Consider the following 230,686-nt stretch of genomic DNA (forward strand, 5'->3'; position numbering starts at 1 on the left):
TATCACTTGATGCCAGATAGAATCCAAAATTGGATAGATTTTGGTGAAAAAATGCACACCTAACAAAGCGTTTAAGGCAGATTCCCAACGCATGGCATTTTTTATTCCATCGTTGGGTTTTGTGGTTACGGTGGTCTGGTTAGGATTCGTGGTGGCGTTGCTCACTACTTAACGCGGCGTTAGCCCATAGAAATTTTTATCCGAAACTGACAGGTTAGCGTTAAGGCTTTAACTCGAAAATGTCCAAAAACAACATAGGTTGACGGGGGCTCACTAAGTTTTCATTCGATTCGGGTACGCTGACGAGGTGTTTAACGCTGACCTCTCTCATGTCATGTCGATTTTGATACTTAACGTCACTCATCTGCCTAGTTTGGTTGCGAGACTTGATTGTTGTCGATGCAGATAAAAAAGGCCGCGGCGGGCGCCGCGGCAATGACCTCATCCAGGGGCGTTTGCCCGGGACTTTCTTCTTACCTCAATCGATAGCCTTAGAAGCTATAACGTGCGCCAATGGCGTAACGGGCGTCGTTTTGCTGTGCTAGCAGCATCTGCTCCTCGTGCCATCTAGTTTGCAGACTGATGCGCTTTTTAATCGTGCTCTTTTGGCTAGTGCCTCTGTTGGCCCACTTTCCTTTTTAGCGTTTTGATTGTTCTGTTTTTTATGTTGAACGAAGCGTTGTAAATGTTTAGGCCGCTCGGCAGAATAACGGATTGCCTTTGGCGTAATGGAATGGGGGATGTGTGGCAAATTTGATGTTATTGGTGGCGGCAGCCATTTGGGGGCTGGGCTTTGTCGCGCAGCGCCTGGGGATGGATCATCTCGAGCCATTTGCCTTCAATGGCCTGCGCTTCGTCATTGGCGCGCTGAGTCTGCTGCCGCTCATCTGGGTGATGCAACGTCAGGGCAGGTTAAAAGGCGTCTCCGATAAAGATTTTTTACGCCGGGTCCTGATTGGCGCCCTCGCTTGTGGTGGCATCTTGTTTATCGCCGCCTCCTTCCAACAGGTGGGTTTGCTGCACACCACGGCAGCTAATGCGGGTTTTATTACCGGGCTCTATATCGTGCTGGTGCCTGTGCTCGGCCTGCTGCTGAAACACAGCACTGGCACCAATACCTGGGTTGGCTGCGCCGTGGCGTCGGTGGGACTCTATTTCTTGAGTGTGGGCGATGATTTCAGCATCTCTTATGGCGATGGCTTACAGCTGATTGGCGCCATCTTTTGGGCCATGCATATCCTGGCGGTGGATCATTTCACCAATAGAGTCGCGCCAGTAGTGCTGGCCTGTGGTCAGTTCCTAGTATGTGCCCTGGCAAGCTTTGGGGTGTCGCTGGTGCTTGAAACCACCACAGTGGCGGGCGTTCAAGCGGCCTGGGCGGCGCTGGCCTACTCTGGGCTGGTCTCGGTCGGCGTAGCCTATACCCTGCAGGTGCTGGCGCAAAAGCACGCCCATCCGGCCCATGCGGCTATCATCTTGAGTCTGGAGACGGTATTTGCCGCCATAGGTGGCATGATGTTTCTGGGGGAGAGTCTCTCAGGCCGGGCGCTGTTTGGCTGTGGCCTGATGCTGCTGGGCATGCTAATCAGCCAGTTGCCGCTGCGCTATCTGGTGAAATCCAGGCACGAAAAAGCGGCATGATTGCCGCTTTTTTCTTGAACTATTCTTATACGAATAAACGATTACATGCTGACTAATCGACGATATCCAGCACCACGTCGTCACCTATGGTGTAGAGGGCCTGGGTGAGGCGCTGCTCGGCGGCCTCATCTTTCACGCTCAGGCTAAAGTTGGCGCGAAACAGGGCAACGCCCGTGTGGCTGGCGGTCTCGTAATGAGTGGACAGACGCTCGATGTTGGCGCCTAGTTCATTGATCTTGTTCGAGATGTCATGTACCAGACCGGGTCTGTCGTAGGCCACCAGAGAGTAGCGACGTATGGTCTGCGGCGCCTGAGTCTTACGGGTCTTGGCGTAGGTGAGGGTGAGGCCTTCGATGCATTCCAGATTTTCCAGCAGGGTGTCCCAGTTGGCGGCGGGAACTTCCAGCAGCAAGATGGCGGCAAAGATGCCGTCGATGTGGCGCAGCTCAGAGTCGAGCCAGTTACCGCCGTGGCGGCTGACGCTGTGGGCTATCTGTTCGACCAATCCTGGTTTATCGGCGACTTGCAGGGTGACTAAATATCGTAACATTTCGCATAGGCTCCATCAGTTGGTTGAGTGCGGTATCGCCACGCACCCCGGACGGGGCGCGGTTGAATCAATTTCCGGCATTAACAATATGAAAAGCGGCTGAAAAAGTTTAACAAGCTCCTATAATGATGACATTTTCTGGCTGTAACATTAGTGTCATCTTTGCGTCATATAATCCCGACTGTCAGAAAAGGGCTTGCCTCGATTCACTATAGTTAACATAGCAGAAACGACAATCCCAGCGAAAACTCTACTGAACAAAAATTAACGAGGTTCTTAATGGAAACTCAGGTCATTCAACCTGGTTCTACTGCAACAGATTTGTTGATGGGCAAGGGCTCCAGCAAGCGAGCATTTAAGGATAAGCTCACCCAGATAGGGGTGACGATGGGCGGCACCATGGTCTTCGTGGCGCTCTTGCTGATCTTTTTCTACTTACTCTATGTTGTAAAGCCGATTTTCGATGGGGCAGATGTCACGCCAGTGATAAATGTCGAACTGCAAGATGCCAAATCGCCAGCACTTATGGTGGGCAGCGACGAGCAAAACGAGATCCTCTACCGCGTGTCGCAGGATGGCGGGGTCAGCTTCTATAGCGCCCTTAGTGCCAGCCTGGTCAAGCAGGAGCAGATAAATGTACCGCAGGACGCCGAGATCGTCAGCAGCGTCGCCGGTGTACCGAGCGAGCAGCGCTTTGCCTTCGGTCTCTCAAATGGCCAGGTGATCATAGGCGGTGTTAACTTCGCCGTGACCTATCCCAATAACAAGCGCCTGATCACCCCAAGCCTGCGTTATCCGCTGGGCGCATCGCCGCTGCAGGTGTCTGAGTCGGGCACGCCACTTTATCAGCTGGCCTTCGCTTCGGCCTCTGACAAACTCAGCTTCGCCTACCATGATGCCAATGGTCGCTGGTTTCTGACTCGCCACAACGGCGAAGAGAACATGATGACCGAAGAGGTGGAGTGGGAAGCCACTACCAGTCAGATCCAGGAGGCGCCAGCTCAGGTCGATCAACAGTTGATGACCCCAGATCAGCGCCAGCTGTTGCTGCGCTCTGGCAATCGCCTGTACGTCTACGATATCCGCTATGTGGATGAGGTAGCGTTAAGTCAGGTGATCGAGCTTGAACGTGCCAAGACCAAGGTGACAGACGTTGCCCTGCTGGCCGGCGCCAGCTCGCTGCTGGTGAGCTATGACAATGGCCAAATCTTCCAGTATTTCCAGGTGAATGGCGACAAGGGTCGTCAGTATCAGGAGATCCGCGATTTTAAGAACAAGGCGGGCGTGAAGCGCATCGCCGGTGAGTTCTACCGTAAGAGCTTCGCCACAGTGAGCGAGTCTGGCGAGTTAGACCTGCTTTATACCACGAGTCAGCGCAAACTCTTCACCGAGACTTTCGATCTGGCCCACGCCACCCAGATGGGTTTTAGCCCACGTGCCAACGCCCTGGTGGTCGAGGCAGGTAACAAGCTGCATCTGTTTGCGGTGGAAAACAGCCACCCAGAGGTGTCTTGGAGCGCCATGTGGAGCAAGGTATGGTACGAAGGTTACCCTGAGCCGCAATATGTGTGGCAGTCGACCTCAGGCTCGGATGACTTCGAAGCCAAGCTCAGCCTGATGCCGCTGGCCTTCGGCACCATGAAGGCTGCGCTGTACGCCATGCTATTCGCGACGCCTTTGGCGATTGCCGGCGCCGTCTATACCGCCTATTTCATGTCGCCAAAAGTGCGCGCCGTGGTGAAGCCGACCATCGAGATCATGGAAGCCTTGCCGACGGTTATTCTTGGCTTCCTTGCCGGTCTCTGGTTGGCACCGCTTATCGAGGATCACCTGCCGGGGATCATCATGCTGCTGGTGCTCCTGCCTATCAGTATTTTGTTGACGGCGCTGGGCTGGTACAAGTTGCCGGGTCGCTGGAAGCAGCGTCTGCCTGAGACATACCAAGAGCTGATGCTGATACCTGTTATCTGTTTCGTGGGCTGGTTTGCCTTCTATATCAGTCCGAGTATCGAAGTGGCCTTCTTCGGCGGCGATACCCGTCTGTTTATCACCAATGAGCTGGGGATCACCTTCGACCAACGTAACGCGCTGGTAGTGGGTATCGCCATGGGCTTTGCGGTTATCCCAACCATCTTCTCTATCGCCGAAGACGCCGTGTTCTCTGTACCGCGTCACCTGTCTAACGGCAGCCTGGCGCTGGGCGCAACTAACTGGCAGACCCTGACCCGCGTGGTACTACTTACCGCGAGCCCGGGGATCTTCTCTGCCGTCATGATGGGCCTTGGCCGCGCCGTGGGTGAGACCATGATCGTGCTTATGGCTACCGGTAACACCGCCATCATGGAGTGGAGCGTGTTCGAGGGGATGCGTACCCTGGCGGCTAACATCGCCGTGGAGATGCCTGAATCGGCTATCGGCAGCTCGCACTACCGCGTGCTGTTCCTGGCGGCCTTCGTACTGTTTATCTTCACCTTCCTGTTTAACACCATCGCCGAGGTGGTGAGACAGCGTCTGCGTGAACGCTACAGTTCACTCTAAGGGAGGCTGGCATGTTATCGATTTTTAATTTTTCGCCTGTGACGTTAAGAGGCCAATGTAATGGGTAAGTGGTTTAAGTCGGGCTCCCCCTGGATCTGGATGACAGGTGGCGCCGTGAGTATCAGTTTGATCGCCGTGTTGGGCTTGTTGCTGTTGATCGCCTGGCGAGGTTTGAGCTACTTCTGGCCGGCAGATATCTACCAGTGGGAAGTGGTGGATCAGCATGGCAAGCGCTCAACCATTATCGGTGAGATCTACGACAAGGAAGAGGTGCCAACCGAGCGCCTGATCTCTGCCGGGCACAAGTTTAGCGAAGACCCAGGTGAGCTGGTGACTCGCTACCTTATTAAGACGGGTAACCGTGAGTTCGTCGGCCTGGATTTTCGCTGGGTGCTGGAGACAGACATACTGTCACGCACCATGCCAACCGATCTGGCAAAGCTTGAGCGTAGCAAGAACGGTGACTTCTTCGGCTATCCAATCGCCATCATAGAAGATGGTAAGCGCCTGGCGCTGGACGATGTGGAAGCCTCGTTTGAAGAGCATATCGAGCGCGCGGTCGCCCTGAGCGACAAAGCCACCACGCTGCAAAAGCGTGAAATTGGCGCGGTGAACTATGCGCTGGAAAACCTGCGTCTGAAAGAGCGTCGCTATGAGCTGGACAACGCACTGACCGACAGCCGCAAGGCAGAGCTGGCGGCCGAGCGTGACAAGCTGCAAGCTGAGTACAAGGTACTCGAAAAATCCTTCTTCGATCTGCGTGAAGAGGCGGGCCGCGATGCGGTGATCGTCCGTGACATGCGCGGCGAAGAGGTGACCCTTAAACTCGATAGCATCTTAGGTGTTACTTACTCTAACCGCCTTGGCATCATGGGTAAGATTGGCCACTGGTTTAGCGGCGTGGGTAACTTCGTTAGCGCCGATCCCCGCGAGGCCAACACTGAGGGTGGTGTCTTCCCGGCAATCTTCGGTACCGTCTTCATGGTGCTGCTGATGGCGGTGATTGTGACCCCATTTGGCGTGGTCGCGGCTATCTATCTGCATGAATATGCGAAGAAAGGCCCAATTACTAAGATGATCCGCATCGCGGTGATCAACCTGGCGGGGGTACCGTCGATCGTGTACGGCGTATTTGGTCTTGGCTTCTTCGTCTACATGCTGGGTGGCTCAATCGACCAACTCTTCTTCCCAGAAGCATTGCCGGCACCGACCTTTGGTTCGCCCGGGGTGATCTGGTCGGCACTGACCCTGGCAATTCTGACCCTGCCTGTGGTGATCGTTTCGACCGAAGAGGGTCTGAGCCGTATTCCTAGCTCTGTCCGTCAAGGCAGCCTGGCACTGGGCGCGACTAAGGCAGAGACCCTGTGGCGCATCATCATCCCTATGGCGAGCCCGGCAATCATGACAGGTCTTATCCTGGCGGTTGCCCGCGCGGCCGGTGAGGTAGCGCCGCTGATGCTGGTGGGTGTGGTGAAGCTGGCACCGACCCTGCCGATCGATATGAACTTCCCCTTCGTGCATCTGGAGCGTAAGTTCATGCACCTGGGTTTCCATATTTATGATGTGGGCTTCCAGAGCCCCAACGTTGAGGCGGCGCGTCCCTTGGTTTACGCGACCTCCTTCCTGTTAGTGTCTGTGATCGTGAGTCTTAACCTGACCGCCATTGCCGTGCGTAACCACCTGCGTGAGAAGTATCGCTCGCTGGAACACTAACCTAAAACCCGAATTAATCGCGCCTGGGCTAGGCTAGGGCGCGAATAACCTTTATCCTGAAGTGATTAGGAACAGATATGATTTCGATAGATCAGTCGGTAATGAAAACAGAGACTTTAGACTTAAATAATTTAAGCAGCGAGCAGACCGCACTTGAGATCCGTAACTTAGATCTAAAATATGGCGACAAGCAGGCCCTGTTTGACGTGTCGATGAAGATCCCTAAGAAGAAGGTGACCGCCTTCATCGGCCCCAGTGGTTGTGGTAAGTCAACCTTGTTGCGCTGCATCAACCGCATGAACGATCTGGTGGATAACTGTAATATCGACGGTGAGATCCTGCTGCACGGCCAGAACATCTATGACAAGAAGGTGGATGTCGCCTCCTTGCGTCGCAACGTCGGTATGGTGTTCCAGCGTCCAAACCCTTTCCCTAAGTCTATCTATGAGAATGTGGTTTACGGTCTGCGCCTGCAGGGCATCAACAACCGTCGTCAATTGGATGAAGCCGCCGAGCGCTCGCTGCGCGGCGCGGCGATTTGGGATGAGGTGAAAGATCGTCTGCATGACAACGCCTTCGGCCTGTCTGGTGGTCAGCAGCAGCGTCTGGTGATTGCCCGCGCCATCGCCATCGAACCTGAAGTCTTGCTGCTCGATGAGCCGACCTCGGCACTGGATCCTATCTCGACCCTGACCATCGAAGAGCTAATCACTGAGCTGAAGGCTAAGTATACCGTGGTGATCGTGACCCACAACATGCAACAGGCGGCGCGTGTGTCGGATCAAACCGCCTTCATGTACATGGGCGAGCTGGTGGAGTATGCCGACACCAACACCATCTTTACCACGCCGAAGAAGAAAAAGACCGAAGATTACATCACGGGTCGTTACGGTTAATTGGGCCGCTGCCAACTGAATTGCAAGAATTGATAAGGTTGAATGTCAATGGAAAACATGAACTTAAATAAACATATCTCGGGTCAGTTCAATGCCGAGCTCGACGATATCCGTAACCGCGTATTGGCGATGGGTGGCCTAGTTGAGCGTCAACTGGAGCAGGCCCTGGACGCCCTGGGTAACCTGGATGCCGATCTGGCGCAGAAGGTGATTGATGGTGACCACAGCGTCAATGGTATGGAGGTCTCTATCGATGAAGAGTGTACCCGTATCATCGCCAAGCGCCAGCCTGCCGCCAGCGACTTGCGTCTGATCATCGCCATCTCTAAGACGATTGCCGACCTTGAGCGTATCGGCGATGCCTGCGTGAAGATCGCCGCCGCGGCGCTGGATAAGCGTCTCAAGAACCAGCAGCCTCTGTTGGTGAGCATAGAGCATATGGGCCGTCACGCGACTCGCACTCTGCACTCGACCCTGGATGCGCTGGCGCGTATGGACGCCGACGTGGCCATCGAGCTGCACAAGGAAGATAGCAAGCTAGATAGCGAATACGAGGGTATTATCCGTCAGCTGATGACCTATATGATGGAAGATCCTCGCTCTATCCCAGAAGTGCTCGACGTACTCTGGGCGGCGCGCGCCGTAGAGCGCGTGGGCGACAGATGCCAGAACATCTGCGAATACATCATCTACTATGTTAAGGGTAAGGACGTACGTCACACCTCTTATGAAGAGATGAAGCAGATCTAAGCCCTGCACTGAGTCTTAAATCCTCAATGAAGAAAAGCAGCCTAAGGGCTGCTTTTTTGTGTCTGTTTTTGAGGCAATTGTCTGGCATCTAACCTACTTGATTGCTAACTGCTTGATGCGCTTTCTTATTTGCGTTAGTGTCCTTAGCCAGAACGGATATCGAACGAGAGAATGGCGCCGATGAATAGAGCGAAAGGCGTTTAAGCGGTTATGGCATGGACCTGTCCTCAATGCGGCTGGAAAGATAAACCCAGTCAGCACAAATATTATGCGTCGAAAGGCTTGGCCCGGCCTAGCTGTAATGTGTGCAATCCTTCATTTAAGCAGAGACTTCCAGGCCTAAGGCGTGACCTTATTATCGGCTCATTTTCGAATGCTTATATGGGCTATGGCCCCTTGGCCTCCTTACCCTATATTCCCCTGGTGATGCTGTTGCCGGTCACCGTTCTCTTTTGGGTTCACGGGACTGCGGCCATAGTGTTAAGCCTGCTGTTATTCATCGTAGGATGGCTTAGCAATGCTTATATCGCCACTAAGGTTGGGGAACTGATTCGCCATCGCCTGCAGCGAGGTAGGTCGATTTATGGCCTTGTGCTTGGCTATTACGCGCCTTTGTTGCTGGTGCTGGTAGCGGCGCTGATATTGGCACCATTTTTTATTTAACAGGGAGATGTTATGGATATATACGATATTTTTCAAAACTTCAGAATCAACGAGTTAGCAAGGGAAGCTGGGCAGGCGAAGTCTCACGCCAGAGCCAATGAGGTAAGCTTGCAGGGCCTTCAAGATCAGATCGATCACCTCTCCATGGTGTGTCTGGCCATGTCTGAGTTATTGGAGGAGATAGGCTTTAACAAGGAGATGCTGGTCGCCAAGATCCAGGAGATCGATCTGCGCGATGGCAAGCTCGATGGAAAATTTACCCCGGCCATTCATTGCTCCGGTTGTGGTAGAAAACTAGCGCCGCGTCATGTTACCTGTCTCTATTGCGGCGCCAAGGTGAAGAGTAACTCGGTGGTGCAATCACAACATGGTCGCTAATTTTTTTATCTAGAACAAAGGTCTTGGAAAGCTTAGACGATGCGCTAGCAACTTGAGCGTTAGCAACTTAAGCGCTAGCAAACTAGGCGCAATCAAACTAAGCGCTAGCGAGGAGAGCAAGATGAAACGAGTTGGTAACACCGAGATTTTGCCTGTGCACAAGGCGAGCTGTCATTGCGGCGCGGTGGAGTTGGCCTTGAGTTTACCCAATGGCATACAGAAACCCAGGCGCTGTGATTGCTCCATCTGTCGCCGCAAGGGGGCTATCGTAGTCTCGGTGACGCTAGACGGACTAAGAGTTGTTAAGGGGCAAGAGCAGCTTAAGCTGTACCAGTTTAATACCCATACTGCTAAGCATTATTTCTGCGGGATTTGCGGCATCTATACCCATCATCAGCGCCGCTCTAACCCAGAGGAGTATGGTGTTAATTTGGGATGTCTCGAACGCGTGAATCCTTATGATATCGGCGAGGTGGTTACTAGTGACGGGGTGAACCATCCTGCCGATAACTAGCCTGGCTTAGGCTTCGAGCTCAGTGCTTTAGGCTCTGGGCTCAGGGCTGTTTGGCGGTTTGAGCGCTAATATGAGCTAAAAACAGCTTAGTTCCGACTGGGGATGGGATGATACACAAGGAGATCGGTTGTCGTGTTTGAGATGTTCGATAAGGGTATTGGCCGCAAGATAAGCACTGGTGTCGCAGTCTTGTTCGCCCTCGTATTAGCCTATAGCTTAACTAAGGGAGGCTACACGTACATCAAGGATGTAGCGATGACTAAGCCCTTGTTTATTTATACTAATCCCGTCTGGGGGCTCTGGCTTCTCTTGCTGCTTGGCGCGCGCCAACGCGTGAGCATGTTTGTGACAGTGCTGATTTTGTTCTCCTTGCCCCTGTTTGCGGCCGCGGCCTTCTATCTTGGCTATTGGCCGCTAAGTACCTCTTTGATCGGCGGCGAGGTGCCGAGCCTAGGTCAGCTAAGCGATTGGTTTCTGACCTTAGCCTACGGCCCCTACGGGGCGCAGTTTGACTATTTTGCTATCGCCAATCGGCTGTCAAACTTTCCTTTCTACCGCGAATCTATGTTGATGGTGATGTGCTCTATGGCCCTATCCATGGCGACGTTGATTCCCACCGCCCACACAAGTTTGATTGAGTACTTGGCGGCTAGACGCGACTTGGATGAAGAACCCATAAGCCCGTGGTCCATGTTACTGTCTCTGCTTGGGCAGCTAGTGTTGATCGCCCTGTTTTACAATATTGTCTACCCGCTGTTTTCCTTCGCCGGTAACTTGCCCACGGGGCTTAACTATCTGGCGGTCTGGACGCTTTTGCTTACCCCGCTATTTGGGCTTAGCGTTGCGCGCTTTAATCGTCGATTGTCCGGTGAGCAAAAGCTAGGGGTCTGGTTGGTGCGTTACTTTGCCTTGACCTTACTGGCTATCTTGGTGGGGTATATCTGGGAGAACGTCGATGACTTGCTGGCAATTTTTGCCCTCATCAGGCAGGGCGAAAGCATGCAGGTCCTCTCATTATTGTTTTTGTTGAGCCCACTATTTGCCCTTTACATGTTAACTAGCGTAAAAAAGGGGAAGGCGTAATGAAGAATCATCTGACTTTAACACTAGTTGCGCTCACCCTTGCGCTGCTACAAGCCGGTTGTACGCAAGAGTCTTCAACTTTTTCTAATAAAGAGTCCTCAACTTCAGGGAATGAAGAGTCCTCAACGACTCGTATGAAAGAGTCCTCAACAGTTTCTAAGGAAGAGTCTTTAACGGCGAATCAAGACGAATCAAGGCTTGGCAGTGAACAGGCAAGGCCAATAACAGAGGCCTCGAATATCGTTATCCCTGGGCAGAAGTTTGGGATTATCCAAAAGGGGGCGAGTCTGGATGAGATCCGCAGCAAATTGGGTGAGGCCAATATCACCGCAACCGAGATTGGTATGGGGGAAGGCGAGACGATAGCAGGTTTTGTGGCCTTTAAAGGTGAACCTGAGCGCGAGTTTCTCTTTTTCATTAATCAAGATGGCAGTATGACGGCGCAGATTAGCGCGCCCGAGAGTCGGTGGCGACTGCTTGGTGAGATCACCATTGGCACTAGCCTGAGGCAAGTTGAGCTGGTCAATCAGGAGCCTTTTAGTCTGTATGGTTTCGAGTGGGACTATGGCGGTCAGGTGACTAACTGGCAACAGGGTAGGCTGGCTCAGTATGAGCAAAGCCTCACCTTGACACTCACGCCACTTGAGTTTAACGAGGCTGCCATATCGCTCATGGGGGCTCGTGAGTTTAGCTCTAATGATCCTAAGATGATCGCCGCCGACCCGCGTGTCAGCGAGATCTGGATAACGCTATGAGCCGCTTCTGTTTAAGCCCGTTGTTTGAACCGGCTTTGTTTATACCAATGGTTTTGAGTGCATGAGTCTGGAGTCGTTGAGATGAGCCGGATCATTGAGGTGCTCGATTACCAAGACCATTGGCCACGGGTCTTTGAAGCGGAGAAGGCTCTGCTGCAATCCGTGCTGGGCGATGGGGTCATCACTATCGAGCATATTGGCAGTACCTCTGTGCCGGGACTGGTGGCCAAACCCATTATCGATATCTTAGCCGAGGTAGAGCGTCTGGATGTGCTCGATGCCAAAAGTAGCGAGCTTGCCAAGCTGGGTTACCGGGCGCGGGGCGAGCATGGCATTGCCGGTCGGCGTTATTTTCAAAAAGGGGGAGTGCAGCGCAGCCATCACCTGCATGTGTTTCAGTCGGGAAGTATAGAGCTGACTTGTCACCGTGCCTTTCGTGACTATCTGATAGCACATCCAGACAAGGCGGATGAATATGCCGAGTTAAAGCGTATCGCGGCGAAAGCCTGCCACCATGACAGCGAGGCTTATATGGCGGCAAAGGAGGGGTTTATACAAGAGACGCTGGCCTTGGCACTTTGCTGGTATGAGAAGGTCTAATCTTTATTCAAACTATCGAAATGCAACACATCTTAGTATGATTTGCGCCTTAGATTCCCTTTTGCTGCGACTATGGGTATATTGCCAGTAAATCGAGTCGCCCCATGGGGGCAAGAACAGAGACGAGCTTATGTCTACCCATCAAGGTCAAAGTAAATTAGATAAAGTATTGGCAGAGGCCCGCGAATATAAGGCCAAGCGTGAGTCTGGTTATCGCGAAAAGGCGCTTAAACTTTATCCCTGGATCTGCGGACGTTGTACCCGCGAATTTACCCACTCCAATCTCAGGGAACTGACGGTCCATCACAGGGATCATAATCATGACAACAACCCCAGCGACGGTTCCAATTGGGAGCTACTCTGTCTCTATTGCCATGATAACGAACATGCCAAGTATGAAGAGTTGATCCAGTACGGACCGACGAGTGAGACTCAGGTAGAAGCGGCGACCTATAATCCCTTCGCCGAACTTAAGAATATGATGAATAAGAAGTAAGTCTTAGGATTTACTCGATATCGGCGTCTTGCGCTGCGAGACGCTGCTCCGCCTCTAGCCACTTCTGACGGCTGATGATCTGCTGGTTTTCACCGCTTTTTCCTTGCTGTTTACGCCTGTTCACATTGTCCCAAATCTCTGCCTGACGAGCCTCGTCTGCCTGGCCCCAACCGACAATTTCGTCAATATGGCGAAAACAACCCATACAGATATCTTCTTCGTTTAAGCCGCAGCGGGCTACGCAGGGTGATTGCATCTTTACTGTTTATACTCAAGTTGTGATCTTGGCGGCATTCTAAAGTAGCTAAGGTGAGGGTTCAACCCGGGGGCATGCTGGTGCGCCTTGGCTAATGGTGCTAGCATCTGGTTATTAGTCATTTAAATTCAAATGGTTGTGAATTTTAACGGGGTATTGTTATGGGGCTGAAATACAGATCTGTCCTCTTGGTGATCGGCATGTTGAGTTTGTCTGCCTGTTCGTTACTGGAAATTAAACTCGAGAGCGGCATAGAGCCGCTGCCGCAGGCACAACTTAACATGCGTGTCTTTAGCCGCGACTTTAGCCACACCTTCTATGCCAAGGTGGAGCAGGGGGCGGATCAGATTGCACTAAACCAAGGCGATGATCTGGCGATCAAATCCAACGTCTTAATGTGGAAGATTAACAGCGAACAGGCGCTGCAGCGGGCGATCTTTCAGGCATCACCCGTCGCGGCCATGGTGGATACCTGGACGCTGACGGCGCAGATGAGCGCGTTTTTCGAGAGCGGCGCCGGTCAGACGCTGTTTGGCGAGCAGCAAAGAATCGCCATCGAGGTCAGCAAGGTGTTGCAGGCAGATTTTGAGCGCTCCATAAAAGGCTTCGTAAAGCCAAACGAGTTCGAGCAATATCAGGCCTTTATCTTAGATTATGTGGTGAAGAACCCTATTACCGATCTCAGTTTCGCCCGTCACTCGGCCTTTAACGACTGGCTGGCCTATCGCAATATCAGCGAGTTTGAGGCGGTTACTACCTTTGGCACTGTCCCCGAGGTGATGAGTGACGTGTCAGACCGCATAGCGATGATCGCCGAGCAGACGCCTAAGATCCTGGGTTGGAAGGCGGAGCTGTATGCCCTGCATGCCAACATCAATCCTGAGACTGTGCAGCAGACACTGCAGAGCATCAGCGATACCTCGGCCAAGTTTCAGCAGTTAATGGCCCAGAGCCCTGAGATGATGCAGACTCTGGCGGTGGATCTGCGCCGCGAGCTGACCCCGCTGCTGGCGCAGCTTAGCGAGTCCACCGACGACAAGCTGGCTAAGCTCTCCGTCGAGCGCGAGGCGCTGGAACAGATGGTGAAGCAGGAGCGCCTGGCCCTGGAAGAGATGGTGAACCGGCAGCGAGTAGCGGCCGCGGCGGAACTCGATACCATCAGCCAGCATGCGGTCGAGCGCGCCTTTAGCGAGCTGACCAAGACCCTAAAGAGCCTGATCCTCTATCTGGTGCTCTTCTTCGTGGTCTGCTTCTTCGCCCCGTTGGGGCTAGGGGTCTGGCTGGGTAAACGCATGGCGCTTAAAAAGTTGCAGGCTTAAGATGCATGTCGCTATAGCGGTAGCCTAAGTCGTAACCTAAGTCGTAACTTAAGTCGCAGCCTAAGTTGGTTGACAATTAACGCCCGGCGGTCGATCATCGCCGGCGTTTGTTTTTAGCCTTATATTTTGTTGAAGAGTGCCGCAGAAAGTGTCGAGGAGCCAGATGTCCTATGCCAAGCAGTTTACTTCCTTAGATGACCTGCTAAGTAGCAGCCGCGCGCTGTGGCAGGTTAAGGCCTTCGAGGCGGAGGCCTTGCCCTGGCAGGATGAGTTTCCAAGACTCGCCGAGCTACTCTGGCAGCTTGATGACGAAGAACTCGATAGTCTGGATAGCGACAGCATAGTGCTGCACGCGCGCCTCGCGCCCGCACTCGAGGCGGATCTCGCCGCTAGGGGCATAATCTGGCCCTTGTCTTTACTTAAAACCCTCGTCGCAGGGCTCGCGCCCTCTGATCTAGCACCTGCAAATTTAGCAGAGCATAGCGCCGATGAGGCCTGTGCGGGGCTGTCCGAGAGTGAACTTGGGCATTTTAGCGCCCACATCAAGGGGCGTAAGTGGCAGCAGATCCTCGCTTTTGCCGAGAGAGTTACCCCAGGAGATGATGAGATCTTGGAATGGTGCGCCGGTAAGGGGCATCTGGGGCGTCTACTGGCCAAGGGGCAATCACGCACTGTTGTGAGCCTCGAGTGGCAGCAGGGGTTGTGTGAGGCAGGTTCGCAGTTTGCTCATCAGTGGCAATTGCCCCAGCGTTTTGTCTGCGGCGATGCCCTGTCAGAATCTGCCCAACAGCTGCTTAAACGGGACCAGCAGGCGGTCGCCCTGCATGCCTGCGGCGAGCTGCATCTCAGTTTGCTGCGCGGCGCGGCCAAGGCGAGAACCCGCGCCTTAGCGGTGGCGCCCTGTTGTTATCATCTGATCAGTGACAGTCACTACCAGCCGCTGTCGAGCCTCGCCCATAAGAGCCCGCTGTTGCTGAGTAAACACGACCTGCAGCTGTCCCTGCAACGCTCTGTCATCGCCAATGCTAAGGCGAGGGCGCTGCGTCTTAAAGAGGTGGCCTGGCGCCTGGGGTTCGATAGCCTGCAACGGGATGTGACCGGCAACTGCCACTACCTGCCGATACCGGCGGTGAAGCAGAGCCAACTGAGCGGTAGCTTCAGGGAGTTTTGTGCCTGGGCAGCAGAGCAGAAACAGGTCAAACTGCCCAAGCAGTGGGACGATCAAGGCTATTTGGCAAAAGGGTTCGAGCGCCAACGCCTGACCCGGCGCATCGATCTGGCTGCGCACCTGTTTCGTGAGGCCTTAGAGCTCTGGCTGCTGCTCGACAGAGTCTGTTTCCTGCAGGAGCAGGGCTATGAGGTGAGCCTAGGCGCCTTTTGCGATCTCGAGGTGACGCCTAGAAACGGCTTGATCCTGGCTCGCCTGCCAAGCCATTTATTGCCAGAATAGAGTTTGCCAGATTAGCGACTGTCAGACTCACACCCGCAAGATTGGTGCTTGTCTGATGAGTACTGCCAGAGTCGCTTTTTTAGCCACTTAACGAACCAAGAATCGGCTGACGAGCTTTTCAGGCACTTAGCTCTGAGTTATGAAACCAGCGGGCGCTGTCATAAATTTGCCGATCGATGTCGAAAAAAGCCGCCCTATGGCGGTTTTTTATTGAATCATTCGCCGTTTCTTGCTCAAATGGCGGGTTAACACTGAAAGATAAAAATTGGCCGAATAAGTGCCGATATAATGAGCGAAACAGAACGGTTTCATGAAATATTCTCGCGTTTTTATAAATAGTCTGGCCTATGAGCTGGCACCTGAAGTGGTTTCGACTTCAGAGTTAGAGTCTCGATTAGCTCCCTTGTATCAAAAATTCAGGATCCCTATGGGGCAGCTCGCCGCATTGACCGGGATCCACGAGCGTCGCTGGTGGCCAAAAGGGCATAGATTGTCCGATGGCGCCCTAGCGGCCGCCCACAAGTCTATCGAGGAGACGGGGATAGATGTGGCCGATCTCGGCGCCGTGATCTATACCGGGGTCTGTCGCGATCAGCACGAGCCGGCGACCGCCTGTCGTATCGCCGCTGAGCTTGGGGTGTCTAAGGATACCGCCATCTATGACATCAGCAACGCCTGCTTGGGTGTGCTGTCCGGCATTCTGGATATCGCTAACCGCATCGAGCTGGGTCAGATCAAGGCTGGCCTGGTGGTTTCCTGCGAGTCGGCGCGTCATATCGTGGATATCACCATAGATAACATGCTGGCCGAGCCCACCATGCAGAATTATGCCCAGTCGCTGGCGACCCTGACCGGTGGCTCTGGCGCCGTGGCCGTGCTGCTTACCGATGGCAGCCTGCCGCTTAAGAGTGAGCGTCAGCATCAGCTGCTTGGGGCGAGTCACCTTTCGGCGCCCGAGCATCATAATCTCTGTCAATGGGGACTACAGGAAGCGGGCACTCAGCTATACCGCGAGTTTATGCGCACCGACGGCGTGGCCCTGCTTAAAGAAGGGGTAGAGCTGGCTCGCCATACCTGGGCGCACTTCCTCGAGCAGCGTAACTGGCTGGTGGAGCAGGTCGATAAGGTGATCTGTCATCAGGTGGGGGCCTCGAACCGTAAGCAGGTGCTGAGCGCGCTCAATATCCCTCAGGAGAAAGAGTTCCCTACCTATCAGCTACTCGGCAACATGGGCACAGTCTCGCTGCCTGTGACGGCAGCTATGGCTCACGACCAAGGTTTCCTGCGCAAGGGCGATCAGGTCAGTTTCCTCGGCATAGGCAGCGGCCTCAACTGCATGATGCTCGGACTCAAGTGGTAGAGCGTCCTTCATCTTCTTACTGACAGCACAGCATAGGGGCGACGCCGAGGGGCGGCGCCCACTTAACGCATAATCATAACAGGTACCCCCATGCTCGATTCGTTATTTCCTTTTAAACGCAATTACTTAGATCGTAATGGTCACAAGTTGCAATATGTGAATGAAGGCCAGGGTGAGCCCGTGGTCATGGTGCATGGCAACCCGAGCTGGTCTTTCTATTATCGAAATCTGGTGACGGCGTTGAGCCCGAATCATCAGTGCATAGTGCCGGATCATATCGGCTGCGGTCTGTCGGATAAACCAGACGATGCCGGTTACGACTATACCCTGAAGAATCGTATCGACGATCTGGAAGCCTTGCTGGATCACCTCGAGGTGAAAGAGAAGATCACCCTGATCGTTCACGACTGGGGCGGAATGATAGGCATGGGCTATGCGGCCCGTCATCCCGAGCGGATCAAGAAAATCGTGGTGCTCAACACTGGCGCCTTTCATCTGCCAGAAGCTAAGCCATTTCCTTGGGCGCTGTGGATCTGTCGTAACACCCTACTGGGCACAGTATTAGTGCGCGGCTTTAATGCCTTCTCCTCTATCGCCTCCTATGTAGGGGTGAAGCGAGCGCCTATGCCAAAGGCGATACGCGAGGCCTATGTGGCGCCCTTTAACTCTTGGGCGAATCGTATCTCGACCCTGCGCTTCGTGCAGGATATTCCGCTCAAGCCTAGCGATCGCAACTACGAACTGGTGAGCGAGATCAGTGAAAAACTGAGCCAGTTTAGCCAATTGCCTATGATGATCTGCTGGGGACTCAAAGACTTTGTATTCGACAAACACTTCCTCGATGAGTGGAAGCGTCGATTCCCCGAGGCCGAGGTGCATGAGTTTGCCGACTGTGGTCACTATATCCTGGAAGATGCCAGCGATGAGGTGGTAGCCCAGGTGCAGCAATTTATGGCACGTTAACTCACGTATTAACGTAAAAAGGTCACGCATTAACGTTATAAAGGGATAAGGCGGATGTCAGAGACGATTCAAGTCGGCGCCAATTTGTGTCGTCATCTCAACCGGGCGGCCAAAGAGGCCCCTAATGAGCTGGCGGTGGCGGTACAAAAGGCCAGTGGCGTCTTTAGCAAACAGCTTGAGTACCAAGAGCTGAATTTTGCAAAGCTCGATGCCATGAGCGACATCCTGGCCCACGGCCTGTATGCCTATGGCATCAAACGCGGCGCCAAGGCGGTGCTGATGGTGACGCCGAGCCTGGAGTTTTTTGCCTTAACCTTCGCCCTGTTCAAGGCTGGGATAGTCCCTATCTTGGTGGATCCAGGCATGGGGGTGAAAAACCTCAAGCAGTGTTTTCAAGAGGCCGAGCCCGATGCCTTTATCGGGATCCCCAAGGCCCACCTGGCCAGACGCCTGTTTGGTTGGGGCAAGTCAAGCCTGACTCACCTGGTGACCGTCGGCGGCAGCAAGCTGTGGGGCGGTGCGAGCCTGGAGCAGCTTAAGCAACTGGGGCAAGGCAAGGGGCCTTTCTCAATGGCTCAGCTCGATTGTGACGAGATGTGCGCCATCTTGTTTACCAGTGGCAGCACGGGCACCCCGAAGGGCGTGGTCTATTCCCATCGCATGTTCGAGGCGCAGATCAGCACCCTCAAGCACGACTATCAGATAGCGCCCGGTGAGCGGGATCTCGCCACCTTCCCGCTGTTTTCCCTGTTTGGTCCGGCGCTGGGCATGGCCTCGATCGTGCCAGAGATGGATGCCAGCAAGCCGATCACCGCCAATCCAGATTATATCTTTGCGGCCATCGAGCGTTATGCCTGCACTAACATGTTCGTCAATCCGGCGCTTATCGAGCGCTTGGGGCAGGCGGGCACTTCACGGGATCAAAAAGTAAAACTTGGCAGCCTAAAACGGGTGATCTCGGCGGGCGCCCCGGCGACCATAGCGTCGATCAAGCGTTTCAGTGAGATGCTAACGAGTGATGCGCCCGTGCTTAACTCCTACGGGGCCACAGAGTCGCTGCCGCTGAGCATGATAACCAGTCACGAGCTGTTTGATACTACCGAAGTTACAGACAATGGCGGCGGCATCTGTGTCGGCAAGCCGATAGACGGCGTCAGCATGCATATCATCGACATAGATGAGGCCGAGATCCCAACTTGGTCGGCGGATCTCTGCCTGCCAATGGAGCAGATAGGCGAGATAGTGGTACAGGGCCCCATGGTGAGTGCCAGCTATTATCGGCGCGATAAGGCTACAGCCCAGGCGAAGATCTTCGATGACCAGGGGCTGCATTATCACCGCATGGGGGATCTGGGTTATCTCGATAATCAGGGACGCCTGTGGATGTGCGGTCGTAAAGCCCACAGGGTGGATTGCCGGGTCGATGGTCAGCCGCGGCGTTATTTCTCTATCCCCTGCGAGCGTATTTACAACACTCACAGCGACATCAAGCGTTCCGCCTTGGTGGGCATAAAGGTAAAAGGGGAGATGCAGCCCTTAATTTGTCTCGAGCTGGAGCAGGGGCTGAGCTGTAGCAACGCCGCCGCCCTCTATACCGAGCTTAGGCTGCTGGGCGAGGCCCATAGCCAGACTCAGGGGATCACCCGCTTTCTGATCCATCCGGGCTTTCCCGTCGATATTCGCCATAACGCTAAGATCTTCAGAGAGAAGTTGGCGGTCTGGGCGCAGTCCACCTATAAGGAGTGATCGCCCGTGAGCATCACCAAGCATTCTAATCACACAGACAACGTCAATCTGCTCCCTGAAGAGCTTGAAACGCTGACTCAGCTGGCGGGCCTTAGCCGCCATGCCTTGGTAACCGGCGCCGGCGGCTTTCTGGGCAAAGCGATCTGTCAGCGACTCATAGCGGCGGGCATCGCCGTGACAGGCTTTGCCAGGGGGCATTATCCCGAGCTCGAGGCCATGGGCGTTAACATGGTGAGCGGCGATATCTGCGATCTCGAGTCTGTAACCAATGCCATGGTGGGCTGCGACCTGGTGTTCCATGTGGCCTCTAAGGCCGGGGTGTGGGGTAGCAAGGAGAGCTATTTTTCCCCTAACGTGCTGGGCTGTGACAACCTGCTTAAGGCCGCTGTCGCCCATGGTATAGACAGTTTCGTCTATACCAGTACCCCGAGCGTGACCTTTGCAGGTGAAGATGAATCTGGCATAGATGAGCGCGCGCCCTATGCCAGTCGTTTCCTTAACTATTATGGCGAGTCCAAGGCGATCGCCGAGCAGAGAGTGACGGCCGCAAACGGCACCTCATTGTCGAGTGTTACTTCTCCCTCTAACCGCAAGCTAAATACCGTATCCCTTAGGCCCCATCTCATCTGGGGGCCGGAAGATCCTCATCTGGTGCCTAGGGTGATCGCCCGCGCCCGAGCCGGTAAGCTCAAGTTGGTGGGTAAGGTCGATAAGCTGGTGGATACCATCTATGTCGGCAACGCGGCCGATGCCCATATTCTGGCGGCCCTGACCCTCAAGCAAAACCCGCAGCAGTGCGCCGGAAAGTGTTACTTTTTGAGTAACGATGAGCCGATCACCATGAAGGCCATGCTCAACAAGATCTTGGCCTGTGCCGAGCTGCCCAAGGTCGAGAAGCGGGTACCCGCCAGCGTCGCCTATCTGGCCGGCACCCTGTTAGAAGGGGTCTACGGCCTGCTGGGTAAGCGCGATGAGCCCATCATGACGCGCTTCGTGGCCAGACAGCTCTCTACCAGTCACTATTTCGACATCTCTGCGGCCAAGCGCGACCTTAACTATCGCCCCTTGGTTTCGATCGATGAGGGAATGGTACAGTTAAGCGACTGGCTGAAGCGGGAAAAAGTATAAGATTAAGATAGGTGAGATGCTGGCAGCCTGATCAGGATGCCGCTTCCTGCATGGCGGCAATCATCACCTTGGCAATCTCATCGTAATAGCATGACCAGGCCTGCTCGATAGCCGGGCTGGATGCATCTCGCAGACAATCCTGAATCGACAGCAACAAGGCGGCGCGCACCACCTCAAATTGGCTGACATTGACGCCGTAATCCAGATGCTTTCGTCCCAGCTCCTCTAGCTTAGGCTTGACCTCGTTAAATTGATGCACCTTGGCGACGGCCGTGGTGATGAGCTCGTTGAAATGATACTCGAATACCGGCCGCTCGCTCTGGAACATGGGACGGATCAAGGGCGCCATGGCGAACAGGCAATCGTAGAAGTGCGAAGCGAAGTTACTGTTTTGCCGATTGATCTCGGCAAAGGATTTTTGAATAAGCTGTTTTTGCTCGTCGGTGAGAGGCATAGCTTTCCCGGTTTTCTGAGTTGAGCCTGTCGAGTGCGATTCGCTGGAGCGCCAATCAGCGCGCTGAGACTTAAGCGAATCAGTGCGCCTTGGCTAACTATAGCTCAGCGGGAGTTCAGGGGCGCAATCTTGCGCCCGCAAAAAAGAATAGGAGCTGGATTATCCGTGGCTGATAAAGCCCGCCTCATCGTCGCTCGATGCTTTAGCATTAGCCCCCGCAATGGCGGCGACCTCGAGCATCGCCTGGGTGAGGCGGCTAAGCTGCTGCGCGCTAATGGTGTAAGGCGGCATAATATAGATATAGCTCGAGAAGGGGCGCACCCAGACGCCGCGATCCACAAACGCCTGTTGCAATGCTGCGGTATTGACGCTGCGGGTCATCTCAATCACGCCAACGGCGCCCAAACAGCGCACCGCTTTTACTCCCTCGATTGAACTGGCCGTCGCTAACTCCTGTTTCATCTGCTGCTCGATGGCGGATACTTGCTCGGGCCACTGGTGTTGATTGATCAGATCCAGGCTGGCACTGGCGGCGGCGCAGGCCAGCGGGTTACCCATGAAGGTGGGGCCATGCATAAAGACGCCAGAGGGGGAGTCGCTGATCCCTAAGGCCACCTCGTCACTGCACAGGGTGGCAGCCAGAGAGATGTAACCGCCGGTGAGCGCCTTACCCAGACAGAGAATATCCGCCTCAATACCTGCATGCTGGTAGGCAAACAGCTTGCCGGTGCGGCCAAAGCCTGTGGCTATCTCATCTAAGATCAACAACACCTTGTAGCGATCGCACAGGGCACGCAGCCCTTTCAGATAGTCGGCGCTGTAGAAATGCATGGCGCCAGCGCCCTGCATGATAGGCTCTATGATAACCGCCGCTATGGTCTGGTGATGGGCGTTCAGCAGTGCCTCCATCGCCTCGAGATCGTCTGCTATCAGGGTTTCGCCGAAGGGGGTCTTGGGGGCGGGGGCAAACAGCTGCTGAGTCACCGCCTCGCCAAACATGGTGTGCATGCCGCCTTCTGGGTCACACACGCTCATCGCCGCAAACGTGTCGCCATGGTAGCCATGCTTTACCGTCAGTATTCGCTGCTTGCTTGGCGCGCCGCGTCCTTGCCAATATTGCAGTGCCATCTTCATCGCCACCTCGACGGCAATCGAGCCAGAATCGGCCAAAAACACCTTGGTAAGATTCTCGCTGGTCATGGCAAGCAGCTTCTTGCTCACCGCGATGGCGCTAGGGTGGGTGATGCCGCCAAACATCACATGGCTGAGGGTCGAGAGCTGTTTCTGCATCGCCTCCAGGATATAGGGGTGGCCGTATCCGTGCACACAGGCCCACCAGGAGCTGGTGCCATCGATCATGCGTCTGCCATCTTCCAGGATCAACTCGCACCCCTCGGCCGACACCACTCCATAGGCAGGAAGGGCCTGGGTCATGGAGGTGTAGGGGTGCCAGATATGTTGTCGGTCGAATTGATGGTCGATCTGGGTCGTCGCAGACATAAAAAATCCTGATTAATTTTTAACCGCTAGTAAACCGGTTTAACTGGTTGGCGTTGACAGATTAAGGCCTAAGGGTATGCTAAGCAAGATAAATGTCGCCGGAAATCAAGCATTCCGGCTCAAAATAGCAATTTGAAGGTTGGTAATCAATGTCCGAAATAGCCTTACGTCACGATTGGCAACGTGATGAAATTGAAGCACTTTTTGCGCTCCCTATGAATGACCTGCTGTTTAAGGCCCATAGCATTCATCGCCAGCATTTCGACCCTAACGAGGTGCAGATCTCACGCCTTCTGTCGATCAAGACCGGCGCCTGCCCAGAGGATTGCAAGTACTGTCCTCAGAGTGCCCGCTACGATACCGGCCTTGAGAAAGAGCGACTGATCGAGATTGAGAAGGTGCTGACCGAGGCCCGTGCCGCCAAGGCCGCAGGGGCGTCACGCTTCTGCATGGGCGCCGCCTGGCGTAATCCCCATGAGCGCGACATGCCGTATTTGAAGGATATGGTCAGCGAAGTGAAAGCCATGGGCATGGAAACCTGCATGACCCTGGGAATGCTCAGCGAATCCCAGGCGAAAGATCTGGCCGACGCCGGACTCGATTACTACAACCACAACCTGGATACCTCGCCAGAATACTATGGCGATATCATCACCACACGTACCTATCAGGACAGGCTCAACACCCTGGATAACGTGCGCGCCGCCGGCATGAAGGTGTGCTCGGGCGGTATCGTCGGCATGGGTGAGCAGGCGAGCGACCGCGCCGGGCTGTTGCAGCAGTTGGCCAACATGGCCAAGCATCCCGAGTCTGTGCCCATCAACATGTTGGTGAAGGTTGCCGGTACCCCATTTGAAAACTTAGACGATCTGGATCCGCTAGAGTTTGTGCGCACCATCGCCGTGGCGCGTATCGTGATGCCACTGTCACGGGTCCGTTTGTCGGCTGGACGCGAGAAGATGACGGATGAGCTACAGGCCATGTGTTTCTTTGCCGGCGCCAACTCTATCTTTTACGGCTGCAAGTTGTTGACCACGAGTAATCCGGAAGAGAATGAAGATATGACGCTGTTTAAGCGCCTTGGGCTTCATCCCGAGCAAGGCAAGGCGGGCACGGTCGAAGAGGATAAAGCGGTATTTGCCAAGGCGCAGGCCGTTAAAGATAAGGCCTCACAGCCTTTCTATGATGCGGCGGCGCTCTAACTCGTCCTGCGAGTAAGTTGATATGAGCCGGCTTCAGCAGAAAATCGATGACAAGATGCAGCGCGCGGAACAAAGCGGGCTGCTCAGGCGTCGTCAGCAGCTCACGCAGACGGTTGGCGGTGCTAACCGTTTAGTGCATCAGGGAAGCATCAAGCATAACTTCGCCAGCAATGATTACCTGGGCTTGAGTCAATCGCCTGAGCTTATCGAGGCGCTTGGTGAGGGTGCGAGATTATACGGCGTCGGCAGCGGCGCCTCGCCCCTGGTCACAGGTTATAGCGATGCCCATGCGGCGCTCGAGCAGGCGCTGTGCGAGGCAACAGGCCATCAGGCGGCCTTGCTCTTTAGCAGCGGCTTTAGCGCTAACTCTGCCTTGATGAAAACGCTGCTGGACAAGGAGAGTGTGGTGGTGGCCGATAAGCTGATCCACGCTTCCCTGATCGACGGTCTGCTGGAAAGCGGCGCCCAGTTAAAACGCTTCGCCCATAACGATTTTGGTGCGGCCAAGCGACTGGTGGAAAAGCATCAGCCGCTGGCGGTGGTGACCGAGAGCGTCTTCAGCATGGATGGCGATCTTGCGCCCATAGATGAGCTCTACGAGCTTGCACAGGCAAATGATGCCTGGTTGATCGTCGATGATGCCCACGGTTTTGGCGTCCTGCCAATGGGCGGGCACAGAAAGGTAGATGCCAGCTGCTGTGATATTCAAATCGTCACCTTCGGTAAGGCCCTTGGCTGCCAAGGCGCGGCGATTTTAGGCTCAAATACCTGTATCGATTTTCTGGTGGCCCATGCCAGGGACTATATCTATTCCACTGCCTTGTCGCCAGCCAGTGCCCATGTGGCCCTCAAGGCGGTGAATTTGATTAAAAACGGTGAGCGCAGAGACAGATTGGCTCAGGTGATTGAGACATTTAAGCTGGCCGCGAAGGCGAGGGGGCTTAGGCTGCTTGGCAGTCAGAACCCGATACAGCCGCTGCTGGTGGGGGATATCGATAAGCTTGCCAAGGTCAACCGTGAACTAAAGGCCGCGGGTTTCTGGGTGGGAGCGATTAGGCCACCGACCGTGCCTCAGGGAAGCGCCAGGCTCAGGATAACCTTAAATGTGAATCATACCCAGGCAGATATCGAGGCCCTGGCCGATCAGCTGCAGAAAGCCTTGCAAGATTAAGCGGTACAGGCTTAGAAAGTGATTTATTTTTCCAGAGGAAGTCTGATTCTGTGTGTAGTGAATTAGCCAAAGATGTGCCCACTAATATGTCGATCAAGATGCCAAGCCTAATGCCCAGTTCAGAGCCAAGACAAATGCCAACACAAGCGCCTAAAGTGCAAGGTAAAGACTGTATGAAAGAGGCGATTGGTGCAGACAAGATAGCGCGGCAGTTCTCCCAGGCGGCCAAGCACTATCAGGAGCATGACAAGGTGCAGCGTCTCAGCGCGCAGAGGCTGAGGGCCAAGATGACGCCCGTCGGACACCTGTTAGATATCGGTTGTGGTCCAGGTACAGATTTTTCCGCAGCGCCAGATCTTAATGAGGTGCTGGGGCTGGATATCGCCCCCGGTATGCTATCGCAAATGCTCGAAAGTTTTCCTGGCTACAAGGCGCTGTGCGGCGATGCCCAGGCGTTGCCCCTATCAGATGCCAGCATAGACACCCTCTACTCAAACCTCGCGCTGCAGTGGTGCAGGGATATCAAGACGGCCATAGGTGAGCTTGCCAGGGTGCTTAAGCCCGGCGGTCAATGCCATCTCGCCATCGTCGTCGATGGCAGTCTTTCTGAACTCGACGCGCTCGGGCTCAGGGTCAACGCATTCGAGCAAGCCCAGACGCTGCTTGATGGGTTCAGTGATTCCCATTGGCAAATTGAGCACCAATCGGTGGAGCCGCTGCGGGTGCATTTCGACAATCTTAAGACGCTGCTCTATTCCATCAAGGGGGTTGGCGCCTCTGCCGCCATGGGCAGCGATGTCTCTCAAGGCTCAGATGTCTCTCAAGGCTCAGATGTCACTCAGGACTCAGATGGCAACCAAGGCTCAGATGGCACCGTAGGCTTAAATGGAACAAAGGGTTCAGTGAGTAAGCCGCTACCTAGGCTTCGTGGGCGTCAGGATTGGTTGGCCCTCTGTGAGCGCACCGAGGCAATGCGTCAGCCAGAGGGACTTCCCTTGACCTATCAAATCTTATTTATTCATGCGAGCCGCAGAGGCTAGTTAAGGAAAGGGTTCATGCGTTATTTCATCGCCGGCACAGATACCGACAGTGGCAAGACCTTGGTGGCTTCCTCACTCCTCTATCTGGCGAGCAAACAAGGCAGCACCTTAGGGGTCAAGCCCATCGCCTCGGGTTGTGAGCCGACGTCTGAAGGGCTGAGAAACAGCGACGCCCTGGCATTGATGGCTCAGTCCAATGTGAAACTTGCCTATGAAAGAGTGAACCCCTTTGCTTTTAAGCCTGCCATCGCGCCGCATATCGCCGCCAAGCAGGTAGGCGTGACTCTTAATGCCGATCTGGTCACGGCTCACCTTAAGACGCTGCCATTCGATCAGGTGGATTTTGCCTTGGTTGAGGGGGCGGGTGGCTGGCGGCTGCCGCTTAACCATGCGCTTCGCGTTCAAGGTAAGCTTAATCCACAGGCCTTTCTTTCCACTGTGGCAATCGATTTGCAGCTGCCGGTGATCTTGGTGGTCGGGGTTAAGCTGGGCTGCCTCAACCACGCACTGCTGACTCAAGAGGCGATTCAGGCCGATGGGGTAAAGATAGCTGGCTGGGTGGCAAACTGCGTCGATCCCGATATGCAGGTGACAGATGAAAACCTCTCGGCACTTACTGCCTTGATGGACGCCCCATGTCTCGGGGTCATCCCACATCTTACTGAATGTTCTAGCCAAAACGCGGCGCAATACTTAGATCTTACCAAGCTGGCACTAGGTCAAGGTTAGCCAACTCTCGCATCAATAGCGCCTGTTGAATGAGAGCCTTTGATTAACAAAACGCCACTCTCTGATTGCTGGAGTAATTATTAATAAAGATTAACGGCTTATCCCGCCAAAGCCGATAAATTTAAGATTGGCTTAATATAGGGCTTCTAGACTCCACGCCAAGGTCTACACTTTTTGGCGTGGCTGCGCACTCAATCGTATCCACCAAAAAAATTTTTACGTTCAACCCTTGAACTCTGACTTATCGGACATATTATGTCGTTAAGAGAGGCTGATGACACATAGGGTGTCTCATACAGGGCTTATAGGAGCTTACATGAAGCGTATTTTCTTATTGATCGCGACAAACATGGCAATCTTGCTGGTCGCTTCAATTGTGATGTCTATTTTAGGGGTTAACACCTCGACCATGGGCGGACTATTGGTCTTTGCCGCCATCTTCGGTTTCGGCGGCGCCTTTATCAGCTTAGCGATCTCTAAGTGGATGGCGAAGAAGACCATGGGCTGTGAAGTGATCACCACACCGCGCGACAACATGGAGCGCTGGTTGGTCGATACCGTTGCACGTCAGGCTGAGCAGGCAGGTATCAAGATGCCTGAGGTGGCCATTTACCAGTCACCCGAGCTGAACGCCTTTGCCACAGGCCCCAGCAAGGACAACTCGCTGGTCGCCGTCAGTAGCGGACTGCTTTACGGCATGACGCAAGATGAGATCGAAGGCGTATTGGCCCACGAGGTGAGCCATGTGGCCAATGGTGACATGGTGACCCTGACCCTTATTCAAGGGGTGGTTAACACCTTCGTGATCTTTGCGGCCCGCGTGGTGGCTAGCATTATCAATAACTTCGTTGCCAGCAACGACGAAGAGGGCGAAGGCCTAGGCATGTTTGCCTACATGGCAGTGGTCTTCGTGTTGGATATGCTGTTTGGTATCCTGGCGTCTATGATAGTGGCTTACTTCTCACGTGTTCGTGAGTTCAAGGCTGATGCCGGCGGTGCTCAGTTGGCAGGTAAGCATAAGATGATTGCGGCGCTCGACAGATTGCGTCAAGGCCCCGAAACCGGTGCCATGCCAGCACAGATGGCTGCCTTCGGTATCAATGGTAAGAAGTCGATGGCCGAACTGATGATGAGCCATCCGCCACTGGAAAAGCGTATTGAAGCACTGCGTGCACAATAATCGATTGTCGATTGATAAAACGGGAGCCTAGGCTCCCGTTTTATGTATCTTTTCTTTGCAATTACGATTTTTGTTTTTCTGAGTGGCAATGATAAATGCTCATTTGCATAGCAGTAGTGTGATGCAGATCATGTTTATCTGTGAGTATGAGGCTTGCGGCATAGATATTTGATTAAGTGCACATTTTTAAGCAGTTGCTATTGTTAGTATGCCCGCAAGAGAAATTTGCCTATTTGCAAAACCTTAGCTATTTTAAGCTAAGTTGTGCAATTAGGAACAAGGCACGATGGGATATAACAACTACACCCACATCGCCAAACATAAGAGAGGAAATTATCGTGAGCAATAAAATTCTAAGTGCGTTATTTGGTGCTGGTTTGGCGGCGCTAGCCTTGTCTCCAGCGGCAATGGCTGAGCCTCAAGAACTTGCAGAGATGCATGCTGAGATGGAAGGCTGTGAAGCGTGTCACGCCAATGGTGAACCATCTGCCGATGGTGCTCACGAATTTGAGCAGTGCCAAAGCTGTCACGGTACGCTAGCCGAGATGGACGCAGTGCATAAGCCACACGACGGTAATCTGATGTGCGCCGACTGTCACGCGCCGCACGATTCAAACGTGGGCGATCGCCCAGCCTGTGATAGCTGCCACGACGATGGCCGCACCGCAGACTCTGTATTGAAGAAATAAGATTTTCATTACAGGATAATCGACAAACACCGGCAAGTTGCCGGTGTTTTTGTATCTGTCATCGGCAACTTTATCTCTGTTCTATTACTCGTGACTGGAATATTAGCCAGATCTGCGCACTCAACTCTCCGTTTATCATTAATCAATTCCATTAATCAATTCCATTAGCCCATACCAACGGTGCACAGTTTCTACCAAAAGGCGGGTATAAGGCTGATAAGCCTTTATTAGCCTGTGGGCTTTATCGCCGAACTCATCTCTAAATCCAATTTTTTGAGATTTTCCATTAGTAGAAAAGTATTAGTCTTGTGTCCTGAATAGATACTTTGTCTAGCGGGACTTAATACTCTTTGTGGACGTAAGTCCTTCGTCTTAGATAGATAATCTTGGCCATAAAAACAGATAGGTGCGCCACGGATGGAAACAAATTTGATGCAAGTAGTCTTTAAGGCCGGGCATTTTGCCTGGCGTCAGGCAATCAGCCGATTGTTCTTGTTAGCGATGCTTTTTGCTGGCTTGCCTGTGTGGGCAGATGATCTCAGTAGTCTTGATGAGTTGGCCCAGGGGGATAATGCTAGCATCATGCAGCTTGGGGATGCGCTGCAGGCCGACATCACCCAGAGCGGCGAGGCGAACCGCGCCTTGTTTACCCAATTTGGGGTGGCCAACAGCGCCGAGTTGCAGCAGCAGGGGATCGGCAATCAGGCGTATCTGCTGCAGCAAGGGGAGGCGATAGAGGCCAGCCTGTTGCAGGTGGGAGTCAGCAACAGTCTGATCGCCAGTCAACTTGGGGCAAACCTGTCTCTGGTAGCGGAGCAGCGGGGCAGTGATAACCAGGCCTATGTGCAACAGAGCGGTTATGACAATGAGGTCAGCATCTATCAAAACGGTTCGGGTCATGGGGTGATTGTAACCCAGTGGGGGAATGCACAGCGGGCAAGCGTGACTCAGGGTTATCGTTAGGGAAGGTGCGAACAAGTCGTCGCAAAGCCCGACAGAGCGAGGCTTACAGCGGTATTTGCTGCGTTACACTGCTTGCGAAGGACTAGGGCCACTCGCTGCAAACTGTGCCTTGCATCTATCCACTTTAAGCACACGCAGAGCAAGCACGGGACTTATTCGCACCTTCCTTAGCAGTAAGGCGGTGAAAGATAAGGTGAAGGGATCTCACCTCAAACAGATATTCTGGTAGGGCTTGATAAAATTGGCGCAATTAAGATGTTATTTTTAATTCTATAGTTGTTATTATATGTGTCGGTTTAATGGAATACGCTTATAACTAGCGACATGGAGTGAGCAGGATGTTCAAAGTGATAAATTGGGTAGTGGTATCGCGATCGCAACTGTTGATTGATCTGTTGGAGACGCGTTGGCCCCAGGAGTTTCTGGTTAAACTGGCTAAGGTCACCCCCGAGAGTGTTGAAGTGACTATGAGTGAAGGGAATTACTCTTTGGTCGTTATCGATCTCGCCACCATAGATGTGCAGCGTGCCTACCAGGTACAAAAGCAGATCGAGAAGCGCCACAGCGCCCGCGTGGTATTCTTGCACTATCCGAAACAGATAGATGCAAGATTCTTAATTTCCCCCATTACCGCCGCCGTCTTTTATGGCGATGCTTCCCTTGAGCATATAGGCAAGGCCTTAGCCAATGTGCTACGCGGCCAGACGGTGATCCCACATGCTTTGTTGTCGGCTTCTGCGGATCAGGAGCAGCTCGACGGAGCCGATAACCTGACGATTCGTGAGCGAGAGGTGCTGCAGGCATTACTCTCGGGTAGCACCAACGTGGATATTGCCAATCAGTTGTTTGTCAGCGAGAGCACCATCAAGACGCATCTCTATCGTGTGTTTAGAAAGATTGGTGTCTCAAGTCGTGGACAGGCTATTGCCTGGGCACAGACTCATCTGCATGAGGTTCAGCAGTGAAATACCTGGGCCGCTTGCTCCTGTTAGCGGCCTTCTCGGCTCCTGTTTATTGTCAGGGGCCCGATGTCGATGAAGGCAGCAAGCTGGCGGCGCAGAGCACGAGTGACGCACCGCCCAGGCTGGAGTCTGATCTCATCGATGGACTGATCCTCAACCGCGCGATGACCCGCGTCGGACACAGATTTTATCGTGAATTTGTCGCCGCCTATCGAGATATCGGCGGCATGACGGAGCACGGTGGACTGAGTATTGTCGAGCTAGCTACTGCGCGAAGTGGTAGCAAGATCAGCGTGTTACACAATCGCAAACCTATCTTTGTGACTGTGGTGTCACCGGCGAGCCGGCAGTTGGATAAGCTGGCGGAGCAGGTGGCCAGGCGCGTCGACAGTATATTGAAGCAAAACAAGAAACAGGCTAGCTGGGCTCAGTGGTTGGATCCCGATTTAGCGCCTGATGAATTCTAATAGGGACATTTTCAATGAATCAAGCTAAGTCTTTTCGACCGATAGCCCTGCTATTGGCGGCTACGTTCAGCCTGAGCTCTCAGGCGACGCAGCTTATCTATACCCCAGTAAACCCCAATTTTGGTGGCAGTTATCTCAATGGCTCCTACCTGCTGGCGAATGCCTCGGCGCAGAACGATCATAAGGGCGGCTCAGGTTATACGCCCCCCAGTGCCCTCGAGCGCATGGCAAGTTCCCTTGAGTCTCGTCTGATGAGCCAACTCTTTAACGATGCGGCCAATGGCGGTGAGGGCTATCTCAAGACCACGGACTTCGAGATCCAAGTGGTCAACGAAGATGGCATGCTACTGGTGCATATTACCGACCTGTTAACCGGCGAAACCACGGTGATCGAAGTTGGTGGGTTGAGCGACAGTTCGAGTGTGGGTGGCTAACGATGAAACCTTTGTTGATGGCCGCTGGCCTGTTATTTCTCTCGGCCTGTTCTAGCACCAGTGAACTTGAACAGGTGCAAGCCTCTTCGAGTCTGATGCCCAAGGGCGAGAGTTACTATGATCTCATCAACCTGCCAGCGCCCCAAGGGGTGATGCTGGCCGCCGTGTATGATTTTCGCGATCAGACAGGTCAATATAAGCCAATTCCGTCGAGTAACTTTTCTACCGCCGTGCCCCAGAGTGGCACCGCTTTTCTCGCCCAGGCGTTGAATGATTCCAGCTGGTTTATTCCCGTCGAGCGTGAGGGGCTACAGAATCTACTTACCGAACGCAAGATTGTCAGGGCCGGGCTTAACGGCGATGCCAACAAGCTGCCTCAGCTGAATTCGGCGCAGATCCTGATGGAAGGTGGCATAGTCGCCTATGATACCAATGTTAGAACCGGTGGCGCCGGTGCCCGCTACCTAGGCATTGGGGCGGCAACTCAGTTTCGTGTCGATACAGTGACAGTCAACCTGAGGGCGGTGGATATTCGCACCGGACGCTTATTGAGTAGCGTGACCACTACTAAGTCTATCTTGTCCAAAGAGATCACCGCTGGGGTGTTTAAGTTTATCGATGCCCAGGAGCTGCTTGAATCCGAACTTGGCTATACCTCAAACGAGCCTGTGAGTCTGTGTGTAGCATCTGCCATCGAAAGTGCGGTGGTGCATATGATTGCCGATGGGATCTGGAAAGGTGCTTGGAATTTAGCCGATCAGCCCAGTGGTCTGCGCAGTCCAGTGTTACAAAAATATTGGTTAGAAGCCCATTCCGAGGCCAGGGTGCGAGCAAAAATCAATCAAAGCTAAGGCTGTTTTTGCTTTGTGTCATACTTTGCTATGCATGTATGCATAGCGCTTAGCACTTTTGTATGATCTCGGTGGGTTCAAATTTAACATCTATGTTACTTAAGGTTAACCTTGGTTAACCTTTTATTTTTTATAGGTTTTTAATTGAGTTTGGTTTCGTGTCGCAGCCCAATAGGGTAGAATTCGTCAAGTTTTTGACTTGCTGAATAGGTACGATGAAGAAGTTAGCATTGTTAGTAGTGTTAGCGCCACTTTATGCACATGGAATGGCGCCTTTCGGGCTTGATTGGGGTGAAGATGTCAGCCAGTATGGCGAGGTCAAACGCCAGGGAGATGAACTTAGGGTAGAAACCCATGTATTACCTAAGTCTTTATCTTTAGCCAAGGATTATGTGCTTTTTGCCGATAGGCAACATGGGCTACTAAAAGTCATCATGACAAGCAGAAATTATGGACTGTATGATGATGACTATAAAGAAGATTTCAATTTTATTAAGCAATCGCTGATCGATTCGGGTTATCAGACCACAGAGTTCATTGGCAGTGAGATGAGCTCTTATAAATGTGTGTTGCAGGGTAGCTGCTACGGCAAGCGCTGGTATGGCTTTACCGACGATGGCACCAATGTGGCGCTAGAGCAGGTGGCCAAGACCCGCCAAGATGCCTATCTCAAGCTGACATTCAAGGCGCCCAAGCTACTGCAGATCGAAGCCGAGCGCGAGGATCTCAAGCAGCTCAAACAGCAAGATAAGATGAACAGCGATAGATTAGCATTCGATTAAATAGTCGCTAACATCGATGTGGTGAGCGCCCGTGTTCAGTGCCGTGCCGCTAATTACGCTGCCTACTCTCATTGCGCCCACTTTTCATAGTGCCCACTTGTCATAGGGCCCACTTGGTTATTCAGGTGGGCTCTTTCATTCTCCGAGCTAAAAAATCATCACTCGTTGTTTGAGTTAACTCCTTTATTTATATGATGGATCACAAACAGCTTATTTGTGAGTATACTGACAGGATTAACGTCATATCGAGGATAGTGCAATGGCCGAAGAGACCATTTTCAGTAAAATAATTAGACGCGAAATTCCCGCCGACATCCTGTACCAAGATGAACTGGTCACCGCCTTTCGAGACATTCAGCCTAAGGCGCCAACCCATATTCTGATCATCCCCAATCACCTGATCCCGACGGTTAACGATGTCAAGGCATCGGACGAGAAGGCCTTGGGCCGCATGATGACGGTAGCGGCCAAGCTGGCCGATGAAGCAGGCATCGCAGAGGATGGGTATCGTCTCATCATGAACTGCAATAAGCATGGTGGTCAGGAAGTCTTCCATATCCATATGCACCTGTTAGGCGGTGATTTCCTGGGGCCGCTAGTGTCGCGTTAATCCCAGACGATTCTTGGACTGTGTAGAGTAATGAAGACAAACCCTGATTTTTTCCCGCTGACAGACTTGGCGACCCGCTTCGTCGGTCAGCTAGTGCAGTGTCGCCGACTTGGGCTCAGTGTGCTCGAAGCCAGCGAGCAGCATGTGCTGATCGAGCTGCCCTATAGCAGTGAGCTTATCGGTTACCCAGACACAGGCGTGATACATGGCGGGGTGATCACCACCCTGATGGACACCGCCTGCGGCACTGCCGTGGTCTGCAATATCTTCGATAAGTACAAGTCGCTGGAGTTGTCGCCGACGCTGGATCTGCGGGTCGACTACATGAAACCTGCCGAGCCCAACAAGAGCGTCTATGGGTTCGCCGAGTGTTACAAGCTCTCCTCGAGCGTGGCCTTTACCCGCGCCATCGCCTATCAGGATTCTATCGACGATCCTATCGCCCATGCGGTGGGCTCTTTCATGCGTATCAGCCCCGAGATGGTGGGTGACGCCTTCAGACAGGCCTTGATGGGAGAGGGGAAATGATCATGGTCACGCCAGAAGCCAATCAGGCATTAAACGTTAAAGATATCGTCAAGAAGGCCACGGAGCTTAACGATTTTGGTCACCTGCTGGCGCATGTTCCTTATGCTAAGTTTATCGGCATGCAGGTGGCGCGCTTCGGCGACGAGCTGGTGTTTCAGCTACCGAAGAAAGATGAGAATATCGGTAACCCAACCCTGCCGGCCATTCATGGCGGGGTGATCGCCGGGTTCATGGAAATGTCGGCGATCGTGCAGCTGATGGTTTTTATGCAGACCACCAAAGTGCCAAAAATTGTCGATTTCTCAATTGATTACCTGAGGGCGGGCCACCATAGAGATAGCTTCGCCGAGTGTAAGATCACCCGTCAGGGACGCCGCGTGGCGAACGTAAACATCAACTGCTGGCAAACCAACCGTAAGGCCTTGATTGCCACCGCCCGCGCTCATTTTCTGATTGAATAGACATTAAGGTGTAAGCGTAAGGAGAATAGTGATGAACAAAGGATTAGTGTTAGGCTGCTTGTTGCTGGGACTGAGCGCCTGTGCGCCCCATACCGGCGGCATCATGACCAGCTCCACCGGTGAGGTGCGGGTCGATAACGGCTCCTTCCACTCAGATGTGGATGTCAGCGCGGTGACCACCCAAGCCGAGGCGGGTTTCCTGCGGGCGCGCGGCACCATCATCAGTAAGTCACCAAAGGATCAGCGCCTGCAATATAAGTTCACCTGGTATGATGTCAATGGCGCGACGGTAGAGGATGAGGGGGTGAGTTGGAAGTCCCTTAAGCTTCACGGCAAACAGCAGATGCAGGTGACGGCGCTGTCCCCAAATGCCACCGCGGTGCGTTGTGAACTCTATGTGCGCGAGGCCATCTCCAATTAAAAATCGCATTCAGGAATGAGTCGAGCGAATGATTTGATGAAAACGTCAGCAATGCTGGCGTTTTTTTATGGATCACGCGCAAATATTGCGTTAAATATGTCAACTCTTTGTATGAGTCATGTATAATCGGCCTCGCCAAGGGGTGTTAACGCCAAGCCATAGCTTAGCGATTGACTGAGATGTCCGCGGGACAAACCCTTAGAACCTGATCCGGCTAATACCGGCGTAGGAATGGGCCACATCACTAGATTTAATACAATCTGTCTGTGCATTCTTTCTCGCTTTCTTAAGTGCCGGATCTCAATATTGATTTGAGGTCCTATGTTTACATTAAAATCTTATTCACCCATCGCCCTTGCCGTTGCGGCGGCGTTAACTCATACCAGCCTGATGGCGAGCGATACGCCGCCAGCCAACGACGAGATGGAAGTGATAGTCGTCACCTCCGATTTTCGCCAGTCTAGCCTGGACAAGATGCCCTCTAGCATCAGCGTCATAGATCAACAGCAGATCGAGGACGAGGGCGCCCAGCACTTTGAAGACGTACTCAACGGCATTGCCAATTTTAACTGGTCTGGCGGTAGCTCGCGGGCCAAATATTTCCAGATCCGCGGTGTGGGCGAGCAGGAGGAGTATCAGGGCGCACCTAACTCTTCGGTTGGCTACATCATAGACGACATCGACATGTCGGGCCTTGGGATGATCTCCAGCATGTATGATCTGCAGCAGGTCGAGGTGCTTCGCGGGCCACAGGGCACGCGCTATGGCGCCAACGCCTTAGCCGGTCTTATCTATCTTAAGAGTAACGATCCTACCTCGGTATTCGAGCATGGCGCCGAGCTGCAACTGGGTGACGATAACCTGCGCACCTATAGCGGCTTCAGCTCAGGTCCATTGAGTGATTCGGGCAAGCTCTTGTACCGCGTATCGCTGCAGCAACATGAGCAGAACGGCTATCGCGACAACCTTTACCTGGGCCGCGACGACACTAACGGCAGAGATGAATTTACCGGTCGCATTAAGCTGCGCTGGTATGCCACTGACGATTTGGTGGCCGATCTCAGCCTGATGCACGCCGACTTTAACAACGGCTACGATGCCTGGACATTGGACAACAACGGTTTCGATACCCTCACAGATGAGCCGGGTGTCGACAAGCAGCGCACCACGGGTGGCTCGCTTAAGTTGACTTACTCAGGCGCCGACAGCTTCGAGCTGGTCTCACTAAGCTCAATGGCTCAGAGTGATACTCACCACGGCTACGACGGCGACTGGGCCAACCCAGAGTTTTGGGCGGCCCGCAGCTGCGAAGGTGAACCTTGTCAGTACGACTACACCTGGAACAAGCTGGGTGACAGAACCACGCTGTCTCAGGAGTTTCGTCTGAGCTCTACCGAGGCGGGGCGTATCTTCGATGGCAGCACCGACTGGTTGGTGGGCGTCTATGGTCTGAGACTCACCGAAGACAACGACACGCTCGAAGTCTATAACGGCTGGGAAGATAGACTCCTGGCCGAATATGAAGCGACTAACTTGGCAGTTTTTGCCCAGTTAGACAGCGACTTAGGCAATGGTTATGCGTTGTCAGTGGGTGCCCGTTTGGAGCGCCGTGAGAGCGACTACAGCGACTCGGATAAAGATGCCTTCGAGCCCTCAGAGAACATGTGGGGCGGTCATATTGCCCTGAGCAAGACACTCAGTCCAGGTCAACAGGCTTATGCCCGTATCGCCCGTGGCTATAAGGCGGGTGGCTTTAACATGTCGCTGCCGGCTTCACTGAGCGATAAGAAGGAGTTCCAGGCAGAGACTCTGTACAACTATGAGCTGGGCCTCAAGTCGGAGTGGCTAGGTGGCGACGCGACCACACACTTCTCGCTGTTTTACATGGACAGACGCGATCAGCAGGTCTCTGCCTCACAGCAAAACCCTGACGAGCCACAGAAGTTCATCCTCTACGTCGAAAATGCCGGTAGCTCTCACAACTATGGCGCCGAGCTGGAAGCCAACTGGTATGCCACTGATAATATTAAGTTATACGGCACACTGGGCTGGCTAGAGACCGCCTACGGCGATTACGCCTACCAGGATAAGTACGGTGGATTGGTGGATCTCACTGGCCGCGAGCTGGCGCACTCGCCTAATCTTACCTATAGCGCCGGGGCGACCTATCGTAGCGATCTGGGCTGGTTTGCCAACCTAACTACGAGCGGTAAGAGCGAGTTCTACTACTCAGACAGTAACGACTCTAAGTCAGAGCCCTATACTATCTTCAATGCCCGTGTCGGCTACGAGACAGAGACCTGGTCGGCTTATCTCTGGGGACGCAATCTGTTTGATGAGAAGTATGGCGTGCGCGGCTTCTATTTCGGTAACGAGCCGGATAACGGCTGGGCCGATAAGCAATATATCCGCTACGGCGATCCTCGCCAGCTAGGGGTTACGCTTAACGTCAAGTTTATGTAATTGGTTTTTTGCTGGTGCTAATTGTTGTTGGGGCGGGCAGGGCTCGCCCCCTTAAGGAGTTAAGATGAAATTAACCGCTGAAATCAGCATGTATCCCCTGAAGGATAGCTATATCGATCCCATCAAGTGGTTCATCGGCCGGGTTGACACTTACGCCAATATCGAGCGCCGCACCAATGCCATGGCCACTCAGGTGTGCGGCGAATATGGCGAGGTGATGCAGATGTTGGCCACCGAGATGGAAGCCGCTCACGAGAAGTGGGGCAAGGCGGTCTTCGTGGTCAAGTTTATCGGTGGCGAGCTGGACCTGTCCCATCAGGAATAGGGCCTTAAGGCGCAATTATACCAATCACGGTAAGTAAGTGATCAGAAATAGCGTAGGAAAAACGGTCGAGAACAAGGCATAATTTTTCGATAAGTAGTTATTCTACAATCGAAAATAATAACGCCGTTATCGGGCGTTTTAACAAGCTAGCATGACCAGTTATTTACTACGATTGGTATTAATATACGGGGAGCGACACACATCCTATGATAGATTTCTGGTCCGCATTGGTTAGCACCTTGACCCAGACCTTCGAGCAGGCCAATGCCATGACGGCGTGGGAGGCGGTAGCCGTGGTCTTGGCTTTGGCCTATTTGGCGCTGGCGATGCGCGGCAACATTTGGTGCTGGGCGGCGGCCTTTGTCAGCACCGCCATCTACACCTTGCTGTTTTGGGAGGTCTCCCTGCTGATGGAGTCGCTGCTCAACGTCTACTACATGGCGATGGCTGGCTACGGTTTCTGGCTGTGGCGCTATGGCGGCGGTGAAGATCACGGGGTCGAGGTGGTCAGCTGGTCGCTTGGACGGCATCTCTACTTGATCGTCGCGACAACCGTGGTTTCTCTAGTGGTCGGCCATTTGATGGCGACCCACACTCAGGCCTCTTACCCCTATCTGGACGCGGCAACCAGCTGCTTTGCGGTGATGACCACCTATCTGGTGGCGCGCAAGGTACTGGAGAACTGGCTCTACTGGGTGGTTATCGATTTTGTGTCCATCTACCTCTATCTCAACAAGGGACTGATGCTCACCTCTATGCTGTTCATCTTGTATGTAGGCATGGCGATAGGGGGCTATTTCCTATGGCGCACCAGCATGCAGCAGCCAAGTCAGGGTGACTACTCCTATGACTAGGGCGAGTCTTGCGGTACCGTTCGTCGAGGCTGAGATCTGATGTCGGCTGACGGCAGTGCTGACGCGAATAGCACCTTGCTAGCGCGCCTGATAGCCAGCCTTCCCGAGGCGGTTAAGGTGCAGCTCTCTGAGCTTGGCTGTCCACTGGATGAGCGCACACAGATACAGGTGCTCTCGCGGGGACTGAGCAACCAAAACTATCATCTAAGCCGCGATAACCAGCAGCTGGTGTTGCGGGTCAACAGTCAGGCCAGCAGCCAGATCAGCGCCCGCGACCATGAGGTGGCCAACTGGCGCCTGGCAGAAGAGCAAGGCCTCGCGCCAGCGCTCTTGTATGTGGCGCAGGGCAATAGCGTCTATCTCAGCCATTTCATCGACACAGGCGAAGATTGGAGCCGTTTGATGACGGCCAATCCCGCCCATCCCCTGCAGGAAGAGTGCGTCACCCGGCCAGATGCCGAGGGGTTGCTGCTCGAGCTGCTCAAGGGGCTAGCTCAATTGCCGCTGCCGGAGAATCCTATCTCGGTAACAGAGCAGTGGCAGCGCTACATTGGCCAGCTAGAGATGATTGCCGAAAGCCTTGATGCGGCGAGCCTAGATAAAGCCAGTCTTGATGCGGCAGGCAGCAGTGATCTGCCCATATCCTATCAAGTGCCTTGGAAGATGCGATGGCAAGCGCTTAAGGCGCACCAGGGGCGGGTCGATGCCGTGCTCGAGCAGCTTAATGCCTGTGAGTTAGCGCCACAGTATAGCCATAGGGATCTCAACCCCCACAACCTTCTGATGAGCCAGGGGAAGCTCTGGTGTATCGATTATGAATACGCCTGTAGCTCCCACCCCTTGGTGGATCTTGCCAGTGTGCTGGCAACCCACAGACTCTCTAGTGAGCAGCGCCACCGGCTGCTCCTCGGCTACCTGAATGGCCATCCCAAGCTCAACGACAAGGCGCTCGCGGCCATTCCCAGTGCCTTGGCGCTTTACTGGTACTTCGCCGCCTGCTGGGCACTGTTGATGGCGAGCCAGGGCGAGGGCCTATTGAAGCAGACTGTGCAGCAGTCACTGGAGAAGACAGTGCCGCAGAAGCTGAGCGAGTCAGATGCCAGCCTGCCACACAGCGTGAGCGACTACCTGCAATGCTTCGATGACTTCATGGTGCTGGTGGGTTAACGAGCCGTTTTTCGTCCGACTCTGTTTCCGACTTGGTAAATCCGATTCTGTAATTCTGACTCTGTTGATCCGTCAGGGCTAACGTAAGGGTTCTTATTGCGCTTATTTCTCCTCGTTTATTTCAATTCGCCTGTCTCATATTGCCTGTTTCACTTTGCTTGTTTCATCTCGCAAAGGCCATAGCTTTTTTTACCTTTGTTTATTCTTGCTGAAATTTAAATGATTAGCTAAGGGTCTATTAGGTAATGACAAAATAATGAGAGAGTGAGGTTATGCAGAAACTGTACGCTAAATTTACCCAGGGGATCGCCCAGCTCGACGGCGTCGCCGCTTTAGCACTTAGGCTTTATCTGGCGCCCGTGCTGATGCAGGCGGGTTACAACAAGCTGTCGCACTTTAGCGACACGGCGGCCTGGTTTGGTAACGCCGAGTGGGGCCTGGGTCTGCCCATGCCTGAGGTGATGGTGGCCCTGGCGGTCGGCAGCGAGTTTGTCGGTGGCTTCTTGCTGATCTTGGGCTTGGCCACCCGGTTGATCTCCATCCCCTTGATGGTCACCATGGCGGTGGCAGCCTTTAGCGTGCACTGGAAAAACGGCTGGTTGGCCATCGCCGATCCCAGCTCCTGGCTGGCCAATGAGAAGGTGATGGCCTCGGCGGAGAAGCTCGCGGCGGCCAAGTCTCTTTTGCAGGAACATGGTCACTATGAGTGGCTGACCTCCTCGGGTAACTTTGTGATCCTCAACAACGGCATCGAGTTTGCCGTTACCTATCTGTTTATGCTGTTTGCCTTGTTGATCATCGGCGGTGGACGTTACACCAGCCTGGATTATTGGATCGCCCGCAAGTATCAGCCCAAGGCTTAACCCGACACCATCGAGTGTAAATCCCACTGTTTCAGTGGGATTTTTTTTGCCAATTTGTTACCCTCGAGGTCGGTATTAATGACAGGATAATCTTTGTGGATGCGATCGAACTTCTGTTGACACGGCAGTCTTGCCCCAGACTAGTCGCCCCGGCGCCCGATGCTGCGCAGCTTACACAGATCTTAAACGCCGCGGTGCGAGTGCCGGACCATGCAGGTCTCACCCCGTGGGAATTTATCGTCGCGGAGGGCGATGGCCTAACGCGCTTGGCTGACCATTTTGTAGAGGCGATGGAAAAGGAGGGTGGCGATGAGGCAGCGGTCGCTAAGGCGGCCAACATGCCGATGCGCGCCCCCATGGTGGTCACGGTAGTGGCCAAGGTAACCGAGCATCCTAAGGTGCCGGTACTCGAGCAACATATCGCCGCTGGCTGTGCCTGTATGGCGATGCAGCAGGCCGCCTTTGCCCTGGGACTGGGTGGTATTTGGCGCACCGGCCCCTTGGCCTTTAATCGTCATCTGCATCGGGCCTTGGGTCTGGGCGAGCAAGATCAGATAGTGGGCTTCCTCTACCTGGGCACGCCAGCGGTGAAGGCGCCGTTAAAACCGCAGAAATCGGCCGACTCTGCGGTGCGTTACCTCTGATAAGGGTGATAGCAAACGAAATTGTGAAGCCAGGTACTATAGCTTCGACTTTGGTCGGGTTTACAGGGCAGTAAAAACTGGCAAAGTGAAGGGGAGCCTGCATCCTACCTATGCAAGGTTTTCACCCTAAGTGATTGTGTTGCCCGCTTGCTGCGGGCATTTTTTTGTCTGTAGGTAGGGGATAAGGTGCTCATCCTAAACGCCTTTACTACGCTCTTATCTATACCCCAACACCCACATTCAGATTCTCGAACCAGTCGAGGAACTGCTTTACCTGGGGACCGCGGAAGATCCGACCGTGCTGAGGGCAGAGGTATTGAATATCCAGCTTGCGTACCCGCTTTATCCAATCATTCTTGGCACGGTTTGATGGCATCCACCTCTGATGAAAGTAGGCCATCTTGGCGCAGTGTTGCTCGAAATCGTCTACATAAATATCGGCCTGGGGATCTTCCAGCGCCGCGCCAATATCGCCGCTCATCAAGACCTTAGTCACTGGGTCGTAAACATGAAAGTTACCCGAGGCATGCAGGTAGTGGGCGGGAATAAACTGCAGCTCAACTTGATCTAGGCTCACGCTGCCGCCGTTGTCGGCGATGGGCTCGTAGCTGATGTTATTCATGCCGAAGTGGCGGATAAATCCCTCCCATAGCCAGGGAGAGTAGAGCTTGGCCTTGGGCAGGGTCTGGTCCCACAGGCCGAGGGAGGAGATGATGTCCGGATCCTGGTGGGAGGCAAACAGATGGGTCAGCTGGCTGAGGGGGATATGCTTGACGATATTGGCCAGCATGGCCGCAAACAGCTCAATGCCGCCGGGATCCATCAACAGGGCATGATGGCTGCTTACCACCATGTATTGGTTGGTGTCGATGATCTTATCAGGTTTTTCGGGGTCGCGACCGAAGTAGAGCCATTTGTGGGTAGGGGTTTCGATGATCAGCTCACTCTTCATGGTGCGACTCCTTGTCGTTAGCTTTTCGGTAAAAGGGGGATCAGGGGGCTGTGTTGCCAAACAGGGTAATGGCATGGTCGACCCGGCGGCGGATCAACTGGGCCACATCATCCACCCGGTTGGCCACGTCGTTAAATATGGTCTGGTTGGCGGTATCGACCCGGCAGGCCTCGATGCGGCAGATGGAGGCCAGTATGTTGGCGGTGCGCAGGTTGCGTTTCAGCTCAAACAGCTGGTTTTCCATCTTGTCGATCAGGCGATCAAACTCCTGTTGTAACTTGCTGTGGTGGGCCTGAGTCGCGGCGACGGCCGGGTTGATGGTGTCGCCATAGGGCGCGCCATTGGCCTTGAGCTTTGCCTGCTGAAAATGATTCAGCGCAACCGCCGCCCGGGCTGTCTCTGTGGCGAGACGACTGGCCTGGTGGGCCAGTTGATTGATGTCGGTGGCCGCCTTCATAGTGTAGGAGGCCAAATCGTCGATGAAGCCGGTTAGCGCCTTAAAGCCGAGCGCCGCATTGCCCACCCGCGCCGAGGCTGCCTGGGCGTTGCTGGCGGTAAGATTTATCTGTTTGCAGTAGCTAAGTGTCTGATTGAGCTCGGCGGCGACCACTGCCGCAATGACATGATATTGACTGATTTTCGGCGCGTGTTGTGTCATTAGAACCACTTCCTATGTAGAACCAATCACAGTATAGTCGAGATCACCCAATGCGAAAGTAACCTAGGAGAATGAATTGCTTACCCTAGAAACAGAGCGTCTCGTCTTACGTGAAATGACAGTAAAAGACGCCCCCTTTATGCTGACCCTGCTCAACAGTCAGGGCTTTCTAGACAACATAGGCGATCGCGGCGTGCGCACCCTGGCGCAGGCTGAAAACCATCTCATCGAGGGGCCGATCAACAGCTATCAGGAACATGGCTATGGCATGTACTGCATCGAACTCAGGCAAAGTGGCGAGCCAGTCGGTGTGGCCGGCCTGGTGAACCGGGAGCAACTACCCGGTATCGACCTTGGCTATGCCCTGTTGCCGGAATTTTTAGGTAAAGGCTATGCGGTAGAGGCCAGCCGTGCCGTGCTTGCCCATGCTAAGGCGCTCAGGCTAAGCAGCCTGCTGGCGATAGTGAAAGAACGCAATGGCCCCTCGCGGGCGCTGCTTGAGAAGCTCGGCTTCGAATGTCAGGAGCTTATCGCCTGGGGCGAGGGCGACGAAGTATTACTTTACAAGATAACACTTTAATTAAATTGGCTATTTTGTTAGCGTGTGTATTAGCAATCTCGTGATCTAGCCTGTAACCAAACTCAGAAACTATCTGGTCACAGTTTTGTAAAAAGCAGTCTTGTAAAAAGCAGCCTTGTAAAAAGCAGTCTTGTAAAAAGGTCATCGCGAGTAAACAGGGCTACAGGCTAGACAGGCAATTTCATCTACCGGTCATATGGCTTTGTTATAACAAACCCATTGGAGCATCAACATGAGTCAGGACGCATTGAGAGGCTGTTTAAGTGGTGAGCGTGTGGTGTTAGAGCCGCTGCAGGAGGAGCATATTCCTGCCTTGTCCATCGCGGTAAGCGACGGCGAGCTGTGGAACCTCTGGTACACCTCGGCGCCCCATCCCGATGAGATGAAGACCTATGTCGAGCAGGCCCTGGCCAGCGAGCAACGCGGCGAGGCCTTGGCCTTTGCCGTCAGAGACAGACACTCGGGGCAGATTGTCGGCTGTACCCGCCTGATGTCATGGGATCAGACCCACAGGCGCATCGAGATAGGCCATACCTGGTATGCCAAGAGCGCCCAACGCACCGGGGTCAACAGCGAGTGTAAGCTTCTGCTGCTCACCTACGCCTTCGAGACCTTAGATGTGATTGCGGTGGAATTTCGCACCCACTGGCACAATCAGCGCTCGCGCGAGGCGATCACCCGTCTGGGCGCCAAGCAAGATGGCGTGCTGCGCAACCACCGCATTTTGAAAGACGGCACCATAAGAGACACAGTGGTTTACTCCATCATCGCCTCAGAGTGGCCAAGCGTGAAGCAAAACCTCAAGTTTCGAATGCGTCAGTATCTAGAAAACCAATAAATTAACCAAAATATCAGGGAGGATAAATGTCGGGAGAATTACGCAGGGCAAGCTTGGAAGATGCGGCCGTTGTCGCGGGTCTGTTTAACGAATATCGTCAGTTCTATGGTCAGGCGAGCGATATCGACCTGGCCAACAAGTTTATCAATGCCAGACTGGCGCGCAAGGATGCGGTGATCTTCTTGATGTTAGATGCTCAGGGCAATGGCCTGGGCTTTTGTCAGCTCTATCCCAGTTTCAGCTCTATCCATGCCCGCGCCAACCTTATCCTGAGTGACCTCTATGTCACCCAGCATGCCCGCTGTGTCGGGGTAGGGCGGCGATTGATGACGACCGCCATCGATTATGCCAAGGCCAAGGGGATTGCCTCGATCTTTCTCGAAACCCATAAAGATAACCATCAGGCCCAGGCCCTGTATGAGTCGCTCGGCTTCCAGCTGGAGCAAGAATTTTTAGGCTATAACCTTGATATTCAGTGACATCTAAAGTAGAAATGGTTCAAACTCATTGCTCAAGGACAGTATTGATGCGCAAGACTCTCACACTTTCGCTATTCGCTCTCATGGCCAATAGCGCCGTTGCCGCCCCCTCAGAAGCCGAATTGGCATTTAACAAAGAGGTGCTGGAGTGCGCCGCCTATTATCAAATCGCCTCAGAGACCATTTCAGGCATGAATGCACCGCAGATGAAGCCTGTGGGCGAGAGGCTTAAGCAGTCTGGCGAAGATGCCGTAACGCTGGCGAAGAAGTATCAGGACGCCGATAAGGTAGAGCAGCAGCTAGCGGCAACCGTCGCCGAGCAGAAGGCCAGCCTGCCGAGTAACCACAACCTAGGTAGCTTGATGAACCGTTACAAGGGCCCTTGTCAGAAGCTGATGGCCAACCCGCAGGAGCGTCTGGACTACTGGATCATGGCGACCATGTAAGCGCCTCTGTTACAGACAAAATTTCAAGAAAAGAGTGCGCTGGCGCACTCTTTTTCGATCATGCATGAAACAGGGAATCGACTAGACTGGTCTAGATAAGGGTGATCTTTACTCGCCCGTTTTCATGGAGACTCGATGAACATCTATTTTCTCATCGCCGGCATCATCGCCATCTTGACCTGCGTCGGCCATTTTTCCCTGGGGAAAAAACGTTTCTTAACCCCTATGCTTGAGGCGGATTTCGACCCCATCGCCAAATCTGTCATGCACTGCGTGTTTCACTACATCTCGGTATTTCTGGTGCTCTCGGCGCTGGTGCTTCTTGCCTGTTCCTTCTCCATGGTCTCAAACATGCAAAGCTATGGCCTGCTGCTGTTTATCGCGCTGAACTTCGTGCTGTTTGCCATCTGGCAGATCTACATAGGATACTTTGCCGAGATAAAGGGCGCATTTCGCTCCCTGTTTCAGTGGATCTTCTTCGCCCTGGTGAGCGCCTTTACCCTGGCGGGAATTTTTCTGGGCTAATTCTTAGAGTGCTTCTGGGAGAGAGCTAAGGGTTTAGAGCTAAAGTTTAGATCTAAAGTTTAGAGCTAAGGTTTAAAACTTAGATATAGAACTAGGGTTTAGAACTGGGGTTTAGAACTGGGCGTGGCTGAAGTTATGAACTGGGCTTTAAATCTGGCTATGAATCTGGGAATCTGGGAATCTGGCTTTTAATCCAAAAGCAGACATCTCGGGGTGACTCTGGCATGCGCCGCGGGGTGAAAGTGTCGTCCCAAGATGTAATGGCAAGGTGCAAACTTAGCGCGTATTAGGCTGAGGTTGTTCACCGGTTTGTCGCTTTAAATTCTTAACTTGAGTTTATTCGCCCAGTGGCTCACTCGGCTCATAGCAAGAGTTGCTGGCCTGACAATCAGAAGCCTGGCTGCTGAGATAGTTAGCGTTCAGTGGCGGCTCATCATTTTTAAAGCTGGCCCATTCACTCTTGATGGTCGACAGCCAGCCACCTTCTTCCTCCGCACCCAAATAGTTGGATACGTCGACAAAGGTCAGCCAGAAGGCATAGGCCACGATGGAATAAATTGTAAAGCGGAACATGATTTTCACCCTAGTGTCACTAAATTAGAAACGCACTATACGCCGCTTTTTTTAGGAAATAAACTGTCAATGTTTTGCCGCTTTCTAGTGTATCGTTCGGTAGTGTAACCATTTGTATTACATGGTTTAAAATTTATTAAGCGCTTGCTTATGTATGTAAAAATGACGCTGTCATTTTATTAGCAAAGGATCTATTTTTTGACTCTGTGTGAGGGGAAAGTGAGGGAGTTGGCATCGTTTTTGATAGGCGGTTTGGGGGTTGAGGTGGGGCTTGAGTTGGGGTTTGTTGGTGATTAATTAGTGAGCGATTTCGGCGTTCATTTCGTTAATTGTTAGTCCGGTGTATGCCTGTATTCGTGTCTACACATTGGAGTTGGAGGCTGTATCTTCATGGTAATCAATCGCCTGGCCGACGGGTGCAGTACATGGAAGCACTAATGTACTGAACAGAGGGATGTGAACATAGGAATGCGAAAGAGCAGAAGTGTACATATGTTGCAATTTTGTTTTCATTGGCGGTGAATTCGTGGTATTCAGTTTGCCTGTGCGCCAAGGTTACGCGGTCATCCTTGATGAAATCCAAGGAAAACTCTGTATTTCGCACATTTATTTTCAATCAAATTATTGACTTACACTGGGGCTTTTTAGTTAGTCGCACAAAAGGAACTGGGATTGACTCATTTTTTGGCAAAAAAAGGCCATTTGTGGAAATGGTCAAATCAATCCTTCCTTGCCGATGCTGAATCGTTACAACGCCCAGGAAAAAGGAAGATCAAGGGGAAACCGAATGTCTTTATCACCAGCTTTTTTAAGCCGGATCCATCGTCTGTACACAGGGTTGACGAATTTCGCCCACTCATCGAAACCGGCGTTCATAGTGCTGGCCTGCTCAATGGGCGTACTGCAGGGATGTGACGGTAGTGAAAACGCTCCGACTGCGCGACTGACGGCAATGGAATCGTCTAACGTGCCCGGCCGAATGGAACTCGATGGTAGTTTTTCCGTTGCAAGCGGTGAGAGAAAACTGGTTGCTCATACTTACACGGTAAAAAACCTGGATACGGGCGAAACCGTCTATGGGCCGGTTACCATTGATGGTGGGCCTAACCGGGGCCCGCTGAAAGTCCACCCCTACGCCGATACCGCCTCAACCAATGGTGTCAAAGACGTTTCGGGGAACTACCAGGCGACGCTCACCGTCATGGACGATGTGGGCCAGATGCACACCGCAGTGACAAATTTCGAACTGGGTGGAGCGGTTTCGTATGCTATCGAGGACTGCGATGCAACCTGTTCTCTTGCCTCCGGCAATTCAAACCAGGTGGTTTGCAGCCTAAATACCAGCTGTAATCAAGCGGTTTTCTGGACCAACATTGCAACCCAGGCAAGTCCCCTCAACAGCGCCATAGACGAGAATACAACCTTATGGATACAGGCAATCGGCGCCGGAGGCGGTAACGGCACTAACAATTCAGTAGGCGGCGGGTCGGGAGAAGGCGGCAAAGGAGGCTTTGCCCAGATGGTAACCACAGGCACCGAGTATGGAAATATTTTCGGAAACGCGATTTTCTACTACTACTTGGGACAAGCGGGAAGTCACGATAGCAGCGGAGGGGCCGGAGGCGCTGGCACGATCGTGACAAGCTTTGAGCCGGACGGCTCCCTGCCGCACAACGAGATAGTTCTGATCGCCGGCGGCGGTGGTGGTGGTGGCGAGGGCAGCGCCTTCTACAGCGGGTCCATGCAAGGCGGCGGCGGTGGCAACGGCGGCTTCGCGTATTCAAGCCAAGTTGGCAAATCGGCAACCGGCGTAGGTGCAAACGCGTTTTACGATGGCCTGCCATCTTTGGATGGGTCTTGGTTCACCAATACCAACGGCATGGGCGGGGGCGGAACCGATTGCACGGAAGGCGTGGCCTGCGGGGGCGATGGCCATAATGGCGGGTATCAGGGTTTTGGCGGAGCGTCGGGAGGTTCGGGTTCTGAAGGGTCAAAGGGCTGGATAAACGCTGGCCCCAATCTGGCGGTTAATGCCGGCAAAGGTGGTGAGGGCGGTAACCCGGCCACCTGCGGCGGTGGCGGCGGTGGCGGCGGCTATGGTGGTGGCGGCAGCGGTACCGTATATGGCACGGACGCTTCTGGTGGGGACGATTACCGATGCTATGGCGGGGGCGGTGGTGGTAGTTACGCGATGCCTTCAACCAGGACGGACAGCAAGGCCCCGACTTCCTATGCAGGAAACTCCGGAAACGGTGAAGTGCTTTTCATCTTCAACACCAATCCCTCATAGAAGGTGCCAGATACATGCTTGCTTGAAAAACATCAAGACTAGCAAGTCGACTAAAGTCGTTTGAGTCTTTTGTCAAAAGCAACTAATAAATAAAGTGTCGCGTAGCCGACACTTTATTTGCCTGCTTAACAAGCCCGTCGCTTTATAAAGTAAATTGCGCAGATGCGTACAGGAAGGAGGAGCGCTCGCCACTGATTGACAGGCGAGCGCCGCCATAAAACCTATGAGCTAATGCTCTCAAACAACAAAGTCGTCTGCTTGCTTTCCCCCAATTTGAAGTTATCCGAAGCAGACTGTTTCGATAGCAATCCCTAATTCGATACTGTTTAAATGCTTTAGAACGACTACTTTAAACCGTTTATGCCCCATTGCGTGTTGGCCTTGGAATGAAGATTTGGCGACATGATCATTAATTAAATGGGTTGAAGGTCGTACCTTTATCGCCTTCTAACGCCTGCCCGGCGGGGGTATGTGCAGATACGTCTGTGACTCGCTGTGCGCCATCCCTGGCCGCTCTACGGTTTCACCCCTGAAACCGAAGGTCACAGCCGTATCTGCACTCGGTATCCAACGTCTCTTTGATTTAACCTCACTGAATTTTCCCTAATACAAGCTATTATTTTTCGATAAAAAAACAGGAAAAGATGTGACATGACATGTTGAATGCTAGCTATAAGATAGATTAAAGTATGACCAATTAAGGACAGAGCTAGGTCAACTCGAATCTAACATCGACTACGCCATTCAGGGAATGAAAAAGCCAAACACATGCGCCAATCACCTCCTTTAGAAGATTACTCTGAACCTACTTATTTACATGCTTGGTCTCCTACCTTACAAGGTCTCACTAAAAGTTGTTATAGGGCATTCAGACCCAGCTACCTAATTTTTAGAATTTATGTCCATACAGAGGGATTATGGGAAGTCAAAACCAAATAAAGTCTAAGTTGCTTGAAATGGAAGGCGGAAAATTTCAAAGACTCTGTGATGATTGGCTGCATCGAAAGGGGTATGAAAATATAAACCCAATCGGAATGATGGATATTACCGATAGGGTGGTTAAAGGCACACCCGACTGTTTGTTAATGCAGGCAAATGGAAAATATATTTTTTCAGAATATACCGTTCAACAGGAACGTCTAGCCAACAAACTAAAAGATGACATTGAAAAGTGCTTTGACGAAAATAAAACAAGTATTCCAGTAGATAAAATCAGTGAAATGATCATATGCTATCTGGGTAAACTATCAACGGAAGAAATCAACCAACTCAGGACTCTTTGCTACGATAGAGGAGTAATGTTAACTCTTAATGGACTTGATTCAATTTCATTAAGTATTAAAAATTCCTATCCCGTCTTGTCGGAAACTTATTTAGATTTACCTTTAGATACTGGCCAATTGTTGAGCGTTGATGATTTTGTCGAGAGGTACTGTAGGAGTAACTTTACAACGTCTATAGACAATGAATTGCTGTTCTGTGACGATTTGTTGAGTAATGCGGTTCGAACACTGGAATCATCAAACTTCTTGCTTGTATCAGGTGCAGCCGGATTAGGGAAAACACTATTTTCAGTCACTTTGGCAAAACGAATTCAGAAAGAGAATGAAAACACCAATGTTATTTGTCTTTTTGATAAGGGCGCAGACCTAATAAGGGATATTACAGCGTACTTTAGTGAGCCTGGTGATTATTTGATTTTTGTTGATGATGCTAACAGATTGGATAACAGGCTTGACTATATTCTTCATTATCTAACAGAGAAAGATGGAAGCCGAAGTTTTCGCATCGTTGCCACGGTGAGAGATTATGCGCGAACTTCTGTAATCGAAAAAGTTAGCAAATATACTGAGCTTCATGAGCAGGTTATTACGCGGTTAACCGACGAACAAATTAAAGAACTGGCTGAATCAATATTTGGAATTAAGAATGGGGAGTATAAAAAACGGATACAAGAAATATCCTGCGGCAATCCGCGATTGGCTGTGATGGCATCAAAAGTTGCCATAGAGACAAATCAAATACAATCCATTCAAAATGTCACTTCCTTGTATAGCGATTACTTTGGCGAAAATGAAAACGTAAAACTTGTTCTTGAAGATGAAAGGCTAGTTCTCGCGGCTTGTGCCATTTCGTTTTTTAGAAAGATTGACAAACTTAATGAACAACAAATGGGGATGGTAGAGAACTCTTTCGGCATACAGGCTGAGGAGTTTTGGGAACTTGTTGATATCTTGCATAAAAGTGAGTTGGTGGATTTGTATGAAAATGAAGTGGTAAAAATATCCGACCAAGTTTTATCTACCTACCTTTTTTATATAGCCGTCTTTGAAAAAAAGACAATACCATTTTCATCAATTGTTAAGGACTTCTATCCAGACTATACCGGGACTATTGTTGATTCACTTAATCCTATCATTAGTGCATTTGACCAAAGGAAAGTTGTTGCTGGCATCAGAAGTGAGGTTAAAGACATATTTGAAAAGTATTCTGAAAATGAGAATGTCGATAAATCAATAGAGTTTTTAAGCACTTTTTGGTTTGCTTTACCAACAGAGGCTTTGGTTTTTTCATCAAAGGTTATTAACGGAATGCCTGACGTTGATATTGATTGGAAAGGTGAAAGTTATGAAGAGGCTAATAACGAGGCAGATAAATCATCTTTAATCAGTTTGCTGACAAGTTTTAGGTTTTATGATGAGCAAGAGTTTAAAATGTCTTTTGAATTGCTGCTTCTATATCTTGCTAAAAGTAAGGTGTCCCTTGGCTTTGTAATACGAGCACTGTCAGAACGTTACAATTTTAAGCCTAATGATTGTCGATACGGCTATTTTGTACAATCGTTCATTGTTGATAAGTTGATAGAGCAAATGGACAAAGGGGAGAACTACTTATTTAGTCGGCTTTTTATTTTAACGGCTAGCTACCTGCTAAAAATTGAGCACAGCGAGCATCAGTGGTCTAGCGGTGATGCAATAAACATTATAAAATTTAGGCTATCTCCTGATGAATACCTACTCGCTTTAAGAGATAAGATTATCTCAAATTTATCTTTTTTAATGGATAAGGATGAGTTTCAACCTTTCGTTGTTGACGTAATTAAAGAGTACATAGGTAGAGCAAGATATGAAGGCGCGGATATGGCTGAGGCTGATCTTCCTTTTTTTGAACGATATTTTGTTAAAAAGTTAGACAAAGATAATTTGTCTCACTGCATGATGATGAAAGACTATTGTGAGCACCTTGAATCTTTGGAATTGAACTATCCAATAGAATGGAAAGAAGAGTTCTTTAATGAAACGCTAGAACTTTCAAACTTACTTCTTGAAGATAGGCATGAACGGCGCATGCTTGAAATGGGTTATGAGGAATACAATCAATACCGCCATCAGTGTTTAGTTAAGCATTTCAAGGGTATTTCAATAGCAAATTTCATTGATTTCATTGATAGGTGTAAAGAATTGAATAGTGCTTTGTCAGGTAGAGATAGGAACTACTCCTTAAAAAATGGAATTGAAATGAGTCTTCGTGCAATCGCTGATTCAGTACCAGAACTCTTTCCTGATATTGTATCTAGTTACATGGATTATGATGACTCTTTTGAAGTAAACCCTCATTTCATAGTAACCGACCTGTTTAAGTCTCAATCGAGCGAAGATGTTTTCTTATTGTTAAACAGCAAAGAATATCGATGGAAGAAACTATGGTTATCTACTTATTTTGCATTATTACCAGAGGAGTCCATTGTTGATAATGACGCGAACTTATTAATAGAGCATATCAGTACCACTCCAAGCAATGAATTGCGAGGTTGGCTAGATTATTTGGATAAGTATAAACATGTTGACGATGCTATATATTGCAAAATTGTCAGAGTTCTAACGGATAAATCCAGTGAAGATGCTAACTATGCAAGATCACTAGAGTACCTATTTAGCAGTCAATGCAGTATATTTGGCAATTGGTTTGAAGTATTTGAGCCAGACGAGGAATTGGTTTTTGATGCGTACTTAGCCGCCTGCAGTCTAGGGTGCTACTGGGATTATTCTGGCGACACTTTAAAGCATCTTTTGGATAGACGGTTCGAGTTTTTATATAAGTTGATCGATAAAATATATGAAAAGGAAAGATGGCCTGGTTTGCACACAGATATGCCAGAGTTAAATTTTTTGTGGGAAAGAGAGGGCTACCTCGAAGAAATTGAAGAATACGCGAAATACCTTCAGAGTAAAGATGAACATTCTTTCAGGTATAGAGAAAACATATTCACTAAGTTATTCACTAAAGAAAAAGGGAAAGCTGAATCGGAAGAAGTGGTTCAGAAAAAACATGGTTTTTTCCGTAATGCCGTCAAGAAAAATGCAACGGATATTAAATTTATGTGCTTTTTATTTAATTCTGCAAAATACCTTGGTGAAGAATTTAGGCGGGAAATATTAGGTTTGTTTCTTAGTGAAAATGATAACTTTCAGGACTTTCAAGCGTTAGACTATGAACTAACTACTTGGTCGTGGTCAGGAAGTCGAGTTCCCATCTTGGAGCGAGAAAGGAATTTTCTTGAAAGTTTGCTGCCGCTTTTTAATTCCATTAAGTTTCTTGAGCATAAATCCTATGTAGAGATACAAATTGAGGATAAATTAAAATCTATTGAATATGAAAAGAAGAGAGATTATCTGGAAAGCAGATAGCTTGATATGTAGTGAAAGAACGCTGCCCTATAACAAGTTGCTGTACGCGGATGAATTACTCGCCGCGCTCCTAATTTACCGGTGAGCAAGGCGTTGTCCCATAGAAATTTCTATCCGAAACTGACAAGTTAGAGTTAAGGCTTTAACTCAAAAATGTCCAAAAATGAGTTGAGTAGTAGGAAGCTTTTAAGGTTTTCGGATGCAGCGCTAAAAAAGTGTCTGTTCGAGTCGTTTAGCCGGATTTAAGTTTATTGGTGAGAGAGGGCGCGGGCTGCTAGCTCGTGGTTGGGTGAGCAGTGGATGATTTGCTGAAGCCTGTTTGCCAACTCACAGTGTTGGCCGTCAAAGCGTGCTTATGTAAAGCGTGTTCACGTAAAGCAAGTTTTCGCTGGGCGACGCGAGACAGCGCCAGACTCGGTTTGGAGTCTGTCGCTGTCGGTGGATTTTACGCTAAGGCTTGGCTTATGAGCGCTTCTTCCACAGCATGACGCCGGCGACGATGATCACTAGCGCTATGATGGGGAGTAGGTCGTTGAGGTGGTGGAACAGACCTATGCCATTGTGTCCTGGGTGTGCCCAAGCCGCTGCAGGAAGAAGGCTAGCGAGTAGTAGTGAGGCTTTTTTCATTGTAATACTCCATATATGTTTGGTTTTATTCATCGGTTTCTAGCTCTAGTTGCATCAGCAGCAATTCTTCCCCTTCGATGATGCGGGTCTCATAGCTGTGACAACTAGGACAAATGACACTTCGTTCCTTGATGGTATGAGTGCTTTGGCAAGCCTGGCACTCGAGCACCAATTCCTGATGTAGAATTTCCAGCTCCGCCTCTCTGGCGCGTCCCTCCAGCTTGAAGGTCTCAAACGCGGTCGCCAGTAGGGCGGGTTCGACGCCGCTGAGGACGCCGATCTTTATCACCACCTTAGTGATCCTGCTCGCCTGATTGGCGATGGCGTGTTGTTCACACTGTTCCAGCAGGGCGGTGACAATCGAATACTCGTGCATTAACAGATCCTTGGCAGTAGTTCACCCTGGGGCAGATCGAGGTAGCGGCTACTGCCCCATGGTGTCTTGAGCACCACTTTGCCTGGATGAGTCTCTTCCACATGACCTATGATGGCCGCCTGCTGGCAGTGGCCGTAGCGCTGGATGATCTCCAGTGCGCCTTCGGCGATTTCACCCGGCACCGCCAGGATAAAGGTGCCTTCGTTGGCCAGGTCGTGGGGCTCGAAGCCATAGAGTTCACACAGGCCCTTCACTTCGTCACACACGGGGATCTTGCTCTCCTCGACATTGATGCCGACATCGGAGGCGCTGGCCCATTCGTTGAGTACCGCCGCCAGGCCGCCACGGGTGGCGTCGCGCATGGCGTGCACCTCTATGTTGCAGGCGATCAGCTGCTCGACCACGGGCCAGAGGTTGGCGCAGTCGCTGACCAGCTCAGATTCCAGGGTGAGTCCCTCGCGGGCCATCAAGATGGCGGCGCCGTGACGACCGATATCGCCTGAGACGATAATGGCATCGCCGGGACGTAGGTTTTTCACCGAGATCTGCGGTTTTAATACGCGGCCGACCCCGGAGGTGTTGATAAACAGACCATCGGCGCAGCCCTTAGGCACGACTTTGGTATCGCCACAGACGATGCGGGTGCCGCTCTTGTGTAGCTCCTCGGCCATGCTATCGACGATGGTTTTCAGATCCTTGATGGCAAAGCCTTCTTCTATGATGAAGCTGCAGCTCAGGTATTGGGGCTCGGCGCCCATCATGGCCAGATCGTTGACCGTGCCCGCGATGGCAAGTTTGCCTATGTTGCCACCGGCAAAAAACAGCGGCGACACGGTGAAGGAGTCTGTGGTGAAGGCGGCCTGCCCCTCGAAGTGGAGCAGGGCGGCGTCTTCTTCACTCGCCAAAATCGGGTTGTTGAAGGCCTTGAAGAAGATAGACTTGATCAGTCGGTTCATCTCCTTGCCGCCACCGCCGTGACTGAGTTGTACGGTTTTTTCGTTGTCGGCCATGATTAGACTCCGTTATAGCGGTAATAGGCGTTGCAGGCGCCTTCCGAGCTGACCATGCAGCTGCCGAGGGGCGTCTCTGGGGTGCAGCCGCGACCGAAGACCTTACAGTCTTTCGGCTTGGCGATGCCTCTTAGGATGTCGCCGCACTGGCAGGCCTTGTGATCGTCGATATCGGCCACATCCAGCTTGTCGCGATAGATCACCTCGGCGTCGCGGTGGGCAAATTCGGGCCTTAGCATCAGCGCCGACTCATTCAGCGGTCCCAGACCGCGCCAGCGAAAATGCGGCCTGACGGTGAGGTACTGATTGACCTTTTGCTGGGCGTGGACGTTGCCTTCCTCGCTCACGGCGCGGCTGTACTGTACGTCCAGCTCGGCGACCCCTTCGACCTTCTGCTTGACGATGCGCAGGATAGATTCCATCACATCTACAGGCTCGAAGCCGGAGACCACTACGGGCGTGCCGTATTGGGTCACGGCGGGGCGGTAGAGCTTGGCGCCGGCGATCACGCTCACGTGAGCCGGGCCGATAAAGGCATTCACCTTGGCCTGGGGATCGGCCATCACGGCGTCTATGGCAGGTGGCACCAGCACATGGTTGATATGAAACAGCAGGTTATCAAGCCCTTGTTTCTCGGCCTGCTCGATAAGCACTGCGGTCATGGGGGTCGAGGTCTCGAACCCTATGGCGAAGAAGATCACCTGTTTGTCCGGGTTCTCCTTGGCGATGGTCAGGGCATCCAAGGGATCGTAGAGCGGGCGGATATCGCAGCCCTTGGCCCTGAATTCGGCCAGACTGCCTTTTGAGCCGGGTACGCGGATCATATCCCCCAGGGTCACCAGGATCACATCGGGCTGAGAGGCCAGGATAGCGGCGTGATCGATGCGCTCCTTGGGCATGACACACACGGGGCAGCCTGGGCCGTGGACAAATTCTATGTTGTCAGGCAGCAGTTGGTTGAGGCCATATTTCATGATGGTGTGGGTATGACCGCCGCACACCTCCATGATGTAGATGTTGCCCTCATGCTTGGCGGCGTGCAGGGCGATCTCCTTAGCCAGGTTGTGTATGGTTTCAGGATCTCTAAAGCCCTGATACAGCTGTTTTAGCTCTATCATGCCTGGGCCTCCTGCTCATTCATCTTGGCGACGATCTCCTGATATAGGGCCAGGCTCTGCTCGGCGTCGGCCTTGTCTATCTTGTTCATCACGAAGCCGATATGGATCAGCACATAGTCGTCGAGGGCCAGTGGCTCCTCCATCAGATGGCTGCTGACCTTACGCTTGACCCCCAGGGTCTCGACCGTTACGGCCTGCTCCTCGGGGTGGAGTTCTACAATTCTTGAGGGGATAGATAGGCACATATTTATTGGCTCCTGTGGGCGTTTAGCCAGTCGACCACGGCGCGCATGCTGTCGCGATCCTTGATGGAGGTGGTGATCACTTCGGCCTCTGGATTGAGGCGTTTCACCTGGGCCTTGGCTTCCTCGACGCTGAAATCGAAGTGTGGCAGCAGGTCGGCCTTGGTGATCAACACCAGATCTGCCTTGCGGAACATCACAGGGTATTTCTCTATCTTGTCATCGCCTTCGGGCACAGACACCAGCACTATGTTGAAGTGGGTGCCCACATCGTAGGAGGCGGGGCAGACCAGGTTGCCGACGTTCTCCACGAAGCAGATATCCAGGGCCGCCAGATCCACATGATGTAGGGCATCGTGCACCATGAAGGCGTCCAGGTGACAGGCTGAGCCGGTCTGGATCTGAAAGGCGGGAATGCCCTTGGCGGTGAGGCGGTCGGCATCGCGGGAGGTCTCTAAATCGCCTTCGACCACGCCATAGTTAAGGTCTGTGTACTCCTTGAGATGTTCGAGCAGTGTGGTCTTTCCACTGCCCGGGCTGCTCATCAGGTTGAAGGCGGTGATATTGTGGGCCTCGAAGTGGGCACGGTTGTGGGCCGCTTCGTGATCGTTCTTGTCGAGGATCTTATGGATGACAGACAGTGTCTTCTTGTCGTTGAGCTGGGGATTGCTACGCAGGGTGCCGTGGTCGTGATGATGCCCGTGGCTGTGCTCATGACCGTGCGCGTGGCTATGCTCGTGATCATGCTCATGGCTGTGGTGATGGTCGTGATCATGGCTATGATGGTGATCTCGAGTGATAGAGCAGCCGCAGTCTTTACACATAATGAACTCCAAAAAATCTAAGGCGTTAATGCCATTTTGCGCTAGGGGCCCGGTGACTTCATTGACCCGGGTCAGTTTTAGGCAAAATCCTGTTAATCAAATTGGCTCAAGTGCTTATCGCTGGGCGATATAGGGCGCGGCTTAAGCCGAGTTAATGCTTGTGTATGGCGTACCAGAGTTGCCCCAGGGCAATGCCGCCATCGTTAACCGGTACCTGGTGCGAATCGAGCACCTTAATCTTAGCCATCTCTAGGCGTTTACGTGTCTCGCTGAGTAGATAGCGGTTTTGAAACACGCCGCCGCAGAGCGCCACGTCGAAGCCGCTATGCTCGATGGCGCAGTCGGTGACCGCCTGGGCCAGGGCGTTCATAAAGCCGCGGGCGATAAGGCTTATGCCTTCGGGTTTGTGTTGCCATTTGAGCAGGGCATCGACCATCTGCGCCCAGAGCGCTTCCAGCTGCCATACGCCGTTTTTCTCACTCAGGCTAAAGGCCAGATCCGCCGCCGCGAGCTCGCTTTCTAACTGGGCCTCGCTGACCTCATTGGCCTTGGCCTCGATCAACATGCCGGCCTGACCCTCAAACTGGGTGGTCTGCATCAGGCCCAGCAGGCAGGCGGTGGCGTCAAACAGACGGCCGATGGAGCTGGTCATCTGAATCGCAACGCCTTTCTGCCACAGGGTATGCAGGTTGCCGATGAGGCTGGCTGGCAGTCCCTCGAGTGCAGCCAGTGGCAGCGCCTTAATCTCTTCAAGCGAGTAGCGCTGAAACAGCAGCGCCAGCATGATGCGGCGCGGGTCTTTAATCGCCTGCTCGCCGCCGATCAGCGCCATTGGGCTTAGATGGGCGACGCGCTGGAAACCTGAGATATCGGCTAGCATGGCTTCGCCGCCCCAGAGCTGGCGCTCATCCCCGAGGCCCGTGCCATCGAAGCTGAAACCCAGCACCTTGTCGACTCTCTGATTGACGGCCATGACGCTGAGGATATGGGCGTAGTGGTGCTGCACCTGAGTGTAGGCGATGGCCTGCGCATCCTTTTGGTTTTGGGCCCAGATGGTCGAGGCGTAGTCGGGATGCTTGTCGCTCACCAGGTGTTTGGGGCTGAACTGGTACAGACGCTTAAAGGTCGCCAAGGTGTCGATAAAATATTGCTCCGCCTCCAGGCTGAAGAGATCGCCTATGTGTGGGCTGAGTACCAGGTTGTGATCGAAGCCGAAGGCGATGCTGTTCTTCTGCTGGGCGCCCACGGCCAGCGTCTCTTGGGGGACTTCTTCTGGCAGCGCCAGGGTCAGCGGCGCATAGCCCCGGGCCAGACGGATCACCTGCAGCTTGTCATCCACCATCTGCACCACGCTGTCGTCACAGCCGTTGAGGATCTCGCGGTTATGATCTAGCACGGCATCGACCACTTCGCCGAGGCGCTCGAAGATCTGCTCGCCGTGCGTGATGATGGGCTCGCCGCTGCGGTTGGCACTGGTGGCCACGAGCGGGCGGTTTAGCCTGCTGAGCAGCAACTGATGCAGCGGCGTGTAGGGCAGAAACAGCCCGAGTCTGTCGATACCGGGGGCCACGGCCGGGCTTAGTTTGTCGCTGCTCAGCGCATCGCTACTGGATTCATCTTTGTTGAGCACCTTTTGCAGCAGGGTGATGGGCCGCTCGGCGCTTTGCAGTAGTTGCCACTCGGCATCGCTGCCGCAGGCCAGTGTCTTGGCCATGTTGAGCGAGGCGCACATCACGGCGAAGGGCTTGGCCGGGCGCTGCTTACGGTATCTCAGCTGCATTACCGCCTCATCATTGGTGGCATCGCACACCAGATGAAAGCCGCCGAGCCCCTTGATGGCCAGGGTCTTGCCCTGGGCTAGCAGCTCGACGGCTAGGTCCAGCGCGGCGTTCTTCTCTGCCAGTGGTATTTGCTGCGCATCTAACAGGCTGAGCTGTGGACCACAATCCGGGCAGCTCACCGGCTGGGCGTGGTAGCGCCTGTCGAGTGGATTCTGATAGGCGGCCGCGCAGGCATCACACATGGCAAATTCGGCCATGGCGGTGTTGGGCCTGTCATAGGGCAGGGCGCGGATCAGGGTATATCTGGGGCCGCAGTTAGTGCAGTTGGTAAAAGGGTATTGGTAGTGACGGTTGCCGGGATCCATGATCTCATCGAGACACTCCTGGCAACTGCTCTTGTCGCTGGAGACGGCCACCACCGCCTTGGCATCCGCCTGGCTGTGTACTATCTCGAAGCTGTCGCACGCTTCAAGCGGCAGTTCTGTCTGGCTCAGGCTGTCGATGCGGGCAAGTGGCGGCGGCGTCTGGGTCAGGGCCTTGACAATGGCGCTAATCGCCGCATCGCTGCCTTGCAGCTCTACCGTCACCCCCTTGCTGTGGTTGAAGGTCAGGCCCAGCAGACCAAGCTCAGTCGCCCAGCGGTAGACGAAGGGGCGAAAACCGACCCCCTGAACAATACCTGTGATGTCCAGCTTGACTCGCTTGGTCGCCTCTATTGACGCTTGCAGCTTGGCAGACATGTTATAGCCTGCGTTTCTTCAGCAGCAGGGCGCCGATAGCATGGTTGTTGCCATCGATCTCCAGCAGCTGGTTGTGTTTGAGCGGGAAGTTCTTGCCGACCCTTAGTGCGACGCGCTGACACAGCAGGGGGTTAACCCATTCGCTACCGGCCAGGGCTACCGATTTGACCCCAAGGTTGAGATCCAGATGCTCAATCCAGTTCGCCAGATAGTCGGCGAAGGAGTCGTGCATGCCAAAGGCCAGTTTCTGGCTGTCTCTGTCGTCGGCCAGACGGAAGCTGATCAGGCTGCCCAGCGTCTTGCACCAGTTGAGGCTGCGATAGGCTTCGCCGCGGGTGAGCGGGTAGTCGATGCGCGGCGAGTTGCTGCCGCGATGGGCCATGGCGGCGGCCATCAGGGAGTCGTTGAGATCGCCAACGCTTAAGGAGCGGCTCTCGAGGCCCAGGATCACCGCGCCTACCGCCCAGAGGGCGCTGAGGCTGTGGCGCTCATTGGGGAGCTTAAGGTCCAGCAGCCTGAGATAATCTTCGGGGTAGCGTTGCTTAAACTTCTCCAGCACCTTGCGCTGAGGGCTCTGCTCCAGCTGATGATAGATCTCATAGCCGTTTTCAGGGAGTTCCGGCAGGGCGAAGAAACGCTCGGCCTCGGACTTGCCGTCTAAGGTGTAGATCTGTCCGCCATGATCACGGCTGAGGTAGATGATGGCGCTGTTCTTATCAAGGCCATGCTCGAGATTCACGCTGTGCAGGGCGCAGAGGGCCAGGTCATCATCGCCCAAGATAGCCGGCGTCATGGCGCCGTGGCGACCTTTGACGTCACTGCCTTGTTCCAGCAGGTAGTGGCCGCCCTGTTTATCGCTGTGACTGGCGTAGTAATAGGTGTCATTGCCCGCCAGCAGCACTGTGTCATGTAGCGGCTGCTTGGGCGAGTCGATGCGCAGGCTGTTTGGCGCATTCGTGTGTACCTCGGCCCATTGGCCGTCGATATAGGCTAGTGCCTCGCCCTGGGCAGGATCCGTGAGATAGACCCAATCTGTGCCGTGCTGGCGCAGATGCTCGGCTAGGATCACCAAGAGACGATTGTAGGCGAAGCAGAGATCGTAAAGCGGCTGGGCGAGCTTTGGATGATCTTTGATGGGCCGCACGCAGATGAGCGGCTTCTCTATGCTCGACAGCGCCAACACCTGAGGATCGCTGAGGTGGAACTGGGCATTTAAAGTGTTGGGATTACAGATAAGCAGGCGAGGGCGCTGACTGTATTTATTGGGACTGCTTACATCGGGATTGTTGTCAATCGGGCTCAGGCTCAGGTGAATGCCGCCCGCCAGGTCGAGTTCGCCCTGGGTCATCAGGCGCTGATACATGGCCTGAATGTCGCCAGCGGTCAGGCCGCGATAGTCTTGATGGATGCGGCGCTCGCCGTGGCAACAGTCGCAGGCAAGATCCAGCTGGCCAAATTCTGGCGCCTGATTATCACCAAAGTGCGGCGCGCACTGCTGACAAAACTCCTGCACCAGTGGCTGGGTCGCCAAAGGGGCTTTGCTGCCGGTCGGCGCATCGATCAGGGCGATGCGGGAATCGGTGAGCCATACGGAGATCAGAAAATCCTGGGCGATATCATCGGCCAGGGCTTCCAGCTCGCTCTGTTTGCCCTCGGCCTCGATAAAATAGGCGCCGCCCTGGTAACCGACATGGATATTTAGTTCACCATAATTTAGGTATCGGTTACATAAATGCGCGTAAAGCGGCACCTGCCGTGAGCAGGTAAATTCAAATTTGATTGTCTTCATCTAGGGTTACACCGCGCTTATAAGAATCTGGAATGAGCGTTTCAATAGCCAAGTCGTTGATCCGTTCGATCTCGAATCCGAGGGACTTGAAATGGGTGAGTATTGTCGTTTCCATCAGGGGAACGGCGGCGGCGACACGCGGGGTGAGCCCCAGTGTCATAGGTTCGAGTACGGTTGGCGTGCAGCCAAGTACGAAAGTTTTAGGTCTGTCTCCGACCATCTCCATCATGGTCAATGTTTGTAACATCTCCACCTCGTGTGCGCTTCCTTGCCAATCGATTTCGCTGGGAGCCTTGTCGAAATCGAAAAAATAGACCTCTCCTGGTCCGACGCCGTGGGCGTTGACCGTATCTACCACCACAAGATAGTCGTATTTACAGATAATGGGAATTAGCCCTTGGGCTAAGGTGCCACCATCCATCACATCGAGTTGATGCGACGGATGGCTAAAGCGATAGTTTTCTTGCAGGTAATTGACAAAATGTACGCCGATCCCTTCATCGGCGTACAGCACATTACCAATACCGAGTAACAGTATTTTCATGGCGCCCTTATTTAGTGCTTCTTAGGATGGTAGTCATAGCCAGAGACGATGGAATCTACCGAATTATGTTTAAATCTGATGCCGGTCCAAACCGCCATGTAGACGTGGATCACCACAAAGATAATAAACACCCAAGTAAAGTAATGGTGCCAGATCCTCAGTTGGGCCAGGCCGCCCATTGCGCCGGTCAACCAGGCCGCAAAGTCGCCTAACATGCCGCCAAGGCCGAGATGATAGACGTTGGCGTACAGTGCCAGGCCTGTGATGCAGATAAGCGCTGCGATCACTGATACGGCAAAGTAGGTGACAAACTGCAAGGGACCATATACACCTTTCTTGTCCAGGTGTCCCATCCAGAGATAGGACTTAAGCTGCACTATCCAGCTGTTGACACTGGCGACATCCTTAAAGGAGCGCCGCTCTATGTCGCTCTTGCTGAAGAAGAACAGATAGGCCCTGGCAAGCGTGATGGCACACAGCACGAAGCCGAAGATCAGGTGGGCAAATCTAACCCACCCCTGTACCAACACATCCGTGCTGCTCGGCGCCACCAAAAACGGCCAGGCAATATAGAAGCCTGTGATGACAAGAACCAGTATGGAGAGCGCTCGCAACCAGTGAAAAATCCTGATCGCGGCGCTGAAGATAAAGGCTCTCTCATAGGGTACATTGGTTGTAGCCATGAGTTGCTCCTTAGTTATTGCCGTTTGGGTCGATACGGAACTCACCCAGATCTTGGCCCTTATAGTCCATCACGTGTACCGAACAGGCCATACATGGGTCGAACGAGTGGATGATACGTATCACTTCCAGTGGTTTGGTTGGGTCTTCCAGCTTGAGGCCCAATAGGGAAGCCTCATAGGGACCAACCTTACCGGCCGCGTCCACAGGGCCTGCGTTCCAGGTCGTAGGTACCACAGCTTGATAGTTCTCCACCAGACCGTTCTTGATGCGGATCCAATGGCTGAGCATGCCGCGCGGCGCCTCGATCATGGCGTGACCCACATACTCTTTGCTTGGGTCGATCTCAGGCTTCACATAGGTCGCCTCATCCACAAGCAGGTTGTTGATCAGGGCATCGAAGGTCTTAAGACCCTGCTCGGCCACGATAACGGTTTGCAGCATGCGCGCCGCGGTGCGGCCAAGTGTAGTAAACAGGGCTTCAACTGGCAGGCCAGTGGCCTCCAGCAGACCGTTCACCGCATCGACCACCACCTTGTTGCCGCGAGCATAGCTGACCAGCAGGCTAGAGAGTGGCCCCACCTCGACTGGCTCACCTTGATAGCGAGGTGATTTCACCCAGCTGTACTTGCCGTCGCCATCCAGTGTCGGCAGCTTGCCGTAGACTGTGTCGCGCTCCACGAAGCCTGTGTAGTTAGGGATTGTGGTGCCGTCATATGGATGCTGTGGTTCGCTTGCGTCATACCAGGCGTGGCTCACATCTTCCTTGATCAGATCTGGGTTGATGTCGGTGACATTGGCCAGATCGCCATTCATGATCACACCCTGGTCGAACATGTACTGACCGTCGGCGAGGACGAAGTCGTTGGTCGCCAGGAAGTTCTTCACGTTGACGCCGCCCAGCACGCTAGGCTCGCCGCCGAAAGCTTCGGCCGCCATGACGATATCCGCCTTATAGGCGCGGTTGATAAAGTCGGCCACGATGGCGTGTTTCTGTTTCCACTCCTGCAGACGGGCAGGGCTTAACATGTCACGCACCGAGGTAACGCCACCAACTACCAGTGACTGAGGATGCGGCTGCTTACCGCCGAAGATGGCCAGCATCTCGGCCGCAACGCGCTGTACTTCCAGTGCCTTGAGGTAGTGAGACAGGGCGATTAGGTTCTGCTCAGGGGTAAACTTATAGGTGCCGTTGCCCCAGTAAGCGTTGGCGAAGGGGCCAAGTTTACCGGTTTCGACGAAGCCCTTGACGCGCTCTTGTACCGCGCGCAGCTCACCCTCGCCGGCGGCGATTGGGTTGTGGGTATATTTCAGCGCCACCTGTGCGGCGGCGGCCGGATCGGCACTCAGCGCAGAGACCACATCCACCCAGTCCAGGCCGTGGAGGTGATAGAAGTGCACTATGTGGTCATGCATGTAGAGCGAGGTTTGCATGAGCGAGCGCAGATACTTGGCGTTCAGTGGGATCTTCACCCCTAAGGCGTTCTCAACCGCCTCGGTACCACAGCGATAGTGCGAATAGGTACAGACACCACAGATACGTTGAACGATAAGGCCCACATCCATCGGAGTGCGTCCCTTGAGGATCACCTCGATGCCACGCCAAAGGGTGGAGGAGGACCAGGCTTTTTGAACAACATTATTTTCGTCGACTTCGACCTCGATGCGCAGATGGCCTTCGATTCGAGTGATAGGGTCGATAACTACACGTTTGCTCATTGAATTAGTCCTCCTTCGAATTGGCAAATACGCTGGCAACAGCATGAGCGCCGATACCTACAGCTGTGGCACCCAAGATCACTGCGCCGACGGTATCGGCCGTTGCGTCCAGCCCATGAAGGAGCTGTCTGCCAAGGGGTTTTTCAAAGTCGGCCATGTCGTCCCAGAAGTTAGGCTCGGAGCAGCCCATACATCCGTGACCCGCAAGTACCGGCCAACTGGTGTGGTGATTGAATCTTTCTGTGGGGCAGTTGTTATAGGTATAAGGCCCTTTACATCCCACTTTATAGAGGCAGTAGCCCTCTTTCGCGCCTTCATCGCCAAACTGCTCGACAAATTCGCCGGCATCGAAGCGACCGCGACGTTCACAGTTGTCGTGTACCCGTGCGCCGTAGGCCCACTTAGGACGGTTGAACATATCCAGCGCAGGCAGTTTGCCGAACATGATGAAATACATCAGGGTGCCGACAATGTTCTTCTCACTCGGTGGGCAGCCACCTAAGTTAACCACTGTCTTATTCACTACCTTATCGACGCCCTTGGCACCGGTTGGGTTAGGAGCGGCGGCCTGTACACCACCGAAGGAGGCACAGGTACCGACAGAGACGATCGCCGCGGCGCCTTCGGCCGCATGCTTGATGATCTCAAGGCCGGTGTGACCCTTACAGCCAACGGTGAGGAAGGCACCATTGTTGGCGGTAGGGATAGCACCCTCTACGGCCAGCAGGTAGTTACCCTTGTAGGTTTCCAGTGCGTGTTCCAGGTTTTCTTCGGCTTGCCAACCGGCGGCGGCCATCAGGGTTTCATGGTATTCCAATGAAACATGGTCGAAGATCAGCGAGTCGAGGTTAGGGGTGTCTGCACGCACCAGAGATTCGGAGCAGCCGGTACATTCGGCCATGTGCAACCAGATCAGTGGTACGCGATCCGCCAACTCGGCGGCTTCAGCAACCAGTGTGCTAAAGGGAAGCGGCAACGCCAGCATGGCGGTGACGGCGGCGCTCCATTTCATAAAGTCTCGGCGGGTAATGCCATGCTTTTCCATCTTGTCTTGCAATGTCTGAGCATGACGAGGCGCCAAGCGACGTAACTCTTCGAGGCGTGCTTGGCCTTGTTGATATAAGGCGGCATGTGTGTCCATGGTTAACCCTTTGTTTTCATTTTGATGCGAAAATGTAGTGGCACGATTCAGTAACTTAGTTTAGGCCTCAAATTCCGTGCGAATGTTGATGTATGTCAACATTTATAAACCTTGTGATCCGCAAGGGCATTCCACCTTCTATAGCTATGAGCTGGATCAAGTTTATTTAAAAACATGGGTCAAAATGTCCCACTTTTTGGCGGCATTTGATCCGCTTCAAACTTTATGCCTGTTGCATAAATGTTTGTTTTGTATGCTTATAAATAAAGTTGGTTAAAACTTCGGCTTTTTAGACCAACCTTAATTACACTTAAGGTGCGGACACGATTAAGGAGTCAGAATATGGAATCGATGAAAGTCGTTGATTATATGGATCGCCAGCCGGTGTTATTACAGGCAGACATGACACTGGCGGCCGCGGTCGAGAAGCTGCTCTCACAAAAAAAACTAGGCGCAGCCGTGGTCGATGCACAGGGTCATTTGGTGGGGTTTTTGTCGCAACAAGATTGTTTAGCCGTGATGCTTAAGAGTACCTATCACTGCGATCTCACCGCCAACGTGAGTGACTGCATGCGCACCGATGTGCTTACCGTCAGCAAGGATGAGCCCATCATCAGTTTGGCGGAGCAGATGCTGCTGCCCAAGCCTAAGATCTATCCTGTGATCGACCAGGGCAGGGTGGTCGGCATCATAGACAGAAATGCCGTATTGAGGGCGATCAACACCTCCATGCAGGAGTGTTATCTTAAACCTGCCTAAGTCAATGCTTATGTTCACCTTTTTATCGGCAAGCACCACACGGCAAAACTGATAATCAGGTGAACAAATTCACCCGCTAGAGGCGATTTTCCATATCAAAATGGCGCGTTCCTTGGTAGGATCCCTGCTTTGTGTTTTGCTATATGGGTTTTTCCTTTGAATTCGCCACGTCACCCTCTGTCTCATGCCTTCCTCAACCAGTGTTTTCAGGTCGATGCCTCTCGCATCAAGCGCCGCCTTCATAGACTGAAAAACCAAGCCGATGGCGAGCAGAAAGATGAGGCGCTGGCCCAGCTAGAAGAGCAGGCCATTGCCGCCGCTGCTAAGGTGGAGAGTCGTAGGCAGAATCGCCCCGAGATCAACTATCCCGACGCCTTGCCCGTGTCGCAAAAGCGCGGCGAGATAGCCGAGGCGATCGCAAACAACCAGGTGGTGATAGTGGCCGGTGAAACCGGCTCGGGTAAGACGACTCAGCTGCCGAAGATCTGTCTCGAGCTTGGCCTGGGCACCCGCGGCCTGATAGGCCACACCCAGCCAAGACGACTGGCCGCTCGCAGCGTGGCGACCCGTGTGGCCGAGGAACTCAATAGCCCACTGGGCGAGGTGGTGGGCTTTAAGGTGCGTTTCGCCGATGCCATCAAGCCGACCTCTTACATCAAGCTGATGACAGACGGTATCTTGCTGGCGGAGCTGAGTTCAGACAAATACCTGGATCAGTACGACACCATCATTATCGATGAGGCCCACGAGCGAAGCCTGAATATCGACTTCATCCTGGGTTACCTCAAGAGCGTGCTCAAGCGCCGTCCGGATCTTAAGGTGATCATCACCTCGGCCACCATAGACGTGGAGAGATTCTCCAAGCATTTCAACAATGCGCCCGTGATCGAGGTGTCGGGCCGTACCTATCCGGTGGAGACCCGCTACCGTCCGCTAGTAGGCGAGCAAGATGAAGACTTAGATCTCACCGATGGCATCTTTGCCGCGGTAGAGGAGCTGATGGCCGAGGGGCCGGGGGACATCCTCATCTTCCTCAACGGCGAACGTGAGATCCGTGACCTGGCGGACCAGCTCAACAAACAGCAGTACCGAGATACCGAGGTTTTACCCCTTTATGCGCGCCTCTCCTATGGTGAGCAGTCCAAGGTATTTAAGAGTCATCGCGGACGCCGCATAGTGCTGGCCACCAACGTGGCGGAAACCTCCTTGACGGTTCCCGGCATCAAGTATGTGATCGACCCAGGCACGGCGCGCATCAGCCGTTACAGCTATCGCACTAAGGTGCAGCGCCTGCCTATTGAGCCTATCTCCCAGGCGAGCGCCAACCAGCGTCAGGGCCGTTGTGGCCGTGTGGCGCCGGGGATCTGTATTCGTCTCTACGATGAGACGGACTTTAACAACCGCCCCGAGTTTACCGATCCCGAGATCCTAAGAACCAACCTGGCCTCTGTCATTTTGCAGATGCTCTCCATCGGCCTTGGCGACATCGAAGGTTTCCCCTTCATTCAGCCGCCCGATGCCCGCTATATCCGTGATGGTTTCCTGCTGCTGGAAGAACTGCAGTCGGTGCGCAAACACAAGGGGCAGTTGCAACTTACGCCGCTTGGCCGTCAGTTGGCGAGTATCCCTGTGGATCCGCGCCTGGCGCGCATGGTGGTGCAGGCCAAGGAATATGGCTGCCTGCATGAAACCTTGGTGATCACCGCAGGCTTGTCGATCCAAGATCCCCGCGAGCGCCCAATGGATAAGAAGCAGGCCGCCGATGAGGCCCACAGACGCTTCAACGACAAGGACTCTGACTTCATCGCCTGGGTCAAGCTGTGGGATCACATCAAGGAGCAGCAGAAAGCCCTGTCCGCGAGTCAGTTCCGCAAGCTGTGTAAGCAGGAGTTTCTGGCGTACCTACGGGTGCGAGAATGGCAGGATCTCTATACTCAGCTTCGACAAGCGGTGCACGACCTTAAGTGGAAGCTCAACAGCGAGCCCGCCGATTATGAGCTGCTGCACAAGTCCTTGCTGACCGGCCTGCTGAGTCATATCGGTTTCAAGGATAAGGACAACGAGTATCTGGGGGCGCGCAACCGCAAGTTCTTCGTCTTCCCCGGCTCGCCGCTCGCCAAGAAGGGGCCTAAGTGGATCATGGCCGCCGAGATGACCGAGACCTCGCGTCTGTTTGCCCGCTGCTGCGCCAAGATCCAGCCGGAATGGGTCGAGCCTCTGGCCGGCCATCTGGTGAAGAAAAGCTATGTAGAGCCCCATTTCGAGGCCAAGCAGGGCAGTGTGGTGGCGCTGGAAAACCAACAGCTCTATGGCCTGACCATAGTCAATCGCCGCCGGGTGCAGTATGGCCCGGTGGAGTCGGTGGAGGCCCGCGAGATCTTTATTCGCAGCGCCCTGGCCGAAGGGGAGCTGCGCACCAAGGAGGCGTTTTTCGTCAACAACCGTGCGCTTATCGACGATATCGAGGCGCTGGAGCACAAGTCCCGCCGCCGCGACATCTTGGTGGACGAGCAGGCGCTGGTGGATTTCTATGAGACGCGCATCCCGGAAGGGATCTACAACGCGCCTAAGTTGCTGACCTGGTGGAAGCAGGAGAAGAAGCGTCAGCCCCATCTGCTGGACTTTGAACGTGAGCAGCTGATGAAGCGCAGCGACGAGCATGTCTCGGCGCTGGACTTCCCCGACAACTGGCATCAGGGCAACTTTAACCTGCCCCTGAGTTATCACTTCGAGCCGGCGGATGTAGATGACGGCGTATCTGTGCATCTTCCCGTCGCGCTGCTGAATCAAATCGAGGCCCAGGGCTTCGACTGGTTGGTGCCGGGACTCAGGGAAGAGAAGATCACCGCGCTGATCAAGTCCCTGCCTAAGACACTGAGACGTAACTTCGTGCCGGCGCCGGATTATGCCAGGGCCTGCTTACAGGCGATGGCTAATACTAATAGCAGTAGTGAGACGAGCCTGCTGGAGGCCATGTGTAAGCAACTGCTGCGCATGAGCGGCGTGCGTATTTCGGTCGATGATTTCGACCTCTCGCAGCTCGCGCCCCATCTGCTGATCAACTTCAAGGTGGAAGATGACAAGGGCAAGTTAATCGCTCAGGGCAGGGAGCTTGAGCAGCTAAAAGATAAACTTCAGGGCAGGGTAACCCAGGCGATTCGCAACGTCGCCGAGAGCGGTATAGAGCAAAGCGATCTGACTCAGTGGAGCTTTGGCGACCTGCCCAAACAGTATGAGAAGAAGCGGGGTAACTTCCAGGTGAAGGCCTTCCCCGCGCTGGTGGACAACAAAGACAGCGTGGCCATCAAGCTGTTTGATGATGAGCACGAGGCCGGCCGCTGTCACAAGGAGGGTCTGCAGCGTCTCTTGCTGCTCAACATGCCATCTCCGGTGAAGCACCTGCAGAACACCCTGCCCAACAAGGCCAAGTTGGCCATGTACTTCAACCCCTTTGGCCAGGTGCAGTATCTGATCGACGATATCCTGTCGGCGGCGGTGCAGCAGCTGCTGGATGAGAAGGGCTTAGATGTGCGCAGCGCCGAGCAGTTCGAGCAGGCAAAAGATGTGGTGCGTCAGGATCTCAACCCCACGGCGGCCAAGATCGCCCTGCAGGTGGAGGAGATCTTGACTCTGTATCAGAAGGTGAAGAAGCGCCTCAAGGGCAAGATCAGCCTGGATATCGCCTTCGCCATGAGTGACATTCAGACCCAGTTGGATAACCTGGTGTTTAAGGGCTTTGTCGAGCAGTGCGGTTGGCAGCGACTTTCTGATTTAATCAGGTATATCAAGGCGATAGATAATCGTTTAGATAAGCTGCCCGTGGATCCTAACCGTGACCGTCTGCACCTGCATAGCATCAATAATGTGCAACAGACCCTGGCAGCCCAGCTGGCCAAGGTGCCCCGCAGCGCGGCGGTGCCCGAGGCGCTGCAAGAGGCTCGCTGGATGATAGAGGAGTATCGCGTCTCCTGTTTCGCCCAGGTGTTAGGTACCGCCTATCCCATCTCGGAGAAGCGTATCCTCAACCGCATCGCCGAAGCCTGATTATTGTCATAAAGACTGAAGAAGCACCCGCAACGGGTGCTTTTTTTTACCCCACTAAATCCCCCTCTACCCCCATCGATATATTTTTACGATTTAGATCACATTTTGACTTACGAAATCGCCATTTTGTGACTATGTTTTAGTTGTTTATGAATAGCTAATTTATTCATTTTGTTGCTTTCTCAATCGAAATACGTGTCTAGGAGAGGTGATCTGGGTTTTATCTGCGACAAAAGGATGATCCAGATCAAACCTGCATAGAATTTACCGATTTAGGGGTATACAGAATGTTAAGAAGTTATTGATACCATAAATAACAGGAAGAAAAGTATGGTTTTATCGTTTGATTGGTCCACACCAACCACTGGCTAGCCTGCTTTATCTGCTATGAAAACCGGCATGACCCGTTGGAGGATGCATGAGTTCCACACCTAATGAAGAGAAAAGTTTAGAGCTAAAAATATTTGTGTTTCTAACCGTTTTTCTTGCTCCCCTGCTGTCAGTGTTACTCGTTTCTGGTTTGGGCTTCGCTATCTGGTTTAGCCAGATATTTACCGGCCCGCCAGGTGCAGGTTAACCCACTGTATTCGAACAATTATTAAGAGTGTAAATGTCAATGAGCAATGAACTTCACGTCACCAGTTTAGTGGTTCAGGTTAAGCCTGAATTTATGTCGAGTGTCAGACAGACAATCATGAAGATGGAAAATGCTGAGTTGTCTGTAAACGATGAGGTCAAGCTGGTCGTTGTGCTGGAAGGCATGACCCAGAAGGGCCTGATGGCTGACATTGAGGCGATCAACAAGATTGAGGGCGTGCTGTCCGCAGCCATGGTGTATCACCAGAGTGAAGTGCTTGAAGAGGTTGAAAAATGAAGATGAATCGACGCGAATTTATGAAGGCAAATGCGGCCATGGCCGCTGCCTCAGTGGCTGGTTTGGCCTTGCCTGCAACGGCAAGCAACCTAATTACCAGTTCAGAGCAGACTAAACTTGAGTGGAACAAGGCGCCATGTCGTTTCTGCGGTACAGGTTGTTCGGTCATTGTCGCGACACGCGACGGCAAGGTGGTTGCGACTCACGGCGACGCCGAGAGCGAGGTAAACCGTGGCCTGAACTGTATCAAGGGTTACTTCCTGTCTAAGATCATGTACGGCAAGGACAGACTGCAGAGCCCTATGCTGCGTATGACCAACGGCAAATACGACAAGCATGGCGAGTTCACCCCTGTGAGCTGGGACACTGCCTTCGATACCATGGCAGAGAAGTGGAAAGCCACCATCAAGAAGAAGGGCCCAACCGCCATCGGTATGTTCGGCTCAGGCCAGTGGACAGTATGGGAAGGCTACGCCGCCTCTAAATTGATGAAGGCCGGTTTTGGCTCTAACAACATCGACCCTAACGCCCGTCACTGTATGGCCTCTGCGGTAGGTGGCTTCATGCGTACCTTCGGTATCGATGAGCCTATGGGTTGTTACGATGACATGGAAAACGCCGATGCCTTCGTGCTCTGGGGTTCTAACATGGCCGAGATGCACCCCATCCTCTGGAGCCGTGTCACCGACCGTCGTTTGAGCGCGCCACACGTTAAGGTGTCTGTGCTATCGACCTTTACCCACAGATCTTTCGACCTGGCCGATCTCGGTATCGTCTTCACGCCGCAGACCGACCTGGCCATTCTGAACTTTATCGCCAACTACATCATTCAAAACGATGCGGTAAACTGGGATTTCGTCAACAAGCACGTTAACTTCCGCAAGGGTGAAACCGACATCGGCTATGGCCTGCGTCCAAGTCATCCGCTGCAGCAGAAAGCCAAGAACGTTAAGACGGCCGGCAAGTCTACGCCAATCGAATTTGATGCCTTCAAGGCCTTCGTTGCCGACTATGACGTGGCCTCTGTCAGCAAGCTTTCTGGCGTGCCAGAAGATAAGCTGATTGAACTGGCGAAACTCTACGCCGATCCAAATACCAAGGTGACCTCATTCTGGACCATGGGCTTCAACCAACATACCCGAGGTGTGTGGTGTAACAACCTGATTTATAACATTCACCTGCTAACAGGTAAGATCTCGACGCCGGGTAACAGCCCATTCTCGCTGACCGGTCAACCCTCTGCCTGTGGTACCGCCCGTGAAGTGGGTACCTTCTCGCATCGTCTGCCCGCAGACCTAGTGGTGAATAATCCAGAACACAGAAAGATTGCCGAGAAGATCTGGAAGATCCCAGATGGCATCATTCCGCCTAAGCCTGGTTACCATGCGGTAGAGCAGAACCGTCGCCTCAAAGATGGTGACATGAACTGCTACTGGGTACAGGTTAACAACAACATGCAGGCCGGTCCTAACATGAACGAAGAGGGCTTACCTGGCTATCGTAACCCTGAAAATTTCATCGTAGTGTCTGACGCCTACCCAACGGTAACTACACAGGCCGCCGACCTTATTCTGCCAACCGCCATGTGGGTGGAGAAAGAGGGCGCCTATGGTAACGCCGAACGTCGTACCCAGTTCTGGCATCAGATGGTGAAGGCGCCGGGCGAGTCTCGCTCAGATCTCTGGCAGTTGATGGAGTTCGCTAAGCGCTTTACCACAGACGAAGTCTGGCCAAAAGAGGTGCTGGCGGCAAACCCTGAGTACAAGGGCAAGACGCTGTTCCAGGTACTCTACCAGAACGGTAACGTAGATAAGTTCCCACTAGAGCAGGCCGATCCTAAGTACATGAACGATGAAGCCAAGCACTTTGGTTACTATGTACAAAAAGGTCTGTTTGAAGAGTACGCTACCTTCGGTCGCGGTCATGGCCATGACTTGGCTGACTTCGATACCTACCATGAGGTGCACGGCCTGCGCTGGCCTGTGGTTAACGGTAAAGAGACCAAGTGGCGCTTCCGCGAAGGCAGCGACCCTTATGTGAAACCAGGTACAGGCTTCCAGTTCTACGGTAAGCCAGATGGTAAGGCGGTTATCTACGCATTGCCATACGAGCCTGCCGCCGAGTCGCCAGATGAAGAGTTTAACCTCTGGTTATCGACCGGTCGTGTGCTGGAGCACTGGCACTCAGGTTCTATGACCCAGCGTGTGCCCGAGCTGTACCGCGCCTTCCCGGATGCCGTCTGCTTCATGCATCCAGAAGACGCCAAGAAACGCGGCCTGCGTCGCGGTGATGAGGTGAAGGTGGTTTCTCGCCGTGGTGAGATCAAGACACGTGTCGAGACCCGTGGCCGTAACAAGCCGCCTGTCGGTCTGGTCTTTGTGCCTTGGTTCGACGCCAGCCAGCTGATTAACAAGGTGACGCTAGATGCGACGGATCCTTTGTCTAAACAGACTGACTTTAAGAAGTGCGCAGTTAAAGTAGTTAAGGCATAAGGAGAATCACCATGAAATCATTGAAACTTGTAACCTTGGCGACTCTGGTGACTCTCTCTGTCGGCGCGACCTTTAGCAGCGTGGCTGCCAGCGTGCCCGATGAGAAGGTTGCCACCCTCAGGCAGGCGCCGCTCGACACTAACCCGACGCCGCCTGTGATGCAGAAGGTGCGTAACACAGACGTTAAGCAGGTGCGTAACTATCCGATGCAGCCGCCGGTGATCCCCCATAAGATCGACGGCTATCAGATAGATCTTAAGGTGAATAAGTGTATGTCGTGCCACGCCCGTAAGCGTGTTGGCGACTCACAGGCACCTATGGTGAGTGTGACCCACTACATGGACAGGGAAAACAACTTCTTAGCGGATCTTTCTCCACGTCGCTATTTCTGTACTCAGTGCCATGTGCCCCAGCTGGATGCAAAAACCTTGGTAGGTAATGACTTTATCGATATCGACCACTTGATTAAAGCTGAAGCAGCTAAGCACTAGGAGCGGCCGTATGTTAGATAAGTTGAAAAAAATCTGGCAGGTGTTAAGAAAGCCCAGCGTGCATTTTAGCTTAGGTTTTCTTACCTTAGGCGGCTTCGTCGCGGGGGTGATCTTCTGGGGGGGATTCAACACCGCCCTGGAAGCCACCAACCAGGAAGCCTTCTGTATCGGCTGTCACGAGATGGAAAATAACGTGTATCAGGAGCTGAAGTCGACGATACACTTTACCAACCGCAGTGGTGTGCGTGCGACCTGTCCGGATTGTCACGTGCCTCACAACTGGACAGATAAGATAGCCCGTAAGATGCAGGCCTCGAAAGAGGTGTGGGGCAAGGTATTCGGCACCATCAACACGCGTGACAAGTTTGAGGCCAAGCGCCGCGAACTGGCAGAGCATGAATGGGCACGACTCAAGGCCAACGATTCGCTTGAATGTCGTAACTGCCACAATTTCGACTACATGGACTTTACTCGTCAATCGACACGTGCGGCCAATATGCACTCCACATCATTGGCCAGCGGCGAGAAGACCTGTATCGATTGTCATAAGGGTATTGCTCACCACTTACCTGATATGAAAGGGGTCGAAGGCTTCTAGTTAAGGCTTAGCGCTTAAGACACCATCTCCAAGTAAAAACGCCAGCATTCATCTCGCTGGCGTTTTTTTTATTTTTTTCTCGAAGCTTAAGATTGCACCGAGTCGATGATCAGTTCCCTGAGCCAGCGATGGCTGGGGTCCAGATCGAAATGTTTATGCCAGAGCAGCACATAGGTACCGGGCACCATCTGTGTGGGGATTGGCAGTGATACCAGCTTAAACTGCCCCATCATCACCTTGGCGTATTTGGCGGGCGAGCAGAGGATGAGGTCGCTCTGCTCGCACAGCTGCATGGCGCTGTTAAAGTCGGTGAGGTTGACCGCGATGTCCCGCTTGAGGTGCTTCATCTGCAACACATCATCCAGCAGCCAGTGGGAGATCCCACCGAAGGTGACCTGCAGATGGCGATACTTCAAAAAGGTACTCAGGTTCCACTCCTCTTGCAGCAGGGGATGACCTTCGCGCACCAGACAGAGGGAGTGATCCCGGGTCAGCTCGACGAAGCGCAGGGCGCTGGGCAGGTTGTTGATATGCTGCAGCGAGCGCTCGTCCCACTCCCGGCAGGCGATGCCTAGATCGGTATCGCAGCGCAGCAACCGCTCCATGCTCTCGCTATGCCAGGTGTTGCTGTCTAAGGTGATCTTAGGTGCCTGCTTGAGCAGCTTGGGCATGAAACGTGGGTAGGTTAGTGAGTAGGCGGTCTCCACTAACTCGAGCCGAAAGCGCCTATGGCTCTTGGAGGGATCGAAGTCGCTGGGGCGGGTGAGGGAGGAGACCTGACTCAAGATCTGGCGGATCTCCGGCCCCAGCTGCTTGGCCTTGGGGGTTGGACGCAGGCCGTGAGCGGTGCGCTCGAACAGCTGATCGTCGAATGAGTCTCTGAGCTTATTGAGCTGTTTACTCACCGCAGATTGGCTTAGGTGCAGGCGCTCGGCGGCGGCCGTGACGCTCTGCTCTTCCAGCAACACCTCCAGCAGGGGAAGCAGGTTAAAGTCGAATGCTTTCAATGGGAATTCCGTTAGGGGATGGTGTTAACTGCTGCCATGATAGCCAGCTGGCAGGTTTTTAGGTAGCCCTATCTCAAAGTTTGCCTTTGGCTATTTACCTTTAGCCATGGAGTTGGTTATGCTCGGCGATTCCCACGGCGTATGCCTTTGGCTGTGTATGCCGAGACTGGCATTAATCTAGCGCGCCGGGAAATAAGTTGGACACTGACAGGACTGTCGGTCTGGTAATGTTAATGGAAGTGCTAGTGTGAACTAGTGCGCGGCGTGAGGATTAACTCATGCCAAATCAACGGAATTTGTAATGATGAAAAAGATACTGCTTGTAGGTTTGACCTCTCTGACTCTATGTTCTCCGCTGGCCTTTGCCAGAGATGATGTCGGCAACTATAACATCGCCTCAGTGCTTAATTCAGATGCGGCCAAGGCCAAGCTGGGCAGTGATGTCAGCTTCTACTTTGGTGAACAGGCCTATGGTGAGCCTGTGCAGAAACTGGGTGAGCTGAAGACCAACAAGAAGACCAATGCGTTTAATAAGTCAGATCAGGAAGCCTGCGAATGGGTCTTCCTGTCGGCGATGATTGCCCTTAAAAATAGCGCACTGAAGCAGGGCGGTAACGCCATAGTGAATATCAAGTCTAACTATAAGAACAACCTGACCTCGAGTGAAGAGACCTTCCAGTGTGGCGCTGGCGCCCTGATGGCGGGTGTGGCGCTGACCGGTGAGGTGGTTAAGCTGGCCGAGAGTGCTAGTTCTGATAGTGTTAATGCCGAAAACGTTAGCCCCGAAAGCGTTAAATAAATCGTTTGATATTCAAGGACCATTTTGAGTTAGGGCTTTTTGTTTAAGGCCCTTGGGTTGAGACTCTTGGTTTAGGGCTATTGGGTTGAGGCTTTTCGTTCAAAATAATAAAAACGCCAGCAAATGCTGGCGTTTTTTGTGCTTATTGATTAGTCGCTAACGATTGGGTATGCACTTAGGCGCGCATCGCCTTCTCGCCGCGGCACAGGCCGACCACACCTGAGCGGGAGACCTCAATCACCTTAGTCACCTCGCCGATGGCGGCGATGAAGGCATCGAGTTTATCCGAGGTGCCGGCCATCTGAATGGTATAGAGCTCAGAGGTGACATCCACTATCTGACCGCGGAAGATATCGGCGGTGCGCTTCACCTCCTCACGACCCGCGCCCTTGGCTTTCACCTTGATCAGCGCCAGTTCGCGCTCGATATGGCTGGACTCGGTAATGTTGGACACCTTGAGAATGTCGATAAGCTTATGCAGCTGCTTCTCAATCTGTTCAAGCACCGCCTCGTCGGCCACCAGGGTAATGTTGAGCCTGGAGAGGGTAACATCATCCGTCGGCGCCACCGTCAGACTCTCGATGTTGTAGCCGCGCTGGGAGAAAAGGCCTACCACACGGGATAGGGCGCCGGGTTGGTTTTCGAGTAATACAGAAATAATTCGACGCATTAGCTTTTCTCCGTCTTGCTTAGCCACATTTCATTCATCCCGCCACCGCGGATCTGCATTGGGTAGACGTGCTCCGTCTCATCGACGCTGATGTCGACGAAGACCAGCTTGTCCTTCATGGCAAGGGCCTTCTCGAGTCCGGCTTCCAGTTCGGCCGGGTCGCTGATGGTCATGCCCACGTGGCCGTAGGCCTCGGCGATCTTGGCAAAGTTAGGCACTGAGTCCATGTAGGAGTGGGAGTGACGACCCGAGTAGATCATATCCTGCCACTGCTTCACCATACCGAGGAAACGGTTGTTTAAGTTGATAATTTTAACCGGCGTATCGTATTGCAGCGCGGTGGACAACTCCTGAATATTCATCTGGATAGAGCCATCGCCGGTGACGCAGATAACCGTCTCGTCCGGCTTGGCCATCTTCACCCCCATGGCGGCTGGCAGGCCAAAGCCCATGGTGCCCAGCCCGCCCGAGTTGATCCAGCGTCTTGGCTTGTTAAATGGGTAGTAGAGGGCGGCAAACATCTGATGCTGACCCACGTCCGAGGCCACGTAGGCATCGCCATTGGTCAACTTGTGCAGTGTCTCGATCACCTGCTGTGGCTTGATGCGCTCGCTGCTCTTGTCATAGGCCAGACTGTTGCGACTGCGCCACTGATTGATCTCGCTCCACCAGTAGTCGATGGCGCCTTCATCATTTTTCATCGACGGCTCATCGTCCAGCAGAGTCAGCATGTCATTTAGCACGCTATCGGCCGAGCCCACGATGGGGATATCCACCCTGACCGTCTTGGAGATAGAGGAGGGGTCTATATCTATGTGCAGTATGGTGGCGTTGGGGCAATATTTTTCCACATTGTTGGTAGTGCGATCGTCGAATCTTACCCCGATGCCGAAGATAAGGTCGGCGTTGTGCATCGCCATGTTGGCCTCATAGCAGCCATGCATGCCGAGCATGCCGACGCTATTGGCGTGGGTGCCGGGAAAGGCGCCCAGCCCCATTAAGGTGCTGACCACCGGCAGGCCGAGTCTGTCAGACAGTTTAAGGATCTGCTGGTCTGCGCCCGAGATCACCGCGCCGCCGCCCACATAGAGTACCGGCTTCTTGGCCTTCAACAGGGCCTGCAGGCCACGGCGGATCTGTCCCTTATGGCCCGTCGTCGTCGGGTTATAGGAACGCATGTTTATCTCATCCGGATATTGGTATTCGTGCAATATCTGTGGGTTGAGACAATCCTTGGGAATGTCTACTACCACAGGGCCGGGACGACCGGTAGAGGCGATGTAGAAGGCCTTCTTGATGATGGCAGGAATATCCTTGGCGTCTGTCACCAGGAAGCTGTGCTTCACCACGGGGCGGGAGATGCCTATCATGTCGCATTCCTGGAAGGCATCATTACCAATTAAGTTGCTGGGGACCTGTCCAGAGAGGACGACCAGCGGAATTGAGTCCATGTAGGCGGTGGCAATCCCCGTGATGGCATTGGTGGCGCCTGGGCCAGAGGTGACCAGCACCACACCCACCTTGCCGGTGGCGCGGGCATAGCCGTCGGCCATGTGCACGGCCGCCTGCTCGTGGCGTACGAGAATATGTTCTATACCGGATTTTTGGTGCAGGGCATCGTAAATATCGAGTACCGAGCCACCTGGATAGCCGAAAATGTGTTTAACGCCTTCATCGATTAATGATCGGACGATCATGCTGGCGCCGGAAAGTTTTTCCATTGGTGATCCCTCTTAAGTTACCGCGACGGTATGCAGTATCTTGATACAGCGACGGTAATCGCTCTAAACATAGAGTCTGGAGGGTAATCCAGACTCGCGCTTCACCCGAAAGCGGTCGGCTTGGGGTGACTGTTGCCAATGAACAGAATTTCATCATATTCAATAGATAAATGAATTCAAGCCTTTTATCAGCAAAGTTTGCCAAGTTGAGCAAAACTCACGTTCGAGGCGGGAAAGCCTTTGGCCTAAGTGGCGGTTTGATGGGGGGTGAGCGCCGCCCTCAATCTTTAATCGGGCGATGTAGACTTTAGTCTCAGAAGGTTATTTTATGGCATCGCCGCCCAATTGAGTCATCGGGCGACGTTTGTCTTGGTGGCGAAGCTAATGGCGAGTTTGACGGTGAATCTAACGTAAGCGTGGCAAGTTAATGCGGTAATTGACGTATCAGCACCGTTAGCCCTGTCTTTGCTGTGAATGAGCCAGGAATTGGCATAGGCCGACCAGCAGCACGGCGCCAAGCATGAGCGCCGAGAAGGGCACCGCTGTGCCTGTGTAGAAGAGCGCCAACAGAGGGCCAGCCAGGGCGCCAAAGCCAAATCTCAGGGTGCCGATCACCGCCGTCGCCGTGCCGGTTTCTTGCTGAAACTTCATTAGCACTATGGCATCGGCATTGACCGACATCACACCCAGGAAACCCATGAAGGGGATGAGCGCCGCCACGGTAAAGTGATAGCTAAGCCCCAGCAGGTTAACGCTTAATAAGCCAAGGCCGGCGACGGCCGCCAGCAATGTGGCCACCTTGAGCATGCGGCGCGAGCCATATTTAACCACGATGCGGCTGTTGATCACGTTGGCCAGCATCAGGGCGCCGACATTGGTGCTAAAGAGGATGGCGAACAGGCTCTTATCCAGACCAAACACCTCCATGTAGACGAACGGCGAGGCGGTGAGGTAGCAGAAGAAGGCAAATGAGGTCATCACGCCGCTGGCGATATGCAGCTTAACGCCAGGCTTGGTAAACACCACAGCGTAGGCGCCGAAGAAGGAACGTTGACTGCGAGTCTCGGTTTGCGCGTCACTGGGCATTCTTAGCTTGCTCAGTACCAAAACGAGCAGCAAACTGGCGTAACAGGCCAAGATGAAGAAGATCAGGTGCCACTCGCCCAGCTCGAGGATCAGACTGCCCATAGTGGGGGCGATGAGCGGCGCCAGCATCATGATCAGGCTGACATAGGACATCCCCTTGGCGGTGTTCTTGCCGTAGACCTCCTTGATGTAGCCGGGCACCACCACTGTGGCGGCGGCGCCGATGAAGGCCTGCAGAAATCTCAGCCCCAGAAATACCTCGACGCTAGTGACGAAGGCCAGTGCCAGGCTGATCAAACCAAAGCCGGTTAAGCCAACTAATACCAAGGGGCGGCGGCCGATGCGGTCGGCGATGGGGCCGAAGGTGAGCATGCCAAGGGCGTAGCCCGCCAGATAGAGACTGAGGGACTGCTGCACAGTGGTGACGCTGGAGTTGAAGCTTTCGGCCAGGGTCGACATGGCAGGCAGGTACATGTCGATCGCCAGCGGCGTGATGGCGACTATGGCCGATAACATGGGGATCAACAGGGCCAGATTGGGGATGCCCTGGGGTTGGCTAAGCTCAGATGACGGGATCGACGCTTTGTTCACTCATACCTCTTGTGACCGAATTTAAGACAATTTGTGGGGGTGATAACAGGTGATGGGGATGTTATCTGGGAGAAGAACGATTGTACGGGATCTCGCCTTGCCTTGGCCAATGCTTTATTGCGCTTAGGCTAATGCAAGCCGAGCCGATTTGTAACAAAACCTTGCTAGGCGGACTAGGCCCGCTAGCGAGTCATCTAACTAGGGTTAAAGCTCGGACTGAAATGGCAGGTCCAGCTTGCGCTGACTCACCCGCTCGTTGCCTATGGCGCTCACCATGTGGTTGCGCTCCACCTTGGTCCAGTGCTCGCTCTGATCCGTTGGCGGCTCCGAGCAGATGATGATGCAGGCCTGCTCACCCTCCTGAACTGCTTCCGAGTGGGGGATAAATTCGATCCCCTCCTGGCATTCGTTAACCTTGCCGCGACCGAAGAAGAGGGAGGCGGGTTTGACGCCCTCAAGCGTGGCGAAACGGGTCACGACCGTGTGTTTACCATCGGTGACGGCAAAGTTGATGAAGGCGTTGGTGTCGGCACCCGCTGCCTGACGTAGGCGCATGATGCAGGCGATGGTCGCCTCCATCGCGTTTTCCAGTTGACTCAGGCTGGCCTGCTCGGCAAATTCCAGCATGTCCATGAAGAGGGCGAAGGCATATTCTGAGTCCGTGTTGCCTTTGATCAAGGCAAAGGCGCGATCCGAGAGCTGATTGAGCAGCTGACGACGAAACTTATCGAACTGATCCAGGCGGCCGTTGTGCATCCACAGGTAATGCATGCAGGAGAAGGGGTGGCAGTTGGCCTGGCTGACCGGCATTCCCTTGGAGGCATCGCGCACGTGGGCAAAATAATGCTGGGTCTCTACCTTCTCGGCGATCATCTTGAGGTTACGGTTGCTCCAGGCGGGATCCACGTTGACGAAGGTCGCCGGGATAGGATCATCCTGGGTGGGATACCAGCCCAGGCCAAAGCCGTCGGCGTTGGTGGGCACTTTACGTTTCTGGGCGTATTTGCTCTGCATCACCAGCGAGTTGGAGGCCTTAAAGATCAGGGGAGACATCAGCGCCTTGGGGCCGCTATAGGTTAAAAATCTGCACATGGACTCATCTATCCGAAATCATACCGACTCAAAATTTAGCGCGAATCGCGCGGGCGACAAAGGGAAATTTACGCCCCAGGCTAATTTTCCCCTTGCCTGTCGTTAAACTGTCATCTCCACGTCATGAATTCGTCTTATCTCCGCCTTAGCTTAGCGCAATTTATAGCCTATTTATCCGCCGCTTGGCGGTTCTTACTTAGGCGTACTCAGGGCAAGCAAAAGGATTAGGCGATGAATAACAAGATGAAGAAAACGGCGATAGCTGTGGTCGTGGCAACTTTGGGTCTGACGGCCTGTAGCGGCGATGACGGCAAAGATGGTGCAAATGGTAGCAATGGCACAAACGGCGCGAATAGCCTGGTTGCATTTACCCAGTTGCCTGCGGGCGACCTTACGTGTCCACTCGGTGGACAGATGATACAGACAGGCCTGGATCTCAATGGCAATGGCGTGCTGGACAGCGATGAAGTTAACGCCGAGCAGACCCAATACCTTTGCCGTGAGACGGTGTCTGGGCTAAGTGCCGAGCTGGTGGGCCGTTATGAGTCTGGCGTCTATGGTCAGAGCGCCGCCGAGATCGTCGGTTTTCATGTGGCAAGCAAACGTATCTTCGTGGTGAACGCCCAGAGCGGCAAGGTGGATATCGTCGATGCGGCCAACTTAGCCGCCAGCCCGGCAGCAGGCAGCGATGCCCTGATGCTCAATAACCTGCCTAAGCTGGCAGTGCTGGATGTGGCGCAAGATCTTGGCCTGGCTCGTCTTGGCGGCGTCAATAGCCTGGCTATTTATGGCGATCTGCTGGCGGTGGCCATAGAGCGCGGCGATGAGGTGGGTAACAGCAAGCTGGGGATGGGCTATGTTGCCTTCTATCGCATCGATAGCGCCGGTGAAGCCAGCCTTATCCATGGTGTCGAGGTCGGTGCACTGCCAGACAATGTCGTATTCAGCCATGATGGCAAGCAAGTATTGGTGGCCGGTGAAGGTGAGCCGAGCGATGACTACAGCGTCGATCCGCTGGGCACGGTGGCCATCATAGCCGTGACCGATGGTATGCCGGCGACCAGCGCGACCTTACTGGATTTCAGCGACTTTAATCTGGGCGGCGCGCGTGAAGCCGAGCTGTCGAGCGACATCAAGATAAACGGCCCGGGTGCCAGCCGCGCGCAAGACTTGGAGCCTGAATATATCAGCGTATCGCCAGACGATAAGCTCGCCTATGTCAGCCTGCAGGAAAACAACGCAATTGCGGTGATCGACATTCCAAGCAAAGCAGTTAAGGCCATCTGGCCCCTCGGCTTTAAGGATTTTGGTTTAGCGAAGAATGCGATCGATGCCAGCGACAAGGATGACAGGGTCAATATTCAGGCCTATCCGGGTGTAGTGGGCCTGTATCAGCCCGATACTATCGCCAGCTACCAGTGGCATGGCAGTGACTTTGTGGTAACGGCCAACGAGGGGGATTCTCGCGACTACGGCGGCTTCTCCGAAGAGGCCCGCGCCGGTGACCTCACGCTCGATGCTAACCATCCGCAGTTTGCCGCGGCCCGGGACAAGACGCAACTGGCGCGCCTTAAGGTGACTACCTCAATGGGAGATGAAGATGGTGACGGTGACTTCGACAAGATAGTGGCCTACGGCGGTCGCTCATTTTCAATTTGGGATCAAAACGGTCAGCAGGTGTTCGACAGCGGCAGCGATTTCTCCCGCATCACGGCAGCACTGCTGGGGATGAACTTCAACAACAATAACGAAGAGAATAAGGGCGACAGCCGTAGCGACGATAAAGGCGCCGAGCCCGAGGCGCTGGCGATTGGTGAGATTGAGGGTAAGCGCTACGCCTTCATCGGCCTGGAGCGCACCTCTGGCTTCATGATCTATGAGATCACCAACCCATTTGCGGTGAAGTTTGTCGACTATGTGGTCAATCGCGACTTCGAGGTTGGTTTCGAGATCGATGGCAGCGACATCACAGGTTCGCCTGAAGCGGCGGGGGATCTAGGCCCAGAAGGGATGAGCTTCGTGGCCGCGGCCGACAGCCCCAACGGTAAGCCGCTGCTGATCATAGGCAATGAGGTGAGCGGCAGCACCAGCGTGTATCAGTTGTCGCTGCAGTGAAATTCAGCATAGACAGATAGGAAGGAAAAAGGCGCCTGAGGGCGCCTTTTTTGTATGCTCCCGGTTAGTTTTCTAGCAGGGAAAAGCTCTCACCACTGTCGAGCCAGGTGGGGTATTTCTTCATGATGGCGGTAAAGACTGGGCTATCTATGTGATTGGCGAGCCATGCGCGCACCTTAGGGTAGGGGGCGTGTTGCCACCAGGTATTATCCACGTGGGCAAACTGGCGCACGAAGGGGAAGATGGCATAGTCGGCGACGGTTGTAACGTCTGCCATCAGCTGGGCGTGTTCGTTCAGCCTGACTTCTAGCCTGGCGATAAAGCGCTCGCCCTGGGCACGATAGTCTTCTTGCGTCTGCTCTGGATGGCGATCGGCGTACTTATACTTATCCAGCCAGGGCTTAAATTCATTGTCGTTTTCAGTGATCAGCGCCATGGCGGCTTGTTGCAGGTCAGGCTCATGGCTGAGGAGCAGCGCTTCTGTTTTATCATCTCCCTTCTGATCTCCCTCTTTGGCCTTCTTACCGAGCGCCCACAGCATGATCGATAGGCTCTCGTCAATCACGCTACCATCTTCTAAGATCAATACTGGCACTGTGCCCTTGGGGCTGGCCGCTAACATGGGCTCGGGCTTATGTTTGAGCACTATTTCTCTGAGTTCCACCTCCTGGCCAGCGAGAAAGAGGCCCAGACGGGCGCGCATGGCATAGGGGCAGCGGCGAAACGAATATAATATGGGGTAGGCCATGGGGTCTCCTTGATTGCTGGCGCTATTCTTCATGGCTTTGCGCCAAATCGCAACCCCGAATGGCTTTTCGTCTTATTGAGCAGGCGACCGCGCAAAGGGTAATAAAATACCCTTACTTTTTCTGCCTGTTTGTTTAACTGTGATTTAGGTAGAATTCGCCTCCATTTTGCGCGCTAAGTCACTTATGGTCATGCTTAGGTTGATACTTAGGTTTATTCTCAGCTTCATGCTTGGGTTTATTCTGAGGTTCATACTTAGGTGGTGAGCGCGTCTATCCATGCACTGGGGATTAAGCCTCAGCGAGCAGTTTAAGAGGTTGATATGTCTCAGTTTGTTGTATGTGCGTTATATAAATTTGTCTCCCTGCCGGCCTTCGAAGCCCTGCAGCAGCCTTTGCTGAAGGAGATGGAGTCCTTAGAGATCAAGGGCACTTTGCTGTTGGCCAGTGAAGGGATTAACGGTACGGTTGCCGGCAGTCAGGCGGGGATCGATAGTCTATTGGCCTGGTTAGACGCCCAGCCAGGGCTGGATAATATCGTCTACAAGCTGTCATTTGACGATGAGATGCCTTTCTATCGCACTAAAGTTAAGCTGAAGAAAGAGATAGTCACCATGGGGGTCGAAGGCATAGATCCCCGTAAGGTGGTGGGCACCTATGTGAAGCCTAAGGACTGGAACAAGCTGATCTCAGATCCCGAGGTGCTACTAATCGACACCCGTAACGACTATGAGGTCAACATAGGCACCTTCAAGAATGCGGTCGACCCTAAGACCCAGACCTTCAGAGAGTTTCCCGACTATGTGAAGCAGAATCTGGATCCTAAGCAACACAAGAAGGTCGCCATGTTCTGTACCGGCGGCATTCGCTGTGAGAAATCCACCGCCTACCTCAAAGAGCAGGGGTTCGATGAGGTGTATCACTTAGAAGGTGGGGTGCTTAAGTATCTGGAAGAGGTTAAACCCGAGGAGAGCCTCTGGGAAGGCGAGTGTTTCGTGTTCGACAATCGCGTGTCGGTCAACCATCAGCTGGAAAAGGGACAGTATGACCAGTGTAATGCCTGTCGTCTGCCTATTACCGAAGAAGACAAGCAAAGCGAGCATTATGTGCAGGGCGTAAGCTGCCCACACTGCATCGACAAGTTGTCTGACAAGCAGCGCAAGCGTTTCGTCGAGCGTGAGCGTCAGGTGCAACTGGCCAAGTCACGCGGCGAGAGCCATATCGGCAGCGATGTGAAGCAGGTGATCGAGGCGCGCCGTCAGGACAAGGTCGAGCGCAAACAGCGCCAGCACCAGGAAGGCTAACTGGTCGGCTCTGATATCTGCGCGATTGTTTGGGCGAAAAGCCAGAACAGCTTCTATACTTAAAGGGCTGCTAGAGATGAGTTGCATCGGGCGACCTGTCTGCTTGATGAGCAGTATTGGCGAGGATGTAGATAGCCTTTCAGTTTTTAGAGTCTGAGCCAATGTATTCAGAGTAAGAAGCAAAGGCGAGTGTTGTGTTATGCAATGCTCGCTTTTTTATTGGCTGGGTTTTGTCTAATGATTCCTGGTGAGTAGAAGAGAAGTCAGTTGCTGCGTTTGAGCTAGTTGCCCTGAACCAAGCGCCGTGCAGGCTAAGACGTTAGCTGCTGGTTAAGATGTTAGCTGCTGGTGACCATCAGCCTGTTTGTCTTTATAGCTTTGCCCTGTGTCCTTTTTCTATTCGGTGACATATGCCGAGAAACCCGCTATATCCAATAGTTTTCATTGTTTAGACTTCTACCGTCTACCGTCTACCCCTCAGTTTTTCTAATTCTCTTTTCCGTTTTCACTCATTTCCTATTAACTCACCTAATTCATTATTTTTAGGCTTCTAAGTGGGTGAGGGCGCCAGGCGATGCAGATCCTGGATGTAATTTATTTTCATTTCGCTATTTACTTAGCCTGCTAAATAAATATAATGCTTAGCATGCTAAGTAATTTGTCGGGTGTCGCTACCCAGCAATGAGGATCAAGATGACAGCAGAAAATCGAGATTGGGCCGAATCGTCCAATGCTGAGCGAGTCGCCAGGCTCGCAAGACTTTGGCGCATGGTCGCCGATGCCGAGCTTGCCCCATTGGGCTTGACCCATAGCCGCTGGAGTGTGCTTTGGAAGCTCTATCGCATGGGCCAGCAGACCAGTCAGAAAGATCTGGCCGAGGCCCTCGAGATAGAGTTGGCGTCCTTGATGCGCACCCTGAGTCAGCTGGAGCAGCAGGCTCTTATCGAGCGTCACTGCTGCGAGCATGACAAACGCGTACGGCGCGTCTCCCTGACCCAGGCCGGCCTGGATCTGCTGGCCTTCATCCGTCAGCGCATTATCGATCTGCGCGCCGAGCTTTATCAGGGCGTCAGCCCAGAGCAGCTCGAGGCGTTCGAATTTGTGCTCAACCGCATCAGCGAAAACGCCGTAAAGAAATTACACCCCACCGCCACAGATAAAGAGGAAAAGTAGAAAGCATGACACCGGATCAGCAATTTGCCCGTTTAGTTAAGTTTGCCAGCATCGGCTTCATCCTGCTGTTTGGTTATTTCCTGGTGGCCGACCTTAAGATGCCACTGACCACCCAGGCGATGGCGACACGCACTATTACCCAGGTCGCGCCTCAGGTGAGTGGCCGAGTCGTCTCGGTACAGGTCGCCAATAACCAGAAGGTGCAGCAGGGGGATCTGCTGTTCAGCTTAGATGCCACCCCTTTCTTGCTGGCCCAGGAGCAGGCCGAGTTGGCCCTGGAGCAGGCGAGACAAGATAACGCCGAGTTAGATGCGGCGATTGCCGCCGCGACTGCCGAGGTGAACGCCAAGGAGATCGCCTACGCGCTCAAGCAGCGTGAGGCCAAACGTATTCAATCACTCTATGCTAATCAGAGCGTGTCACAGCAGATGATCGATCAGGCCCAAACTGAGGTGAAAGCCAGTCGCTCACAGTTGCTGGCCGCCAAGGCGCAGCTGGCTAAGGTACAGACCCTGAGGGGCTTACCGGGCGAGGATAACCTCAAGCTGCGTCAGGCCAAGAATCGTCTGTCTCAGGCAACATTGGCCCTGAGTTATACCCAGATCCGCGCCGAACACGATGGTGTGGTCACCAACGTGCAGTTGGCCTCGGGCAACATGGTGAATCAGTCGACGCCCGTCATGGCGCTGCTGCTGGATAATGTGGATGTGATCGCCGATTTTCGTGAGAAGAACCTGCGCCACATCGCCCCAGGCGCGACCGCGCTGGTGGCCTTCGACGGTCGCCCGGGCGAGCTGTTTCAGGCGAGCGTCAGCAGTGTCGATGCCGGTGTGAGTCAGGCCCAGTTCGATGCCAACGGACGTCTGGCGACCCCAACCGAGTCAAACCGTTGGGTGCGAGATGCCCAGCGTTTCCGTCTTCACCTGGAGCTGGCCCCCGATGTGGCCATAACCCTGCCGGCCGGCGCCAAGGCAACCGTGCAGCTTCAGCCAAGCAATGTGATCTATGAGCTGTTTGCCAAGGTGCAGATCAAGTTCATCAGCCTGCTGCATTACATCTACTAGGGGCGCAGCGTGTTAATTCGTCATCATCCCTTAAGTGCCAACGATCTGCGCCAGTGTCTGCGTATCGCGACTGGCGCCACCTTGGGCTTTCTTAGCTGCAAGGTGCTGGAATTTAACTACGGGGTCTTCTTTACCGTTCTACCCATGTTGATGCTGGGGATCTTGCCCAAGATGTCGCTGCATGTGGTGCGACAGGTGATGGCCTCGTCCGCCATCGCCATCATAGAGGTGGCGCTGCTGGCCGAGTATTTCGGCTCGCACCCGATAGTGATGTCTATCGTCGCCTTTTTGCTGTTTCTCTACCGCTTTGCCTGCATGTCCCGCGGCAGCCTGTTTCTGTTTGGCGCCACAGGGGTGATTAGCCTGAGCATCATGCTGCACTTTGCCAGCTACCCGGATACAGATGTGACAGAGCTGGCGATCAATAACTTTATGGGTTGTGGTTTTTCCGTGCTTATCGCCTATCTGATGATGTACCTGTTTCCCGACGTCGATGCACGGGCGCCTATGGCTGCCATGCCTAAGGCGCCCCATCGCATGCGTCACGAGGCGCTGATGGGGGCGACTATCGCCACCATCTCCTTCGCCGTGTTTCAGGTGTTTGATCTGCGTGATTCTCTGGCGGCCCAGGCGACCACATTGTTGTTACTCTTTCCCATGCACTGGAACGGCGCCCTGGGTTATGCCAGACGCCGCGCCGTAGGTACCATACTCGGGGTGACCTGTGGCCTGCTGATGCAGCTGCTGCTCTATACCTGGGCCCATGAGCTGGTGCTCCTGCTGCCGTTGTTCTGGTTGGTGACCCTGTTGTTTAGTCAGGCTCATGTGACCGAGGCGATGGGCTCTGGGGTGGGATTCGGCGCCATGACCACCATGGGGGCCCTCTATGGTCAAAACCTGACGCCGGCGAACGATCTCATCTACAGCAGCCTCTATCGCGGTGCGAGTATCTTAGGCGCCATAGTGCTTACTCTGATGGCCTGCTACCTGGTGCATCTGCTGCTTAACCGCTTCGAGGCCACCCGTTTCGGCCATTAGTCTTCCGTTTTCTTTGCCGGGGTCTCCTCCTGGTCGCTAACCCGATTTAGCACCCCCTTGAGGAGGTCCATCGGCAGAGGGAAGAGGATGGTCGAGTTCTTCTCGCCGGCGATCTCTGTCAAGGTCTGCAGGTAACGCAGCAAGATGGCGTTGGGCGACTTTTTAAGGTTCTGCGCCGCTTCTACCAGCTTGGCCGAGGCTTCCATCTCGCCCGAGGCGTGGATCACCTTGGCGCGCCGGATCCGCTCCGCCTCCGCCTGTCTGGCGATGGCGCGCACCATGGTCTCGTTGAGATCCACATGTTTTATCTCCACGTTGGAGACCTTGATCCCCCAGCCGTCGGTGCGGCTGTCGAGGATAGACTGAATGTCGGTGTTGAGCATGTCGCGATTGGCCAGCATCTCATCCAGCTCATGTTGCCCGAGTACCGAGCGCAGTGTGGTCTGCGCCAGTTGTGAGGTGGCCTGCAGAAAATCCTCCACATTGATTATCGCCTTCTGGGCATCTATCACCCGAAAGTAGATCACCGCATTGACCTGCACGGAGACGTTGTCGCGGCTGATCACATCCTGAGTCGGCACATCCATCACCACGGTGCGCAGATCCACCCGCACCATCTGTTGCACCAAGGGGATCACTATGATGAGCCCAGGGCCCTTGACCCGGTAGAAGCGACCCAGCATGAAGATCACCCCGCGTTCATATTCCCGCAGGATCTTGAAGGTGCTGATCAGCAAAGACACCAGCAGGAAAATGAGGGCGACGAAGAACAGCTGGGTATTGTAGGCTAAGGCTTGCATATCAACCTCCTAAGGATTGTCTGAATCGGGCAGCGTCGCCGCTGGGGTGACGATCAGGGTAAGCTTGTCGCGTCCAAGTACGACAACCGTCTCACCCGTCTGGGTCTGGGTATCGGATCTGGCCTGCCAACACTCGCCGCCCAGGGTGACCAAACCATACTTCTCGAAGCCTTTCACCACCTTAGCACTGGCGCCGATGAGCAGATCGTCGCCACTGACGTTGGCGGCCTTACGCGCCTTCCACAGGCTGGAGAGTACCCAGAGAGAGAAACCCGAAGCGGTAACCGTCACCGCGGCAATCAGCGGTAGTGAGATGGAGAGATCGCCGCCCTCGGCATCGATAAGAAACAGCGAGCCCAGGGCGAAGGCCGCGATACCACCCAGGCCCAAAATGCCGAAGCTGGGCACCATGGACTCGGCGACGATAAGGGCTATGCCCAGCAGGATAAGTCCAAGCCCGGCGTAGTTGACCGGCAGCAGCTGAAAGGCGTAGAGGGCGACCAGGAGGGCGATACCGCCGGTGACACCGGCAACGCCTATGCCAGGGCTGTAAAACTCCAGCAGCAGGCCATAGATACCGATCAGCATCAGGATATAGGCGATGTTGGGATCGGTTATGGTGGCGATGACGCGATTGCGCCAGCTCTGCTGATGGGGCGTTAGACTCACACCAGCGAGGGACAGGCGCTTAGCCTTGCCATCCACCACCACGCTGAAGCCTTCGAGCTTGGCCACCAACTCTTGTGGATCGGCCGCCATCAGGTCGATCACATTCTGGGCCAGCGCCTCATCTGAGGTAAGGGTAGCGGCATCGATGACCGCACGCTCGGCAAACTCGACGTTACGCCCCCTCAGGTTAGCCAGGGAGCGAATATAGGCCACCGCATCGTTGAGCACCTTGTGGGCCATGGCATCCTTGTTGTCCTTTGGCGTTGACTCGGGAGTAGACTGGCCCGCGCCATTTTCTTGTGCTGCCTTATCCTGGGAGCCAGATTCTTTGGGATCAGAGCCAGAACCTGAACCGGAACCAGAGTCCTGGGGTGACGAAGGCATGCCCAGCTGCACAGGCGTGGCCGCACCTAGCGTGGTGGCGGGTGCCATGGCGGCGATATGGCAGGCATAGAGCATATAGGTGCCGGCGCTCATGGCTCTGGCGCCCGGCGGGGCTACCAGACAGGCGATGGGGATCTTGGATGCAAGGATCGCCTGATTGATGCTTCTGAGACTGGTGACCAGCCCCCCGGGGGTATCTAGCACTATCATGATAAGCTCGGGTCGCTGCTCAACCGGCAGGCGATTGGCACGTTCTATCTCTTCGCTTAGGTATTCACCTATGGCCGGGCCTATGGCGCCGCTAAACTGCAGCAGGGGAATGGGTTGGGGCGTGGTTTGCCGTGCGGACTCACTGTTTTCCTCTGCGGCCGACACGCTCTTACCCAGGCCCAGCGCTATTAGTAAGAGCAGCAAGAGCAGGGGGATAACACTCAATGAACGTCGGTTTAAGCAGTGCATAACGACTCCCAATATCCCTTTAAGTTTAGTCGATTTCCCATGGGCGATATTTGCGTCGGCATTGGCGGACGCTTTTGTCGGCGCCTGGGTGGTAGGTATTTGAGTCGGCCGCTTGTCTTTTATGCTGAGTGTGTTATTTTGCTCGGCTTTTTCATGGGCGGGAGCGCTTAGCATGTTTGTTGGATTCGATTATGGCAGCGCCAACTGCGCCGTCGGTATTATGGATGGGGAAAGGGTGCAGCTGCTGCCCCTGGCGGGGGATTCTCACTACCTGGTATCGACCCTGTATGCCTTCGACCGTGAGCTGATTGCCGAGGCCGTCTATCAGCAGCTAGCTGGTGAATTGAAGGCCGATTATGCCAAGCTACGATCGGCGCAGCTGAGCCGGGCCCGTCATGCCCGTCAGGCGCTTGATCTCGACGGTGATGAGCAGGCGGTGTTTGTCGGTGAGCAGGCGGTGGTCCATTATCTTGAGATGCCCGAAGAGGGCTTCTATGTTCGCTCGCCTAAATCTTTCCTGGGTGCAACCGGTCTGCGAGCGGATCAGATCGCCCTGTTTGAAGATATCGTCACCCTGATGATGATGCATATCAAGACCTTGGCGGATAAGCAGTTGGGCGCTAAGGGAAGCGCCACCCATGCGGTGATCGGTCGCCCAGTCAATTTTCAGGGCATAGGCGGCGAGGAGAGTAACCGTCAGGCCGAAGCCATCCTGGCACTGGCAGCCAAACGCGCCGGTTTCATCGAGGTGAGCTTCCTGTTCGAGCCCTTGGCGGCGGGTATGGATTTCGAGGCCAGCCTGACCCAGGACAAGACAGTGCTGGTGGTGGATGTGGGCGGCGGTACCACTGACTGCTCTGTGGTGAAGATGGGACCGTCTCATATGGCAAAGGCCGATCGCAGTGAGGATTTTCTGGGTCACAGCGGCCAGCGTATCGGCGGTAACGATCTGGATATCGCCCTGGCGATGAAGGCCTTCATGCCCCACCTTGGGCTGGGGTCTCAGATGGTCAATGGCCTGCCAGTGCCCAGCCAACCCTTCTGGAATGCGGTAGCGGTCAACGACATCAGCGCCCAGCGTGACTTTGCCAGCCTGACCAGCCGCAAGATGATAGAGGAGCTGATCAAGGATGCCGAGCGCTCGGATCTGCTGTCGCGCCTGCTCAAGGTGCAACGGGATCAGCTCGGCTATCGATTGGTACGCAGCGCCGAGGGGGCGAAAATTGCCCTGTCAGATGATGCCGCCACTCAGGCGAGTCTGGATTATGTCGATGCTGCGCTGGTTGCCGAAGTCGATCAGCAAGGCTTCGTTGAGGCGATCGCTCAGCCTGTGGGCTTGATCCAGTCCTTAATGGCTGAGGCAATGGCTAAAGCGACGGACAAGGCGCAGGCCGATATCATCTATGTCACCGGCGGTACGGCCAAGAGCCCGGCGATTTACCAGAAGATTGCCCAGATGTATCCTGAGACTGAGATTGTGGTTGGCGACCACTTTGGTAGTGTGACCGCCGGACTAACCCGCTGGGCGCAGAAGGTGTTTGGCTAACGCAATAAGGTGTTAGGCCGTCAAGGCGTCAAGGCAATAAATCCACAAAACAACGAGACAACAAGGCTAAGAGGCAACAAGGAGAGAAGATGAATGCTTGGATTGGAATCATGTTTGTCGCAGCAACAAGCCTGCTGACCGGCTGCGGTGATGATGTGGGCAAGGTGAGCCTGGGGGTCTTTACTACCAAGGATGTGATTATCGAGGCCAGGCAAGATCCTAAAATCCCCGGCGTGACCTGTCATATCAGTCGTATCGAAGCGAATCTGGACTTTGCCGATCCGTCGGATATGGGGATCGCCTGCCGTCAGACAGGGCCGATTTTGCCTGCGGATCTCGCCAATATCGACAAGAGTCACGGCGGCGAGGTGGTGTTTAAGGCCTCACTGAGTATCTTGTTCAAATCCCTCAAGGTGAGACGCATCTATGACGCCGACAGCCAGACGCTGATCTATCTCTCTTACTCCACTAAGGAGACAGATGGCAGCCATAAGCACAGCCTGTCGACCGTACCCCTGTACGGCACCCAGGTCTGGCAAGCGCCTGCGGCGCAAAACGGAGCGCCAGCGGCTAAAAACTGAGAGTCAGCGGCTAAAAAAAGAGCGCCAGCGGCTAAAAAATGAGTGCCAGCGATTAAGCACTGATCGCAAGCAGCGCAAAACGGAGCGCCAGCGACTCACTAGCGAGAATCGGAAAAACCAGCAGGTAATCAAAACAAAGAAAACGCCGTCATCTGACAGCGTTTTTTATGGGGGATCCTCTGGCTAATTCAGGCGAGGCGCTAGTCGCTCTGGCCATCCAATACCGCGTTGTAGCGGGCAAAACCGGCCTCGAGATCTTTGATGAGATCCTCAGGATTTTCCAGGCCCACATGCAGGCGGATCAGCGGCTTGCTGCTGTCCCACTGGGTGGCGGTGCGCAGTTTGTCGATACCGAAGACGCCGAGGATCAGGCTCTCGTAGCCGCCCCAGGAGAAGCCCATCTTGAAGTGGTCCATGCCTTCGACGAAGGCGGTGATCGCCTTAATGTTGCCACGTTTGAGCACGAAGGAGAAGAGGCCGTTGGAGGCGCTGAAATCCCGCTTGAAGAACTCATGTCCTGGGCAGGAGTCAAAGGCGGGGTGGCGCAGATGATCCACCTCTGGGCGTGTGGCCAGCCAGTTGGCGACCTCTAGTCCATTCTTCTCATGCTGGGCCATGCGTACTCCCAGGGTGCGCAGGCCGCGGCTGGCGAGATAGATATCGTCCGCCGAGGTGCATTGGCCCATGAGGTAGCTGTTTTCTCTGAGCTGGTTCCAATGAGCCTGGTTGGCGGTGGCCGTTCCCAGCATCACATCCGAGTGACCGACGATATATTTGGTCGCCGCCTGAATCGAAATATCCACCCCCAGCTCGAAGGGGCGGCAGTTGATGGGTGAGGCCCAGGTGTTATCCAGCATGACCACCAGATTGTGGCGATGGGCGATGGCGCTCAGGGTCGGCACGTCCTGCACTTCTAGCGTGATGGAGCCCGGAGATTCGAGAAACAGCACCTTGGTATTGGGGCGGATAAGCGCCTCTATGCCATCACCTATGAGGGGATCATAGTAAGTGGTCTCTATGCCGAAGCCCTTGAGTAGCTTGTCGCACAGATCCCGAGTAGGTTCATAGGCGGTATCGACCATCAGCAGATGATCGCCCGCCTTGAGGAAGGAGAGCAGTGCGCCTGAGATGGCCGCCGAACCTGAAGGGTACAGGGCTGTGCCTACGCCGCCTTCGAGTTCGGCGATGGCCGCCTGGAAGGCAAAGTGGGTTGGGGTGCCGCGGCGACCATAGAACATCTCGCCGTTGGCGCGGTTCTTGGTGGCATGACGCATATCCTCTATGGTGTCGAACACCACGGTGGAGGCGCGAAACACCGGCGGGTTGATCACTCCCTTGCTCCACTTCTTGTCGCGGCCGACGCTGACTATCTTGGTCTCTCTTTTCATCCCATACTCTCGTGTTGGCAACTCAATGCAGCCATCTTAACATCTATACGGCTAAATGAAAGTGAGATTTATTGGAGTGCTTTTCCTTTTAGCGTGGAGGTTACTACGCCTCCAGCGGCAGACGGATATGGATAACCACGCCGGTGGCCTGGCCATCCTGCATCAGGTTCTCTGCGCGTATGCTGCCCTTGTGAAAATCGGTGATCAAACGGGCGATATAGAGCCCCAGACCCAGGTGAGGCTTGTCCTGCGCCTTCTGGGCGCGCACAGATACCATGGATTCGAAAATCTGCTCGCCCATGTTGGCGGGCAGCGAAGGCCCCAGGTTACTCACGCTCAGCAGCGCCTGACGGCCCTTTGCCTTGAGTGACACCTTAATCGGCATATCGCTCTGGCTGAACTCGATGGCGTTGGCGATCAGCTTGTCCATCAGCTGGGCGATATATTCGGGCACCCCGCGCATGGTCATGGGCTCCTTATCTATCTCAAGCTCAAATACCTGATTGGCATAGGTCATCTGATAGCCCTGCATACAACCTGAGATCACCTTGGAGAGGGGGAAGTTGTCCACCTCGGCGTCGGTCAGCGCCTCTTCGAGACGGGTGGCCTCGCTCATGTTGTTGAGGATCATATTAAGGCGGCTCACCCCTTCGTGGGCGCGGTCCACATACTTCTGATGTTGCGGCGGCAGATCCTGGCTGTTGAGGTGCTCGAGTGACGAGCGTACCACGGCAACCGGCGTGCGCAGCTCATGGCCTAGGCGCGACGACATGTTCTCCAGGTAGTGGGTATATTGGCTCAGCCGGCCGACTATGCTGGCAAAACTACGGCTGAGATCGCCTATCTCGTCGCGCACCTTAGAGCCGACAATTGCCTTTCTGATCCGGCCCTGGCTGTCGATCGCCTGCTCGGCATCGTCCCTCAGCTTACGGATGCGGCTGGAGATGCTGGAGGCGAAGAAGAAGAGCGCTAGTGTGCCCATGCTCATCACGGTCAGGATCACGTTAAACAGCTTCTCCAGCGCCTTGTTGCGCAGGGTGCGAATGCCGTGGGTAGTCTCCTCAGCGATCACTACGCCCATCACGGTTTCGTCGATCCAGATGGGGCTGGCGGCGGCCAGGATCACCGCCTTGCCATCTGGGCTGAGGCGCCAGGTGGAGCCAAACTGACCGGCCAGGGCCTTGCGGATATGGCTGCCCTCCAGCACGGTAGAGTCTTTCAGCGAGTCGACGAAATGCTTCGGCGGCGTAGTCAAAATGCGATAGTAGAGTGGGTGCAGGAACTGCTGCTTGAAGCGGCCCCAAAAGGTGTCCGGTGTCTGCTCGGTTGCCGTCTGCGCCCACACATTGGTGCTGCTGTAGATATCACCAGATTTTGCCAGTACCCGGCCGTGGCGATCCACCACCCAGATCCGCGAGCTGTTGTGGCTCATCCCCTTGATGATGCTCTCGATCTCAGGCGAAGGCACCAGTACCGTCCCCAGCTTGGTAACATCATCCGTGGCCGAGGTGCCGACGATCGCCTCGACGTTACGTTCCTTTCTGTCGTTAACATCGACGATGGCAAAGCCCAGCTTGCTGCCCACCATCTCAAGCGGCATCCTCAGCTCGATATTGTAGCCTTTCTCTGTCTTCAGCCATTTGCCCTGAATGCGCACCTCAGGGGTGACGGGCTGGGACTTGCGGGGATCGGCGGGCAGCTCGAAGGCGCTGATCCAGCCGTCGCGTATGGTGGCGACGATATAACGGCGGAACTGGCCGTCGGGCGCCAGGGTAGCGATGGCCAGATGATCGTTGTTGTCGATGCGCAGGCTGTTGGTGCCGCGGTAGATCACCTTAGGATCTGTCACCTCGAAATAGCCATAGAGGTAGCCGGCATACTTGCCCACCATATGGGTGAAACTGACGTTGAGTGGCTTGCCGTCATCGGCCTTAAACAGCTGGTGATCGGCGCCGTAGGTCACCGCGCGGTGGCGGTTAGAGGCCCATTCGCCCAGCTTGCCATCCAGATGGATAGGGCCGGTTAAGGGATAGGCGTAAAGATCCCGCCCCTTTTTTACTTGTGACAAGAAGCTCGCCTGCTTGTCGAATAGCTTGGGGCGTTCATGCAGGGCGGTGGCCAAGGCCTGGGTGGTGCCTTCAAGAGTCTTTTCCTGGCCGTGGCGCAGGTATTTCTCCATCTCCCACACATATTGATAGCCAAGCCAAGGCAGGCAGAGCAGGAACAGGGAGAGTACGGCGACCTTAGTGCGCAGGCCGATGGGCAGATTAAACATGCTTAGTCTTGGGTATCCCAGCGGTAGCCCATGCCGTAGACGGTATCGATGCAATCGAATTCTGGGTCTTGACTGATAAATTTCTTACGGATCCGCTTCACGTGGGAGGTGATGGTGCTGTCATCCACATAGATCTTGGCGTCCTGCATCAGCGCCTGACGGCTACGCACATGGCCTGGGCGTTTGGCCAGGGCGTGCACCATCCAAAATTCGGTCACCGTCAGCTCAATAGGCTGCTGTTTCCAGTAGACCTGGATGCGGTTGACATCTATGGTCAGGTTGCCGTGCTCTATCATGCCATCTTGTGGGTTAGCACCATTTTGGATGTCCGAGCGCCTAAATAGCGCCGCGAGGCGAGCGATTAGATGGGGGAAGCTGACATCTTTGCTCAGATAGTCGTCGGCGCCCAGTCTCAGGCCGCAGACGGTGTCGAAGTCACTGTCTCTGGCGGTCAGAAAGATGATAGGCAGGGTGTTCGACATGGCTCTGAGTGACTGGCACAGGGTAAAGCCACCATCTATCTCATCTTCTAGGCCTATGTCGATGATTGCTAAGTCAGGCAGACGTGTGTTGAAGGCCTCCATGGCGCTGGGGCGGTTGGCGTACGCCTGCACAAAGTAGCCTTGCTGCTGCAGCACCTCTTTGTAGTTTTCGCGGATAGCCGCCTCATCTTCCACTATTGCAATACGCTTCATGATCCATCCATTACAGCTTAGGGTTTCTGGAGTGTGACTATACAGCAAAATACCCGGGAGAAAAGTGGCCCGGGGTAAAAGCCATTTTCTTGCCACATTTGGTCTGCGCATCGTCATTTTTGCACCCCGGACTTGCCATTTCACTCAGGTTTAATGACCTCATCGACAGGAACCACAGGGTTCTTATTTACCAATCCATGTCAACTTGAGGATTTTCCCATGAAGAAGCAGATCATTGCCGCATTTATCAGTGTTTCGTTATTTGGCAGCTCAATGGCTTTCGCTGCCCCCGCAACTCAAGCGACTCAAAGTACAAACAATAGCTCGGCCGATGAAGAGGCGCTTATCGGTGTGGGCTCTGGCATAGTGCTGGGTGCCGTGGTTGCCGGCCCTGTGGGCGCGATTATCGGCGCCTTCACCGGCGGCATGATAGGCCAGACGGTGGCCAACGACAGCGAGATCAAACAGCAGCAGGCCACGTTAGCCGAGCAGGAGAGCCGCATGATGGCGCTCAAGCAGCAAAATGAGGCGCTGCTGACGGTGCAGCAGGAGTATCAAGAGGCCAAGGTGGAACTGGCACAGCTTAGACAGCATCAGGGCACCCGTTTGGAAGAGCTGGCCCTGGGGCTCAACGTCCAGTTTAAGACGGGCTCATCGACCGTCGAGCCGCACTTTCAGAGTCAGCTCAACGAGGTGGCCGATGCCATGGCGATCTCGCCGCAGCTTAAGTTAGATCTCACCGGTTACGCCGATCGCCGCGGCGACAGCAGCTACAACCAGGCCCTGTCAGAGCAGCGCGTGGCCGAGGTGAGAAGCTACCTGGTATCCAGAGGCGTAGATGAGGCCCGTCTGGATGCCAAGGCCTATGGCGCCAGCGCGCCGGTGAAGGATGAACAGAGCTTCGAAAATGACTTCTTCGATCGCCGCGTCACCATCAAGTTGCTGCCTGGCGATACCGCCCTGGCATCTAACTAGATCCCGCACCATGAAGCAACGCGTAAAAGGAGAAGTAAGATGTTGCCACGCCCGCGTCTCAGGATGAACCAGACCGACCTTTGCCCCCCGAGGGGGGCGCTTTTTTCTCGCCAGCGTCTGGTGATCGCCGCCTTGGTGTTCAGCGTCAGCGCGATTGGCTCGACGACGCCGGCCTTCGGGCGCATGGGTCAACCGGCCGGTGTCAATGTGACGGCTGCCAAATATGGTGAGCAACTGCACCATTTCGATCTGCCCGCCGCCGATGAGCCCATTTTAGGCCAGGGTATGCTCGAGTATCGCTTAGATGGCGTTCAGCTAACGAGCAAGTTGCCCGCTACGGCGCTTGCCGTGGATACCCAGGTGCAGATGAATATCTCAGGTTGGATCAACCGGGTGTCGGTAAAGCAGGTGTTTGTGAATGACAGCGAGCATTGGCTCAATGGTCGCTATCAATTTCCGCTGCCTCACGATGCCGCGGTCGACAGCCTCAAGCTGCATATCGGTCAGCGAGTGATAATCGGTGAGATCCAGCCCAAGGCAGTGGCGAGGCAAACCTTCGAACAGGCCAAGGCCAGCGGCAAGAAGGCCAGCCTGGTGAGTCAGCAAAGACCCAACATCTTCACCTCAGAGGTGGCGAATCTGGGCCCGGGCGAGGCACTGGTGGTGGAGATCGCCTATCAGCAGCAGGTGCGTTATCAAGATGGCGAGTTCAGTCTGCGTTTTCCTACGGCAATCACCCCGAGATACTTTCCCAAGGGGCAGGCTCCAGACTTAGAACAAGCGTCAGTTAACGATATACAAGGACTTAACGCCCTGAATGAGGGCGCACAGAGCGATGAGCACAAGCTCTATCTGGATGTGGTACTGGACGCCGGTATGGCCATCAGCCGACTGGAGACCCCCTATCATCAGATGCGTCAGACCCAGCTTGGCGGCACTAAGATAGGGCTCAATCTCACGGCCAACCTGCGACCCGATCGCGACTTTCTGCTTAAGTGGCGGCCGTTGCTCGCCGAGCAGCCAAGCGCCGTGATGTTTGCGCAATTAGGCAAGACTCATGAATTCAAGAACCATGAATTCAAGAATGAAGAATCTCTTGCATCTTCACAGGCTCGCAATGATCAGGTGGTGATCGAAGCGAAAGCGAATCAAGCGGCCGAGGTGCAAGCGAGTGATAAAGAGGCGAAGGACAGCTATGCCTTGGTGATGCTGATGCCGCCCCAGGATAAGGCGAGGGTGCGCCTGCCAAGAGAGCTGACCCTGGTGATCGACACCTCTGGCTCAATGACGGGGGACTCTATCGCCCAGGCCAAGTCGGCCATCTTAAACGCCTTAGCCGGTCTTGGCAGCCAGGATACCTTCAATGTGATCGCATTTGACAGCAGCGTGCGCAGCCTGTCTCCGGTAGCCTTGTCAGCAACCGCGGCCAACCTGGGCAAGGCTAATCTGTTCGTGCAGAGCCTGGAGGCCGATGGCGGCACCGAGATGGCCCCGGCGCTGCTGCGGGCCTTGAGTCAGCCAGAATCAGGCGTGTCGCCCATCTCTTCGGCCGTAAAACCCGAGCGTTTGAAGCAGGTGGTATTTATCACAGATGGCGCCGTGGGCAACGAGGCCTCTCTGTTTGCGCTGATCGCCGCCAATATCGGCCGCCAGCGGCTGTTTACCGTGGGCATAGGCGCGGCGCCTAATGGCTACTTTATGGAGCGCGCGGCCAGGGCGGGGCGGGGCACTTACACCTATGTGGGCAAGATAAGCGAGGTGGATGCCAAGATAGGTGAGCTACTTGAGAAGATTGAATCCCCGCAGATCAGCGATGTGACCCTGACGCTGGACGATGGCTCTATCCCCGACTACTGGCCGGTGCAGATAGGCGACCTTTACGCCCATGAGCCCATCATGGTGGCACTGCGACTCACGCCCGCCCAGAGATCGCGCAGCGATGCCCTGATCATCTCGGGTGATCTCGATGGCAAGAACTGGCAGCGCCGTCTGGCGTTGACGGGGGGCGATAAGCCCAGGGGGATAGATCTTATCTGGGCGCGCAATCAGATAGCCAGCCTGCAGCTGAGTAAAAACGCCAAGAATCAGGCGGCGATAAAAGAGAGCGTGACCCGGTTGGCGATGGATTACCACCTGGTCAGCCCTTACACCAGCCTGGTGGCTGTGGATAGGACGCCATCACGCCCCGAGGCTATGGATGCCATGGAACTGTTTAAACCGGCTCCTATGCCGATGCAAAATCAGTGGCCGCAGACCGCCACCGAGAGTCGTCTCTACTTGGCACTGGGCGCCATGATGCTACTGCTGATCGGCGCCTATTGGGTGAGTTATCTGCCATGTCTGCGCGGGCTTTGGCGCAGACGCTTGGAGGCCTGATGATGAATCGTCGCAGACGCCTGGGACTCAGGCATGTTTTGCTTCTAACCGCCTTGATGGCGGCAATGACACTGATCTTTAAAGGAGGCTATATGCAAGCCAAGGCACATTTTGCCCAGTTCCTGATCGAGCGGGCATGGGACAGAACCTTAGCGGATCGTAAAGCCCATAAGCCCTGGAGCTGGGCCGATACCTATCCGATCGCCAAGCTGCACTTTGAGGACGAAAAGGGGCGGCGCCGCGGCGCGCCGCTGTATGTGCTGGCGGGCGCCTCCGGGCGCAATCTGGCCTTCGGACCCGCCGCCATCCTGGCGGATAATCAGATCAATCATTGGGGTAACACGGTTATCGCCGGTCACAGGGATACCCATTTCGCCAGGCTCGAGGGGATCTATCCGGGTCAGGTGATCACCCTGCAGGATGCCTCGGCCGAGACCATAAGTTATCGGGTGCTGGGGACTAAGGTGGTGGATGAGCAAGATACGGCGCTGCTGGCCCAAGAAGATACACTGCGTCTGACCTTAGTTACCTGTTATCCCTTCGACAGCCTGGGCGGCCAGAGTCGTCAGCGCTTCGTGGTGATCGCCGAGCCCATGCTTAGTGAAGGGGAGGGAGAGAATGGGGGTGAGGAGGCAGTAGCGACGCGTCTGCCCGCATCGCCCGATACGCCGACTATCTCTGAGGAAACTGAGTTATCTAATGTGCCTCAGTCGCCTCAGGGATATCAGTCGCCTCAGGGATATCAGTCACCTCAGTTACGTCAGCAATCGGGGCGACTCCAATCCTAGCGACTAGCGTTCACAGTTTGGCCTTTAGCGCTCACAATTAGCGATTAGTGCTCATAAAAAAGGGATCAGAGCGGCATCACCCGATTTCGGCCTAGGCGTTTGGCATCGTAGAGAAAGCCATCTGTGCGCTCGATGAGCGACTCGAAGGTGTCTTTCGCCTGCCACTCACTCACCCCAAACGAGGCGCTAATCTTATCGATCGTCTGATTCTTGCGTCTGTCCTTGAGGGAGATCTTCTCAAGTGTGCGACGCATGGCGTCGGCCAGATGGCGCGCCTTGCGCTGATGGCTGTTTGGCACGATTAAGGCAAACTCTTCGCCGCCATAGCGATAGAGCTTAACCCCGTCGCGGCAAGACTCGTTGAGGCGCTTGGCCACCGCCTTTAACACATTGTCGCCCAGATGGTGGCCATAGGTGTCGTTAAAACTCTTGAAATGATCCACATCGGCCAAGATCAGGCAGGTACCTTCTGGAGATTGAGCGAGCAGGCCCTTGAGATCTTGGTCGAAGGCGCGGCGGTTGAGGGCACCTGTGAGCGCGTCATGATAGACGTCTTGCTCGGAGCGTTTCAGCGCTTCTCTCAGCGCGGCGATCTCTTCCTGGGCCTTGTCGAGTCGACCGGTAAAATATTCGGTACTTTGACGAATATCGTCTGACTCCTTCACCAGATCCCGCACCAGCCCCAATACCTTCTCCAGGCTCAGGCCCTCCTCCTCGATGCGATTGAGGCGGTTGAAGTTGCTGTCCACACGCTGTTGAAAGACGGTGGCGTCCTGGTTGGTATCCTTGATCGATTGCGACAGCTCTATGGTCATGGCCTCCAGGTTTTGGCGCATGTTGAGCACATTGACCTCGCTGGGATCGGCAATATGTTCGCGGTAGAGCAGCTCGGCGGTGACCGGCGGACAGGTGTTGTACTCATTGACTATCCTGTCCATCTTGGTGATGAGTTCTGGATTTTGCTGACCTACGTAGGCGTACCAGAGGGCATAGTTGGTGGGTGTCGTCGGGATCTGATGCTTTAACATCAAGGGGACGGCTCTCTTGAGATTGATTGCGGCTTCGCGCAGCAAATCTTTGCTCATATCGACTCCAGAAAAACGTGGTCTCGTTTGCGCCAAGTAGATCAAGGGGCGCTAAGTGGTGCAATGTCTTGCGGTTGGCAGATGACGCCCCTTAAGCGGTCGCTAATTAAAGCATAGCCACCAAAGTGACGCCCTGCCTTTCTATACTAGAGAGCCTTAATTAAGACTTTGTTGATTTGGCGCCCATTTTAGCCAATTAGGATCCAGTTTGCTCTGCAGATTAAAGACCTGATCCTGGCCGATACGGTTATTGGCTGTGGTGGGGGATTGAGTCGCCACGCCTATGCCGCCGGCGATAATGGTCTCAAGTGAGCCGGTTTCTATCTGCGCGCCGGAGAAGAGGCCGAGATCGACCTTGATGCCGGAGAGATCCCAGAACTGACTGCTCTGGTTGACCAGGTGGCTATAGCTCTTGGCAATCTGCGCCGTCATCTCTACCTGAGTGCCCGTGGTCGAGAGTTGCACCTGTTTGACTTCACCAATCTTAATGCCGCGGAAGATGATAGGCGTGCCTATCTTGACCGAGCCCAGGTTGTCATCCACCAGGGTGAAGGTGAGGGCATCTTGTTTAAGCAGGGTAGGCGATTCGACGCTGCCCATAAAGTCATGCACCTGATTGCCACTCTGGCCTGGTAGCACAGACACATAGGGGCCAGTGATCAGGGTTTCGGCGGCGGTGACGCCGGAAAGCGAGATGTTGGCATCGACGATAAAATATTGGGCGTCGTCGGCCAGGAAAGGCGCGGCGTAGTCGCCATAGAGGTAGGCATCCACGCTGACGCTGCGTAAGTCCTGTGACAGCTTGACCCGCTCCACTTCACCGATCTGGTGGCCCTGATAGCGGATCGGCGCATGGCTGCTCAGGCGGGTGCTGGCATCGAACACTATGCTGATGGGAGTTGCCTTGGCGCGGGCCAAAGTCTCTGAGCCATAGAGATGGCTCTGATTGCCGATATCGTCTTGTTCCAGCAGTCCAAGGGAGACGCTACCCTTTAATGCGCCTTCCAGCGGCGCCACGTCTACCTTGACGCCGTTGAGGCTGGCATCGACGCTTAGCGCGCCGTTACGCCAGAAGATGGTGCTTGGCTTAACCAGAGAGGCGAACTGCTTGTCGATACCCAGCTCGATGGCAAAGTCTTCGCTGCTGGTGCGCCAGTTGACTCCCTGCACCTCACCAATCTGCATCTTCTTGTAGTAGATGGGGGAGTGGGCGGCGAGCCCTGCACCATCTGGGCTGCCCAGCACTATCTTGAGACGATTCTGCTTGGCGAGATAGCCTTCGGCCTGCTTGGTGTTGGCAAACAGCGGCAGCAATTGGCTAGGATTAGCGGTCTTCTTGCTGCGGCCTTGCACCAGGCTGATGGCGCCCTTGGTGAGCGTGGTCAGATCCCTTGTGTTTACGCTCACGCCGTCAAGCGACGCATCGATGGCCAGGGCCGATTCGGCAACGAAGTGGCTCCCCTGATGGATAAGCTTGGCAAACTCTGGCCAGATCTGGACGCGGTAGGCAAGACCCGAATAGTCAGGCTTAAACTCAACGCTATCTACCTGACCTATGGGCAGCTGCTTAAAGCGCACCTCGGCGCCGGCGCTGATCCCCGGGTTCTCCTCGGCGCTAAGGCTGAGCATGAGCGGTGATTGCGAGTGTTGCGGTGCCTTGGCCAGCAACGGATAGCTGGTCTGGTGCTCGCCGCTGCCCGGTAGGAAGGCTACCACATTGCCAGTCACCAGGCGGCTGGCATGCTTGATGCCGCTGAGTGAAAGATCCGCGCCCTCGAGCCAGAATTGGCTGTCTGTGCCTAACAGCTCGGCGTATTGGGTGGCGATGCTGGCATCAAAGCTGACGCCCGTTTCTGTTAGATGAGTCTGGGTGATCTGCCCGATACTGATGCCGCGATAGACGATGTCGGCGCCTGTGCTCAGGCTATCGGCATCGTTGGCCGTGAGGCTAAAGGTGATGCCGCCCAGGGCATGTTCGTTATCTTCGAAGATGGTGAAGGTCTGATTGACGCTAGCCTGTTCGCTGCTGCCCTGGGATGAGAAGCTGACGCCGCCGGCGAGGATAGCCGACAGGCTCTCTGTCTTGACCTTGATGCCTGAGAGCGAGGCGTCCAGCGCCAGGCCCGAGACGTTCCAGAAGCGTGAGTCTTGCTTCACCAGATGGGCATATTTCTTCTCTATATAGGCATTGAAGAGGATGCTGTCGTCGTTCACCAGGCGGTAGCTGACTATTTTGCCAACAGGGATCTGACGGTAAAACACCTGGGAGCCCACATCTAAGGAGCCGAGGGATGCGCTGGTGAGTTCTATCATCAAGCCGTCTGAGCCCGGCGCCACAGGCGGGGCCTGATCTTCGGCGGTAAATTCGTTCTTGTAATCCCCCTCGCCTGGCTGGATGGCGATATAGTTGCCCGAGAAGAGGGCGTCCAGCCCCTCGACGCCGGTGATCGAGGCCTTAGGGGTCACCAGCCAAAACTTGGTTTCATCGCGCAGGAAAGGCGTCGAGCGGTAGTCCATCAGTAGATCTACGTATACGCCCTGAAGCTGGTCGTCGATACTGATATCAACCACCTTACCCACGGTGAGGCCCTGGTATCTGACCAGCGTCTTACCCACGTCTATCCCCGTGGCACTTGGGAAATGAATGCGTACCTCGACGCCGGATTCGCGAATACTCTTGATGCCCAGCCAGGCACCGAGTGCCAGGGCGATCAGTGGAAGTAGCCAGATGGGAGAGAAGAGTTTTTTCTTAACGACTTTTGGTGTTTCAATTTGTGTCATCTTTCGATTCCAATCGGTCCCAGAGTAAACGCGTGTCTAATACTTTTGCCGCCAGCTGTGTCAGCAGGATCACCAAGGCGAAGGCGGTGGCTGCTGGCGCGGGTTTGGCATCCCAAATCTGCCCCATGTTTATGAGCGCCGCGGTAATGGAGATCACAAACAGATCCAGCATGGACCAGCGGCCTATCCATTCGATGATATGAAAGCCGGCCATGAGTGTCTTTTTCGAGATCGGCAGGCGATAGCTGATCGCCGTCAGATAGAGCGCCAGCCCAAAAATCTTCAACATGGGCACTAAGATACTGGCGGTAAACAGAATAATGGCAATAGGTAATAGGTCTAGGTGCACCAGATGGTTGATGCCGCTGAAGATGGTGTCCTGGCGAACCTGCCCTTGACTGGTCATGATAGTGATGGGGTAGAGGTTTGCCGGAAACAGCAAGATGGCGGCGGTGATCAGTAGCGCCCAGCTCTTCTGTACGCTGGTGCGATCCCGGCTCTGCACCGCTTGTCCGCAGCGCGGGCAGTTACCCTGCTCGAGATGGCACAGAAACTTGCAGGTAGGGCAGTTGGTCAGCCCCAATGATTCGCCTTGAGGAGGCTTGCTGAGCTTACTCATCCAGTACGCCCCACATATGTTCTATGTCATATTCACGCTGCATGAAGATCACCATGATAAACAGCATGGTGAAACAGAAGGTGCCGATGCCAAAGTAGAGGTCGGTGTAATCGGAGAGCTGAAATACCGAGACGAAGATGCTGATCATATAGATCTCCAGCATGGAGAGCTGGGCCAATAAGCTGTGCTGTTTCAGTAGCTTCTTATAGATGTTGCGAAAGAAGGGCACCTTGAGTCGGTATTTGACGATCAGCACCTGAGTCAGAATCGACAGAATAAGTAGGCCGGGAGCGATCACCGCCGCCACTAATACGGCGATGCCCACTACCCAATAGCCCTGGGAGGCAACGGCCATGGCGCCGCCGGCTATGGTGGTGGTGCGAATACTGCCCAGAAAGTGCATCTCAAGCACTGGGAAAAAGTTAGCGGGAAAATAGAGCACCAGCGCCGTGATACACAGGGCCAACATGCCGTTGAGCGAGCAGTAAGGGGTATCATAGAGGTTGGTGTGGCAGCGAGGGCAGAGGGCCCGCACACCCGTTGGCAAAGCGCGCTTTCTCACGACCAGATCGCAAGCACGGCAGAGAACGATACTCTTATCTAACACCTCTGTTTTCATATCTGTTCTGGGGCGCTTCCTGTCATCTAAGGTCATAGCAAGAGTGCAAATTTCTTGATATAGACCAGTAATCTATTGCCTATAAGATATTACTATAGTCAATCTATTGAAATACCTAGGGCCTGTTGATCTTTGCTGTTTGTTTTTGCAGCAATTTGTAGGTGGTTTATACAAGGCAGAGCCTGTGTTGTGTAGTATTCTACACCAACGGGCGATAACGCAGTAGAAATGGCCTACAAAAGCTGCCCAACGGGTTCATCTAAACGCGCGCTGCACTTTGTTGCTCGCCATTCACATAGAGTAACTATGCTTCATGACTCTCGCCTCGCGCAAAACGCGTTTAGATTGAACAAAAATTAAACTTGAAAGATCAACAGGCCCTAATAAGGTGGCTCCCAAATCCGGAGCCAATAGTTGCGCAGATTCTAACAGATAAAGTTTGAGACTTGCATAAGAAGTTGTATTTATGAGATTCTACAACTGTATATAAAAACAGTGTGAGGGCGGATATGGCAGTTATAACGAAATTTGTCGTAGTCAGAGAAGGGGTGGAGAAGATGACATTCACATCTAAGAAGGAGGCGGATGCCTACGATAAGATGCTCGATATCGCGGATAATCTTCTTCCTTTTATCGAGCAAGTTGATTTAGGCTTAGATGAAAATGCATTGGAACAACTCTGTTTCTACATGGCAGAACATAAAGATCAGCTCATGGGACTCTTAAAAGGTGGCGCTGTGACTAAGGCGACACCGGCTAAGAAACCTGCCAAGAAAGCAGAATTAAAAGCTGAAACGAAAACATAAATTGTTAGGAAATTTGTATGAGTACACCTTGTTATACGACGCTTACCCGTCAAGTTGAAGCCCTGTTTAGCGGCGAAGATAATCTCGTTACGGCGATGGCGAACTTCTCGGCGCTGCTCAACGAGCATCTGGATGATATTAACTGGGTTGGCTTTTATGTGCTGCAAGGTGAACAACTGGTCCTGGGTCCCTTCCAAGGGAAAGTGGCCTGTACCCGTATCCCAATGGGGAAAGGGGTTTGCGGCACCGCGGCCCTAAGTAACACCACCCAGCGCATCGCCGATGTCCATGCCTTCGACGGCCATATCGCCTGTGATGCCGCCAGCAACTCGGAAATTGTTATCCCGCTGCGCCGCGACGGCCAGGTGATCGGCGTGCTCGATATCGATAGCCCTTCATTCTCTCGTTTCGACGAGGCGGATCAATTGGGGCTAGAGTCCTGCGTAAAAAGTCTGGAAAAGGCTTTATTTGCTTAAACTACAACCAATTTTGCACAATTGATGGTCGCTTTCGTCTGGCGCGCCCTTATAATAGGCCGCTTGATGAATTCAAAAACACGCCGTGACATTTTTCATTAGTTGAAATGAATACATGGCGTTTATTGACTGTAATTGATAAGGTATGTTGGATTGTGTGGTCGCCGCCCAGGGGCAAATAAGCGACCCGATGTCTAACCAATATGAACGACACGCCAGTGCCGACGTTAACCCGGCGAGGTGGTAGTCCCTTTTAAACTGTGGAAGTAATGATGGAATCAACAGAAAAGTTGACCGACACCAACGCAATTCTTGCGTATTTATATGAAACATTTCCTTTATGCTTTATCGCTGAAGGTGAAACTAAGCCTCTAAAAATAGGATTGTTTCAAGACTTGGCTGAAAGGTTAGCTGATGATTCTAAAGTCAGTAAAACGCAATTAAGAATCGCCTTACGCCGTTACACCAGTAGCTGGCGTTACCTGAAAGGGGTTAAGGCTGGGGCACAGCGTGTCGATCTCGACGGCAACGAGTGTGGCGAGCTGGAGCAAGAGCATATCGACCATGCACAGGCTACACTGAAGGAGAGCCAAGAGAAGGCTAAGGCAAAGCGTGCGGCGAAAGCGGCAGCAGAGAAGACAGACAAGTCTGGTCCTAAGCCTGAGAAGAAAGCCTTCAAGAAGCCACTGCCTAAGCGTAGTAGCAAACCAGCGCCTAAAGCGGCTAAGCCACAGGTTGAGGCAAAGGATTTAAGCCCGGCAACACTGACTGAGTTGAAACCAAATCAACGCGTGAGTGTCAAACTAGGTAAATCGCCTGTTGCAGGTGTTGTCCTGGACATCAAGAAAGAAGATGTTCAAGTGCAGTTAGATTCAGGATTAACGGTAAAAGTACCTGTAGAGCATATCCTGTTATAACTGTTCATCGTTTAAAAGGAGTAACTTGTTGATGCGAAAACTCACTCTGGCAGCATCCATTGCCAGCATCTTTGTAGGATTCTCGGCATGGGCACTGACGCCCAGTATTCCATCTAGCGAGTTGCCCTCTCTAACGCAAGAGCCGCAACATAAAGTAGCGAGTAAGCGAGTGACGGGTCTGTTCACTCGCGCTCATTATCATAGATTCGATCTGGACGACGCCTTCTCAGAGCAGGTGTTCGACCGCTATCTTAAGCAGCTCGATTATCGCCGCAATGTTTTGCTTCAGAGTGATATCGACAGTTTCAAGCCCTATGCAACTCAATTCGACGACATGTTGAAGAGCGGCGATCTAACTGCCGCCTACAAGATGTTCGATCTGGTGCAGCAGCGCCGCTATGACCGTTTTGCCTACGCCTTATCCCTGCTCGACAAGGAGATGGACTTTAACGTCCCAGGCGACAGCTATCAATACGATAGAGACGATGCGGCCTGGCCAAAAGATGAAGCCGAGCTCAACGAGCTGTGGCGTCAACGGGTCAAGTACGATGCGTTAAACCTCAAGCTGACCGGTAAGAACTGGGATGAAATTGTTAAGGTGCTCGATAAGCGCTACAACAATGCCATCAAGCGTTTGAGCCAGACCAAGAGTGAAGATGTCTTTCAGGGCGTGATGAACGCCTTCTCTCGCAGCGTAGAGCCTCACACCAGCTACCTTTCACCACGTAACGCCGAGCGTTTCCAGATGGAGATGAACCTGAGCCTCGAGGGCATAGGCGCCGTGTTGCAGATGGATGATGACTACACTGTGATCAAGAGCCTGGTTGCTGGCGGCCCTGCGGCCAACAGCGAAAAGCTGGCGCCGGAAGATCGCATCGTGGGGGTCGGCCAGGAAGGTAAAGAGATTGTCGATGTGATCGGCTGGCGACTAGATGACGTGGTCGAGCTGATCAAGGGGCCTAAGGGCAGTAAGGTTGTGCTGCAGATCCTGCCTAAGAAGGGCGGCTCTTCTGCCAAACCAATCGACGTGACCATAGTACGTGACAAGATCCGCCTAGAGGATCGCGCCGCGACTTCTGAGGTGATCGAGCCGGAAACCGGAGATTACGCCGGCCGCAAGGTTGGGGTGATTAAGATCCCTGGTTTCTACATGAACCTGTCTCAGGATGTCACCAAAGAGTTGGTGAAGCTCAAAGACGCCAAGGTTGAAGGTGTGGTTATCGACCTTAGAGGTAATGGTGGCGGCGCATTAACCGAAGCGACACTGCTTACCGGACTGTTTATCGAGCAGGGCCCGGTGGTACAGATCCGCGATGCTAACGGTAAGGTGTCGCAAAACCGCGACAATGACGGCCGTGTGACCTATTCTGGACCGCTCACCGTGATGGTGGATCGTTACAGTGCCTCGGCATCTGAGATCTTCGCCGCCGCACTGCAAGACTATGATCGCGCACTTATCGTGGGTGAGTCGACCTTTGGTAAGGGCACAGTGCAGCAGCATAAGAGCCTGGGCCGTATCTATGATATGTACGACAAGCCTATCGGCCATGTGCAATACACCATCGCCAAGTTCTACCGCATCAATGGCGGTAGCACCCAGCTTAAGGGCGTGACGCCGGACATTCCATTCCCAAGTGCCCTAGAGCCAGGTGAATACGGCGAAGCCGAGGAAGCCAACGCACTGCCTTGGGATAAGGTGCCAGTGGCTCAGTACGGTACGCTTGGGGATATCACTCCAGAGCTAGTGACTAATCTCGATTCGCGTCACCAGAAACGTATCAAGAAAGACGTTGAATTTGGCTATATCGATCAAGATATTGCCGAGTTCAAGAAGAGCCACAAAGAAACCAGCGTCTCTCTAGTTGAGAAAGAGCGTGTGGCCGAGCGTGAAGCCAACGATGAGAAGCAACTTGCGCGTCTCAACGAGCGCCGCGCAGTGGATGGACTCGAAGCACTTAAGTCTCTGGATGACGCCGAAGAAGATGTGAAGGCGCCGGATGCATTTCTCGACGAGACTGTCTATATCACACTGGATCTAGTGGATATGGAAAGAGTGGCTAAAAACCAGGCGAAATAATATTGAGCCAAATTTTTTAAAAACGCGCTATTGGCGCGTTTTTTTATAATCTTTTCAGATGAGGGAATCTTAATGGCACAGGTTAAGGCCAAATATTTAAAAGACTATCGCGCACCGGATTTCACTATTACTCAGGTGGACCTCTCCTTTGTGCTCGATGGTGCCAATACTCAGGTGACTGCGGTCAGCCAGGTGAAGCGTCTAAACGATGCTGCGCACACCCTTGAACTGGACGGCGAAGGCTTAAACGTTAGCCAGCTGCTGGTCGATGGTAAGCTTCATGATTATCGCGTCACCGAGGGGCAGCTGAGTATCGAAACCGACTTAGCCGACTTCGAACTCACCATAGTGACTAAGCTGGATCCCGAAGCCAACCTGGCGCTGGAAGGCCTATACATGTCTGATGGCGCCTACTGCACTCAGTGTGAGGCGGAAGGTTTCAGACGCATCACCTATTTCCTCGATCGCCCCGATGTGCTAGCGATTTATAAGGTACGCATCGAAGCCGACAAGGCGGCGTTTCCTTACCTTTTGAGCAATGGTAACCGTGTCGATTCAGGCGATATCGACGGCGGACGTCACTTCGTCTGCTGGGAAGACCCTTTCCCGAAACCTGCGTACCTGTTTGCCTTAGTCGCGGGTGATTTCGATCTGCTGGACGATAGCTTTACCACTAAAAGCGGACGCGAGGTTGCGCTGCAGGTCTTCGTCGACAAGGGCAACCTGCACAAGGCACACCACGCCATGGCATCGCTGAAGAAGTCGATGGCATGGGATGAGAGCCGCTTCGACCTTGAGTATGACCTCGATATCTACATGATAGTCGCGGTGGATTTCTTCAACATGGGCGCCATGGAGAACAAGGGGCTGAACGTGTTCAACACTAAATATGTGTTGGCAGATAAAGACTCGGCGACCGATGAAGATTATCACGGCATCGAGTCTGTAGTGGGTCACGAGTATTTCCATAACTGGACGGGTAACCGCGTCACCTGCCGTGATTGGTTTCAGCTGAGTCTGAAAGAGGGCCTGACGGTGTTTCGCGATCAGGAATTCAGCTCAGATGTGGGCTCCAGAGCGGTCAACCGAATCCATGCCATCAAGGTGATCAAGAATCAGCAGTTCGCCGAAGACAGCGGTCCAATGGCCCATGCCATTCGTCCCGAGTCTGTGATTGAGATGAATAACTTCTATACCGTGACCGTCTACAACAAGGGCGCAGAGGTGATCCGCATGATGCACACCCTGCTCGGTGAGCAGGGCTTCCAGGCGGGGATGAAGTGTTATTTTGAGCGTCACGACGGTCAGGCCGTAACCTGTGTTGATTTCGTCGCGGCGATGGAAGATGCCAGCGGCGTGGATCTGACTCAGTTCAGACGTTGGTATAGCCAGTCGGGTACGCCTGAGCTCACGGCCATTGAGCACTATGACGCCGAAAAACAAGAATATCGTCTGAGCCTGCGTCAGCACACGCCGCCGACGCCGGAGCAGAGTGAGAAGTTACCGCTGCACATTCCACTCGATCTCGAGCTGCTTGGCAGCGACGGCCGCTCACTGCTCAGCCAGGTCTTTAGCATCACAGAGGCAGAGCAAGAGTTGGTGTTTAACGGCATGAGCGAGCAGCCTGTGCCGTCATTGCTGCAAAATTTCTCGGCGCCGGTGAGACTCAACTTCGACTATAGCGTAGAGCAACTTATCCACCTGATGCGCTATGCCAGCAGCGAGGTGGCCAAGTGGGAGGCCTCGGCCGCACTCTTTAGCCAGGCGGTTTGGCAAAATGTGGCCCACCTTAAGGCGCAGAAGGCTATGTATGTCGACCCGCGCCTTGTCGATGGGGTGAAAGGCTTACTACTCGATGAGCAGCTGGATCAGGCATTGCTGGCAGAGGTGCTTAGGTTCCCAAGCCTGAATACCCTGGTAGAGCAGGTGACTTGTGTCGATCTCGATGCCCTGGCTGCGGCCCGCGAGTTTATGCTCGAAGAGATCGCCGCTGGTTGTGAAGATGAGCTGCTTGCGCGTTATCGTGAGCTGAGTCTGTTAGACGATGCCGGGGCGAGAGCCCTGAAAAATGCCTGTCTTGGATTATTGCTGCAAACGTCGGACGCTCATCAAGGCCTGGCTCAGCGCCAATATGAGCAGGCTGGCAACATGACAGATAGCCTGGGCGCTCTGGCCGCGCTCAACCTTGAGCAGTCTGAGCTGCGCGCCAGTCTGCTGCAAGACTTCCAACAGAAGTGGGCAGATACGCCTTTGGTGATGGATAAATGGCTGACGCTGGAGGCATGCTGTCCGGGTGAAGATCGCTGTGACGCACTGCGTGAGCTTACCCAGCATAGCGCCTTTAGCTTCGCCAATCCGAACCGGGTACGCTCCTTAATCGGCGCGTTCGCGGCGGCCAACCCAGAAGTGTTCCACCGCATCGACGGTAGTGGCTATCGTTTCCTGACTGAAGCTATCATTAAACTTAATACCTTAAATCCTCAGGTGGCTGCACGTATCATTACGCCGCTGATCCAATTTAAGAAGTTTGATGAAAAGCGCCAGCAATTGATGCGTAGTGCCCTGCAAGAGATTTTGGCCTTGCCGGATCTGTCTAAAGACCTGTATGAGAAGGTCTCTAAGGCGCTGGCTTAATTGCTGGCTTATGATCTGATTCGGTTACAGGCTCAGTTTCTGGTTTAGTTATTGGCTTAGCCGTTAGTGAATCGTCAGGCTGACTTAACGTAAACAGATTGTCTAAGAGAGTAGGGCGAGGTGCATAGCATCTCGCCCCATTTTAGAATGTAAACTATGATGATATTTACCTTTCCCATGCAGGTGAGTTACCAGGAGTTTCTCAATTATTATCAAGGCAGTATCGATAAGATTGAGGTGAAAGACAGCTCAGGTCAGACCCTCTGGATCCACGCCCGTCACTTCAGACCCTTTCTGACCACCTCAGGTATCAGGGGTTACTTTCGTCTGCAACTCGATGATGAAGGTAAACTGGTTTCTCTGACCCAAGTTTAAGATTTTTAGAGTATATACTTCAAACGGGCGATTTCGATTCATCAAAGGCTTAGCTTTCGATGACACAAGTTTAATTGCCTGTTTATGCTTGTTTTTTCAACGGGCGTTTTTCATCTGGTACGACTTGTTAGAATAGATTTAAATCGTGTGTTTGAATTTACGTAAGCCATTTAGCTTAAGTGCACAAATCTCAAGGTAATTTTCTGTTTTTTCGCCTTGCTCATCACCCCCAAATGCTGTAACAATGGTGTTACCTGTACGCTAACAAGATGTTGGCCACCATTCCTATAACAAAGAATCCAGCAGGTTACGGAGAAGAGCTAAAATGAAAAACGTTAAAAATGGCTTTAACAAGTCAGCGCTAGCTTTGGGGATCGTCGCAGCGTTGAGTATTGGAGCGACTACGGGCGTGCAAGCCGTGTCGTTCGATTGGGGAGAAGTTCAAGGTTCGTTCGATTCAACATTCAGTGCCGGTGCAAGTTGGCGTGTTGAGGAGCGAGACTGGGATAATCAGATCGGTAAGGTGAATCACCCGCGCTTTGACTGGTCAAACTATACCGCATTCGGTAACACCAAATATACTTCGGCCGAGATTTGGGCTCAGCCAGGTTCCTACTCGAGTAATGGTGACTTGAGTAACATGCTCTACTCTCAGGGTGACGTAACCTCTATGGTGTTCAAGGGATTGCATGAACTGTCACTCAAATATAAGAATTTCGGTCTGTTTGCCCGTGGCATGTATTTCTACGACCAGAAAGCCAACAACGGCAGCTATGGCTACAGCGATCCGATAACCGGCAAAGAGTATGACCCTTGTGCCGACTCCGAGGCCTCTAAGGTACAGTGTAAAGATGTGCGCCTGTTAGATGCCTTCATCTATGGCGATTTCGATCTTAACGATGGTGCCAACCCACTTAGCGTCCGAATCGGTAATCAGGTGGTCTCTTGGGGTGAAAGCACCTTGATCCCGCACGGTATCGGTGTGATCAACCCGGTGGATCTAAACATTCTCAATGCGCCGGGCGCCGAGCTTAAAGAAGCCTTCAGACCTCAGGGGATGATCTGGGCGTCACTGGGGGTGACCGAATCGCTGTCGGTAGAAGCCTTCTATCAATATGATTGGGAACCCGTTTGGGTGCCGACTCCTGGCTCTTACTTCTCAACTAACGATTTCGCCGGCTATGGCGGCTATTCGCAAAATGCGCAGCTGGGCTTCAACGCTAACCCGGATATCAATCTCGATTTCTTGATCGGCGAGTATCAGAAGCTGGCGGCCATGGTGGCATCGGGTCAATATGATGCGGCGACACTGGGTTCATTGGCACTGGCTTATCCGACTAAGGTGACCCTGATGCAAGATCAGGCAAGCGCCAGCGACTCGGGCCAGTACGGTATCAAGCTAGGTTACTATGCGCCAGAGCTGGGGGAAACCGAGTTTGGTTTCTACTACATGAACTATCATAGCCGTCGCCCGCTGATCAGCGGCACCGCGGCTAACTTTACCCAGGAAGCGATTGGTAAAGATTTAGCGACTCTGGCAGCCCTTGGGGCAACTGGTGGTACAGTCGAACGTCAGACACTGCTGGGTCTAGAGACCTTCTCTAAGGCACAGATCGAATACCCAGAAGATATCAAGCTCTATGGCTTTAGCTTCAACACCCTGATTGGCGATACTTCTGTGGCCGGTGAGATAGCTCACCGTCAAGATGAGCCGCTACAGATCGATGACGTGGAACTCCTGTTTGCCGCCATGCCACAGCAGCTGGCCAATGCGGGATTGCGTCCAGAGTTTGATGGCATCTCTCAGGTGAAAGGCATTGGTTCTGGTGAAGCGGCCGAGGGTTATATCCGCCGTGATACGACTCAGGCACAGGTGACCTTCACCCATCTATTTGGTCCAACCCTGGGTACCGATAACCTAGTCATGCTGGCCGAGGTTGGTGGTGTGTGGATCCACGACATGCCAAGTTTCGATGAGCTGCGTCTCAATGGACCAGGTACTGCGCGCTCTGGCGGCAACCCAAATATGCCTGGCATCATAGAGGCAGTTCACAATGGTCCTGAGACTAACCCTTTCCCAACAGATTTTGCCTGGGGTTATCGTCTGGTGGCCAAGGCCGAATACAACAACCTGTTTGCGGGGGTCAACATGGCGCCGCGCATCATCTTCTCACATGATGTTGACGGGATCACACCCGATCCTATGTTCCTGTTCACCGAAGGTAAGAAGTCCGTCGCTATCGGCGTGAACTTCGATTATCAGAGTCGTTGGGGCGCAGATTTCTCCTACAACTCCTTCTTCGGTGGTGTCGGCACCACGAATCTGATGTCAGATCGTGATTACGTGTCGTTTAACATCAAGTATTCAATCTAATTCACAAGGACAATAAGAATGAAAAAACTAACACTATTGTCGGCAGCTGTGATCGTCGCATTGACCGCGCCAACAGCCTTTGCAAAAGTATCAGAGGCCGAGGCGGCCAAGCTTGGCACCGAACTCACGCCGCTCGGTGGTGAAAAGGCGGGTAACGCAGATGGCTCTATTCCTGCCTGGGATGGCGGCATCACCAAACCTGTTGCGGGTTACGAGAAGGGGATGCATCATCCAGATCCTTTCCCTGGCGATAAGATTGAATTTACCATCACTAATGCCAACAAGGCGCAGTACAAGGATAACCTGACCGAAGGTCAGATGAAGCTGTTCGATCTTTATCCTGATACCTTCAAGATGAATGTTTATCAGACACGCCGCACCGCCTCTGTGCCGCAGTTTGTATACGATGCCACTAAGGCCAACGCTTCGCGCGCCGAATTGGTGGCCGATGGTAACGGTATCTCTGGCGCCTCAATTGGCGTGCCTTTCCCGATCCCACAAAATGGTCTCGAGGCGATTTGGAACCACGTGCTGCGTTTTCGTGGCGTAGATGTGGAAACCGCCCGTAGCCAGGCGGCGCCTACAGCATCTGGTAGCTACACCTTGGTGGAAACTGCCGAAGAGATCCGCTTCGAGTACTCTCGTCCCGAGATGACTCTGGACAAGCTAAAAGAGTCGAACACCCTGTTCTACTTTAAGCAGGTGGTGACGCAGCCAGCACGTCTGGCGGGTACCGCACTGTTGGTGAAGGAGACCATGGATCAGGAGGCGCTACCGCGTCAGGCTTGGACCTATAACACAGGGCAGCGCCGCGTGCGCAAGGCGCCAAACGTCGCCTTCGATACTCCGGGTACTGTGTCTGATGGTCTGCGCACCACAGATGATTTCGATATGTTCAACGGCTCGCCAGTGCGTTACAACTGGGAACTGCTAGGCAAGAAAGAGATCTACATTCCTTACAACGACTACAAGCTGCACTCAGATAAGCTCAAGTATGAGCAGATCCTGAAACCAGGCCACATCAACCCAGATTATGTGCGCTGGGAGAAACATCGCGTGTGGGTGGTCAAGGCTCAGCTGAAGGAAGGGATGCGTCATATCTACAAGACCCGCGTCTTCTATCTGGATGAGGATTCTTGGCAAGTGTCTATGGCGGACATGTACGACAACCGCGATGAGCTTTATCGCGTCGCCGTGGCGCACGCCATCAACTATTACGAAGTGCCGACTCACTGGACCACACTCGAAGTGATCCACGATCTACAATCTCGTCGTTACCTGGCTATGGGTCTGGACAACGAGGGTCGTATGTATAACTTCGATGCCAAGTTGAGCGAAGCGAACTTTACCCCAGCGGCATTGAGACGCGCTGGTATTCGTTAAGCGCTTATACCTAGGCTTATATTTAAGTATTTAAGTATTTAAGTATTTAAGTATTTAAGCCTAGGTACTTGTGTATTAAGGACTCATTCTTTAAAGAGTTAGCGTAGAGGGGCCTGTTGGCCCCTCATTTCACGAAAGGAAGTTTGTATGTGGTTTAGCATGCTTCGGCTTGTCGCTTTATCTTCACTCTGTTTTGTCACTCTCGGCGGGGCCCAAGGGGCAACCGAGGTGACAGGCTCCGATATTCAGCCGCTGGCGACGCACTCCCTGGTATTGGATATCGCCAAGCAGGGCGAGACCATGATTGCCGTAGGCGATCGCGGTCATCTATTCCGTTTTACCGATAGCTGGCAGCAGGTGAGTTCACCGAGCCGTGCCTTGCTGACCAAGGCGACCCTGTTAACGCCAGAGCTTGGCTGGGCAGTGGGCCATGATGCCACCATATTGCATACCCAAGACGGCGGTAACAGCTGGGTAGAGCAGATGCGCTCTCCCGAAATTGAAAAGCCGTTTTTGGATGTGCTCTTCTTCGATGCCGAGCATGGTATCGCCATTGGCGCCTATGGTCTCTTCTATCGCACCCAGGATGGCGGTAAGCAGTGGCAGCAAGAGTTTCACACCGAACTTTTGTATGAAGAAGATCAGGCGTATCTGGATGAGTTAAAGGCTGAAGATGAAAGCCTTTACTTGAAAGAGCGCAGCACCTTACTGCCTCACTTTAATCGCGTGGTGCGCCTGGCCGATGACCGCCTCTTGATGGTGGGCGAACTCGGTTTAGCGGCCCAGTCACAAGATAATGGCCTCACCTGGCAGCGCATCGAGTTCCCCTACGAGGGCTCGCTGTTTAACATCTTAGTGGCTAAACAGGGGATCTATGTGCTCGGGCTTCGCGGTCACCTGTTTAAGAGCGAAGGGGATCTCGAGCAGTGGCAAGAGATTGAGCTGACCACAAAATCGACCCTCAACGGCGGAGTGGTGCTGAGTGACGACAAGGTCAGGTTGGTCGGTAACGGCGGCGTGGTGATCGACGTGGCCAGCGATGATAGCGTGACTATGGTAACGCAGCGTCAGGGGGAAAACCTGGTGGCTATCGGTCAGGATAGGACGGGTACACTGTGGATTGCCGGTACCAAAGGCTTAGTTGCATTACAACAAAAATAATAAGGCCCAGGCATGTTAGATAAATTAGTTAATGGATTAGAATCCTTCCTGTTTCGGCAACGGGCCTATGTGATATTCGCCTTCTTGCTGGCAACATTGTTTCTCGGTTTCCAGGCCAGCCATCTGAAGATGGATGCCGCGTTCGTTAAGAACATTCCGCTTAATCATAGCTATATGCAGACCTACCTGAAGCATCAGAAGCAGTTTGGCGGCGCCAACAGCATCATGGTGGCGGTGGAAGACAGCAGTGGCAACATCTTCAACCCCAACTTTTTCGATACCCTAAAACAGGTACACGATCAGCTGTTCTTCATCCCTGGCGTCGATCGTGCCCAGGTGAAGTCGCTCTATTCACCCTCGACCCGCTTTACCGAGGTGGTGGAAGATGGTTTTGCCGGCGGCCCGGTGATCCCGGCGGATTTCTCGACTACCCCTGCCGGGCTTGAGGTGGTGCGTAGCAATATAGAGAAGGCGGGCATAGTCGGGCGTCTCATCGCCGAAGATTATTCGGCGGCCATGGTGACCGCGCAGCTGATGGACTTCGATCCTCAGACCGGCGAGCCACTCGATACCCTGGCCTTTGCCAGTCAGCTCGAGAAGGAGCTGCGCGGCCAGTATGAAAACGACAAGATAAAGATCCATATCATTGGCTTTGCCAAGATGGCCGGCGATGTGGCCGAGGGTGCCAAGGGCGTGGTGCTCTTCTTCGCCATCGCCATTTTGGTAACTGCCGTGATGGTGTATCTCTTCTCCCACTCGGTCAAGCTAACCCTACTGCCTTTGGTGTGTAGCCTGGTAGCTGTGGTTTGGCAGCTGGGTCTGCTTACTGTGGTTGGCTTTGGTCTGGACCCTATGTCGATTCTGATCCCCTTCCTGGTATTTGCCATCGGGGTGAGTCATGGTGTGCAGATGATCAACGCCGTCAGGCGCCGTGTGGGTGAGGGGGAAACCACTAAGGCCGCCGCCGCGCTGGCATTTCGTAGCCTGCTGATCCCAGGCGGGGTAGCGCTGCTCTCCGATACCGTGGGCTTCATGACACTGCTAGCCATCGATATCGGTATCATTCGCGAGCTGGCTATCTCGGCATCCTTGGGTGTGGCGGTGATCATCCTGACCAACCTGGTGTTGCTGCCACTACTGATCTCCTTTACCGAGGTCAAGGCGCTGCCGACCAAGTCTAACGGTAAGGTGGATGCGCTCTGGGCTAAGCTCTCTAATTTCGCGACGCCCAAGTATGCGGTTATCGTGTTGCTGGCTACCGTCGCCCTTTATGGCGTAGGCCTGCAGCAGGCGAGTAAGATGAAGATTGGTGACCTGCAGGGCGGCGCGCCGGCGCTGCATTTTGACAGCCGCTACAATCAGGACACCTTCTATATTACCGATCACTTCTCTATTACCACAGACGTGATGACGGTGATCGTCGAGGCGTTTCCCGAGGCTTGTACCTATCATGATGTGCTGACCCAGATAGATGAGTTTGAGTGGTTGGTGGCCAATACCCCAGGAGTCGAGTCGACCGCGAGTCTTGCCTCAATCGCTAAGCGGGTTAACGCAGGGTTTAACGAGGGTAATCCTAAGTGGCAGGTGCTGCCTCGCACCACGGCGAGTCTGGTCCAGGCGGTAGGGCAGATCCCGACCACCTCGGGTCTGCTGGATGGCAACTGCTCTGTGATGCCTGTGTATCTGTTCCTGAAAGATCATAAGGCGGAGACCATTGAGCAGGTGATCGACAAGGTCAAGACACTGTCGGCCAAGATGGACAGCGACAAGCTCAAGTTTAAGCTGGCTTCAGGCCCGGTTGGTGTGATGGCGGCGACCAACGAGGCGGTGGCTGAGGCGCAACTGCCTATGATGCTCTATGTCTATGGCGCCGTGTTTGTGCTTTGTCTAATTAGCTTCAGATCGATTCGCGCGACGGTGGCGGTGATCCTACCGCTCTATGTGGTATCGACTTTGGCGCAGGCGCTGATGACGCAGCTCGATATCGGTCTGGCGGTGAGTACACTGCCGGTGATCGCCCTAGGTGTGGGGATTGGTGTGGATTATGGTATCTACATCTTGTCGACCATGGCGGTCAAACTCAGAGACGGCATGCCGGTGCAGACCGCCTATCATCAGGCGCTTATTGAGCGGGGCAGCGCGGTGATCTTCACCGGCCTGACACTGGCGATTGGCGTGAGCACCTGGTTCTTCTCTGCACTTAAGTTCCAAATGGACATGGGGATCCTGTTAACTTTCATGTTTTTAGTGAATATGTTGGGTGCAATAATTATTTTGCCTGCGATAGGCGCGGTTTTCTGGCGTAAGCCGCGATAGTGAACTGAAAGAGAGAGCATTAGCTCTCTCTTTTTTTGCATAGTTACGCTCACTTTACGATTGTTTTTTCATCATGCACATCAATAGGGCCGCAAAACCCCGAGGGATGAGGATCTACCACTAAAATAGTTCTCGAAAATTGGCACATTTAGTAATAAACTTCGCGCTATGACTTAGGTCACATAATTAGATTTGGCCTGTCATATGCTCAAGCATCCATAAAATTACAAAAACGCTGCCATAGACCCTAAAGGAAACAGCAACATGGCCTTGAAAGATGCAATGCCTTCAGTACTACTCGAGAACGTAGTCAGCCTAATTCATTCGAAAGTTCCCAATACACAAGCCAAGCAAGTTGAACAGTTCGCAACTTGTATTTATGCCCACATGTCGAAAGATGACTTGCAACACCGCAATGACAGTGATCTTTACGGCGCCGTCCTCAGCCTTTGGAATGCCGCGAACAAGACGCCTGTTGGCGAGACCCATATTCGCGTGTTTAACCCGAGTCAATCTAAGCATGGTTGGAAATCATCCCACTCAATTATCGAGGTGATTCAACCGGATATGCCTTTCCTTGTTGACTCTGTAGGCATGGCGCTTAACCGCATGGGCATCACCACTCACATGATGCTGCACACGCCATTGACCGTGAAGCGTGACCAAGGCGTGATCACAGGTGTTAGCTACAACGATGACAAGGATGAGAGCAACGACAAGGTTGCCGTATTCCTGATCGAAGTCGACAGACTGAGCAGCGACGCCGATATCAAGAGCCTGGAAAAAGAGATTCAATCTGTATTGGGTGACGTGGCTGCATCGGTCAACGACTGGCAGGCGATGTCGAACAAGCTGAGCGAGACCATCGCCGAGCTACCTAGTCGTCCGTTCCCGGGTGAGAAGCGTGAGCTGGATGAGGCCATCAACTTCCTGACCTATCTGAACAACCATCATTTCACCTTGCTGGGTTACCGCCGTTACGACCTGCACAAGGTCGAGGGCGATCTCGAGCTGCTGCCGGCTAACGAGACCAGCCTGGGTCTGATGAATGTACCGGGTAAGCCTAAGAGTTCTAAGGGACTCATGCTTTCCAGTCTGTCAGATACCGCTCGTAAAGAAGCGCTCGACAGCAGTCTGCTTATCCTGACCAAGAGCACTGAGAAGAGCCGCGTTCACCGCCCAGCCTATGTCGACTATATCGGCATCAAACGTTTCGACGAGCAGGGTAACGTTATTGGTGAAGACAGATTCATCGGCCTGTACGCGTCAAACCTGTATAACCGTAGCCCACGTGAGATCCCGCTACTGGCAGAGAAGATCCAGCGCGTACTGGATGACTCTGGCCTGACGCCGCATTCTCACGACTACAAGGCTTTGATGCATATTCTGGAAACCTTACCGCGTGACGAGATCGTTCAGGCTCGGGAATCTGAACTGGCCAGCATGGCTCACGGTGTACTCGAGATGCAAGATCGCGACAAACTCAAGCTGTTTGTTCGCAAGGATGGCTTCGGTCGTTTCCTCTCTTGTCTGGTATACGTCTCTAAAGACAGATACAACACTAAGCTGCGTGAAGATACTCAACGTATTCTGGCGCAGCACTTCAACACTAAAGAAGATGTTGAATTTACAACTTATTTCTCTGAGTCTACGCTCGCGCGTACTCACTATATAGTCAAAGTCGATAATAATATTACGGATGTAGATGTGGCTGCCATCGAAAACAATCTAATTGAAGCTGCGCGTTCATGGGAAGACAAGTTAAACACAGCGCTGATCACTGCCCAAGGCGAAGAGTCTGGCAACCGTTTGGTCAAACGTTATGTGAATGCGTTCCCACGCAGCTACAAAGAAGATGTGTTGCCTAGCTCTGCGGTGGTGGATATCGAGCACTTAGAAGCGCTGGATGATGATCACAAGCTTGGCATGCTCTTCTATCAGCCACAGGAAACCGCGCTTAAAGACAACAAGGTTCGCCTGAAACTCTTCCATAAAGATGAGCCAATCCATCTGTCTGATGTATTGCCTATGCTGGAAAACTTCGGCCTGCGCGTGATCAACGAACGTCCCTATGAAGTGATGACCGCCGATGGTTCAACCTTCTGGATCCTTGACTTCTTGATGACGGTACAAGGCGCGGCGGTTGATAACCTGGCAGATAGCCAAGATAGATTCCAGACAGCCCTGTCTCAGGTATGGCGTAAAGAGCTTGAAGATGACGGCTTTAACCGTCTGGTATTGGCGACCGGTCTGTCTGGCCGCGAAGTGTCTGTACTGCGTGCCTATGCTAAGTATATGCGTCAGATCGATGCGACCTTCAGTCAGGCCTACATCGAAGAGACCTTTAGCAGCTACCCACAGATAGCAGATCTGCTGGTGAAGATGTTTATCCGTAAGTTCAACCCTAAGCTGAAGACTCGTACTCTGGCTAAGTTTGTTGAACAGATCGATATGCGTCTGGAAGATGTATCTAGCCTGGATGACGACCGTATCATTCGTCGTTACTTGGATCTGATCAACGCCACACTGCGTACCAACTTTTATCAGGTGCTGCCAGACGGTAGCAACAAGCCATACGTGTCATTCAAGTTCTCCCCTGAAGAGATCCCTGAGATGCCACGTCCGCTGCCTAAGTTTGAGATCTTCGTCTACTCACCAAGGGTTGAAGGTGTTCACCTACGTGGTGGCAAGGTTGCCCGCGGTGGCCTGCGCTGGTCTGACCGTCGCGAAGACTTCCGTACCGAGGTACTGGGTCTGGTGAAAGCACAGCAGGTGAAGAACACTGTTATCGTACCTGTGGGCGCCAAGGGTGGCTTCGTTTGTAAGCAACTGCCGACCGAAGGTGGCCGCGATGCCTTCTTCACTGAAGGCCAAGAGTGTTACCGCCTGTTTATCCGCGGTCTGCTGGATATCTCTGACAACATCGTCGAAGGCGAAATCGTTCCACCGGCAAACGTGGTTCGTCACGATGAAGACGACCCATATCTGGTTGTGGCGGCCGACAAAGGTACCGCGACCTTCTCTGATATCGCCAACGCTATCTCTGAAGAGTATGGTTTCTGGCTAGGAGACGCCTTCGCATCCGGTGGTAGTAACGGTTACGACCATAAGAAGATGGGTATCACGGCGCGCGGCGCGTGGGAATCTGTTAAGCGTCACTTCCGTGAGATCGGCATCGATTGCCAGACCACAGATTTCACCTGTTTGGCGATCGGTGATATGGCCGGTGACGTATTCGGTAACGGTATGCTGCTCTCTGAGCACACTCGTCTGGTGACGGCATTTAACCACATGCATATCTTCATCGACCCGAATCCGGATGCGGCCAGCAGTTATAAAGAGCGTGCACGTCTGTTCGAGATGCCACGTTCAAGCTGGGAAGATTACAATAAAGATTTGATCTCTAAGGGCGGTGGAATATTCCTGCGCTCGGCCAAGTCAATCACACTGACGCCAGAAATGAAGAAGATGCTGGATACCAAGAAAGCATCTATGACACCAAACGAGCTGCTTAAAGAGCTGCTGAAGATGAAGGTGGATCTGATCTGGAACGGTGGTATCGGTACCTACATCAAGGCGACCAGCGAGACGCACGCCGAGGTGGGTGACCGCGCCAACGACGCACTGCGCGTTAACGGTAACGAGGTTCAGGCCCGCATCATAGGCGAGGGTGGCAACCTAGGTTGTACTCAACTGGGTCGTATCGAATATGCCGCCAACGGTGGCCGCATGAACACCGACTTCGTGGATAACGTAGGTGGTGTGGATTGTTCGGACAACGAAGTTAACATCAAGATCTTGCTGAACGCCATGGTTGCCGAAGGTGAGATGACGGTGAAACAGCGTAACCGTCTGCTGGTTGAGATGACTGACGAAGTCAGCCGCATCGTACTGCAAGACTGTAAGGATCAGACCCGTACCATCTCTGTGACTCAGGTGCGCGGTGCCGAGCAGTTGAAAGAGCAGATCCGCTTCATCCATTACCTGGAGAAGGAAGACAAGCTAGACAGAGCACTCGAGTTCCTGCCGAGTGATGATGAGCTGGCTGAGCGTTTGGCGAACGGTAAGTCACTGACTCGCCCTGAGCTGTCGGTACTGGTGGCCTACGCCAAGATGGTATTGAAAGAGCAACTGCTCACGCCGGAAATTACCGACGATTCTTTCCTGAGCCAGCTGCTTATCGAATACTTCCCTCGTCAGCTACAGGAGAAGTACAGCGAGCGTATGGTTACCCATCCGCTGCGCGCCGAAATCATTGCTACCTCTTTGGCCAACGAGTTGGTTAACGACATGGGCTTGAATTTCGTTCAGCGTATGCAAGATGAGACTGGTGCCTCAGTCGCCGAAGCCGCTATCTGCTACACTATGGCTCGTGAAGTATTTGGTTTAGCTGAATTAACTAAATCGATCACGGCGCTAAACGGTGTGGTACCTGCTGTGGTTCAGGGTGAGATGCTGCATCAGTTGCGTCGTAATCTACGCCGCGCGTGTCGTTGGTTCTTACGTCATCGTAACCGTAACCAAAGCATTGAGCAGGTTGTGGCCTTCTTTAGCCCAGTGTTCCAGGAACTTCGTCAGAACGTTCATCAGTATCTGGTGGAAGATGAAGTTAACGGCATCCGCGCCGAGATTGCAGCGCTGGTGAAAGAAGGGGTACCAGAGCAGGTGGCGACCGATGTCGTCAATATGAGCACATTGTTCTCTGCACTGGATATCTCACAAATTGCCGAGCTGGAAGATAAGCCAGTGGCCTTGGTTGCCGAGACCTACTACAAGTTAGGTGCTCGTATCGACCTACACTGGTTCCTCGAGCAGATCAGTGCCCAGCCTGTGGCTAACCACTGGCAGGCGCTGGCGAGAGCGGCATTTAGGGAAGAACTCGATTGGCAACAACGTTCACTGAGTTCAGTGGTGTTACGTACCTGCCCATCGGTTTGCGACGCTGACGCCATTATCGATCAGTGGGTCGAATCCAATCAGGGCTTATTGGAGAGATGGTTCCACATGCTTGCAGACTTTAAGACCTCGCAGACCCACGAGTTTGCTAAGTTCTCAGTCGCCCTACGTGAGCTGAATCTGTTGATCCTTCATTGCGAAGGTCAATCGTAAAAAATAAAAATTAGTCATGAGCCCTGGCAATCGCCGGGGCTTTTTTCGGTCTAGGAGAATGCATGTTTTACAAAATCGCACAGAAAGTGATGTTTCAGATGGATCCAGAGAAGGCCCATAACCTTGCTATAGGCAGTCTGAAGTCAACTGCGAATTCGCCATTAAACTGCTTTTATGCACAGAAGCTGCAAGCGGCCCCTGTCGAGTTTATGGGATTGACCTTTCCAAATCCTGTCGGCTTGGCTGCCGGTATGGACAAGGATGGTGAATGTATCGATGCGTTCCACGCCATGGGATTTGGCCATGTGGAAGTGGGCACGGTAACGCCACGTCCACAGCCTGGTAATGATCAGCCGCGCCTGTTTCGTTTAAAGCCGGCTAAGGCGATTATCAATCGTATGGGCTTTAACAATAAGGGTGTCGATAATCTGGTCGCTAACCTGAAGGCAGCCAAGTCTGGCGCCATGGTTGGGGTGAATATCGGTAAGAACAAGGATACGCCGGTAGAGCAGGGCAAAGAGGATTACCTCATCTGTATGGATAAGGTTTACCCCTATGCAGCCTATATTGCGGTCAATATCTCATCGCCAAACACACCAGGCCTGCGCAGTTTGCAGTATGGCGATCTGCTTGATGATCTATTGGGATCACTAAAAGCTAAGCAAAAAGATCTTGCCGAGCGTCATGGAAAGTATGTGCCGATCGCACTGAAAATTGCGCCGGATCTTGAGCCAGAGGAGATTGAGAAGATTGCCGAGTCGCTCATTCGTAACGAGTTCGATGGTGCTATCGCCACCAACACCACGCTGACCCGCGACGGTGTCAGCGGCTTGGTGAATTCTAACGAAGCCGGTGGCTTAAGTGGTAAGCCTTTGAATTCATTGTCAACAAAAGTGATTAAGCAGTTGGCTGATTGCCTGAAAGGTCAGGTGCCCATCATAGGGGTTGGTGGTATTAACAGTGCAGCCGACGCGCTAGATAAACTTGATGCGGGTGCGACCATGGTACAAATTTATTCTGGTTTTATTTATCGCGGACCAGAATTAATTAAAGAGATCGTCGATGCTTATCGCGTAAAAAGTAAATAAGATCTTATTTTAGATCTTAAAACGATCGCGCGATCTTATTTAGATCGCGTTTGATCGCGATAACGTGTTGTAATCTATATCATATTTATAATATTTTTTTTGATATTGGATGAAATATCATCTATTATCGAGCTGTATTAAAGTATATAGGTACACGTTATGTTATTAATGCCACAAAGGGATTGGCAATGGATATATAACGATTCGTATGGGGTTTTAAGCGTTTCGTTAGGTTCGGATATGGAATTTCTGACTCCCTATAAAACGAAAGCTCTTATTCCTGATGCCCTGGCCACCACGGAATTTAATGTCGAGCACGCCAAATTCTATATAGAGTTTATTGAGCGTATCGGTAAGTCATTAAATATAGCCGACGCGGTGAGGGTACAGTTGGCGCTTAACGCCACGGCTGCACATTTTCTATTAAAACCTCAGATGCCTAAGTCTTGGTTTTTTGAGACATCTGCCGTCTGTGTTTACAGTGAACTAGGCAAGGTGTTTCAATTGAAATGCCAAGGCGAGGTGGTGCAAGTACTGGTGGTCGAGTCTAATATTCAGGCATCCCTGGTTATGTTGTTATCGCCCGAATTGCATTTGAGCGACAGTAAGGCGATGCGCCAATTCGACTGCATTAAGGTGATGAACGATAGATTGCATCCGCTAAAGGCCAATCGTCAGATAGCCGCGGCTTAATAACGCTAAATGCGAGAATAGATTCATTGGATGGGGAGCGTCTGCTCCCCATTTTTATGCCTACTGTTTGATCTATTTATTTTATTGCGATGATCAAATCTAAATCGTTTTTTCGATCCATGATGTTTCCTTACCTCTTTTTCTTTATTTTTCTTCTTCATTTTCTCATCTTTGATTAAGCCGCTATGTGCTCATCAAATAGGCACTATTGATTTTATTCACATGCGCAACACAATGGAGAAAATGAATACTCGCTAACCAATAATGCTTTGTTGTCTATTTTATGATCACACCTTTAGATTGGAGTATTGGGTAAAGCTCCAAGATTGCTCCATATTGAAGTTTGTGAATAAGGGGAGAATAAACACAGCTGTAGTGAATTTATTGACTTGGATTTCTAGAAAGGTTCTTTAAGCTTGGCGAAGTAGGTCAGAGGTCTTTGTTGATTATTGAATGCTGATCGCTGTGATTACTGATTGTGTAGAGAGTTGAATCTGACAAGTAGCCAAACTGCTTTTTTGCATTGATTAAGTTAGGAAAGAGGGGAATTGTTTACTTAAGAAATTGGTTGCGGGAGCCGGATTTGGATTGGGCGGCATACCGTCGACGACCCTCGAAGCTAATATCGCGAGTTGAACCAGGCGAGCTACGATTGAGTACATATAAAGGGGGTTAAATCTGAAATTGGTTGCGGGAGCCGGATTTGAACTGGGCGGCATACCGTCGACGACCTTCGAAGCTCATATCGCGAGTTGAACCAGGCGAGCTACGCTTGAATATATAGAGAGGGGGCTAAATCTGAAATTGGTTGCGGGAGCCGGATTTGAACCGTGGACCTTCGCTGCTTGTATAGAGAGTTGAGCCCGACGAGCCGTTTTTCTCTTAGTTAGGGAGCTAATGATAATGGAGAGTTTTTACATAAGAAATTGGTTGCGGGAGCCGGATTTGAACCGACGACCTTCGGGTTATGAGCCCGACGAGCTACCAAACTGCTCCATCCCGCGTCCGTAAGAAACGCTGTAGTTGTTTTGATTCTTGCTACAAAGAAATTGGTTGCGGGAGCCGGATTTGAACCGACGACCTTCGGGTTATGAGCCCGACGAGCTACCAAACTGCTCCATCCCGCGTCCGTGAGATACGCTGTAGTTGTTTTGATTCTTGCTACGAAAGAAATTGGTTGCGGGAGCCGGATTTGAACCGACGACCTTCGGGTTATGAGCCCGACGAGCTACCAAGCTGCTCCATCCCGCGTCCGTAAGAAACGCTGTAGTTGTTTTGATTCTTGCTACGAAAGAAATTGGTTGCGGGAGCCGGATTTGAACCGACGACCTTCGGGTTATGAGCCCGACGAGCTACCAAGCTGCTCCATCCCGCGTCCGGATGTTCACTCTAACCTCTGTAGCCCCAACAGCTCAGCTGCTGTTAAGTACTCAGTGCGTCAAAGCGGGGCGAACTATATCGACATGGTGGAGCCAATGCAAGTAACGATTACGAAATTCGGGTCAAGCGTTTATTAATCCGTCAATGTGCTGCCTTATCGATCAAGCCGGGAAATTTTAAACCTTCATTTGGCAGAACTTTTTATCATTTAATCTGAGGACAAGGTATAATGACGGATTGAATTTTGAAGTGTGTCTATCTATCCATGTTGAATTTTTTTGCCGCAGCCCCAAGAGGCTATGAGTACGCCCTGTCGTTGGAACTGGCAGAGCTTGGCGCCGCCGAGATAAAGGAAAGCGTTGCCGGCGTCTATTTCTCTGCTCCCCTTAATCTGGCTTACCGTATAACCCTATGGTCGCGACTCGCCAGCCGTATCATTCTGGTGATCTATAAGGGGCCCTGTGAGAATCCCGAGCAGCTCTATAATGCGGCCTACTGCATCGATTGGCAGACCCATTTCTCCAATAAGAGCAGCTTTAGCATAGATTTTCATGGCGTGGGTGGCTTTATTAAGAACTCACAGTTTGGCGCGCTTAAGATAAAAGATGCTGTGGTTGACCGTTTTCGTGACGATGGCTGCCCACGTCCCGATGTGGCCCGTGTGGATGCCGACTTTAAAATAGACGCCCATTATCGCCGTGGCCAAATTACCCTGGGGATTAATTTCTCTGGGCCTGCGCTGCATCAGCGCGGTTATCGCTCCACCACGGGGGAGGCACCGCTAAAGGAAAACCTGGCGGCCAACATGCTGGTGCGTAGCGGCTGGCAACAGTCGCCGAAAGATCTACTCGACCCATTCTGCGGTAGTGGTACCATATTGATAGAGGCGGCCATGATGGCCTGCGATATCGCCCCAGCGTTGCAGCGTCGCCGTTTCGGTTTCGAGCACTGGCTACGCCATCAAGAGGCCGACTGGCAGGAGCTGCTTGCTGAGGCCAATGCTCGCGCTTCTATCGGTACCAAGCGTTGTGAGATCAAGTTTTATGGCTCAGATATCGATTCGCGTCTGGTCGCTTTGGCAAAGCGTAACGCGCAAAACGCTGGCGTTGCCGAGCTTATCGAGTTTTCGGTCTCCAACGCTCTCAATGTGACGCCGCCGGTGGAGCAGGGCTATCTGATCACTAACCCGCCTTATGGTGAGCGTTTGGGTAATGTCACTTCGCTGTTGCAGCTCTACTATCAACTGGGTGACAAGCTCAAGGCCGAATTTGGCGGTTGGCAGGTGGCTGTGCTCAACAGCGACATCGAACTCCTCTCGGCCCTTAAGCTGAAAGCCGACAAGCAGATGAAGATGTATAACGGCGCGCTCGAGTGTGCCTTTAACCTCTATACGCTGCATGCCAACAGCACCCGTCGTCTCGACCCTAGCCAGGTGTTGAGCCAGGGCGGTGAGGTGAGCGAGGTCGCCACGGCCTTTAGTAACCGTATCAAGAAGAATCATAAGCAGCTGAGCAAATGGGCTCAGCGCGAGGGGATAGACAGCTATCGCCTCTACGACGCCGATATCCCCGAGTACAATGTAGCGGTAGATATCTATCTGGATCATGTGGTGATTCAGGAGTATTCGGCGCCTAAGTCGATTCCCGAGGCGGTGACTAAGCGTCGCCTGACCGATGTCTTACTGGTGCTGCCCCAGGCCATCGGTGTCGACCCCGATAAGATTATTCTCAAGACTCGTGAGCGTCAGAAGGGTACCAACCAATACCAGAAACTGGATGCCACAAAGCTCGAGCTGGTTACCACTGAGTACGGCGCCAAGTTTAAGCTCAACTTGAAGGACTACCTGGATACAGGTCTCTTCTTAGATCACAGACTGACCCGCAAGCTAGTGGGTGAGAAGTCGAAAGGCAGAGACGTGCTTAACCTGTTTGCCTATACCGGCAGCGCCTCGGTGCACGCCGCCCTGGGTGGTGCTAAGTCGGTGACCACAGTCGATATGTCTAACACCTATCTCAACTGGGCGCAGGACAACTTCGAGTTGAATGGCCTTAAAGGCAAGCAGTATCAGTTTATTCAGGGCGATTGCCTGCAGTGGATAGATGACTGCGACCAGCAGTATGATCTGATCTTCATCGATCCACCGACCTTCTCTAACTCCAAGCGCATGGAAGATTCTTTCGATGTGCAGCGCGACCACGTCAAGCTGTTGAGCGCGCTGGTGAAGTTGCTGCGTCCGGGCGGGGAGATACTGTTCTCCAACAACAAGCGCAAATTTAAGATGGATAGCGAGGCACTTAGTGCCCTTGGTTTGTCGATCACTAACCTGGATAAGCAGACGCTACCTCTGGATTACAAGCGTAATCCGCATATTCATAATACCTGGTTGATTCAGCATGCCTAAGACCAGCGGCTATATTCTTTTTCATACCGATGCCTGCCACCTGTGTGAGCAGGCCCAGGCGCTTATCACGGCGCTGAATATCGATTTTGTCTTGCAGGATATCTGCGATGACGAGCAACTGGCGCAGCGCTATGGCGTGCGTATTCCAGTGCTGCTGCGTAGGGCCGATGACGCCGAGTTAGGCTGGCCTTTCGACAGCGAGCAGTTGCAACAATTTACAGGAGCATAAATTGAGTCTGGTTCGTATTAATAACGGCTCATTGGCCTATGGCTACACCCCCTTATTGCAAAACGCCGACTTTACCATAGAGCCGGGCGAGCGCGTCTGTATCGTGGGCCGTAACGGCGCCGGTAAATCGAGCCTGATGAAGGTGATTGGCGGTGAGGTGTTACTCGACGATGGCGAGTTTAACATCGCCACAGATGTTAAGGTTAGCAGACTGCAACAGGACCCACCCAAGGCGGAGCAGGGCACGGTTTACGCCTATATCTCGGCTGGTTTGCAGGAGGTGGGCGAGAAGCTTGAGCGTTATCATCAGCTGTCTCACGATGTTGCCCACGTTGACGCCCAGGAGATGGAGCGGCTGCTTAAGCAGATGGAACGTCTTCAATCGGATCTCGATCATCTCAACGGCTGGCAGCTCGATACCCGCATCAATCAGACCTGTGAACTTCTGGGACTGGACGCCGATGCGAGCCTGGCTAGCCTGTCTGGCGGCTGGCAGCGTAAGGTGGCGCTGGCGCGCGCTTTGGTGAGCGAGCCTGATCTGCTGTTGCTCGACGAGCCGACCAACCACCTGGATATCGATACAATCGAGTGGCTGGAAGAGTTTCTGCTTAATTATCGTGGCGCCATCGTCTTTATCAGTCACGACCGTGGCTTCATTCAGCGCATGGCGACCCGTATCGTGGATCTCGACCGGGGTGTGGTGACCTCCTGGCCCGGTGATTACCAGACCTACCTAGACGGCAAGGCAGAATGGCTCAGGGTTGAAGAGGAGAAGAACGCTCAGTTCGATAAGAAGCTGGCCGAAGAGGAAGCCTGGATCCGCCAAGGGATCAAGGCGCGCCGTACCCGTAATGAAGGCCGCGTGCGCGCGCTTAAAGCGCTGCGTATGGAGCGTATGGAGCGTATCAATCGTCAGGGCGGCGCTAAGATGGCCGTGGCCGATACCGAGCGCTCGGGTAAGCTGGTATTTGATATTAAAGATCTCAACTACAACCTGCCAGATAAGAACCTGGTGAAGAATTTCACCACCTCTGTGATGCGCGGCGATCGTATTGCCCTTATTGGCCCTAATGGCTGTGGCAAGTCGACCCTAATCAAGCTGTTGATTGGTCAGCTTGCGCCTCAGTCCGGCGAGGTGAAGGTGGGCACTAAGTTAGAAGTGGCCTATTTCGACCAATACCGTGAGGCGCTTGATCCGGAAAAAACCGTTGAAGACAACGTGGGTGAAGGCAAGAAGACGGTGACCATCAATGGTCAGGACAGGCATATCCTCAGCTACCTGCAGGACTTTCTGTTTTCACCCATGCGCGCCCGCACGCCGGTGAAAGCACTTTCCGGTGGGGAGAAGAATCGATTACTGCTGGCCCGTCTGTTGCTGAGGCCAGCAAACCTGATCATTCTCGATGAACCGACAAACGATCTTGATATCGAGACCTTAGAGTTGCTAGAGTCGCTGTTGACCGATTATCAAGGCACCTTGTTATTGGTGAGTCACGATCGTGCCTTTATCGACAACACGGTTACCAGCTCCTGGTGGTTTACCGGTAACGGCGGCTGGAGCGAATATGTTGGCGGCTACCAAGATGCCGTGTCACAGGGGGCAAAATTTTATTCTGAGGAACCAGTTGCCAAGGACGCTGTCCAACCCAAGGTTGCCGAACCAGTTAAGCGCGAAACTAAGGCGGCCGCTAAAGCAGAGAAGAAACTTTCTTATAAATTACAGAGAGAACTCGATGCCTTGCCTGCCAAGATGGAGCAACTCGAAGCTGAGATCGAAAGCTTGCAGGCAGTTATCAATGAGCCCGATTTTTATACTCAAGCACAAGATCTGGTCAGTAGCCGATTAAATGAATTGGCAGAGCTGGAACAGGAATTAGAAGTGTGTTTCGAACGTTGGGAAGAGCTAGAAGCCCTCAAATAGACGATAGAATAATAGGAAAAGTACATGAAGTTGAAGTTTGATAGAGCCATCTCTTTAGTCGCCGCCGGAGTGATCACCGCGCTGCAGACGGCTCACGCTGCACCTGTCTATGAGATCCAGAACATTCAAGACTATGATCTTAATGGTACCTTAGAGTCGACCATCAACGGCTACGGCATGTTTGTTAATCAGCAAGATAAGATGGTGGGGATCTCTAAGGGTAAGAAGAAGCTCGAGGTTGACGACGAGACTGGTGGCGCCATCGATATCGAAGATGGTATTCCGCCTGAGCAACTAGTGTCTTACTCCATTAACGCGCCCATTATTGCTAATAACTTTACCTTTTCCGCCGATGGCAATGGTGCCAGCGGTAGCTGGATCCCAACTTTCGATTCGGTTTTCGGCACTACCCATCCGAAAGATACCGATGAGGATCAGCCGGAGACCATTAACTCGATCAATGCCTATTACTATGGCATTAACAATAATGGGATCAAGGTAGGTACCTATACCGCGCCTGAGCAGAAAACCGAGTTTACTGGCGAGCGCAACGACAGTAACCAAGATCAGGAATATTGGTACTACCGTGAATTTGAGGAGCGTGGCTTCCTCAAGACTGCAGAAGGGACAGATATCGCCTTGGTACCACCCTATACCGTTTATAGCAAAGACGATACGGATGTAGTTGTGGGCGGGGTTTCTGTGGCGGCGGCTATTAATGATAATAACCTGATCACAGGCTATGCGACCACAGAACTGGCCAAGACGAGTCAAACCCGTGTCGATAACTGTATCAGCGGTGAGACCTATCCAATCGATGTCTGTGTGCAGAGGGATCAATATCCCGATAGCAACAATGCGCGCCGTATTCTTTATCAGACACGCGCCTTTGTGTGGCAGTTCGATGGTACGGACGTGACGCCGACCGAGTTACCGCTGGGACTTGAGTCGACTTCAGACAGTGTGTTCACCGCTCAGGGGATTGGTTTGAACAGTGAGGGTGTGATTGCTGGTCGCTCTCATGTCTATCGTAACGATAACAAGGATAAGCTGGCGTTCGATGCCGCCTATTGGAAGAAAGATGCTCAAGGTGATTACCAATATCACTGGGTGAAGATGACTAACGATCAGCTGTCATCTGTTGCCTATGACATCAACGACAATGGCATTCTGGTGGGCAGCTACCGCCGCTACATCGAAGGCTACCTGCGTGACAAGTTCTTCTATCTGGACACCAACGCCGAAGATCCAACCTTCGTGACGCCGAATGATTTTTATGAGGTGATGTCTGATCGCAGCTCGCGTCCACGTGATATCAACAACAAAGATCAGGTCGTAGGTTTCGTCGAGGTTACCAGCGAGAAAGAGAAGCCACGTATGAAGGGGGCCTTCCTGTATGACAAGGCGAGTGACGAGTTTAACGTTATCGACGATCTCCTGGTGTGTGATTCTAAGGGTTATGTTAAAGATGATGCCGGAAAGTGGACCCGTAACCAGGTCGAGGTGGTCGATGGTGATGGCAAGACCCTTTACTATGATAGTGAGATCCGCATCGTAGAAGCCAACAGCATTAACGATGATGGCACCATAGTGGGCACAGCCTTCATTCGTAAGCCTTCTTATCAGTATGATGAGAAGGGTAATCTAATAATTGGTGAGAACGGTAAGCCATTATTCTCACTCAATGCCAATGGTCAGCCGGTAACCGCCTATCTGCCACGTATGGTGGTGCTAAAGCCGACCACATCGGGTACGGCCTGTGAAGTGGAAGAGACAGATAACTCGGGCAATGGTAAATATGAGCGTAAAGGCGCCGCCAGTTTTGCCTGGTTGTTGCTGCTGCCATTGGTTTGGTTGAGACGTCGTGTTCTGGCCTAAGGGTTGTTAGAACTTATCGAACTAAAAATCGGGGCTAATGCCCCGATTTTTTATTAATAAGGAACTCATGCGTTTAAAAAATAACCCTATCGAAAGGCGAATTTTTGATTGATCTCGTGATGAAAAAGTTCTATTTCTATGGATGAGGCTTCGGCCTTTAGGATTTGAGAACAGAGGATGCTTGCATGAAAAGACAAAAAAGAGATCGTCTCGATAGAGCTTTTTCAAAGGGATTCCAGGCCGGGATAGGTGGCCGCTCGAAGGATAACTGTCCTTATTCTACTTTAGACTCTAAATCACACTGGCTCGGAGGGTGGCGCGAAGGCGTCGATGGCCGTCTCAGCGGCCTGTTCAACAAGTGATTTAGCTGTTTGCCCTCTGTTTAGAGGGCATTTTCGTAAATGAGCTATCGCAAATCGCTTAGAAGCTAGAGGTATCGGTAAAGATACCGACTTTTAAATCCGTCGCCGAATAGATCTCACGTCCATCGACTTCCATTACCGCATCGGCAATACCCATCACCAGCTTTCTGTAGACCTTACGCTTAATGGTCAGCTTGTAGGTAACCTTCTTCGCATCGGGTAGCACCTGGCCGGTAAATTTCACTTCACCAACGCCCAGTGCGCGACCCTTACCTTCGGCGCCTTCCCAGCCGAGGAAGAAACCGACCAGTTGCCACATGGCGTCTAGGCCCAGACAACCAGGCATCACAGGATCTGTCTCGAAGTGACAGCCGAAGAACCAGAGTGATGGATCGATATCCAGCTCAGCAACAATTTCACCCTTACCAAACTCGCCGCCGTCATCGTTGATCTTAGTGATGCGGTCTATCATCAACATGTTGTCGATAGGTAGGCGAGGCGAGTTGGCGCCAAATAGGTTACCGTGCCCGCAGACGACTAATTCTTCTTTACTGAAACTGTTTGCTTTATTCATTGTTAACTTCACTCTAGCAATTTGAGTCGCCAAGGTTAGCTAACACGTGTACGCCAAACAACTCCGATCAGCTAGAAAGTTTCAGTTTATGGAGCAAGTTGGCAAAAAAAGATCGCTCTTCATCGGGATAACCGGCGAGTCCTTCTAATCGCGCCTGTACCATGCCATACAGGCTTTCCTCGGGGAACTGCCCATTATCATCCCGGCTGCCGGCTGGCTTGTTCATCAAGATGGCTACCGCCTGATCCGTGTGCTTTACCTGGTACAGGTGAAACTCTTTTGCCTTGACGGCGGCTATCACGGCTGGTGCCAGGTTGAGTTGCTGCACGTTAGAGGCTGGGATGATCACCCCCTGGGTGCCCGTAAGCCCTCTGCGTTGACACAGGTCGAAGAAGCCTTCGATCTTCTCGTTAACGCCACCTATGGCCTGTACCTGACCAAACTGATCTATGGCGCCGGTGGCGGCGATACCTTGCTCTATTGGCTGCTCGGCAATGGCCGACATCAGGGCGCAATATTCCGCCAGTGAGGCGCTGTCACCATCGATCTCCTGGTACGACTGTTCGAAAACTATGTTGGCATTAAGATGCAGCGGCGCATCCTTACCGAAGATACGGTAGAGGCAAGAGGTGAGGATCATCAGGCCCTTGGCGTGTATATTGCCGCCAAGTTCCGATTTACGTTCGATATCGGCTACCTCGCCGTCGCCATAGTGCACGGCGGCAGTGATCCGCGCCGGCTCACCATAGGTGTATTCGGCGGCATCCAATACGGTCAGTCCGTTGATCTGGCCTATCATAGCACCTTGGGTCGGCAGGTTGATGAAGTTGTCATCGAAGCTCTGGGCTGACAGGCTCTGAGAAGCGTTGTGGCGCGTCTGATGGCGGGCGAGGGCGAGGGCGATGTTCTCGCCGTTAAGTTGCTTGCTCTTGCCGTAGAGGGCAGCCTGTACCATGAGCTGACTGATCCCCAGCGTCTCAAGGCTCAGGTGGCGCTGATGCTCTGCCAAGCGGGCACTGTAATTAAACAAAGGCGCCAGCGCCGACTGTTCCAGCGTGAGCTGGTTGGCTTCTGCCAGTTCGACTAAATAGTTGCCATAGTCGAGTTCGCTAAATTCATTGAGATCTATCTCATCCACTAACTCACCCAGTAGGGGAAAGGCCGCGGGAAAGTTACGCTCTTCCAGATAGCTGACGCTATATAAGGTGCTACTGCCTACAAGGATGATCTTGCTGTGCAGGGGAATTAGCGGCCAGCCAGAGTGCAGCTGGTATTCGCCGCGATGGGCAGCCTCCATTACCAGTTCCCACAGGGCTTCACGCTTCCACAGCGACTCGGCGCAGATAAACAGGTAATCACAGTCGGCCATGGCGCCCGGATGATAGACATTAGGATTGTGGGCATCGAGATGACCTATGAGATCCCTGCGTCTAATGGCACCGCTCAGATAGCGATAGGGTTTACTCGCGCTGCATAGGCACTCTTCGCCCGCCTCGGTCTGCCATGCCAGGCTGGTGTCGGGCGCCAAACGGTTAAGATAGTGGGTCGCTCTGTGTCCCTGATAGTCGACCAGGGCTGAAATGAGGGCGAGCCTATCGATACCGCTCTGATCGGCCAGGTACATATGCTGGCCGCAGGCCTTGGATAAAAGGTTGAAGGCATCAAGTGTGCGTTCCTGGCCAAGTAGTCGACTGTGCAAGTTAGTCTTAAGTTGGTCGACCTTAGGTAAGTTAAATTGGGGCGATAAAGCGGCGGCGTCGATGGAATGTGCGATCATTTCTGGGGTGAATTATTGAAACATGAGGTGATGTTAGCACAGATTAGCCAAGGCTCGATCTTTGTTTCGAGTAGAGAATCTTAAGGATTCACTTGGTTGTGGTGATTTGTCGACAATCTCAGAGGGTTTACTTGGAGGCTGTCGTTAGTCAATACCTATTCTCAAGCACGCGTGCGAGTCGATGTGGCGGGTCGATTAGCTTGCACTGTTTAAATCTAGATGACGGTTTAATGACCTGGTGTCGGGTCGTTCTCTGTCCTGCTTTGTATCGAATTCGTTACGACTTTAGTCGAAAAACAAGCCTTTTTGTCGACAATTTTAGGTGTTTGGCTTGAGAAAGGTGAATTTGGCGGCTATATTGTCGACAACTAATTGTTTGACGGCGATCACATTCATCATGACCCAATACAGCCAAACCCCCGTGACAACGGCAGATAAAACCTTTTATCAACTCAGGCAAGACATTGTCGAAGGGGTAATTGCTGCGGGTGCTAAGTTAAGTGAGACAGAATTGTCGACAACTTATGGTGTCAGCCGCGCCGTGATCCGCGAGGCGATCAATCGTCTCGAGTCTTGTCATATCGTCGAGCGTCGGGCCAACGTGGGCGCTAGAGTGGTGGCGCTCAGTGAAGAGGGGCTGCTGGCCCTGTATGAGATCCGCGAGTCTCTCGAAGGTATGGCCGCGCGACTGGCGGCGAAGAACATGAGCGATGAAGAGGTAGCGGAGCTCGAAGCCCTGCTGGTCAGCCATTTTCAAGACGTCAAACAGGGTGAATCCTATTACCAAGAGGCCGGCGATGTGGACTTTCATTACCGCATCATATTGGGCAGCAAGAATAAGCACCTTATCTCTATGTTGTTCGACGGCATCTATCATCTGGTGCGTATGTACCGCGTTCAGCTTGGCATGGCGGGGCCTAGAGTCACCACAGCCTATGACGAACACAGGCATATAGTGCAGGCGATCGCCAATCGCGATCAGGAGCTGGCCGAGATGCTAATGCGCAGACATATCACCTATTCAAGAAACAACATCAGAAACAAACTCTCATCAATTCAGTCATAAGAGGAAGCGAGCATGAGCGCAGGAAAGAAATTCCGTCAGGCCTTGGCCGACAACAAGCCATTGCAGATCGTCGGAACCATTAACGCCTACACGGCCATGATGGCCAAGCAGATCGGTCACAAGGCGATCTATCTCTCAGGTGGCGGGGTAGCCAACGCCTCTTATGGTCTGCCGGATCTGGGGATGACCTCGCTAAACGATGTGATCGTCGACGTGCAGCGCATCACCTCTGCCTGTGATCTGCCACTGCTGGTGGATATAGATACAGGTTGGGGCGGGGCATTTAACATCGCCAAGACCATAAAAGATATGGAGAAGGCGGGCGCCGCAGCCGTGCACATGGAAGACCAGGTCGCTCAGAAGCGTTGTGGTCACCGTCCTAACAAGGAGATCGTCTCGGTTGAGGAGATGGTGGATCGAATCAAGGCGGCGGTTGATGCGCGCACGGATCCCGATTTCTTCATCATGGCCCGTACCGATGCCTTCGCTCAGGAAGGATTGGAAGCAGCCATCGAACGTGCCAAGGCCTATGTGGCTGCTGGTGCCGACGGCATCTTCGCCGAGGCGGTAAAAACTGAAGAGCATTATCGTGCATTCGCCGAAGCTCTAGATGTGCCTATTCTGGCCAACATCACAGAGTTTGGTCAGACAGAGCTGTGGAACCGTGAGCAGCTGGGTCAGTGGGGCTCGGCCATGGTGCTCTATCCATTGAGCGCCTTCAGAGCCATGAACAAGGCGGCAGAGAATGTATATCAGACCATTCTGCGTGACGGCGACCAGAAGGCGGTACTCGATACCATGCAGACCCGCATGGAGCTTTATGACTATCTTGGTTATCACGCCTACGAGCAGAAGCTCGACAGCCTGTTTGCCGAAGGTAAGAACAAGTAACACAGCCTGGCTCGCCAAGGGCGGGCCAGATTGACAGCATACCCCCTACAACCTAGATGATGCAGTACTAGGGATAGACAAAAATATAATAGGAAGACGTTATGGTAGATAAAAAATTAGGCGGCGCCGGACTACGTGGACAGAGTGCTGGCGAAACGGCGTTATGTACAGTTGGCAAATCAGGCTCAGGTTTAACCTATTGTGGCTATGATGTGTCGGATCTTGCGGATAATGCCACCTTCGAAGAGGTTGCTTACCTGCTATTTAATGGCGAGTTGCCAAATGCGGCGCAGCTGGATGCCTACAAGAGCGAGCTGATGTCTATGCGCGACCTGCCACAGACCCTCAAAGAGGTGTTGCAGCGCATCCCTGCTGATGCCCATCCTATGGATGTGATGCGTACCGGCTGCTCTTTCTTGGGTAACCTTGAGCCAGAGACAGATTTCAGCCAGCAAAACAAGGCGGCTAACCGTCTGCTAGCGGCGTTCCCTGCCATCATGTGCTACTGGTACCGTTTCAGCCATGACGGCGTCGAGATTGATTGTGTGACCGACGAAGACTCGCTAGGAGGTCACTTCCTTAAGTTGCTGAACGGCAAGACGCCTTCGGATCAACATCGCCGCGTGATGGATGTGTCGCTGATCCTCTATGCAGAGCACGAATTCAACGCATCGACCTTCACCGCGCGCGTCTGTGCCTCGACCCTATCTGACATGTTCTCTTGCATCACAGGCGCTATCGGTTCGCTGCGCGGCCCGCTACATGGCGGCGCCAACGAGGCGGCGATGGAGATGATCCAAAAGTTCAGCTCGCCAGAAGATGCCAAGGTGCAAATGGCTGGCATGTTGGAGCGTAAAGAGAAGATCATGGGCTTTGGTCACGCCATCTACCGTGAGTCGGATCCGCGCAACGTGATCATCAAGGCCTGGTCTGAGAAGCTGGCTAAAGAGTTTGGCGACACCTCACTCTACGATATCTCAGTCGCCTGTGAAGAGTATATGTGGGACACCAAGAAGCTGTTCTGTAACGCCGACTTCTTCCATGCGTCAGCCTATCACTTCATGGGGATCCCAACTAAGTTGTTCACCCCTATCTTCGTCTGCTCGCGCCTGACCGGCTGGGCGGCCCACGTGATGGAGCAGCGCGCCAACAACCGCATCATCAGACCGAGTGCGGACTATATCGGCTCTGCGCCGCGTAAAGTGGTGCCAATCAGCGAAAGATAAGCCTAGATACCAGCCCCTCTGCCTTTCAAGGCTCAGGGGCTGTTTTGGTTTGCTTGCTTCAACTCTTAAATCGTTTGGATGATTTTATGAACTCTCTACATCGTAAACCGCTTCCCGGCAGCGCGCTCGATTACTTTGATACCCGCGCCGCCGTCGAGGCCTTAAGCGCAGGCGCCTATGACAAACTGCCCTATACCGCTAAGGTGCTGGCAGAAAACCTGGTAAGACGCTGCGAGCCCGAACTGCTTAACGACGCCCTGAGTCAGCTCATCGATCGTAAGCGCGATCTCGACTTCCCCTGGTATCCGGCGCGCGTCGTGTGCCACGATATTCTCGGCCAGACGGCACTGGTTGATTTGGCTGGTCTGCGTGATGCCATCGCCGAGAAGGGCGGGGATCCTTCAAAGGTTAACCCTGTGGTGCCGACTCAGCTGATCGTGGATCACTCGCTGGCGGTTGAACATGCGGGCTTTGAAAAAGATGCCTTCGAGAAGAACCGCGCGATTGAAGATCGCCGCAACGAAGACAGATTCCATTTCATCAACTGGACCAAGACGGCCTTTAAGAATGTCGATGTGATCCAGCCCGGCAACGGCATTATGCACCAGATCAACCTGGAGAAGATGTCGCCGGTGATCCAGGCCCGTGATGGTGTGGCCTTCCCCGATACGCTGGTGGGTACCGACAGCCATACGCCTCACGTGGATGCGTTGGGCGTTATCGCCATAGGTGTTGGCGGTCTGGAAGCCGAGAACGTCATGCTGGGTCGCCCATCCTACATGCGTCTGCCGGATATCGTCGGTGTCGAGCTGACGGGTAAGCGTCAGAGAGGCATCACGGCCACGGACATCGTGCTGGCTCTGACCGAGTTTTTACGTCAAGAGAAAGTGGTTTCAGCTTATCTTGAGTTCTTCGGTGAAGGCGCCGCGGATCTCACCCTTGGGGATCGCGCCACCATCTCCAACATGACCCCTGAATTTGGCGCCTCGGCGGGTATGTTCTATATCGACCAGCAGACCATCGACTATCTCACCATCACGGGTCGTGATAGCGAGCAGGTCAAGCTGGTGGAAAACTATGCCAAGACCACGGGTCTGTGGGCCGACAGCCTGAAAGATGCTGAGTATGAAAGGGTACTGACCTTCGATCTCTCGAGCGTCGTGCGTAATATCGCCGGTCCTTCTAACCCGCATCGCCGCGTGGCAACCAGCGAGCTCGCCAGTCAAGGCATCGCCGGTGTGGTCGAGCAGGATGAGAAGCTGATGCCAGATGGCGCAGTGATCATCGCCGCCATCACCAGCTGTACCAACACAAGTAACCCAAGAAACGTGATCGCCGCGGGCTTGCTCGCCAAGAAGGCCAATGAGCTTGGCTTAGTGCGTAAGCCCTGGGTGAAAACCTCTTTCGCGCCTGGCTCTAAGGTGGCCGAGCTTTACCTGAAAGATGCGGGGCTTCTGCCTGAGCTGGAGCAACTGGGCTTTGGTATCGTAGGCTTTGCCTGCACGACTTGTAACGGCATGAGTGGGGCACTTGACCCTGTGATCCAGCAAGAGGTGATCGACAGAGACTTGTATGCTACCGCCGTATTGTCGGGCAACCGTAATTTCGACGGTCGTATCCACCCCTATGCCAAGCAGGCGTTTCTGGCCTCGCCGCCGCTGGTGGTGGCCTATGCTATCGCTGGTACCATCAGATTCGATATCGAGAAAGATATCTTAGGTCATGATGACAAGGGCGGGCCGATTCGCCTCAAGGATATCTGGCCGAGCGATGAAGAGATCGATGCCATCGTCAAGGCGAGCGTTAAGCCGCAGCAGTTTAGGGATATCTACACCCCTATGTTCGACCTGGCGGTGGACTATGGAGAGGATGTGAACCCTCTGTATGATTGGCGTCCACAGAGTACCTATATCCGTCGTCCTCCCTACTGGGAAGGCGCGCTTGCCGGTGAGCGTACCCTGAAGGGCATGCGGCCGCTGGCGGTACTTGGGGATAACATCACCACAGATCACCTCTCGCCTTCAAACGCCATCTTGGCGAGCAGCGCCGCCGGCGAATACCTGGCGAAGATGGGCCTGCCAGAGGTGGACTTTAACTCATACGCGACCCATCGGGGCGACCATCTTACTGCCCAGCGCGCGACCTTTGCCAACCCTAAGCTGATCAACGAGATGGCGTTGGTGGACGGTGAAGTTAAGCAAGGCTCACTGACTCGCCTAGAGCCAGAAGGTGAGGTGATGCGTATGTGGGAGGCGATCGAGACCTATATGGATCGCAAGCAGCCGCTGATCATCATCGCCGGCGCCGACTATGGTCAGGGATCGTCCCGTGACTGGGCGGCCAAAGGGGTGAGACTGGCTGGGGTTGAGGCGATTGTCGCCGAAGGCTTCGAGCGTATTCACCGTACCAACCTGGTCGGTATGGGTGTACTACCGCTGGAGTTCAAGGCCGGTGAAAACCGCCACACCTATGGTATCGATGGCAGCGAGACCTTCGATGTGATCGGTGAGCCCACGCCGAGAGCGGATCTGACTGTAGTGATAACTCGTCAAAACGGTGAGCGTGTCGAGGTGCCTGTGACCTGTCGTCTGGATACCGCCGATGAGGTACTTGTCTATCAGGCAGGCGGTGTGTTGCAGCGCTTCGCGCAGGACTTCCTCGAAGCGAACGCCTAAGGGCAGTCAATAGCGGGTAGGGCGATTATGCCTTGCCCGCTTCTTAAAGGATAAGCCAATGAAACAGATGAAAATTCCGGCAACCTATATGCGCGGCGGCACCAGCAAGGGTGTCTTTTTTGCGTTAAAGGATCTGCCTTTAAATGCCCAGCAGCCGGGTCCGGCCCGAGATGCCTTATTGCTTCGGGTGATCGGCAGTCCAGATCCTTACGGCAAGCAGACAGATGGCATGGGCGGGGCTACATCCAGCACCAGTAAGACGGTGATTCTGGATAAGAGTCAACGCGATGATCATGACGTGGATTACCTCTTCGGTCAGGTGGCCATAGACAAGCCTTTCGTCGATTGGAGCGGTAACTGCGGTAACCTGACCGCGGCGGTGGGCGCCTTTGCCATCACCCAAGGCTTGGTGGATAGCGCTAAGATCCCAGACAACGGCATAGCCGTGGTGAAGATCTGGCAGGCCAATATCAACAAGACCATCATCGCCCATGTGCCTATGGTGGATGGTGAGGTGCAGGAGCTGGGGGATTTCGAGCTCGACGGCGTGACCTTCCCGGCGGCAGAGGTGTTGGTGGAGTTTGTCGACCCCGCCGATGGCGAGGGTGATATGTTCCCAACGGGTAATCTGGTCGACAAGCTGGAGGTGCCGGGCGAGCCTGTCTTCGATGCCACCTTTATCAATGCCGGTATCCCTACTATCTTCCTCAAGGCGGAGCAGCTGGGCTACGAGGGGACTGAGCTGCAAGAGGCGATTAACGGCGATGCCGCGGCGCTTGAGCGCTTTGAAACTATTCGCGCCCACGGCGCCTTGCAGATGGGGCTGATTCAGTCTCTCGATGAGGCCGCTGGTCGTCAACACACGCCCAAGATTGCGTTTGTGGCGCCGGCTAAGGCCTATACCTCTTCTAGCGGCAAGCAGATCGCAGCCGATGAGATAGACCTGCATGTGCGGGCGCTGTCTATGGGTAAGCTGCATCATGCCATGATGGGAACAGCGGCGGTAGCCATAGGCACGGCGGCATCGATTCCCGGCACCTTAGTCAATCAGGCGGCCGGCGGGCAGGCCCGTGAGAGCGTGCGTTTTGGTCATCCCTCTGGCACCCTCAAGGTGGGCGCCAAGGCAAGCGAGCAAGATGGACGCTGGCAGGTCGAAAAAGTCAGCATGAGCCGCAGCGCGCGCGTGCTGATGCACGGCTGGGTCTGCGTGCCCGAGTCCTTGGGTTAAGGCGATACACACTCGATAAAAAGGATGCCTCGGCATCCTTTTTCGTTTGCAGATGATAGTGCTTTAGTATGAAGGGCAGCTAGGACTTAAGCTTGAGTGCTATAATTGCGCCATAAGCTTCCTGGCGGATAAAAATAGTTCACTTATAATTCATAAGCTTAGTTGCACTTAATTTCCGCTTTCTTCTTAACCCCATTTGGGATAAATTACAATCTGTTGCCGACATGCCGTCTATGTGGGCCGAGTATTAGCTGAAGGGTAGATTGAAGTTGATTTCTGTATTTTTAGTTGATGACCATGAGTTAGTCAGAACAGGAATCCGCCGCATCCTCGAGGATGAGCGCGGTATCAAGGTTGTCGGCGAAGCAGGGGATGGCGAATCTGCCGTGCAGTGGTGCCGTAATAACGAGGCTGACGTGATCCTGATGGACATGAATATGCCTGGCATTGGCGGACTCGAGGCGACCCGTAAGATCCTGCGCTATCAGTCCCACGCCAAGATCATCGTCTTAACCATACATACCGAAGATCCTTTCCCGACCAAGGTGATGCAGGCGGGCGCCTCAGGTTATCTGACCAAGGGAGCGACGCCGCCCGAGGTGATACAGGCAATTCGTCAGGTGGCACACGGCCAGCGTTATCTGTCGCCGGAGATTGCTCAGCAGATGGCCCTGAGTCAGTTCAACCAGTCGGAAGAAAATCCGTTTAAGTCCTTGTCTGAGCGCGAATTGCAGATCATGATGATGATCACCAATGGCGAGCGGGTCAGCGATATCTCTGAGCAGCTCAACCTGAGCCCCAAGACGGTCAACAGCTATCGTTATCGCTTGTTTGCCAAGCTTGGGATTAGCGGCGATGTCGAGCTGACCCGATTGGCGATCCGCTACAAGATGTTAGATACCGGCCAGTTCTAGTGTTAACCCGCGTGACTTTTATGGCCTCGATGTGACAGATAGCTTTAATGCGACCCAGTTTTTAAAAACCGTTTCCTCCTCTGCCGGCGTTTATCGCATGTACGATGCACAGGGGGTCGTTATCTATGTGGGCAAGGCCAAAGATCTCAAGAAGCGCCTCAGCTCCTATTTCAGACGTAATCTGCCCAATGTAAAGACTCAGGCATTGGTGTCTCACATCGCCAATATCGATGTGACCCTGACCCCCAGCGAGACCGACGCGCTGATCCTGGAAAACGATTACATCAAGCAGTACATGCCCAGATACAATGTACTGCTTCGAGACGATAAGTCTTATCCCTATATATTTTTGAGTGGCCATCGTCATCCAAGGCTTGCCTATCACCGCGGGCCACAGCGGGAGAAGGGGCACTATTTTGGTCCCTATCCCAATGGCGGCGCGGTGCGTGAAAGCCTGCATCTGATGCAGAAGCTGTTTCCTATCCGTCAGTGTGACGATCTTTACTATAAGGCGCGCTCCCGCCCCTGTTTGCAGTATCAGATCGCCCGCTGCAGCGCCCCCTGTGTGGGTAAGATAAGCGATGAAGATTATGCCGAACAGGTAAAGCTGGCGAGCCTGTTTCTGCGGGGCAAGGATCAACAGGTGATCGCCACCTTGGTGGCCAAGATGGAGCAGGCAGCTATGGACCTCAATTATGAGGATGCCGCCCGCTATCGTGACCAGATCAGTGCGCTTCGCCGCGTCGCCGAGCAACAGGAGGTGTCCAGCGACTCTGGCGACATGGATGTGATTGGCGCTTACTACGCCTCTGGCATCGCCTGTTTCCATCTGCTGTTTATTCGTAACGGTAAGATCTTCGGCAGTCGCAGTTATTATCCTAGCGTGCCGGACGAGACCGAGGTCAGCGAGGTGCTGCGTGCCTTCATGTTGCAGTTTTATCTGAATGTCGACAGCCAGCGCACCCTGCCGAGAGAGATAGTGGTTAGCCACGAGTTTGAAGATATTCATGAGCTGGAGGAGGCGATCGCTCAAGCCTCCAATAGACGCCTGCAGATCAAGACCAAGGTCCGTAGCGAACGCGCGAGTTTCCTGCGTATCGCCGATGCTAACGCCAAGAATGCGGTAGAGACCCGTCTGTCCCACCAGAATACCGTCGAGGAGCGTTTCTTACTGCTGGAAGAGGCGCTGGAGCAGAGTCAGGCGATCAATCGCATGGAATGTTTCGATATCAGCCATACCATGGGGGAGAGCACTGTTGCCTCCTGTGTGGTGTTTAATCGCGAAGGGCCGAGCAAGGGTGAATATCGCCGCTATAATATTTCAGGGATCACCCCGGGGGACGACTACGCGGCGATGAAACAGGCGATCGGTAGGCGCTTCGATAAGATAGAGGCAGACGGCAAGATCCCCGACATCCTCTTTATCGATGGCGGCATGGGACAGCTGAGGATCGCCCAGAAGGTGGTAAATGAAAAGTTTGCTCACCTGGATGTGGCGCCGACGCTCATCGGTGTGGCAAAGGGGGAGGGGCGCAAGCCCGGACTGGAGACTCTCATCTATGGCGAGAACGAGGTGGCTTTTAGCTTACCGGCAGATTCCGGCGCGCTGCATCTGATCCAACATATTCGCGACGAGTCACACCGTTTCGCGATAACCGGCCACCGTAACAAACGTCAGAAGACCCGTAATACCTCGTCGCTCGAGTCTATCCCAGGGGTGGGGCCTAAGCGTCGTAAAGCGTTGTTGCAATACTTAGGTGGTTTACAGCAGGTTAAGGGGGCCAGCGTAGCGCAATTGTCTAAAGTGCCGGGCATTAGCCTAGAAATGGCACAAACAATACATGATGCGTTGCGAGGGTGAGAAAATTAAGGCAAGATTGGCGCTGCTTTTAGATAATTGGTTTTCACATGCCGTTTAATGTACCGATAGCTCTCACATTTTTTAGATTAATATTACTACCTGTTTTTGTAGTGCTTTTTTATGTGCCTTACACTTGGTCACCCTTTGCGGCAGCCTTCGTATTCTGGCTGGCGGCGGTGACCGACGCATTAGATGGCTACGCGGCGCGAAAATTACAGCAATCGACCCGTTTCGGCGCATTCTTAGATCCTGTTGCCGACAAGATCATGGTGACCACGGCGTTGGTGCTCTTGGTGGCAGAATATAAGAGTATCTGGCTGACCCTGCCGGCGCTGTTTATGATTGGCCGTGAGATAGTGATCTCAGCGCTGCGTGAATGGATGGCCGAGATCGGCAAGCGTGGCGCGGTTGCCGTGTCTTGGATAGGCAAATATAAGACAGCGGCGCAGATGGTGGCCATCATAGGCCTTATCTGGAAGCCTAACGAGTTTCTAACTTACACGGCGATGGCACTGTTTTACGTGGCGGCTATCCTGACGTTTTGGTCCATGGTGAGCTACATTATGGCGGCCTGGGCGGATCTCACAGACGAATCGAACAATTAAAATGCAATGCGATCACTTAGTGTCCAAACAGTGCATTAAGGTGAAATAGGGCGTTGACACTTGAGGGTAAATAGGTAGAATGCCAATCCGCGGTCAGGGGAAAGCGTGTTAAGACTCTGACGCGGAAATAAGATGAAGTAAGCGACATTAGCTCAGTTGGTAGAGCGATACCTTGCCAAGGTATAGGTCATCGGTTCGAACCCGATATGTCGCTCCAATCTTAACCTAAGGCGCGATGGCAGAATGGCTATGCTGCGGATTGCAAATCCGTCGATCTCGGTTCGACTCCGGGTCGCGCCTCCACTTTATGTTTTAATGCAAATATGCGGTAAAACACACTTTGCCCGAGTGGTGGAATTGGTAGACACAAGGGATTTAAAATCCCTCGCTGGTAACAGCGTGCCGGTTCAAGTCCGGCCTCGGGTACCATCAATTGATGACAAAAAGGCCTCAACGCAAGTTGGGGCCTTTTTGTTTGTTCACTAAAAATCTCTATTTAATTATTAAAAATCATGTGCCTATCGCATTTTGCACTTTTGCCTGCTGGGGTTTTGCTAAAGGCGTAATACAATTAATGGAAGAGTCGTTTTACTGCATTGTTTTAATGTATTGCTTATTAAGGTCTTGAATTCAGATGCGTAGAGTAAGCGGATTTACCCTGATTGAGTTAGTGGTGGTGATTGTTGTGTTGGCGATACTGGCCGTGGTTGCCTTGCCAAGGTTTATCTCTGTCGGCCAGGATGCCCACGACAGCGCGGCGAAGGGAGCGTTTGCCGCCTTTAACTCGGGTGTGTCCCTCTATCACAGCTGCTGGGCGGCTGCAGGGGCGAGTGGTCATGTGGTGGACCTTGCCTGCTTTGGTGATGGTACTATCGATTCGACCACCACAGGCTACCCGCTGGGGCAGACAACCCAGACAAGTGGAAACAATGGTACCCTGCTGCAAGGGGAGTTTTGTCGTCAACTTTGGGAAGGCTTGTTAGATAATAACGACTACCAGCTGGCGCCACATGATAATGCGTCGTTTGGTGGCAGTAACGATATCATCTACTGGTACTCTGGTGGCGAGATCAGTAATAGCAACACCTATTGTTACTTTAACTATATTCGCGACAACAGAGCAAAAGGCAGTGAAAACTGGCAGTTAAGGTACTATCCGGGCACGGGCAAAACCTTAATCACACGTTCGACCCTCAGCTAACACGGGTCCTAGCCTTCTTTTTCAACATGCTTGGTTTGTTAGGACCGGGCATTAGCTTATAAAAAATCCGTCTTTAGTCGCCTAGGTTGGCCTGTCAACTATGAGCCATAATTATCCAAGGAGGTTTTTATGGCTTTGAGACGCATTTTCATATTGCTTCTGCTGTGTTGGTCATGCTTAGGTGTTGCCGATGAGCGTCTCGCTGCGGCAAATCAGGCGTTGCTCGATCAGGTGGAAGTGATCCACCTTGCCAGTGCCTCCAGCGAGTTTGAGCGCTATCGTGAGCAGCTCAGCGCGGAAAGAGCGCTCTCTCCAGGAAGGCTCTATACCATAGCCCAGGCCGCCGCTCAGTTTTGGCAGCGCCAAGGCATAGCGACCGGCGAGTTTCCTTCAGCGCCTGACGATCCCTATACCAGCGTGATCGCCAGCGAGCCCCAGGTAGCCGATTATCTGATGCTGAGTAATCGCGTGCGCTATCTTCTTTGGTTGGCGCGCCATGAGTCCTGGTTGCCACTCGAACCACAGGGCTGGCTAAAGCCCGGTGACAGTCATCAAATCATTCCCGAAATAAGAGTGCGCCTGCAGGCCTTGGGGGACTATCCCCAGGGGGATACCAGTGGCCTCTATTTCGATGAGACGTTAAAAGCGGCCATGATCAAATTCCAGACCCGCCATGGCCTTAAGCCAGATGCCATCATAGGCCCCGCAACCCTGAGTTGGCTTAATCGCACTCCCAGAGAGCGTGCTCAACTCTTGGCGGTTAACTTTATCCGCCGGGCCGAATATCTGGCTGACATAGGGGAGCGTTATCTGCTAATTAATATCCCCGCCTATGAGATGTGGTTGGTGGATGATAACCAGGTGGCGCTCAGGTCTAAGGTGATCGTCGGTAAGCCCTATCGCCAGACGCCTATCATCAGTGGCGAGATAAAGAATCTGGTGCTTAATCCCAGCTGGCGGGTGCCGCGGCGCTTGTTGACTCATGATCTCCTGCCCAAGGTGAGAGAGGATGGCAGCTACATCAGCAGTCGCAATTTCGAGGTGTTTGACTATCAGGGAGAGCGGGTCATCAAGAGTGACGATGAATGGCGCGACATCGCCAAGGGTAAGTTTCCCTATCGGCTGGTGCAAAAGCCTGGGGTTGGAAATACCCTGGGACGATATAAGTTCTTCTTTCCCAACGAATACAGCGTCTATCTACACGATACCTCAGATAAGGCGTTGTTCCAGCGCAGCGACAGGGCGCTCTCATCGGGTTGTATTCGGATTGAAAAGGTTGAGCAGTTAGCCAACTGGATGGCTTCGCATCTGGTGCGTGATAAGCAGACCTGGGTACGTATGCAAATCGAGCGTGATAAGACCCAGTGGTTTGCCTTCGATGCGGGCCTGCCTATCCATCTGGTGTATTGGACCTCTTGGCTGGATGGCGACAATGTTGCCCAGTTTAGAGATGACATATACAAAAAGAATCAAAATATTAGTCTGAGTTTGCACGCCGCTAAATAGCCGCTAGCCCAGTGTTTGTCTGGCCTCTGGCAAAAAGTAACACTTGATCTCCCCCTAAATTAAGGTTAATTTGTCCGCTGTTTTGGTTAAAAAGTAAACGGTGGTGTTGATGTGACGATAGTTTGTCCTGCGCGTAGGCAGTTGTTATTAGGCCTAGGTGGTGTAGCAATGTTTTCTATGGTGCCGTCTAAAGCGCGAGCGAGCCGCTCGACACAAGGAGTAAGATCCCTAGGGTTTTACAATAGGCATACAGGAGAACGGGGGCAGGGAAGCTATTGGATAGATGGTGATTATCAAACAAATACCTTGAATGATTTTAATCACCTGTTGCGGGATCATCGTCAAAACGAGACGGCGCCCATGGATAAGCGTCTCTTCGATCTGCTTTTTTCGCTGAAGCAGACCCTACAGGTTGACGAAGATTTTCATGTGATCTCAGGATATCGCTCGCCTAAGACCAATCAGATGCTGGCCAGTCGCAGCTCTGGGGTGGCGAAGAAGAGTTATCATATGAAGGGGATGGCGATGGATATCGCGCTGCCTGACGTCAATCTTAAAGATCTGCGTGATGCGGCGATCTCCCTAAAGCTCGGCGGTGTTGGTTATTACCCAAGCTCAGGCTTTGTGCACGTCGATACCGGCCCCATCCGTACCTGGTAAGCTAAATGCCGGCTTTGACTCACTTAAGGTTTGTTAAAGCCGGATCACTGTGCTAGTATTCGCTCGCTTTAAATGAGGTCATTGTTGGTCGAAAGCGATGATCACCTATATTACTATTGATTTAAGTGAGTAAATTATGTCTTACACAATTACCGCACAAACCCGCACTGAAATTGGGAAAGGTTCGAGCCGCCGCCTACGTCATGCTGGTAAAGTTCCTGCAGTTATCTATGGTGCGGGCAAAGAAGCCGTTTCTATCGAATTCGAACACCGTTCAATCATCAACATCCAAACTAACGATGATTTCTACAACAGCGACATCACTATCGTTCTAGACGGTAAAGAAGTTAAAGTTCGTGTTCAAGCTATGCAACGTCACGCGTTCAAGCCTATGATCGAGCACGTGGATTTCAAATTCGCTTAATAGCGGATCTGAAATAAAAAAAGCGCCTTAGTGGCGCTTTTTTTATGCCCTTATTTCCCGTATCCCTCTTTACCCATTCCTTTTTTTTCTATCCCCCTAAGAAGCAGGATCAGATTCCGAGAGCTTTTCCGGACAACTGGCAATCACTATAGGCTCGCCCTGATCGTTAATCTCTTCCAAGGTGACATTGAAGCCCCAGAGCCTGTGCAGGTGTTTGACCACCTGCTGGCAGCTCTTATCCAGTGGAATGCGATTGATGGGGATGTAGCGCAGCGTCAACGAGCGATCGCCAGAGATGGCAACGCTTTGCACCTGAATGTTAGGTTCAAGGTTAGACAGGTTGTACTGCTGGGACAGTGTCTGGCGGATCTCCTGGTAACCCAGGTCGTCATGGATCGCCGAAATACTGAGATAGTTTTTCTTGTCATCGTCTAAGATACTGAAAAACTTGAACTGGCGAATGATGTTAGGTGACATATATTGGCTGATAAAGCTCTCGTCTTTAAAGTTTTCCATGGCGAAGTGCAGGGTATCGAGCCAGTTGCTGCCGGCGATATCGGGAAACCAACGTTTATCCTCGTCGGTGGGCGACTCGCAGATGCGGCGGATGTCGACAAACATGTTAAAGCCCAGAGCATAGGGGTTTATGCCTGAATAGTAGGGGCTGTTATAGCTCGGTTGGGCGATCACATTGGTGTGGTTCTTCAAAAACTCTATCATGAAGCGGTCGGAGACCAGCCCCTCGTCGTAGAGGTGGTTGAGAATCGTGTAGTGCCAAAAGGTGGCCCAGCCTTCATTCATCACCTGGGTCTGCCTCTGAGGATAGAAATACTGTCCCATCTTTCGCACGATCCGCACTATTTCTCTCTGCCAGGGCTCGAGCAGGGGGGCATTCTTCTCGATGAAGTAGAGAATATTCTCCTGGGGCTCGGCGGGAAAATTGGGGGCGCTCTGCTGCTTTTGGGTGTCTGGCGTCAGGGGGATGGTACGCCAAAGATCGTTCACCTGGCTCTGCAGGTAGGCCTCACGCTCTTTCTGGCGTACCTTTTCCTCTTTGAGTGAGATTTCGCTGGGGCGCTTGTAGCGATCGACGCCGTAGTTCATCAGGGCGTGGCAAGAGTCTAACACTAACTCTACCTGCTCCTCACCATAGCGCTCCTCACACTCCCTGACATAGTTTTTGGCAAACACCAGATAATCGATAATAGAGCTGGCGTCGGTCCAGGTCTTAAACAGATAGTTGCTCTTAAAAAAGCTGTTGTGGCCGAAACAGGCGTGCGCCATCACCAGCGCCTGCATGGTAATAGTATTCTCCTCCATCAGGTAGGCGATACAGGGATCTGAGTTGATCACTATCTCGTAGGCCAGCCCCATCTGGCCACGCTTATAGCCTTGCTCGGTTTCGATAAACTTCTTACCAAAGGACCAATGGGTATAGCCTATGGGCATGCCTATCCCTGCATAGGCATCCATCATCTGCTCGGCGGTGATCACCTCAATCTGATTCTTATAGGTATCCAGACGGTAGTGATCCGCCACCCGTTCGATCTCGGTGAGATAAGATTCCAACAGCTCGAAGGTCCAGTCCGGGCCGTCATCTAATACAGTGCGCTTCTTTTTTGAACTCATAAGGCCCCCTAAACAGCTTGTTTCTTAAACAGTTCTCTAAATACAGGGTAGATGTCCTCGGCCTGTTTAATGTGCTGAACTGCAATATTGTCGTGAGTCTTCTGTAGTCCTTCGTATTCACGCCACAGGGTCTGATGGGCGCGGTTGGTGATCTCGATATAGCTAAAGTAACGCACCACAGGTAGCAACTTACGCTCGAGGATCTGGCGGCAGGTGGGGGAGTCATCGGCCCAGTTGTCTCCGTCCGATGCCTGGGCCGCATAGATGTTCCACTCGCTCTCTGGATAGCGCTCACGCTGGATCTCATGCATCAGCTTAAGCGCACTGGAGACTATGGTGCCGCCGGTTTCCTGGGAGTAAAAAAACTCATGCTCATCCACCTCTTTAGCCTGGGTGTGGTGCCGTATGTAGACCACCTCCAGATTCTTATAGGTGCGGGTGAGAAATAGATAGAGCAGGATATAGAAGCGTTTGGCCATATCTTTGGTGGCCTGATCCATAGAGCCAGACACATCCATGAGACAGAACATCACTGCCTGGCTCGAGGGCACTTCGCGCTTAGCGAAATTGTTGTACCTGAGATCGAAGGTGTCGATAAAGGGCACCTTGGCAATCTTGGCCTCAAGCTCCGCTATCTGCTCCTTCAGGGCGATGATCTTCTCCGCCTCCGAACCGGGTGTCTGCTCAAGGGCTTCTAGCTCTGTCTTAAGTTCTTTCAGCAGCGCCTTCTTCGAGGAGGACATGGCGATCCGCCGTGCCAAGGATGAGCGCAGCGAGCGAATGATGTTGATATTGGCCGGCACGCCATCATTGGTAAAACCGGCGCGATAGGTTTGATACTCCACTAGTTTGTTGAGGCGATTGCGCTGCAGGTTAGGGAGTTCGAGATCTTCAAACAACAGTTCCAAATATTCATCTTTGGAGATCTGAAAGACGAAATCGTCCTGGCCCTCGCCTGAGTTAGACGCATCCCCCTGACCGCTGCCTTGTCCACCGCCTTGGGGCGGACGCTCAACCTTATCGCCGCGAGAGAATTGATCATTACCCGGATGCACCCGCTCGCGCATGCCCCCTTGTCCCTGATGAAAGGTGGGCTCGCTGATATCCCGGGTCGGGATGCTGATCTTCTCGCCTTTATCTATGTCGGTCACGCTGCGCCGGGTCACGGCGTCACTGACCGCCTTCTTGATCTGTTGCTTATAGCGGTTGATAAAACGTTGACGATTGACTGTACTCTTTCCCTTAGTATTCAATCTTCTATCGATAAAATTAGCCATGCGCACCTCCCAAGACTAGCGGGGAGCAAGCTCCCCGTGTACGGGTATCAAGATGATTTACGAACCCGTAAATACCACTCAGACAGGAGTCTGACCTGTTTCTTGGTGTAGCCTTTCTCCATCATGCGATTGACGAAATCGTCGTGCTTACGCTGATCGTCTGTCGAGGTCTTGGTATTAAATGAGATAACCGGCAGCAGATCTTCCGTGTTGGAGAACATCTTCTTCTCGATGACGGTACGCAATTTCTCATAGCTGGTCCACAGCGGGTTAGAGCCTTCGTTGTTGGCCCTGGCGCGCAGCACGAAGTTAACAATCTCGTTGCGGAAGTCTTTCGGGTTACTGATCCCCGCAGGTTTCTCTATCTTCTCAAGCTCGGCATTGAGGGCGGCGCGATCGAACAGCTGGCCTGTCTCTGGATCGCGGTACTCTTGATCCTGGATCCAGAAGTCGGCGTAGGTGACATAACGGTCGAAGATGTTCTGGCCATATTCCGAATAGGATTCCAGGTAGGCGGTCTGGATCTCTTTACCGATGAATTCGATATATTTAGGGGTGAGATAGCCTTTTAGGAACTCCATATAGCGCTCTGCCGTCTCGGCAGGGAATTGTTCCTGCTCGATCTGGCGTTCCAGCACATAGAAGAGGTGCACAGGGTTGGCGGCGATCTCGCTGTGATCGAAGTTAAACACCTTAGAGAGGATCTTAAAGGCGAAGCGGGTAGAGAGCCCTTGCATCCCTTCATCCACACCGGCATAGTCGCGATACTCCTGATAAGACTTGGCCTTAGGATCGGTATCTTTGAGGCTCTCGCCATCATAGACCCGCATCTTAGAGTAGATGGAAGAGTTTTCCGGCGCCTTGATGCGCGACAGCACACTAAACTGGGCCAACGTCTCTAGGGTATAAGGCGCGCATGGCGCCTGAGCCAGCTCTGAGTTGGTGAGCAGTTTCTCGTAGATCTGGATCTCTTCTGACACCCTGAGGCAATAGGGCACCTTGACTATGTAGACCCTATCTAAGAAGGCCTCGTTGGTCTTGTTGTTTCTAAATGTGGTCCATTCCGACTCGTTGGAGTGCGCCAGAATGATGCCGTTGAAGGGCAGGGCCGACAGGCCTTCGGTGCCGTTATAGTTACCCTCCTGGGTGGCGGTCAGCAAGGGGTGCAGCACCTTGATTGGCGCCTTAAACATCTCGACGAACTCCATCAGGCCTTGGTTGGCACGGCACAAGGCGCCCGAGTAGGAGTAGGCATCGGCGTCATGTTGGGCGTAGTGCTCCAGCTGACGGATATCTACCTTACCGACGAGCGATGAGATATCCTGATTGTTCTCATCGCCCGGCTCTGTCTTAGCTATCCCAATCTGATCCAGGATGGCGGGGAAGACCTTGACCACCTTGAACTGGGAGATATCGCCGCCAAACTCATGCAGGCGCTTCACCGCCCAGGGTGACATTATGGTCTTGAGGTAGCGCTCGGGTATGTTGTATTCGTTCTTAAGCAGCTCCCCATCCTCCTCCGGATTGAACAGACAGAAGGGGTGGTCGTTGACTGGGCTGCGTTGGCCATTGGCGCTCAGCACATAGATGGGCACTTTCTGCATCAATGATTTGAGTTTCTCGGCCAGGGAGGACTTACCGCCCCCCACAGGGCCGAGCAGATAGAGGATCTGCTTAGATTCTTCCAGCCCCTGGGCCGAATGTTTGAGGTAGGCGACGATCTGCTCGATAGAATCTTCCATGCCGTAAAAATCTTTAAAGGCGGGATAACGAGAGATAAGCCTGTTGGAGAAGATGCGGCTAAGGATCGGATCTTTAGAGGTGTCTATGACCTCCGGCTTACCGATAGCCGTAAGCAGTCGCTCGGCCGCCGATGCGTAGGCTATCCTGTCTTCTTTACAGATAGCCAGAAACTCTTGCAGTGAATACTCTTCATCTAATTTTTTTTCATAGCGCTGTTGATAATGCTCGAAAATGCCCATGTTCCACCCCCTGAAAAGCCAACGATATGTCTTAAGGGACAACTGAAAATCAGTGACCTACTACTAATAATAGTCTCTAAACGAGATCTGGGTATCAAAAAAGACAATAAAAACAATGACAAACAGTTGCAAATGCAATTATTGCAACTGTAGTGGCCTGATTAGGCTAGTTTGCTTCGATGGCGTTGGGGCTGCTTAGTTGTGGAGGAATGGAGAGTAAGAGCGGTGATGAGACATCGAATTTAAGAGACTATTTTCAACAGATGTTGAGTGTGTATTTAAGTGCATTCTTGAGTGGGTAATGTGCGGGCGATATCGGCTACTTAGCAATGAATTTAACTCGTTCGAGTAGCTCGAAATGCGTTGCTAGCCTGAGTTAGCGTAAGGGGATAAGGTTTTTGCCTGGCAATAAAAAAGGAGCCGGGTGGCTCCTTTTCAAATCCGGTTGAATTAGATTAAGCAGCGAAGTTGCTGTTAACGAATTCCCAGTTAACCAGGTTCCAGAACGCCGCCATATAGTCAGGACGTACGTTACGGTAATCGATGTAGTAAGCGTGCTCCCAAACGTCAACAGTCAGAAGTGGTGTAACACCTTCGTCAGTCAGTGGGGTAGCAGCGTTGCTAGTGTTAACGATGGCCAGGCTACCGTCAGCTTTCTTCACTAACCAAGTCCAAGCGCTACCGAAGTTGTTAACGGCTGCGTCGGTGAACTGTGCCTTGAATGCATCGAAAGAACCGAAGGCTGCGTCGATAGCTGCGGCGATGTCGCCAGTTGCCGCGCCGCCAGCGTTAGGTGCTAGACAGTTCCAGTAGAAAGTGTGGTTCCAGATTTGAGCTGCGTTGTTGAAGATGCCGCCAGTAGAAGTCTTAACGATCTCTTCTAGGCTCTTTTCGGCAAGTTCAGTACCTTCAACAAGACCATTTAGTTTCACTACATAGGTGTTGTGATGCTTACCATAGTGATACTCGATGGTTTCCTGGGAAATATGGGGCTCGAGTGCGTTCTTCGCATAAGGCAGTGCTGGTAATTCAAAAGCCATGTTTTTTCTCCATTGACATTCAATTGTCTTTTTAGGTTTGCTCACAGAGGCACATTCTACCTGATAAAGTTGTGATGTGAATCATTGTTTGTTTGATTTTTTAGATTAATTCAATCGATAACCTAACTCAGTGAATAACCCTGAAAAAAGTAGGTTTTCGTTATCTGTGAACCTAGCGTACAATAGGCTAAATTTGTTGACGTAGCTTTGCTGCAAAATTTAGGAAAGAAGATGGACACAAACGAAACTGTAGAAAAAATCAAACAGCAAATCGCTGAAAATCCTATCATCGTTTACATGAAAGGGTCTCCTAAGCTTCCTAGCTGTGGATTTTCTTCGCAAGTGGCGCAGATCATGATTAACTGCGGTGCTCAATTTGCCTATGTTGATATTTTGCAGCATCCCGATATCCGTGCCGAGCTGCCTAAATACGCGAACTGGCCAACCTTCCCACAGCTTTGGGTTGAAGGCGAGCTGATTGGTGGTTGTGACATCCTGACCGAGATGTATCAGAAGGGTGAGCTACAGACTCTGATCGCCGATACCGCTGCCAAATATGCTGATCAAGAGGGTGAGGCTTAATCTTAATTGAGCCAAGCTGAAGGTTAATCCTTCCTATCCGATAAGAAAAAGCCCTTCAAATGAAGGGCTTTTTTGTGTCTAAAATCCATGCATCAAGCATGCTGACTGTCCAGAGTTCCTTAGGCGACTTCCTGCTCCTGACGGGCGTGGGTCTCGGGCAGCAGTAGGTTCATGGTGATGGCCACAATACCGCAAAGGCTGATCCCCGTGAGGCTGAAAGAGCCGATACCAAATGCCATGCCGCCGATACCAAAGACCAGAGTCACGCCAACGATGCAGAGGTTTCTTGGCTCGCTGAGATCCACGTGATTCTTGATCAGTGAGTTCAGGCCGACGGCGGCGATTGAGCCGAACAGCAAACACATGATGCCGCCCATCACAGGTACGGGGATGGTCTGCATAAGCGCGCCGAGCTTGCCGATAAAGGCCAGCAGAATGGCGGTGATGGCGGTCCAGGTCATGATGGCTGGGTTGAAGGCTTTGGTTAGCGTCACAGCACCAGTTACCTCAGAGTAGGTGGTGTTTGGTGGGCCGCCGAGCGCCGATGCTGCTATGGTCGCGATACCGTCACCGCTCAGGGTGCGGTGCAGGCCAGGCTTCTTCATATAGTCTTTACCTGTGACGTTTGAGATCGCTAGTATGTCACCGATATGCTCGACCGCCGGGGCGATGGCCACGGGGATCATGAAGGCGATCGCGTGCCAGTTAAATTCAGGCGCCACAAAGTTAGGCATAGCCAACCAGCTTGCCTGGGCGACTGGGGCAAAGTCGACAACACCGAAGAAGAGGCTGAGACCATAACCCACTATGATGCCAGCCAAGATTGGCATTAGTTTAACGATACCCTTGGCAAAGATCGCCACCGCTATGGTGGTCAGCAGTGAGGCGAGGGAGATAATCAAGGCATGCTCCGGGTCGACCAGAACCAGTCCGCCATCGCCGCTCTTACCGAGCGCCATGTTGACGGCCACAGGCGCCAGACCCAGACCGATCACGATAATCACAGGACCCACAACTACCGGTGGCAGCAGTCTCTTGATGAAAGCATCACCTCTGAATTTCACTAGGGTGGCCAGCACCAGATAGACGCATCCTGCAGCCATCAGGCCGCCCATGGTCGCGGGAATTCCCCAGGTTTGTACACCGTAGAGGATGGGAGCGATGAAGGCGAAGGAGGAGGCGAGGAAGATGGGGACTTGGCGTTTGGTCACCAGCTGGAAGAGCAAGGTGCCAATGCCGGCGGTAAAGAGGGCGACGTTGGTATCGAGCCCGGTTAACAGCGGCATCAATACTAAGGCGCCAAAGGCGACAAACAGCATTTGCGCGCCCTGTAGGGGGATTGCTAAACGTTTCATTGTTATTCTCTTTTTATGGCTAAACCGCACAATGTTAACGTCTTGCTAGCATATTTGCACTTAACTTGATCACATTCTCCGGCTTGCCTCGTTAAAGCCATTGAAAAAAGCGAATTTGACGACGTTTGCAGACAGGCATGGTCAAGGCTTATGTGTTACACTGCCGCCATTGTATTCGTGAATAGATATAGATACGGATGTTTAAGAGTCTTTTTTCTGTGGTGCTCGCCGGTACGTTTTGCGCCGCGAGTCTTAATGTTGCCGCCGTCGAGGTGACCGAGCTGGACAGGAGTGCGATTAAGATCGTCGATCGCAGCCAGCAGGTAAAGAATCAGGCGCTAAGCCAGGCGATGCAAGAGGTGGTTTTGAAAAATACCGGCGATCGCGCCGCCCTCAGCGCGCCTTTGGTGGCCCAAGCCATTGCCGAACCAACCGCTTATATTCGTCAGTTTGGCTACCAGGAGCAGGGCGGCGAGCAGTTCCTGCAGGCTTCATTCGACCACAGTAAGATCATCAGCCTACTGCGTCAGGCTCAGCTACCCGTTTGGGGTAAGCAGCGCCCACTGACGCTGTTGTGGCTGGCACAGGAGAACGAGGGCAAGCGTGAGCTACTCAACGACTCCTCTGTGCTGGAGAGTCGCAGCCTGATCGCCAATATGTCGCAGACGCGCAGCGTGCCCATGCTACTGCCTATGATGGATCTCGATGATTCTATGGCCATCAGCGTCACCGACGTGCGTGGTATGTTTGCCGATACCGTGGCTAAGGCAAGTCAGCGTTATGGCAGTGACTACTTTGCCATGGTGTCGCTGGATAATCAGCCAGATGGCCAGGTGAGCTATCAGTTGTCCCTCTTCCCGGTAAATAGCGAGCAGCCGCTGTTTAACCCCTTGACCACACAATCGGCTCAGGTTACCGATATGGACGCGGCGGTAACGGCGATCTTCGAGGCGATCAGTCAATATTATGTGGAGCGCTACGCCATTGCCGATAGCGGCGAGGCGAACAGCACTCAGCTGACGTTCGTCGAGATCACCGACCGTCAGCAGCTGCTGGAGATTGAGAAATACCTGCATCAGCTCAGTGCGGTTAAGTCTGTGTCTCTGACTAAGCTGCAGGGGATCACCGCCGAGTTTTCCTTGCAACTCTTTGGCAGTGAAGAAGATCTATATCGTTTGATCAGCCTGGAGCCTAAGATCCGCGGCCTGGAGCAATCAAATAGCCCGGATCAGCTCAACAATCAGTCGCAACTGGGCGTCGATGAGAGGGTGGATCCGTTATCATCGTCACAGACTCCACGCCACGAGTATATTTGGCAAGGACGTTAAGGTAAGCTGGGCGCCTAATGGTAATATGCTGAGTGCTAAATTAGGCCGCCCAGGCAATACAGTTACAAGATAAGATCGAGATCCCTATACGTGTCACCCCATTCACCGGTACAACTTTCTTTACCCGTCTATCTGCCCGATGATGAGACCTTTAACAGTTATTATCCCGCGGCCGGTAACGACGAGCTGATCCAGAGCCTGCAGGCATCTGCCGAAGGGCGGGCCAACAAGGCCGTGTACCTATGGGGCCCGGTCAAGGCAGGGCGTACCCACCTGATGCACGCCACTTGTGCCAGAGCCAATGAGCTCAATCGTAGCAGCTTCTATCTACCGCTTGGCATACACGCCAGCATCTCCACCGAACTGCTAGAGGGTCTGGAACAGTTAGATCTCGTCTGCATCGATGATATCGATGCCATTGCGGGGCATCCTCTGTGGGAGGAGGCGCTGTTCGATCTTTATAACCGGGTGGCGGAACATAAGCGCTGCGCCCTGGTGGTGAGTGCCAGTGCAACGGCCAGCGATGCAGGATTTGCCCTGCCGGATCTGGTGTCTCGTATGCAGTGGGGGCTGACCTATCAGCTACAGCCTATGGCCGATGAGGAGAAACTGGCGGCGCTGCAACGCAGGGCTGCGATGCGCGGATTACAGCTGCCGGAAGATGTGGGGCGCTTCCTGCTCAATCGTCTGGCGCGGGATCTGCGTACCCTGTTCGATGTGCTCGATCGCCTGGACAAGGCATCACTGGTCCATCAGCGTAAGCTCACCATTCCTTTCGTGAAAGAGATGCTGCGCCTGTAGGGCTTGTTTTAATCGCGTTGGTCTCCTAGCGCTTTTAACGGTCAGCATTTTAGCTATCAGGATATCAAGTCGTTAACTACTCACCACAAAAAAGGCACCTTATCGGTGCCTTTTTACGTTAGATGCCTGTTTATCTAGCCAGCTATTTCTTGCGCTTCTTCAGTCCCAGGCCCAATTCGCGACCGCGAATGCGCGCGTAGAAGGGCAAGGTGACCATTAAGAGGCTCAGTAGTGCCACCTCGCAGATGGCGAAGACCAGCGCCGTCTCGGTGACATAGAGCAGGGTCAGGCCATGCAACATATAGAGGCAGATGATGAAACTTGCCCAGGCATAGGTGTAGGGCTGACCGGTTAAGATCCCCTTAAGCGGTGCCAGCAGGGGCAAGATCCACAGCAGGCTGAAGATCAGCGAATATTGTCCGGTCAATCCCTGATTGCCAAACCAGGCGGTCATCAACAGCAGCAGCGCCACATAGGCAGCGCGGCTAATTTGAAACAGTGTCTTTGAGCTCATTTCGACTCTCAGCCTTACAGAATGGCCAGTACGTTTTCTGGGGGGCGACCAATTGCCGCCTTACCGTTTGCCAGCACAATAGGACGTTCGATCAGCTTAGGAGTATCGACCATGGCCTGAATAAGCGCCTCGTCGTCGGTGACGTCGGCCAGGTTCAACGCCTTGTATTCCTCTTCCTTGGTGCGCATCAGCTCACGTGGCGCTAGGCCGAGCTTATCTAAGATGCTGTGGATCTCCACCTTGGTCAGTGGTGTCTTGAGGTATTCGATTACTTGGATATCGCAGGCTTTCTCTTCCAGCAGCGCCAGGGTCTGGCGGCTTTTAGAGCAACGAGGGTTATGAATTATGCTTACTTGCGTCATGGCAGTTCTATCCATATCTAGAAATTTGCCGCCATTCTACTGCAAAAGGTGAGCCGAGTCACAGGGCCTTGGCTCACCTTTATTGGTTTAAAGCAGTTTGTGATTGCTTTAAAGCAGTTCGAGCTGTTTCTTAGATTGTTTGAACTGACGGATCCTGGCCTCGATTTTAGCCAGTTGCAGCGGATTTTTCTCCGACAGCCGGTAAGCAAAGTTGAGCTGATCTATGGCGCCATCATAGTCCGCAGCCAGGGCCATGGTCTCCGCCTTAACAAAATGCTCCATGGCGCGGTTACCTGTCTGCTTGTAGGCATCGCTCAGCAACTGTAGCGGCAATTGATTCTGCTTATCGAGGAAGATCATATCTTCCAGCAGGGGAATGGCCTGTTTGGCCTTACCATTTTCGATAAGCGCGTTGGCCAGGTTGATGTTGATCACCTGAGAGGTGGGCTTGAGCTTGCGCTCACGGGTCAGTAGATCGATCGCCTGTTGATGCTCATGGCGCTCCAGCAGAAGATCTGTCTTAGTGTCGATATAGAAGAGGTTATTGGGATCTTTGGCGAGCAGCTTGTCTATGATGACCTCAGACTCCTTGGCCTTCTCGGCGCGCAGCAGAGCAAGTGCCTTACCGTACAGGGCCGCCTCTTCAAATTGGTAGCTGTTCTTTCTTATCTGGTCGTTAAATAGCGCCAGCGCCGCCTCTTCGCTGTAGCTAGAGAAGCGCACCTGAATACGCGCCTTGGCTAGCTGAAAATCCAGATTATCGGCCACATACCTGTGGGGATATTGCGCCGCCCGGTTTCTCGCCTCGGCAATTCGCGATTCGGGCAAGGGGTGCGTCAGCAACATCTGTGGCGGCTTAGTGGTAAAGCGATAGCGTGTGGCCAGCTTAGAGAAGAAGTCCGCCGCGCCGTTCGGATCGAAGCCGGCGTCGACCAAGATCTGCATGCCGATACGGTCTGCCTCTTTCTCGTGCAGGCGGGTGTAGTTGATCTGCGCCTGAGTCGCTAGGGCCTGGGTGGTCGCCATGGCGGCCATGCCCACCTGAGGCACCGCAATGGTGAGCAAGATAGCGCCTAGCAGACCCGCTATGGTCGCCGGAGAACTCTTCTGCTGGGCCTCGAGAGAACGCGCCAGGTGGCGCTGGGTGACGTGGGTGATCTCGTGGCCCAATACCGAGGCCAACTGGCTCTCGTTATCGGCGTTGAGGAACAAGCCGGTATGAACCCCCACATGGCCGCCGAAGAAGGCGAAGGCGTTGATCTCATCGTTTCTAAGCAGGAAGAAATAGAAGGGGGTCTTTACCCCTGTCGCGTGGGCCACCAAGCGGTTACCCAGTTCGGTCAGGTATTGATTGAGTACGGGATCGTTAAGCATGGGCGCCGATGAGCGGATCACCCGCATATAGGCGTCGCCGTAGCTGTTTTCTTTCTCCAGGCTGAAGGTGTTCACCGCAGCGGTGCCAAGATCCGGCAGATCGTTGTTGGCAAAGCCTAAGGGGGCGATAGAGAACAGGGCCATCGACAAGGCACCGGCAACCAGGGATTTTGCTTTGTTAACTTTACTCAAACTTATCCTTAGCGTTTATAGATAACTGGGTCTGCTTTGTTGGAACCAAATCGGGCCAATTAGTTCAGTTTCTCTGGCCCATGAGGCGAGCGGTTCGCCATCATTGTTCGCTTGTGGTTTCACTGGAGACTTAGGATAATAGCCCGAGTTTGCCTTTAGCAAGATCATTATGACTTTTATTGACTTAACCCACTACCGATGTCCCCTGGCCTTAGTTAAGCTAAAGATGGCGCTCAAGCAGTTGCCCTGTGGCGACGTGCTGCGGGTACAGCTTAAAGACAGTGGTTCACGCCAGGATGTGCCCAGGTTTCTTGAGAAGGCCAACTGGCAATATGTTGAAATACAAAATGATGCTGAGATCTTGGTGTTGTCGATAACCCGAGGCGACTAAATTTTATCTGGGGGAGTTTTAGATATCGACCCTAACGCGCCTTTAGATAGAAATGAGTCTTTAGCTTCAGAGGCACCGATTAATTATTTTTCATGATGCTCGATGTTGCAGACCTAAACGCTTAATTTACAGAGCGGTGGGTCTTGGTTTCTAAATAGGAAGAGTAGATGTTTTCAATCATTACCAATTGGTATAAAGAGAGATTTAGTGATCCCCAGGCGGTGACCCTGATGCTGATATTGCTCGGGATCGCCCTGATCATCTATTTTGCCGGCGGGCTCCTGGCGCCCTTGCTGGTCGCCCTGGTGCTGGCATTTTTGCTTGAATGGCCGGTAGCGCAGATGGTCAAGATAGGCATCAACCGCACCACGGGGGCCTCACTGGTACTTGTGCTGTTTGTTGGCGTGATGCTGCTGATCACCTTCGGCCTGGTGCCCAGTATCTGGCGTCAGGGGGTGGCTCTGGTGACGGATCTGCCTACCATGTTGGATAAAGGTTTCATCACCCTCAAGGGCTTCGTCGAGCTGTATCCGCAGTTTTTAAGTGTCGAGCAACTCGACGCCTCGGTGGGCGAGCTCAAGAAGCTGCTGGATACCCAACACATACTGGATCTGGGTAAACAGTTGATCGGCTACTCGGCATCACTTTTGGTGCTCATGGTCTACGCCATCTTAGTGCCACTGCTGGTGTTCTTCTTCCTCAAGGATAAAGATGAGCTGGTTCGCGGCAGCAAGCGTTTCATCCCCGCCAATCGCGACCTGGCCCGTAAGGTATGGCTGGAGATGAATCAGCAGATCTTTAACTACATTCGGGGCAAGGTGATCGAGATAGTCATCATAGGCGCCGCAAGTTATATCTTCTTCGCCATCATGGATCTGCGTTACGCCGCGCTGCTTGGGGTGTTGACTGGCTTCTCCGTGTTAATCCCTTATGTGGGCGCGACCCTGGTGACTCTGCCGATCGCTCTGGTGGCCTTCTTCCAGTGGGGCATAAGTCCGGAGTTTGGTTATCTGATGCTGGGCTACGGTATCATTCAGGCGCTGGATGGTAACCTGCTGGTGCCGATATTGTTCTCCGATGCGGTGGACCTTCACCCTGTGTTTATTATCGCGGCCGTACTGGTCTTCGGTGGACTCTGGGGCGTCTGGGGCGTCTTCTTCGCCATTCCGCTTGCCTCCCTAGTGAAGGCGGTGGTGAATGCCTGGCCTAAAGCCGATAAGCCTGAGCAGGAAAAGCCTAAGACTGAAGCAGAGCAGGGCGCTGGCTGATCTGTGTTTAAACGTTAAAGGAGCCGCTTGGCTCCTTTTTTGTGGCAAGTATACATAGAAAGTGTTTGTGGCTTATCTCAACGCCTGTTTGGCCGTCGCCGCCAGGGCGCGGTAGACAAGTGTGGTCTGCTTGGCCTTGATGTTCCAGTGTTGCCAATAGAGGGGCACCTTCATGGTGCAATCTGTGGCGATCAGTTTTAACGCGCCCCTTTGCAGCAGTGGTTCGGCCTGAAGATGGCCCACTAGGCCGTAACCCATGCCCAGCAATATCGCCTCCAGAAAGCTCTCGGAGGAGGGGATCTGATGCTCCCGCCATTGCTCAGGCTCAATGCCAAAATGCTCCCCTAAAAACTTCTCATGGAGCTTATCTTTGGTGGAGAACACCACGGCTGGCGCCTGACGCAACCGGCTAGGCGTTACACCATCGGCAAAATACTCCTGAATAAAGTCCTGGGTGGCAACACACAAGTACTCCATCTGGCCAAGGTACTCGCTGGAGCAGCCCGCCAGCGGCGCCTCTGTGGTGGTCACGCAGCCTACAGCCTCGCCGCTTTTCAGCAGATGGTGAGTGTAGGACTCATCGTCGACAATCAGCTCCAGCAGCCAGCGGTGGCGCTTAAACAGCTCGGCGAGGGCGGGCAGAAACCAGGTGGCTAGGCTGTCGGCATTCACGGCTATCTTCACCACTGTGGGCAGTGAAGGATCGTCGGCGTCGATCTCGGCGCTGAGTTCGCTCTCCAGCAGGCTTACCTGGGCGTAGTGCCTGAGCAGACGCTTGCCCATGGGGGTCGCCTGTACAGGATTACTGCGGATAACCAGGGTCTGGCCGACTCTCTCCTCTAACGTCTTGATGCGCTGGGACACGGCTGATTGGGTGATAAACAGAGCCTTGGCAGCGCGCTCGAAGCCGCCTTCGGCGATCACCACGCTCAAGGCTTTCAGGTGGGCGTAATCCAGCATGCTATTCTCCAGGCTCCTACTTTTAATGGTTATAAGCCTGGCTAATGATACATTAAATTTATTAGTTGGGTTTATTTTTAGAAGCTCGCTATGCTTGCAACCTCTCTTTCTAGTCGTGGTTATTTTGGAGTTTTCTCGTGCAAGCATTCATTCAGGGGATAGGTGTTGGTGGCAGCCTGATCATAGCCGTTGGGGCGCAAAACGCCTTCGTATTAAAGCAGGGGTTAAAGCGCGCCCATTCTTTACCTATCGCAGCCCTGTGTTCTTTTATCGATGCCGTGATGATCACCGCAGGCGTGGCGGGCCTCGGCCATCTGATCCTGGCATTCCCCTTAATCAAGGATATCGCCAGTCTTGGGGGGGCGGCCTTCTTGCTCGTCTATGGCGCTCAGGCTCTGCGCGCGTCATTTAACGCCCAGGGACTGGATACCGAATCGACCCAGGGGGCGGATACCCTGCGAGCGGCGCTGCTGACGACCCTGGGGATCAGCCTGCTTAACCCCCATCTGTATCTGGATACCGTTGTCTTGCTCGGCAGCATCAGCACTCAGTTCGAGCAGCAAGACAGGCATATGTTTGGCGCCGGCGCCGTGCTCGCATCATTCGTGTGGTTCTTCGCCTTGAGCCTGGGCGCCAGGTACTTAAGTCCACTGTTTAAAAAACCAAAGGCTTGGTGCTACTTAGACAGATTCATCTTCGTGACTATGTGGAGTATTGCTGCAGCGCTGCTATGGCCCTATGTTAAGGCCATGATGGGCTAATTGGTGGTTAAGCTGACTGGTTGTTGAGCTAGTAGCTGACGAATCTTTAGATAATAAAAAAGCCGGCATTGCCGGCTTTTTTGTCAAGGACTAACTAGCATTAGCTATTTTCTTGAATATATTTCAAGACAACTTCGTGGTGATCTTTGGTTTTGAACTTGTTGAAGATATGTTCGATGTTGCCGCTTTCATCAATGAGGAAAGAGGTGCGTACTACGCCCATGTTTTCACGGCCCATGAATTTCTTGAGTTGCCAAACACCGTAAGCTTCGCATACGGCATGCTCTTCGTCCGCGAGTAAGGTGAAGTTCAACTCCTGTTTGTTTGTGAAGTTTGTAAGCTTCTTCGGTGTATCAGGGCTAATGCCAATAATCACAACGTTTAGTTTATCAAGCTCTGATTTAGTGTCCCTTAGCCCACAAGCTTGGACAGTACAACCTGGTGTAGAGGCTCTTGGGTAAAAGTAGACGAGAACTTTCTTGCCTTTAAAATCGGCCAGGGAAACTGATTCATCATTTTGGTTTTGTAGGGTAAAGTCGGGGGCCTTGTCGCCCTGGGTTAAGGTTTTCATAGATCATCCTTAGGTTGTGTTTCGATACCCTGCATACGTTCGATATGACAGCTTAGGTTCATCTCTTCGGCGAGTGCGGCGATATTTTGTTCGAGTTTTTCGATATCGACCTTTTCCGGCACGTTGATGGTTAGGAAGACATTCTGCACCGGCTCACCGTCTGGGGTCTCCTCGGCGTGGGAGCGTACGGCGGCGAGATCCAGTGAACGATCGGCCAGGAACTGGGTGATACGCTTCATGGTGCCGCGCTGGTCTTTACCGTTGAAGGTCACTTCGAGGCGAGACACATAGTTTGGTGGTGTGTGCTGTGAGCAACGTTTCATTACCGTTAGCAGGCCAAGCTCGACACTCAGAGCAGGGAGGCTGGCTTCCATCTTAGTGATCGATGCCCAGGCGCCTGAAATCATCATGATCAAGGTAAACTCACCACCAAAGAGGGCCATACGGCTATCGACGATATCGCAATCGCATTCGCTTGCGAGTCTGGCAAATTTACTGACGATACCAGGACGATCAGAACCCAGTGCGGTAACGACCAGATGATTGGACATGAAATTCCCCCATTGATTGGTAACTCGTTGTACAAATAAGCGTCGATTGAATAATGTCGGCGTTTTTTAGGTGGCTTATGCTATCACAAGTTATCAGTTTTGAGATCCCTGTCGTGATAAAGAGTCAAACATTTGACCTAGGGGGAGCGGTGTTATCATTCTCTGTGATCTAGGGATACTTATGCTTGTTTTTACCTGTGAGCATCAGTACCATAGCCAGTCCTGAATCCTTGGGGAAATCACATGATAAACGGAAGCATCGTAGCCTTAATCACGCCCATGAATCGTGATGGCTCAGTCGATTATGCAAGTCTCGAGAAGTTGGTTGAGTACCATATTGAACAGGGTACTGACGCCATCGTTGCCGTTGGCACGACTGGCGAGTCAGCCACTTTACCTCTTTCAGAACATATTGAAGTGGTTGCCCACACGGTAAAATTCGCCGCCGGACGCGTCCCTGTGATAGGTGGTAATGGCGCAAACGCCACCGCCGAAGCGATCGAGCTGACCAAGGCGCAGGCCAACCTAGGTGTGGCCGCCATGCTAGGTGTAACGCCTTACTACAACAAACCGACACCTAAAGGCTTGGTTGCCCATTACAGAGCCGTTGCGGCCGCAACCGATATCCCACAAATTCTCTACAACGTGCCCGGCCGTACTTCGGTGGACATGTTGCCCGAAACCGTTGCCCAATTAGTCGACGTGCCAAACATCATAGGTGTGAAGGAAGCGACCGGCGATCTAAGCCGCGTGGCTAGGCTGCGCGAGCTGTGTGGCGATGGCTTCATGCTCTACAGCGGTGATGACGCTACGGCCCGTGAATTCCTGACCCTGGGCGGTAATGGCGTGATCTCTGTGGCCAACAACATAGTGCCTAAGCAGTTTAAACTGATGTGCGATGCGGCCCTTAAAGGCGATCTCGAGGCTGCCCTTAAAGCCGAGGCGCCAATGAAAGAGCTGTTCGGCGCGCTCTTCTGTGAAGCCAATCCTATCCCTGTGAAATGGGCGGCGCACCGTATGGGCTTGATCAGTCAAGGACATATTCGCTTGCCATTAACGGAACTTTCCGAGCAATATCATGGTCTGTTGCTAGAAGCGATGAAGAATGCCGGAATAGAGGTTCAATAATTAGATGCTAAAGCAAGTTACTCCAATCTTACTGGTTGCCGCCGTAACGGCCTGCAGCACGCCTATCGACAGACGCCAGGCTAACGGCGATGACGAATACGCCAATGTGACGTCTCAGCCCAAACTGGTGATCCCAGCTGGATTGAATCAGCCGAAATACAATACCGAGTTCGATATTCCTGAGGTCGGCAGTAAGGTCGATAAGACCTTGGTTGGCAAGAAACTCGACATTCGTCCGCCGCTTCAGGTACTGCCGATGGCAGAAGGTACCCATGTGGAGGAGTCAAGCGACAGCATCAAGATCGTGGTCGAGTCTATCGATAACGATATCGATCTGCGCAGCGAGCTGTTCAGCATCTTGGATGAATATTTTAGTCAGCACGAGATCAAGATCCTCAAAGAGGATAGAGATACAGGTGTGATTGAAACTGATTGGATTGAAAATCAGGAAGTTATCGATTCATCTCTGTGGGGTTCCGATGAAGTATATTCGGTGCGTCAACGCTATCGTTTCAGCGTCAACGTGCGTCCTCACGGCCGTAGCGGTAACCTTGCTATCGAATTGATTGATCACGAAGAGAGCTTCGATGGTAAGGCTCAGGATATCCTGCTTACCGGTGAAGATAAGCGCCGCTACACGGTGGATATGCTCAACAACACCATCGCTTATATGAGCGTCAAGCGTGCTAAGGCGATTAAGGCCAAGCGCCTGCGTGAGAGCCTGGGTATCGATGTGGATCTGGTTAAGGCGCCAGCAGTTGCCGAAAACGAGACGCCAGAGCAGAGCTTCTGGTTGGCCGATGCCAGCTACAGCCGCACCTGGGACCGTCTGCGTATCGTACTGCCTGAGCTGGGCTTTGAGATCGTCGATATGGATAGCAACAAGGGGCTTTACTATATCAATGTGAGCGACGATTCTGGCTTCTGGAGTTCATTGTGGAGCGATAAGAAGCTGCCGATGGAAGAGGGCTCTTATCGTCTGCAGATTGAGCAAGACAAGAGCGACACTTCTAAGACTCGCATCTACCTCAAAGATAAGGAAGATAGCCCTGTGAGCAATGAAGTGGTCGAGGCCGTTTACGATGGCATGGCCGAGCTGATGAGCGAAGACCGTAAGGTTAGATAAGCTCAACTCAGTCAGAGAAATGCTTAGATGAAGAAAGAGGCCAAAAGGCCTCTTTTTTTGTGCGCATTTTTTAGCTCCATCAAGCCTGAGTATGGAATCCTGTCAGGCCGAACCTCTTCCTCGCTTCTCTCTCCTTTAACCACTTATTTAAAACAAAGGTGCCAGCCTCAGATCTGTCTTGTTTAGAGTAGCTATTTTAAGTGTGGCAGTAGATGGCGAGTGGGCCTTCTATGCCATATAGTTAGTGAGATTGTCGGTCATAAGTTTGATGGAGTATATCTGCCGAGGTTGAGATGCCAGCTAAGGTGCCACTGCAGGATGTAGACGCAAAATATCTAAAGATCATCAGTGAGTTTGCCATCGACATGCTCTCTCTGAGCGGCGTGGATGAGATCCTCTGGCATCTGGCGCAGAATGTGGTCTCCCAGCTGGGGTTCGATGATGTGGTGGTCTATCTGCTGGATCCCGCCCGGGGTGTCTTGATGCAGAAGGCCAGCTTCGGCGACAAGAATCCCAGCGGCCATGAGATCCTCGCGCCCATAGAGCTCAAGCTGGGGGAAGGGGTGGTTGGTACCGTGGCCAAGACCAAGCAGCCCCTGAACGTTACCGACACCCGGCTGTTCCCCAACTATATCGTCGATGATGCCCCAAGGCTCTCCGAGCTTGCCGTGCCCATGTTGATGGAGGGGGAGGTGATCGGAGTGATTGATACCGAACATCCAAAGAAGAATTTCTACACGCCCCAGCATGAGCGAATTTTATTTGCGCTGGCCTCTATCGCGGCGCTGAAGATCCACAGAGCCAATAATCTGGTGACGCTGCAAAAGCGGGTGGCCGAGCTGGAATATGCCAGCAAGATCCAAGATACCCTGTTTGCCATCGCCGAGATCATCTTCGAGACCGACTCCATCAAGGCCTTCTACCAGAAACTGCACACCTGTATCGCCCGCCTGCTCAAGGCTGACAACTTCTATGTGGCGCTGCTCAGCGATGATGGCCAAACCTTGCACTTTCCCTACCACGTGGATCAGTACGATCAGCTTGCAGAAGACGCCCAGTTGCCCCTGTTACCGACCCGTCTTGGGATCACAGGCTACGCGCTGCTTAAGAATCGGCCGCTGTTGGCCCATGAAGGGCAGATTCAGGCGTTGGTGGATCAGGGGGAGATTGTGATCAATGGCGCCATGCCAACGGCTTGGCTCGGGGTGCCCTTTGGCGACGAGGCGTTTCGCGGCATCGTCGTGGTGCAGAGTTATCATGGTGATTATCGTTATAGCGAAGCCGATCAGCAGCTGCTGGTGTTTACCGCAAAACATATACGTAACGCCATCAGCCGCATGAAGCTCAAGGCCAACCTCACCGAGATGGCTCTCTATGATGGCCTAACTGGACTGCCCAATCGCACCCTGTTTATCGACCGCCTCAATCAGGCCATCGCCAAACTGAACGACGCGTGTATCGACGCGACCTCTTCTAAAGGCCTTGGTTTGGTGTTGCTGGATATCGACCATTTTAAGGCGGTTAACGATACCTATGGTCACCATCTCGGGGATGAGCTACTCAGGGTGTTTGCCGAGCGCATCCATGCCGCAATAGCGAACCAGGATACCTTTTGCCGACTCGGGGGAGATCAGTTTGGCCTGCTGTTGGTGGATATCAATTCAGAGGCGCAGTGCCTCGAGCGGGTAGAGGCGCTGCGAGAGCAGATGCAAGCCATGTTAGATCTCGGCGGGATCTCGCTGAATCTGTCCGTCAGCATGGGGCTGGTGACCTGTTTCTTATCTGGGATGGCGGCGACGGATCTGTTGCGCCGGGGCGATCAGACTCTACTTAGGGCCAAGCTGATGGGGCGCCATAGGCTATGTGTGTTCACAAGTGGCGAGCAGGCAGAGCTGCAGGAGACGCAGATATGTCAGGCGTTTCAGCAGGCCGCAGATCAAGGCGAGCTCTATTTCAGTTTTCAACCTCAATACCGGCTCAAGGATGGCAAACTCCTTGGGGCAGAGGCGTTGCTACGTTGGCAGCATCCAAGACTAGGTACCATCTCACCACGACGATTGCTTGCGCCGCTGCGCCGACAAGGCGCCCTCGAGCTGGTGGATGCCGTGATCGCTAAGCTTATCCTGGCTCATCTTAAGCGTTATCACGGCGCCTATCCCGAGGGATTTCGCCTCAGCGTAAACATCGCCAGTGACGGCTGCGCCTTGTTTGATGAGCTGCAGAGAATGGCTGGGGAGGGCATTGAGCTGGCATCTTATCTGGGCATAGAGATCCCTGAATCCAGCCTAGGCGCCTCGTTTGAGGCGGTAGTTTGCTGTATCGCACGGGCAAAATCCCTCGGTGTGCTGGTAAGCCTGGATGATGTAGGTGCCAGCCACGCTACTTTTAAATATCTGCAGGAGTTCAGGTTCGATCGCCTCAAGATAGCCCAAGGGCTCATCAGCCCCATGGAGATGGCGTATGACAACCAGGTTATTTTGGAGACCATCATCAATCTCGCCAGTACGCTGAATATCGATACTCTGGCGCAGGGGATTGAAACCCGCGAGCAGTATCAGACGATGCAGGCCCTGGGATGCGACTATGGTCAGGGGGAGTTTATGAATCCCTCCGTCAGCGAGGAAAAGCTACTGCTTATGCTGACAGAGTCCCACCTATATAGATGATCCAACGTGTCATTTTGTGATTGATACCATACTCCTTTGTCGCTCACGTCGGGCGTAAATGTAAATGGTGTGTTAAGTTTGTAAGCAAAGGTAAAACGCCTTGAAGCACTTATATTCCTAGGTAAACTACCGATAACATAACGCGCATTCTTTCGGAAGATTGATGAAAAAAACGATAATAATCTCAATGCTTTTAGCGGCGGGCGCCGCCACCTACTATTTCACTCAGCAAACCGAAACGCCTAAGGGGCCACGCGGGCGGCCTACGCCTAACGTGGTAGTGGCAAAGGCCGAAATGCAGCCGATTCGTGACGAGGTCGAGGCCCTGGGAACCGGTAAGGCCAACGAATCGATCACTGTAACCCCAAAGGTCACCGACATGGTGACCGAGATTAATTTCAACGACGGCCAGATGGTCGATAAGGGCCAGCTTCTGGTGCGTTTGCAAGACAGAGAGCAGATCGCCCGCGTGACTGTGGCCCGGGTGAAGATGAAAGACCATGAGCGCGAACTGGCGCGTATCAGCTCCTTGGTCACCAGTCAGACGGTGGCGGCACTGGAGCGCGACAGGCTGCAGACCCTTATTGATACTGCCAAGGCCGAGCTGGAACAGGCAGAATCTTCCCTCAAGGACAGACGCATACTGGCGCCATTTTCTGGACGCCTGGGTCTGCGTCAGGTGAGTCAGGGCAGCCTGGTAACCCCAGGTACAGTGATCACCACGTTAGATGATATCTCCACCATCAAACTGGACTTCTCCGTGCCAGAGCGCTTCCTACAGTCTCTGGCGATAGGTAAGTCGGTCGAGGCCAGTGCCGTGGCCTTCGAAGGCGAACTCTTCACCGGTAAGGTGGTCTCTGTCGATAGCCGCATCAATCCGACCACCCGCGCCGTGACCGTGCGGGCCGAGATCCCCAACAAGGGAATGCGTCTGCTACCCGGCATGTTGATGAAGGTGAAGCTTATCAAGCAGAGCCGCGAAGCACTCATCATCCCTGAGGCGGCGATTATCCCGATTCAGAAAGATCACTTCGTCTATCTGGTGAATGATGAGAACGTGGTCGAGCGTCGTCAGGTGCAACTAGGTCTGCGTAAACGCGGCTGGGTTGAGATTGTCGGCGGCGTCGATGTCGGTGAGCAGGTGATGGTGCGCGGCATTCTCAAGGTGCGCCCAGGCGATACCGTCAAGGTGCAGTACAGCGAACATTTCAGTTTCAACCAACAAGCGAAGGTGGAGCCGCTAGCATGATCTTGACGGATTTGTCGGTAAAACGACCGGTTTTTGCGTCCGTCATCAGCATGTTATTAATCGCCTTCGGTCTGGTTTCCTTCGATAAACTCCCACTGAGGGAGTATCCCAATATCGATCCGCCGATCGTCTCGGTACAAACCAACTATCGCGGCGCCAGTGCCGCCGTGGTGGAGAGTCGCATCACCCAGCTGGTGGAAGACAGGATCAGCGGCGTCGAAGGGATCCGCAACATCAACTCCTCTAGCAGCGACGGTCGCTCATCCGTAACCTTAGAGTTCGACGTCGGCCGTGATATCGAGGCGGCGGCCAACGATGTCCGTGATCGTATCTCGGGCCTGCTCAACAACCTGCCGGAAGAGGCCGATCCCCCAGAGGTACAAAAAGCCAACGGTGGCGATGAGGTGATCATGTGGCTCAACCTGGTCTCGGATCAGATGAACACCTTGCAGCTCACCGACTATGCCCGCCGTTACCTGGTAGATCGCTTCTCGGTGATCGATGGTGTGGCAAATATACGTATCGGTGGTGGTAAGGTGTACGCCATGCGGGTGTGGATCGACAGGCAGGCCCTGGCGGCCCGTAACCTGACGGTATCGGATATCGAATCTGTGCTGCGCTCAGAAAACGTCGAGCTGCCGGCTGGTTCGGTGGAGTCTCAGGACAGACACTTCACCGTGCGTCTAGAGCGTACCTTCAAGACGGCGGAAGATTTTAACAATCTGGTGCTGGCCGAAGGGGAAGATGGTTACCTCATCAAGCTGGGTGACGTGGCCAGGGTGGAGATTGGCTCGGAAGAGGAGCGTATTACCTTCCGCGGTAACCGCGAGGCCATGATAGGCCTTGGGATCTCCAAGCAATCGACCTCCAACACTCTGGAAGTGGCCCGCGCCGCCAACGCCCTGGTGGATAAGATCAATCCGACACTGCCTGCCGGCATGGAGATCAAACGCTCCTACGACAGCTCAGTGTTTATCGAGGCCTCCATCAAGGAGGTGTATCAGACCCTGTTCATCGCCATGTTCCTGGTGATTGTGGTGATCTATCTCTTCCTGGGCAGCGTGCGCGCCATGTTGATCCCGGCGCTGACGGTACCCGTTTCCCTGATGGCGACCTTTATCGTGCTCTACGCCCTGGGTTACACCATTAACCTGCTGACCCTGCTGGCGATGATTCTGGCTATCGGCATGGTGGTGGATGATGCCATCGTGGTGCTGGAAAACATCCACAGACGCATCGAGGAGGGCGACTCGCCCCTCAAGGCGGCCTACTTAGGTTCTCGCGAGGTGGCCTTTGCCGTGGTGGCGACTACTCTGGTGTTGGTGGCCGTCTTTATGCCAATCACCTTCCTCGAGGGAGATCTGGGTAAACTCTTTAAGGAGTTTGCGGTGGCCATGAGCGCCGCGGTGATCTTCTCGAGTCTGGTGGCCCTGACCCTAAGCCCCATGATGTGCTCTAAGCTGCTTAAGCCTGCCGGGCAAGATCCTTGGCTGGTGCGCAAGATAGATGCAGGCATGAACTGGCTGTCGGCCGGTTACCGTGCAACGCTTAAGCGCGCCATGGTCCACCCCTTTATCGTCAGCTCGCTGGTGGTTATCGCCTTAGGGCTTAGCGGCTATCTGATGACTAAGGTGCCGCAGGAGTTTGCGCCTCAGGAGGATAGGGGATCTATGTTCCTTATCGTTAACGGTCCTCAGGGAGCAAGCTTCGAGTATATCAGCCCCTACATGGATGAAATTGAAAATCGCCTGATGCCGCTGGTGGACAGCGGTGACATCAAGCGTCTGCTTATTCGTGCGCCGCGCGGCTTTGGTCGCAGTGCCAACTTCTCTAACGGCATGGCGATCATAGTACTGGAAGACTGGGCAGACCGTCGCAGCGCCTTCGAGATCATAGGTGACATTCGTGCCCGTCTGTCGGATCTCGCCGGTGTGCGCGCCTTCCCCGTGATGCGTCAGGCCTTCGGCCGCGGCGTGGGTAAGCCGGTGCAGTTCGTGCTGGGAGGCCCAAGCTATGAAGAACTCGCCAAGTGGCGCGACATCTTGTTGGAGAAGGCTAAGGAGAATCCTAACCTGGTCGGCCTGGATCACGACTATCAGGAAACCAAGCCTCAGCTGAGGGTGGTGATAGACAAAGATAGGGCGGCGGACCTTGGGGTCTCTATCTCGCATATAGGACGCACGCTCGAGTCTATGCTGGGCTCGCGTCTGGTGACCACCTTTATGCGTGACGGCGAAGAGTATGACGTGATCATCGAGGGTAACCGGGATAATCAGAATACCGCCAGCGATCTGAGCAACATCTATGTGCGCTCGGACCGCAGCCGTGAGCTGATCCCGCTTGCTAATCTGGTCTCGGTAGAGGAGTTTGCCGACGCCAGCCAGTTAAACCGCTACAACCGTATGCGCGCCATTACCATAGAGGCCAACCTGGCCGATGGTTATAGCTTGGGTGAGGCGCTAGATTACCTTAACAATCTGGCATACACCTATCTGCCGGCCGAGGCGGTGATTAGCTACAAAGGGCAGTCTCTGGACTATCAGGAGTCTGGCAGCTCTATGTATTTCGTCTTCCTGCTGGCGCTGGGTATCGTCTTCTTGGTACTCGCGGCCCAGTTCGAGAGCTATATTCACCCTATGGTGATCATGCTGACCGTACCTCTGGCCACCTTGGGCGCCCTAATCGGCCTCTGGGTGACAGGCCAGAGCCTGAACATCTATAGCCAGATAGGCATCATCATGCTAGTGGGGCTGGCGGCCAAGAATGGTATCTTGATCGTCGAATTTGCCAACCAGCTGCGGGATAAAGGGATCGAATTCGACACTGCGATCATCCAGGCGGCAAGCCAGCGTCTTCGTCCTATCCTGATGACGGGGATCACCACGGCGGCCGGTGCTATTCCGCTGGTGTTGGCCCAGGGCGCCGGCGCCGAGACACGCTTCGTGATCGGCGTGGTGGTGTTGTCGGGTATCATACTGGCGACCTTCTTTACGCTGCTGGTGATCCCGGTGGCCTATGGCCTGATCGCCAGAAATACCGGTTCGCCGGAGGAGATCAGTCAGCGATTGGACGCCGAACTAGCACAAGATCAACATCACGAGTCAGGCCTGAGAAATGCCGACTAGATAAATGAGAAGGCCAATCGCAAGATTGGCCTTTTTTGTCTCCTTAAGACACTTATCTGGTTTTTGATTCAGCGACTGCAATGGTTTTTGGAACTGTATGGTCAGCTTGACAGCTTCTTAAAAACTAAAGCAAAAAACTTCATTCAAAATCGCTAAATAATAGGATTTGACCACTAACGTCTCATTAACAAGTGACGGCGAATATAGTAGAGTGAAAACAGAACTTGGTTGCAACAGGGAGAATGCAGATGACATTATCAATCGAGACTAAGCAGCATCAACCCAAGTCGGCGCCTGCAACACTGCAGAAAAACGCCATTCGAGTCGATGGACGCCTCAGCATGAGTCGAGAAGCGCTCGACTTCAAATCTTTTAGCTCAAATTGCCTCTATGGCCCATACCACCTGCCACTTAAAGAGATCGTCAAGGTGGAGACCTGTTGGGGCAAGGGCGCCGGGATCTTACCGATCACGCCAGATGGGATCCAGGTGAGCCTAAGTAATGGTGATCGCTATCAGTTTATCGTCGCCGATCCCGAGGCCTGGGTGAAGAGCCTCTCTTCATAATCAGGTGCACAAGGTATTAGCTGGTTGCCAGCTCTTTTAAAGGTCTGACTTTAAGGCCTGACTTTAAGGCCTGATTTTAAGATCCTATTTTTATGGTAAGTGCAACAGGCGATAGCGACTAATACATGACGCTAATATCTGGACCTTGTGCATTTCATTAGCACTAACTAAAAGGCGAGTCCTGTCTGGGCTGGCCTTTTTTGTTTTACCACTTCCTTTATGTTTTCACTGTATTTCTAGCTATTTCTTTGCTTTGCGAGTTCTTTACTTCATGGCTTAGTTACATTTCAGATCGGCAAGCCCAGAGCAATTACCAACATGGCACTAGACATAGCTAAAGCCAAGCATGCACAGCGCATTCACTCCTTTTCAGTCTATTACCCAGGTTGACGTTTCTTGACGCAAAAAGTTTGTCATAGGTAAGGCCTTTGTAATTAATCTGTTAAGGAAATTTATGTTAATTAAACAACGCAATTGGAAATTGGCTCTGCTGGCTGGGGTGGCTGTGATGACGGCCGCCTGTGACTCGGATGAGACCAGCAGTGACGCTGCGGCCTACATTCAGTTTTATAACGCCTCGCCCAACAGTGTCGCAACCCACTTGGTGCTGGATGAGCATGCCTATACCGCGGTGGAGTTTAGCGATGCCTTGCCTCGCTATCAGTATGCGCTAGGAGAGGCCGAGGCCAGTATTCGCGGCTATGATGCAGGTGGTGATACGGTCGAGCTGCATGAATTCTCATTGAATCTCAAAGATGGCGACAATCACCTGTTTGTGCTTATCGGCGACTATGAGAGTAGCGAATACTTAGACATACGTTATGAACGCAGCGAGATGGATGAGATCAACGATGATGCCGACAGCGACGAGAGCAAGATGCAGCTCTTGGCGGTGCACGCTGCCATGGGCGAGGGGGCCTATGATCTGTACCTGGCCAAGGCCGGTTCGAGCTTCAGTGAGGCTGAGTTACTGGGCAGCCTCAGCTATAAGGAGAATACAGAGGCTGTGATGCTGGATACCGGGGAGTATGTGCTCTATCTGACTGAACCGGGCGAGAGTCAGCCAGTATTTCGCACCAGTACCATGGTGTTAACCAGCGAGACGGTCAATAAGCTGGTGCTGCATAACAGCTTCGGTCCGGGTGAGCCTAAGTTGGTTGTGGATAATGTCGACTCGACCGGCACGCCTGTAGGGTATGTCAATCAGGATGCCGATGCCGAGTTCAGGGTCTACAACGCCATGAACCAGGCGCGATCGCTCGACCTTCAGCTGAGCAGCGATGCCCAGAATATTAACCTGGCGGCGCTTTCGCCCCATACCCTGAGTGATTTCAGCGCGATAGATTACAACGACTATGGCGTTAGCGTGTTCGATACAGGTTCTGCTGATCTGCTGGCCAATAACCTGCTGGTGACCTTCAACCAGGATGAGAGTAAGACCTTAGTTATCTATGATAATCAGGCGGGGGAAACCTTGGGTATGACCATCGCCCACGATCACAGGCCGAACGCCTTCGAGCATACCCTGACGGTAGCCAATCTCATCGACACCTACGACAGCCTGGATCTCTACTTAGTACGCGATGGTGAGACCATAGATACGGCGGCCTATAAGCTGACTTACCTGAGCTTCACCGAGCTGGCGCAGATCAACCTGCCGACAGACGATTATGATATCAGCCTGGTACACAAGGAGGATAACGGCACCTTGACCTTAGTGTATCAGTCGGATGCGCAGGCTATTGAGCAGACGGGCAATTACACCTTAGTGCTGAGCCGGGACGAAACCCAGCCATTGGGGCACAGGGTTATGCTGTTCCAATAGGAAAGTGAAATGTTTGAGCTGACGAAATAAGGCTTATTAAGATGCGCAATAAAAAAGGCTTACCTGGGTAAGCCTTTTCTGTAGCGATGCGAAATTGTCGAGTCTAGCGACTATTTTCATCTGAGCTGTTTTTATCTGCGCTAGCTTTGTCTGGGCTGGCTTTATCTGCGTTAGCCTTGTCTAGGCTATCTTTGCCTGCGCTATCTTTGCCATGTTTGTCATTAGCGCTTTGGTTTTTTACCTCAGGCTTATGATGGGGCTTGCCAAATTGCGTCATCTTAAACTTGTTGCTGTATTTGAGCACCGCCAGGTTACTGGCGATCACCCCAAGCACTAAGATGATGATGAGCCAGACTTCGAGACTCGACATGGCTATTTCCCTCTCCTGATTCAGTAACGGCTAGTCTACCGCAAGGCGTGCTTCGCAGATGCGAATATCTTCTGGGGTATCGACCTCGGGCGAGTCGAAGGCGCTGATGGCAACCTTGATCCTGTGGCCATGTTCCAGTGCGCGCAGCTGCTCAAGCTTTTCGAGATCTTCTAAACGGCCAAGTGGCAGCTTATTGAAGGTTCTGACAAACTCGCGGGTGTAGGCATAGACGCCCAGGTGTTTGTAGACCGGGTAGTCATCTGTGTCACGGCCGAAGGGGATGCGGGCGCGAGAGAAATAGAGGGCGTTAAATTGGTTGTCGAACACCATCTTGACGTGCTTGGGATCGTTAAGCTCATGCTCTTCGGTGATCTCATAGCCTAGGGTCGCCATGCCGAACTCCCCTGGATGACGCTCAAACAGTGTGATGATCTGCTCGATGGAGATAGGATCGATCAGCGGCTGATCGCCCTGCAGGTTGATCACCAGGTCATCGTCCGCCAAGCCAAGCTGGGTGATGGCATCCTCGATTCTGTCGGTGCCGGAGGCAGCATTGGCATCTGTCATGACTACCTTGCCGCCAAAGGCTTCCACGGCCTCCTTGATGCGCAGATCGTCGGTGGCCACATAGATGGCAGTTAAGCCTTTTGCCAGCGCCGCACGCTCGTAAACGTGCTGGATCATCGGCTTACCGTTAATCGGCGCCAATGGCTTACCCGGAAAACGGCTTGAACCATAGCGAGCAGGGATTAACAGAGTCACATTCATTTGGATATACCTATCAGTTACAGTGTGCCGCAGTGCATAAGAGAAGGGGCTCGCTAGGAGCCCCTTACACCTTGAGCTTACAGGTTAGATTCGACGGAACAGTTTAGTCAACATTTCGTCTGTGACTTTCTCTTCCCAACCTTCGCCATAGACGTTGGCCCATAGTGGCCCCATGCTCTTGGTGACGGCAACCATCTTAGCGATGGTTTCATCTGGCAGATCTTTACAGATGTTCTTAGGCAGTGTGATGTTGTGCTTGTCCATCATCTGACGGAACTCGGCCACACCCTCAGGGTAGAACTCTTCCAGCACGTCGAACGCCAGACAGTTACCGATACCATGGTGGTAACCCAGTACATAGCCAAGGCCGTATGAAACGGCGTGACAGGCGCCAACCTGGCTATAAGCGATGCTCATGCCGCCCATGTAAGAGGCCATCATCAGCTTGTCGTCTTTCTCAGGGTGATCGTCTAAGAAGACTTCACGGCAAAGATCCATCGACTTCTCGGCGAAGGCCTTGGCAAATTCGTTCAAGAAGGTGCCTTGTAGCGACTCGACACAGTGGATGTAGCAATCCATACCTGTGTAGAACCACTGGTCTGTCGGCACGCCGTCGATCAGCTCTGAGTCCATGATGATCTGGTCAAATACCGTGTAGTCAGAGTTCAGACCTAGTTTACGAACAGGACCACACAGTACCGCGGTGCGAGAGGCCTCGGCGCCGGTACCAGAAACCGTTGGGATACCAATATGGTGAACCGCTGGATTCTTGATCAGATCCCAACCCTGATACATGGCGCTGCCACCTGGGTTAGTCAACATGAGTGACACTGCCTTGGCCAGATCCATAGTGGAACCGCCGCCCAGACCGATAACGCTGACAGGTAGCTTGCTGTTGAAGGCTTGTACCTGCTCGGTGAGGTTGTCTACCTGCTCTGTGGTTGGCTCGTCGTCTACATTAACGTAGATCACGAGATCCTGTGGCTTAGCGGGCACGCGCTGGGCGAGGGGCTTGTCCTGATGCACATCATCAATCAGGAAGACCACGAAATCGTCGCCTTGCTTACGCTCTTCCTCGAGCACTGTATCCAGTTGCGCGAAAGAACCACGACCAAAGATCATTTTTGGTACGCATTTGAAATTTTTAAAACTCATTACAGCATTCTCCATTGAGACATCTAGTGTAAAAAGTAACGTCGCAGGGCCGAGTTGGCCACTGCGACAGGGAATTTGAGAGACGCTAATTAAGCGGCGAAGGCGCGCTTGATGTTCTCGATGCGCTGGGCGATCTCTTCTTCAGTCCAAGAGAGCTTGATCAGCATCGAAATGGTGCGGCTCATGATGGCATCAGACTTAGGCACAGACACCTGAGTATAGTCAGGTTTGTCGGCAATTAATGTGATCGGCAGAGCGGCTGGTGATTTAAGCTCTTGAATGTGTTTCCAGTTTGACAGGTAGTGCCAGTTGTTCACATACCAGTAGAAGCAGCCGTCAACGCCGTTTTCGGCCAGTTTCTTGCTGATCTCTTGGGTGCGGGCCTCGGTAGGTAGCATGAAGCTTAGGAAACCGGCTGAGTCGCCATCTGGATCCGGGATCTCGCGGAAGCTCACCTCTGGCAGCTCGGCCATGGCATCTTTAAGCAGCTTCTTGTTCTTGCGCTGGATGTCGATGATGGTGTCTAGCTTACGCAGCTGCGCAAGGCCAAGCGCCGAGTTCATCTCAGAGATGCGGAAGTTCAGACCCATGATAGGGTGACTCTCTGCGCCGCGATCGTTACCGACATGGTCGTGGCCATGGTCAGAGAACATATGGGCGTGGTTATAGATGGTCTCATCATTAGTGATCACCGCGCCGCCTTCACCACAGGTGATGGTCTTAACAGAGTCAAATGAGTAGCAGCCTACATGGCCGATAGTGCCCAGTGCCTGACCCTTATAGCTACCGCCGATCGCCTGACAGGCATCTTCCAGCAGCACCAGGTTGTGCTTCTCACAGATAGCCTTGATCTCATCCATCTTGGCCATAGAGCCACACATGTGTACCAGATTAACCGCCTTGGTACGCGGGGTAATAGCGGCTTCAATGCCTTCTGGTGACAGACACAGGGTCTCGTCGATCTCGGCAAATACGGGAACGGCGCCGGCCATAAACACGGCTTCGACAGAGGCCACGAAGGTAAATGGAGGAACGATCACTTCATCGCCTGCGCCTATGCCTGCGGCGGCCAGTGCCGTCTGCAGGGCAGCGGTACCGCTCGAAAGCAAGTGGGCGTGTTTGACATTCATCTTCTCGCAGAGCAGTTGCTCCATCTCACGCGTCTTCCAGCGGTCATTACGCATGTGATCAAAGTTGTAACGGAAGGTAAAACCGTTTTCCATTACGTCAGCAACTTCCTGCTTCTCTTCAGGACCAAATAATTCAAAACCAGGCATGGAATAGTTCCTTAGCATTCGCTGCGCCCGCGGCGCGAAAAATAAATCAAAGCGAATTATAAACGCGATGGGTGTAAAACTGCGATGTTTATTAAGGAATATTTACTGAAATAAGCGGCTTTTTTTGGCTTTTAGGCGAGGGGACTTAGTGATAGCGCATGATTTGACCATCATGCGCTGGGATTGCCGCTCCTGAATGGGATGCAGGCCTGTACGAAAGAGCAAGATGGCCCGTATCTGATGGAGAATTTAGCCTAGCGGCGGGCAAAGGTCTCGTTGTCTACCGTGACGTCGAGATCCGACAGCAGGCCGTTTTCGACGCTGTAGATCCAGCCGTGTACCGCCACCTTCTGACCGCGTTCCCAAGCGTCTTGCACTATGGTGGTGCTGGCGACATTGCCAACCTGTTCGATGACGTTGAGCTCACACAGGCGATCGAAGCGGGTCTTCTCATCAAGCTCGGCCAGTTCCTTGGCGTGCAGGCGATGGATATCGCGGATATGACCCAGCCAGTTGTCTATGAGTCCGAGGCGATCATTGCCCATGGAAGCCTTGATGCCGCCGCAGCCGTAGTGGCCGACTACCATGATATGTTTAACCTGGAGCACCTCAACGGCATATTGCAGTACCGAGAGGCAGTTGAGATCCGTATGGATCACCATGTTGGCGATGTTTCTGTGAACGAACACCTCGCCCGGCATGAGGTCGATGATCTGGTTCGACGGTACCCGGCTGTCCGAGCAGCCAATCCACAGATATTCGGGATTTTGCTGTTGGGCCAGTTGTTCAAAGAACTTAGGATTCTCTTCCAGGATGCGGTTGGCCCAGCGGCGGTTGTTGTCGAACAAAGGTTTAAGTAGTTTCATTTAGTTAAAATCATGTCTATGAAGAAGATTTTGCAGGGCAGCATTCTAACATCAAATAGTTACCCTGCTGGTCTACTCAGTCTAGATGCTATCCCTTAACTAGGGCTAATCCGGATAGCCGTCGACCTGAATGTTCGCCTTATCCTAAGTGCTTTCCGAAGAAGTCACTCAGATGCTGATTGATCCACTCACTCTGTTCCAGTGTCGAGATATGCCCAGCCTCGGGGATATGCAAAAACTCGCTGCCGTCGATGGCATCGTGCATCAGATAGGCCTCCAGCACGGGTCTGGGCTTGTCCTGGGTGCCTGTCATGATAAGGGTCGGCAGGGTGAGCTGTTCGATATCTTCCATGATGTCGCGGCGACCGAAGATGATGCGGCCAAGGCGCGATATGCTCTCCAGCCGTTCTGGCGCAATGCTCGCGAGCGACGCCTTGAAGGAGGCGATAAGCTCGGGCTGTGTTTGCTCGACATTGTCACTAAAAAATAGCGGCGCAATCTGCTCGATCAGCGGCTCAGGTAACCGACCTGCGGCGATCATGGCATCGAGCATGGCGTAATACTTGGCGCGGCTGACTTCAGGTTCGAAGCCGAGGAAACAGCCCATCATCACCAGGGTCTTGACCCGGCGCGGCGCCATCAGGGTCAACTCGGCGCCCCACATGCCGCCAACTGACAAGCCAAGAATGGAAAACTCATCGATCTCCAGGCTGTCCATCAGCGCCAGATAGTGCTGGGCCAGATGTTTGAGTGAGCGGCAATCGTTTGGGAGCAGATCAGAATGACCATGCGCCCAGAGATCGGGCACGATACAGCGGTAGTGCTGGCTCAGGTGGGCGATCTGCGGCGCCCACATGGCGCTATCCCAAAGGTAGCTGTGGCCCAGCAGGAGTACCGGACCCTGGCCGATATCCAGATAGCTCATCTGCTGGCCGTTTAGATTGAAACTGTGACGAAAACTGTCGAGGTTCATGGGAAATCACTTCTTGATAATGGGGTTAACCGGCCCGTTTGGTGAGGGCGCGACGAAATAGACGTAGCGGGAAATCAGCGCCTCCAGACGGGTGAGAATAGGGCCTTTAAGCTCGATATCCGCTTGCTCGAGCCGCGCCTTAAGCTTATCTGTATCGAAGGCGGCCAGATACGTATCGGCGAGGGGATAATAACTCAGGTGCCAGGGCTCTGGGCTGACGCCACTTAGACCCAATTGATAAGGAAAATAGAAGCCGAAATCGGCGGCATTTGCCATTAACCACAGATGCAGCAGATGACAGGGCCCGCCAGGGAGATATTCGCTGTCGACGAGTTGTAACGATTCACGGCTGACGTTTTTGCCATCAAACAGGTCGAGATCTGTGCCCCAGTGATGGCGCGACATGCCGGGCAGGGCCGACCAGAGCAGGATGGCATCTAGCAGCTGATTATCGTCTAAGCGCTGGATATCTATGGGGCGAGAGGCCTTGTCTAGAACAGGCCTTTTGCCACTCGCCTTGGCATTCCAGATCCCGAGCTGGCGATCAAAATCGCGGTAGCTAGAGCAGATGGCTATCTCTATGCCGTCAATGGCGGCGGCTGTCTGCATCTTAACGAACTGAGCGGCGCACTCGGGGGCTAATCTGTGCCCCTGACACTCCATCAGGGGTAAGTTGCCATCGCCGTAAAGATCCATTTGCTCGCTAGTGCTAGCAGGGGCTTCGGCGGCCTTATGGCTATTGACATCAGGGGTTAGCAAAGCAGTTTTTCCAGGATACGTTCATACACCTTGGCCAGCTGCTCGATATCCTCGACCTTGACGCACTCATTGACCTTGTGAATGGTGGCGTTAACCGGGCCAAGCTCGATCACCTGGGCGCCCGTGGGGGCGATGAAGCGTCCATCCGAGGTGCCGCCCGAAGTCTGGGGATCGGTCTCTGTGCCCGTGATCTCATAGATCGCCTCGCGGGTGGCGTCCAGCAGGGGCCCTGCGTCGGTGAGAAACGGCAGGCCGTTGAAGATCCAGCTGATCTCATAGTCCAGCCCATGGGCATCTAAGATGTTGAGCACCCGCTGGATCAAGATCTCCGCGGTAACTTCGGTGGAATAACGGAAGTTAAACATCACCTCCAGGCTGCCCGGGATCACGTTTGAGGCGCCAGTGCCGCCATTGATGTTGGCTATCTGGAAACTGGTGGGGGGGAAAAACTCGTTGCCGTTGTCCCATTTCATGCGTGCCAGCTCATCCAGGGCGGGGGCCGCCTTGTGGATAGGATTGTCGGCCAGATGGGGATAGGCGACATGGCCCTGAACGCCCTTGACCGTCAGGTTACCCGTGAGGCTGCCACGGCGGCCATTCTTGACGATATCACCCAGCTTATGGGTAGAGGAGGGTTCGCCAACCAGAGACCAGGTGATCTTCTCGTTACGGGCCTCCAGGGTGTCGATCACCCGCGTGGTGCCGTTGATGAAGGGGCCTTCCTCGTCGCTGGTGATCAGAAAGGCGATGGAGCCATTGTGATCCGGGTGCTTGTCGACGAAACGCTCGGTAGCGACCACCATGGCGGCCAGCGAGCCCTTCATGTCGGCGGCGCCGCGTCCGTGAAGGTAGCCGTCGATCACCACGGGCTCGAAGGGGGGCGTGTGCCAGCGATTAAGATCGCCCACTGGCACCACATCCGTATGGCCGGCAAAACAAAACAGCGGGCCTTGATCGCCACGTCGCGCCCACATATTGGTGGTGTCTTCGAACACCATAGGCTCGATATTAAATCCCTTGGCCGCGAGGCGTTTGGCCATCAGTGGCTGACAACCTTCGTCTAGCGGGGTGACCGAGGCTCTGGCAATCAGATCCTGTGCCAGCGTGAGGACATCCTGGCTCATCGGCTGAAGATCTCCTCATACTGGGCCGGCTTGAAACCGACGCTGAGCTCTCCCTGATGTTCCAGCACCGGACGCTTGATCAGGGTGGGATAGGTGAGCATGAGGGCAACTGCTTTGGCTTGGTCTATGTCGGCCTTCTCTGCTTCGCTCAGATTACGGAAACTGGTGCTGCGTTTGTTGAACAGGCTCTCCCAGCCGATCTGCTCGACCCAAGTGTTAAGCTGCGCTTCGGTGAGGCCATCGACACGAAAATCGTGAAAGGTGACGGCTTGTTGGTTGGCATCGAGCCATTTGAGGGCTTTCTTAACTGTGTCGCAATTCTTAATACCGTATAGGGTCAAAATCTGATTCTCCGTATGGGGTAACGTCCGACCAGAAACGTTGTGATCTCTTATTCGTGTCAGTTACTTTGGCCAGCTTTGCTGGCAAGCGCTGTTACTTGCTGGTCAGTTTTTTTTGGTTATTGTGGCACCGAGTCGCGTCTGCCTCAAGGGCTAAGCTGGGCGCAAGCGTCTGTTTGAAAAAAAATCACCCAGGTTAAGGCGAGAAGCAGCTGCCCGGCGCATACGCACCGGGGGAAAACGAGATTTATATCAATCCGAGAGTGATCCGTTAATTGTAAGGATAGGGATTAAAGCTGAACCGAGAAGATCACATCTTTACCGGCTTCGATACTGCCGTGACGCTTGTCCAGTCCCTGAATATCTTCCATGTTCGCCAGCACCACAGGGGTGAGCAGGCTCTCAACATGGGCCTTGAGGTAGTCGAGATCGAATTCGAGTATGGGATCGCCAGCCTTAACCTGCTGACCCTCTTCGGCTAGACGGGTAAAGCCGTTGCCCCTAAGTTCTACCGTGCCGACGCCGAAATGCACAAACAGCTCGAGCCCCTGGGGTGACTCTATGCTGAAGGCGTGATTGGTTTCGAAAATCTTACCTATGGTGCCATCTACCGGCGCCACTATCTGTTTGCCCTTGGGCGCGATGGCGATGCCGTCGCCGACTATCTTCTCGGCAAACACCACATCAGGCACTTTCTCGATAGCCACTATCTCGCCCGACACTGGCGCGTACACGTCGATGCCGCCCGTGATGGGTGGCTGACCAGAAATTAAACGTCTTATGCGGCTCAAAAATCCCATTAAATTGCCCCTGTGTTAGCACGCTGTAGTGTCGTGATAAATTATGCCTAGCATACTCAAAAATTATCAAGAGTGACAGTGTGTTAATAATTGATTTAACGCATCGATGCGCGAAATTTGCAAGGCCTTGTGCGCAAGTTCGACACAATCTGGGTAAGACCAACGACTGAGGGCCTGTTTAACCTCCAGTAGCGAGGCCAGGTTGACGCTAAACTCCTCTAGCCCAAGGCCGATCAGGAGCGCCGTGGCGCTGGGGTTACTGGCCAGCTCGCCACACATGGAGACCCGCACCTTGGCGGCCTTGGCTTGTTCGATAATCTGGGCGATCAGGCGGATGATCACCGGCGAGAGCACCGGATATTGGTCGATCAGCAGCGGATTGGCGCGGTCGGCGGCCATAGTATATTGGGTGAGATCGTTGGTGCCTATGCTGACAAAATCCAGCAGCGGGAGCATTGAGGCGAGATTAAACACTGCCGCCGGGGTTTCCACTACTATGCCAAGCTCGAGTTCACCAAAGCCTTTCTCCGCCTCCACAAGTTCCTGTTTGCATTGCTCTATCAGCGCCAGTACCGCTTCGAGCTCCTCCACCTGATTGACCATGGGAAACATGAGGCGGATAGGGCCGTGGTTGGCGGCCCTGAGGATCGCCCTGAGCTGGGCACTAAACAGCTTAGGATGAGCGAGTGTGTACCTGACGCCTCTGAGACCCAGTGCCGGATTCTCCTCGCTGTCCATGGCGAGGGCGGGCACCTCCTTGTCGGCGCCAAGATCCATGCTGCGAATGGTCAGCGGCTTGCCGTCGAGCAGCTGCAGGGCGTCGCAGTAAAGCTGATACTGGCGGTTCTCATCCGGCAGCTCATGGTTGTTCATAAACAGAAATTCGGTGCGAAACAGGCCAACCCCCTCGGCGCCCACATCGGCCAGATGATTGATCTCGCTGATACAGCCGACATTTGCCAGCAGGGGAATGGAGCGGCCATCCTTAGTCTGGGTGACAGTACCTTTTAAGGCCAGTAGCGCCGACTTGCGCTCGTCCGCCTGCTGTTTCTGGGCGCTAAGATCGCTTATCTGTGTCTCGTCGGGCTCCACATAGAGCTCGCCATTGATGGCATCCACCGCCAACACCATGCCATCTGTCACCTCTAGCGTCTGCCAGGGGCAGCTCATGAGGGTGGGTATGCCCGCGCTACGGGCCAGGATCGCGGTATGGCTGGTGACGCCGCCGGTCTGCAGTACCAGGGCGCTGACGCGCTCAAGTGGCAGGGTGGCGAATTCGGCCGGAGTAATATCTTTGGCTAGGACGATGGCATTTTCAGGCAGGCGGCTGAGGTTGTCGCAGTGTCCGGTAAGCAGGGTGCGAATCAGGCGCTGACCCAGACTCAGCACATCTTCGGCGCGCCTTGCGAGATAGGGCGAGTCTGCCTCTTGCATCGCCTGGGCCTGTTTAGCGAAGCTGTGCTCCACCGCAAGGGCTGCTGAAAACTGGCGCTTGCCTATGGTATCGCTGAGCTCGGCCAGCAGCTCCTCATCCTCTAACAGCAGAAGATCTGCCTCGATCAGCTGGTAGTTGTCCGAATCGGGATCTAGCTTGGCGGCGCAGGCCTGGCTTTGTTTGATGAGGGTTTTGAGGGCGCGATTGAGTCTTTGCTGCTCGCGTGCGAGCTGGGAGGGAGGCAATAGATGATAGTCGAGTTTGCTTTCATAGGTGCGTAGCACCTTGGCCTGCCCGAAGGCGATGCCCGCCGATACCGCTATGCCTCTCATCGTCATCCTGACTCCTGTTAACTTAAGGTGATGAGCAGCTCGGCAACGGTATCAACCGCCGGCTTTGCCTGCTCGCCATCGGCGCTGACCTTGACCTCGACGCCCTTGTAAAGGCCCAGGGTCTGCAGCTTAAACAGGCTCTTGGCGCTGGCCTGTTTACCCTGACATTCCACTATGATGTCACAATCATAGGCCTTAGCTGCCTTAACGAGCAGGGCGGCTGGCCGGGTATGAATGCCGTGCTCGGCCATGATGGTGACTGTTTTTTGGTACATAAACTCGCTCTTTGGAAATGACGCGCGGCGCTTAGGCCTGGTAATGAATGATCTGATAGTTGGTCTTCTTCAGCGCCTGTATCGCCTGTTGCAACTTGTCCTTCTTCACCAGAATATAATCGGTATCGAAGGTAGAGATGGCAAAGATGCTGATCTTGGCTTCTGCCAAGGTGCCTGAGACGCTGGCGAGGATCCCCGTCATGGAGAAACCCAGCGGACCGACTACCTCGAGGCAGCGCCAGTCGCTCTCCTCTTCGAGGCTGTCGAGTTGTAGCTCGGCGGGAACCACCACAGAGAGTTCATCTTTGGTCTTGCCGATGAAAAACATGGGCTGACGAAACACCTCGGGCACTAACTCACTGTCTGGGCTGAAGCTGTGAATACTGTATAGCTGAGGATGTACCGCTAACGTCATTCGAGCCATGGTTATGTGATCCCATCGATGCTGAAAAATGTGATGTCGTTAAGCTTATCACAGATTTAACGCCCGCTGTCGAGCTTTGAGCTGGGATTTTTAGTGCCTGAGTTTTAGTCGGGATAATTAACTGCCCATCGCCTTTGCAGCAAAATAAAAGGGAGCCATCTGGCTCCCTTCTCTATCTCTAGTCTGGCTCACGCTGTCCAATTAAGAGATTAGTTTTATACCTTGAACTGACCCAAGATCTTGGCGCTGGTCTGGCTTATTTGACGCAGAGACTCTGCCGCCATGCGATTGCTCTCGTTGGCCTTGACCGATACCTCAGACAGCTCAGTGATGCTGCAGATGTTGCGGTTGATCTCTTCGGTCACCAGGGACTGCTCCTCGGTGGCGCTGGCCAGCTGGGTGTTCATGTCGCTGATATGGGCGATCAGCTCCAGAATGGTGTTGAGTGAGTCACCTACGGCCTGGGCTTGCAGCTGCAGCTCCACCGACTGGGTCTGCGTATCGCTGTTGCTGTGCATCACGTTGGCGACGCCATTTTGAATATCAGTGATGATTTTCTGGATCTCGTTGGTGGAGTCTTGGGTGCGATTGGCCAGTGCGCGAACCTCATCGGCCACCACGGCGAAGCCGCGGCCATGGGCGCCGGCGCGGGCGGCCTCGATGGCGGCGTTGAGGGCCAGCAGGTTGGTCTGATCGGCGATGCCGCGGATCACATCCAAGATGCTGCCGATCTGCTCGGAAGACACCCCAAGGTGTTGGGTGATGCTCTCGGCATTCTTCAGCTCCTGAACCAGCTTATGGGTATTCTCTACCGTACCGTCCATCTGCTGCTTGCTGTCCTGAGCCTGCTGCTTGACGCTGTTTGCGGCATCGGCTGCCTGTTGGGTGCTGCTGGCCATCTCATGGGTGGTGGAGAGCATCTGATTAATGGCGGTGGCGACGCTACTGGTCTCTTGATGCAGGTGATCGACACTGGCGTTCGACTCGGCAACGGCATTAAATAAACGGTCGGCGTCCTGGTTGAGATCGTGTCCCACAGGCTGGAGATCTGCAACCATCTTGTTGATCTTACCGACAAAGCTGTTGAAGGCGATGGCGAGGGCCACCACCTCATCTTTGCCCTGGGTGGGCAGGCGCTTGGTCAGATCGCCTTCACCCTCGGCGATGTCTTTCATCGCGTCGATCGCCTGATTAAGCGGCGAGCTGATGGAGTGATTGAGGATCAGGAAGAAGGCAAAGATAGGCACAGAGATCAGCAACATGATCCCCAGATAGTTGTACATCACGCTGATGGTGGTGTCGTTGACATCACTCATGTAAGAGGTGGTCACCAGTGTCCACTGCCATGCGGGGAAGGTACGAGCCTCCATTAGGGCTTCTTCCTGCTCGCCTGTGATGGGGTTTCTCATCTCCATGCTGGCCTTGGCGATGCCCGAGGCCATGGCTTTGTCCAGTAACTTATCCAAGGCGTTGCCGCCCATCTGGCTGGTGAGCTTAGATGCCTTAATGCCGAGCTGGTCGGGCGATGCACCATTGGCCAGCAGGGTATGATCTGCATCGAACAGCAGGAAATAACCACTCTCACCATATTGGATCTGATTGACCAGACTCGCCGCCTCTCGCTGGGCCTCTTCTGGCGTCAGGATATTTTGCTGGCTCTGGCGGTAATGAGTGTCGATCACACTCAAAAGAGTGGATAACTGCGCATCATTTTGCAGCCATTTTTGCTTAATCAGGTTGTTGCGCTGCTCGTTGATCGAAAAGCTGGCGAAGACAAAGGTGCCTATGGCGGCAAGCACCAGCATTAAGATGAGGCGCTGTAGAATGGTGAACCTTCTGAGGATCGCAAGCATGTTATGTCCTATCAATAGCCCGGTTAAATGTTGCTAATATACAGGCTAACGAAAGGGTTGAGAATGCGGTGACAACGAATAGTCAATCGATTGACTGTTTATTGTTAATTAATTGAACTGGCTCACGTTGACTCTGGATCCTTTTGGCATTTTTACGCAATCGAACAATGTGTGTTGCCTCCTTTGTGAGGCGGTTAACGGCGTTTTTTAAAGGCCTTTGATAGGGAATGAGTGGGGAAGCGCCGGGCAAGATGACACTATTTTACGAACCGCAGATCTGATTGTTATTTCGCCGCTGAATGAGAATTAACTAATCCCCTGTTTTGATTTTGATTTTTATCGTAATAGCGCGCAGAATGGAGTATGACTCTTTTTTGACATGTGATGAGACTATGACCTCGCAAGTGATCAGTTCCGACGATATTTTGTTAAAACTCTGCCATTCGGTGTGCCGCGTGCTGACCAGTACCACGGGCAGCCAGGTGAGCCATGCCGCCATGGTGCAGAGCATCACTAAGACCTGCCTCAAGCCAGATCTTGGCTGCTTCTCCATCTTCGATGGTGGATTCTCAGGCCTTGTGGTGATCAACTTTTCGGCCCCGGCGGCGGTCGAGATCTACCAAGCCTATATGAAGCAGATGGGGATGCCCGAATCTGAGCTGGCCTTTTCCCATACCTCGGATGAGGTGGGGGATGTGATGGGCGAGTTGATGAACCAGATCCTGGGTGACTTTATCGTCAAGGTAAACAAGGAGCTGCAGACCTCGATCAATCAGAGTCAGCCTAAGATGCTGACTATTAACAAAGAACTGACCATCTCCATCGACACCAACCTGGATGAAGCTGTGGCGCGCCGCGTCGCCTTCAAGACCGCCAGAAACCATATCTTCTACCTGGAATACGCCATGGATAAGACTGAATTTATCAAACTGGCGGATTTCGAGCATGAGGAAGACGATCCCGATGCCTTGCTGGCCCAGCACGGGCAAGGAAGCCAGACGGCAGACCCTTCCTGGTCGGCGGCAGTTAATAGTGCCGTTGTGGTCGACGATTCAGATGATCTGATGAAGGAGCTTGGGATATAATCGAGCTTCTTAAGGGGCGGGCGCTTGCTCGCCCTGTTTGTGTATAACAAGGTCGCCCATAATTATGACAACGAAAGCTACCTCTATCGATATCGCTTACCGCGCCGGGGTGTCACAATCCACGGTATCGCGGGCATTGCGAAACAGTCCGCTCGTCAATGAAGAGACGCGCTTGAGAGTACAGGCCATTGCCAAGGAACTTAATTACAAGGTCGACAAGAACGCCAGCAACCTGCGCACCCAAAGCAGTCTGACCCTGGCGCTGTTATTGTGTGAAGATCCCACCAACGACGATTCGCTGATCAATCCATTCTTTCTCTCCATGTTAGGCTCTATCACCCGGGCAACGGCGCAGCAGGGCTATGATCTCCTGGTCTCCTTTCAGCAGCTTAGCAGCGATTGGCATGCCGATTATGAAGACAGCAATAAGGCCGATGGCATTATTCTGCTCGGTTACGGCGACTACATGGATTACGAGGAGAAGCTCAATAAGCTGGCGGCGCAGAATACTCACCTAGTAATTTGGGGACCGGCGCAGCATAAGTCCTCCGTGCTCTCCATTGGTTGTGATAACCGTCAGGGCGGCGTGCTGGCTACCGAGCATCTGCTGGCCAAGGGGCGGCGTAATATCGCCTTTATCGGCGATGCCTCCAGCCATAGTCCCGAGTTTCAGGCGCGCTACCTAGGCCATCAACAGGCGCTCAAGGCGGCAGGTGTGCCGCTACAGAAAAACCTGCAGGTGGATGCCATCAGCACGGAAAGCTCAGGTTTCGAGGCGGCCAATCAACTACTGGCGCAGAAACGTTCTTTCGATGCCATCTTCGCCGCCAGCGATCTCATCGCCATCGGCGCCATGCGGGCGTTGAAAGAGCAGGGGCTAAGGGTGCCTGAGGATGTGTCTGTCGTGGGTTATGATGATATTCCTGTGGCCAGCTTCGCCAATCCGCCGCTGACCACCATCAAGCAGAACACTAAACTCGCCGGTGAGATCTTGGTTGAGAGCCTGCTGAAGCAGATCAAGGGGCAGGAGGTGAGTAATCAGTTGATCCCCACCAGCCTGATCGAGCGCGAGTCTTGCGGCGAAAAGCGTTAGCCTAAATAGCTCCGCATAAACTTTTCTAGCTGATGCTTAGGCTGACGTTGCAGCTTAAGCATCAATTCAAAACTGGGTGCAGGGCATGCCCATCTCTGTGATACCGCATCGCTCAGCGCCAGCCATAAGGCGCCGGTGACCTCGGCGTCGTTCAGCGCGCGGTGAAACACCCCATCGTTGGCGATACCTAAATAATTCACTAAGGTGCCTAGCTGATGGTTAGGCGCCGCTTGAAATAGGCGTCTTGCCAGCAGCAGCGAACAGGCAAAGGGCTGGGATTGCTCCAGGTTGATGCGCGCAAATTCCGCCGCTAAAAACTTCTGATCAAAACTGGCGTTGTGAGCCACCAGATGACAGCCTTGGATGAAGTCGGCAAAGTCAGCCATGACGGTCTCGCAACTAGGCGCATCACTTAGCATCGCATTGGTGATCCCTGTGTAATCGGCGATGAAACTGCTAACGGCAAAGCCGGGATTCATCAATTGCTGAAATCTATCGACCACTATACCTTGCTGTAATTTTACCGCCCCTATCTCGATGGCGCGATCGCCCTGTAAGGGGGAGAGGCCTGTGGTTTCAAAATCCAATACCACTATGGCATCTTGGGACATAAGGGCTCCTGTATGGGGAAAGACACAAAAGAAAAAACCCTAACAACATACATTGTTAGGGTTTTTAGTAAAGAAACTTCAGTTAAGGAGTAAGATTACTTCTTAGCTTCTCTTTCTTTAACTTCAGCGATAACTTTTTCAGATACGCTGTTAGGACATGGTGAGTAGTGTGAGAACTCCATAGAGAACTGACCACGACCAGAGGTCATTGTACGTAGAGAACCGATGTAACCGAACATTTCTGAGAGCGGTACGTCAGCCTTGATACGAACACCAGTCACACCAGCTTGCTGATCTTTGATCATGCCGCGACGACGGTTAAGGTCACCAATTACGTCACCTACGTTGTCTTCTGGGCTGAATACGTCAACTTTCATGATAGGCTCAAGTAGTTGCGCGCCAGCTTTTGGCATAGATTGACGGAATGCGCCTTTAGCAGCGATTTCGAACGCGATAGCTGATGAGTCAACTGCGTGGAAAGCACCGTCAGTCAGTTCTAGTTCAACGTCTAGTACTGGGAAGCCTGCAACGGTACCAGTCTGCATCATGCTCTCGAAACCTTTCTCAACAGCAGGCCAGTATTCTTTAGGTACGTTACCACCAACAACAGAAGACTTGAATGTGAAGCCAGTGTTTGCTTCACCTGGACGGATAACGTAGTCGATCTTACCGAACTGACCAGAACCACCAGATTGCTTCTTGTGAGTGTAGCTATCAGCAACTTCTTGAGTGATAGTTTCACGGTATGCCACTTGTGGCTCACCTACAATCAGCTCAACGCCGTAAGTACGCTTCAGGATGTCTACCTTAATGTCTAGGTGAAGTTCACCCATACCTTTAAGGATGGTTTCGCCTGAATCTTCGTCAGTTTCAACGCGGAATGATGGATCTTCTGCGATCATCTTACCGATAGCGATACCCATCTTCTCGCTGCCGCCCTTGTCTTTTGGAGCAACGGCGATAGAGATTACTGGCTCTGGGAACACCATGGCTTCCAGAGTACATGGGTGCTTAACATCACACAGAGTGTGACCAGTCTGAACGTTCTTCATACCCACGATAGCGATGATGTCACCAGCTTGTGCGGTTTCAAGTTCGTTACGCTCGTCAGCCTGCATTTCACACATACGACCGATACGCTCAGTCTTACCTGTTGCAGAGTTAAGGATGGTGTCACCCTTGTTGATGCGGCCTGAGTAGATACGTACGAAGGTCAGGGCACCGAAACGGTCATCCATGATCTTGAACGCAAGTGCTTTCAGAGGTGCATCGGCGTCAACGATAGCGTGTTCGCCAGTTTCGTTACCTTCTTCGTCAGTCAGAGGCTGTGGATCAACTTCTTGTGGAGCAGGTAGGTAATCAACTACCGCGTCTAGTAGAAGCTGCATACCTTTGTTCTTGAACGCAGAACCACAGTATGTTGGGAAGAAGTGCATGGTACGAGTACCTTCACGGATACAACGCTTGATGTCTTCCATAGCTGGCTCTTCGCCTTCCATGTAAGCTTCCATCAGATCGTCGTCCATCTCAACGGCAGACTCGATCAGTTGCTCACGGTATTCTTCAACCATGTCAACCATGTCAGCAGGTACATCTTCGATGCTGTAGTTTTCAGCTTGTCCAGATTCGTCCCAAACCCATGCTTTACGGGTTAGTAGATCGACAACACCCTTGAACTCATCTTCGATACCGATAGGCAGTACCATTACGAGTGGGTTAGCCGCAAGAACGTCTTTAGTTTGCTTAACAACGCGTAAGAAGTCGGCACCCATACGGTCCAACTTGTTTACGAAGATGATACGCGCAACTTCAGATTCGTTTGCATAACGCCAGTTGGTTTCTGATTGTGGCTCAACACCACCAGAACCACAGAATACACCGATACCACCGTCTAGTACTTTTAGAGAACGATAAACTTCAACTGTGAAGTCAACGTGGCCAGGGGTGTCGATGACGTTGAAACGGTGATCGTTCCAGAAGCAACTTACAGCAGCAGACTGAATGGTAATACCACGCTCAGCTTCCTGTTCCATGAAGTCGGTTGTAGATTCACCATCATGAACTTCACCGATCTTATGAATCTTACCGGTTAGCTTTAGGATACGCTCTGTTGTGGTGGTCTTACCCGCATCAACGTGAGCGAAGATACCAATGTTTCTGTACTTTGATAAATCAGTCATTTTTCTACTCTATTGGAGTTACGTTCTAAAATTCGGGGGGAAGTATATCAATACTTTTCAAATTTTTTTATTCATTTTTATCAATTTTGCTGAAATATCATCTTTATCGGGAGAAATTACCCACTCTAGCATCCTCCACATAAGGGGCAAACCCATAGCCGGTGCGGATTTCGCTCATAAAAAGAACATGATGTTATAACCCGAAATTTCGTTATATCTTTTTATATGGGGATGTGGTGGGGGATCACAGCCAGGTTACAGCCTTTATGGAAGAGGGGGATTTTAGGGGGAACTCGGGCGAAAAAGATTAACGTTGAAAAGCGCCTTTGTAAGCGGCCTCTTTAGACTTGGATCGGCCAGGTTAAATATGCTGGGTTAGGGTTGGCAAGCGTGTAAAAGTGCACCTTGGGCTGAGGCTCATCGTGATGCATCTAGCGCCAGCACGACAGGGCAAAGAAAAGCCAGTCGCTTGGACTGGCTTTGGGAAAGGCTTTTGCGACCGGCTTTGCTCTATCTATGTTGACTGAGGCTTTTTGCCTGTCTAGTTGTTAAGTGCCTTGGCCACATCCTCATAGTGGTCCCACACCTTAGCCTCTGTGATGGAACGCACCATCTTGACATATTCGGCGTGGGTCCAGGCAAGCGGGGTAGCCGAGTTAGTGCCTTGGCCAAGCTGATAGTTAAAGCGGGTCTTGTCGCCCACACCATCCCAAACCTGCTCGGGTAGCATCAGTCCCTCGTTGGCAAAAGCCTCCATCCCCTTCACATAGGTCTTTACCAGCTGCGCCTTGCTTGCATCATTGAGCGTGCCATCGGCGATCGCCTTGGCCAGCTCGAAGTGAGCGCGCTCGCCGGTGAAGAAAGGCCAGACTCTGCCGCGTTGCCCAGGAGTGTTGCTGCCGTTCTCGGCATAGTTAGCGCCTGTGGCGGTGTCTTCGCCATAGCCGTCGTTGCCGTAGCGTCTGAAGCCCGGGAACGTGCTGCCATCTTTGGCGGTAAATTCATACCTGACCCTGAGATTATCCTCGAGCGCCGTGTTATCGATAAGCTTGAGGGTGTCGTTGATGGTCTTGTCGTTGGCGCTCTTCACGCCGTAACGCACCAACTCCAGGAAGCCGCCGTCTAACACCTCACGTTGATCTAAGCCTGCGCGGCCATTGTTGTCGGCAAGCTTATCTGCACTGTTCGGCGTACCATTGGGCGCAAGGCGCAGATAGTAAGGCGTCTTTGTGCCATCCTCTGCGCTCAGCAGGCCTTGCTGGGTCACGACCAAGGAGTCGAGCTTTTCGACCATTGATTTGGCACTGGCGAGATATTTCTCGCTTGAGTTTAAATCGCCTGCTTGCTTGGCGATATCGCTGGCAGTGATTAGCCCAGCTATCACCGCCGCTGCGGTAGAAGGTGAGTAGCCTTGCTGCTCTTCCCAGCGTTCTTGCTGCGTCTTAAGGGGTGTGATCTGAGTGTGGTTCCAGTCGAGGTTGACCTCGCCGCCGCTAATCAGAAAATCGGCCGCCGGCTTCAACATGGTCTGATACCAGCTGGCTATTTCATCGTCGCTCAGTACGCCCGCCTGCCACAGCTTCCAACCGAGCATGATAGGCATGGCGGTCTGATCCAGCTGCACGCCGACCCATTCTATCTGACCATCCACATGGGTCTTTTGCAGGAACCAGCCGGGCACGCCGCTATAGCCGGGAGTCGCTGCCGTGACCTGCACTTTCTTTAGATACTCGAAGGCCACCTTAGGGGTTTGGGTATCACCCATGGCCAGAAACGCCATGGCGCATTGATAGAAGTCTCTCGGCCAGACTGCCTTGTAGCCGGTCGAGCCGGTGACGGCAGAGACGCTGTCGCCCCAGGGATTAGAGAGTGAGGCGATAAGGGCGCCGGCGTGGGTCTTATCTTCCTGGGCCTTGAGTACCATGGCGCTGGTATAGAGTAGCTTACCCTCATCGGCGGTATTGGCCGTCATGGCATTGAGACTTGAGAGCGACTGCAGATAGTCCTGCCAGCCGATGGCATCACCTTCACCGTTATAGGCGGCGAGCACCTTGTCATAACCATCTTTAAGCGTGTCTTTGGCATTTTGCTCGCTGTTGGCCTTATCTGCGCCGAAGCCAAATACCAAGGTAGTGCTAAGGCTTGGACGCTTAGCATCGCCCACCTCTAGAGTAGGCAGCGCTGCCGTCATGGCAACATTACCTAGGCTCTGCTTATCAGCGCTGGTGCTGGCGTAATGCCAGTTCAGCTCGCCGTTGGCCTTAAGATCGGTCAGGCCATCAGACTCGCCGACAAAGCCCACACTACTTGCTGTAAAGGGAATGTCACCGCGCACGGTCAGCACGCTGGAATCTTTATTGCCCGTGTAGGCGTAGAGGCTGTTGCCATCTTGGCTCACGCTAGCGATATCGTTGGCGCCGCTGTTGTCGATATGGGGATTGACGTAGAGATAGGGGGTGATCCCCGGCTCGAAGGCGGTAAAAAATACCTGCATCACCAGGCTGTCGCGATCGGGATCGGTAAAGAAGTGCTTCTCTATCTGATATTTACCTTCTATATCTTTGTTTATCACCTTATAGGCGAGGGACAATGGTCGCCCAGCTTCATCTTTATGTAGGTAATCTATGCTGGTGACGGTATTGTCTTTTTCGGTATCGACGAAGCCGTTGCCGCTGATGATGAACTGCGCCTCTTTGAGCTGAGCGTTATGGATAAGCCCGTACATGGTCTCGGTGAGGATCCCCTGTGCCAGTGAGAACCATACCCGGCTAACGGGATTGGCCTGGCTGCTCAGGTATTGATCGGCACCCTGCGCATTGGTCACATAGGGCTCGAACGAGGTGCCAATCCCTGTCTTGCCGGAAAAGGCCCAGGTGGGTGAGGCGCCGGGCGCGCCCGGTGCAACTGAAATTGTCGCTGATACGCTGGCACTTGGTGCAGGCGCGGCGTCGATATCACTCTTGGCGCCGCCACAGGCGCTAAGCAGGGCGCCCAGGGAGAGGGCGATCAGAGTGCGCGTAAAAGGTACTGGCTTAGACGTCATGTTAAGGGTCTCGTTTATTATGTTTATATTTTGGTTAAGTCAGTTAAGTCGTTTAAGTCTGTGTGTTTGTTAGGGCTCAAGCCTTACGCATTAGCGCTCGGCTTTGCTCGCTTCGGTGCTGACAAATAGCACGCTAATTCCAGCCAGGATCATGAAGCTGCCACCCAGGATCAGGGCGAAGATCGGCTTGCCATCGAAGAAGGCATTGAGCAGCACGCCTAGCACGCTGGCGGCCAGCAACTGAGGGATCACGATGAAGAAGTTAAAGATCCCCATGTAGACTCCCATCTTGGCGGCGGGTAGTGCGTTGGACAGCAGGGCATAGGGGATAGAGAGGATAGACGCCCAGGCGATACCTACACCTATCATGGGCAGCCATAACAGGTTTGGGTCTTGAATAAAGTAGAAGCTAATCAAGCCAATGCCGCCACAGCAGAGGTTGATCAGGTGGGTGATCTTGAGGCCAACCGCCATGGCGAGCAGGGGGATGAAGATGGCGGCTACGGCGGCAAAGCCGTTGTAAGAGGCGAACAGCATGCCCACCCAATCGGCCCCATCGTTGTAGGCCTTAGACAGCACATCCTGGGTGCCATAGTGATGATCCGTCACCGCGGCAGTGGTGTAGATCCACATAGAGAAGAGGGCGAACCAGGAGAAGAACTGTACCACTGCCAGTTGGCGCATAGCCTTTGGCATATGAAACAGGGCATCGACTACGCTAAACACCATGCCTTGCTGGTGGCGCTCTTCGCCCTTGATATGCTTCAGTGTGTTAGCACAGAACCACTGCAGCGGGCCGAAGGCGAAGATCCCAAGGGCAAGCAGATAGAGCTGCTTGTCGAGAGACTGCAAGAAGATGACGGCGGTTAAGATGGCGCCCACCAGGCTCCAGAGCATGGCGCCTTTCTGATAGGCCTGCCAGCTGCGATCGTGCTGCAGTGTGACCTGCTCGCCGGTTTCCTGTTCGAAGCGGGCCAACTCCTCGGGTGAGTACTCTTTGGTGGTAAACACAGTCCAACTGACGGCTAACAGCAGCACGGCGCCGCCGAAATAGAAGGCGTAACGCACCGAGTCGGCGATCTCGCCCTCGGGCGCCGTGTTAGCCACATCTAAGTAGTTGGTCAGCAGGTAAGGCAGGGCCGAGGCGACCACTGCGCCAACGCCGATGAAGAAACTCTGCATGGCGTAGCCAAGGGGACGTTGTTTGCTGGGCAGGTTGTCGCCCACGAAGGCGCGAAACGGCTCCATGGCGATGTTGATTGAGGCGTCCATGATCCACAGCATGCCCGCAGCGACCCAGAGTACGGGCGAGTGTGGCATGATGAAGATGGCTAAGGTGGTAAAGATGGCGCCGATCAAAAAATAAGGGCGGCGACGGCCCAGGCGGCCCCAGGTGTTGTCACTCATATAGCCGATGATCGGCTGCACCAGCAGGCCGGTGAGCGGCGCGGCTATCCAGAGGATAGGGATGTCATCAATTGCTGCGCCGAGTGTCTGAAAGATACGGCTGACGTTGGCATTTTGCAGCGCGAAGCCAAACTGGATCCCCAGGAAGCCGAAACACATGTTGAAGATCTGCCAGAAGCTGAGTGCAGGTTTAACGGTGGTCGTGCCTTGGGCGGGTAGGGTGTTTTGTGACATCCGATGCTTCTCTTTATTATTCATTATTGATCTGCACAGCGCCTAAGGGCGTGCAATCTGTATTTTATGGAAGTCGGTCGAGTGAAAAAAGAGGCGAATACACGCTTCCCTCAAACGGGTATTCGCCAAAAGCTAGGGTTCTACTTCTCTAGGCTTATTCACTAGGCTTAAGCCTTGATGAGTAGATAGAGACTCTAGCGCTCACCTCTCATGCCTTCAGTGCCTGATGAGGTGAGCGTCGACCTGGCCAATTTCATAGGAAGTTACACATGAAATTAAACACCAAGGCATGTTAACCCTGAGCCGAAACAGGCGACAACCGATTACATACGTATTCATCATCAGGCATTAACCTTTATGCAGCCTGTTGTTAACCTGGTAATGCCTGGGGCTGGCTAAGGGTACCCATTTAAAAACAGTTAGTTAAAGTGGCTGTGGCAAGCCAGCCGCTTTACATGGGTTGGGGTTTGTAACAATGGGCAACATGGCCAAACTCGTATCGATAATGACGCCAAAAGCAGAAGAAAACGGTTTTGAGAAAGGCTAGTTAGGCTAGGTGTTCTAACCAAAATTTGGTGCTCATTAAGGTGAAACTCAATTTTGCGGTGAAAATTTTTGCTTTAGGTCTAAGCATAGGTATAGGTCTAGGCATAGGTTTTGTTGATTTGATTGAACTGCTGTGCGCCCACAGAATTACCCTTATCGCCTCATTAAGTTTGAGTTTGTTTAACTGTGGTCAATTTGTATGGGATAAAATAACAGGCCGCAATCGCGACCTGAATTTGGTTTCATATATATTTGACTCAAAATTTTAGATGCATCATTTCGAGACTTTTTCAAATTCAGCTTACAAATTCATTAGTGCGATTTCGCCGCGTTTGACTCTGCATCGCTTGCCGGGTTGAAAAAGGCGCCTGCCGCGCCGGGGAACACCACAGGGCTGGTGTTACCGTTAAAGCCCACGGCGGCGACACCGTACAGGTAGTTGTCGATCACCATGTTGCTCAGGGTGAAACTGTTTACCTTGCCCACATAACGGCTATGGCTCCATTCTGCCTCTGTGGTCTTGCGCCAATAGATACGATAACCGGCGACTTCGGCGGTGGCATCCGCCTGCCAGCTAAGCTGGGTATCGGCCGATACCTGTCCCGAGATGCTTACCTGTGTTGGCGGCGCTGGTGCCCAGGCCATAGACGCCAGGCTGATAGCGTTGAGGGCGGTGAGCTTGGCGGCGAAGGCTTCATCTACCCCCTCAATCACGTCGCCGTAGGCGATACCGTTATCTGTGCGTATGTCCTGATGCTGGCGGTTGTAGTTCTCGTTGGTTTCCATCACGCGCACCGCGGGGAATCCCGCCTTATTGAAGGGCAGGTGATGGCCGCCGCGACCGAAGCGATCGAGTCGATAGATGAGCTGCACATCCAAGTTAGTCATATACTGATCGGCCAGCTGCTTGATATGCCGGGCAAGGTTACGAGAGGCGGAGTCGTTCTCGCCGCCACTGAAGTAACGCTCCTTGGCTTCTGCCTGGGTTTCTGCGATACGCACGCCCTCTGAGAACACCCGCACCGTGTGGTTGCTCACCACACCATTGATCCCTTCGATGTTGCCTATCATGTCGTTGTTGAGTACCGCCTCGACCTGCCAGCCCTGCTTCTTGGCAAAGTCGGCCAGTCCGGCGCCGCCATACAGGCCTTGCTCTTCGCCCGATAGCGCCGCGTAGACTATGGTGCCACCAAACTGATACTGGCTGAGGACGCGAGCGGCCTCTAAGGCTCCGGCAACCCCAGAGGCGTTGTCGTTGGCGCCGGGTGAGAAGGAGCTGGCGTCCATCACGTCGCTGACCCGTGAGTCGATATCGCCGCTCATCATCACCACGCGGTTGGGATCTAAGGTGCCACGTTGAATGGCGATGATATTCACCACCCGGGTCGGCTCGGGAATGCGTTTGCCTGAAACCGTGTCGCCAACCTCTATCACCTCAAGGCAGTGATCGCAGGCGGCGGAGATACGTTCAAACTCGGCCTTGATCCAGTTTCTGGCCGCGCCTATGCCGCGATCTTTATCCGTCTGACTCGATAAGGTATGGCGGGTGCCAAAATTCACTAAGGTTTGTATATCTTGCAATATGCGTGCAGGCTGCGGCGCACCGGCAATCTCATACAGGCGCAGATCTTCTTGGGAGGGTGCCGCATAAGGACTCTGGCCCAGTGCACTCTGGTTAAGCTCGCTCTGGTTAAGCGCGCTTTGGCTTAGTGCGTTTTGGCTTAATAGTGTATGGCTGCTTCCTGCATGATGCAGTGGTGTGGCCGGAGGGGCTGCATGGGCGGTGCCAGCGCTGATGGCCGTGAATACTAGGGTCTTCCCGATAGATGCCTTGATTGTCATGTTCTGCTCTTCATTCTTGTTATTTTTCGATGCTTTATATGCACTCAGCTTGTTTTGCGTTGAACTGGTTATGCACACAGCTAGGCCAGTTGGAAAGCGACCAACGTTGGCTCGCTCTGCATGGGCTAGGAGTGCACAAATCACCTTAGCAGAATAACGCTAGCGCTTGGATGAGGGATCGCGGCTTTAGTCGTAGAAATGTGGGGGGAATCGCCGGAAAAAGGTAAACAAATGTTGCAGATGATAGGCCTTGGCCCGATTTGGCAGACAACGCAGGAGAGGGCGAAGGGCATTGCCAGAATAAAGAGAGGATGCAAGCCTGCCTGTACAGACTTGCATCCTCTAAAGTGGTTTAAGCGCTAGATCGCTAGTGTTACACCTGAGGCCTAGAGCGCCTTGAAGCGAATCGCGACGCCGCCGCTGCTGGCAAGTTTTAACGTCAGCTGCTGCTTGCTATTCACCTTCTGGGTCTCAATCACATAGTCATAGGGATTGGTGCGCCAATCGGCCTTGTCACCGTCTCGGTAGATCTGCGCCTCATAACTGAGTGCCGGGTCGAGGAAATCGAGCTTGATCGCGATCTCACGGGCATCATCGTCGGTGATCGCGCCAAGATACCAATCTTTGCCCTGACTCTTGCCGCCACGCTCCTGGCGGGCAAAGGCCACATATTCACCTACCTCACCGGCAAGGGCGATACTCTGGGCCCAGTCGGTGGGTACATCCTGAATAAACTTAAAAGCATCGGGATGCTGCTTGTAGTTGCGGGGCAGATCGGCGGCCATCTGGATCGGGCTGTAGAGCACCACATAGAGGGCCAACTGCTTAGTCAGCGTGGTCTGCACCCGGTTAACTGCATCCAGGCCTTTAGGTGCCAGGTCGAAGATCCCCGGGGTGAAGTCCATGGGGCCTGCCAACATGCGGGTGTAGGCCAGGGTGGTGGTGTGCGACGGATTGTTTGGCGGCGTGCCCCAGGCGTTAAATTCCTGACCGCGGGCGCCTTCGCGGCTTATCCAGTTTGGATAGGTGCGGCGCAGGCCGGTATCTTTAATCGGCTCATGGGTATTGATGCTGATGTGGCGCTTGGCCGCCTCGGTGACGCTATGCAGGTATTCGTTGACCATAAACTGGCCATCATGCCATTCGTGGCGCACTATGCCCTGTTCATCCACGCGCTTGATATCACCGCCATCGGCCACATAGCCGGTCTTCACCTGAGTGACGCCATATTGCTGATAGAGATCATAGGCATCGCTCATCTGGTTGCGATAGTTGGTGACCGAGCCAGAGGTCTCGTGATGACCGATCAGGCGAACGCCCTTGCTGGCACCATAGGCGGAGATCTCAGGGAGATCGAAGTCTGGGTAGGCCTGGGTGAAGCTGAATACGTCGCCGTTGTGGAACCAGCTGCCATCCCAACCTATGTTCCAGCCTTCTACCAATACGCCCGCGAAGCCGTTCTCGGCGGCAAAATCCATGTAACGTTTGGTCTCGGAGGTGGTGGCGCCGTGTTTGTCGCCTGAGCCCCAAGTATTCTCGTTGAGGTGCATGCCCCACCAGATACCCACATATTTGCCGGGCTCGACCCAATCCACATCCCCAAGCTTATTTGGCTCGTTGAGATTGAGGATCAGATCTGAGTTCAGCAGGCCGGTGGCCTTGTCGGCGATCTGTATGGTGCGCCAGGGTGTGCTAAAGCCCGCCTGGGTCTTGACGCGAGTGCCATCCGACCAAGGGGTGAGATCGGCGCGCAGGGTGCCGTCTCTGCGCTGATCCAGCGTCATGGCAGCGTAGTCCACCAGCGCCGCTTCGTGGATGCTCATGTGCACCCCATCGCCCAGTGTGAAGGTGAAGGGGGTATGAACCCTATCGACCTGTTTGAGCGGTGTCTTCTGATACAGGTACTCGTAGCGGTTCCAGCCACGCGCCGGGATCCACCAGGTGGTGACGTTCTCGGGTTGAGGCAGGGTGAATTCGGTGAGCTCCGAAGTGATGTTGAGCTTGTCTAAATCGCCTTGCTTTGGCATCTGGTAGCGAAAGCCTAGGCCATCATCGAACACCTTGAACTCGACGACAAAGCGATATTGACCATTACTCAGGGTGGCTGTCAGGCCATTGTGTTTATCGACAACCCATTCACGTTCACCCCAAGGCTGTTGCCAGCGCTCATCGGCCTGGCTGCGCTTGACCTCTTGAATGCTAAAGTCAGTGCCAAACTCCCCAAGAGACTCAAACACCATTCCAAGCTTGGAGGGTTCGATCACCTTCTTGCCATGAAAGCTGACGCTGTAGCGCGGCGTTTGATCATCATCGCTCAGGCTGACCACTATCTGCTTGTCAGGCGAGGTTAGGGAGACAGTCTTGGCCAGGCCAGTGCTTGGTAGCATGATGCCGGTCGCCGCTATGGCGAGGGTGAGTGCCGATAGGGTGGTCGTTGGGCGAAACGGTGATCTGGGCTCGGATCTGGGCTGGGATCTGGAGTGGGGGCTCGCTTGGTGGCTTGTTAAGTGAGTCGAGGTGAAAGACATTCCGTGTACCTTTTTATTGTCGTTTTTAGGGTTAGGGTTATTGCTCGTCATGGCTGCAGGCAAGATTGCTTGTCATTAGTGATAGTCATTAGTGATAGCCATGATTGATAGCCATGAGTGTTAGTCATGTTAGAAGGGAAGGCGCGAGGGGAGCAATGCGCTGCATACGTATTCACCAGCCAGGTCGTTAGTTCACGGCAATCTCCGTTATAAGCCAGCAAGTGACAGCGGGGATTTCTCCTCAATGAGGGCGGCCTCATTCACTTATTACTCAGTGCTCGGTTTACAGGGCATAAGTGTGTGAAAAGGTTGGGCAGTCAGTAGTTGCAAAAACAATAGCAAAAGATCAATTCAACGCTCTGCCACATTTAGTTACGGAATTTAGGGGGTTAGTGCAGAGATTTATGCTGATCTGACGTCGCAAGTTGTGGCAGCATATGGCCTGATTACAATTGTGCAGTCGATTTATTGCAGCAGCTTTTTCATCGTCTTTTATTGCAGCTATTTTTCGTTGTCACTTACAGCCGGATCAGGAAAGCCATGTATCAAGGAAGTTGTCTATGCGGTGGCATTAAAGTCGCCATCAGCGGACCCATAAGTCATATCATTCATTGCCACTGTTCCCTGTGTCGTAAATCGAGCGGCACGGCATTCGCCACCAATGGTTTTGTCGAACTGGTGGACTTCAATCTATCGGATAAGGCCGATTTCCTCACAAGTTTTGAGTTTTCTCCTGGAAAGCGACGCTATTTCTGCCGTCACTGTGCGTCGCCTATCTACAGTGCCAACGACCAGGATAGTAAGCGCATTCGCCTCCGACTAGGCATATTGGACTCGCCGATCAATGAGCGCCCCATGTCTCATAACTTTGTCACCTCCAAGGCGAACTGGGAGGAGATGGATGCCAAGTTACCCTGGTATGAGGGCCACGAGCCCGGCAGGTAGTTTCTCTTGAGCCAGTTACTAGGTATTAGCTACTAGGTATTAACTACTAGGAATTAGCTACTAGTTGATAGCTGTCGGCATAGCAATGCGATCATGCAGAACATGAAGCTCGAATCGATTCACTAAGGATGGGTCATGAATAGCAAAAACTTCAAGGCATTACTGGGTACAGAGCTGCCTATCATTCAGGCGCCGATGGCTGGGGTACAAGACAGCAGGCTCGCCATCGCCGTGGCTAATGCCGGAGGGCTTGGGTCAATCCCCTGCGGCATGTTGAGCTCGGCGCAGATAGTCGATGAAATTAAACGTTTTCGGGTGGCGACCAGCGCGCCACTAAACCTTAATTTCTTCTGCCATGAGTTGCCGCCGTTCGACAATCGAGCCCAAGCGCGCTGGCATGAGCTATTAGCGCCATATTTTGATGAACTTGAGATAGCGGCCGATCTCGGCCAAGGCGGCGCGAGTCGCATGCCATTTAATCATGAGATCGCAGATGCCATAGAAGCCTTTAAGCCCGAGGTGATTAGCTTTCATTTCGGCCTGCCACAAGAGGATCTGCTTAAGCGGGTGAGATCTTGGGGTGCAAAGGTGATCTCAAGTGCCACCACAGTAGCCGAGGCCGAGTATCTGGCGGCGCGAGGCGTGGATGGCATTATCGTTCAGGGCGTCGAGGCGGGTGGTCATCGCGGCATGTTTCTTAGTGATGATGTGAGCACTCAGGTGGAATTGGAACCCCTGTTGACTGAGATCGCCTCGCGAGTCGATGCGCCGCTGATCGCCGCCGGTGGCATAGGCGATGGGCACGGGGTACAAGCCGCCTTATCAATGGGGGCCTGCGCCGTGCAGGTAGGCAGCGCGTATCTCTTGTGTGATGAGGCCAATACCTCAAGTCTGCATAGAGCGGCCATCGAGCATGCGGCTAATACAGAAGGGAGTACGGTTAGGGCTGAAGGCTGTACTGCGCTCACTAATCTCTTCTCGGGTAGACCGGCAAGGGGCCTGGTTAACCGCGCCATGTCAGAGCTTGGGGCTATAAACGACTCGACCCCGGCCTTTCCCTATGCGACTAACCTTATGGCGCAGCTACGCAAGGCGAGTGAGACCCGCGGCATGAGTGATTTCACGCCCCTCTGGTGTGGGCAAAATGTCGGCAGCTGCAAGAAGATCTCCGCAGGCGAGATGACCCTAGCGCTAATGCAGCAAGTCACGCAACTAGAGTAATTGCGGCAAAGTACTAAAAATAATAACGAATAGAGCAGATGCAGATGAAAGGAGATCCCGTGATTGAGAAACCTGAGACAGTTAAACCAGAGACAGATAAACCAGATTTAGCCAAACAGGTGACTGGTAAACAAGAGACAGCTAAACACGAGTTTGTATCTAAGCTAGGTATCACAGTCAGCCAACTTGAGGGTGAAAATAGCGAACTGGTCGATGCCTTGGTCGATGGTGTGCGCCAGTACAACTTCGACAAGATGGGCAAGGAGACGTCTGAGCCGCTGACTGTATCGGCCCACGACAAAACCGGTAAGCTGATTGGCGGCGTCTATGGCCGCACCATCTATAAAAACTTCCTCATCCATGTGGTCTGGGTGGATGAAACGGCCCGCGGCACAGGGCTTGGACGCGACCTGATGCTAGAGGCGGAGCGCGTGGCAATTAGCCGCGGTTGCCAGCAGGCTCAGGTGGATACCTTAGATTTTCAGGCGCCGGATTTTTACCAAAAACTTGGCTTTAGCGTCGCAGGCATTATCCCTGCGTTTGATGGCAGTCCAGCCCGCTATTTTCTGTTTAAGCGCTATTGTGATAGTGTGACTCGCTAAGCGATTCGCTGAGACGAATCTTTAATTAATCCATTGTTCAAGGAAGATAAATGTCTAAAAATTTGTTTGCTGGTGTCCTGCTGACACTCGCATTAACTGCCTGCAGTTCCACCCAAAACACTCCCGGTAACTCGGAATCGGTCAATAACACCTTATTGGCCGGCAATCTGCTTGAGGTGAGCGGGGAAAACCTAAGTGATTATTGGAAGCCCAAGTCGACAAAACCTGTGATGCTGAAGTCCCGCCCTAAGTGGATTCCCAAAGGGATGGGCCAGTTTAGTTATCATGTGGTCATAGATAGTGAGGGCAATGAGGTGAGTAAGACTCTGGTAAGTTCCAGCCCCGAAGGTTGGATGACCCAAGCAAGACTAAATAAGATGCCTAAGGTCCGTTATCTTGCCAGTGACGATAACCCTGAGCATCTGCCCGTAAAGGCGTTGTTGACGTCAAAGGTGATGCCTCGTCACCTCATAGAGAGCCAACAGCAATAAGTCTAATTTCAATTGTTTAGTCTAAAGCTCTCTGTCACAAAGACTCTGTCTCCAATGCTCGGTCTAAAGTACTTGCTCCGAGTGTTCAGTCTCGGATGACCTGAAATGTCCATTGAGGCTTTTACCGAGTAAGCATTCAACCTAGCAATTTCAGGATAGCAAGTTAATGATAGCTAGTAAGGAAATCAGGCTATGAATAGATTCTGCCGTGGGCTATTACTCATCACCTTGTCGTTCGCCGTTAGTTTGCCTCTCATGGCCGATGACGGCTTGCTGGGCCAGGCGTTTGAGCAGAAACAGAGTGGCGTTCAGATCCAGGGGGAAGGCGAGGTGATTCGCCTGCTCAGTGATGATACCAAGGGCAGTCGTCATCAGCGCTTTATTTTGCGCCTGGCCAGTGGTCAGACGCTGCTGGTGGCCCACAATATCGATCTGGCGCCGCGCATTGCCGATCTTAAGGTCGGTGACAGTGTGGGCTTCTTTGGCGAATATGAGTGGAATGCTCGCGGCGGTGTGATCCACTGGACACATCATGATCCAAGGGGACGTCACCCGGCGGGGTGGTTAAGCCATGGCGGCCGCAAATATCAGTAGGCTACTGGCTGGTTTCTAGCTCCGACTCGCTCGCGACGGCGACCTGGCCTCTGAGTGGCTGCTTGGATGGCCGCTCGAACAGAGATGCCTTCGACAGCAGTTCGAACCTGTGATTGATGGCGATAAAGCTCTCAACCAGCTTAGGGTCAAAATGGGTGCCTTTATCCTGATGGATTAAGTCCAGCGCCTCCTGATGACTAAAGGGGCGTTTGTAGCAGCGCGGTGAGGTCAGGGCGTCATACACATCTACCAGGGCGACGATACGGGCCGAGAGGGGAATCGCTTCCCCCTTGAGCCCGGCCGGATAGCCGCTGCCGTCCCACCACTCATGATGCCCACCGGCGATATCACGCCCCATCTTTATGTAAGGACACTCTGGCGCGTAACTAAGCAGACTCGCTAACACCTGAGCGCCAATAACCGGGTGCGCCTTGATCTGCTCAAACTCCTCTTCTGTCAGTCGTCCGGGCTTGAGCAAGATGGCATCGGCGATCCCCACCTTGCCGATATCATGCAAAATCGAAGAGAGGGTGATCTCCTGAATAAAATCGTCGGTTAACTCTGCTGGGGCATCAATGTCGGTTTGTCGCTGAGTGGCAAGCATCTTGGCGTAGTGCTGCATGCGGATCAGGTGCGCGCCGGTCTCGTTGTCCCGGTATTCGGCCAGTTTTGCCAGCCCCATCACGGTTGCGCGCCGCGATGCTATGGTCGATCGCAGCGACTGGGTCAGTTTACCCAGCAGGAAGGCGGCGGATTGAGTGACTATGGCATTGGTAACAATGAAGTTTATCGCCACTACAAACCAGATGAAGCTGCTATAGCCCTGGGTCTCCGGCCATTGAAAGCCTTGCGTATGGTAGACCAGCCCTATGACCAGCAGAGCCACAGCGTTAAGCAGCTGGGCGCAGAGGCTGGCCCGCTTGCCAATCAATATGCTGGTGAGCGGTGGGAAGATAAACAGCCAGAAGAACCCGGCGCCCGTTGGGCCTATGGTGATAAGGAAGGCCACGCCGATGGCGAAGAACATCAAACAGCCTATGCAGTAGCGTAGGGTCTGCCTCAATCCTCTCGCCAGTAAGATGTAGAGCAGCAACAGATAGGCCAGGGTGTCGAAGGCGGCCATGCCGACCAGCCCCATCTGGATGCAGAGGTAGACACTGGTGATGTAGACGGGCACACATAAGATGGCGAGGAGGCTAAACAGGCGCTTGAAGATCAGTTCGCGCCAGATGGGCAAGGTATCGTGAAGTTCGTGTGCGGCCGTTTGGGCAAAATTAGGGGCATCCATAGTCAATCCTTTGCACTGCCAGAGGGATTTCAATACCGGCGCAGCCTCTCTGGCGAGATCCTAACTGCTGCGCACCTAGCTTTATAAGCTCTATAAACTAGCAATGTGAACCGCACTCGACAGCTAATGACGCGCAAAGGGGAATCTTACTGTGTCGATTCCTTACTGCGCTGAGTCTTTACTGCGTTGATTCCTTACTGCGTTGACTCTTAGTTGCCGAGCCTTAGTTCACCCCTTCATTATTACCCATAACGCGGCTCTCGGGCTAATTTACCTTTCTCTAAACTGTTTCTTTTGTATGAAAATGTGACCAAGAAAGTATGGAAAGGCCTTGTCTTGTCCTAAGCCTGAGCTCGTAAGTCAGCACTGCGTTTTAATAAAGCTCAGCCGGGACATCGTCTGGCGGCGTCAACTCGTCGATGATCTCTCTGTCGATTTCGCGTTCTATGATGCGATCTTCTATGTCTCGACGGATCAGCTCATCTTCGAGGCGCTGACAGTGAAAATCACAAAAGCCGCCAGTGTTGTGTATGGTGTGGGTCGAGCCAGGATCGCTGCTTGCACAGGCGCTTAACAGTAAGATCGCGGCAAGGGTGTATAGTGTTTTCATAATCGCTCCTTTTATCGCTCATGTTTATCGCGTCACTGGCCGGTTTTAACCTCATCCTTAGCCGAGCCATCGGTGAGTGCTAGTAGTGCTTTATCTGTGGCTGCTTAGGCGGCTAACAGATCGTTAGGACCATAGTGACTCGATAAGCGCGGTAGATTAAGTTAGGTTTTATAGTGAAAACGAATAGGTGACTAGATTCATGAAAAAATCTGGCTCTGGTAGCTGGTAGAGATTGCTAACAGTGATTGGCTGAGAGGCGCAAAGGCGATTTAAGCCAGATCACTAAAGCTGCCTATATTATTGGTTTACTTTGGGTAAACTGGACTAGTCTTAGCAAACGGCTCTGTTATACTAGCGCGCCTCAAATATCAGCCGCTTGATTGGCTGACGATTTTTGCCCTTGCGACCCTAAGAGAGAACCCATGACCTTTGCAAACCTTGGCCTGCCAAACGCTGTGCTCACTAATCTTGAGCAACTTGGCTATAGCCAGCCAACGCCTATTCAGCAAGAAGCCATTCCCCTGGCGCTCAAGGGTAAAAACCTGATCGCGGCGGCGCAAACCGGCAGCGGTAAGACGGCGACTTTTGTGTTGCCTATGCTCACGACCCTGATGCAGGGGCAGACACAGCGCAAGAAGCGGGCGCGGGCAATCATACTAGCGCCGACACGCGAGTTGGTGTTGCAGGTAAATGATCGCATTGGCGAATATGGTAAAGGCTTAGGGCTGGTGTCTATGGCTGTTTATGGCGGCGTCGATGTGCAGGCACAGAAGCAGCAGTTGATCGAGGGGGTCGATATCGTGGTGGCCACCCCGGGTCGTCTGCGGGATCTCTACACCCAGAGAGCGATCCGCTTCGACGAGGTGGAGCTGCTGGTGCTCGATGAAGCCGATCGCATGTTAGATATGGGCTTTATCGAGGATATCACTAAGATCTTAGATACTTTGCCAGAGGAGAGACAGAACCTGCTGTTTTCCGCCACCCTGTCTCGCCCGGTGCGCGAGCTGGCAAAACAGGCGGTGCCAAAGGCGATCCACCTGTCGGTCACTAAGAATCAAGATAGCCAGCCAGATATTGAGCAGTGGATCACCACGGTCGATAAGGATAAGAAGTCGGCGCTGCTCAGTCAGCTGATTAAAGACAATGCCTGGTCCCAGGCGCTTATTTTTATCGAAACCAAACATGGCGCCGCCAAGTTGGTGAGCCAGCTACAGAAGCGGGGCATTCAGGCCGAGTGTATTCACAGCGGTCGTACTCAGGCGGTGCGTGAACAGATCCTGGCAGACTTTAAGGTGGGCAAGATTGCTTACCTTATCTCAACCGGCATCTCGGCGCGGGGAATCGATATCGATAACCTGCCACTGGTGATCAACTATGATCTGCCGTTTCCAGCCGATGAATATGTGCATCGCATAGGGCGTACCGGCCGCGCCGGAGCCAAGGGCGAGGCGATCTCCCTGGTATCCAAGGACGACTTTAAGAATCTCTGCATGATCGAGAGCCGCCTCGATCATCTACTGGAGCGCCGTGAGATAGAGGGATTCGCGCCGAGAAAACCTGTTCCTATCTCGATTCTCAACTATGTGCCCAAGGCCAAACGTGAGCAGGCGCAGGGTGAGAAGGGTGGTGAAGCAGCTGCTAGCCAAGGTGAGAAGGGTTCTAAGGACGCTAAGGACATGCGTCGAGAAGGCAAGCCTAGAGGTCAATCCAAGCCTCAAGATAAGGCATCCCCTTATAAAGGTAACTTTGCAGATAAGAAGGCTAGGCCTGCTAAAGCTAAATCAGCAGCGACTGGTGATCGCGGTGGGAAAGATCAAAGGTCAGCGCAGAAAGCTGAACAAATGCCAGCCTTTAATCCTTGGGCCGATAGCAGGCCTGGTAAGAAATAAGGTTTAAAGGTAGAAGAGTTAGTAGCCCTCAGAGTGAGGGCTTTTTTACATCTGCAGCATTCATTACAGATGTTTTTGATTGGCCTCTTTGTAGGGGGGTCTGCGAGATCCTCTAACCTACATTAATGTTGTAGGAGTATTGAAGGTTGCACCTTTTCTGCTATTAGTTGCCTGCCCGCGGCGGGTGCTGTACATGGAAGTACCAATGTCGTGATCGCAGGGACCTGAAGAACGACGTAAGTGCAGGTACTCCTGTGACAAGCTATGCGTCTTCTGACCTGAATGGATGTTGGGGAGGCAATTGAAGGTCATACCTTCATGGCAACCTAACGCCTACCCGGCGAGGTATGTGTAGATACACCCGTGACACGCTTTGCGCCATCCCTGGCCGCTCTACGGTTTCATCCCTGAAACCGAAGGTCACTGGCGTATCTACACTTGATATCTAACGTCTCTTCGATTTGACCACCTTTGATGACACTTAGGGTGAGTAGTTGAATGTTCAAAAGGTTGCCAAACTCTATTCGCTAGACTGTGCATCTATACAGGTATAATGGGATTTTGCAAAAAAGCGCCCCTTTCGCTTCCTACTATGTAATCTTGCGGTTCTTGCTTTGTTTTTTGAAAATCCGTAACTAATTGATTAAATTTAGTAAAAAACTGAGCATCAGCCATTTAATAGGGAGTAGTGGAGGTCTCATTAATCGAAGTCTCGCTTTGTTTTCGGGCTGCTTATTTTCTACTTGTTATGTAATGCCATTATTGATATATATTTCAAATACTTAAAAAAATTGCCGCGATGTACATTAGCAGGAAGTGATTTACATGGGCGGCATTCTCTCTAATAAGTGTTAGCTGTACATAAGGATTTGTCATCAAAACTCTAAAACAATTAATTATATCCTTAGTGGTTTTCGTCACTGCGACCTATCTTTACGTTTTCCGAAACCAAGAGATCCGCATTGACTTCATTCCTCAACAATTTGAGTTTTGTGAAGAAATAATTTCTAAGGGTGACAATGAGTACGATGAACTAGTAAAAGTGTTAACCAATCATAAAGATGGTTGGGTAGCTTCCTTTACTAGTTTTGTTCCAACTAGAGTTTACTATTCTCCTGATTTCCAAGTTAATATAGTTGGGAAACAAGTCGTTGTTTCATATAAAACTGATGACGGTTACCCTCAGTTTGTTAAATTAATTAAGTATGATTGGTCTAGTGTCTGTGCCAAAGTACAGCTAACAAGCAAATCAACGAATGGACTTAAAAAGCTTGGCTCAGCTCGTACCTCGCTATTTTAGCCAAACTTTTTAAGCCCGTTATTTGGGCGTTGTAAGTAGGATAGTATGTCGAATAATTACTCAAGATCTGACTTAATGAAGATCGCCATAGAAGAGCACTTGAAGTGCACTGAGTTTCCACGAGTTGGGGTTGCTGTAGCGAAAAGTGGGAAATTATTAGCTACAGGTTACCGTGGTGAAACTAAAAGCGTTCATGCTGAACGCGTAGCTATAAGAAAACTGACCGATGAACAGATTAAAGGTGCAACTGTTTATACGACGTTAGAACCGTGTGTTGAATTACATACAGACCAGAAGACTTCATCTTGTGCTCAGCTATTAATCGACTCCGGTGTGAACGAGGTTGTAATCGGAGTTTTAGACCCAAATGGAACGATTTATTCTCAAGGTTACAGAAAACTATTGGAAAACAATATTAATGTAAGCTTCTTCAATCGAAAGCTTAGAGCTGCTGTCGAAGAGGAGTCTTTTGACTGCGGTAACATACATAAAATTTATGGTTGTGGTAAAAGAAGAGTCCCGGTCGTACACAGTGGGAACGAAATTGAAGTCCAGTTTAGTGAGACAGATGAAAGAACAATCGATATTAAGTGGGCTACATTGCAGTCTACACATGGGTGTGTTGACCTTCATGGTTGTAACGGTTCTGTTTTAGTTGCCGCCGGAGCAAGAAACTTCGGCGACATTAGTGATCCAACAGTGTTCCGTTTTCCAAGCCATTACACAAGAATGCGCAAAGGTGATATCGCTATAGTTAAGCCATCAAGTTCAACTTTTTATGTTCTTATTCAAGTGGTTGAAATTTTCGATAACGACATCATTTTCAAATGGGAAGTTAGAAACGACAAGTGAGTATGGGATCAATACTTACATACAAGTGACAGTGGTGTTTAGTCAATATATTTATCCGTTTTTTGCGCACCACAGCTCCTCGCTTTTAAGCATGGTATTCAAGATCACGATGAGCTTTCGCATGCAGGCTATCAGTGCTACTTTCGGCATTTTGCCAGCCGCTTTTAGACGCTGGTAATAGCGCTTAAAAACAGGCTTACTCTGTATGGCTGACATCATCGCCATAAACATGAATGTACGTATTCTATGGCGACCACCATGGATCCTGCGTTTGCCCTTGTAAGAACCACTTTCACGGTTCATTTAAAAGGACAAAAAGGGAGCTGGCTATTGCTTCTTCGTCGCTAATTTTAGCCAAGCATTTATGTGTCTCTTAGTAAGGCGGTAAATCTGAAAAATGAGTTGGTGTCCAAAGCGAGTAGACTGAGTGTGGTGCTTGGTACTCGTTCTACTCGCTTTGATGTCTTGAAATGAAGAACCTGTAGGCTTATTTCTCTCCTACGACGAGCACCTTTGACTCAAGTGGTGCTAAATCTAATGTGACTTGGCCTCCGTTCGTCGTTAGGGTCAATGGTGCCGTGGGTGTTTTATCACTTAGCATCTCTTTTAGCGGGTAGGTGCCTGGTGCGAGTTGCCAGCGTTTAACTAAGGCTGGGGGCAGCTCTAGGGTGAGGTGCTTTGCCTTGTCTTTGGCGAAGTTGCTGACGATGATGAGCTTTTGCTTGTCGTCGAAGCGGCTGAAGGCAAATAGATCTGCATCATATCCCTTGCCTTGATCGATATTCGACCTGTGTAGATCGCCATATTCACCACTTAGGGCGCTTAGGCTGTGGCTGAGGTTTAACAGCTTGGCGTAATAGGCTCGCAGACTCAGCTCTTCTTTTGAAGACTGACCGCCGTCGAATTTACCCAGGTTCATAAAGCGCTGGTGGGCCGGTACGCCGATATAGTCGAAGATGCTGGTGCGGCTCGGTTTACCAAAGCCTGCGTCTTCGCTGCCATCTTCGCCGACTTCCTGGCCGAAATAGAGCAGGGTGGGCGCCTGACTTAAGGTGGTGGAGACAACCATGGCGGGCAGGGCGCTTAACGGATCGCCGGCAAATTCAGGGCTGGCGATGCGCTGCTCGTCGTGATTCTCGAGAAAATGCAGCATATGCTCGGCGATATCTTCAACGCTGTTGCGATCGCGCTCGATCGCCTGGGTGCCAGCCTTGCCCTGGATGATCGCCTTGAGGCTGTCGTAGAGCCCCACCTTGTCATAGAGGTAGTCCATCTTGCCCAGGTGAATATAGTCGCGGTAACGGCTCGGGGTATAGACCTCGGCGAGCAGCAGGGCATCGGGATTGGTATGCTTGATATGGCTGTTCAGATAGCTCCAGAAGGCAACCGGCACCATCTCGGCCATGTCATAGCGAAACCCATCTACGCCCTTGGCGAGCCAATATTGGGCGATCTCGTTGAACTTAAACCAGGAGCTGGGGATGCTATCCTTTGGCTGATGTTGCCAGAAGGCGTAATGCTCGGCAGCCGACTTGCTGGCGTAACCCTCAGGTAGCTGAGGGAAATCCTCGCTGCCATCTGGCATGACGCCATAGTTTATCTTAACGGTTTCATACCAGTCGTTTTGATCTGGCTTGGCCGCGCGCGCGCCATTGCCCGTCCACTTGGCGGGAAACTCGTCAAACTTGCCATCGACTAGCGGGTGTGGCTCGCCGCCCAGAGGCTTTAAATCTAGGCTTAAACTTGGCACCTCGAAAGGCGTGCCCACCACATAGTAGAAGTTGTTGTCTCTGGCGTAGCTGAGCTGAGTGTTGTCATTCGCGCCGAAGTCTGTGACGCCTTCGGGGGCCGACAGCGAGTGATAGCCGCGCGCCACATGGTTGGGCACTATGTCGATGATCACTTGCATGCCAGCTTCGTGGGTGCGGGCGATCAACGCCTCAAACTCCTCTAGGCGTTTGGCGGGGTCGTCTGCCAGATCCGGGTTGACGTTATAATAGTCTTTCACCGCATAGGGTGAGCCAGCGCGACCCTTGACCACATCGGGATCGTCTGTGCTTATACCGTACTGGCTATAGTCGCCGACCAAGGCATGGTGGGGGATCCCCGTATACCAGATATGGCTGATGCCTAAGGATTTGATGCTCTCTAGCGCCTTGGGGGTAAAATCACTCATCTTACCTACGCCATTTTGCGCCTTGGTGCCCCAGGGGATGTTGGCGGTCTGGGTATTGCCAAAGAGTCGGGTGAACACCTGATAGATCACTGGCTTGCTCACCTGCTCGCTGCTTGTAGACTGCACGTCAGTTGATTGGACGCTAGCAGTTTTTGCAATAGTTGCTGCCTCCATCTGGGGCTGGGCGAAGGCCTGGGCGGAGAGCATTAGCGCGGCGCTGCACAGGGCAGCACTTAACTTATTTAAGGGAATGTTTAAAGTAATGTTCAAGGGCTTGTTCAAGAGCCTATTCAAATCGGGACGCGCCTTAGTCATTATTTGGCTTCCTCGATGGCTAACAGGGTAACGCCTTGTCCCTTGATAGAGAGGGTCTTATCCAGCGTGACGGTATCGCCGCTGATCACATCTTGAGCCGTGCGGGCACTGCCTAACAGATCCCTGTAGCGCGCGAGAGGCAACTCGACTGCCTTATCCAACTTGTTGTAGATCACCATGAGGCGCGCCTTGTCACTGCAATCTTGTTTGGCGCAGCGCATCTGTACATATACGCCATCCTGAGGCACATAGTGGCGCAGGCCACCGCTGTGGATGAAGTCTGCCTGTTTGCGGAAGTTAAGCAGGGCTCGGGTGAAGTTCAGCATGGACGCTTGATCGTCACTCAGCCCTTTGTTATCAAAAACTGAGATGGCATCTCCCTGCCAGCCACCTGGGAAATCTGAGCGCGTGATACCATCATTACGATCTTTGGTCGGGCTTTGCATCAAAATTTCTGAGCCATAGAAGATCTGAGGAATGCGGTTGCTGGTGAGCACATAGGCCAGCGCCATCTTGGTCAGGGATAAGTTATCACCCAGCAGGCTGTAGAGGCGATTGGTATCGTGGTTACCTTCGAACAGTACAAGTTGCGTCGGGTCGGCATAGACCACATCGTTGGCGAGAAACTCATACAGGCGCATCATGCCTTCGCTCCAGCCTTCCTCTTCGCTTAGCGCCTTGATAAGGGTTTCATAGAGGGGGAAGTCCATCAGGCTTGGCAATTCTGACTGGTAGCCATCTTGATTGACCTTGCCCTTCTGCCAGTAGGAGACGGTTATTGGGTTGCCCGTCCACTCTTCGCCGACGATGTTGAACTTGGGATACTCAGTCATGATGGCGCGGGTCCAATCGACCAGAAAATCCTTATCGGCGTAGGAGTAGGTGTCTTCGCGTATGCCGCTCAGATGAGCGTATTCTACCCACCAGATGCTGTTTTGGATCAGGTAGTTGGCAAGCTGTGGCTGCTCTTGGTTAAGGTCCGGCATGGACTCGACAAACCAGCCGTGGCTGAAGTCGCGCTTGTCTTTGGCAACCGCGTAGGGGTCTTGCAGCGTGGTACGTCTGTGGGTGGTGAAATCGATCGCCGAGGAATCTTGAGCTAATGCGCCCTCAGGACGATTAACCCAATCCTGGCTGGGCAGATCATCCATCCACCAGTGGTTAGAGCCGATATGGTTAACCACAACATCGGCGATGATGCCTATGCCTTTCTGTTTCGCCTTGATGGCCAGCTGGCGGTAGTCGTCATTGCTGCCAAACCTTGGATCGATACGGTAGTGGTTGGTGACCGAGTAGCCGTGGTAGGAGTATTCGGCCATATTATTTTCGGTAAGCGGGTTGATCCACAGCTGAGTGGCGCCAAGGTCCGCCAGATAGTCCAGGCTGTCGATGATCCCCTGAATATCACCGCCGTGACGACCACCCGGATTGCGGCGATCGGCTTGCTCTATCATGTCGGCCTGGTTGTCGTTAGTGGGGTCGCCGTTGGCGAAACGATCCGGGGTGATGAGATAGATAACGTCTTTGTTGCTAAAGCCCTGGCGAGCCGCGCTGCCCTTATCGCGCTCGAGCAGCTCGTAGGCCACGCTAATTTGCGCCTGGCCTGCTTGTTCGAATGTCAGCTTAAAGGTCTGCGCCTTGGCGCCTTGGGTATCTAAGTTAACAAACAGATAGTTGGGGTTCTCAGTTGTCTCAACCCCTTTAAGGGTTACGCCATCGGCCTTAACGCTCACCTTAGCCTTAGCGATGTTTTCGCCATGAACCATCAGCTGCAGCTGGCTGTGTTGCATGCCCGCCCACCAATTGAGGGGCTCGATACGCAGTTTCTGGGCGCTGGTATTGGCACTGGCATTATCACTGTCACTGGCATAGGAGCTGCTTGCCGGTTGTACAGATGCCATCACCTGAAAGGCGGAAGGGGCGAGCATAAGTAACGAGGTGGCGATGAGTGTGAGTTTCAACTTGCTGTTAGTACGTCTCATGGGCAGTCCTTTCGGCGTTCGACCTTTTAATGCTGTGCCTAGCGTGATGACACATTAAGGTGTTAGGTGTGACTGAGTTAACTTTCTGGGTGTGACACAGTTTTTCGTTAGCTTAATATGAAAACACCTGCTTCAAGGGATCGAAGCAGGTGTTTTTCGGCTATTACCTAAGATTACATAGTGTAGCTAAATCCTAGGAAGTATTGGCGACCAAAGCTCTGGATGGTACCAGTTTGGTGCGTCTGGCCGAAGTAGGTCTTGTTAGCTTCATCTGTCAGGTTATTAACCTGGAACAGGAACTTAAGACCATTGTCCATCGCATAAGATGCCTGGTAGTCGAGAATGGTTTCTGCATCGAAGAAGGCCAGCTGAGATTCAACCGCAACTTGCTCAGAAACATACTCACTACGATAACGCATGCTCAAACGGGTATCGAAACCATCCAAGGTGTAGAACAGAGTGGTGTTCAACACGTGCTCAGACAGGCCTGGTAGCGGGATAGCTAAGCTTTCACCACTTAGGTCGGTTTCAAACTCTACTTCACTGTCAGAGTATGCGTAACTGCCGGTGAAACCTAGGCCGCTAAGTGCGCCCGGTAGGAAGTCGAATACCTGAGTGTAGGCAAGTTCGATACCGCGAATATAACCGCCGTTATCGTTGTTAACCGCCGTCTGATACTGGCCTTCATTCTTAACGACAGGGAACTCTACACCGTTGTCGACAATAGTGTCTGGCACGATGAAGCCTGCTTCTTCGAAGTCAAATGGCTGGATAGTGAAGTTGTTGATGAATGACTTGATGTCTTTGTAGAACACGGCAAAGACGATCGCACCTTCAGACTCTTCAAAGTAGTGCTCATATGACAGGTCGTATTGATCGGCATAGAAAGGATCCAGTAGCGGACTGGTGTTACCCCATGCGTTGTACTTCTTGTAACCTGGTGTTGCAGAGTCGTCATACCAAGAACCCATGCCAGACTTCAGCTTGTCGATTGGTGGACGAGCCATAACCGATGCTGCGGCAAAACGGATCTGATCGTTTTGTGTTAGGTGGAAGTTCAAGTTAACCGAAGGTAGATAGTCGGTGTAAGACTTGCCCACTTTGTTGTGGATATAGTCGGTGCTGACCACGCCTTTTTCATCGACGATCTCTTCACCCAGACCGAAACCTACTTGTTGTAGACCTGTACTTGACTGATCTGTGTTAACTACACGCAGACCGATGTTACCTGTTACTGGGATGCTACCAATTTCGAAGTCCAGGTTAGCCTGCACATAACCTGCTAGCACGTCTTCATTTACCGTACCGCTTTGGATCATGGTCCAGTTGTTGGCCCAGTTAGCAGTAGGGACGAAAGGATCTTGTCCAGTTGCCGCCAGTTGTGCGTTAACCAGATCCACAGCCTTATCAAAGTCGATCGCTAGGAAGCTTGGGTAGCCTGAAAGCTCGCCGCCAAAGTTAACCACACGGGTCATATCATCGGTCAGGGCTAGCACAGGTTGATTGTCTGGGTTGGTACCAAATTCGAAACCATAACCTGCTTGAGAGCGCTGCGCGTTGAACTCACGCTCAGAGTATCTTACGCCGACGTCGATAGACGACACGAAGCTATTGTCTAGCTGGTAGTTCAGGTCGAGTTTGTAGGCGATCAGATCGTTTTGTTGATCATAAGGCCACATACCCACTTCTCTCAGACCTAGGGTCGAAGTATCTGTGTAATCCTTGGCGAAACTGATGTCGGCTGGATTGAGGTTGTTTAGCTTATAAGTGATCGACTCGGCCGATCTAACATTGTTAGCCATGTCGTCATAGATAACGGCGCGGGTACCGCCGTTGACGAATTCACCGTCGGCAGAAGAGTAGCTGATGTCTGCGGCGATGGTGAGGTTTTCACCATTAGTCCATTCGATGTTAACAGCACCAGAGGTGAGCTCTGAGTATTTTGAGTCGTTATCGTTAACCACAAAAACGGCAAAGTTATCAGTACCATCGGTAGATACTGTGCCACCGATCATAGAGCCGTCTTCGACAATGGCATCACTGATCTGACCGTTCTTTAATGATTTCACACGGAAACCGCGGGCAAAGTTCTCAGAATCGAACTTAGAGTGGAAGATGTCGCCCTTAAAGCTCCAGTTGTCATTTGGTTGCCAGTGGATGGCGCCCATGTAACCGTCACGGGTGTCGGTACCACCTTTTTGTTGCATCTCGAAGCCTTCGCTGACGGACTCAAGGTTGCCATCACCGTTGACATCACGTCTGTCGTCGTTGAAACGTAGGCCGATGAACTGGCTTGCTACATAAGGTTGATAAAGATGTGCGTAACCCACGGCAACACCAAGGGTTTCATCGAGGAACTTACCTTGGTACGAGAAGCTTAAACGGTTGCCATACTCTTCTGCGTCGGCAATTTCACCGGCGCGGTCGTTAAAGCTACCACGAGCATTAACGGTAAAGTTGTGGTCTTTTGGTGCCTGCAGCGGGTCGGCTGTTTTAAGCTCGACTGTGCCGGCAACACCGCCTTCGATGAGCGAAGCCTTTGGCGACTTATAAACTTGCGCCTGGTTGATCAGCTCAGAAGGGTATTGATCGAATTCGATCGCACGTTTACCACCAGTGGTAACCTGTTCGCGGCCGTTTAATGTCGCGGCAACGAAATCACCGTCCAGACCGCGAATGTTAAGACCACTTGCCTGGCCACCGGTACGTACGGCGGTAACACCTGGCAGGCGGGTTAGGGCATCGGCAATTGATTGATCAGGCAGGGCGCCTAAGTCATCTGCAGAAATGGTTTCTGATACGGTATCGGCAAAACGCTTGTTGTTGAGCGACTTGATCACACTGGTACGGAAGCCACGTACCTCAATCACTTCAATCGACTCGTCTTGAGTCGTTGCTGCCGCCTCAGCTTTTGCTGCCTCATTATCAGCTGCATAGACATTAATACAAACGCCGGCCGAGAGCAGGGCTAGCGTGAGTAGGTTAGGTTTAAATTGAAACATCCATCTTCCCCTTTTTTCACTCTATTCATACTGTATTACTTCTTATGTGTGAAATAAGGGGGGACCCTTGTTCACAGCTATATAGGTGAATGAGAGTGCTTGTTATTGTACTTGTTTCTAAGTTGTTATGTAGCAGCACCGATACTACTCTCGCACTCGTCGCGGTCACAATATTATGCATACGTATTCAAAAGTGACCTCGGCCTCAAAAAGGGCGTCTAGCGGGGTGCGCTAGCTCACAAAATAGCCTGCAAAATTAAGCCTAACCCAATGTTTATATTTGTTTTTGTTCTAGGTGGTCAGAAGGTGCTTTAAGCCTGTCTGTTTTGCATACGTATGCAGTGGTGTTGAACCCGATTTCCCGGATGACGTATGCTCGTTTCATTCTAATAACAATTGTTCGTCGACAACGATCGGGTAACAGGTATGCAACCCAGGGGCAGGCACCTGCCTTTAATATAGTCGTTGGTGACCTAGGGGCGATAATGAACCAACTCTCCTGGTGGCGCGGCGCCGTCATCTATCAGATCTATCCTCGCAGCTTAATGGATTCCAATGGCGACGGTGTAGGTGATCTACAAGGCATCATAAGTAAACTCGACTACATTGCGAGTCTGAACGTGGACGCCATCTGGATCTCGCCTTTCTTCAAGTCGCCGATGAAAGACTTCGGTTACGACATCAGCGACTACCGCGCTATCGATCCTTTGTTTGGCACCATGGCGGACTTCGACGAGCTGATCGACAAGGCGCACGGACTCGGCATCAAGGTGATTATCGATCAGGTGCTCAGCCACACCTCAGATCAACACGCCTGGTTTAGCGAGAGTCGCCAGAGCCGGGACAACGCCAAGCAGGACTGGTATGTGTGGGCCGATCCTAAGCTGGATGGCACCGCGCCTAACAACTGGCTGGCTATCTTCGGTGGCTGTGCCTGGGAGTGGGAGCCACGTCGTCAGCAATATTATCTGCATAACTTCCTGACCAGCCAGCCGGATTTGAACTTCCATAACCCTGATGTGCGCCAAGCTGTGCTGGATAATGTTAAGTTCTGGCTCGATAAGGGAGTCGATGGTTTCCGCCTCGATGCGATCACCTTCTGTTATCACGATGAGCAGCTAAGAGACAATCCGCCCAAGCCTGAAGACAAGCGTCAGGGCAGGGGCTTTAGCGAAGATAACCCTTACGCCTATCAATATCACTACTATAACAACACCCGCCCGCAGACTGTTGGTTTCATCGAAGAGCTGCGCGCGCTGATCAATCAATATCCTGGCGTGGTCACCCTAGGGGAAGTCTCTTCGGAAGACTCGCTGGCGACCATGGCCGAATACACCCAGGGCGAGGACCGCCTACATATGGCCTACAGTTTCGAGCTGCTGACCGATGACTTTAGCCCGGCGTATATCCGCCACACGGTAGAGGCGCTGGAGCAGAGCATTGGCGATGGCTGGCCCTGCTGGGCGATAGGCAACCACGACGTGCAGCGGGTCGCAACACGTTGGGGCAGAGACGCCTTCAATAGCGATATGGCCAAGATGCTCAACGCTATGCTCTGTTCGCTACGGGGCAGTGTCTGTAGCTACCAAGGTGAGGAGTTGGGCCTTGGTGAGGTAGAGATCGCCTATGAACAGCTGCAAGATCCGTTCGGCATCACCTTCTGGCCTATGTTCAAGGGCCGGGACGGTTGTCGCACGCCTATGCCTTGGTGCCATGACGAGAACCATGGCGGCTTCAGTGACAACACGCCTTGGCTGCCGCTACCGGCTGAACATAAGGCTGCGGCGGTCGATGTGCAGGAGGCCAACCCTGATTCGATTCTGAACCATTACCGTCACATGCTGGCCTGGCGTAAACAGCACCCGATACTCGTAACTGGTGATATCAAATTTATTGAATCAACTGATTCGCTATTGGTGTTTGAGCGTCGTCTAGGCGAGCAGACCCTGCTAGTTGCCTTTAACCTGAGTGGTCAGCCGCAGAGCTATAGCCTGGCAGGTCTGGGCGAGAAAGGCCTGACGCCGCTGGAAGGCCATGGTCTGCCTAAGGCCGAGCTGAAAGGCGAGCTGATTCAGTTTGACGGTTTCGGTTGTTTCTATTGTTGGAAGTAAAGGGCTTGGAAATAAAGGGTCTAGAAATAAACGACTTGGAAATTGCTAATCGGAAGTAGCTGGCTCTCGTTAGCCAGCTATTTGCGTGAAAAGATTTAACACCACCAATAAAATATACAATAACAAAAGAGAACTACACCATGGCAATGATGCAACAAAGTAGCACGGCTACCGGGGTTGGCGGTGAGCAGGAGAACTATCGTTTCGCGCTAGTCTCCCTGACCTCGCTATTTTTCATGTGGGGCTTTATCACCTGTCTGAACGACATCTTGATCCCCCATCTCAAGGCAGCGTTTTCGCTCAACTACGCCGAGGCGATGCTGATCCAGTTCTGCTTCTTCGGCGCCTACTTCCTGGTCTCTATGCCGGCCGGTAAGCTGGTTAAGGCCCTCGGCTATCAGAAAGGGATAGTGACAGGTCTGCTGATCGCGGCACTGGGCTGTGCACTCTTTTATCCTGCGGCGGCGCTGGCCACCTACGGACTCTTCCTCGGCGCCTTGTTCGTGTTGGCCTCAGGGATCACTATTTTGCAGGTGGCGGCGAACCCCTATGTGAATGCATTGGGTAGCGTAGAGACCGCCTCTAGCCGTCTTAACCTGACTCAGGCTTTCAACGCCCTGGGTACTACGGTTGCGCCATATTTTGGCGCCGTGTTGATCCTCTCAGTCGCCGTTGAAGCTAGCGAGACCCTGACTCAGGCACAGGCCGAGGCGGAAGTGGTTAAACTGCCTTATCTTATTTTGGCCACTGCATTAGGCGTCCTGGCGCTGGTATTTGCCAAACTGGATCTGCCGCAGATTAAAGAGCATTGTCAGAGCGGCGAGCAGGGTGAGGTGGTGCATAATGGCAAGACCAGCGCGCTGCAATCACTGCACCTGGTGCTCGGCGCCGTGGGGATCTTCGTCTACGTGGGAGCTGAAGTGTCTATCGGCAGCTTCCTGGTTAACTTCCTGGCCCAGGATGACATTGCCGGACTAAGTGAGGCCAGCGCCGCGAGTTACATCACCTATTACTGGGGCGGCGCCATGGTAGGGCGTTTCATAGGTAGTGCCGTGATGCAGAAGATACCTGCCGGTACTGTGCTCGGTTTCAACGCCTTAATGGCGGCACTACTGGTCGCGCTGGCGATGACCAGCACAGGCACTGTCGCTATGTGGGCGATTCTGGCGGTTGGCCTGTTCAACTCCATCATGTTCCCAACCATCTTCAGCTTGGCGCTGCGGGATCTCGGCCCTCACACCTCACAAGGTTCGGGCGTACTCTGCTTGGCCATCGTCGGCGGCGCGATTTTA

At 53.1% G+C, this 230,686-nt stretch carries 195 protein-coding genes, 7 tRNA genes, 1 pseudogene and 1 riboswitch (2 of these 204 cut by a window edge); of the genes and pseudogenes, 126 read left to right on the forward strand and 77 right to left on the reverse strand.

Features of this window, described 5'->3' with window-relative positions; genetic code table 11:
* Positions 1-63, forward strand: partial view of a DUF8426 domain-containing protein gene (locus K0I31_RS08760; RefSeq protein ID WP_220080566.1) — the final stretch only. The gene continues 834 nt to the left of window position 1, outside the view; the window shows 63 of its 897 coding nt (coding positions 835-897); its start codon lies off the left edge, out of view; its stop codon occupies positions 61-63.
* Positions 64-756: 693 nt separating this feature from the next.
* Positions 757-1,641, forward strand: coding sequence for a DMT family transporter (locus tag K0I31_RS08765; RefSeq protein WP_220080808.1), 885 nt, complete (start codon positions 757-759; stop codon positions 1,639-1,641).
* Between the two features lie 52 nt (positions 1,642-1,693).
* Here the strand turns inward: K0I31_RS08765 and K0I31_RS08770 are convergent, their stop codons facing one another.
* Positions 1,694-2,191, reverse strand: a complete 498-nt coding sequence (locus K0I31_RS08770) for a glycine cleavage system transcriptional repressor (RefSeq protein ID WP_011865496.1) — start codon at positions 2,189-2,191, stop codon at positions 1,694-1,696.
* A 279-nt stretch (positions 2,192-2,470) separates the two neighbouring features.
* Between K0I31_RS08770 and K0I31_RS08775 the strand changes: the two genes are divergently transcribed.
* The 11 genes from K0I31_RS08775 (at position 2,471) to K0I31_RS08825 (ending at position 12,577) form a co-directional block, all read left to right on the forward strand.
* The gene (locus tag K0I31_RS08775; protein ID WP_220080567.1) at positions 2,471-4,729 is read left to right on the forward strand and encodes an ABC transporter permease subunit; all 2,259 of its coding nucleotides are present in this window, start codon (positions 2,471-2,473) and stop codon (positions 4,727-4,729) included.
* A 60-nt stretch (positions 4,730-4,789) separates the two neighbouring features.
* Entirely contained in the window at positions 4,790-6,442 is a 1,653-nt protein-coding gene (gene pstA, locus K0I31_RS08780) for a phosphate ABC transporter permease PstA (RefSeq protein WP_220044982.1), read from the forward strand.
* 77 nt (positions 6,443-6,519) lie between these two features.
* Complete coding sequence (gene pstB, locus K0I31_RS08785) at positions 6,520-7,338, forward strand: phosphate ABC transporter ATP-binding protein PstB (protein ID WP_011865499.1); 819 nt, start codon at positions 6,520-6,522, stop codon at positions 7,336-7,338.
* A 48-nt stretch (positions 7,339-7,386) separates the two neighbouring features.
* Entirely contained in the window at positions 7,387-8,088 is a 702-nt protein-coding gene (gene phoU, locus K0I31_RS08790) for a phosphate signaling complex protein PhoU (protein ID WP_011865500.1), read from the forward strand.
* A 210-nt stretch (positions 8,089-8,298) separates the two neighbouring features.
* Positions 8,299-8,751, forward strand: a complete 453-nt coding sequence (locus K0I31_RS08795) for a hypothetical protein (protein ID WP_220080568.1) — start codon at positions 8,299-8,301, stop codon at positions 8,749-8,751.
* A 12-nt stretch (positions 8,752-8,763) separates the two neighbouring features.
* Positions 8,764-9,129 carry a hypothetical protein gene (locus K0I31_RS08800; protein WP_220080569.1) on the forward strand — a complete coding sequence of 122 codons (366 nt, stop codon included), beginning with the start codon at positions 8,764-8,766 and terminating at the stop codon, positions 9,127-9,129.
* A gap of 121 nt (positions 9,130-9,250) precedes the next feature.
* Positions 9,251-9,643 (forward strand): GFA family protein, encoded by a 393-nt coding sequence (locus K0I31_RS08805; RefSeq protein WP_220080570.1) that lies wholly within the window; start codon positions 9,251-9,253, stop codon positions 9,641-9,643.
* Positions 9,644-9,775: 132 nt separating this feature from the next.
* On the forward strand, positions 9,776-10,726 hold the full coding sequence (locus K0I31_RS08810) for a hypothetical protein (protein ID WP_220080571.1): 951 nt from the start codon (positions 9,776-9,778) through the stop codon (positions 10,724-10,726).
* A gap of 134 nt (positions 10,727-10,860) precedes the next feature.
* Positions 10,861-11,481: a hypothetical protein gene (locus K0I31_RS08815; protein WP_220080572.1), complete on the forward strand. Its 621-nt coding sequence runs from the start codon at positions 10,861-10,863 to the stop codon at positions 11,479-11,481.
* Between the two features lie 81 nt (positions 11,482-11,562).
* Complete coding sequence (locus K0I31_RS08820; protein ID WP_220080573.1) at positions 11,563-12,081, forward strand: GrpB family protein; 519 nt, start codon at positions 11,563-11,565, stop codon at positions 12,079-12,081.
* A gap of 130 nt (positions 12,082-12,211) precedes the next feature.
* The gene (locus K0I31_RS08825) at positions 12,212-12,577 is read left to right on the forward strand and encodes a YajD family HNH nuclease (RefSeq protein WP_258406614.1); all 366 of its coding nucleotides are present in this window, start codon (positions 12,212-12,214) and stop codon (positions 12,575-12,577) included.
* Between the two features lie 10 nt (positions 12,578-12,587).
* Here the strand turns inward: K0I31_RS08825 and K0I31_RS08830 are convergent, their stop codons facing one another.
* Positions 12,588-12,833: a DUF1289 domain-containing protein gene (locus tag K0I31_RS08830; protein ID WP_220080574.1), complete on the reverse strand. Its 246-nt coding sequence runs from the start codon at positions 12,831-12,833 to the stop codon at positions 12,588-12,590.
* A 161-nt stretch (positions 12,834-12,994) separates the two neighbouring features.
* Here K0I31_RS08830 and K0I31_RS08835 point away from each other — a divergent pair, with 161 nt between their 5' ends.
* The 6 genes from K0I31_RS08835 to oleD all read left to right on the forward strand — a co-directional run bounded on the left by K0I31_RS08835 (position 12,995) and on the right by oleD (position 20,799).
* Complete coding sequence (locus tag K0I31_RS08835) at positions 12,995-14,152, forward strand: chemotaxis protein (RefSeq protein ID WP_220080575.1); 1,158 nt, start codon at positions 12,995-12,997, stop codon at positions 14,150-14,152.
* 163 nt (positions 14,153-14,315) lie between these two features.
* Positions 14,316-15,602 (forward strand): methyltransferase, encoded by a 1,287-nt coding sequence (locus K0I31_RS08840; protein WP_220080576.1) that lies wholly within the window; start codon positions 14,316-14,318, stop codon positions 15,600-15,602.
* A gap of 310 nt (positions 15,603-15,912) precedes the next feature.
* Positions 15,913-16,962, forward strand: a complete 1,050-nt coding sequence (locus K0I31_RS08845; RefSeq protein WP_011865512.1) for a 3-oxoacyl-ACP synthase III — start codon at positions 15,913-15,915, stop codon at positions 16,960-16,962.
* Between the two features lie 90 nt (positions 16,963-17,052).
* On the forward strand, positions 17,053-17,925 hold the full coding sequence (locus tag K0I31_RS08850) for an alpha/beta fold hydrolase (RefSeq protein ID WP_220080577.1): 873 nt from the start codon (positions 17,053-17,055) through the stop codon (positions 17,923-17,925).
* 54 nt (positions 17,926-17,979) lie between these two features.
* Positions 17,980-19,671, forward strand: a complete 1,692-nt coding sequence (gene oleC / locus K0I31_RS08855) for an olefin beta-lactone synthetase (protein ID WP_220080578.1) — start codon at positions 17,980-17,982, stop codon at positions 19,669-19,671.
* A 6-nt stretch (positions 19,672-19,677) separates the two neighbouring features.
* Complete coding sequence (gene oleD, locus K0I31_RS08860; RefSeq protein ID WP_220080579.1) at positions 19,678-20,799, forward strand: 2-alkyl-3-oxoalkanoate reductase; 1,122 nt, start codon at positions 19,678-19,680, stop codon at positions 20,797-20,799.
* 31 nt (positions 20,800-20,830) lie between these two features.
* Here the strand turns inward: oleD and K0I31_RS08865 are convergent, their stop codons facing one another.
* Positions 20,831-21,253, reverse strand: a complete 423-nt coding sequence (locus K0I31_RS08865) for a globin domain-containing protein (RefSeq protein WP_220080580.1) — start codon at positions 21,251-21,253, stop codon at positions 20,831-20,833.
* A gap of 159 nt (positions 21,254-21,412) precedes the next feature.
* A complete protein-coding gene (gene bioA, locus K0I31_RS08870; RefSeq protein ID WP_220080581.1) occupies positions 21,413-22,753 on the reverse strand; it encodes an adenosylmethionine--8-amino-7-oxononanoate transaminase in 1,341 nt (446 codons plus the stop codon).
* Between the two features lie 149 nt (positions 22,754-22,902).
* Between bioA and bioB the strand changes: the two genes are divergently transcribed.
* The 22 genes from bioB (at position 22,903) to K0I31_RS08980 (ending at position 41,559) form a co-directional block, all read left to right on the forward strand.
* Positions 22,903-23,955 (forward strand): biotin synthase BioB, encoded by a 1,053-nt coding sequence (bioB, locus tag K0I31_RS08875; RefSeq protein WP_220058374.1) that lies wholly within the window; start codon positions 22,903-22,905, stop codon positions 23,953-23,955.
* A 22-nt stretch (positions 23,956-23,977) separates the two neighbouring features.
* Positions 23,978-25,126: an 8-amino-7-oxononanoate synthase gene (locus K0I31_RS08880; protein WP_220080582.1), complete on the forward strand. Its 1,149-nt coding sequence runs from the start codon at positions 23,978-23,980 to the stop codon at positions 25,124-25,126.
* Between the two features lie 173 nt (positions 25,127-25,299).
* Positions 25,300-26,166 carry a methyltransferase domain-containing protein gene (locus tag K0I31_RS08885; protein ID WP_220080583.1) on the forward strand — a complete coding sequence of 289 codons (867 nt, stop codon included), beginning with the start codon at positions 25,300-25,302 and terminating at the stop codon, positions 26,164-26,166.
* Between the two features lie 15 nt (positions 26,167-26,181).
* The gene (bioD, locus tag K0I31_RS08890) at positions 26,182-26,895 is read left to right on the forward strand and encodes a dethiobiotin synthase (protein ID WP_220080584.1); all 714 of its coding nucleotides are present in this window, start codon (positions 26,182-26,184) and stop codon (positions 26,893-26,895) included.
* Positions 26,896-27,211: 316 nt separating this feature from the next.
* On the forward strand, positions 27,212-28,075 hold the full coding sequence (htpX, locus tag K0I31_RS08895; protein ID WP_220044998.1) for a protease HtpX: 864 nt from the start codon (positions 27,212-27,214) through the stop codon (positions 28,073-28,075).
* Between the two features lie 338 nt (positions 28,076-28,413).
* The gene (gene cctA / locus K0I31_RS08900) at positions 28,414-28,764 is read left to right on the forward strand and encodes a tetraheme c-type cytochrome CctA (RefSeq protein WP_011865523.1); all 351 of its coding nucleotides are present in this window, start codon (positions 28,414-28,416) and stop codon (positions 28,762-28,764) included.
* Between the two features lie 432 nt (positions 28,765-29,196).
* Positions 29,197-29,727, forward strand: a complete 531-nt coding sequence (locus K0I31_RS08905; protein WP_220080585.1) for a curlin — start codon at positions 29,197-29,199, stop codon at positions 29,725-29,727.
* 338 nt (positions 29,728-30,065) lie between these two features.
* A complete protein-coding gene (locus K0I31_RS08910) occupies positions 30,066-30,692 on the forward strand; it encodes a LuxR C-terminal-related transcriptional regulator (RefSeq protein WP_144198940.1) in 627 nt (208 codons plus the stop codon).
* Positions 30,689-31,156: a curli production assembly/transport protein CsgE gene (locus tag K0I31_RS08915; RefSeq protein WP_220058369.1), complete on the forward strand. Its 468-nt coding sequence runs from the start codon at positions 30,689-30,691 to the stop codon at positions 31,154-31,156. Before K0I31_RS08910 ends, K0I31_RS08915 begins: the two co-directional genes overlap by 4 nt.
* A gap of 14 nt (positions 31,157-31,170) precedes the next feature.
* Positions 31,171-31,590, forward strand: a complete 420-nt coding sequence (locus tag K0I31_RS08920; RefSeq protein ID WP_011865527.1) for a curli assembly protein CsgF — start codon at positions 31,171-31,173, stop codon at positions 31,588-31,590.
* Between the two features lie 2 nt (positions 31,591-31,592).
* Positions 31,593-32,441 (forward strand): CsgG/HfaB family protein, encoded by an 849-nt coding sequence (locus K0I31_RS08925; RefSeq protein ID WP_220080586.1) that lies wholly within the window; start codon positions 31,593-31,595, stop codon positions 32,439-32,441.
* 230 nt (positions 32,442-32,671) lie between these two features.
* On the forward strand, positions 32,672-33,223 hold the full coding sequence (locus K0I31_RS08930) for a hypothetical protein (RefSeq protein WP_220080587.1): 552 nt from the start codon (positions 32,672-32,674) through the stop codon (positions 33,221-33,223).
* A gap of 259 nt (positions 33,224-33,482) precedes the next feature.
* Positions 33,483-33,833: a purine nucleoside phosphoramidase gene (gene hinT, locus K0I31_RS08935; protein ID WP_011865530.1), complete on the forward strand. Its 351-nt coding sequence runs from the start codon at positions 33,483-33,485 to the stop codon at positions 33,831-33,833.
* Positions 33,834-33,863: 30 nt separating this feature from the next.
* Entirely contained in the window at positions 33,864-34,361 is a 498-nt protein-coding gene (locus tag K0I31_RS08940; RefSeq protein ID WP_011865531.1) for a PaaI family thioesterase, read from the forward strand.
* The gene (locus K0I31_RS08945; protein ID WP_144198944.1) at positions 34,358-34,822 is read left to right on the forward strand and encodes a PaaI family thioesterase; all 465 of its coding nucleotides are present in this window, start codon (positions 34,358-34,360) and stop codon (positions 34,820-34,822) included. Before K0I31_RS08940 ends, K0I31_RS08945 begins: the two co-directional genes overlap by 4 nt.
* Positions 34,823-34,853: 31 nt before the next feature.
* Entirely contained in the window at positions 34,854-35,243 is a 390-nt protein-coding gene (locus K0I31_RS08950) for a YcfL family putative periplasmic lipoprotein (protein ID WP_220045002.1), read from the forward strand.
* Between the two features lie 128 nt (positions 35,244-35,371).
* Positions 35,372-35,492: riboswitch (TPP riboswitch) on the forward strand.
* A gap of 72 nt (positions 35,493-35,564) precedes the next feature.
* Positions 35,565-37,706, forward strand: a complete 2,142-nt coding sequence (locus K0I31_RS08955) for a TonB-dependent receptor (RefSeq protein ID WP_220080588.1) — start codon at positions 35,565-35,567, stop codon at positions 37,704-37,706.
* 64 nt (positions 37,707-37,770) lie between these two features.
* A complete protein-coding gene (locus K0I31_RS08960) occupies positions 37,771-38,031 on the forward strand; it encodes a YkoF family thiamine/hydroxymethylpyrimidine-binding protein (RefSeq protein WP_144198950.1) in 261 nt (86 codons plus the stop codon).
* Between the two features lie 206 nt (positions 38,032-38,237).
* Complete coding sequence (pnuC, locus tag K0I31_RS08965) at positions 38,238-38,885, forward strand: nicotinamide riboside transporter PnuC (protein ID WP_220080589.1); 648 nt, start codon at positions 38,238-38,240, stop codon at positions 38,883-38,885.
* Positions 38,886-38,924: 39 nt separating this feature from the next.
* On the forward strand, positions 38,925-40,052 hold the full coding sequence (locus K0I31_RS08970; RefSeq protein ID WP_220080590.1) for a phosphotransferase: 1,128 nt from the start codon (positions 38,925-38,927) through the stop codon (positions 40,050-40,052).
* Between the two features lie 272 nt (positions 40,053-40,324).
* The gene (locus K0I31_RS08975; protein WP_220080591.1) at positions 40,325-40,915 is read left to right on the forward strand and encodes an HvfX family Cu-binding RiPP maturation protein; all 591 of its coding nucleotides are present in this window, start codon (positions 40,325-40,327) and stop codon (positions 40,913-40,915) included.
* Positions 40,916-41,010: 95 nt separating this feature from the next.
* Positions 41,011-41,559: an NAD(P)H nitroreductase gene (locus K0I31_RS08980; protein ID WP_011865539.1), complete on the forward strand. Its 549-nt coding sequence runs from the start codon at positions 41,011-41,013 to the stop codon at positions 41,557-41,559.
* A 220-nt stretch (positions 41,560-41,779) separates the two neighbouring features.
* On the opposite strand, the gene K0I31_RS08985 is transcribed toward K0I31_RS08980, so the two are convergent.
* Positions 41,780-42,511 (reverse strand): oxygen-binding di-iron domain-containing protein, encoded by a 732-nt coding sequence (locus tag K0I31_RS08985; protein ID WP_011865540.1) that lies wholly within the window; start codon positions 42,509-42,511, stop codon positions 41,780-41,782.
* A 40-nt stretch (positions 42,512-42,551) separates the two neighbouring features.
* Entirely contained in the window at positions 42,552-43,169 is a 618-nt protein-coding gene (locus tag K0I31_RS08990) for a hypothetical protein (protein WP_011865541.1), read from the reverse strand.
* A gap of 76 nt (positions 43,170-43,245) precedes the next feature.
* Here K0I31_RS08990 and K0I31_RS08995 point away from each other — a divergent pair, with 76 nt between their 5' ends.
* From K0I31_RS08995 to K0I31_RS09015, 5 genes are all read left to right on the forward strand, one after another.
* The gene (locus tag K0I31_RS08995; protein ID WP_220058358.1) at positions 43,246-43,749 is read left to right on the forward strand and encodes a GNAT family N-acetyltransferase; all 504 of its coding nucleotides are present in this window, start codon (positions 43,246-43,248) and stop codon (positions 43,747-43,749) included.
* A gap of 232 nt (positions 43,750-43,981) precedes the next feature.
* On the forward strand, positions 43,982-44,587 hold the full coding sequence (locus K0I31_RS09000) for a GNAT family N-acetyltransferase (protein ID WP_144198964.1): 606 nt from the start codon (positions 43,982-43,984) through the stop codon (positions 44,585-44,587).
* A 26-nt stretch (positions 44,588-44,613) separates the two neighbouring features.
* On the forward strand, positions 44,614-45,066 hold the full coding sequence (locus K0I31_RS09005; RefSeq protein ID WP_011865544.1) for a GNAT family N-acetyltransferase: 453 nt from the start codon (positions 44,614-44,616) through the stop codon (positions 45,064-45,066).
* A 47-nt stretch (positions 45,067-45,113) separates the two neighbouring features.
* Entirely contained in the window at positions 45,114-45,512 is a 399-nt protein-coding gene (locus K0I31_RS09010) for a hypothetical protein (RefSeq protein ID WP_011865545.1), read from the forward strand.
* 135 nt (positions 45,513-45,647) lie between these two features.
* Positions 45,648-46,037 (forward strand): hypothetical protein, encoded by a 390-nt coding sequence (locus K0I31_RS09015; protein ID WP_220080592.1) that lies wholly within the window; start codon positions 45,648-45,650, stop codon positions 46,035-46,037.
* 336 nt (positions 46,038-46,373) lie between these two features.
* Here K0I31_RS09015 and K0I31_RS09020 read toward each other — a convergent pair whose 3' ends face one another.
* Positions 46,374-46,610, reverse strand: a complete 237-nt coding sequence (locus K0I31_RS09020) for a hypothetical protein (protein ID WP_220080593.1) — start codon at positions 46,608-46,610, stop codon at positions 46,374-46,376.
* Positions 46,611-47,282: 672 nt separating this feature from the next.
* Here K0I31_RS09020 and K0I31_RS09025 point away from each other — a divergent pair.
* From K0I31_RS09025 to K0I31_RS09035, 3 genes are all read left to right on the forward strand, one after another.
* Complete coding sequence (locus K0I31_RS09025) at positions 47,283-47,525, forward strand: hypothetical protein (RefSeq protein ID WP_220080594.1); 243 nt, start codon at positions 47,283-47,285, stop codon at positions 47,523-47,525.
* A 64-nt stretch (positions 47,526-47,589) separates the two neighbouring features.
* The gene (locus K0I31_RS09030; protein WP_220080595.1) at positions 47,590-48,900 is read left to right on the forward strand and encodes a hypothetical protein; all 1,311 of its coding nucleotides are present in this window, start codon (positions 47,590-47,592) and stop codon (positions 48,898-48,900) included.
* Positions 48,901-49,817: 917 nt separating this feature from the next.
* Positions 49,818-53,588 carry a DNA replication protein gene (locus tag K0I31_RS09035; protein ID WP_220080596.1) on the forward strand — a complete coding sequence of 1,257 codons (3,771 nt, stop codon included), beginning with the start codon at positions 49,818-49,820 and terminating at the stop codon, positions 53,586-53,588.
* A gap of 462 nt (positions 53,589-54,050) precedes the next feature.
* Here K0I31_RS09035 and K0I31_RS09040 read toward each other — a convergent pair whose 3' ends face one another.
* The 12 genes from K0I31_RS09040 to hyaA form a co-directional block, all read right to left on the reverse strand.
* Complete coding sequence (locus K0I31_RS09040) at positions 54,051-54,215, reverse strand: hypothetical protein (RefSeq protein ID WP_181006099.1); 165 nt, start codon at positions 54,213-54,215, stop codon at positions 54,051-54,053.
* A 25-nt stretch (positions 54,216-54,240) separates the two neighbouring features.
* The gene (gene hypA, locus K0I31_RS09045) at positions 54,241-54,591 is read right to left on the reverse strand and encodes a hydrogenase/urease nickel incorporation protein HypA (RefSeq protein WP_160793163.1); all 351 of its coding nucleotides are present in this window, start codon (positions 54,589-54,591) and stop codon (positions 54,241-54,243) included.
* Positions 54,591-55,601: a hydrogenase expression/formation protein HypE gene (hypE, locus tag K0I31_RS09050; protein WP_220080597.1), complete on the reverse strand. Its 1,011-nt coding sequence runs from the start codon at positions 55,599-55,601 to the stop codon at positions 54,591-54,593. The genes hypA and hypE overlap by 1 nt, the downstream gene beginning before the upstream one ends.
* A gap of 2 nt (positions 55,602-55,603) precedes the next feature.
* The gene (gene hypD / locus K0I31_RS09055; RefSeq protein ID WP_220080598.1) at positions 55,604-56,719 is read right to left on the reverse strand and encodes a hydrogenase formation protein HypD; all 1,116 of its coding nucleotides are present in this window, start codon (positions 56,717-56,719) and stop codon (positions 55,604-55,606) included.
* On the reverse strand, positions 56,716-56,964 hold the full coding sequence (locus tag K0I31_RS09060) for a HypC/HybG/HupF family hydrogenase formation chaperone (protein ID WP_220045013.1): 249 nt from the start codon (positions 56,962-56,964) through the stop codon (positions 56,716-56,718). The genes hypD and K0I31_RS09060 overlap by 4 nt, the downstream gene beginning before the upstream one ends.
* Positions 56,965-56,966: 2 nt before the next feature.
* A complete protein-coding gene (hypB, locus tag K0I31_RS09065) occupies positions 56,967-57,785 on the reverse strand; it encodes a hydrogenase nickel incorporation protein HypB (protein ID WP_220080599.1) in 819 nt (272 codons plus the stop codon).
* Between the two features lie 151 nt (positions 57,786-57,936).
* Positions 57,937-60,306, reverse strand: a complete 2,370-nt coding sequence (hypF, locus tag K0I31_RS09070) for a carbamoyltransferase HypF (RefSeq protein WP_220080600.1) — start codon at positions 60,304-60,306, stop codon at positions 57,937-57,939.
* 1 nt (position 60,307) lies between these two features.
* Positions 60,308-62,095, reverse strand: coding sequence for a NiFe hydrogenase (locus K0I31_RS09075; protein WP_220080601.1), 1,788 nt, complete (start codon positions 62,093-62,095; stop codon positions 60,308-60,310).
* A complete protein-coding gene (locus K0I31_RS09080) occupies positions 62,076-62,639 on the reverse strand; it encodes a HyaD/HybD family hydrogenase maturation endopeptidase (RefSeq protein WP_144198992.1) in 564 nt (187 codons plus the stop codon). The genes K0I31_RS09075 and K0I31_RS09080 overlap by 20 nt, the downstream gene beginning before the upstream one ends.
* A gap of 11 nt (positions 62,640-62,650) precedes the next feature.
* A complete protein-coding gene (cybH, locus tag K0I31_RS09085) occupies positions 62,651-63,322 on the reverse strand; it encodes a Ni/Fe-hydrogenase, b-type cytochrome subunit (RefSeq protein WP_220080602.1) in 672 nt (223 codons plus the stop codon).
* Positions 63,323-63,332: 10 nt separating this feature from the next.
* Entirely contained in the window at positions 63,333-65,039 is a 1,707-nt protein-coding gene (hyaB, locus tag K0I31_RS09090) for a nickel-dependent hydrogenase large subunit (protein WP_220045016.1), read from the reverse strand.
* A gap of 4 nt (positions 65,040-65,043) precedes the next feature.
* Complete coding sequence (gene hyaA, locus K0I31_RS09095) at positions 65,044-66,180, reverse strand: nickel-dependent hydrogenase small subunit (protein ID WP_220080603.1); 1,137 nt, start codon at positions 66,178-66,180, stop codon at positions 65,044-65,046.
* Between the two features lie 342 nt (positions 66,181-66,522).
* On the opposite strand from hyaA, the gene K0I31_RS09100 reads away from it, so the two are divergent.
* From K0I31_RS09100 to K0I31_RS09130, 7 genes are all read left to right on the forward strand, one after another.
* Entirely contained in the window at positions 66,523-66,939 is a 417-nt protein-coding gene (locus K0I31_RS09100; RefSeq protein WP_011865564.1) for a CBS domain-containing protein, read from the forward strand.
* 156 nt (positions 66,940-67,095) lie between these two features.
* Entirely contained in the window at positions 67,096-70,983 is a 3,888-nt protein-coding gene (gene hrpA / locus K0I31_RS09105; RefSeq protein ID WP_220080604.1) for an ATP-dependent RNA helicase HrpA, read from the forward strand.
* Positions 70,984-71,401: 418 nt separating this feature from the next.
* Entirely contained in the window at positions 71,402-71,560 is a 159-nt protein-coding gene (locus K0I31_RS09110) for a nitrate reductase (RefSeq protein ID WP_011865566.1), read from the forward strand.
* A 39-nt stretch (positions 71,561-71,599) separates the two neighbouring features.
* A complete protein-coding gene (locus K0I31_RS09115; RefSeq protein ID WP_041406610.1) occupies positions 71,600-71,857 on the forward strand; it encodes a chaperone NapD in 258 nt (85 codons plus the stop codon).
* 2 nt (positions 71,858-71,859) lie between these two features.
* Positions 71,860-74,349: a nitrate reductase catalytic subunit NapA gene (napA, locus tag K0I31_RS09120; protein WP_220080810.1), complete on the forward strand. Its 2,490-nt coding sequence runs from the start codon at positions 71,860-71,862 to the stop codon at positions 74,347-74,349.
* An 11-nt stretch (positions 74,350-74,360) separates the two neighbouring features.
* Positions 74,361-74,840 carry a nitrate reductase cytochrome c-type subunit gene (locus K0I31_RS09125; RefSeq protein ID WP_011865569.1) on the forward strand — a complete coding sequence of 160 codons (480 nt, stop codon included), beginning with the start codon at positions 74,361-74,363 and terminating at the stop codon, positions 74,838-74,840.
* Positions 74,841-74,850: 10 nt separating this feature from the next.
* Positions 74,851-75,438 (forward strand): cytochrome c3 family protein, encoded by a 588-nt coding sequence (locus tag K0I31_RS09130; protein WP_011865570.1) that lies wholly within the window; start codon positions 74,851-74,853, stop codon positions 75,436-75,438.
* Positions 75,439-75,524: 86 nt separating this feature from the next.
* On the opposite strand, the gene K0I31_RS09135 is transcribed toward K0I31_RS09130, so the two are convergent.
* Positions 75,525-76,445 (reverse strand): LysR family transcriptional regulator, encoded by a 921-nt coding sequence (locus tag K0I31_RS09135; RefSeq protein WP_220080605.1) that lies wholly within the window; start codon positions 76,443-76,445, stop codon positions 75,525-75,527.
* A gap of 301 nt (positions 76,446-76,746) precedes the next feature.
* Here K0I31_RS09135 and K0I31_RS09140 point away from each other — a divergent pair, with 301 nt between their 5' ends.
* The gene (locus K0I31_RS09140; protein WP_220080606.1) at positions 76,747-77,244 is read left to right on the forward strand and encodes an excinuclease; all 498 of its coding nucleotides are present in this window, start codon (positions 76,747-76,749) and stop codon (positions 77,242-77,244) included.
* 175 nt (positions 77,245-77,419) lie between these two features.
* On the opposite strand, the gene ilvN is transcribed toward K0I31_RS09140, so the two are convergent.
* The 4 genes from ilvN to K0I31_RS09160 form a co-directional block, all read right to left on the reverse strand.
* On the reverse strand, positions 77,420-77,914 hold the full coding sequence (ilvN, locus tag K0I31_RS09145; RefSeq protein WP_011865573.1) for an acetolactate synthase small subunit: 495 nt from the start codon (positions 77,912-77,914) through the stop codon (positions 77,420-77,422).
* Positions 77,914-79,635: an acetolactate synthase 3 large subunit gene (locus K0I31_RS09150; RefSeq protein ID WP_220080607.1), complete on the reverse strand. Its 1,722-nt coding sequence runs from the start codon at positions 79,633-79,635 to the stop codon at positions 77,914-77,916. The genes ilvN and K0I31_RS09150 overlap by 1 nt, the downstream gene beginning before the upstream one ends.
* Positions 79,636-80,088: 453 nt before the next feature.
* Positions 80,089-81,312: a multidrug effflux MFS transporter gene (locus tag K0I31_RS09155; protein ID WP_220080608.1), complete on the reverse strand. Its 1,224-nt coding sequence runs from the start codon at positions 81,310-81,312 to the stop codon at positions 80,089-80,091.
* Between the two features lie 204 nt (positions 81,313-81,516).
* A complete protein-coding gene (locus K0I31_RS09160; RefSeq protein ID WP_220080609.1) occupies positions 81,517-82,404 on the reverse strand; it encodes a class II glutamine amidotransferase in 888 nt (295 codons plus the stop codon).
* Positions 82,405-82,635: 231 nt separating this feature from the next.
* On the opposite strand from K0I31_RS09160, the gene K0I31_RS09165 reads away from it, so the two are divergent.
* Positions 82,636-84,519: a choice-of-anchor I family protein gene (locus K0I31_RS09165; protein ID WP_220080610.1), complete on the forward strand. Its 1,884-nt coding sequence runs from the start codon at positions 82,636-82,638 to the stop codon at positions 84,517-84,519.
* Between the two features lie 64 nt (positions 84,520-84,583).
* On the opposite strand, the gene K0I31_RS09170 is transcribed toward K0I31_RS09165, so the two are convergent.
* Positions 84,584-85,267, reverse strand: a complete 684-nt coding sequence (locus K0I31_RS09170; RefSeq protein ID WP_220080811.1) for a glutathione S-transferase — start codon at positions 85,265-85,267, stop codon at positions 84,584-84,586.
* A gap of 321 nt (positions 85,268-85,588) precedes the next feature.
* Here K0I31_RS09170 and trhO point away from each other — a divergent pair, with 321 nt between their 5' ends.
* The 4 genes from trhO (at position 85,589) to K0I31_RS09190 (ending at position 89,844) form a co-directional block, all read left to right on the forward strand.
* A complete protein-coding gene (gene trhO, locus K0I31_RS09175) occupies positions 85,589-86,569 on the forward strand; it encodes an oxygen-dependent tRNA uridine(34) hydroxylase TrhO (protein WP_011865579.1) in 981 nt (326 codons plus the stop codon).
* Between the two features lie 693 nt (positions 86,570-87,262).
* Entirely contained in the window at positions 87,263-87,742 is a 480-nt protein-coding gene (slyA, locus tag K0I31_RS09180) for a transcriptional regulator SlyA (RefSeq protein WP_220073754.1), read from the forward strand.
* 5 nt (positions 87,743-87,747) lie between these two features.
* Positions 87,748-88,806, forward strand: coding sequence for an HlyD family secretion protein (locus K0I31_RS09185; RefSeq protein WP_011865581.1), 1,059 nt, complete (start codon positions 87,748-87,750; stop codon positions 88,804-88,806).
* 9 nt (positions 88,807-88,815) lie between these two features.
* On the forward strand, positions 88,816-89,844 hold the full coding sequence (locus tag K0I31_RS09190) for a DUF2955 domain-containing protein (protein ID WP_220080611.1): 1,029 nt from the start codon (positions 88,816-88,818) through the stop codon (positions 89,842-89,844).
* Here the strand turns inward: K0I31_RS09190 and K0I31_RS09195 are convergent.
* Positions 89,841-90,644, reverse strand: coding sequence for a slipin family protein (locus K0I31_RS09195; RefSeq protein ID WP_011865583.1), 804 nt, complete (start codon positions 90,642-90,644; stop codon positions 89,841-89,843). The two genes, K0I31_RS09190 and K0I31_RS09195, sit on opposite strands and share 4 nt — an antisense overlap.
* A 9-nt stretch (positions 90,645-90,653) precedes the next feature.
* Positions 90,654-92,330 carry an NfeD family protein gene (locus tag K0I31_RS09200; protein WP_258406615.1) on the reverse strand — a complete coding sequence of 559 codons (1,677 nt, stop codon included), beginning with the start codon at positions 92,328-92,330 and terminating at the stop codon, positions 90,654-90,656.
* Between K0I31_RS09200 and yegD the strand changes: the two genes are divergently transcribed.
* Both yegD and K0I31_RS09210 read left to right on the forward strand, forming a co-directional pair.
* Positions 92,329-93,702 carry a molecular chaperone gene (yegD, locus tag K0I31_RS09205; protein WP_220080612.1) on the forward strand — a complete coding sequence of 458 codons (1,374 nt, stop codon included), beginning with the start codon at positions 92,329-92,331 and terminating at the stop codon, positions 93,700-93,702. The genes K0I31_RS09200 and yegD overlap by 2 nt on opposite strands.
* A gap of 89 nt (positions 93,703-93,791) precedes the next feature.
* On the forward strand, positions 93,792-94,283 hold the full coding sequence (locus K0I31_RS09210) for a CreA family protein (RefSeq protein ID WP_220080613.1): 492 nt from the start codon (positions 93,792-93,794) through the stop codon (positions 94,281-94,283).
* A gap of 200 nt (positions 94,284-94,483) precedes the next feature.
* Here the strand turns inward: K0I31_RS09210 and K0I31_RS09215 are convergent, their stop codons facing one another.
* The 3 genes from K0I31_RS09215 to pdsR form a co-directional block, all read right to left on the reverse strand.
* Entirely contained in the window at positions 94,484-95,671 is a 1,188-nt protein-coding gene (locus tag K0I31_RS09215; protein ID WP_220080614.1) for a cystathionine beta-lyase, read from the reverse strand.
* A gap of 103 nt (positions 95,672-95,774) precedes the next feature.
* Positions 95,775-97,946 (reverse strand): proteobacterial dedicated sortase system histidine kinase, encoded by a 2,172-nt coding sequence (gene pdsS, locus K0I31_RS09220; RefSeq protein ID WP_220080615.1) that lies wholly within the window; start codon positions 97,944-97,946, stop codon positions 95,775-95,777.
* A gap of 2 nt (positions 97,947-97,948) precedes the next feature.
* Positions 97,949-98,641, reverse strand: coding sequence for a proteobacterial dedicated sortase system response regulator (pdsR, locus tag K0I31_RS09225; protein ID WP_011865589.1), 693 nt, complete (start codon positions 98,639-98,641; stop codon positions 97,949-97,951).
* Positions 98,642-98,860: 219 nt separating this feature from the next.
* On the opposite strand from pdsR, the gene pdsO reads away from it, so the two are divergent.
* From pdsO to K0I31_RS09240, 3 genes are read left to right on the forward strand one after another with little or no spacing between them, the layout of a single operon-like run.
* Entirely contained in the window at positions 98,861-99,616 is a 756-nt protein-coding gene (pdsO, locus tag K0I31_RS09230) for a sortase-associated OmpA-like protein PdsO (protein ID WP_220080616.1), read from the forward strand.
* Positions 99,617-99,655: 39 nt separating this feature from the next.
* Positions 99,656-101,992: a marine proteobacterial sortase target protein gene (locus K0I31_RS09235; protein ID WP_220080617.1), complete on the forward strand. Its 2,337-nt coding sequence runs from the start codon at positions 99,656-99,658 to the stop codon at positions 101,990-101,992.
* Positions 101,992-102,780, forward strand: coding sequence for a class GN sortase (locus tag K0I31_RS09240; protein ID WP_258406616.1), 789 nt, complete (start codon positions 101,992-101,994; stop codon positions 102,778-102,780). The genes K0I31_RS09235 and K0I31_RS09240 overlap by 1 nt, the downstream gene beginning before the upstream one ends.
* Positions 102,781-102,845: 65 nt before the next feature.
* Here the strand turns inward: K0I31_RS09240 and K0I31_RS09245 are convergent, their stop codons facing one another.
* The 4 genes from K0I31_RS09245 to K0I31_RS09260 form a co-directional block, all read right to left on the reverse strand.
* Positions 102,846-103,865 carry a GGDEF domain-containing protein gene (locus K0I31_RS09245; protein WP_011865593.1) on the reverse strand — a complete coding sequence of 340 codons (1,020 nt, stop codon included), beginning with the start codon at positions 103,863-103,865 and terminating at the stop codon, positions 102,846-102,848.
* A 156-nt stretch (positions 103,866-104,021) separates the two neighbouring features.
* Entirely contained in the window at positions 104,022-106,646 is a 2,625-nt protein-coding gene (locus K0I31_RS09250; RefSeq protein ID WP_220080618.1) for a PqiB family protein, read from the reverse strand.
* Positions 106,633-107,265, reverse strand: coding sequence for a paraquat-inducible protein A (locus tag K0I31_RS09255; RefSeq protein ID WP_011865595.1), 633 nt, complete (start codon positions 107,263-107,265; stop codon positions 106,633-106,635). Before K0I31_RS09255 ends, K0I31_RS09250 begins: the two co-directional genes overlap by 14 nt.
* Complete coding sequence (locus K0I31_RS09260) at positions 107,258-107,884, reverse strand: paraquat-inducible protein A (protein ID WP_041406612.1); 627 nt, start codon at positions 107,882-107,884, stop codon at positions 107,258-107,260. Before K0I31_RS09260 ends, K0I31_RS09255 begins: the two co-directional genes overlap by 8 nt.
* Before the next feature lie 509 nt (positions 107,885-108,393).
* Between K0I31_RS09260 and K0I31_RS09265 the strand changes: the two genes are divergently transcribed.
* From K0I31_RS09265 to K0I31_RS09325, 13 genes are all read left to right on the forward strand, one after another.
* Positions 108,394-108,690, forward strand: coding sequence for a YebG family protein (locus K0I31_RS09265; RefSeq protein WP_220080619.1), 297 nt, complete (start codon positions 108,394-108,396; stop codon positions 108,688-108,690).
* A gap of 17 nt (positions 108,691-108,707) precedes the next feature.
* Positions 108,708-109,166 carry a GAF domain-containing protein gene (locus K0I31_RS09270; RefSeq protein ID WP_220080620.1) on the forward strand — a complete coding sequence of 153 codons (459 nt, stop codon included), beginning with the start codon at positions 108,708-108,710 and terminating at the stop codon, positions 109,164-109,166.
* A gap of 272 nt (positions 109,167-109,438) precedes the next feature.
* Positions 109,439-110,083 carry an RNA chaperone ProQ gene (proQ, locus tag K0I31_RS09275; RefSeq protein WP_220080814.1) on the forward strand — a complete coding sequence of 215 codons (645 nt, stop codon included), beginning with the start codon at positions 109,439-109,441 and terminating at the stop codon, positions 110,081-110,083.
* Positions 110,084-110,114: 31 nt separating this feature from the next.
* The gene (gene prc, locus K0I31_RS09280) at positions 110,115-112,160 is read left to right on the forward strand and encodes a carboxy terminal-processing peptidase (protein WP_220080621.1); all 2,046 of its coding nucleotides are present in this window, start codon (positions 110,115-110,117) and stop codon (positions 112,158-112,160) included.
* A 72-nt stretch (positions 112,161-112,232) separates the two neighbouring features.
* Positions 112,233-114,794, forward strand: coding sequence for an aminopeptidase N (pepN, locus tag K0I31_RS09285; RefSeq protein WP_220080622.1), 2,562 nt, complete (start codon positions 112,233-112,235; stop codon positions 114,792-114,794).
* 156 nt (positions 114,795-114,950) lie between these two features.
* The gene (locus tag K0I31_RS09290) at positions 114,951-115,169 is read left to right on the forward strand and encodes a DUF2835 domain-containing protein (protein ID WP_434086913.1); all 219 of its coding nucleotides are present in this window, start codon (positions 114,951-114,953) and stop codon (positions 115,167-115,169) included.
* 325 nt (positions 115,170-115,494) lie between these two features.
* Positions 115,495-117,543 (forward strand): DUF1302 domain-containing protein, encoded by a 2,049-nt coding sequence (locus K0I31_RS09295; RefSeq protein ID WP_220080623.1) that lies wholly within the window; start codon positions 115,495-115,497, stop codon positions 117,541-117,543.
* Between the two features lie 18 nt (positions 117,544-117,561).
* Positions 117,562-118,926 (forward strand): DUF1329 domain-containing protein, encoded by a 1,365-nt coding sequence (locus K0I31_RS09300; RefSeq protein WP_220080624.1) that lies wholly within the window; start codon positions 117,562-117,564, stop codon positions 118,924-118,926.
* A 147-nt stretch (positions 118,927-119,073) separates the two neighbouring features.
* Entirely contained in the window at positions 119,074-120,087 is a 1,014-nt protein-coding gene (locus K0I31_RS09305) for a WD40/YVTN/BNR-like repeat-containing protein (protein ID WP_220080625.1), read from the forward strand.
* 12 nt (positions 120,088-120,099) lie between these two features.
* Positions 120,100-122,403 carry an efflux RND transporter permease subunit gene (locus K0I31_RS09310; RefSeq protein WP_220080626.1) on the forward strand — a complete coding sequence of 768 codons (2,304 nt, stop codon included), beginning with the start codon at positions 120,100-120,102 and terminating at the stop codon, positions 122,401-122,403.
* 264 nt (positions 122,404-122,667) lie between these two features.
* Entirely contained in the window at positions 122,668-127,512 is a 4,845-nt protein-coding gene (locus K0I31_RS09315; RefSeq protein WP_220080627.1) for an NAD-glutamate dehydrogenase, read from the forward strand.
* Positions 127,513-127,574: 62 nt separating this feature from the next.
* Entirely contained in the window at positions 127,575-128,600 is a 1,026-nt protein-coding gene (pyrD, locus tag K0I31_RS09320) for a quinone-dependent dihydroorotate dehydrogenase (protein ID WP_220080628.1), read from the forward strand.
* Between the two features lie 159 nt (positions 128,601-128,759).
* Positions 128,760-129,293, forward strand: a complete 534-nt coding sequence (locus K0I31_RS09325; RefSeq protein WP_011865609.1) for a cell division protein ZapC — start codon at positions 128,760-128,762, stop codon at positions 129,291-129,293.
* A 927-nt stretch (positions 129,294-130,220) separates the two neighbouring features.
* On the opposite strand, the gene K0I31_RS09330 is transcribed toward K0I31_RS09325, so the two are convergent.
* The 4 genes from K0I31_RS09330 to K0I31_RS09345 form a co-directional block, all read right to left on the reverse strand.
* Positions 130,221-130,297: transfer RNA gene (locus K0I31_RS09330), tRNA-Met, on the reverse strand.
* A gap of 46 nt (positions 130,298-130,343) precedes the next feature.
* Positions 130,344-130,420: transfer RNA gene (locus tag K0I31_RS09335), tRNA-Met, on the reverse strand.
* Between the two features lie 47 nt (positions 130,421-130,467).
* Positions 130,468-130,544 (reverse strand) — tRNA-Met (locus tag K0I31_RS09340).
* A gap of 47 nt (positions 130,545-130,591) precedes the next feature.
* Positions 130,592-130,668 (reverse strand) — tRNA-Met (locus K0I31_RS09345).
* Positions 130,669-130,938: 270 nt separating this feature from the next.
* Between K0I31_RS09345 and rlmKL the strand changes: the two genes are divergently transcribed.
* The 5 genes from rlmKL to rmf all read left to right on the forward strand — a co-directional run bounded on the left by rlmKL (position 130,939) and on the right by rmf (position 137,464).
* Positions 130,939-133,074 carry a bifunctional 23S rRNA (guanine(2069)-N(7))-methyltransferase RlmK/23S rRNA (guanine(2445)-N(2))-methyltransferase RlmL gene (gene rlmKL, locus K0I31_RS09350; protein WP_220080629.1) on the forward strand — a complete coding sequence of 712 codons (2,136 nt, stop codon included), beginning with the start codon at positions 130,939-130,941 and terminating at the stop codon, positions 133,072-133,074.
* A complete protein-coding gene (locus K0I31_RS09355) occupies positions 133,067-133,303 on the forward strand; it encodes a glutaredoxin family protein (RefSeq protein WP_144199065.1) in 237 nt (78 codons plus the stop codon). Before rlmKL ends, K0I31_RS09355 begins: the two co-directional genes overlap by 8 nt.
* A gap of 1 nt (position 133,304) precedes the next feature.
* The gene (locus K0I31_RS09360; RefSeq protein ID WP_220080630.1) at positions 133,305-135,224 is read left to right on the forward strand and encodes an ABC transporter ATP-binding protein; all 1,920 of its coding nucleotides are present in this window, start codon (positions 133,305-133,307) and stop codon (positions 135,222-135,224) included.
* A 24-nt stretch (positions 135,225-135,248) separates the two neighbouring features.
* On the forward strand, positions 135,249-137,102 hold the full coding sequence (locus tag K0I31_RS09365) for a DUF3466 family protein (RefSeq protein WP_220080631.1): 1,854 nt from the start codon (positions 135,249-135,251) through the stop codon (positions 137,100-137,102).
* Positions 137,103-137,287: 185 nt separating this feature from the next.
* Positions 137,288-137,464 (forward strand): ribosome modulation factor, encoded by a 177-nt coding sequence (gene rmf / locus K0I31_RS09370; RefSeq protein WP_011865614.1) that lies wholly within the window; start codon positions 137,288-137,290, stop codon positions 137,462-137,464.
* Positions 137,465-137,522: 58 nt separating this feature from the next.
* Here the strand turns inward: rmf and fabA are convergent, their stop codons facing one another.
* Together fabA and K0I31_RS09380 are read right to left on the reverse strand one after the other, a co-directional pair.
* Positions 137,523-138,038, reverse strand: coding sequence for a bifunctional 3-hydroxydecanoyl-ACP dehydratase/trans-2-decenoyl-ACP isomerase (fabA, locus tag K0I31_RS09375; protein ID WP_220080632.1), 516 nt, complete (start codon positions 138,036-138,038; stop codon positions 137,523-137,525).
* 67 nt (positions 138,039-138,105) lie between these two features.
* Positions 138,106-139,815, reverse strand: a complete 1,710-nt coding sequence (locus tag K0I31_RS09380) for a S16 family serine protease (protein WP_220080633.1) — start codon at positions 139,813-139,815, stop codon at positions 138,106-138,108.
* Between the two features lie 397 nt (positions 139,816-140,212).
* On the opposite strand from K0I31_RS09380, the gene K0I31_RS09385 reads away from it, so the two are divergent.
* From K0I31_RS09385 to rplY, 15 genes are all read left to right on the forward strand, one after another.
* On the forward strand, positions 140,213-140,881 hold the full coding sequence (locus tag K0I31_RS09385; RefSeq protein ID WP_220080816.1) for a GntR family transcriptional regulator: 669 nt from the start codon (positions 140,213-140,215) through the stop codon (positions 140,879-140,881).
* A 12-nt stretch (positions 140,882-140,893) separates the two neighbouring features.
* On the forward strand, positions 140,894-141,772 hold the full coding sequence (prpB, locus tag K0I31_RS09390; protein ID WP_220080634.1) for a methylisocitrate lyase: 879 nt from the start codon (positions 140,894-140,896) through the stop codon (positions 141,770-141,772).
* A 101-nt stretch (positions 141,773-141,873) separates the two neighbouring features.
* Entirely contained in the window at positions 141,874-142,998 is a 1,125-nt protein-coding gene (gene prpC / locus K0I31_RS09395; RefSeq protein WP_011865619.1) for a bifunctional 2-methylcitrate synthase/citrate synthase, read from the forward strand.
* Positions 142,999-143,084: 86 nt separating this feature from the next.
* Complete coding sequence (gene acnD, locus K0I31_RS09400; protein ID WP_220080635.1) at positions 143,085-145,673, forward strand: Fe/S-dependent 2-methylisocitrate dehydratase AcnD; 2,589 nt, start codon at positions 143,085-143,087, stop codon at positions 145,671-145,673.
* A 58-nt stretch (positions 145,674-145,731) separates the two neighbouring features.
* Complete coding sequence (gene prpF / locus K0I31_RS09405; protein WP_220080636.1) at positions 145,732-146,901, forward strand: 2-methylaconitate cis-trans isomerase PrpF; 1,170 nt, start codon at positions 145,732-145,734, stop codon at positions 146,899-146,901.
* A gap of 269 nt (positions 146,902-147,170) precedes the next feature.
* A complete protein-coding gene (uvrY, locus tag K0I31_RS09410) occupies positions 147,171-147,815 on the forward strand; it encodes a UvrY/SirA/GacA family response regulator transcription factor (RefSeq protein WP_220045265.1) in 645 nt (214 codons plus the stop codon).
* A 31-nt stretch (positions 147,816-147,846) separates the two neighbouring features.
* The gene (gene uvrC / locus K0I31_RS09415; RefSeq protein ID WP_220080637.1) at positions 147,847-149,676 is read left to right on the forward strand and encodes an excinuclease ABC subunit UvrC; all 1,830 of its coding nucleotides are present in this window, start codon (positions 147,847-147,849) and stop codon (positions 149,674-149,676) included.
* 47 nt (positions 149,677-149,723) lie between these two features.
* Complete coding sequence (pgsA, locus tag K0I31_RS09420) at positions 149,724-150,281, forward strand: CDP-diacylglycerol--glycerol-3-phosphate 3-phosphatidyltransferase (protein ID WP_011865624.1); 558 nt, start codon at positions 149,724-149,726, stop codon at positions 150,279-150,281.
* A gap of 141 nt (positions 150,282-150,422) precedes the next feature.
* Positions 150,423-150,498 (forward strand) — tRNA-Gly (locus K0I31_RS09425).
* Positions 150,499-150,510: 12 nt separating this feature from the next.
* A tRNA-Cys gene (locus K0I31_RS09430) sits at positions 150,511-150,584 on the forward strand.
* Between the two features lie 39 nt (positions 150,585-150,623).
* Positions 150,624-150,710: transfer RNA gene (locus K0I31_RS09435), tRNA-Leu, on the forward strand.
* 205 nt (positions 150,711-150,915) lie between these two features.
* A complete protein-coding gene (locus tag K0I31_RS09440) occupies positions 150,916-151,482 on the forward strand; it encodes a prepilin-type N-terminal cleavage/methylation domain-containing protein (protein WP_220080638.1) in 567 nt (188 codons plus the stop codon).
* A 129-nt stretch (positions 151,483-151,611) separates the two neighbouring features.
* Positions 151,612-152,988, forward strand: a complete 1,377-nt coding sequence (locus K0I31_RS09445; protein WP_220080639.1) for a L,D-transpeptidase family protein — start codon at positions 151,612-151,614, stop codon at positions 152,986-152,988.
* 111 nt (positions 152,989-153,099) lie between these two features.
* Entirely contained in the window at positions 153,100-153,648 is a 549-nt protein-coding gene (gene mepK, locus K0I31_RS09450) for a peptidoglycan L,D-endopeptidase MepK (RefSeq protein WP_220045070.1), read from the forward strand.
* Between the two features lie 136 nt (positions 153,649-153,784).
* Positions 153,785-154,072 carry a 50S ribosomal protein L25 gene (gene rplY, locus K0I31_RS09455; RefSeq protein WP_011865628.1) on the forward strand — a complete coding sequence of 96 codons (288 nt, stop codon included), beginning with the start codon at positions 153,785-153,787 and terminating at the stop codon, positions 154,070-154,072.
* 96 nt (positions 154,073-154,168) lie between these two features.
* On the opposite strand, the gene K0I31_RS09460 is transcribed toward rplY, so the two are convergent.
* The 4 genes from K0I31_RS09460 to sodB all read right to left on the reverse strand — a co-directional run bounded on the left by K0I31_RS09460 (position 154,169) and on the right by sodB (position 160,000).
* On the reverse strand, positions 154,169-155,701 hold the full coding sequence (locus K0I31_RS09460; protein ID WP_220080640.1) for a SpoVR family protein: 1,533 nt from the start codon (positions 155,699-155,701) through the stop codon (positions 154,169-154,171).
* An 8-nt stretch (positions 155,702-155,709) separates the two neighbouring features.
* Positions 155,710-156,978: a YeaH/YhbH family protein gene (locus K0I31_RS09465; protein ID WP_220080641.1), complete on the reverse strand. Its 1,269-nt coding sequence runs from the start codon at positions 156,976-156,978 to the stop codon at positions 155,710-155,712.
* A 47-nt stretch (positions 156,979-157,025) separates the two neighbouring features.
* Positions 157,026-158,960 carry a PrkA family serine protein kinase gene (locus K0I31_RS09470; RefSeq protein ID WP_144199093.1) on the reverse strand — a complete coding sequence of 645 codons (1,935 nt, stop codon included), beginning with the start codon at positions 158,958-158,960 and terminating at the stop codon, positions 157,026-157,028.
* A gap of 455 nt (positions 158,961-159,415) precedes the next feature.
* Entirely contained in the window at positions 159,416-160,000 is a 585-nt protein-coding gene (gene sodB / locus K0I31_RS09475) for a superoxide dismutase [Fe] (RefSeq protein WP_011865632.1), read from the reverse strand.
* 231 nt (positions 160,001-160,231) lie between these two features.
* Between sodB and K0I31_RS09480 the strand changes: the two genes are divergently transcribed.
* Complete coding sequence (locus K0I31_RS09480) at positions 160,232-160,582, forward strand: Grx4 family monothiol glutaredoxin (protein ID WP_011865633.1); 351 nt, start codon at positions 160,232-160,234, stop codon at positions 160,580-160,582.
* A gap of 119 nt (positions 160,583-160,701) precedes the next feature.
* Here K0I31_RS09480 and K0I31_RS09485 read toward each other — a convergent pair whose 3' ends face one another.
* A complete protein-coding gene (locus K0I31_RS09485) occupies positions 160,702-161,937 on the reverse strand; it encodes a uracil-xanthine permease family protein (RefSeq protein ID WP_011865634.1) in 1,236 nt (411 codons plus the stop codon).
* Positions 161,938-162,134: 197 nt separating this feature from the next.
* Here K0I31_RS09485 and K0I31_RS09490 point away from each other — a divergent pair, with 197 nt between their 5' ends.
* Positions 162,135-163,265: a DUF2066 domain-containing protein gene (locus tag K0I31_RS09490; RefSeq protein WP_220080642.1), complete on the forward strand. Its 1,131-nt coding sequence runs from the start codon at positions 162,135-162,137 to the stop codon at positions 163,263-163,265.
* A 90-nt stretch (positions 163,266-163,355) separates the two neighbouring features.
* Positions 163,356-164,066, forward strand: coding sequence for a DnaA inactivator Hda (hda, locus tag K0I31_RS09495; RefSeq protein ID WP_220045073.1), 711 nt, complete (start codon positions 163,356-163,358; stop codon positions 164,064-164,066).
* Positions 164,067-164,208: 142 nt separating this feature from the next.
* Here hda and K0I31_RS09500 read toward each other — a convergent pair whose 3' ends face one another.
* From K0I31_RS09500 to bepA, 3 genes are all read right to left on the reverse strand, one after another.
* Positions 164,209-164,580, reverse strand: coding sequence for a DUF2069 domain-containing protein (locus K0I31_RS09500; protein WP_220058297.1), 372 nt, complete (start codon positions 164,578-164,580; stop codon positions 164,209-164,211).
* A 14-nt stretch (positions 164,581-164,594) separates the two neighbouring features.
* Positions 164,595-164,942, reverse strand: coding sequence for an arsenate reductase (glutaredoxin) (arsC, locus tag K0I31_RS09505; RefSeq protein WP_220080643.1), 348 nt, complete (start codon positions 164,940-164,942; stop codon positions 164,595-164,597).
* Between the two features lie 108 nt (positions 164,943-165,050).
* A complete protein-coding gene (bepA, locus tag K0I31_RS09510) occupies positions 165,051-166,508 on the reverse strand; it encodes a beta-barrel assembly-enhancing protease (protein WP_144199106.1) in 1,458 nt (485 codons plus the stop codon).
* A 169-nt stretch (positions 166,509-166,677) separates the two neighbouring features.
* Between bepA and K0I31_RS09515 the strand changes: the two genes are divergently transcribed.
* The gene (locus tag K0I31_RS09515) at positions 166,678-166,899 is read left to right on the forward strand and encodes a sulfurtransferase TusA family protein (protein WP_144199108.1); all 222 of its coding nucleotides are present in this window, start codon (positions 166,678-166,680) and stop codon (positions 166,897-166,899) included.
* A gap of 167 nt (positions 166,900-167,066) precedes the next feature.
* Positions 167,067-168,167, forward strand: coding sequence for an AI-2E family transporter (locus tag K0I31_RS09520; protein ID WP_220080644.1), 1,101 nt, complete (start codon positions 167,067-167,069; stop codon positions 168,165-168,167).
* Positions 168,168-168,239: 72 nt separating this feature from the next.
* On the opposite strand, the gene K0I31_RS09525 is transcribed toward K0I31_RS09520, so the two are convergent.
* Positions 168,240-169,127: a LysR family transcriptional regulator ArgP gene (locus K0I31_RS09525; RefSeq protein WP_220080645.1), complete on the reverse strand. Its 888-nt coding sequence runs from the start codon at positions 169,125-169,127 to the stop codon at positions 168,240-168,242.
* A 137-nt stretch (positions 169,128-169,264) separates the two neighbouring features.
* Here K0I31_RS09525 and K0I31_RS09530 point away from each other — a divergent pair, with 137 nt between their 5' ends.
* Positions 169,265-169,888 (forward strand): LysE/ArgO family amino acid transporter, encoded by a 624-nt coding sequence (locus K0I31_RS09530; RefSeq protein ID WP_220045078.1) that lies wholly within the window; start codon positions 169,265-169,267, stop codon positions 169,886-169,888.
* A 100-nt stretch (positions 169,889-169,988) separates the two neighbouring features.
* Here K0I31_RS09530 and bcp read toward each other — a convergent pair whose 3' ends face one another.
* Complete coding sequence (bcp, locus tag K0I31_RS09535) at positions 169,989-170,459, reverse strand: thioredoxin-dependent thiol peroxidase (protein ID WP_144199116.1); 471 nt, start codon at positions 170,457-170,459, stop codon at positions 169,989-169,991.
* Positions 170,456-171,010 carry a glycine cleavage system transcriptional repressor gene (locus tag K0I31_RS09540; protein ID WP_011865645.1) on the reverse strand — a complete coding sequence of 185 codons (555 nt, stop codon included), beginning with the start codon at positions 171,008-171,010 and terminating at the stop codon, positions 170,456-170,458. The genes bcp and K0I31_RS09540 overlap by 4 nt, the downstream gene beginning before the upstream one ends.
* Before the next feature lie 243 nt (positions 171,011-171,253).
* Here K0I31_RS09540 and dapA point away from each other — a divergent pair, with 243 nt between their 5' ends.
* From dapA to K0I31_RS09575, 7 genes are all read left to right on the forward strand, one after another.
* Positions 171,254-172,138 carry a 4-hydroxy-tetrahydrodipicolinate synthase gene (gene dapA / locus K0I31_RS09545; protein WP_220080646.1) on the forward strand — a complete coding sequence of 295 codons (885 nt, stop codon included), beginning with the start codon at positions 171,254-171,256 and terminating at the stop codon, positions 172,136-172,138.
* A gap of 4 nt (positions 172,139-172,142) precedes the next feature.
* Entirely contained in the window at positions 172,143-173,264 is a 1,122-nt protein-coding gene (bamC, locus tag K0I31_RS09550) for an NlpB/DapX family lipoprotein (RefSeq protein WP_220073788.1), read from the forward strand.
* A gap of 293 nt (positions 173,265-173,557) precedes the next feature.
* Positions 173,558-175,930: an EAL domain-containing protein gene (locus K0I31_RS09555; RefSeq protein WP_220080647.1), complete on the forward strand. Its 2,373-nt coding sequence runs from the start codon at positions 173,558-173,560 to the stop codon at positions 175,928-175,930.
* Positions 175,931-176,093: 163 nt separating this feature from the next.
* Positions 176,094-177,179: an efflux RND transporter periplasmic adaptor subunit gene (locus K0I31_RS09560; RefSeq protein WP_144199126.1), complete on the forward strand. Its 1,086-nt coding sequence runs from the start codon at positions 176,094-176,096 to the stop codon at positions 177,177-177,179.
* On the forward strand, positions 177,176-180,304 hold the full coding sequence (locus tag K0I31_RS09565; RefSeq protein ID WP_220080648.1) for an efflux RND transporter permease subunit: 3,129 nt from the start codon (positions 177,176-177,178) through the stop codon (positions 180,302-180,304). The genes K0I31_RS09560 and K0I31_RS09565 overlap by 4 nt, the downstream gene beginning before the upstream one ends.
* Positions 180,305-180,552: 248 nt before the next feature.
* Positions 180,553-180,870: a hypothetical protein gene (locus tag K0I31_RS09570; RefSeq protein WP_011865651.1), complete on the forward strand. Its 318-nt coding sequence runs from the start codon at positions 180,553-180,555 to the stop codon at positions 180,868-180,870.
* A 454-nt stretch (positions 180,871-181,324) separates the two neighbouring features.
* Complete coding sequence (locus K0I31_RS09575) at positions 181,325-182,695, forward strand: hypothetical protein (RefSeq protein WP_220080649.1); 1,371 nt, start codon at positions 181,325-181,327, stop codon at positions 182,693-182,695.
* Between the two features lie 103 nt (positions 182,696-182,798).
* Here the strand turns inward: K0I31_RS09575 and K0I31_RS09580 are convergent, their stop codons facing one another.
* The 14 genes from K0I31_RS09580 to K0I31_RS09645 form a co-directional block, all read right to left on the reverse strand.
* On the reverse strand, positions 182,799-183,065 hold the full coding sequence (locus tag K0I31_RS09580) for a DUF2897 family protein (RefSeq protein WP_220080650.1): 267 nt from the start codon (positions 183,063-183,065) through the stop codon (positions 182,799-182,801).
* A gap of 30 nt (positions 183,066-183,095) precedes the next feature.
* Positions 183,096-183,833, reverse strand: coding sequence for an 8-amino-3,8-dideoxy-manno-octulosonate cytidylyltransferase KdsB (kdsB, locus tag K0I31_RS09585; protein ID WP_220080651.1), 738 nt, complete (start codon positions 183,831-183,833; stop codon positions 183,096-183,098).
* Positions 183,834-183,917: 84 nt separating this feature from the next.
* On the reverse strand, positions 183,918-184,988 hold the full coding sequence (gene kdnB, locus K0I31_RS09590) for a 3-deoxy-alpha-D-manno-octulosonate 8-oxidase KdnB (protein ID WP_011865655.1): 1,071 nt from the start codon (positions 184,986-184,988) through the stop codon (positions 183,918-183,920).
* Positions 184,989-185,077: 89 nt separating this feature from the next.
* Positions 185,078-186,265, reverse strand: a complete 1,188-nt coding sequence (kdnA, locus tag K0I31_RS09595; RefSeq protein WP_220080652.1) for an 8-amino-3,8-dideoxy-alpha-D-manno-octulosonate transaminase KdnA — start codon at positions 186,263-186,265, stop codon at positions 185,078-185,080.
* A gap of 254 nt (positions 186,266-186,519) precedes the next feature.
* Positions 186,520-187,131, reverse strand: a complete 612-nt coding sequence (gene can, locus K0I31_RS09600) for a carbonate dehydratase (protein WP_011865657.1) — start codon at positions 187,129-187,131, stop codon at positions 186,520-186,522.
* Between the two features lie 139 nt (positions 187,132-187,270).
* The gene (locus tag K0I31_RS09605; protein WP_220080653.1) at positions 187,271-188,104 is read right to left on the reverse strand and encodes an alpha/beta fold hydrolase; all 834 of its coding nucleotides are present in this window, start codon (positions 188,102-188,104) and stop codon (positions 187,271-187,273) included.
* A 6-nt stretch (positions 188,105-188,110) separates the two neighbouring features.
* The gene (locus tag K0I31_RS09610) at positions 188,111-188,863 is read right to left on the reverse strand and encodes a M15 family metallopeptidase (protein ID WP_220080654.1); all 753 of its coding nucleotides are present in this window, start codon (positions 188,861-188,863) and stop codon (positions 188,111-188,113) included.
* A complete protein-coding gene (dapE, locus tag K0I31_RS09615; RefSeq protein WP_220058283.1) occupies positions 188,857-189,987 on the reverse strand; it encodes a succinyl-diaminopimelate desuccinylase in 1,131 nt (376 codons plus the stop codon). The genes K0I31_RS09610 and dapE overlap by 7 nt, the downstream gene beginning before the upstream one ends.
* Positions 189,984-190,328 carry an ArsC family reductase gene (locus tag K0I31_RS09620; RefSeq protein ID WP_220080655.1) on the reverse strand — a complete coding sequence of 115 codons (345 nt, stop codon included), beginning with the start codon at positions 190,326-190,328 and terminating at the stop codon, positions 189,984-189,986. Before K0I31_RS09620 ends, dapE begins: the two co-directional genes overlap by 4 nt.
* 290 nt (positions 190,329-190,618) lie before the next feature.
* Positions 190,619-191,128, reverse strand: coding sequence for a PTS glucose transporter subunit IIA (crr, locus tag K0I31_RS09625; protein WP_011865662.1), 510 nt, complete (start codon positions 191,126-191,128; stop codon positions 190,619-190,621).
* A gap of 66 nt (positions 191,129-191,194) precedes the next feature.
* Positions 191,195-192,901, reverse strand: coding sequence for a phosphoenolpyruvate--protein phosphotransferase (gene ptsP / locus K0I31_RS09630; protein ID WP_220080656.1), 1,707 nt, complete (start codon positions 192,899-192,901; stop codon positions 191,195-191,197).
* An 11-nt stretch (positions 192,902-192,912) separates the two neighbouring features.
* Positions 192,913-193,170 carry an HPr family phosphocarrier protein gene (locus K0I31_RS09635; RefSeq protein ID WP_011865664.1) on the reverse strand — a complete coding sequence of 86 codons (258 nt, stop codon included), beginning with the start codon at positions 193,168-193,170 and terminating at the stop codon, positions 192,913-192,915.
* A 31-nt stretch (positions 193,171-193,201) separates the two neighbouring features.
* Positions 193,202-193,594, reverse strand: a complete 393-nt coding sequence (locus tag K0I31_RS09640; protein WP_011865665.1) for an ACT domain-containing protein — start codon at positions 193,592-193,594, stop codon at positions 193,202-193,204.
* Positions 193,595-193,809: 215 nt separating this feature from the next.
* Complete coding sequence (locus K0I31_RS09645; RefSeq protein WP_220080657.1) at positions 193,810-195,447, reverse strand: methyl-accepting chemotaxis protein; 1,638 nt, start codon at positions 195,445-195,447, stop codon at positions 193,810-193,812.
* Between the two features lie 392 nt (positions 195,448-195,839).
* Here K0I31_RS09645 and K0I31_RS09650 point away from each other — a divergent pair, with 392 nt between their 5' ends.
* Together K0I31_RS09650 and K0I31_RS09655 are read left to right on the forward strand one after the other, a co-directional pair.
* Positions 195,840-196,532: a DUF3334 family protein gene (locus K0I31_RS09650; RefSeq protein ID WP_220080658.1), complete on the forward strand. Its 693-nt coding sequence runs from the start codon at positions 195,840-195,842 to the stop codon at positions 196,530-196,532.
* Positions 196,533-196,596: 64 nt separating this feature from the next.
* Positions 196,597-197,625, forward strand: coding sequence for a LacI family DNA-binding transcriptional regulator (locus tag K0I31_RS09655; RefSeq protein ID WP_011865668.1), 1,029 nt, complete (start codon positions 196,597-196,599; stop codon positions 197,623-197,625).
* On the opposite strand, the gene K0I31_RS09660 is transcribed toward K0I31_RS09655, so the two are convergent.
* From K0I31_RS09660 to K0I31_RS09675, 4 genes are all read right to left on the reverse strand, one after another.
* A complete protein-coding gene (locus K0I31_RS09660; protein ID WP_220080659.1) occupies positions 197,622-198,236 on the reverse strand; it encodes a 3'-5' exonuclease in 615 nt (204 codons plus the stop codon). The two genes, K0I31_RS09655 and K0I31_RS09660, sit on opposite strands and share 4 nt — an antisense overlap.
* 95 nt (positions 198,237-198,331) lie before the next feature.
* A complete protein-coding gene (fusA, locus tag K0I31_RS09665; protein ID WP_011865670.1) occupies positions 198,332-200,416 on the reverse strand; it encodes an elongation factor G in 2,085 nt (694 codons plus the stop codon).
* 541 nt (positions 200,417-200,957) lie between these two features.
* A complete protein-coding gene (locus tag K0I31_RS09670; RefSeq protein ID WP_220080660.1) occupies positions 200,958-203,459 on the reverse strand; it encodes a glucan 1,4-alpha-glucosidase in 2,502 nt (833 codons plus the stop codon).
* Between the two features lie 90 nt (positions 203,460-203,549).
* Positions 203,550-205,100, reverse strand: a complete 1,551-nt coding sequence (locus tag K0I31_RS09675; RefSeq protein WP_220080661.1) for an MFS transporter — start codon at positions 205,098-205,100, stop codon at positions 203,550-203,552.
* A 587-nt stretch (positions 205,101-205,687) separates the two neighbouring features.
* Here K0I31_RS09675 and K0I31_RS09680 point away from each other — a divergent pair.
* Complete coding sequence (locus tag K0I31_RS09680; RefSeq protein WP_220080662.1) at positions 205,688-205,915, forward strand: hypothetical protein; 228 nt, start codon at positions 205,688-205,690, stop codon at positions 205,913-205,915.
* Positions 205,916-205,958: 43 nt separating this feature from the next.
* Here the strand turns inward: K0I31_RS09680 and K0I31_RS09685 are convergent, their stop codons facing one another.
* Both K0I31_RS09685 and K0I31_RS09690 read right to left on the reverse strand, forming a co-directional pair.
* Positions 205,959-207,488, reverse strand: a complete 1,530-nt coding sequence (locus tag K0I31_RS09685; protein WP_220080663.1) for a M28 family metallopeptidase — start codon at positions 207,486-207,488, stop codon at positions 205,959-205,961.
* Between the two features lie 386 nt (positions 207,489-207,874).
* Positions 207,875-209,875 carry a glycoside hydrolase family 97 protein gene (locus K0I31_RS09690; RefSeq protein WP_258406640.1) on the reverse strand — a complete coding sequence of 667 codons (2,001 nt, stop codon included), beginning with the start codon at positions 209,873-209,875 and terminating at the stop codon, positions 207,875-207,877.
* A 681-nt stretch (positions 209,876-210,556) separates the two neighbouring features.
* On the opposite strand from K0I31_RS09690, the gene K0I31_RS09695 reads away from it, so the two are divergent.
* From K0I31_RS09695 to K0I31_RS09715, 5 genes are all read left to right on the forward strand, one after another.
* The gene (locus K0I31_RS09695) at positions 210,557-210,961 is read left to right on the forward strand and encodes a GFA family protein (RefSeq protein WP_011865675.1); all 405 of its coding nucleotides are present in this window, start codon (positions 210,557-210,559) and stop codon (positions 210,959-210,961) included.
* 135 nt (positions 210,962-211,096) lie between these two features.
* Positions 211,097-212,182, forward strand: coding sequence for an NAD(P)H-dependent flavin oxidoreductase (locus K0I31_RS09700; RefSeq protein ID WP_220080665.1), 1,086 nt, complete (start codon positions 211,097-211,099; stop codon positions 212,180-212,182).
* A gap of 170 nt (positions 212,183-212,352) precedes the next feature.
* Entirely contained in the window at positions 212,353-212,784 is a 432-nt protein-coding gene (locus K0I31_RS09705) for a GNAT family N-acetyltransferase (protein ID WP_258406641.1), read from the forward strand.
* Between the two features lie 50 nt (positions 212,785-212,834).
* On the forward strand, positions 212,835-213,275 hold the full coding sequence (locus tag K0I31_RS09710; protein ID WP_011865678.1) for a hypothetical protein: 441 nt from the start codon (positions 212,835-212,837) through the stop codon (positions 213,273-213,275).
* Positions 213,276-213,467: 192 nt separating this feature from the next.
* Entirely contained in the window at positions 213,468-213,869 is a 402-nt protein-coding gene (locus K0I31_RS09715; protein ID WP_220080667.1) for a DUF3465 domain-containing protein, read from the forward strand.
* Between the two features lies 1 nt (position 213,870).
* On the opposite strand, the gene K0I31_RS09720 is transcribed toward K0I31_RS09715, so the two are convergent.
* Positions 213,871-215,157 carry an HD-GYP domain-containing protein gene (locus K0I31_RS09720; RefSeq protein WP_220080668.1) on the reverse strand — a complete coding sequence of 429 codons (1,287 nt, stop codon included), beginning with the start codon at positions 215,155-215,157 and terminating at the stop codon, positions 213,871-213,873.
* Positions 215,158-215,530: 373 nt separating this feature from the next.
* A complete protein-coding gene (locus tag K0I31_RS09725; protein WP_011865681.1) occupies positions 215,531-215,767 on the reverse strand; it encodes a hypothetical protein in 237 nt (78 codons plus the stop codon).
* Between the two features lie 422 nt (positions 215,768-216,189).
* Between K0I31_RS09725 and K0I31_RS09730 the strand changes: the two genes are divergently transcribed.
* The 3 genes from K0I31_RS09730 to K0I31_RS09740 all read left to right on the forward strand — a co-directional run bounded on the left by K0I31_RS09730 (position 216,190) and on the right by K0I31_RS09740 (position 219,808).
* Entirely contained in the window at positions 216,190-217,656 is a 1,467-nt protein-coding gene (locus tag K0I31_RS09730; protein ID WP_220080669.1) for a DEAD/DEAH box helicase, read from the forward strand.
* 1,042 nt (positions 217,657-218,698) lie between these two features.
* Positions 218,699-218,956 (forward strand): hypothetical protein, encoded by a 258-nt coding sequence (locus K0I31_RS09735; RefSeq protein ID WP_220080670.1) that lies wholly within the window; start codon positions 218,699-218,701, stop codon positions 218,954-218,956.
* Between the two features lie 75 nt (positions 218,957-219,031).
* Positions 219,032-219,808 carry a deaminase gene (locus K0I31_RS09740; protein WP_220080671.1) on the forward strand — a complete coding sequence of 259 codons (777 nt, stop codon included), beginning with the start codon at positions 219,032-219,034 and terminating at the stop codon, positions 219,806-219,808.
* 51 nt (positions 219,809-219,859) lie between these two features.
* On the opposite strand, the pseudogene K0I31_RS09745 reads toward K0I31_RS09740, so the two are convergent.
* From K0I31_RS09745 to K0I31_RS09760, 4 genes and pseudogenes are all read right to left on the reverse strand, one after another.
* A pseudogene (locus K0I31_RS09745) lies at positions 219,860-220,111 on the reverse strand (transposase); the annotation flags it as partial.
* 184 nt (positions 220,112-220,295) lie between these two features.
* Positions 220,296-222,299 carry an alpha-amylase family protein gene (locus tag K0I31_RS09750; RefSeq protein ID WP_220080672.1) on the reverse strand — a complete coding sequence of 668 codons (2,004 nt, stop codon included), beginning with the start codon at positions 222,297-222,299 and terminating at the stop codon, positions 220,296-220,298.
* On the reverse strand, positions 222,299-224,281 hold the full coding sequence (locus K0I31_RS09755; protein ID WP_220080673.1) for a glycoside hydrolase family 13 protein: 1,983 nt from the start codon (positions 224,279-224,281) through the stop codon (positions 222,299-222,301). Before K0I31_RS09755 ends, K0I31_RS09750 begins: the two co-directional genes overlap by 1 nt.
* A 173-nt stretch (positions 224,282-224,454) precedes the next feature.
* Complete coding sequence (locus K0I31_RS09760) at positions 224,455-227,283, reverse strand: TonB-dependent receptor (RefSeq protein ID WP_220073812.1); 2,829 nt, start codon at positions 227,281-227,283, stop codon at positions 224,455-224,457.
* Positions 227,284-227,768: 485 nt separating this feature from the next.
* Between K0I31_RS09760 and K0I31_RS09765 the strand changes: the two genes are divergently transcribed.
* Positions 227,769-229,394: an alpha-glucosidase family protein gene (locus tag K0I31_RS09765; RefSeq protein ID WP_220080674.1), complete on the forward strand. Its 1,626-nt coding sequence runs from the start codon at positions 227,769-227,771 to the stop codon at positions 229,392-229,394.
* A 140-nt stretch (positions 229,395-229,534) separates the two neighbouring features.
* On the forward strand, positions 229,535-230,686 hold the 5' portion of the coding sequence (locus tag K0I31_RS09770) for a sugar MFS transporter (protein ID WP_220080675.1). 114 nt of this gene lie beyond the right edge of the window; the window shows 1,152 of its 1,266 coding nt (coding positions 1-1,152); it begins with the start codon at positions 229,535-229,537; the stop codon falls past the right edge of the window.

It is taken from the genome of Shewanella spartinae, assembly GCF_019457555.1.
Taxonomy (GTDB): Bacteria; Pseudomonadota; Gammaproteobacteria; order Enterobacterales; family Shewanellaceae; genus Shewanella; species Shewanella loihica.

Excerpts from the sequence above, each read along its gene's own strand:
- slyA (WP_220073754.1), top strand. The coding sequence starts at position 87,263 with ATGACAGCAGAAAATCGAGATTGGGCCGAATCGTCCAATGCTGAGCGA.
- K0I31_RS08805 (WP_220080570.1), top strand. The coding sequence starts at position 9,251 with ATGAAACGAGTTGGTAACACCGAGATTTTGCCTGTGCACAAGGCGAGC.
- sodB (WP_011865632.1), bottom strand. The coding sequence starts at position 160,000 with ATGGCTTTTGAATTACCAGCACTGCCTTATGCGAAGAACGCACTCGAG.
- K0I31_RS09710 (WP_011865678.1), top strand. The coding sequence starts at position 212,835 with ATGTCTAAAAATTTGTTTGCTGGTGTCCTGCTGACACTCGCATTAACT.
- prc (WP_220080621.1), top strand. The coding sequence starts at position 110,115 with ATGCGAAAACTCACTCTGGCAGCATCCATTGCCAGCATCTTTGTAGGA.
- K0I31_RS09485 (WP_011865634.1), bottom strand. The coding sequence starts at position 161,937 with ATGAAACGTTTAGCAATCCCCCTACAGGGCGCGCAAATGCTGTTTGTC.
- prpB (WP_220080634.1), top strand. The coding sequence starts at position 140,894 with ATGAGCGCAGGAAAGAAATTCCGTCAGGCCTTGGCCGACAACAAGCCA.
- K0I31_RS09560 (WP_144199126.1), top strand. The coding sequence starts at position 176,094 with ATGAAAAAAACGATAATAATCTCAATGCTTTTAGCGGCGGGCGCCGCC.
- K0I31_RS09060 (WP_220045013.1), bottom strand. The coding sequence starts at position 56,964 with ATGTGCCTATCTATCCCCTCAAGAATTGTAGAACTCCACCCCGAGGAG.
- K0I31_RS09240 (WP_258406616.1), top strand. The coding sequence starts at position 101,992 with ATGATGAATCGTCGCAGACGCCTGGGACTCAGGCATGTTTTGCTTCTA.
- K0I31_RS09210 (WP_220080613.1), top strand. The coding sequence starts at position 93,792 with ATGAATGCTTGGATTGGAATCATGTTTGTCGCAGCAACAAGCCTGCTG.
- oleC (WP_220080578.1), top strand. The coding sequence starts at position 17,980 with ATGTCAGAGACGATTCAAGTCGGCGCCAATTTGTGTCGTCATCTCAAC.
- hypF (WP_220080600.1), bottom strand. The coding sequence starts at position 60,306 with ATGTCTGCCAAGCTGCAAGCGTCAATAGAGGCGACCAAGCGAGTCAAG.
- rlmKL (WP_220080629.1), top strand. The coding sequence starts at position 130,939 with ATGTTGAATTTTTTTGCCGCAGCCCCAAGAGGCTATGAGTACGCCCTG.
- pyrD (WP_220080628.1), top strand. The coding sequence starts at position 127,575 with ATGTTTTACAAAATCGCACAGAAAGTGATGTTTCAGATGGATCCAGAG.
- kdnB (WP_011865655.1), bottom strand. The coding sequence starts at position 184,988 with ATGAGTTTTAAAAATTTCAAATGCGTACCAAAAATGATCTTTGGTCGT.
- K0I31_RS08830 (WP_220080574.1), bottom strand. The coding sequence starts at position 12,833 with ATGCAATCACCCTGCGTAGCCCGCTGCGGCTTAAACGAAGAAGATATC.
- K0I31_RS09460 (WP_220080640.1), bottom strand. The coding sequence starts at position 155,701 with ATGAGTTCAAAAAAGAAGCGCACTGTATTAGATGACGGCCCGGACTGG.
- hinT (WP_011865530.1), top strand. The coding sequence starts at position 33,483 with ATGGCCGAAGAGACCATTTTCAGTAAAATAATTAGACGCGAAATTCCC.
- K0I31_RS08920 (WP_011865527.1), top strand. The coding sequence starts at position 31,171 with ATGAATCAAGCTAAGTCTTTTCGACCGATAGCCCTGCTATTGGCGGCT.
- K0I31_RS09300 (WP_220080624.1), top strand. The coding sequence starts at position 117,562 with ATGAAAAAACTAACACTATTGTCGGCAGCTGTGATCGTCGCATTGACC.
- bioA (WP_220080581.1), bottom strand. The coding sequence starts at position 22,753 with ATGTCTGCGACGACCCAGATCGACCATCAATTCGACCGACAACATATC.
- K0I31_RS09040 (WP_181006099.1), bottom strand. The coding sequence starts at position 54,215 with ATGAAAAAAGCCTCACTACTACTCGCTAGCCTTCTTCCTGCAGCGGCT.
- yegD (WP_220080612.1), top strand. The coding sequence starts at position 92,329 with ATGTTTGTTGGATTCGATTATGGCAGCGCCAACTGCGCCGTCGGTATT.
- kdnA (WP_220080652.1), bottom strand. The coding sequence starts at position 186,265 with ATGCCTGGTTTTGAATTATTTGGTCCTGAAGAGAAGCAGGAAGTTGCT.
- K0I31_RS09295 (WP_220080623.1), top strand. The coding sequence starts at position 115,495 with ATGAAAAACGTTAAAAATGGCTTTAACAAGTCAGCGCTAGCTTTGGGG.
- K0I31_RS08925 (WP_220080586.1), top strand. The coding sequence starts at position 31,593 with ATGAAACCTTTGTTGATGGCCGCTGGCCTGTTATTTCTCTCGGCCTGT.
- K0I31_RS08960 (WP_144198950.1), top strand. The coding sequence starts at position 37,771 with ATGAAATTAACCGCTGAAATCAGCATGTATCCCCTGAAGGATAGCTAT.
- crr (WP_011865662.1), bottom strand. The coding sequence starts at position 191,128 with ATGGGATTTTTGAGCCGCATAAGACGTTTAATTTCTGGTCAGCCACCC.
- hyaA (WP_220080603.1), bottom strand. The coding sequence starts at position 66,180 with ATGGACACACATGCCGCCTTATATCAACAAGGCCAAGCACGCCTCGAA.
- K0I31_RS09325 (WP_011865609.1), top strand. The coding sequence starts at position 128,760 with ATGTTATTAATGCCACAAAGGGATTGGCAATGGATATATAACGATTCG.
- K0I31_RS09700 (WP_220080665.1), top strand. The coding sequence starts at position 211,097 with ATGAATAGCAAAAACTTCAAGGCATTACTGGGTACAGAGCTGCCTATC.
- K0I31_RS09165 (WP_220080610.1), top strand. The coding sequence starts at position 82,636 with ATGAATAACAAGATGAAGAAAACGGCGATAGCTGTGGTCGTGGCAACT.
- K0I31_RS09480 (WP_011865633.1), top strand. The coding sequence starts at position 160,232 with ATGGACACAAACGAAACTGTAGAAAAAATCAAACAGCAAATCGCTGAA.
- kdsB (WP_220080651.1), bottom strand. The coding sequence starts at position 183,833 with ATGAATGTGACTCTGTTAATCCCTGCTCGCTATGGTTCAAGCCGTTTT.
- K0I31_RS08940 (WP_011865531.1), top strand. The coding sequence starts at position 33,864 with ATGAAGACAAACCCTGATTTTTTCCCGCTGACAGACTTGGCGACCCGC.
- K0I31_RS08835 (WP_220080575.1), top strand. The coding sequence starts at position 12,995 with ATGGGGCTGAAATACAGATCTGTCCTCTTGGTGATCGGCATGTTGAGT.
- hyaB (WP_220045016.1), bottom strand. The coding sequence starts at position 65,039 with ATGAGCAAACGTGTAGTTATCGACCCTATCACTCGAATCGAAGGCCAT.
- K0I31_RS09150 (WP_220080607.1), bottom strand. The coding sequence starts at position 79,635 with ATGGAAAAACTTTCCGGCGCCAGCATGATCGTCCGATCATTAATCGAT.
- K0I31_RS09685 (WP_220080663.1), bottom strand. The coding sequence starts at position 207,488 with ATGACAATCAAGGCATCTATCGGGAAGACCCTAGTATTCACGGCCATC.
- K0I31_RS09445 (WP_220080639.1), top strand. The coding sequence starts at position 151,612 with ATGGCTTTGAGACGCATTTTCATATTGCTTCTGCTGTGTTGGTCATGC.
- K0I31_RS09640 (WP_011865665.1), bottom strand. The coding sequence starts at position 193,594 with ATGGCTCGAATGACGTTAGCGGTACATCCTCAGCTATACAGTATTCAC.
- K0I31_RS09385 (WP_220080816.1), top strand. The coding sequence starts at position 140,213 with ATGACCCAATACAGCCAAACCCCCGTGACAACGGCAGATAAAACCTTT.
- K0I31_RS09765 (WP_220080674.1), top strand. The coding sequence starts at position 227,769 with ATGAACCAACTCTCCTGGTGGCGCGGCGCCGTCATCTATCAGATCTAT.
- K0I31_RS09290 (WP_434086913.1), top strand. The coding sequence starts at position 114,951 with ATGATGATATTTACCTTTCCCATGCAGGTGAGTTACCAGGAGTTTCTC.
- K0I31_RS09015 (WP_220080592.1), top strand. The coding sequence starts at position 45,648 with ATGAACATCTATTTTCTCATCGCCGGCATCATCGCCATCTTGACCTGC.
- K0I31_RS09645 (WP_220080657.1), bottom strand. The coding sequence starts at position 195,447 with ATGCTTGCGATCCTCAGAAGGTTCACCATTCTACAGCGCCTCATCTTA.
- K0I31_RS09465 (WP_220080641.1), bottom strand. The coding sequence starts at position 156,978 with ATGGCTAATTTTATCGATAGAAGATTGAATACTAAGGGAAAGAGTACA.
- K0I31_RS09170 (WP_220080811.1), bottom strand. The coding sequence starts at position 85,267 with ATGGCCTACCCCATATTATATTCGTTTCGCCGCTGCCCCTATGCCATG.
- arsC (WP_220080643.1), bottom strand. The coding sequence starts at position 164,942 with ATGACGCAAGTAAGCATAATTCATAACCCTCGTTGCTCTAAAAGCCGC.
- K0I31_RS09725 (WP_011865681.1), bottom strand. The coding sequence starts at position 215,767 with ATGAAAACACTATACACCCTTGCCGCGATCTTACTGTTAAGCGCCTGT.
- pdsR (WP_011865589.1), bottom strand. The coding sequence starts at position 98,641 with ATGAAGCGTATTGCAATAGTGGAAGATGAGGCGGCTATCCGCGAAAAC.
- K0I31_RS08885 (WP_220080583.1), top strand. The coding sequence starts at position 25,300 with ATGAAAGAGGCGATTGGTGCAGACAAGATAGCGCGGCAGTTCTCCCAG.
- K0I31_RS09730 (WP_220080669.1), top strand. The coding sequence starts at position 216,190 with ATGACCTTTGCAAACCTTGGCCTGCCAAACGCTGTGCTCACTAATCTT.
- K0I31_RS09035 (WP_220080596.1), top strand. The coding sequence starts at position 49,818 with ATGGGAAGTCAAAACCAAATAAAGTCTAAGTTGCTTGAAATGGAAGGC.
- pstA (WP_220044982.1), top strand. The coding sequence starts at position 4,790 with ATGGGTAAGTGGTTTAAGTCGGGCTCCCCCTGGATCTGGATGACAGGT.
- K0I31_RS09245 (WP_011865593.1), bottom strand. The coding sequence starts at position 103,865 with ATGAGCAAAGATTTGCTGCGCGAAGCCGCAATCAATCTCAAGAGAGCC.
- K0I31_RS08945 (WP_144198944.1), top strand. The coding sequence starts at position 34,358 with ATGATCATGGTCACGCCAGAAGCCAATCAGGCATTAAACGTTAAAGAT.
- K0I31_RS09355 (WP_144199065.1), top strand. The coding sequence starts at position 133,067 with ATGCCTAAGACCAGCGGCTATATTCTTTTTCATACCGATGCCTGCCAC.
- K0I31_RS09110 (WP_011865566.1), top strand. The coding sequence starts at position 71,402 with ATGAGTTCCACACCTAATGAAGAGAAAAGTTTAGAGCTAAAAATATTT.
- pdsS (WP_220080615.1), bottom strand. The coding sequence starts at position 97,946 with ATGTTTAATCTGCCCATCGGCCTGCGCACTAAGGTCGCCGTACTCTCC.
- ilvN (WP_011865573.1), bottom strand. The coding sequence starts at position 77,914 with ATGCGTCGAATTATTTCTGTATTACTCGAAAACCAACCCGGCGCCCTA.
- K0I31_RS09655 (WP_011865668.1), top strand. The coding sequence starts at position 196,597 with ATGACAACGAAAGCTACCTCTATCGATATCGCTTACCGCGCCGGGGTG.
- htpX (WP_220044998.1), top strand. The coding sequence starts at position 27,212 with ATGAAGCGTATTTTCTTATTGATCGCGACAAACATGGCAATCTTGCTG.
- rmf (WP_011865614.1), top strand. The coding sequence starts at position 137,288 with ATGAAAAGACAAAAAAGAGATCGTCTCGATAGAGCTTTTTCAAAGGGA.
- K0I31_RS09200 (WP_258406615.1), bottom strand. The coding sequence starts at position 92,330 with ATGCTAAGCGCTCCCGCCCATGAAAAAGCCGAGCAAAATAACACACTC.
- dapE (WP_220058283.1), bottom strand. The coding sequence starts at position 189,987 with ATGAGCCAGGATGTCCTCACGCTGGCACAGGATCTGATTGCCAGAGCC.
- K0I31_RS09470 (WP_144199093.1), bottom strand. The coding sequence starts at position 158,960 with ATGGGCATTTTCGAGCATTATCAACAGCGCTATGAAAAAAAATTAGAT.
- K0I31_RS09270 (WP_220080620.1), top strand. The coding sequence starts at position 108,708 with ATGAGTACACCTTGTTATACGACGCTTACCCGTCAAGTTGAAGCCCTG.
- K0I31_RS09695 (WP_011865675.1), top strand. The coding sequence starts at position 210,557 with ATGTATCAAGGAAGTTGTCTATGCGGTGGCATTAAAGTCGCCATCAGC.
- K0I31_RS09490 (WP_220080642.1), top strand. The coding sequence starts at position 162,135 with ATGTTTAAGAGTCTTTTTTCTGTGGTGCTCGCCGGTACGTTTTGCGCC.
- K0I31_RS08905 (WP_220080585.1), top strand. The coding sequence starts at position 29,197 with ATGCAAGTAGTCTTTAAGGCCGGGCATTTTGCCTGGCGTCAGGCAATC.
- proQ (WP_220080814.1), top strand. The coding sequence starts at position 109,439 with ATGGAATCAACAGAAAAGTTGACCGACACCAACGCAATTCTTGCGTAT.
- K0I31_RS09140 (WP_220080606.1), top strand. The coding sequence starts at position 76,747 with ATGATGAAAAAGATACTGCTTGTAGGTTTGACCTCTCTGACTCTATGT.
- K0I31_RS08880 (WP_220080582.1), top strand. The coding sequence starts at position 23,978 with ATGAGCCGGCTTCAGCAGAAAATCGATGACAAGATGCAGCGCGCGGAA.
- K0I31_RS08815 (WP_220080572.1), top strand. The coding sequence starts at position 10,861 with ATGAAAGAGTCCTCAACAGTTTCTAAGGAAGAGTCTTTAACGGCGAAT.
- K0I31_RS09000 (WP_144198964.1), top strand. The coding sequence starts at position 43,982 with ATGAGTCAGGACGCATTGAGAGGCTGTTTAAGTGGTGAGCGTGTGGTG.
- K0I31_RS09565 (WP_220080648.1), top strand. The coding sequence starts at position 177,176 with ATGATCTTGACGGATTTGTCGGTAAAACGACCGGTTTTTGCGTCCGTC.
- K0I31_RS09635 (WP_011865664.1), bottom strand. The coding sequence starts at position 193,170 with ATGTACCAAAAAACAGTCACCATCATGGCCGAGCACGGCATTCATACC.
- K0I31_RS09100 (WP_011865564.1), top strand. The coding sequence starts at position 66,523 with ATGGAATCGATGAAAGTCGTTGATTATATGGATCGCCAGCCGGTGTTA.
- K0I31_RS08765 (WP_220080808.1), top strand. The coding sequence starts at position 757 with ATGTTATTGGTGGCGGCAGCCATTTGGGGGCTGGGCTTTGTCGCGCAG.
- K0I31_RS09315 (WP_220080627.1), top strand. The coding sequence starts at position 122,668 with ATGGCCTTGAAAGATGCAATGCCTTCAGTACTACTCGAGAACGTAGTC.
- can (WP_011865657.1), bottom strand. The coding sequence starts at position 187,131 with ATGAAACTACTTAAACCTTTGTTCGACAACAACCGCCGCTGGGCCAAC.
- prpF (WP_220080636.1), top strand. The coding sequence starts at position 145,732 with ATGAAACAGATGAAAATTCCGGCAACCTATATGCGCGGCGGCACCAGC.
- K0I31_RS09650 (WP_220080658.1), top strand. The coding sequence starts at position 195,840 with ATGACCTCGCAAGTGATCAGTTCCGACGATATTTTGTTAAAACTCTGC.
- phoU (WP_011865500.1), top strand. The coding sequence starts at position 7,387 with ATGGAAAACATGAACTTAAATAAACATATCTCGGGTCAGTTCAATGCC.
- K0I31_RS09260 (WP_041406612.1), bottom strand. The coding sequence starts at position 107,884 with ATGAAAACAGAGGTGTTAGATAAGAGTATCGTTCTCTGCCGTGCTTGC.
- fusA (WP_011865670.1), bottom strand. The coding sequence starts at position 200,416 with ATGACTGATTTATCAAAGTACAGAAACATTGGTATCTTCGCTCACGTT.
- K0I31_RS09580 (WP_220080650.1), bottom strand. The coding sequence starts at position 183,065 with ATGTCGAGTCTCGAAGTCTGGCTCATCATCATCTTAGTGCTTGGGGTG.
- K0I31_RS09675 (WP_220080661.1), bottom strand. The coding sequence starts at position 205,100 with ATGTCACAAAACACCCTACCCGCCCAAGGCACGACCACCGTTAAACCT.
- K0I31_RS09215 (WP_220080614.1), bottom strand. The coding sequence starts at position 95,671 with ATGAAAAGAGAGACCAAGATAGTCAGCGTCGGCCGCGACAAGAAGTGG.
- pgsA (WP_011865624.1), top strand. The coding sequence starts at position 149,724 with ATGCCGTTTAATGTACCGATAGCTCTCACATTTTTTAGATTAATATTA.
- K0I31_RS08955 (WP_220080588.1), top strand. The coding sequence starts at position 35,565 with ATGTTTACATTAAAATCTTATTCACCCATCGCCCTTGCCGTTGCGGCG.
- K0I31_RS08800 (WP_220080569.1), top strand. The coding sequence starts at position 8,764 with ATGGATATATACGATATTTTTCAAAACTTCAGAATCAACGAGTTAGCA.
- K0I31_RS09740 (WP_220080671.1), top strand. The coding sequence starts at position 219,032 with ATGAAGATCGCCATAGAAGAGCACTTGAAGTGCACTGAGTTTCCACGA.
- rplY (WP_011865628.1), top strand. The coding sequence starts at position 153,785 with ATGTCTTACACAATTACCGCACAAACCCGCACTGAAATTGGGAAAGGT.
- hypD (WP_220080598.1), bottom strand. The coding sequence starts at position 56,719 with ATGATAGAGCTAAAACAGCTGTATCAGGGCTTTAGAGATCCTGAAACC.
- K0I31_RS09265 (WP_220080619.1), top strand. The coding sequence starts at position 108,394 with ATGGCAGTTATAACGAAATTTGTCGTAGTCAGAGAAGGGGTGGAGAAG.
- K0I31_RS09185 (WP_011865581.1), top strand. The coding sequence starts at position 87,748 with ATGACACCGGATCAGCAATTTGCCCGTTTAGTTAAGTTTGCCAGCATC.
- K0I31_RS08770 (WP_011865496.1), bottom strand. The coding sequence starts at position 2,191 with ATGTTACGATATTTAGTCACCCTGCAAGTCGCCGATAAACCAGGATTG.
- K0I31_RS09195 (WP_011865583.1), bottom strand. The coding sequence starts at position 90,644 with ATGCAAGCCTTAGCCTACAATACCCAGCTGTTCTTCGTCGCCCTCATT.
- pepN (WP_220080622.1), top strand. The coding sequence starts at position 112,233 with ATGGCACAGGTTAAGGCCAAATATTTAAAAGACTATCGCGCACCGGAT.
- ptsP (WP_220080656.1), bottom strand. The coding sequence starts at position 192,901 with ATGACGATGAGAGGCATAGCGGTATCGGCGGGCATCGCCTTCGGGCAG.
- cybH (WP_220080602.1), bottom strand. The coding sequence starts at position 63,322 with ATGGCTACAACCAATGTACCCTATGAGAGAGCCTTTATCTTCAGCGCC.
- K0I31_RS09760 (WP_220073812.1), bottom strand. The coding sequence starts at position 227,283 with ATGTTTCAATTTAAACCTAACCTACTCACGCTAGCCCTGCTCTCGGCC.
- K0I31_RS08840 (WP_220080576.1), top strand. The coding sequence starts at position 14,316 with ATGTCCTATGCCAAGCAGTTTACTTCCTTAGATGACCTGCTAAGTAGC.
- K0I31_RS09130 (WP_011865570.1), top strand. The coding sequence starts at position 74,851 with ATGTTAGATAAGTTGAAAAAAATCTGGCAGGTGTTAAGAAAGCCCAGC.
- K0I31_RS09010 (WP_011865545.1), top strand. The coding sequence starts at position 45,114 with ATGCGCAAGACTCTCACACTTTCGCTATTCGCTCTCATGGCCAATAGC.
- K0I31_RS09605 (WP_220080653.1), bottom strand. The coding sequence starts at position 188,104 with ATGAACCTCGACAGTTTTCGTCACAGTTTCAATCTAAACGGCCAGCAG.
- K0I31_RS09080 (WP_144198992.1), bottom strand. The coding sequence starts at position 62,639 with ATGAAAATACTGTTACTCGGTATTGGTAATGTGCTGTACGCCGATGAA.
- pstB (WP_011865499.1), top strand. The coding sequence starts at position 6,520 with ATGATTTCGATAGATCAGTCGGTAATGAAAACAGAGACTTTAGACTTA.
- K0I31_RS09755 (WP_220080673.1), bottom strand. The coding sequence starts at position 224,281 with ATGAGACGTACTAACAGCAAGTTGAAACTCACACTCATCGCCACCTCG.
- K0I31_RS09235 (WP_220080617.1), top strand. The coding sequence starts at position 99,656 with ATGTTGCCACGCCCGCGTCTCAGGATGAACCAGACCGACCTTTGCCCC.
- K0I31_RS08820 (WP_220080573.1), top strand. The coding sequence starts at position 11,563 with ATGAGCCGGATCATTGAGGTGCTCGATTACCAAGACCATTGGCCACGG.
- K0I31_RS09255 (WP_011865595.1), bottom strand. The coding sequence starts at position 107,265 with ATGAGTAAGCTCAGCAAGCCTCCTCAAGGCGAATCATTGGGGCTGACC.
- K0I31_RS08970 (WP_220080590.1), top strand. The coding sequence starts at position 38,925 with ATGTCGGCTGACGGCAGTGCTGACGCGAATAGCACCTTGCTAGCGCGC.
- acnD (WP_220080635.1), top strand. The coding sequence starts at position 143,085 with ATGAACTCTCTACATCGTAAACCGCTTCCCGGCAGCGCGCTCGATTAC.
- fabA (WP_220080632.1), bottom strand. The coding sequence starts at position 138,038 with ATGAATAAAGCAAACAGTTTCAGTAAAGAAGAATTAGTCGTCTGCGGG.
- K0I31_RS09670 (WP_220080660.1), bottom strand. The coding sequence starts at position 203,459 with ATGACGTCTAAGCCAGTACCTTTTACGCGCACTCTGATCGCCCTCTCC.
- K0I31_RS09310 (WP_220080626.1), top strand. The coding sequence starts at position 120,100 with ATGTTAGATAAATTAGTTAATGGATTAGAATCCTTCCTGTTTCGGCAA.
- K0I31_RS09160 (WP_220080609.1), bottom strand. The coding sequence starts at position 82,404 with ATGTGCAGATTTTTAACCTATAGCGGCCCCAAGGCGCTGATGTCTCCC.
- K0I31_RS09500 (WP_220058297.1), bottom strand. The coding sequence starts at position 164,580 with ATGAGCTCAAAGACACTGTTTCAAATTAGCCGCGCTGCCTATGTGGCG.
- K0I31_RS08950 (WP_220045002.1), top strand. The coding sequence starts at position 34,854 with ATGAACAAAGGATTAGTGTTAGGCTGCTTGTTGCTGGGACTGAGCGCC.
- K0I31_RS08845 (WP_011865512.1), top strand. The coding sequence starts at position 15,913 with ATGAAATATTCTCGCGTTTTTATAAATAGTCTGGCCTATGAGCTGGCA.
- K0I31_RS09440 (WP_220080638.1), top strand. The coding sequence starts at position 150,916 with ATGCGTAGAGTAAGCGGATTTACCCTGATTGAGTTAGTGGTGGTGATT.
- K0I31_RS09660 (WP_220080659.1), bottom strand. The coding sequence starts at position 198,236 with ATGTCCCAAGATGCCATAGTGGTATTGGATTTTGAAACCACAGGCCTC.
- K0I31_RS09555 (WP_220080647.1), top strand. The coding sequence starts at position 173,558 with ATGCCAGCTAAGGTGCCACTGCAGGATGTAGACGCAAAATATCTAAAG.
- K0I31_RS08975 (WP_220080591.1), top strand. The coding sequence starts at position 40,325 with ATGCAGAAACTGTACGCTAAATTTACCCAGGGGATCGCCCAGCTCGAC.
- bioB (WP_220058374.1), top strand. The coding sequence starts at position 22,903 with ATGTCCGAAATAGCCTTACGTCACGATTGGCAACGTGATGAAATTGAA.
- K0I31_RS09125 (WP_011865569.1), top strand. The coding sequence starts at position 74,361 with ATGAAATCATTGAAACTTGTAACCTTGGCGACTCTGGTGACTCTCTCT.
- K0I31_RS08850 (WP_220080577.1), top strand. The coding sequence starts at position 17,053 with ATGCTCGATTCGTTATTTCCTTTTAAACGCAATTACTTAGATCGTAAT.
- K0I31_RS09520 (WP_220080644.1), top strand. The coding sequence starts at position 167,067 with ATGTTTTCAATCATTACCAATTGGTATAAAGAGAGATTTAGTGATCCC.
- hypE (WP_220080597.1), bottom strand. The coding sequence starts at position 55,601 with ATGGCCGACAACGAAAAAACCGTACAACTCAGTCACGGCGGTGGCGGC.
- prpC (WP_011865619.1), top strand. The coding sequence starts at position 141,874 with ATGGTAGATAAAAAATTAGGCGGCGCCGGACTACGTGGACAGAGTGCT.
- K0I31_RS09005 (WP_011865544.1), top strand. The coding sequence starts at position 44,614 with ATGTCGGGAGAATTACGCAGGGCAAGCTTGGAAGATGCGGCCGTTGTC.
- K0I31_RS09380 (WP_220080633.1), bottom strand. The coding sequence starts at position 139,815 with ATGATCGCACATTCCATCGACGCCGCCGCTTTATCGCCCCAATTTAAC.
- bioD (WP_220080584.1), top strand. The coding sequence starts at position 26,182 with ATGCGTTATTTCATCGCCGGCACAGATACCGACAGTGGCAAGACCTTG.
- K0I31_RS09305 (WP_220080625.1), top strand. The coding sequence starts at position 119,074 with ATGTGGTTTAGCATGCTTCGGCTTGTCGCTTTATCTTCACTCTGTTTT.
- K0I31_RS09715 (WP_220080667.1), top strand. The coding sequence starts at position 213,468 with ATGAATAGATTCTGCCGTGGGCTATTACTCATCACCTTGTCGTTCGCC.
- K0I31_RS09690 (WP_258406640.1), bottom strand. The coding sequence starts at position 209,875 with ATGCTACCAAGCACTGGCCTGGCCAAGACTGTCTCCCTAACCTCGCCT.
- K0I31_RS08985 (WP_011865540.1), bottom strand. The coding sequence starts at position 42,511 with ATGAAGAGTGAGCTGATCATCGAAACCCCTACCCACAAATGGCTCTAC.
- K0I31_RS09720 (WP_220080668.1), bottom strand. The coding sequence starts at position 215,157 with ATGGATGCCCCTAATTTTGCCCAAACGGCCGCACACGAACTTCACGAT.
- K0I31_RS09515 (WP_144199108.1), top strand. The coding sequence starts at position 166,678 with ATGACTTTTATTGACTTAACCCACTACCGATGTCCCCTGGCCTTAGTT.
- K0I31_RS09570 (WP_011865651.1), top strand. The coding sequence starts at position 180,553 with ATGACATTATCAATCGAGACTAAGCAGCATCAACCCAAGTCGGCGCCT.
- K0I31_RS09575 (WP_220080649.1), top strand. The coding sequence starts at position 181,325 with ATGTTAATTAAACAACGCAATTGGAAATTGGCTCTGCTGGCTGGGGTG.
- trhO (WP_011865579.1), top strand. The coding sequence starts at position 85,589 with ATGTCTCAGTTTGTTGTATGTGCGTTATATAAATTTGTCTCCCTGCCG.
- dapA (WP_220080646.1), top strand. The coding sequence starts at position 171,254 with ATGATAAACGGAAGCATCGTAGCCTTAATCACGCCCATGAATCGTGAT.
- K0I31_RS08910 (WP_144198940.1), top strand. The coding sequence starts at position 30,066 with ATGTTCAAAGTGATAAATTGGGTAGTGGTATCGCGATCGCAACTGTTG.
- K0I31_RS09020 (WP_220080593.1), bottom strand. The coding sequence starts at position 46,610 with ATGTTCCGCTTTACAATTTATTCCATCGTGGCCTATGCCTTCTGGCTG.
- bamC (WP_220073788.1), top strand. The coding sequence starts at position 172,143 with ATGCTAAAGCAAGTTACTCCAATCTTACTGGTTGCCGCCGTAACGGCC.
- K0I31_RS09525 (WP_220080645.1), bottom strand. The coding sequence starts at position 169,127 with ATGCTGGATTACGCCCACCTGAAAGCCTTGAGCGTGGTGATCGCCGAA.
- K0I31_RS08795 (WP_220080568.1), top strand. The coding sequence starts at position 8,299 with ATGGCATGGACCTGTCCTCAATGCGGCTGGAAAGATAAACCCAGTCAG.
- K0I31_RS09250 (WP_220080618.1), bottom strand. The coding sequence starts at position 106,646 with ATGACACAAATTGAAACACCAAAAGTCGTTAAGAAAAAACTCTTCTCT.
- bcp (WP_144199116.1), bottom strand. The coding sequence starts at position 170,459 with ATGAAAACCTTAACCCAGGGCGACAAGGCCCCCGACTTTACCCTACAA.
- pdsO (WP_220080616.1), top strand. The coding sequence starts at position 98,861 with ATGAAGAAGCAGATCATTGCCGCATTTATCAGTGTTTCGTTATTTGGC.
- pnuC (WP_220080589.1), top strand. The coding sequence starts at position 38,238 with ATGATAGATTTCTGGTCCGCATTGGTTAGCACCTTGACCCAGACCTTC.
- K0I31_RS09075 (WP_220080601.1), bottom strand. The coding sequence starts at position 62,095 with ATGAAGACAATCAAATTTGAATTTACCTGCTCACGGCAGGTGCCGCTT.
- K0I31_RS08825 (WP_258406614.1), top strand. The coding sequence starts at position 12,212 with ATGTCTACCCATCAAGGTCAAAGTAAATTAGATAAAGTATTGGCAGAG.
- K0I31_RS09115 (WP_041406610.1), top strand. The coding sequence starts at position 71,600 with ATGAGCAATGAACTTCACGTCACCAGTTTAGTGGTTCAGGTTAAGCCT.
- K0I31_RS08865 (WP_220080580.1), bottom strand. The coding sequence starts at position 21,253 with ATGCCTCTCACCGACGAGCAAAAACAGCTTATTCAAAAATCCTTTGCC.
- hypA (WP_160793163.1), bottom strand. The coding sequence starts at position 54,591 with ATGCACGAGTATTCGATTGTCACCGCCCTGCTGGAACAGTGTGAACAA.
- K0I31_RS08775 (WP_220080567.1), top strand. The coding sequence starts at position 2,471 with ATGGAAACTCAGGTCATTCAACCTGGTTCTACTGCAACAGATTTGTTG.
- K0I31_RS09365 (WP_220080631.1), top strand. The coding sequence starts at position 135,249 with ATGAAGTTGAAGTTTGATAGAGCCATCTCTTTAGTCGCCGCCGGAGTG.
- K0I31_RS09750 (WP_220080672.1), bottom strand. The coding sequence starts at position 222,299 with ATGACTAAGGCGCGTCCCGATTTGAATAGGCTCTTGAACAAGCCCTTG.
- hypB (WP_220080599.1), bottom strand. The coding sequence starts at position 57,785 with ATGTGTAAAGACTGCGGCTGCTCTATCACTCGAGATCACCATCATAGC.
- napA (WP_220080810.1), top strand. The coding sequence starts at position 71,860 with ATGAATCGACGCGAATTTATGAAGGCAAATGCGGCCATGGCCGCTGCC.
- K0I31_RS08990 (WP_011865541.1), bottom strand. The coding sequence starts at position 43,169 with ATGACACAACACGCGCCGAAAATCAGTCAATATCATGTCATTGCGGCA.
- K0I31_RS09030 (WP_220080595.1), top strand. The coding sequence starts at position 47,590 with ATGGAACTCGATGGTAGTTTTTCCGTTGCAAGCGGTGAGAGAAAACTG.
- K0I31_RS09540 (WP_011865645.1), bottom strand. The coding sequence starts at position 171,010 with ATGTCCAATCATCTGGTCGTTACCGCACTGGGTTCTGATCGTCCTGGT.